A 177,991-nucleotide genomic window follows, 5' to 3' on the forward strand; every position below is an offset into this window, starting at 1 on the left:
GCTAAGGCCCAATTCCTGCGCGGCACGGTCCAACGTAAGCCCGTTTTTGGCCATCCAATTCCAAACCAGCTCATGCGAACACTCACCGCTTTGCTCCACTGCTCTGGCGCGGAGGTTGTCGGCAGCAAGCTCCAATTCGTCGTCATCGGCCCAGATGACGGTATCGCTCCACTCGCCAATTGCAGCGGTCGCAAAAACCTCGGGGTCAGATAGCCGTCGCAACGTTGGGTGTTTCGCGATGATAGCGTCCAGCCTCACTGGGTATTGCTTTCCATCGGCGAAGGTCAGCAGTAACTCGTTGGGGGCAGTGACAGCGAGCTCTGTCAGCCGGAAGTGTTTGTTTGTCATGGGTTCAGCTCCTCCCACATTGCAAGCAGTCGGGCTTTATTCTGCGAAGCCCATTCAAGTGCCTCGATCATCTCTCGCAGGGCTACCCGTGAACCACCGATACCTGTCAATGGAGTCAACTCCTTGATCGCAATCAATGCCTCGCGGCCATCACTTAATCGCAGGTGGAAATGCGGGGGCAAATGGTCATTCGCATAGAGGCAAATTGAGCAATTGGATAGCCGATGGATCGTGGGCATAAGTCGAGTATATAGTGCAATGGTTGCACCAGACAGTACCATTCGATCAACCCAGCGCCCACCCTCAAAAATGTAACCCTTTTACCTCGCCCGAGGCTGCATCTCAACCTGCCGCGTATTGTAGAACGTGGTCTCCGCCGGAATGTCCCGCATCACCAGCGACATGGCACCAATTACCACGTTATCGCCAATGCTGATCCGGTCCGCCACGATGCAGCTGTTGGCACCCACGCTGACGTTATCGCCAATGCGCAACGCATACGCCTCCAGCCCAAGGGTCTTGATGCCGATCGAGCAATTCTGGCGGATGAAAAAGTTACGCCCGATGCTCACGTGGCGGGTAATCACCACGCCGGGCAGGTGGGCGATGCGCAGCCCGGGGGCGATCTGGGCGCCGATGTCGATGTCCACGGCGTACTTAAGATTGAGCCGTTGCTGCATACGCGTGGCGTGACGCTGGGCCAGGCCGCCTCGTGCGTCGAGGTACTGGGCCAGGCGGAAGGCAAAGAGAAAGCGCAGCTTGTTGTCCTTGCGGGCGCGGCGCAGCACGTTGAACAGCAGGCTGATGCGGCGGCTGGGCTTTTTCTTGTTGGAGACTTCCAGTCGCCAGCATTCGAGCAGGTTTGCGAAGTTCACGGCGTGGGTCCAGTACGGTCGGCCTGCCATGATGCCGAAAGAAAGCCAGTGACGCAGCCTTGCCCTGCTTGCCATTGGCTGGCTAGGCTAGCGGGCCCACTGTAGAGACTTGCCATGTCGGATGCCCGCCCCATTACGCTGGATGAAATCGACCGCCAGCTGATCGCCCTGCTGCAAATCAACGCCCGCGAAAGCGTTGCCACCCTCGCCCGGCTGCTGGGTATCGCGCGCACCACGGTCAACTCACGCTTGGAGCGGCTGGAAAAGAACAAGGTGATCTCAGGCTACGGTGTGCGCCTGGGCCAACACGTGATGGGCGGTGGCTTGCAGGCGTATGTCGGGATCAAGGTGCAGCCCCGTTCCGGCAAGGAGGTGGTGCGGCGTCTGAGTGCCATGGGGCAGGTGCAGCAACTGTGCGCGGTGAGTGGCGAGTTCGATTATGTGGCTTGGCTGCGGACCGATTCGCCGGAGCAACTGGACCAGTTGCTTGACCAGATCGGCAGTGTCGATGGGGTGGAGAAAACCACCACGTCGATCATTTTGAGCAGCAAGGTGGACCGGGGGCAGTTGCTGTGACGTGAGGGGCACGAGGTGCCAGGCTTGCGATTGGCGGCGCTCGATCTCATAGGCGCTGCAAATCTCCAGACAAACTCTTAACCGTCACCATCGATCTCGTCAAAAACAATCAATTAATGCTCATTTAGACGAAAAAACATACATTCAGACAACACTCTGCATCTTAATTACGAACCCCCCACGCCCTAAAATGACCCCCAGGCATCTCCTATACTCAGGCTCCGCTCTCTGCGCAGCCCCTCTGGCAAGGTCACTTCATGAACAACAAGAACCGCCACCCCGCCGACGGCAAAAAACCCATCACCATCTTCGGCCCGGACTTCCCCTTCGCCTTCGATGACTGGCTGGAACACCCGGCCGGCCTGGGCAGCATCCCGGCCGAGCGCCAGGGCGAGGAAGTGGCGATTGTCGGGGCCGGGATCGCTGGCCTGGTAGCGGCTTACGAGTTGATGAAGCTGGGCCTCAAGCCTGTCGTCTATGAAGCGTCGAAACTGGGTGGCCGGCTGCGCTCGCAAGCCTTCAACGGCACCGACGGGATCATCGCCGAGTTGGGTGGCATGCGCTTTCCGGTCTCCTCGACGGCCTTCTACCACTATGTGGACAAGTTGGGCCTGGAGACCAAGCCATTCCCCAACCCGCTGACCCCCGCCTCGGGCAGCACAGTAATCGACCTGGAAGGCCAGACCTACTACGCCGAAAAGGCCGCCGATTTGCCCGACCTGTTCCACGAGGTGGCCGACGCCTGGGCCGACGCCCTGGAAAGCGGCGCGCAGTTTGCCGATATCCAGCAGGCGATCCGGGACCGTGATGTACCGCGCCTGAAAGCGCTGTGGAACACGCTGGTGCCCCTGTGGGACGACCGCACGTTCTACGACTTCGTCGCCACCTCGCGCTCGTTCGCCAAGCTGAGCTTCCAGCACCGGGAGGTGTTCGGCCAGGTCGGCTTCGGTACCGGAGGCTGGGATTCGGACTTCCCCAACTCGATGCTGGAAATCTTCCGCGTGGTGATGACCAATTGCGACGACCACCAACACTTGGTCGTGGGCGGCGTCGAGCAGGTGCCGCAAGGCATCTGGCGCCATGTGCCGGAGCGCTGCGCCCATTGGCCGCAAGGCACCAGCCTCAGCTCGCTGCACGGCGGTGCGCCGCGCACCGGGGTCAAGCGCATTGCCCGCGCCGCCGATGGCCAGTTGGCGGTGACCGACAACTGGGGCGACACCCGCCATTACGCCGCCGTGCTTGCAACGTGCCAGACCTGGCTGCTGACCACGCAGATCGACTGCGAAGAGTCGCTGTTCTCGCAGAAGATGTGGATGGCCCTGGACCGTACCCGCTACATGCAATCGTCGAAAACCTTCGTGATGGTCGACCGCCCGTTCTGGAAGGACAAAGACCCGCAAACCGGCCGCGACCTGATGAGCATGACGCTCACCGACCGCCTCACCCGCGGTACCTACCTGTTCGACAACGGTGACGACAAGCCGGGGGTGATCTGCCTGTCCTACGCGTGGATGAGCGATGCCCTGAAGATGCTCCCGCACCCGGTGGAAAAACGCGTGCAACTGGCCCTCGACGCACTGAAGAAAATCTACCCGAAGACCGATATCGCCGGGCACATCATCGGCGACCCGATCACCATATCGTGGGAGGCCGACCCGCATTTTCTCGGTGCTTTCAAGGGCGCGCTCCCGGGCCACTACCGCTACAACCAGCGCATGTACGCGCACTTCATGCAGCAGGACATGCCCGCCGAACAGCGCGGCATATTCATCGCCGGCGACGACGTGTCGTGGACGCCGGCGTGGGTGGAAGGCGCGGTGCAGACGTCGCTCAATGCCGTGTGGGGTATCATGAACCACTTCGGTGGCCAGACCCACCCGGACAACCCAGGCCCAGGCGATGTGTTCGATGAAATCGGCCCGATCGCCCTGGCCGATTGAGACAAGGAGGCGCCATGCGCATCGCTCTGTTCCAAGGCGCGCCCAACCCACTGGACGTGCCCGGCAATCTGCAACGGCTGCAGCACCAGGCGCAACGGGCGGCTGAAAGCGGCGCCCAGCTGCTGGTGTGCCCGGAGATGTTCCTCACCGGCTACAACATCGGCCTGGCCCAGGTCGAGCGCCTGGCCGAGGCCAGTGATGGCCCCGCGGCCATGGACGTGGTGGAGATCGCCCAGGCGCATCGCATCGCCATCACCTATGGCTACCCGGAGCGCGGCGATGATGGCGCGTTCTACAACAGCGTGCAGTTGATTGATGCCCACGGTCGCAGCCTGTGCAACTACCGTAAGACGCACCTGTTCGGTGAGCTGGACCGCTCGATGTTCAGCGCAGGCCCCGACCATTTCCCGGTTGTGGAACTGGAAGGCTGGAAGGTCGGCATGCTGATCTGCTACGACATCGAGTTCCCGGAGAACGCCCGGCGCCTGGCGCTGGACGGCGCCGAACTTATCCTGGTACCGACGGCGAACATGGCGCCTTACGATTTCATCTGCCAGGTGACAGTGCGAGCGCGGGCGCAGGAGAACCAGTGTTACCTGGTGTATGCCAACTATTGTGGGGCCGAGGGCGACATCCAGTATTGCGGCCAGAGCAGCATCATCGGCCCGGATGGCAGCCTGCTGGCCATGGCCGGGCGGGACGAGTGCCAGTTGCTGGCCGAGCTTGCGCGTGAGCAGGTGGTAGAAGGGCGCAAGGCGTTTCCTTACCTGACCGACTTGCGCCAGGAACTGCATGTGCGCGAGGGTTTGTAGGAGCGGCAAGGGTTACGACAGTGCGTTAGCATTAACGCCTACCTGGAGCCCCCATGCCTGACGCCACGCAGCACCTCACCCTCGCCAACGGCCTGCAGCTGACCCTGCGCCATGCCCCGCGCCTCAAGCGTGCGGCGGCCGCGTTGCGGGTGCAGGCAGGCAGCCACGATGCCCCGGCAAAATGGCCGGGTATGGCGCACTTTCTCGAACACCTGTTCTTCCTGGGCACAGCGCGCTTCCCATTGGAAGACGGCCTGATGCGGTATGTGCAGGCCCTCGGTGGCCAGGTCAACGCCAGCACCCGTGAGCGCACCACCGACTTTTTCTTCGAGGTCCCCCCCGCGGCTTTGGCCGGCGGGCTGGAGCGCCTGTGCCAGATGCTGGCCGAACCCGACCTTGGCATCGAGCACCAGCGCCGGGAGCGTGAGGTCATTCATGCCGAGTTCATCGCCTGGTCGCGTAACCCGCAGGCTCAGCAGCAATTCGCCCTGCTGCAGTCGGTTTCGCCCCAGCATCCGCTGAGCAGTTTTCAGGCGGGCAATCGTTACACCCTCGCCCTGCAAGATCCTGCGTTTCAACGCGCCCTTGGCCTGTTTCACCAACGCTTCTACCAAGGTGGGCAGATCACACTGAGCCTGTGCGGCCCACAACCGCTTGAAGCACTGGAACGCCTGGGCCGGAAATTTGGCAGCCTGTTCCCGGCCGGTAGCCGTGCCGCGCAGGCATCGCCGCCGCCGCTGCGCAGGGCCGGGCAGCCACTGACGTTCGCCCACGAAAGCCTGCCAGAAGGTGCCGAGCGCGCACTGGGGTTGCTGATCGACCTGCTCGACGACAGCCGACCAGGGGGATGGCTGAGTGCGCTTCGCCAGCGCGGTTGGCTGCAAGGCTTCAAAGCCGAAACGCTGTATGCGTTCGCCGGGCAGTTGCTCTGGCACATCGACCTGCAGCTCAGGGCTGATGCCTGCAAGGATGAGGCGATCGCATTGCTGCACAGCTGGTTCGGTTTTATCCGTCAGGCTGATCCGCAGCGGCTGAACGCCGCGTTCAGTCAATTACAGCGCAGCCGTGAGTGGGCCGCCAGCCCGCTGGAGCTGGCACGACGGGACAGCTCAGGCCAGCCCTTCGCCGCACTCGACGAACAAGGCCTGAGTGCGCTGAAGGCACTGCTTGCAAGCCTTCCCAGCGGCGAGCTTGGCCAATGGCAGATACCCGCCGCAGACGCTCTGCTCACCGCCTCACCGCCCCCCGCGACCGCGCCGTTACCCAACGCACTGGCCATCAGCGACATGCTCCCGGCATCACGCCAATACGCCGCCCTTTATCTACGCTGGCACCTGCCCTCAAGCCTGCGCCATGGCGTGTTCACGATCCTTTGCCAGGCGCTGCGCCCCTTGCAGGAGCGCGCCGAACGCGCCGGGCTGCACCTACAGTTCAGCGAAGCTGGCGAATATTGGCAGCTACAGTGCGCCGGCCAACCGTCGGCAGTGATGAACGCCGTCACCGAAGCCCTCGCGCTGCTGAACGCGCCCTCACCTGCCGATTGGCAGACCCCGCCGCCGCCCGCGCCCGCCCTGATCCCGATCAGAGCCCTGCTCAAGCGACTGCCTGATGCCATGCATGCCCACAAGGCCGAACCGCTACCCGCGGGCTCGCTCGAACCGAGGCAGCTTGCGCAGGCGTGGGAACAGGCCCGCTGGCATGGTCTGGCACTGGGCTTTGATGACCCGGGCCCTCTCGGCACCGTGCTGACCCATTGCCCCGGGCAAGGCGCCACTGCCCCTGCGCCGCCCCAGTGGCAGGCCCGTCGATGGGTAGACGCTGCACTGGCCGGCAGCGAAAACGCGGTGTTGCTGTTCTGCCCAGTGCCCGCTGACCAGCAAGCCATCGGCCGCCTGATCGCGCAGCTGTTGCAGGGGCCGGTGTATCAACGCCTACGGGTAGAGCTGCAACTGGGCTACGCGGTGTTCAGCGCCTTCCGTCAGATTGAAGGCTGCGCTGGCCTGCTGTTTGGCGTGCAATCGCCCCATGCCACCCCTGCTCAAATTCTCGCTCACCTGCAGCCGGTCCTAAGCAAAGGCGTGGTGCTCGACAGCGCAGCACAGCAGGCGCTGGCCGAGCAGTTCGCCGAGCCTGCGATGGCCAATGCCGAGGTGGCCGAATGGGCGTGGCAGACACACCTGGCGACACGACCCGACAGGCTGAATGACCTACAGTGGTCTATCCTCATGGCTCGGCAAGCGGACCTTGATGCGCTACTTGGCAGTCTTCTGGCCCCTCATGCCCCTTGGCTCTGCTTGGCCAACAGCGCAGCGCCAGACCCATCCTGGCAATAGCAAAAACGAGGATTGTTACGTTAACTGCAAGGGCGCTTTTCGAAGAATTAACCTTTCGGTACAAATTTTTCTTGTAAGATAGCGCAATCTCAGTCAAGGGAACCTCCGGCGTACGGCGGTACCCAATAAGTAGCTGACCAACCCAACCCCGTTCGGAAGGAGTCATCCCATGTGGACCAAACCTGCATACACTGATCTGCGTATCGGCTTCGAAGTCACCATGTACTTCGCCAACCGCTAAGCCCTGCTTACGGTTCGACGCCTCGGCCCGCCGGGGCGTTTGTGTTTTTTGGAAACGGTTTTCCGGTAGAGAGTGGCCATGTACATCCAGATTCTCGGTTCTGCCGCCGGCGGCGGCTTCCCCCAGTGGAACTGCAACTGCGTCAACTGCAAGGGCTACCGCGACGGCAGCCTGCGGGCCACGGCGCGCACGCAATCGTCCATCGCGCTGTCCGACGATGGCGAGCACTGGGTCTTGTGCAATGCCTCGCCCGACATCCGCGCCCAACTGCAGGCCTTCGCGCCGATGCAGCCGGCCCGCGCCCTGCGCGATACCGGCATCAATGCCATCGTCCTGCTCGACAGCCAGATCGACCACACCACCGGCCTGCTCAGCCTGCGCGAAGGCTGCCCGCACCAGGTGTGGTGCACAGACATGGTCCACCAAGACCTGACCACCGGCTTTCCGCTGTTCAACATGCTCAGCCACTGGAACGGCGGCCTGCAATGGAACCGCATCGAGCTCGAAGGCAGCTTCGTTATCGACGCCTGCCCCAACCTCAGGTTCACGCCCTTCCCCCTGCGCAGCGCCGCGCCCCCCTATTCGCCGCACCGCTTCGACCCGCACCCGGGTGACAACCTGGGCTTGCTGGTCGAAGACACCCGCACCGGTGGCAAGCTGTTCTACGCCCCGGGCCTGGGCCTGGTCGACGACAAGCTGCTGGCGATGATGCACGGCGCCGACTGCCTGCTGGTCGACGGCACCCTGTGGGAAGACGATGAAATGCAGCGCCGTGGTGTCGGCACCCGCACCGGTCGCGAGATGGGCCACCTGGCGCAAAACGGCCCCGGCGGTATGCTCGAGGTGCTCGATGGTTTCCCGCGCCAGCGCAAGGTACTTATCCACATCAACAACACCAACCCAATTCTCGATGAAGACTCGCCAGAACGGGCCGAGGTCCAGCGTCGAGGCGTTGAAGTCGCCTTCGATGGCATGAGCATCGAGCTTTAAGGAGGCCTGATGAGCGACCCGTTGCCGATGTCCCCTGCCGAATTCGAGCAGGCCCTGCGCGCCAAAGGTGCCTACTACCATATTCATCACCCGTATCACGTGGCGATGTACCAAGGCCGCGCCAGCCGCGAGCAGATCCAGGGCTGGGTAGCCAACCGCTTCTACTACCAGGTCAACATCCCGATGAAGGATGCCGCGATCCTGGCCAACTGCCCGGACCGCGAAGTACGCCGTGAGTGGATCCAGCGCCTGCTCGACCATGACGGCGCGCCTGGCGAAGACGGCGGTATTGAGGCCTGGCTGCGCCTTGGCCAGGCCGTGGGCCTGGACCCTGATCAACTGCGCTCCCAGGAGCTGGTACTGCCCGGCGTGCGCTTTGCCGTCGACGCCTACGTCAACTTCGCCCGCCGCGCCAGTTGGCAAGAGGCGGCCAGCAGCTCGCTGACCGAGCTGTTCGCCCCGCAGATCCACCAGTCGCGCCTGGACAGCTGGCCACAGCACTACCCCTGGATCGACCCCGCCGGCTACGAATACTTCCGCACGCGCCTGGGCCAGGCGCGGCGTGATGTCGAGCACGGCCTGGCAATCACCTTGCAGCACTACACCACCCGTGCGGGCCAGGAGCGTATGCTGGAGATCCTGCAGTTCAAGCTGGATATTCTTTGGAGCATGCTCGATGCCATGAGCATGGCCTACGAGCTGAACCGCCCGCCTTATCATTCGGTCACCCAGGAACGGGTCTGGCACAAGGGGATCGCCCTATGACTTTCGATCGCAAGCAAGTGCCCAACTGGCGCCCCGGCTACCGCTTCCAGTACGAGCCGGCACAGAAAGGCCATGTGTTGCTGTACCCCGAGGGCATGATCAAGCTCAACGAAAGCGCTGCGCTGATCGGCGGCCTGATCGATGGCCAGCGCGACGTCGCGGCAATCATTGCCGAACTTGCACGGCAGTTCCCCGATGTGCCGGAAGTTGCCGACGACATCGAGCAGTTCATGGAGGTGGCCCGTGGCGAACACTGGATCGTCCTCGCCTGAGTTGCCGGCCACGCCCGAGGTCGGCTTGCCGCTGTGGCTGCTGGCCGAGCTCACCTACCGTTGCCCGCTGCAATGCCCGTACTGCTCCAACCCGCTGGACTTCGCTGCCCAAGGCCAAGAACTAAGCACCGCGCAGTGGTTCAAGGTGATGGCCGAAGCGCGAGAAATGGGCGCCGCGCAGATTGGCTTCTCCGGCGGCGAACCGCTGGTGCGCCAGGACCTCGCCGAGCTGATCGGTGAGGCCCGTCGGCTGGGCTACTACACCAACCTGATCACCTCCGGCATCGGCCTGACCGAAGCCCGCATCGCCGAATTCAAAAAAGCCGGCCTGGACCATATCCAGATCAGCTTCCAGGCCAGCGACGAGCAGGTGAACAACCTGCTGGCCGGCTCGAAAAAGGCCTTCGCGCAGAAGCTGGAGATGGCCCGTGCCGTGAAGGCCCACGGCTACCCGATGGTGCTCAACTTCGTTACCCATCGGCACAACATCGACAAGATCGACCGCATCATCGAGCTGTGCATCGCCCTCGAAGCCGACTTCGTCGAGCTCGCCACCTGCCAGTTCTATGGCTGGGCGCACCTCAACCGCCTGGGCCTGCTGCCGACCCGCGCGCAATTGGAGCGCGCCGAGCGCATCACCAACCAATACCGTGACAAGCTCAAGGCCGAGGGCAACCCCTGCAAGCTGATCTTCGTCACCCCGGACTATTACGAAGAGCGCCCCAAGGCCTGCATGAATGGCTGGGGCAGCCTATTCCTGACCATCACCCCGGACGGCACCGCCCTGCCCTGCCACGGCGCCCGCCAACTGCCGGTGCAGTTCCCCAACGTGCGTGACCACGACCTGCGGCATATCTGGTACGACTCGTTCGGCTTCAACCGTTTCCGCGGTTACCAATGGATGCCTGAGCCCTGCCGCTCCTGCGATGAGAAGGAAAAGGACTTCGGCGGTTGCCGTTGCCAGGCCTTCATGCTCACCGGCGATGCCAGTAACGCCGACCCGGTGTGCGCAAAATCGGCTGACCACGGCATCATCCTCAAGGCCCGCGAGGAGGCAGAAACCGCCCAACTCGCGATTGAAGAGATGACCTTCCGCAATGAACGAAACTCCCGTGTCATCGCTCGCGGCTGAATTCAGCGCAGCCCAGGCCGTTGCTGCAGGCACCGACTTCGCCGAGCTCAAGGTCAGCCCGGCCGGGCTGTTCTGGAACGAATTTCGCCCGGCCGACGGCGCCTGCCGAATCTGGCACTGGCACCAGTACCAAGCCAAGTGCCTGACACCGGATGGCTTCAGTGTGCGCAGCCGGGTGTACGAATACGGCGGCGGCAGTTTCTGCGTCGGCGGTGACGGGCTGGTCTTCGTCAACGAAACGGATCAACAGGTGTATACCCAAGGGCTGGACGGCGAAGTGCCGCGCCCGCTGACCCAGGCAGACGACTGCCGCTACGGCGATGTGCACTGGCATGACGGCCAGGTGCTGGCAGTCGAGGAGCACCATGGGCCAACCGTGGAACATCGCCTGGTTGCCCTGCGCGAAGGCGCCCGCGAGGTGCTGGCTGAAGGTGCCGACTTCTACGCGTCACCCACCTTGAGCGGCGACGGGCAGCGCTTGGCCTGGGTCGAATGGGACCGCCCGGCGCAACCTTGGACACAGACGCGCTTGCTGCTGCGCGAGCGTGACAGCAGCGGCGCCTGGGGGCCTGCGCGTTGCGTGGCGGGCTTGGACGAATCCCTGCAACAACCGCGTTTCGATGCGCAAGGCCGCTTGTATTGCCTGTCGGACCGCAATGGCTTCTGGCAGCCCTGGGGGGAGATCGCCGGGCACTGGCAGGCCCTGCCCGCCGAACCCGCCGACCATGCCGGCGCGCCCTGGCAACTGGGTACCAGCACCTGGCTCGCCCTGGGGCCGCAACGCTATGTAGCCAGTTGGTTCGAGGATGGCTTTGCGCAACTAGGGCTGATAACCGCAAACCAGCAAGTGGAGCGTTTTGCCAGCGCCTACACCCGCTTTCGCAGCCTGGCGATGGATGCCGGGCAGCTCTATGCCATCGCCGCCTCGCCCGTCAGCCCACCCGCCGTCATTGCCATCGACCTGAGCAATCATGAGGTGCGGGTACTGGCCGGTGGTGCCGAGGTGCTGCCCGCCGAATGCATCAGCAAGCCGCAGGCCATGCGCTACGCCAGCGGCAACGGTATCGCCCATGGTTTCTTCTACCCGGCCATGAACGCCAAAGCGCCCGCGCCCTTGGTGGTGTTTATTCATGGCGGGCCGACCTCGGCGTGCTACCCAGCGCTCGACCCACGCATCCAGTATTGGACCCAGCGCGGCTTCGCCGTCGCCGACCTCAATTACCGCGGCAGCACGGGTTATGGCCGGGCCTATCGCCAGGCGCTGCACCTGCGCTGGGGCGAGAGCGATGTCGAGGATGCCTGCGCGGCGGTTGCGCACTTGGCGGGGCTGGGGCTGATCGACCCGAGCAAGGCCTTCATTCGCGGCGGCAGCGCGGGCGGCTACACCACGCTATGTGCCCTGGCGTTCCATGATGTGTTCCGGGCCGGCGCCAGCCTGTATGGCGTCAGTGACCCTGTCGCACTGGGCCGCGCCACGCACAAGTTCGAAGGGGATTACCTGGACTGGTTGATCGGCGACCCGCTGCAGGACGCCGAACGTTATCGCGCACGCACGCCCCTGCTGCATGCAGCGCAGATCAAGGTGCCGGTGATTTTCTTCCAGGGTGAGCTGGATGCGGTGGTGGTGCCAGAGCAGACGCGCCTGATGCTGGACGCCCTGAAGGCAAATGGCATTGCAGCCGAGGGGCACTTCTATGCGGGAGAGCGGCACGGGTTCCGTAATGCACAGAACCTGGCGCATGCGTTGGAAGAGGAATGGGCGTTTTATTGCCGGGTGTTGGGCCAGTAAAGCCAAGGGGGCCGCGCTGCGGCCCCGCGTTTCTCAGCGCTTGGCGATGATATACACCGCATGCACGATCCCCGGAATGTACCCACACAGCGTCAGCAGAATATTCAGCCAGAACGCCCCGGCAAAACCCACCTGCAGAAATACCCCAAGCGGCGGCAGCAAGATGGCGATGATGATGCGAATGAAGTCCATGCAAGTCTCTCCTGAAGGGTTACAACAGAGACTAGCCGCGCGTCATAGAGGTTCCACAGGGCCAGGGTACCCCTCAAAAAAAACGCCCCGGGCCAAATGAAACAGGCCAGGGGCGATGCGCAGGAACGCCAGACGGTTCGTTGAATTCAATTACGCCGGCATTTCGCGGCGGGCTTGCTGCTGTGCATGCAGGCGGGCAAAGGCGCGGGCCAAGCGCAGGAGCATTTCGTCGATGTTGCCCTTGCTCACGGTCAGCGCCGGCGAGAAACGCACCACATCCGCCTGCGGAGCATTGAGCAGCAGGCCTTCATGCAGGGCGGCCGTTACCAGGTCCTGGGCGACGCCTTCCTGCAGTTGCAGGGCCCACAGCAGCCCCTGGCCACGCACCTCGCCCTGGCCATAACGGCCAGCCAGGCGGCTCAGGCCTTCGCGTAGGTGGCGGCCGCTGTCCTGCACATGCTCGAAAAAGCCAGGCTCCAGCACGGTGTCCAGCACTGCCAGGCCTGCGGCGCTCATCAGCGCGTTGCCATGGTGGCTGCCTTCCAGCTCACCCGGCTCGGCGCAGCAAGCGGTGCCGCGTGCCAGCAAGGCGGCCAGCGGTACCCCACCGCCCAAGCCCTTGCCCAGGGTGATGATGTCGGCACGTACCCCGTAAGTCTGCTCAGCGAGCAGCGCACCACACCGGCCGATACCGGTCTGGACTTCATCCAGAATCAGCAGGATGCCCAGCTCGCGGCACAGCGTTTCGACGCCTTTGAGGTACGCCTGCGTGGCGGGAATAACCCCCGCCTCGCCCTGGATCGGCTCAAGCATGATCGCCACGGTGCGCGAGTTCACTTCCGCATGCAGTGCCGCCAGGTCATTGAAAGGCACCTTGCTGAAGCCCGGCAGCCCAGGCTCGCAGCGATTGCACGGCAGCGGGTCGGAGGCTGACAGCGCGCCCAGGCTGCGGCCGTGGCAAGCCTGGCTGGCGGTGATGATGTGATAGGCGCCGTTGCGGTGCAGCTGGCCCCATTTGCGCGCCAGCTTGATCGCCCCTTCGCACGCTTCGGCGCCGCTGTTCAGCAGGTAGGCCTGGTCGCTGCCGGTGCTCTGGCACAGGCGGTTGACCAGCGCCAGCCGGCCGCGGCTGTGAAACCCCGACCCCGGGTTGATCAGCGCCTGGGCCTGATTGCCCAGCGCCTTGACCAGTACGCTGGGGCTGTGGCCGAGGCTGTTCACCGCGCCGCCCTGGGTGAAGTCGAGGAAGGCATGCCCTTCGCTGTCCCACAACCACGAGCCCTGGCCGCGCACGAAAACCTGCGGGGCACGTTCGGTACTCGGCATCAGGCGCTCACGGGACAACTGCGGCGCATCCGCCACGGTCACCGGCGCACGCTCGGGCTCGGCGACGGCGGCGGCAGCCGAGCGACGCAGGTTGAACAGGTTCATCAGGGCTCCAACCAATCACGGTAAAGGGCGGCCAATGTGCGGTCTTGATGCCGGCACTTGATATTCAGCCTTGCCTATCAAAAGTGTTTTTCATCCGGGGTAACAATCCGGCCCGATGACCGCTGTAACCCACTGGAATACGGCGATAGACTAGGCGCCACGACGGGTTTCGACCATTTCGTTTTTCCAGCATTTTCGATAAGTGTTACTTATGGATTTCCGCCAACTGCGTTATTTCGTCGCGGTGTACGAAGAAGGCCATGTCGGCCGCGCCGCCGAGCGCCTGTCTTTGTCCCAACCCGCGCTTTCCCAGCAGATCCGCCAACTGGAGCACAGCCTCGACCTGAGCCTGTTCGAGCGCAGCAACAAACGCCTGCTGCCGACCTTGGCCGCCCACACGCTGTACAACCATGCCCTGCCGTTGCTCGATGGCCTGCAACGGGCCCAGGAGGCCATGCGCAACTTCAAGGGCCAGTCTTTGCGTACCCTGGCCATCGGCGTGCTGCAGACCGTGCGGCCCAGCCTGGTGCCGCAGTTGCTCGAACGCTTGCGCAAGGCCCAGCCGCACCTTGTGGTGCAAATCTACGAGCTGTCGGGGCTGGAAATCGAACGGCGCCTGCTCAATGGCAGCCTGGACATCGGCATCAGTTACCTGCCACCGCGCCAACCCGGGCTGCATGGCCTGTTGCTGTACGAAGATGAACTGCAGTTGGTCATCCCCGACACCCATCCCTTGAAGGACTTCAAGAAGGTGTCGATCCGCCAGGCCGCTGAACTGCCCATGCTGATGCTGGGCGAAGAGTTTCAGATTCGCCAGATTTGGCAGGCGCAACTGGCCAGCCAGGGCCGTCGGCCGCAGGTGCAGGCAGAGATGAACAACATGGCGGGGATTCTCGACAGCCTGGCCCATACGGCGCTGGCTACCATCTTGCCGGGGCGGGCCAAGGACGCGGCTGAGGATGACCAGGGGCTGCTGTGGAAGCCATTGAGCGAGCCGCGGGTGCCGCTCAAGGTCGGGCTGGTGTTCCGCGATGCGCAGCGCCAGCAAGCCTCGGTGGAGCTGCTGCGTACGTTACTGGAAGAAGAGACAGACGCGCGCCAGCTGGGAGGCTCGCCTTTGGATGTGCTGGGCTGACAAAAAAACGCGCACAAAGAAAACCCCGCCGAAGCGGGGTTTTCCAGACTGTTTCCCTGTGACATCCGTATCGCCCCGCCATCCTGGCAGGTGGTCCTTCGTCGTCTTCCTTGATCTGTCCTTTGCGCTTCCTGCGCAACGTCCATGTGGTAAAGATTACCTGTGGATCCAATCTGAGAACAGTGGTGAAAAGTCACCACGTCGTGTAGGAGAAAGCTTACAAAGGGGATTCAGTCCCAGCCATGGGACCGCACAACGATCCGAAATTGCGCGATTGATACCTGTGGGAGCGGCCCTGCGTCGCGATGGGCCGCAAAGCGGCCCCAAGATCTATCAGAACTGCTCAGCATCCAGCAGGTACAGCGACTCGCTCCCCGCCTTCACCGACGCCACCAGCGAATCCACCCGTGGCAGCAACCGTGCAAAGTAGAACCGCGCCGTACCCAGCTTGCCCGAGTAGAACGCCTCATCCCCCTCACCCGCCTGCGCCGCACGCGCCATCAGCGCCCACATATAGCCATACGCCACATAACCAAAGGCATGCAGGTACTCGACCGAGGCCGCGCCAATTTCATTGGGGTTACCCTTGGCCTGCTCCAGCACCCACTCGGTCAGCCCGTCCAGCTGGTCGAGGTAAGCACCCAGCGGCTTGGCGAACTCGTCCAGCACGCTGTCGGCACCGGCGATGAAGCGGCGGATCTCGTCCGAGAAGAGCTTGTAGTATGCGCCGCCACTGGCAACCACCTTGCGCCCCATCAGGTCAAGGGCCTGGATGCCGTTGGTGCCTTCGTAGATCTGCGTAATCCGCACATCACGCACCAGTTGCTCCTGGCCCCACTCACGAATGTAGCCATGCCCACCGAACACCTGCTGGCCGTGCACCGCGCACTCCAGGCCCAGGTCGGTCAGGAAGGCCTTGGCCACCGGCGTCAACAAGGCCACCAGCTCTTCACTGCGCTTGCGCGTGGTGGCGTCTTCGCTGTACTTGGCACTGTCGAGTTGCAGCGCCACGTAGCTCGAGAAGGCGCGCCCGCCTTCGATCAAGGCCTTCATGGTTAGCAGCATGCGCCGCACATCAGGGTGGACGATGATCGGGTCGGCAACCTTGTCCTTGGCGTGCGGGCCGGTCGGGGCACGGCTCTGCAGGCGGTCACGGGCGTACTCAACGGCGTTCTGGTAGGAACGCTCAGCCGATGCCAGGCCCTGAATGCCGACGCCCAGGCGCTCGTAGTTCATCATGGTGAACATGGCCGCCAAGCCCTTGTTGGGCTCACCGACCAGGTAACCGACCGCTTCGTCGAAGTTCATCACACAAGTGGCGGAGGCTTGAATACCCATCTTGTGTTCGATCGAGCCGCAAGTGGCCGGGTTGCGCGCCCCCAGGCTGCCGTCTGGATTGACCAGGAACTTGGGCACCAGGAACAACGAAATGCCTTTCGGCCCGGCGGGCGCGTCCGGCAGCTTGGCCAGCACCAGGTGGATGATGTTCTCGGTCAGGTCGTGCTCACCACCGGTGATGAAGATCTTGGTGCCACTGACCTTGTAGCTGCCGTCAGCCTGGGGTTCGGCCTTGGTGCGGATGATGCCCAGGTCGGTGCCGGCATGGGGCTCGGTCAGGCACATGGAGCCCGCCCAGACGCCGGCGTACATGTTGGGCAGGTACTGTTGCTTGAGCGCTTCACTGGCGTGGGCATTGATCGACAGGCAGGCACCGGCAGTCAGCATCGGGTACAGGCCGAAGGCCAGGCTCGACGCGTTGACCATTTCCTCGACCTGGGCCGAGATAACCTTGGGCATGCCCATGCCGCCGAACAAGGGATCGCCACCAACGCCCACCCAGCCACCTTCGGCGTAGGTGTTGTAGGCCTCGATGAAGCCGGCCGGCGTGCTGACCGCGCCGTTGTCCCAGTGGCAACCCTCTTCGTCGGCGGCACGGCTGAGTGGGGCGATGGTCCTGGCCGTCACCTTGCCCGCCTCTTCCAGCACGGCGAGGGCGGTCTCGGCATCCACCACTTCGGCCAGCGCGGGCAACTGCGCCCATTGCTCGGTCACGTTGAAGACTTCATTCAAAACGAAGCGCATGTCGCGCAGGGGCGCTTTATAGTCGGCCATGACAACCTCTCACTAGTAGGGTCGGGGCGGTCTCGGGGAACCGCGACACTGGGTTGCAGGCAGTGTAACCGAACAACTTTTACGAGACATAGGGTCATCAGCTGACCGTATAGTCTTGTTTGGTCACACCATGCGGACCGCCCCACGCTGCGATTGTTGCCCATGCACCATGACACAATTGCGCCCGGCCTCTTTGGCGCTGTACAGCGCCTGGTCGGCAGACTTGAGCACCGCCTCCGGGTTGCGATGATCGGCCTGGCGCTCGGCCACACCGATGCTGATGGTCACCGACACCGTACTCGCGCCGCTGCCAGCACGGCGCTGACGCCCTGTCGAATCGTCCTGCGGTCGGCTGTTCTGGTCGCGCAGCTGCATCGCATAGTTAGCAATCACCCCGCGCACAGCTTCCACATGCGGCACGCATTCTTCAGCCGTCTTGCCCGCAAAGACCAGGGCGAATTCCTCGCCACCATAACGGTAGGCGCGGCCACCACCGGTGACCTTGGACAACCGGCTGGCAACCAGGCGCAACACCTGGTCGCCGACATCGTGACCGTGGGTATCGTTGAATTTCTTGAAGTGGTCGACGTCGGTCATGGCGATCACATAGTTGCGCCCCAGCCGCTGCATACGCTCGTTCAAAGCACGGCGCCCCGGCAAGCCCGTCAGCTCGTCGCGGAAGGCCATCTGATAGGCCTCGTGCGCCACGGCCGCGGCAATCATCAACATCACCTGGCTGCACATGATGTTCAGGGTAAACGGCAGGATGAACGTCTGCGGCAGCATCCAGAACAGGCCAATCAGGCCAATGACCTGCGCCGCATGCAACGGCCTGGGCGCACGCAGGTACTGCACCACCAGCAGGATGAACACGCCGAGGAACAGCGGGTAGACCATCTGGATCAGGCTCATCCACTGGCCGTGCAAGGCCGGCCAGCGGATCTCCGCCAGCCAGGCCAGTAGCGCATCGGGGTAGCTTTGTTCCAGTGCCACCGCAACGCTGGCAACGGCGAACAACACTGCGAAGCGGGCGACCAGGTCCTGCAGCAGGTGGGTGCGCTCCTGCCAGGCGCCATACAGCCCGAACAGGGCCGGCAGCAGCAGGCACACCAAGTGGAAGATGACCGCGGCGTCCGCACGCACGTGGCCGTTGTCGCGGTAGAAGTCGGTCTGGGTGTCGAGCAGGAAGTAGGCGATGTACACCGTCACCATCAGAAACAGCTCACGCTGACGTCGGTAAACAGCACAGTAAGCACCGCCCAATAGCAGGACCAAGGTGGGCAAGACATTGAACAGCGATGTGAAAAAGACACTGAGGTCTCTTACGTAAGCCGCCGCAAGGCCTGCCAGCAAGAGAAACAGCGAAGGCAGGAAGTGGGTTACACGTACAGCATCAAGACGAAACAAGGGTAATCTCCAACCCGGCAGATCAATAGTGGCATTGTGCCCTTATTTCATCGGCAGCGCGCGTGAACAGTTGAATACAGATCTGATGCCGCCCCTCTGTAGGAGCAGCCTTGTGCTGCGAAGAGGCCGGTATGACAAACGATTTTCTGTGGCCGTTATGGCCTCTTCGCAGCACAAGGCTGCTCCTACACAGGCATCTGGCTGCAGAATAAAAAAACCCGCCTGCCGGTGAGGGCAGGCGGGTTTTTGTGCACGCGGTGGATCAGTAAGAGAGGCCGAAGTGCTCTTCGTCCATCGCCATCAGGTTCCCAGCACCCGACAGCATGGTCGCCACATGGGTACGGGTGCGCGGCAGGATGCGCTGGAAGTAGAAGCGCGCGGTCTGCAGCTTGGCGGTGTAGAACGCCACTTCTTCAGTACCGGCAGCCAGCTTCTCGGCAGCCAGACGAGCGATGTCGGCCCAGAAGTAAGCCAGGCAGGCGTAACCGGAATACATCAGGTAATCGACCGAAGCGGCACCCACTTCTTCGCGATCCTTCATGGCCGCCATACCCACTTTCATGGTCAGCTCGCCCCATTCCTTGTTGATGGCCGCCAACGGCTCAACGAACTCTTTGACCGCCTCGTTGCCTTCCTGCGCCTGGCAGAACTTGTGCACGATCTTGGTAAAGCCCTTCAGGGCTTCGCCTTGGGTCATCAGCACTTTACGGCCGAGCAGGTCCAGCGCCTGGATACCGGTGGTGCCTTCGTACAGCATGGAGATACGGCTGTCGCGCACGTTCTGCTCCATGCCCCACTCGGCGATGAAGCCATGACCGCCGTAGATCTGCACGCCGTGGTTGGCGGCCTCGAAACCGACTTCGGTCATGAAGGCCTTGGCGATCGGGGTCATGAAGGCCAGCAGGGCGTCGGCTTTTTTGCGCTCTTCCTCGTCCTGGCTGTACTTGACGATATCCACCTGCTTGGCGGTGAAGTAGACCATGGCGCGGTTGCCTTCGGCGAAGGCCTTCATGGTCAGCAGCATGCGGCGCACGTCCGGGTGGACGATGATCGGGTCAGCCGCCTTTTCAGGGGCTTTAGGGCCGGTCAGCGAACGCATCTGCAGGCGCTCACGGGCGTATTTCAGGCCGCCCTGGAACGCCACTTCGGCGTGGGCCAGGCCTTGCAGCGCGGTGCCCAGGCGAGCAGTGTTCATGAAGGTGAACATGCAGTTCAGGCCTTTGTTGGCCGGGCCGATCAGGTAGCCGGTAGCGCCGTCGAAGTTCATCACGCAGGTGGCGTTACCGTGGATGCCCATTTTGTGCTCGATCGAGCCACAGGTCACCGCGTTGCGCTCACCGATAGCGCCTTCGGCGTTGGGCAGGAACTTGGGCACGATGAACAGCGAGATGCCTTTGGTGCCGGCCGGTGCATCCGGCAGGCGGGCCAGGACGATATGGACGATGTTATCAGCCATGTCGTGCTCACCGGCGGAGATGAAGATCTTGGTACCGGACACTTTGTACGACCCGTCGGCCTGTGGCTCGGCCTTGGTACGCAGCATGCCCAGATCGGTACCGCAGTGCGGCTCGGTCAGGCACATGGTGCCGGTCCACTCGCCGCTGACCAGCTTGGTCAGGTAGGTGTGCTGTTGCTCTTCGGTGCCGTGCTCGGAAATGGTGTTCATCGCGCCATGGGACAGGCCCGGGTACATGCCCCACGACCAGTTCGACTCACCGACCATCTCGCTCAGGGCCAGGCCCAGCGACTCTGGCAGGCCTTGGCCGCCGTGGGCCACGTCGTGGGCCAGGCTCGGCCAGCCACCTTCGACGAATTGCTCGTAGGCCGCTTTGAAACCGGTCGGCGTCTTCACGCCCGACTCGCTCCAGGTGCAGCCTTCCTGATCGCCAACGCGGTTCAGCGGGGCCAGTACCTGCTCACAGAACTTCGCGCCTTCTTCGAGGATCGCGTCGACCATATCAGGCGTGGCGTCCTGGCAACCCGGCAGGCTCTGATAATGCGCTTCGTAGCCGAGCAGTTCGTCGCGAACGAAACGGATATCACGCAAGGGGGCTTTGTAGTCAGGCATTGCGATGAACCTCTGTGATGAGTTCGGGGGTGATCGGAACTGCCGGCAAGGCTTGGCGGCCGTCGATCAAACAGTTGTTTGAAACTTACGTTTAGCGCGAGCGGATGTCAAGGAGGGACGATAGTGCCATTTACGCCACGAAAAATGGCGTTTACGCCACCCACACATGAAATCTACACAACCCCTTGTAGGAGCAGCCTTGTGCTGCGAAGAGGCCAGCGATAAAAACGAACATCCCAGGGTGTTTAGCGGCCTCTTCGCAGCACAAGGCTGCTCCTACAGAGGGCGCGCAGGGGCGCAATGAGGCGCAAGGGAAGCCCGCGCCCACAAAGGAAGAGTCGCTAAGTTGAGTGCCGCGAGGGATCAGGCGTAGGTGTCGATGATCCGGCCGAGCATTTCGTCGGATGCCTTGACGACTTTCGCGCCAAGCTCCACTTCATGTTTGCCCAGCGCCAGTTGCACGGTACTGGTGGCCAAATCCATCTGCTGGCTGCGATCAACAGCGCGCAGACGCTCAGCCTGGAAGTCGCTCGACTGGCTGGTGGCGGTGCGTTCGGCGGTATTGTTGGCGATCTGGCTGGCGGCTTGATCCACGCGGTTCTGGCCGCTTTGGATTGCGCTGAGGCCCGCGTAATAGGCGGAGCTGCCGGTGATTTCCATGTCAGGACTCCATTGACGCTGGATGACGAACAGGCCTCATTAAAGCAGCAGATGGCAGAAAAGGCCCGTTTAAATCGTCAATGGCCCAATGCCAGTCGATAGGCAGCGGCCGTTAATCCAGCAAATCCAGCTGCAAATGCTCAGCCACCATATCGGCACTCGCCAGCTTCAACTTCGGTACGCGCCCCAGGCAAGGCGCCGGCAAGCGCTCGGCGAGGCTGGCCAGGTTCTCTTCCAATCGCGATGTGCGCGGTTCGATGATATTCGCCACCCAGCCCGCCAGTTGAAGCCCATCGCGGGCAATTGCTTCGGCGCTGAGCAAGGCATGGCTGATACAGCCCAGGCGCACCCCAACCACCAGGATCACCGGCAGTTGCAGGGCAATGGCCAGGTCGGACAGGTTGGCCTGGCCCGACAGCGGCACACGCCAGCCACCGGCGCCTTCGATCAAGGTGAAGTCGGCGTTTTGCTGCAGCACGTTACGCATCGCCGCCAGCAGCTCGGGCACACCCAGCGTGACGCCGGCCTCGCGTGCGGCGACATGGGGTGCGATCGCAGGCTCGAAGGCGAATGGGTTGACCTGTTCGTACGGCAATTTGATCGTGCTTTCATCAATCAGCGCCTGTGCGTCGCTGTTGCGCAGCCCTTTTGCGGTTACCGTGCAACCCGACGCCACCGGCTTGGCGCCCAATGTGCTCATGCCCTGCAACCGCGCTGCATGCAGCAGGCCGGCAGCAATCGTGGTCTTGCCGACATCGGTATCGGTACCGGCAATGAAATAGGCCTGGCTCATCTGACTCCCCTTACGCCTGTGGCTTGCGCAACACACCATAGACCACTTGGTAAGTGGCGGGCAGCCCCTGAGGCTGGCGAAATGCCTCATACGCCTGCAACAAGCCCTGCATGCGGGCACGGCCGGTGAGGCCGGAGGGGCGGCCCGGGTTGATATTGTGTGCACCAAGCGCCTTCAGCTCGTGGGTCAGGCTGCGTACATCGGGGTAGTGCAGCACGTGCGCGCGCTGCTGCAGGGCTACCTGCTCGAAGCCACTGCCCGCGCACAGGCGCTGGTAATCGTCAAAGCGGCGGAAACGGTTGACATGCACCAGGCCATCCACGGCCTGCCAGCTGGCACGCAGCTCATCGAGCGTGCCGACGCACAGGCTGCTGAAGGCCAGCACCCCGCCTGGGCGCAACACCCGGCGCGCCTCGTCCAGCACACTGGCGAACTGCCCGCACCATTGCACCGCCAGGCTGGAGAACACCAGATCGACGCTGGCATCGCGCAGCGGCAACCGCTCGGCATCGCCGGCCACGTGGTAGTGCGCGCCGCGCTGTTCGTTACGGGCATGGCGCAGCATGCCTTCGGCGATATCCACCGCCACGCCACTGGCCTGCGCGAAGCGCTCGGCCAGCACCCGGCTGAAGTGGCCGGTGCCGCTGCCCAGGTCCAGCCAGCGCGACGGTGCCAAGCCCTCTGGCAACTGGCCCAGCAGGTTCAGGCCGACGTCGCGCTGCAACGCGGCGACGCTGTCGTAACTGGCCGCCGCGCGGGAAAACGAGGCCGCCACCTGGCGCTTGTCCGGCAGCGCGCCGGGCAGGGTCGGACGGGAAAGGTCAGTCATCGCCACTCTCATGCAGAAAACTCTTGATACCCGCCGCCAGTTCCTGTGGATATTCCAGCAGGAAGGCGTGGGAACTCTCTTCGACCAGACCCACTTCCACGTCTGGCAACAGTTCGCTCAGGGCCTTGGCAGCTTCCGCCGGCACCAGTGCGTCGCTGCCGGCAAACAAGTGCAACTGCGGCCCGGTGTAGTGTTGCAGCGCAGCGCGGGTATCCAGTTGCGCCAGCACCTGCAAGCCACTGGCCAGGTACAGCGGGTCGGTGTCGGGCACCCCGACGCCCAGCTGGCGCAGCAAGGTGCGCGGCTGCAAGGCGCCGTCGCTGCACAGGGTGCGGAAGCGTTTGAGGGTTACCTGGGTGTGGCTGCGGCAACCGTCGAGGAAGGTGCCGAAGGTGTCTTCGGCCATGCCGTGGGGCCAGTCTGGCCGCGCCACGAAACTGGGGTTGCTGGCCAAGGTCAGCAGTCCGCAACAGTGGTCGCCGCGCTTGCGCGCAAGTTCGCTGGCGAGCATGCCGCCCAGCGACCAACCGCCCAGCCAGGTATCACTGGGCAACTTGCGGTCAAGGTGGTCGACCCACGCCTGTACGTCGGCGTCGGCCAGCTCCGGCAGGGGCATCAGTTCGACCTGCAGGCGGGCATCCTGGGCGCGCAGGCTGGCCGCCAACGGCTCCAGCGCAGCAGTACCCAAGCCCCATCCGGGGAGAAGGATCAGTCGGTTACGCATCGGCGGCCTCCAGCTGTGGATAACACTCGGCCAATGCATTCAACAATAGCTGCACCTGCGCCTCGCTGTGCGCGGCGCTCAAGGTAACCCGCAAGCGTGCGCTGCCGGCAGGCACGGTGGGCGGGCGAATTGCCGTCACCAGCAAGCCACGTTCGCGCAACATCTGCGACAGGCGCAGCGCTTGTGCGCTGTCGCCAATCAGGATCGGCTGGATCGGCGTCGGGCTGTCCATCAACTGCAGGCCGATCTGTTCGGCACCCAGGCGGAACTGGCGAATCAACGCAGCCAGGTGCTCACGGCGCCAGGTTTCGCGGCGCAGCAGCTCCAGGCTCTTGAGTGTCGCGCAGGCCAGCGCCGGGGGTTGGCTAGTGGTGTAGATATAGGGCCGGGCAAACTGCACCAGCGCTTCGATCAACGCCTCGCTGCCGGCGACAAAGGCACCCGCCGTACCGCAGGCCTTGCCCAGCGTGCCGATCAGCACAGGCACATCATCGATGCCCAGGCCGAAGTGCTCGACGATACCGCCACCTTGCGCACCCAACGTGCCCAGGCCATGGGCATCATCGACCATCAGCCAGGCGCCGCGGCCGCGGGCAACCTTGGCCAACGCCGGCAAATCGGCAAGGTCGCCATCCATGCTGAACACCCCGTCGGTTACCACCAGGGTATTGCCGACGGCCTTGTCCAGGCGGCTCGCCAGGCTGGCCGGGTCGTTGTGCAGATAGCGGTTGAAACGGGCGCCGCTGAGCAGCCCGCCGTCGAGCAAGGACGCGTGGTTAAGGCGGTCCTGCAACACCGTGTCACCCTGCCCGACCAGCGCGGTGATTGCACCCAGGTTGGCCATGTAGCCGGTGGAGAACAACAGCGCGCGCGGGCGCCCAGTGAGTTCTGCCAGGGCCTCCTCGACCTGGTGGTGCGGCGTGCTGTGGCCAACCACCAGGTGCGACGCGCCGCCACCGACACCCCACCGCTCAGCGCCCGCCTGCCACGCAGCGATCACCTCGGGGTGGTTGGCCAGGCCCAGGTAATCATTGCTGCAAAATGCCAACAGCGGCTGGCCATCGACCACCACCTCAGGCCCTTGCGGGCTCTCCAGCAGGGGCCGTTGCCGATACAGGTCTGCGGCGCGCCGTTCGGCCAGGCGCGCCGCCAGGTCAAAGGCCATTTCAGGCCGATGCTGCGTTGTAGAACATCTCGCTGCTGCGCTGTTCGACCAGCGCCTGCTCGATGGCCGCCTGGTGCACTTCATCGGCATGCTCTTCGCGGGCCTCAGGCTTGATGCCGAGGCGGGCGAACAGCTGCATGTCTTTATCAGCCTGCGGGTTGGCGGTGGTCAGCAGTTTTTCGCCATAGAAGATCGAGTTGGCGCCAGCCATGAAGGCCAGGGCCTGCATCTGTTCGTTCATCTGCTCGCGGCCAGCCGACAGGCGCACATGGGACTTGGGCATCAGCAGGCGGGCCACCGCCAGCATGCGGATGAAATCGAACGGGTCGACATCTTCTTCCTCGGCCAGCGGCGTGCCGGCGACCTTGACCAGCATGTTGATCGGCACCGACTCTGGGTGCTCCGGCAGGTTGGCCAACTGGATCAGCAGGCCGGCGCGGTCGTCCAGCGACTCGCCCATGCCCAGGATGCCGCCAGAGCAGATCTTCATCCCGGCATCGCGCACATAGGCCAGGGTCTGCAGGCGCTCGCTGTAGGTGCGGGTGGTGATGATGCTGCCGTAGAACTCCGGCGAGGTGTCGAGGTTGTGGTTGTAGTAGTCGAGGCCGGCCTGGGCCAGGGCCTGGGTCTGGTCCTGGTCGAGCTTGCCGAGGGTCATGCAGGTTTCCAGGCCCATGGCCTTCACCCCTTTGACCATCTCCAGCACGTAGGGCATGTCCTTGGCCGACGGATGCTTCCACGCCGCGCCCATGCAGAAGCGGGTCGAGCCGATGGCTTTGGCGCGGGCGGCTTCTTCCAGCACCTTCTGCACTTCCATCAGCTTCTGTTTTTCCAGCCCGGTGTTGTAGTGGCCGGACTGCGGACAATATTTGCAATCTTCTGGGCAGGCGCCGGTCTTGATCGACAGCAGGGTCGAAACCTGAACGCGGTTCGGGTCGAAGTGCGCACGGTGCACGGTCTGCGCCTGGAACAGCAGGTCATTGAACGGTTGCTGGAACAGCGCCTTGACCTCGGCCAAGGTCCAGTCGTGACGTGTTGTTGCAGTTGTGCTGGCGCTCATCGGCGTTTCCTTGTTTAGGCTGTAACTGGCGCCGGGACAGGAAAGCCCGCCAGCGCATCACGGATAGCTCGCATAGTCATGGAAGGCCTATGAACTGTCAACCTTGGATAAAAGCACTGGTTTACAATTGTACGATTATTAACCATAGCTGTTTGCTGTGCGATGAAACTGCCGAACAGCCCTACCCTTTATGCGTCGCATGCGAGCAGGAGCTGCCGTGGTTAAGTGAATACTGCCTGCGCTGTGCGCTGCCGCTACCAATGGCCGAGCTTACCTGTGCCCAGTGCAGCCGCCGCGCACCGGCCTTCGATCAGGTCGTCGCGCTTTGGCATTACGGCTTCCCTGCGGATACGCTGATCAGCCGTTTCAAGCACAACCGCCAATGGCCGCTGGGGCTTTTGATGGCCGAAATGTTGAGCCATGACCTGCAGCATCGCTACGCGGAAGGCTTGGCCAGGCCTGACCTGCTGTTACCCGTACCACTGGCCAGGCGTCGACAGCGCGAGCGCGGTTTCAACCAGGCCGGCATGTTGGCGCGCTGGCTGTCGAAGCGCCTGGCAATCAGCTTCAACGAGCGCTTGCTGCAGCGCACACGCGACACACCCGCGCAGCAAAGCCTGGATGCCAAGGCGCGTCGGCGTAATCTGCAGCGGGCCTTTGCCCTGATTGAAGCGGGCGCATTCAAGGGCCTGCATGTGGCCGTGGTTGATGACGTGCTGACCACCGGGGCCACCGCACAGGCCATTGCCACACTGCTGCGAGAGGCCGGTGCGCGACGGGTCGATGTGTATTGCCTGGCACGCACGGCAAAACCGGGGCAAGCTTGACGGGTCAGTCTCAGATAGGCGCCATCATGTCCCTGCCCGCTCTCCTCACCCAGCACATCGCCCGCCGCCCGCAACGCATTGCCTTGCTCCAGCACATCGCCGAGCAAGGCTCGATCACCCGCGCCGCCAAGGCTGCCGGCATCAGCTACAAAGCCGCCTGGGACGCCATTGATGAGCTCAACAACCTGGCCAGCCAGCCGCTGGTCGAGCGCAGCACCGGCGGGCGTGGCGGCGGTGGCGCACGCCTGTCGGCCGAAGGCGAGCGGGTGCTGCGGCTGTACCAGCGTTTGCAGGCCTTGCAGGCACAGATCCTGGAAGCGGCCGAAGACTCCAGCGACCTCGACCTGCTCGGGCGTTTGATGTTGCGCACCAGCGCCCGCAACCAGCTGCAAGGCCAGGTCAGCGCATTGCGCAGGGAGGGGCGCCATGACCGCGTCAGCCTGGCACTGGGCGGCGGGCTGGAGATAGAAGCCTTGATCACCCGCGGCAGTACCGAGCGTTTGGAGCTGAGCTTGGGCACCATGGTAGTGGCGTTGCTCAAGGCCGGATGGGTTCAACTGCTGGGGGCTGATGATGAGCCGGAGCCAGGCAGTAATTGCCTGACGGCTTGTATCGAGGAAGTCCTGGCTGAGGAAGGGGGCAGCAGTGAATTGCGCATGGCACTGGGCAATGGCCAGACGCTGTGTGCACTCGTCGAAACAGCGTGGCTGGCCCAGCAGGGCTTGAAGGCGGGTGACGAGGCCAGGGTGCAGTTTCACCCCTCCTTCGTCCTGCTGGGGGTGCCGGTCTAGGTCAGGTTACGTTGGTGAAGATGCCAGTCACCGGCGACACGTTGCCGGCATAAGGAACCGAGGTGCCAGCGGCCAGCGCAATCGTCGACCAGATGCGCTGCATGTCGACAAACCTGAGTTTTGCATCCGAGTACAATTCCCGATCCCACTGGCTCTTGATACTGAAATAGCGGCCATTTCCGCTGCCATTGCGCAGAAGGCCACTGGCACCACCCATGAGTACCATAGGCATGTTCATCATGTGCTCTGGCGCGCCGTCGGCCATTTCGCTGGTGAAGACCACCAAGGTGTGTTTGAGCAGATTGTCGCCTGGCACATCAGGATCGCTGTAGCGAGCCAGTTCATCCATGAATAGTTTCACCTGCCGCGTGTACCACTGCCTGGAGCCTCTCCAAACCTCCTCGCCGGCGTAGCGGTGGGCACAGTCATGGGGGTTGGTGCTGGCACTCACATCAAGAATGTTCAGCGACTCAGCCGAGCGCCCGACCTGCACGGTGGCCACTCGGGTCACGCCGCAGCTCAATGCTGCGGCCACAACCTTGTGATGGCCGGCCTGCACTTGATTGCGGTACTGCGCTGACTTGATTGGGTGATCTTCCAACGATAGAGGCTCGCATACCGATGGCACCGCCTCCTCCAAATCGTTGGCAAGCTGTTCAAGAGCATCCAGGTGGGTGACCAGTTTTTCCCGCTGCGCACCACCCAAACGCCCTCTGAGTTCTGCGATATCGGCGCGGATCAGGTCGAGAACATGGGCATTGCGAGTTTGACGATTGCGCACCTCGCGGGAAGTCGCGCCAAATACCGACTCGTAAAGACGCACGGGGTTCTGCTGGGGCGTCCTGATCCTGCTCTCATCCCACGACACATACCAGGGCGTGTCGTCGATACCCGCATGCGGGCCAGCAAACAGGCTGCGATGGATTGGCTGAGTTCCAGGCATCGCATCTCCCAGAATCTTGTCTATGGAACTCATTTGCCCCTTGTTATCACGCAATGCGTAGTTCCAGGCACCATGACCGCCCTGCCCCGAGGCTACGATGATGCCCTGCAAGTACAGTGACTGGTCGCGATAAGCAGCCAACTCCTGACTGACTGCGTTTAGCTCGAAGTTCGTGGTGTCATCACTTACCGCACGTGGAAACCACAGGCCGTCACCGTAGCCGCCGTTGTACGAGTCAACTGCCAAGCCGTCCGGCACGATGAAGAACACCACTTTCAGACGGGGCACCTGCCGCTCCCCCTGCAGCAGAAATTGAGCAAACCCACTGCTGCTAAGCGGCAACAGCGTACCCGCCGCAGCCAATTGCATCAGGAAACGCCGGCGGCTCTTCAGGATATCCATGTCAATTCTCCTCTTGGCGCTTGAGGAACACAGGTGAGGTAGCCAGCTCGCGAATCATCTGGATCAACGAACCGTTGGTCTTGAGCGATTCGGCGGCAGACTTCAACGTGCCAACCGACCCTGCAGAAACTTTGTTGCCGAACATGAAGCGGAAATAGCTGTCGGCCATGCAGGTTTGCGCCGTCAGGTTAGTGGGCAGCAGCCGAGCGATATCGCGCACATTGTGGACATTCGCCCAATTCTCCAGGCCCGTGTTGCTGATGAACGGCCCCGAGGCGTCAACCTTCAACTGCACCGGGAACTGCGCATGGTTGTAAGCCGGCTCAGTTTCCCGGTAGCGCCCGGACGCATCGTAGTTTTCCATGCTGGAACCGGTGTCGTTCATGTACTTGTGGCACTGCCAGCAACGTCCCTCCGAGGCTTGCTCACCGTTGACCAGGTCCCAACGTTCGCGGGTTGTGATCGCCCTTGGCGGATACTGCGGCTCTTGCGGGTCGGCATCGACCGGCGCACCGAACGCCCGGCACAGCAGCTGTTCACGAATCATGATGCCGCGCTTGACCAGAGAGGTAGCCTGGTAGTCAGAGGTGGCCGCCTGGGTAGCGCCCAGGTGCAACAGCCCCCCCCTTCGCTCATCGACCGTGACCTTACGCATGTCGTCGCCGGTCACTCCGGCAATCCCGTACTGTTCTGCCAACCTTTGATTGAGGAAGGTATACCCAGGGTTGAACAGTGCATTGAATGCCCCGCCGCTCTTGAGCACCTCACCCACCAGACGTGCCTGCTCCTGCCGCATGCTCTGGATGACCTCAGGCTCCAGCCCGGGCTTTTCCTGGATGTCGCGGCTGGTCTTGATGTAGTAGCTGATGAAGCGGTTGAACTGTGCGATGCCCTGCTCACTCATCAGCATCTGCTGAGCCAGCGTACCCATCTGCTCGGGCGTCTCGAGCTGACCTTGTTCGGCCATGCGCATGAGTTCTTCACTCGGCGTAGTACCCAGCATTGCGTAAGAAAGCGCTGTCGCTCGTTCGTTGGCGGTCAACTGATAGGTGCCGGATGTCCGGCCATCTGTTACGCCCAATTCAGAGCGATACAGGAAGTGAGGTGACAACAGCAGTGCGGCGACCAGCGAGGCATCATCATGGTCAGCCTTCACGGCTGCATACCTGCCGAGCTCTTCCGGGCTCAGTGGCCGTCGGAAGACGCGATGGCCGAGGCTTTCGACGCTCTGTTTAGCCAGCCATTGCGGGTCGACCTTGCCTGCCACACTCCACGCCGCGTCATACAGCATCTTCAGGTCTTCGGCGTTGATCATCCCCAGATCTGCCTCCCCGACATACTTGAATTCTTTATCAAACTTGTCGGCCGGCAACGTATCGGCCTGCACGTGCACGGCAAACAGGTCGTGCACGCTGTTCACATACTCGTCACGGGTCAGCAAGCGCAGTTGCCGCTTGCCGAATGCTTGCCCAGGGTCCAGATAGCCAGCCCACAACTCGTCGTAGAAGTAGTCGGCAATCTGCCCCGAGCAAGACGCATCGCAATGCCCGCTCACGCTCATGCCAAGAATCTGCTGTACCAGGGATTCCTTGCCCGCCAGGCTCCAGTTGATGGCCTTGTTGGCGTCCTGGAAGTACTGCACGGTGTGGCACTTCGCACAGGCGGTCGCCACGACCTGCTTGCCGAGTTCGGCGACGTGCTGGTAGCGCATCTGCACTTTCACCGCATCCCGGCTTTCTTCATCGATGTTCACGACCTTTTGGGTCGGCTCTGGCAGTTCGCCCTGGTAGTACGGGAAGTTGAATTTGTGCTCGCCGACTGGCAGCAGCACGTCCTGGGAGCTGCCCCATGGCACCTTGATAACCTGCGCCTCGCCGTCGCTGATCAGGGTGACTTCCCACTGCGCCGGCGCCTCGCCACTGAATGCAGCCTTGTCCGGTGCAACCACGGTGGCCTTGACGGGTTGGAACGGTGGCCGTTCGATGTAGGCGAGTTGCACTAACTGCGCGTCCGGCGAGTCGCTCAGCGTCACCTGTTGATGGCGCTGGCTGGGTATCAGCTCACCGACGTTGTCCAGCGTGACCGTATACGTGCCGGCAGCCAGGCCCTTGATGCTCAGTGGCGACTCACCCCAGGCGACATCGAAACGCCGGCTGCGCCCATCGCTGCCCTTGAGCGTGCCACTGATCATCAGTGGCCGAACCTCGGGGATTGGCGCCGCAGTGGGTTGCAGTTTGAGCAGGCTCTTGCCCACCACCTGCCCCATGTCGAAGGTGATGCGATAGATCACCCCGGCCAAGTCGTCAGACACCAACAGCGAGTTGTCGCTCAACGGCAACATGTCGGCTGGGCGGCCCAGGCATGAGTCGTCCAGGCAATACACATTGAAGTGCTCCGTCGAGCCGCCCCATCCCGTTACCAGCGGGATCTGGTTGATAACCTCACGTCCGTCCTTGACCGTGAGCATGCGCAGTTCCATGCCTGGGCTGGCTTTGGTCCCCGTCCCATGCACGGCCACCAGCAGGCGCTGCAGATTGTCGCCATCGTTGTAGAACCCTTCCCAGAACTCGATGCCCAGCGGCGCGGTGTTGCTGCCCAGTTCATAGGCGGGCGCCTCATAATCTTCAGGCTTGAGCAGGTGCAATGGCTTGTCCGAAACGATCGCCCCATCGGCCAATGGCGGCACGATGGAGCCTGGCTCCTGGTATTCCTCCTGGGTAAACCCAGGCACATCGCGGCCGTAGAAATACGGCACGCCGAAATGCTGCCCTTCCTGGCTGATCAGGTTGACTTCGTCGGAGTTCAGGTAGCCCTGCCGGTTGTTATCGGTGAACCAGATTTTGCCGTCCGGGTGCCAGGTGAAGCCGACCGCGTTGCGCACGCCCTTGGCCAGCACCCGGGAGGTGCCGTTTTCGATGTCATAGCGCAGGACAGTGCCGTAACGCCCATCTGGCGGAATGATGCAGGTATTGCAGGGGATACCGACGGCGGTATAGAGGCCCTTGTCCGATGGATCGATCGGGTTGAAGTGCAAAGGATGCTTTTGGTGCCAGATACGCTGACCAGGCCGCCCCAGCGGGAAATCGGCTTCGTCGGCAGGGAAGTTCATCACCACCTCAGGCTTAGCATCACGATAGTGCTCATCGACATTGCGCACCCGATACAACTTGCCGGAGGTCGAGAAATACAGGTCGCCATCGCGGTACACCACGCCATGCGGCTCTTCCAGCCCTGAGGCCAGCAAATACACCCCTGTTGGCTTACCGGCCTCGTCCAGCGGGATCGCATAGATGAACCCTGCTGTGCGCGCTTCATAGGTGTAGACGGGGATGGCACTGGAGCCGACGTAGAGCACCCGATTGCCCATCGCCATCTGCCGCGGTTGATACAGGCCGCTGGCGAACAGCTCCACCTTCACACCTGGCAGCGTCACCAGCCGGCTCAGGTCCAGTGGCTGGCGAAACTTGACCTCGAAGCTGATCTTCTCTGGCGTGTCAGGTTTGAATTCGACCTGGGTAGGCGTGGTCAGCGGCAGGTAACCCTGCGCTTCGTTCATGATCAGGTCGTACTTGCAGGCAGGAAGGTCAGGCAAAGTCAGCACTTCATCGGAACGCCCGGTGAACGGAATCGTCTCTTTTTTGCAGCGCAGCACGCCAGTGACCTCGAGGTTGCGCCGCCCTCCCAGCCCGACCCCTTTCGTCGATGCCGTGAACGGTACCTTGCCCGTCACTGTGCTGAATGACAGTTCCAGTGTGTTGGTCTGGGGCTGAGCATAACAAGCACCGAGGTCGTTCCACGCATCGCGCCAGAGCTCGCTACCGTTGAATGCCTCACCCGGGGAGTAAGGTGGCTGATTACACCACTGCCAGGCACCGACAGTGCCTTCTCTGTCGTTTTTGCATTGGAAGGCCCTGCCAACATTGGTCACCAAACTGTCCTGGCTGTAGGGGGTTTCTCCAGCGGCGGGCTTTTCATAGGCAGGCGCTTGGCACTGTTCAGGCGTTGCCTGTCGTGTTTTCGAGCGCTCCTGCGAAGGTGCGAGGCTCATGTATCCCACCAGGCTTATCAGCAGTGCAGCAAGACCGAACGCAGCAAGACGGCGCATGAATCGTCTCCTTGTCGAAGCCACCCCGCGCACAGGCGCAGGTGACAACCGCCCCGGTGCGCCAGCGGCCAATATGACCAAGCGAATCCGGGATCTCTGAACCGTTCGTGCGCGACTGCCAATATGCGAGAGCGATGAGCAGGACGGTAAACCAGCATCCTTTTTGTGGGTACTGGCAGAAATGCTAGGTACTCGGTAAGTGGGCGGCGCTTGATTGCTTGCGCCTGCGAACCGATTGAGGGAGGCTGGACGCTCAGAGCGTCATTACAATGCGGGCGCTATGCCCCATTCCCCCTGCGGAGCTTTCATGTCCCACCCCTTCGACACCCTCACCCCCGACCTGGTCCTGGACGCCGTTGAAAGCATTGGCTTTCTCAGCGACGCCCGGATCCTGGCCCTGAACAGCTACGAGAACCGCGTCTATCAGGTGGGCATCGAAGACTCGCAGCCGCTGATCGCCAAGTTCTACCGCCCAGGCCGCTGGAGCGATGAGGCCATTCTCGAAGAGCACCGCTTCACCGCTGAGCTTGCCGATTGTGAAGTGCCGGTGGTCGCGCCTCTGCAACATGACGGCCGCACGCTGTTCGAGCACCAGGGTTTTCGCTTCACCCTGTTCCCCCGCCGCGGCGGCCATGCCCCGGAGCCCGGCAACCTCGACCAGCTGTATCGCCTCGGCCAGTTGCTCGGCCGCCTGCACGCCGTAGCCGCGACACGCCCGTTTGAGCACCGCGAAGCATTGGCTGTGGACAACTTTGGCCACGCGTCACTGCAAACCCTGCTCGAGGGCAACTTCGTACCGCGGGAATTGCTACCTGCTTTCGAGTCGGTCGCCCGCGACCTGCTGAAACGGGTCGAGGACATCTACGCGCGCACCCCGCACAAAGTGATGCGCCTGCACGGCGACCTGCACCCCGGCAACCTGATGCATCGCGACGAGGTCTATCACGTCGTCGACCTCGACGACTGCCGCATGGGCCCAGCGGTGCAAGACCTGTGGATGATGCTCGCCGGCAGCCGCGAGGAACGCCTCGGCCAACTGGCAGAGCTGATCGACGGCTACAACGAGTTCCACGACTTCGACCCACGCGAGTTGCCCCTGATCGAGCCCTTGCGAGCTTTGCGCCAGCTGCACCACAGCGCCTGGCTGGCCCGTCGCTGGGACGACCCGGCATTCCCACGCAGCTTCCCTTGGTTTGGCCAACCGCGCTACTGGGGCGACCAGATTCTCGCACTGCGCGAGCAGATGGCGGCCCTTGATGAACAACCACTGAAATTGTTCTAGATGTGTGCTGACCTCTGTCTACAATAGGCGTCGCTTTATTTAGCTACCTAAGCAAGGATTCTGCATGCACGCCGCAAACCCGCAACGCGGGTACATCCTAGGCCTCAGCGCCTACATCATTTGGGGCCTGTTCCCCCTGTACTTCAAGGCAATCCAAAGCGTCCCCGCCGTGGAGATCATCGTCCACCGGGTGCTCTGGTCAGCGTTGTTCGGTTCGCTGCTGCTACTGGTATGGAAGCACCCAGGCTGGTGGCGCGAACTGCGCGACAACCCGCGCAGGCTGGCCATCCTCGCCCTGAGCGGCGCGCTGATCGCGGGTAACTGGCTGACGTATGTGTGGTCGGTGAACAACGGCCGCATGCTCGAAGCCAGCCTGGGCTACTACATCAACCCGCTGATCAACGTGTTGCTGGGCATGCTCATCCTCGGCGAGCGCCTGCGCCGCCTGCAATGGCTGGCGGTGGCCATGGCGGCCGTGGGGGTGGCCCAGCAGGTGTGGCAAGTGGGCAGCCTGCCCTGGGTGTCGCTGGTGCTGGCGCTGAGCTTCGGCTTTTATGGGTTGATCCGCAAACAGGCGCCGGTGGCAGCGCTGCCGGGCCTGGTGGTGGAAACCTGGATGTTGGTGCCGCTGGCCCTTGGCTGGATGTTGCTGCACCCCGCTGCCCTGAGCGCACAGGGCGCGTTCTACACCAGCAGTGAAGCGTTGTGGTTGATGGCGGCAGGGCCAGTGACCCTGGTACCGCTGGTGTGCTTCAACGCCGCCGCACGCCACTTGCCGTATACCACCTTGGGCTTCCTGCAGTACCTGGCGCCGACGCTGGTATTGCTGCAGGCAGTGTTGCTGTTTGACGAGCATTTGTCGTCGAGCACGCTGGTGGCGTTCATGTTCATCTGGGCGGGTTTGGCGATTTATAGCGTCGATGCCTGGTTGAATTTACGCAAACGCGCCTGATCAAAAAATGATCAAAACTCTGCAAGGTACGCCAGCCGTGGCTTGCAGAGACATCTCCAGAGGTTATCCACACCCTCGTCCCCGTGCTTTGTGCACAAGCCGCTGATATTTGGGTGTTTTTTGATCAAAACCTTGCAAGGCGCATGTTACCTGGGCTGGAGAGGTACGCCCCCAGGTTATCCACAGGGCCGTACCTGTGAAGTGGGGGATAACCCTGGGGTCCGCTTCGCGGCCCATTCGCAGCACAAGGCTGCTCCTACAGAGGTTGCGTGGTACCTGTAGGAGCTGGCTTGCCTGCGATGGGGCGCGAAGCGGCCCCGGCATTTCCAGTTCAATCCTCCGCCCGCAACTCCAACTCCACCATCAAATCATCCGCCAAGCTCTCCAACCGCTGCCGCAGCTCATCCAGCGACAACGTCAACGGCAGCGCCAACAGCGCATTGGCATGAAACAGCGGCTCGCTGCTCATCGGTGCAGGCCGCACTTCGGTGGTAAAGCGCTCCAGGTTCACCCCAAGCTCGGCCAGCAGCCGGGTGATATCACGCACGATCCCCGGCCGGTCATTGCCCACTAGCTCCATGGCGATCGGCTTCCAGGTGCACGAGGGCTCGATGCCGCTCTCGGCAATCAACACGCGAATGTCATACCGCGCCAAGCCCTGCAACGACGCCACCAGCTCTGTGTAATTTTCTGCCGGCACCGCCACCCGCAAGATGCCGGCAAACTGCCCGGCCATGCGTGACATGCGGCTTTCCAGCCAGTTGCCGCTGTGGTCGGCGATGCATTGGGCAATGCGTTCGACCTGGCCGGCCTTGTCAGGGGCAATCACAGTGAGTACAAGATGATCCACAAGCCCTTCCTCTGCGTCGAACCGCGCTGGGCGGCGATAAACCGGGGGATCGATTGAGTATAGGCAAGGCGCGGCAACCTGCCGCAGGGCAATCGACATAACGAATCGTGTACTGTTTCAAGATTTATCTGGAACAATCCACCTGTTTTTTGCGAACATACCCACTCCCAGCGTGACCATACGCGACCAACGGGTCGCACAACGACGCTTTTAGTCTGATTTTGCCCCGCCTACTGCTTCATGTAGTATCCCGTGGCGCGGACTACAAAACGTCGTTTGGATGTCTGCCAAGGCGCCTGTGAAAATACGCACACTGCCCGCCAGCCCGTCTGGCAGGCCGCACCCAGCCGCCCTAGGGTTCATTCACCCAGGGCACGCACTGGTGCCGTGTTTAGAGAAGCGCTACAGGCTTAATACAGAAGAGCGAAATAGCTGAGCAGAGTGAGGCAAGCAATGACTGGATACGTTCAAGTCGGTGGCCTTCAGGTCGCCAAGGTCCTGTACGACTTCGTGAACAACGAAGCCATCCCAGGGACCGGCATCGTCGCCGAGCAGTTCTGGGCAGGTGCAGAGAAGATCATCAATGACCTCGCTCCAAAGAACAAAGCCCTGCTCGCCAAGCGCGACGAGCTGCAAGCCAAGATCGACGCCTGGCACCAGGCACGCAAAGGCCAGGCCCATGACGCCGTAGCCTACAAAAGCTTCCTCCAGGAAATCGGCTATCTGCTGCCACAAGCCGACGATTTCCAGGCCACCACACAAAACGTGGACGAAGAAATCGCCCGCATGGCCGGCCCGCAGCTGGTCGTGCCGGTGATGAACGCCCGTTTCGCCCTAAACGCCGCCAACGCCCGCTGGGGCTCGCTCTACGACGCCCTGTATGGCACCGATGCCATCAGCGATGAAGGCGGCGCCGAGAAAGGCCAGGGTTACAACAAAGCGCGTGGCGACAAGGTCATCGCCTTCGCCCGCGCCTTCCTCGACGAAGCCGCGCCACTGGCTGCGGGCTCGCATGTCGACTCCACCGCCTACAGCATCCAGGGCGGCAAGCTGGTGGTCGCCCTCAAGGGTGGCAGCAACAGCGGCCTGCGTGATGACGCACAACTGATCGGCTTCGTCGGTGACGCCGCCGCACCGACCGCCGTGCTGCTCAAGCACAACGGCCTGCACTTCGAAATCCAGGTCGATGCCAGCACCCCGGTCGGCAGCACCGATGCCGCCGGCGTCAAAGACATCCTGATGGAATCGGCACTGACCACCATCATGGACTGCGAAGACTCGGTTGCGGCTGTAGACGCCGATGACAAGGTCATCGTCTACCGCAACTGGCTGGGCCTGATGAAAGGCGACCTGGCCGAAAGCGTGAACAAGGGTGGCAAGACCTTCACCCGTACCATGAACCCAGACCGCGAGTACGCTGCGCCTAACGGTGGCAGCGTCACCCTGCACGGTCGTTCGCTGTTGTTCGTACGCAACGTGGGTCACCTGATGACCAACCCGGCGGTCCTCGATGCCCAGGGCAACGAAATCCCGGAAGGTATCCAGGACGGGCTGTTCACCAACCTGATCGCCCTGCACAACCTCAACGGCAACACCAGCCGCAAGAACACCCGCACCGGCAGCGTGTACATCGTCAAGCCGAAGATGCACGGCCCTGAAGAAGTGGCCTTTGCCGCCGAAATCTTCAGCCAGGTCGAAGACCTGCTGGGCATGCCGCGCAACACCGTCAAGGTCGGCATCATGGACGAGGAGCGCCGCACCACGGTCAACCTCAAGTCCTGCATCAAGGCAGCCGCCGAGCGCGTAGCGTTCATCAACACCGGCTTCCTCGACCGCACCGGTGACGAAATCCACACCTCCATGGAGGCCGGCGCTGTCGTGCGCAAAGGCGCCATGAAGAACGAGAAGTGGATCGGCGCTTACGAGAACAACAACGTCGACGTCGGCCTGGCCACCGGCCTGCAAGGCCGTGCGCAGATCGGCAAAGGCATGTGGGCCATGCCCGACCTGATGGCCGCCATGCTCGAGCAGAAGATCGCTCACCCGCTGGCCGGCGCCAACACCGCCTGGGTACCTTCGCCGACTGCCGCGACCCTGCATGCCCTGCACTACCACAAGGTCGATGTGCAGGCACGTCAGCGCGAGCTGGCTACGCGCACCCCGGCGTCGGTCGACGACATCCTGGCCATCCCGCTGGCCGCCGACACCAACTGGTCGGACGAAGAGATCCGCAACGAGCTGGACAACAACGCCCAAGGCATTCTCGGTTACGTGGTGCGCTGGATCGATCAGGGCGTGGGTTGCTCGAAAGTGCCGGACATCAACAACGTCGGCCTGATGGAAGACCGCGCCACCCTGCGCATCTCGGCCCAGTTGCTGGCCAACTGGCTGCGCCATGGCGTGGTCAGCGAGGCGCAGGTGCTGGAAAGCCTCAAGCGCATGGCGGTGGTGGTTGACCAGCAGAACGCCAGCGACGCCCTGTACCGCCCGATGGCGCCGAACTTCGACGATAACGTCGCATTCCAGGCCGCTGTAGAGCTGGTGATCGAAGGTGGCAAGCAGCCGAACGGTTATACCGAGCCGGTACTGCACCGCCGTCGTCGCGAGTTCAAGGCGCGTAACGGGCTGTAAATCGCAAGGGGCCGCTGTGCGGCCCATTCGCGGGCAAGCCCGCTCCCACAGGTACCCCACTCAGCTCGAATGCGTTGGGGTACGTGTGGGAGCGGGCTTGCCCGCGAATGCTATGGCACAAGCAACCGACCTACTTGAGCCCTAACTCTTTCTTTACCAGCCCCAGCAGTTTCCCCAGATCCACCGGCTTCAACAGAAAGTCCACCACCCCCAGGTGCATCACATCCACCGCCTCTTTCACATCGGTGTCGCCCGACACCACGATGATCGACAACGCCGCCCGCTCCGTCTCGCGCACCTGCCGGATCAGCTCCAGGCCATCCTTGGGTTCCATGCGCAGGTCGGTGATCATCAAGGCGATCCTTGGCTCGTAATACAGCTTGAACATGGCCTCCTGGGCACCGTCAGCCGTCATGCAGTCGATGCCTCTGCTTTTCAGGTACAGGCACAAGGCCTCGCTATTCACTGGATTATCATCCACCACCAGCACCACCGGTCGGGGCGCAACAGGCGCACTTACCACGGCCAGTGCCTCGCGTTCGGCGTCACTCAGGAGGTCGTCATGCTCAACCATGGTCATCTCGTCAAAAAGTCGTGCTCACGGTAAGACCGCATCTTGCGATATTGATCACACGCCGCTCATAGACTTACGTCCAATGGGCACCACAGCGCAGCCAGCCGACCATGGAGACCGAGAACAACAAGGCCGGCACCTATATATAGATATATATAGTTCGGCGTAGCGATACGGTCAGCTTCATGAGTAAAAAGGACGCCTACAGCCAGGCGGGCAGGACGGCTGTGCTACAGAACATACAAGGCACGTTGCAGTTTCTGCAGCGCTTCCCTCCGTTCAACCAGATGGAGCACGGCCACCTGGCGTACCTGGTCGAGCAGTGCCAGCTGCGCTTCTATGCCAGCGGCGAAAGCATCGTCAAACCCGCCGATGGCCCGGTCGAGCACTTCTACATCGTCAAGCAGGGGCGCGTCGTCGGCGAGCGCCAGCACCTGGTCAAACCCGGGGTGGAAACCACCTTCGAGATCACCAGCGGCGAGTGCTTCCCCCTGGCCGCGCTGCTGGGCGAGCGTGCCACCCGCACCGAGCACCTGGCCGGTGAGGACACCTTCTGCCTGCAACTGAACAAGGCCGCGTTCATCCGCGTGTTCTCCTTGTCGGAAGCCTTTCGCGACTTCGCCCTGCGCGGGGTCAGCAGCCTGCTCGACCAGGTCAACCAGCAAGTGCGCCAACGCGCCGTGGAAACCCTCGGCACCCAGTACTCGTTGAATACTCCCCTGGGCGAACTGGCCATGCGTCACCCGGTGGTCTGCAGCCCCGACATGCCGCTGCGCGACGCCGTGCGGTTGATGCACGAGCAGCAGGTCGGCAGCATTGTCGTGGTCGACCCCGCACGCTACCCGATCGGCATCTTCACCCTGCGCGACCTGCGCCAGGTGGTGGCGGCCGCCGATGCCGACCTGGGTGCGCCGATCGAGCGGCACATGACCGCCAAGCCGTTCTACCTCAGCCCGCAGGCCAGCGCCTTCGACGCCGCCATGGCCATGACCGAGCGGCACATCGCCCATGTTTGCCTGGTGGACAACCAACGCCTGTGCGGGGTGGTCTCCGAACGTGATCTGTTCTCCCTGCAACGGGTCGACCTGGTGCACCTGGCGCGTACCATTCGTCATGCACCGCGCCTGGAAACCCTGGTTTCCCTGCGCGGTGAAATCAGCCAACTGGTCGAGCGCATGCTCGCCCACGGCGCCTCCTCGACGCAGATCACCCAGATCATCACGCTGCTGAACGACCACACCGTCTGCCGGGTCATCGAACTGGCCCTGGCCGAGCGCGGCGACCCAGGCGTGCCCTTCAGCTGGCTGTGTTTCGGCAGCGAAGGGCGGCGCGAGCAGACCCTGCACACCGACCAGGACAACGGCATCCTGTTCGAAGCCCGCGACAGCGCCGAAGCCGACGCGGTCCGAGCCCGCCTGCTGCCACTGGCGCAGTACATCAACCAATGCCTGGCCCAGTGCGGTTTTACCCTGTGCAAAGGCAATGTCATGGCCGGCAACCCCGAGCTGTGCCTGTCACGCAGCGAATGGGCACAGCGCTTTGCCGGCTTCGTCCGCGAGGCCAGCCCGGAAAACCTGCTGGCTTCGAGCATCTATTTCGACCTGCGCGTGGTCTGGGGCGACGAGCAAGGCTGCGAGCAACTGCGCCAAAGCCTGCTGGCGCAGGTGGCCGACAACCGCCTCTTCCAGCGCATGATGGCCGACAACGCCCTGCGCCAGCGCCCACCCGTGGGCCGCCTGCGTGAATTCGTGCTGACCCGCCAAGGCAATGACAAGGCCGCCACCCTCGACCTCAAGGTGCAGGGCCTGACGCCCTTCGTCGATGGCGCGCGGTTGCTGGCCCTGGCCAATGGCATCGGTGCCTGCAACACCCTCGAGCGCCTGCGCCAACTGGTGACCAAGGGCATCATCGAGCCACTCGACGGCGCAGCGTATGAAGAGGCTTACCACTTCATCCAGCAAACCCGCATGCAGCAGCACCAGCGCCAGACCCGCGATAACCTGCCCTACTCCAACCGCGTCGACCCAGACAGCCTCAACCACCTGGACCGGCGCATCCTGCGGGAGTCGCTGCGCCAGGCGCAGCGCCTGCAAAGCAGCCTGGCCTTGCGGTACCAGCTATGAGCCTGTTCGCCTGGCTACGCCCCAGCCTGCCCGACCTGGACGACACCTCGCGCCAGCGCCTGGCGCAGTTGCCCAAGCCCGCGGCGCTGGGGGTGTGCACGTTGCGTGAACAGCGCTGGGTGGTGCTGGACCTGGAAACCAGCGGCCTCAACCCCAACCGTGACCAGGTGTTGTCGATTGGCGCCGTGGCCATTGAAGACGGCGCCATCGACTTCGCCCAGCAGTTTGAACGCACCCTGTACCGCCCGACCCAGAAGACCAACGCCAGCGTGTTGATCCACGGGCTGGGGCCCAGTGCCCTGGCGGCCGGCTGCGACCCGGTCGAGGCCTTGCTCGACCTGCTCGACTTCATTGGCGATAGCCCAGTGCTGGCGTTCCATGCACCCTTCGACCAGCGCATGCTCGCCCGCGCGCTGAAAGAAAGCCTGGGCTATCGCCTGCAGTTGCCGTTTCTCGATGTTGCCGAACTGGCGCCGATGCTCAACCCCGACACGGTGCTGCGCGAAGCCGGGCTGGATGACTGGGTTGCGCGCTTTGGTCTGCAGGTGGAAGAGCGCCACCATGCCAGTGCCGATGCCCAGGTGACTGCTGAGCTGGCCTTGATCCTGTTCAGCCAGGCCCGCCGCCAGCAGTTGGACAGCCCGTTGCAGCTGGATCAGCGGTTGCGGGGGTGGCGTCGGCGTAAGGTGCATAGTCACGGTTTGTAGGGCTTGAGTGTTGTTGCGCCTGTGAGATCGAGCGCCGCGCGGGCGGCGCTCGATCTCACAGGCGCCAAATCACCCAATCATTACACCCGCCGGCGCCCCCACCATAGTGGCAATCCGATAAGCGTCCATTGCGCCCCGCCCCCTGCCTCTGCAACAATCGCGAATAATTATCGTTAGTTAATGCATTCGTTCCGGGGGGACGCTGCTTGTCTTCTGCACACAGCCCACACGCCGAGCTGGTCGGTGCGCTTTACCGCGACCATCGCAGCTGGCTGCTCGCCTGGCTGCAACGCAGCATGGCCTGCCGTCAGCGTGCCGAAGACCTGAGCCAGGACACCTTCGTGCGCCTGCTCGGCCGTGATCGGCTGGAAACGCCCCGCGAGCCACGCGCCTTTCTGGCCGCCGTGGCCAAAGGGCTGATGTTCGACCATTTCCGCCGCACCGCGCTGGAGCAGGCCTACCTGGCCGAGCTCGCCCTGCTGCCCGAAGCCGAACACCCCTCCCCGGAAACCCAACACCTGATTCTCGAAGACCTCAAAGCCATCGACCGCCTGCTGGGCAAGCTGTCGAGCAAAGCGCGGGCGGCCTTCCTGTACAACCGCCTGGACGGCATGGGCCATGCCGAAATCGCCGAGCGCCTTGGCGTTTCGGTCTCGCGGGTACGCCAGTACATCGCCCAAGGCCTGCGCCAGTGCTATGTGGCCTTGTACGGGGAGCCGACGTGAACGGCTCACCGGTATCGTCCCGCGTCCTGGAAGCGGCCATCGCCTGGAAGCTGAGCCTGGATGAAGGCAGTGGCACGCCTGATGAGCGCAACGCGTTCATGCGCTGGCACGCCGCCAGCGAAGAGCATGCCCGCGCCTGGCGCCAGTTGGGCAGCCTCGACCAGCGCGTGAGCGCCGCTGCCGGGCCTGCGCGCCAGGCACTGCTGCAGTCGCGGGCCGGGCTGCGGCGGCGCATCGGCAAGGTTGGCAGCGGCCTGGCCGGGATGTTGCTGCTAGGCTCGCTGCTGGCCTGGGTCGGCGCCCCCTCGCTGTCACCGAACTACTGGCTCGCCGACCAACGCACGGCCACCGGCGAGCTGCGCACCCTGCGCCTGGAAGACGGCACCCTGCTGAGCCTGAACACCCATACCGCGGTGGATATCGACTACCAAGGCGAGCAACGGGTGATCGTGCTGCACCAGGGCGAGATCTCGGTCGAGACCGGCCACCAAGACCCACGCCCGTTGCTGGTACGCACCGACGACGGTCGCCTGCGCCCGCTTGGCACACGCTTCCTGGTGCGCCGTGAGGCACAGGGCACACGCCTGGAAGTGCTGCAGGCCTCAGTCGCGGCCATGCCGCTGAACAGTGGCGACGAGCAGGTATTGCGCGAAGGCCAGCAAGTGCTCATGGATGCCAACGGGCTTGGCCAGGTCGGCACAGTCGCCGTCGGTGCCGATGCCTGGACCCGCGGCATGCTGGTGGTGGACAACGTGCGCCTGGCTGACTTGCTGGCCGCGCTTGGGCATTACCGCAGCGGCCATCTCGGGGTGGCTGACGAAGTCGCCGACCTGCGTGTCACCGGCAGTTTCCCGCTGACCGACACCGACCTGGCCCTGGCGTCGCTGGTGCCGGCACTGCCGGTGCAGATCGAGCGGCATACCCCGTGGTGGGTGACCGTCAAGGCCAGATAATGATCTGTTGTTTTGGCTCGAATTCACTGTAGGAGCAGCCTTGTGCTGCGAAGAGGCCAGCGACAACACAGTGAATCTTCGCTGCTTTCACTGGCCTCTTCGCAGCACAAGGCTGCTCCTACAGCGGATGGCGTTTGAACGGGCATCGCCGGTTCTTGAAGTTTTTCACTTTTTTTTCGACAGCCCCTGTCACTTTTGAAATCTCGCTCGGCAAGGAAGCAGTTAGCACTTATCCGTCTTGGAGCCGCTGCATGTCCCGTACTGTCGATCGTATCCTGCGCCCCAGCCTGATGGCCCTGGCCATTGGCCTGGCCGCGCCATTGGCCAGCCCTGCCCTGTTCGCCGCCGAGCAATCCGCCCAGCGCGCCTACGACCTGCCTAGCGCGCCCCTGGCCAGCACCCTCAACCAGATCGCCAGCCAATCGGGCATCGCCCTGGCCATCGACCCGGCCCTGGTCAGCGGCCGCACCTCGGCCCCGGTCAACGGCCAGTACGACGGCATCGGCGCCTTGCAGGCCGCCCTGCGCGGCACCGGCTTGCAGCTGCAGCAGAGCAGCGTTGGCAGCTACAGCCTGGTGGCCGTCCCGGACGGCACCCTGGCGCTGCCGGAAACCACCGTGAACGCCGACAGCGTCAGCGAAAGCGCCTGGGGCCCGGTAGAGGGCTACCTCGCCCAGCGCACCGCCGCCGGCACCAAGACCGATACCGCGCTGGTCGAAGTCCCCCGCTCCATCTCTGTTGCAACCCGCCAGCAAATGGCTGACCGCGGCGTGCACAGCCTGGATGATGCCGTGCGCTACATGCCCGGCATCGTGTCTGCCAGCTTCGGCAGCGACACACGCTATGACTGGATGCGCGTGCGTGGCTTCGAGCCGACCCAGTTCCTCGATGGCCTGCCGCTGCCCCGTGGCGTGTACGCCAACCCAAAAGCCGAAACCTGGAACCTCGACCGCCTCGCACTGCTGCGCGGCCCGGCTTCCTCGATCTACGGGCAAACCCCACCGGGCGGCCTGCTGGACATGGTCAGCCGTCGCCCACAAGCTGGAAGCGCCCACGAAATCGAACTGCAGTACGGCAGCGACAACCACCGCCAGATCAACTTCGCCAGCACCGGCAAAATCGATGACCAAGGCCAGTTTCTGTACAGCGTCAGTGGCGTGATCCGCGATGGCGGCACCCAGATCGACCATATCGACGACAAGCGCTACAACATCGCCCCGAGCCTGACCTGGAACATCGACGACGACACCTCGCTAACCTTGCTGACCCAGTTCACCCGCGACGATACCGGCGCCACCAGCCAGTTTCGGCCGATCCAGGGCACCAAGATCGACATGCCGTTCGGCAAGATCTCCCACCACAAAAACCTGGGCGATCCGGACTACGAGTTCTACGACCGCACCTACTACGCGCTGGGCTATGCCTTCGAGCATCGCATCAACGATGTCTGGCAGTTCCGCCAAAACCTGCGCTACACCAAGTCGGACCTGGCGTTCCAGACCATCACCCCCGGCAGCTATTACGCGCCCGGTGGCCCGGTGCAAGACGATGGTACCGTCAGCCGCATGTCCACCAACGTCGACGAAGACATCAGCCAATTCGCCGTGGACAACAACTTCCAGGCTGACTTCGCCAGCGGGGACATTACCCACACCCTGCTGATCGGCCTGGACCACCAGCGCGTCAACACCAACTACCTGTCGATCTACGGCTTCAACGTACCGAACAGCAACGTCAACAACCCGGTTTACGGGCTGCCGATCACCCGCCCGGATCGCTCCACGGCGTTCTATGACTACAACCAGAAAACCCGTCAGACGGGCCTGTATGTTCAGGACCAGATGGCACTGAACAACTGGCGCCTGACCCTGGGTGGCCGGGAAGACTGGGTGCATACCGGCACCAAGTACCTCAACCAGGGCGATGCCACCAACACCCAACGTGACAAGCAGTTCAGCGGCAACGCGGCGATCAGCTATGTGTTCGACTCGGGCTTTGTGCCGTACCTGTCGTATGCGGAGTCGTTCCAGCCGGCCAGCAATGCCGCCGTTTCTGCGACGGAGTCGTTCAAACCGACCGAAGGCAAACAGTGGGAGCTGGGCATCAAATACCAACCGCCAGGTTCCAACACTTTGCTGTCGGCAGCCGTGTATGACCTGACCCAGAAAAACGTCTCGGTCACCAACACCATCGGCAACGTGAGCGTCACCAGCCAGACTGGCGAAGTGAAAGTGCGCGGCCTGGAGCTGGAAGCGGTATCCGACGTCAGCGAAAACCTCAAGTTGACCGCTGCCTACACCTTGGCCAAGTCCGAAGTGCAAAAGGGCGACTACAAAGGCAACCGCCTGCAACTGATGCCCAACCAGCAAGCCTCGCTGTGGGCCGACTACACCTGGCACAGCGGCGTGCTTGACGGTTTCGGCATCGGCGGTGGCGCGCGCTACACCGGCAATACCTATGGCGACCAGGCCAACACCTACCTGGGCAAGGCCAATGCCTACACCGTGTTCGATGCCTCGGTGCACTACGACCTCGGCCGCCTGAACAACAGCCTCAAAGGCGCGTCGGTGGCGGTCAACGCGACCAACGTGTTCAACAAGGACTACCTCTCCACCTGTGACAGTTACTACTGCTACTACGGAGATGAGCGCAGCGTCGTCGCCAGCGCCACCTACAAATGGTGATGACCTGACGCCCCACGCGCGCCGACCAAGCCGTCCTTCAGGGGGCGGCTTTGGTCTTTCTGGACGTCGAGAAACAAAATGAAATGAAAAGCTCAACCATCCGCCGCTGGTCCTTCATCCACACCTGGAGCAGCCTGGTCTGCACCCTGTTCCTGCTGTTGCTGGCCCTCACCGGCCTGCCGCTGATCTTCCACCACGAGCTGGAACACCTGCTCGGTGACGCTCCCGAACTGCGCGAGATGCCCGCCGGCACCCCGCACCTCGACCTGCAACAGTTGGTGCTCAAGGCCGAGCAACACCGCCCCGGGGAGGTGATGCAGTACTTCGGCTACGACGAGGACGAACGCAACGGCGTGGTGGCAATCACAGCCGCGACCGCCGGCACCGAACCCAATTCGTCGCACACCTTCATGCTCGACGCCCGCACCGGCGAAGCCGTTGCCATGCCGGCTGCGAACGGCGGGTTCATGATGGTCATGCTGCGCCTGCACGTGGACCTGTTCGCCGGCCTGCCTGGCAAGTTGCTGCTGGCATTCATGGGCGTGCTGTTCGTCGTGGCGATCGTCTCTGGCACCGTGCTCTATGCGCCGTTCATGCGCCGCCTGGATTTCGCCACGGTGCGCCACGACAAGTCCCGCCGCCTGCGTTGGCTCGACCTGCACAACCTGATCGGCGTGGTAACCCTGGCCTGGGCGCTGACGGTTGGCGTGACCGGTGTGATCAGTGCACTCTCCGACCTGGTCATCGCCGCCTGGCGCAACGACAGCCTGGCAGCCATGGTCGCCCCCTACCGTGATGCCCCGCCGCTCACCGAACGCGCCCCGGCCAGCCGCCTGTTGGCCATCGCCGAGCACGCGGCGCCCGGCATGCGCCCGGATTTCATCGCGTTCCCCGGCACGCGCTTTTCCAGCGAGCACCACTACGCCGTGTTCATGAAAGGCGCCACGCACCTGACCTCGCACCTGCTCACCCCGGTGCTGATCGATGCGCAGACCCTGCAAGTAACCGCCGTCGGCGAGCGGCCCTGGTACATGGACGCCATGGGCCTGTCGCAGCCGCTGCACTTCGGTGACTACGGCGGCCGCCCCATGCAGATCCTCTGGGCGGTGCTCGACGTGCTGACCCTCATCGTGCTCTGCAGCGGCCTGTACCTGTGGTGGGGCAAGCAGCGTAAACCACGGGAGGCCAAGGCATGAGCCACGCGTCGCGATCGACCACTAGGATTTTCGCCTGGCCGGCACTCATCGCCCTGCTCGGTGCCTTGGGCCTGTTCGCTGCGCTGCTGGGCGACGGCGCGTGGGATGGCTTGTCCTGGGTGGGCCTGGGCCTGCCGGCGTACTTGGCACTGCGCGGTTTCTGGCGGCGCTGAGGTAATGGGTTAACGCAGCCGCCCGGCCAACGCGGTGCAGCATGGTCCCCTTTCACCAGGAGATAGGCCATGACACCGCTGCTGCGCCTCCAGTCGCTGGACAGCCAACTCGACGCACTACTGCCCCCCTTGGCGGGCGTGGAACACAGCCTCGACCAAGCCCTGAACACCCTGTTCACCAATCCAGCGATCACCGCCCGGACCTTGTACTTCGGGCGCTTCCGCCTGCTGGACCTGGTCGGCTTCCACCTGTTCGACGGCGGCGCCTTCAAGCCACCGGTCGGTGCGCAAGCCCGACACGACGACCGCCCGTTCAACCTGCCAAGCGACTTCAACGCCCACATCGAACGTTGCTGCGCGACGCTTCGCCAAAGCTTGCATGCGCGCCTGGCCAGCTATTGGCTGGCGCGTGACGAAAAAGGGCTGAGCCGGCAAGCACGCCTGGCCACCCTGCGCCGCGATCAACTGTTCACCGAAATGCGCTTGCGCAGCCACGACCAAACCTTGTCTGTGGAGCACGCCCGGCTGCTGACTACCTGCCTTGAATACCCACAGCCCTGGCAACGCCAGCACCTGCCCGCCGCCAGCCGCCCGCAGCTGTACCGCCCGTTGCTGTCGGGCTCGGCGCCCAACTGGCGCAGCCACTTGCCAGGCGTGCTGATCCTCACCGAGAACGGCCCTGAGGGCCACTTGCTCGACGCACAGGCACCGGTCGGGCGGGCGCTTTTGTGCAGCATCGTGCACGGCATCGAAGCGTTCGACAGCTTGGCCGCCTTGCACGTGGAATTATGCGAACGCCTCGAAGACCCGGTGCAGAGCGAACCGCTGACCCGACTGCTGGTGGTGAGCGCAGATCGCCAACGTGCCCAGCGGGCCGAACGCCTGCGCTACGACTGGTTCAGCGAGGACCTCGCCGAGGCGCAGGCCCTGGCCATTCGCGAGGCCCATGGCAAACGCCTGACCGCCGCCTGGCAGGCCGCCTGGGCCCAGGGCCTGCAACGCAGTATCGAACACCTCGACGCCCAATTGGGCAACGCACTGGACCTGCACCGCGAACTCGGCAGCCAAGGCCCGGTGGCCACCCGCTATGGTCTGCTGCTAGAAAAGCACATGCCTGACTGGTTGCGCTCGACCTCGCAGCAAGGCGTTGCCCACATCATGCAAGCCATGCAGGAGCAGGTGGCGGCCATCAAGGCCGCAGCCGCGCCAGGCATCCTAACGTTGGAGCAGTTCAACCAACGCCACACCCTGCTGGCCTGGGTGCGCCAGCGGCTGCGCGAGTTCCTGCAACAAGACCCCGGCATCGACACCCCTCCGGAACAGATCTCGATCAGCGTGACCCTGGCGCGCCAGGTCGGCCCCATCAGCAACCCGCTCGACACCAGCGCCTACATCCCCGTGGCCAGCCGCCCGCACGCTGGCGGGACGATTGAACTGGTCAACCAAAGCTACCGGTTGGATGAACTGGCACTGCTCAATATCGCCTGGTTCGACGTCGATTACTGGCTGACCGCCCGCGTGCACCTCGACGCCGACCAGCCGCTGCCAGCCCTGACGCCACTGCGGGTCAAGCAGATCGTGCGGCGCCTGAATGCTGGCAGCGGCTACCAAGCCTACCTGCGCACCCAACTGCTCGATTCGCCCCATGGCCGCTGGCGTCAGCAGGCCTATGCGCACCTGAGCCGCACGCGCATGCACGCCGAAGCGGTCAAAGCGCGTTATGCCGGGCATTTTCAGCCGAGCACGATCGAACAGGGCTATGGCTGGGCCGACTGCGTCATTCACTCACCCGACAGCTACAACCGGCCGCACCGCAACGAACAACAAGTGATCGCCCGGCAGATGCTGATCCAGGGGCAAACCCTGCAAGGTGTCGTGCTACTGGTCTCGCCAGAGCACTCTTACCGCATCGTGGTCTACAGCCCCGACGCGCCGGACCGCCGCCCCTGGCGTGAATACAACAACGCCCGGGCGCTGATCCGCGCCGTGCGCAGCGATGCACAGCTGCGCCACTATGTGTTGCAACGCTTGCCGCTGGGCAACCGAAAAAGCCTGGAGGCACTGCTGGTACAGGGCCGCCTGGGCTCGCATATCAGCTTGCAGACCATCACCGGTAACCTGTACGACGCCCTCTACCGAGCCGAGGTCAACACCCTGATGGCCCAAGCCAATGCCTTGACCCGCAGCAACCAGGAGCTGCTGGGGGAGTTTTCGGTCAATGTGCTCAGGCTGGTGCTGGATATCCTCACCCTGGTGTTGCCGCAGGCGGGTTCGACTGCACTGGCGTTCGGGCGCATGGGCATTTCCATCTGGGACGGTTTCGAAGCGCTCGACCGGGCCGACCACAACGGCGCGCTCCATCACGCGATCGCAGCACTCGGCCACGCCACGGCGGGGCTCAACGACATGGCAGGCTCCGGGCTGATGCGCCGGGTTATGCGCGGCCTGCCCAAGCCGCCACCGGTGCCGCTGCCCAAGCATTACGAAGCCACCCCTGATGTGGCCAAGCTGCGCTACCGCATCGATGCGCTGCACGACGAGGCTGTGTACGAACAGCAGTCGGCGACCCCAGGCCTGTCGCAGTACTACGTGAGGGATAACCTAGGCCGCTACTTCAATGTCAGTTTCGACGGCAGACGCTGGCGCGCCACCGACCCGAACCAGCCGAACACCTACCTGAAGCTGCCGATCAAGCGCTGCCTGGATGGCCGTTGGGTGGTCGACTCCCCAGTGCTCTGGTACGACGGGTTGCCGAACATCCAGCAACTGTTGGAAGACTGCCGCCTGCCCAGCCCGTTACACGGCACCGCGACCGAAGACGATGCCCAGCTGTTTCAGGACAACACCACGCTGTACCTGCAACTGGGCAGCCACCAGTTACCTGTGCGCCGCCATCTGCTCGCCGCTCACTACCACCTGGTATTACCTGAGACGCTGCGTGGCACCGTGCCCGCGTGGGCAGTGCTGCGCTGGCAAGATGCGCAATGGCGCATCCGCGTGCGCCAGACCGGCCGCAGCAGCAACTGGCTGGCGCTGCCGGCAGCTTACTCGGACAACCGCGGCAGCAACCGGTCCAGCCGCTGATGCAAGGCACTGTCACGTGGCCAGTTGCGCAGCAGCCGTGCCCGGTCACGGGCATAGGCTGGGGCGAAGCTGAGCTGGGTGGCATGCTGGCACATGGCATCGAGGTCGATCAGCGACCACTGGCCGTTATCCCAGAACAGGTTATGGCCCTTGAAGTCGCCATGGCTGATGCGCTCGCGGATCAGTTGCTGCATGACCTTCACCAGCGCATCGACCTGCTCTTCAGGTGCCTCGCCGTTTTCCACATAGGGCGCGAAGCACGCGGTCAGGTCCGGGCCATCGACATAGTCGGTGACCAGGTAGGCACGGCTGCGCAGGCCCATGACACGCTCCTCTAGCACTGCCAGAGGGCGTGGCGTGGCGATGTCGAGAAATTCCAGGCGGTGGCCTTCGATCCACGAGTGCCAGGCCCGGCTAGGGCGCCAGAAGCGCTTGAACCAGTGCGCGGTGTTCTTGATGTTGTAGCGTTTGAGCACCAGTTGCCGGCCATCGACCTCGATGCGGGCCACACTGGCGGCGCCACCGGTCTTGTACAGGTGGCCTTTGTCGATCAGTTCATCAGCGTGTTCCAGCACCGGCAGCATGGCCTGCACCTCAGTACGGCGAATCGCCCGCAGGCCCGAAAGGCTACGCTCGACGCTGAACAGCGAGCACTCGCGGCCGGCCTTTTCCAGGTAGTCCTTCTGGCGCCAGTTGCGCACCTTGTCCACCTGCTTCTGCAGCGCTTCGAGTGGCAGCGCGTGCTCGGCATTGGCCAACAGGTAATGCACCAGCAGCTCTTCGATGAACGGCTCCAGGCGCTTGGGCAATTGGGCGAAGAACACCCCGAGGTTTTCCAGCACACGCGGGCGCGACAACTGCTGGCCCGGGGTCTCGGCCTTGATGCCCGCGCCGTCGATCAGGTACAGCTTGCCGCCATGGCGCAGCAGGTTGTCCAGGTGCAGGTCTTCCTGCCACACGCCCTTGGCGTGCATCTGCGCCACCGCCGTCAGCGCCTCACCCAACACCGCGTGTTGCTCGTCTGCCAGTACGGGCAGGTGCTCCACGGCGGCCCAGGCATCGGCCAGGCTTTCGGCGCCATCCAGAAACGCGAACAGCAGCCAGCCGCCCTCGCCTTCCTTCAAACCATCGGCCAGCAGTTTCGGCGTGGTCAGGCCCTGCTCGGCCAGCAACTTGACGCCTTGCAGCTCGCGCTGGAAGTGCCGGGCAGCATTGCTGCCCACCAACAGCTTGGCCAGCACCGGCGTGCCACGCCAGACACCAGCACCCACATAACGCTGGCCGGGCAGCACGCGCAGCAGGCTGAGCAGTTGCAGCTCGGCGCTGCCGGCGGCATCGGCCAAGCTCACGTTCAGGGGCAACGCCGGGGCGCGCCCGGCCTCTTTCAGTTCAGACAAACGCATCAGCGGGCCTCTTTTTCACGACGGCGTTGCGTCAGGCGTTGCAGCCAGGTGCCGACCAGCGTGCCGTCCGCCGGCTGCACCAGGTAGGCTGCCAGCAGGTGGCGCACATCCGCCTCGCTCCAGGCCCGGGCACGGCGCAACAGGGGCTCCAGGTCCTTGAGCCGGTCACGCATGCCGAACAGCAGGGGCCGGGTTTTTTCCAGGTCGATCAGTTGGGCATCCCAGCCTTCGCGGCGTTGCCGTAGGAAGATGTGCTTGGGGTAGAAGCAGCCGTGCACCTGGCCAGCGCTGTGCAGCGTGCGCGCCAACTGGCCGCAGGCCTCGAGGATGCCGTTGCGTTCGGCATCGCCCAACTGCGGCCACTGAGCCAGCAGGCTGTCCAGGTCGGCCCACTCGTCCAAGGCACGGGTCATGAGGATCGCCCGGTGCTCGCCGGCCTGCTTGCGCTCGCCATAGAACACCGCTTGCAAGGCCGGAATGTGCAGCTTCTGGTAGCGGCTGATGTTGCGGAATTCGCGGGCGAAAGTTGGCTCGCCGAATGGCCGGTGCAAGGTACGGGTGAGGTAGTCGCTCTGGCGCTTGAGGTAGTAGCCCTTGCCTTCGAGTTCCAGGCGGAACACGCTGCTCCAGCCCCCACGCCCGGTGTTGGGCTCGTCCACAGCATCGAGCTGCAGCGCCCACAGCGCGTCGAAATCGTTCAAGCCGTGGCGTTTGAGCAGCGCGAGGTCCGCGCTGGCCAGGTAATCGGTCATTCCCTTCCCTCGAAAAAGCTCAGCACTTGGCGAATCCGCTGCTTGTCGCGGGCGTTGAGCCTGTCGCGACCACGGTATTGCAGGTAGAAACGCAGGCGCTGGGTCGCCGACAGGTGGTATTTAGCGACCTTGTCCAGGCACGCCAGGTCTTTGATCATTCGGTGCCGCCACATGAAGCCGCGCCAGAAGTCGCCGGTCGGGCAGTCGATGAAGAACAGCGTGCCCTGGTCGTCGACCAGCAGGTTGCGCCACTTCAAGTCGTTGTGGGCAAAACGGTGCTCGTGCATGACCCGGGTATGGCGCGCCAGCTGGCGGCTGACGTGGTCGACCCAGGCGGGGTCTGCCAAGCGCGGGTCTTTGCGTTCGGCCAAGGCCGACAGGTCTTCGGTCCGCGGCAGCTCACGGGTGATCATCGCCCCGCGGCCAAACGCCAGGCCCTTGCGCTCCAGGCCCCAGGCAACCACTTCGGCGGTGGGAATGCCCCACTTGGCGAACTGCTTGAGGTTTTGCCATTCGGCCTTGATGCGCGGTCGGCCAAGGAAGCGGCGCATGTGCTTGCCCGCCCCGGTGTAACGCTTGACGTAGTAATTGACGCCCTCGCGCTCGATGCGCACCACTTCGCTGAGCGGGTCGCGGGTCAGGCGTTCACCCTGCAGGGCGAAGACTGCGTCAAGGCTGCCGAAATCCGCCGCCAGGTGTTCGTAGCCTGGCGCCAGTGTCCAACCCGCCATCAGAGTGCATCCCCATAGCGTTGTTTGCGGTCATAGAGTTTCTGCGCCTTGCGTTCCAGCCAGGCGAGCAGCGCGGCCTCGTCGGCAAGCACTTGGCGCAGCGGGCGCTGGAAGTAACCACGCAAAAAGCGCAGCTTGTCGCGCCGGGTCAGGCCGATGTCCAGCGCCGAGAAGTACAGCGCGGCCAGGTCCTTGTCACGCCAGCGGCGGCTGATTGTCGCCCGGGTCTGGGCACGGTGCAGGTCGATGACCGACAGTTTGAAGTCTTCTGGCGTCACCGGGCGATCGGTGTGCAGCAGGAAGTGGCAGATGTAGCAGTCGCGGTGGTTGACCCCGGCGCGGTGCATGCCGCCAGTCATCTTCGCCACTTCGGCGATCAGCGCACGCTTGAGGCGTGGCGCGGGCGGCTGCTTGACCCAGTCGATACTGAAGTCTTCCAGGCTGATGGTCGGCGCCAGTTCTTCGGTCACGATGAACGAATGCTGAGTGGCCGGGTTGCTGCCGCGCTCGCCATAGGCGACGGCGGTCATGGTCGGCACGCCGACCTCGTGCAGGCGCTGGATGGCTCGCCATTCCTGGCCGGCACCGAGCACCGGCAGCTTGGCGCTGAACAGGTTCTTGAAGATCTCACCCCAGCCGATGCCGCGGTGAATCTTGACGAAAAACCCCTCGCCCTCGACGACGGTGCGCAGCGTGCGGCGCCCTTCCAGCTCGCGGTATACCTCGCCTTGCAGCGCTTCCACGGCCTCGAAGGCATCACGCCCGGCCCACAAGCGCTTGAAGGGTTCGGCCAGTATCAGCTTCATGCGGTCTCCTGCCCCAGGATCACATCAGCAGCATGCTGCGGCATGCTGTACAGGTCGGCCGTATCGGCAAAGGCCAGGCCGTTGCGCGACCAGTCGGCACGGGCCTGCGGGTCTTCGAGCATGCGCTGCAGGTAGCCGTTGAGCTGTTCCTGTTCGAACGGCTCGTCCAACACCAGGCCGCTGTCGGCTTCAGCGATGTAATGGGCATAGCCACACACCTTGGAGACCAGCACCGGCAGGCCTGCCACCAGCGCTTCGAGCAGCACGGTGCCAGTGTTTTCGTTGTAGGCCGGGTGGATCAGCAGGTCAGCGCCCAGCAGGAAGCGTGGGATATCGCTACGCCCCTTGAGGAACTGCACCTGGTCGCCCAGGCCGAGGGTGGCGCTCTGCAACTGGAAGACCTTGGGGTCGTCCTGGCCGATGACCATCAACCGGGTGCGCTTGCGCAAGGCAGACGGCAGCGCGGCCAAAGCCTTGAGGCTGCGGTCGACGCCCTTGGTCTTGAAGCCCGAACCGATCTGCACCAGCAGCAGGTCATCGTCGCCCAGGTTGAATTCCTGGCGGAACTCGGCGCGGATCTCGGCGGCGTTGGCCGGTGCCCGACGGTCCTGGGAAATGCCCGGCGGCAGCAGGTGAAAGCGTTCAGCCGGGGTGCCGTAGTGTTTGACGAACAGCGGCTGCTGCACCTCCGAGATCATCAGCACTTCGGTTTTCGAGTCTTTGGCGAACACCGCGCGCTCGTACTCGGCAAAGTGCCGGTAGCGGCCCCAGCGTTTGTAGAGGCCCCCACGCAGGGTCTGGGCCTTGTCCTCGAAGCAGCCGTCGGCGGCGTAGTACACGTCCAGCCCCGGCATCTTGTTGAAGCCAATCAGGCGGTCGACCGGGCGCTTGGCCAGGTCGGCTTCCATCCAGGCGCTGAGCTTCTCGTTGCGGCGGTGGTTGAACAGCGCCTTGACCGGCGCCACCAGCACTTCGAAACCAGGCGGAATGTCACCTTCCCAGATCAGTGTGTACACACGGATCTGGTGGCCCCGCTTCTGGCATTCCAGGGCAATGCGCATGAAATCGCGCTGCAGCCCGCCGAAGGGGAAATATTTGTAAAGCACGAAAGCCAGTTGCATCAACGAACATCCTCAGCCAGCAGCAGCGCGCTCAAGCGGCTCGCCACATGCTCGGGATTCAGGCGAGTGAAGCACAGCGGCCACTCGCGTTTGAGATCGAACCGGCGCAGGTCATCGGCGCTCGGCTTGTAGGTGCACTTTTTCTGCAGGCACGGCGCACAGGGGAAATCGCTGGCCTGGTGAACCTGGGCGCGGCCATAGGCGCCGGTCAGGCCCGGGTTGGTCGGGCCGAACAGTGAAATGGTCGGCACATCCAGCGCCGCAGCCAAATGGCCCAGGCCGGTGTCCACCGCCACGCAGGCCTTGGCCGCCGCCAGCACGCGGGCAACGCCGACAAGGTTCAACTTGGGCAGTACCTGGCAGTTATTCAAGCCCTGGGCGATACGTTCGGCACGTGCCTTCTCGGCCGGGTTGCCCCACGGTAGGCGCACTTGCAGCTTGCGCCGGCCCATGCGCTCGGCCAGCTCGCGCCAGTAAGCCTCGGGCCAATGCTTGGTGGCCCAGGTGGTGCCATGCAGGAACACCACGTAGGGCGCGGCCGGCGGCAATTGCAGGCGATCGAGGTCCAGGCCGTAGTTGCCGATGCCTTCCGGCAAGTCGTAGGCCAGGGCCAGGGCGAACAGTTGGCGCACACGCTCGACCGCGTGCTGGCCCGTGGCAACCGACAGGCGCCGGTCATAAAAACGGCTGGCCAGGCCTTCGCGCGCCGAGTAGCGGTCCAACCCGGCCACCGGTGCCTTGACGTAGCGGGTCAGCCAGGCCGACTTGACCAGGCCCTGGGCATCGATCACCAGGTCGTACTTGCGCGCCCGGACGCGCTGCTTGAACGCTTTCCACTCGCCGCTCTTGAGGGTCTGCCAGATGTTCTTGCGCCAGCGACGGATCGCCACCGGGATCACCTGGTCGACCGCCGGGTGCCAGCTGGGGATCTCGGCAAAGCCTTCTTCCACCACCCAGTCGAAACGAATGCCCGGTATCGCGTGGGCGGCATCGGTGATCGCCGGCAGGGTGTGGATCACATCCCCCAGCGACGATGTCTTGATGATCAGTACCCGCACTTAGTCGACCTCGGCCACGGTATCGATCAGGTTCGGACCGCCCAGGCTGTGCAAGGCGGCGATGACTTGCTGCGGGTCGAGCAGGCGCAGGCAGTTGTAGTGGCCAAAACGGCAGGTGCGGTCGAAGCACGGGCTGCATTCGATGCCGGTGCGCACCACTTCCACCTGCTCGGCCAGCGGCGGCGTGAAGCCCGGCGAGGTCGAGCCATACACGGCGACCAGCGGGCGATTCAGCGCGGCCGCCACGTGCATCAGCCCGGAGTCGTTGGACACCACGGAATCGGCGCAGGACATCAGGTCGATGGCCTCGGCCAGCGAGGTTTCGCCGGCCAAGTTGTAGGATTCTTCACGCAAGCCCGGGATCAGCCGGTCGCGGATCTGCTCACCGACGGGGTGATCGCTTTTCGAACCGAACAACCACACCTGCCAGCCCTGGCGGATCATCGCCTCGGCCACGGCGGCGTAGTGCTCGGCCGGCCAGCGTTTGGCCTCGCCAAACTCGGCACCGGGGCACAGCGCCAACACCGGGCGGTCGAGTGCCAGGCCGAACTTGGCCAGGGCGGCGTCACGGCTCTGCGGTTCGATTTGCAGGCTGGGGCGTGGGTAAGGCTGAGGCAGCTCGGTGCCCGGCGCATAGGCCAGCGCCATGAAGCGCTCGATCATCAACGGGTAGCGTGCCTTGTCCAGCTTGCGCACGTCGTTGAGCAGGCCGAAGCGCATCTCGCCGCGCCAGCCGGTGCGTTTGGGAATACCGGCAAAGAACGGCACCAACGCCGATTTCATCGAGTTGGGCAGCAGAATTGCCTGGTCGTACTGGCCGGCCAGGGACTTGCCGATGCGACGTCGGGTGGCCAGTTCCAGCGCACCGTGGCCGAGCGGGAAGCTCAAGGCTTGGCGCACCTCGGGCATGCGTTCGAGGATCGGCCGGCTCCACTCGGGCGCCAACACGTCGATCACGCAGTCGGGGTGCTGCTGTTTCAGGCACTGGAACAAGGTCTGCGCCATTACCATGTCGCCGACCCAGCTGGGGCCAATGATCAGTATTCTCATGCTTAGTCCAGAAACGCTCGGGGAGGCTACAGGCTGCGGTACAGCCTGGCCTCCCCTCTTTATATTCAGGCTATGTGGCGGACAGTGTAACACCGGTGGTGGGGCATGGACCTTTGGGGCTGCTTTGCAGCCCTTCGCGGCACAAGGCCGCTCCTACAGGGGCCTCAGCGGTATCAAGTCAAACCCAGCTCGCCCCAGATCCGCCGCACCTCGCGACGTTCATCGGCAAACTGCGCCGCATCGATCACCCCGGCCTGCTTCTGCAGGGCCTGGCGGTGCGAGGCAGAACGGAACGCCTTGTACACTTCACGCAACAGCACCGCGTCACTGGCCGGCATCAAACCTGCCTGCTCCAGCTCTTCCAGAATGCGGATGTTATCGGTCCATCGGAGAATGGCCGGGTGGTCGTGGGACCAGGCCAAAGCCGCGTATTGCACCATAAATTCGATATCGACGATACCGCCGGCATCCTGCTTGATATCGAAGGGTACACCGGCCTCGAAGGCATTGGCTGCGGTGCCGGCAGCCGTGGCCTTGGTGCCGAGGTTGCCGCGCATCTTGGCGCGCATCTCACTGACTTCGGTGCGCAACGTTTCAAGGTCACGGGGTTGGCCCAGGACGTTGGCGCGCACGCCTTCGAACGCCGCGCCCACCTGTTTGCAGCCGACCAGCACGCGCGCACGCACCAAGGCCTGGTGCTCCCAGGTCCAGGCCTCGTTCTGTTGATAGCGCTCGAAGGCACCGAGCGAGCTCACCAACAGCCCCGAAGCGCCGGACGGGCGCAGGCGCATGTCCACGTCATACAGCTGGCCAGAGTTGGTCTGGGTGGTCAGCAAGTGGATGATGCGCTGGCCCAGGCGAGTAAAGAACTGCGCGCTGTCGATCGGCTTGGCGCCATCGGTCTCGGCCTGGGGGTCGCCATCGTGAATGAACACCAGGTCCAGGTCCGAGCCATGGCCCAGTTCAAGCCCACCGACCTTGCCATAACCAATGATGATGAAGCCCGGGTCGCACAGGCTGCCGTCGCTGCGCTTGGGCTGGCCGTGGCGGGCTACGGTCTGGCGCCAAGCCAGGGCCAGCACCTGGTCGAGGATGGCTTCGGCCAGCCAGGTCAGGTAATCGCTGACTTTCATCAACGGCAGGTTGCCACTGATTTCCGAGGCCGCCACACGCAGGCTGTGGGCCAGCTTGAAGTGGCGCAGCGCCTCCATCTGCTGTTCCAGGTCGTCTTCGGGGATGCGCGTCAAACGCTCGCGCAGTTCGCTGGCCAGCTCCGGCGCCAATGGCGGGCTGAACAGCCGCCCCTCGTTGAGCAACTCGTCGAGCAGCAACGGGTAGCGGGCAATCTGCTCGGCGATCCAGGGGCTGGCCGCGCACAGGGTCAACAGGCGGCGCAAGGCACCCGGGTTTTCGGTGAGCAGCACCAAGTAGGCCGACCGCCGCGCAACCGCTTCGACCAGCGGCAGCACGCGTTCAAGCACCAGGTCAGGGTCTTGGTGCTCCACGGCCTGGGCCAAGAGCCTTGGAATAAAGGCGTCCAAACGTTCGCGCCCAATGCGCTGCATCGAGCGCAATTGCGGGCTGCCCCGCAACCCGGCGAGGCGACGCAAGGCATCGGCGGGTTGTTTGAACCCGGCTTCCTCAAGCTGACGACAGGCGGCGTCTTCATCCTGCGCCTGCTCCCACAGCGGCGACCATTCGCCACCGACCACCAGTTCGCCCTCGCCGTCCTCATCATCCGGGTCGGCGATCACCTGGCGGAAGTGCCAATCGACCCGGCCGCGCCAGTACATCAATTGGTCATGGAAGCCCTGCCAGTCGGCGAAGCCGAGGATGTAGGCGACCCGCGCCTGGTCGGTTTCGTTATCCGGCAGCATCTGCGTCTGGCGGTCGGCGATGGCCTGGATAGCGTGCTCGGTATAACGCAGGAATTCGTAGCCTTCGCGCAACTCGGCCACCACCGCGGGTGGCAGGTAACCTTGCCCTTCGAGGGTCGCCAGCACCTTGAGCAAGGGCCGTTGCTGCAGGCTCAGGTCTCGCCCGCCGTGGATCAGCTGGAAGGCCTGGGCGATGAACTCCACCTCGCGGATGCCGCCGGCACCCAGCTTGATGTTCTCGGACATGCCCTTGCGCCGCACCTCCTGCTGGATCAGCTGCTTCATGGTGCGCAGGGCTTCGATGGCCGAGAAGTCCAGGTAACGGCGGTAGACGAACGGGCGCAGCATCTCTTGCAACTGAGCACCTGCCGCCTGGTCACCGGCCACCACCCTCGCCTTGATCATGGCGTAGCGTTCCCAGTCGCGGCCCTGGTCCTGGTAGTACTGCTCCAGGGCATTGAAGCTCAGCACCAGCGAACCGGCCGAACCGTAAGGGCGCAAGCGCATGTCGACGCGGAACACGAAACCGTCGACGGTGACCGGGTCCAGGGCCTTGATCAGGCGCTGGCCCAGGCGGGTGAAGAACTCCTGGTTGTCCAGCGAGCGCTTCACCCCTTCGGTCTCGCCGCCCTCGGGGAAGGCGAAGATCAGGTCGATGTCCGACGACAGGTTCAGCTCCACCGCCCCCAGCTTGCCCATGCCCAGCACCACCATGTGCTGCGCCAGGCCGCTGCGGTGGCCGATGGGCGTGCCGAACTGCTGGCAATGGCGCGGGTACAGCCATTGATACGCTTCGTCGATGGCGGCGTCGGCAAGGTCGGACAGGTCACGGCAGGTTTCGCCCAGCTCGGCCTGGCGCGTAATGTCGCGCCAGATGATGCGCAACTGCTGGCGGTTGCGCTCGCGCCGCAGGTTACGCGCCAGCTCGTCTTCGCTTTGCGCTGCCTGGGCCACCGCCCCGATCTGCCCGCGCAACTCGCCGGGCGCGTAACGGCGGTCCAGTTCACCACTGGCCATCAGGGCGAGCAGCATGGCCGGTTCGCGCTGGGCCAGGCCAAGGACGAAGTCGCTGGCGGCAGCAACCTGGTCGAACTGTTGCCGATGGGCCGGGCTGCAAGCGTTCAGGTCGAGTTCGGGGTGGCCAGCCACGGCATCGCTGAGGAACTGCTGATTACGAGCGACCAGCGGTTGCAGGGTGGCGGGCAGATCGAGCGGCAAAGGCAGGCGCATGGACTATCCTTGATCGGCGTGAAAGAGAGGGGTAAAGGCGGCCAAATGGAAGGCGGACCACGGTTGGACTGTCATACAAAAGTTGGAAATAGCTGAAAAAAAGCAATCACTGGCAAAAAACATCAAGAATCACCCGTTCGCGACACATCGCCAACCAACATGAACGTTTTTCCCCACAAGCCGGGGTGCGACCAAAAGCCGCATTTGTGTAGTTTTACTACTACCCCGACTGTCTAAAAGCATGAAATGCGAATGCATTTGTAGTAAAACTACACGGCGCCGGATCACACTCCGGTAATCCAAGAATTCACGACGTCTGCCCATAAGGCCAGTCGCAAACTCAGGCAATCGATTCTGGTTGCCTTTCCGCCCTGGAGCAAGCCATGCAAGACCTCGATCCAATCGAAACCCAGGAATGGCTGGATGCCCTGGAGTCGGTCCTCGACAAAGAAGGCGAAGACCGCGCTCATTACCTGATGACCCGTATGGGCGAGCTGGCCACCCGCAGTGGCTCCCAGCTGCCGTATGCGATCACCACGCCATACCGCAACACCATCCCTGTCACCCACGAAGCACGCATGCCTGGCGACCTGTTCATGGAACGCCGCATTCGCTCGTTGGTGCGTTGGAACGCGCTGGCCATGGTGATGCGCACCAACCTGAAGGACTCGGACCTGGGCGGCCACATCTCCAGCTTCGCCTCCAGTGCCACCCTGTACGACATCGGCTTCAACTACTTCTTCCAGGCCCCGACCGAAGAACACGGCGGCGACCTGGTGTTCTTCCAGGGCCACGCTTCGCCAGGCGTTTACGCCCGTGCCTTCATGGAAGGCCGCATCAGCGAAGACCAGATGAACAACTTCCGTCAGGAAGTGGACGGCAACGGCCTGTCTTCGTACCCGCACCCATGGCTGATGCCTGACTTCTGGCAGTTCCCGACCGTTTCGATGGGCCTGGGCCCGATCCAGGCGATCTACCAGGCCCGCTTCATGAAGTACCTGGAAGCCCGTGGCTTCATCCCGGCCGGCAAGCAGAAGGTCTGGTGCTTCATGGGCGACGGCGAGTGCGACGAGCCGGAATCCCTGGGCGCAATCGCCCTGGCTGGCCGCGAGAAGCTGGACAACCTGATCTTCGTCATCAACTGCAACCTGCAGCGCCTCGACGGCCCGGTTCGCGGCAACGGCAAGATCATCCAGGAACTCGAAGGCGTGTTCCGTGGCGGTGGCTGGAACGTCAACAAAGTCGTCTGGGGCCGCTTCTGGGACCCACTGCTGGCCAAGGACACCAACGGTGCCCTGCAGCGCCGCATGGACGAAGTCATCGACGGCGAGTACCAGAACTACAAAGCCAAAGACGGCGCGTACGTGCGTGAGAACTTCTTCAACACCCCAGAGCTCAAGGCCATGGTCGAAGACCTGTCCGACGAAGAGATCTGGAAGCTCAACCGTGGCGGCCACGACCCGTACAAGGTCTACGCGGCTTATCACCAGGCGGTGAACCACAAAGAGCAGCCGACTGTCATCCTGGCCAAGACCATCAAGGGTTACGGCACCGGTGCAGGCGAAGCCAAGAACACCGCGCACAACACCAAGAAGGTCGACGTCGACAGCCTGCGTCACTTCCGTGACCGCTTCGACATCCCGGTCAAGGATGCCGACCTTGAGAACCTGCCGTTCTTCAAGCCGGAAGAAGGTTCTGCCGAAGCCAAGTACCTGGCCGAGCGCCGCGCTGCCCTGGGTGGCTTCGTGCCGCAACGTCGCGCCAAGAGCTTCAGCGTGCCGACCCCATCCCTGGAAACGCTGAAAGCGATCCTGGACGGCTCGGGCGACCGCGAAATCTCCACCACCATGGCCTTCGTGCGCATCCTGGCGCAGCTGGTCAAGGACAAGGAAATCGGCCAGCGCATCGTCCCGATCATCCCGGACGAAGCCCGTACCTTCGGTATGGAAGGCATGTTCCGCCAGTTGGGCATCTACTCGTCCGTCGGCCAGCTCTACGAGCCAGTCGATAAAGACCAGGTGATGTTCTACCGCGAAGACAAGAAGGGCCAGATTCTCGAGGAAGGCATCAACGAAGCCGGCGCCATGTCGTCGTTCATCGCTGCCGGTACCTCGTACAGCTGCCACAACCAGCCGATGCTGCCGTTCTACATCTTCTACTCGATGTTCGGCTTCCAGCGTATCGGCGACCTGGCCTGGGCCGCTGGCGACAGCCGCACCCGTGGCTTCCTGATCGGCGGTACCGCCGGCCGTACCACCCTCAACGGTGAAGGCCTGCAGCACGAAGACGGTCACAGCCACATGATGGCGGGCACCATCCCGAACTGCCGCACCTATGATCCGACCTACGGCTACGAGCTGGCGGTGATCATCCAGGACGGCATGAAGAAGATGACCGAAGAGCAACAGGACATCTTCTACTACATCACCGTGATGAACGAATCCTACCAGCAGCCAGCCATGCCGGCCGGTGTCGAGGAAGGCATCATCAAGGGTATGTACCTGCTCGAAGAAGACACCCGCGAAGCCGCGCACCACGTTCAGCTGATGGGCTCCGGCACCATCCTGCGCGAAGTCCGCGAAGCGGCGAAGATCCTGCGTGAAGAGTTCAACGTCGGTGCCGACGTGTGGAGCGTCACCAGCTTCAACGAACTGCGTCGCGACGGCCTGGCCGTGGAACGCGCCAACCGCCTCAAGCCTGGCCAGAAGCCTCAGCTGACTTACGTCGAAGAGTGCCTGAACGGTCGCAAAGGCCCGGTCATCGCCTCCACCGACTACATGAAGCTGTTCGCCGAACAGATTCGCCAGTGGGTGCCGAGCAAAGAGTTCAAAGTCCTGGGTACCGACGGTTACGGTCGCAGCGACAGCCGCAAGAAGCTGCGTCACTTCTTCGAAGTTGACCGCCACTTCGTGGTGCTGGCTGCCCTGGAAGCCTTGGCTGACCGTGGCGAGATCGAACCGAAAGTGGTGGCTGACGCTATCGTCAAGTTCGGCATCGATCCGGACAAGCGCAACCCACTGGACTGCTGAGGAGTATTTTTAAGTGAGCGAACTCATTCGCGTACCTGACATCGGCAGCGGTGAAGGTGAAATCATCGAGCTGTTCGTCAAGGTCGGTGACCGTATCGAGGCTGACCAGAGCCTGCTGACCCTGGAGTCCGACAAGGCCTCCATGGAGATCCCGGCCCCTAAGGCCGGCGTGATCAAAGAGCTGAAGGTCAAGCTGGGCGATCGCCTGAAAGAAGGCGACGAGCTGCTGGTGCTGGAAGCCGAGGGCGCTGCGGCGTCCGAGGCGCCAGCCGCCGCACCTGCCCCTGCCGCTGCGCCGGCTGCCGCTGAAAAGCCGGCCGCCGAAGCCGCGCCTGCGCCTGCTGCAGCCCCGGCTGCCGCCAGCGTGCAAGACATCCACGTGCCGGACATCGGCTCGTCGGGCAAAGCCAAGATCATCGAAGTGCTGGTCAAGGTCGGCGACACCGTCGAAGCCGACCAGTCGCTGATCACCCTGGAGTCCGACAAGGCCTCCATGGAGATCCCATCGCCTGCTGCTGGCGTGGTCGAAGAAGTGCTGTGCAAGCTGGAAGATGAAGTCGGCACTGGCGACCTGATCTTCAAGCTGAAGGTTGCTGGCGCAGCGCCGGCTGCCGCACCGGCTCCGGCCGCTGCTGCACCGGCCAAGGCTGAGGCTGCGCCTGCGGCCGCTCCTGCCGCCGCCGCCCCGGCTGCTGCCCCTGCTCCGGTCGCTACCGCGCCGGCTGCTGGCAACAACGCCAAGGTTCACGCTGGCCCAGCCGTTCGTCAGCTGGCCCGTGAATTCGGTGTCGAGTTGGGCGCCGTCGCGGCCACCGGCCCGCATGGCCGCATCCTGAAAGAAGACGTGCAGGTTTACGTCAAAGCGATGATGCAGAAGGCCAAGGAAGCCCCGGCAGCCGCCGGCGCAACCGGCGGCGCTGGCATCCCGCCAATCCCTGCCGTGGACTTCAGCAAGTTCGGTGAAGTGGAAGAAGTGGCCCTGACCCGCCTGATGCAGGTCGGTGCCGCCAACCTGCACCGCAGCTGGCTGAACGTGCCGCACGTCACTCAGTTCGACTCCGCCGACATCACCGAGCTGGAAGCCTTCCGCGTGGCGCAAAAGGCCGTGGCCGAGAAGGCTGGCGTCAAACTGACCGTGCTGCCACTGCTGCTCAAGGCCAGCGCATTCCTGCTCAAGGAAATGCCGGACTTCAACAGCTCGCTGGCGCCAAGCGGCAAGGCGATCATCCGCAAGAAGTACGTGAACATCGGCTTTGCCGTGGACACCCCGGATGGCCTGCTGGTCCCTGTGATCAAGAACGTCGACCAGAAGAGCCTGCTGCAACTGGCTGCCGAAGCCGCTGCACTGGCCGAGAAAGCGCGCACCAAAAAGCTGTCGGCCGACGACATGCAAGGCGCCTGCTTCACCATCTCCAGCCTCGGCCACATTGGCGGCACCGGCTTCACGCCGATCGTCAACGCGCCTGAGGTGGCGATCCTGGGCGTTTCGAAGGCAACCATGCAGCCAGTCTGGGATGGCAAAGCCTTCCAGCCGAAGCTGATGCTGCCGCTGTCGCTGTCCTACGATCACCGTGTGATCAACGGCGCTGCCGCCGCGCGCTTCACCAAGCGCCTGGGCGACGTGCTGGCGGATATCCGCACCCTGCTGCTGTAAGGCGGCACGCTGCCCCTCGCAAGAGGGGCAGTACCCTTTTCGAGCTGCCACGCTCGTACCTCAACCCCGTCATTTGGCGGGGCTTTTTTTTGCCTGCGGCTCACACCGCACCGGTTTTTTTGTAGGAGCAGCCTTGTGCTGCGAAAGGGCCGGTACCACCGCCAACATTTGCAGCGCCTGGCAGGGCCTCTTCGCAGCAAAAGGCTGCTCCTACAAGGGGCGCGCCTATAGTTTGTGGTACCTCTGCCGATAACCCGTACACAGCATCACACATGGCCGCTTGCCAGCCCTCGGGACATGATGCAACCTTGCCAGATACGCCGCCGACCAGGCCGTGTTTCCCTCTTCAAGCGAGTCTTCGATGAAAAGCCAACCCGATGCCGCCAGCCGTGTGGCGGCCGAGGTCGTCACGCAGCTACCCGTGCCCTCTCGGCTCGGCATGCTGCGTTTCGAAAGGCTCAACGAAGCCACCTGGGCCATGCTCTACCTCGACCCCACCTGCGAACGCCAGTTCGGCCTGCAGGCAGGTGAGCTGTGCGCACTGGTCGATTCGCCCTACGCCAGCCTGATGGAACCCGAAGCCCGCTACAGGCTGCACGACGAGATCCAGTCGCAGCTTGCCCGGCGTGGCTACTACCGCGTGCGCTACACCTTGCATGCCCCTGGCGCGTCACTGCGCCTGCTGGAGGCCGGGGAAGCCTACAGGCAACACAACCGGCAACTGCTGCGCGGCTACCTGAGCGTACTCGACGACCCGCCCGAAGACGCCGCCGACCCCGACGCCAGTGACCTGGAATCGCGCAACAACCGTCTGCAACTGGCCCTGCAGCTCAACCAGCGCGCCCAGCAAGAACAGCTTGAACACCTGGAGCGTGTGCGTGGCCAGCAAGACCTGATCCTGCGCCTGGCCCGCCAGCGTTACAGCGCAGAGAACTCGCTGCTCGAAGCCGCCGAACTGATCACCCAGAGCGCCTGCGAAATCTACAAGGTCGACAGCGCCAGCATCTGGCACCTGGAAGGCCAGCGCCTGGAGCCGATCAGTGCCTGGTACCGCCACGAGCAGGCGCATCGCCTGCCCGAAGCCATCGATGCCAGCCACTTTCCCGACTACCTCGACGCCCTGCACGCCAGCCGTGCCATCGACGCCCACAACGCCAACCACGACCCGCGCACCCGCGCCCTGACCCAGAGCCTGCGCCCCGACAACAAAGCCATGCTCGATGCCAGCGTGCGCGTCGATGGCCAGGTAATCGGGGTGTTGTGCCTGGAGCAAAGTGGCCAGCCGCGAGCCTGGCAGTCCGATGAAATCGCCTTTGCCGGTGAGCTGGCCGACCAGTTCGCCCAGGTCATCACCAACCACAACCGACGCACTGCGGCCAGCGCCCTGCACCTGTTCCAGCGCGCCGTGGAACAAAGCGCCAGTGCCTTTTTGCTGGTCAACCGCGACGGCGTGGTGGAATACGTCAACCCAAGCTTCACGGCGATCACCCAGTACAGCACCGATGAAGTGCAGGGCCGCCAACTGGCCGAGCTGCCAGCCCTGGAAAACCTCAGCGAGTTGCTGTTCGATTCGCCGTCGAGCCTGGCCATGGGCAACAGCTGGCAAGGCGAATTCAAGAGCCGGCGCAAAAACCTCGAGCCCTACTGGGGCCAACTGTCGATATCCAAGGTGTATGGCGACAACCGTGAGCTGACCCACTACATCGGCATCTACGAAGACGTCACCCAGACCAAGCTGGCCCAACAGCGCATCGAGCGCCTGGCCTACACCGACAACCTGACCAACCTGGGCAACCGCCCGGCGTTCATCCGCAGCCTCGACGAGCGCTTTGCCCGTAACAGCGAGAGCTCGATGTGCTTGCTGCTGGTAGACATCGACAACTTCAAGCGCATCAACGACAGCCTCGGCCACCAGACCGGCGACAAGCTGTTGGTCAGCCTGGCCCGCCGACTGCGCAACAGCCTAAGCGCCGGTGGCATCCTGGCGCGTTTCGCCAGCAACGAGTTCGCTGTGCTGCTCGACGACACCCGCCTGGAAGACGGCCAAGACGTCGCCCAGCAGTTGCTGCACACCCTCGACAAGCCGATGTTCGTCGACAACCAGCTGATCAACGTCACCGCCTCGGTGGGCCTTGCCTGCGCGCCGCTGCACGGCATCGACCCGGCGAGCCTGATGAAAAACGCAGGCCTGGCGCTGCACAAGGCCAAGGCCAACGGCAAGCACCAGGTGCAGGTGTTTACCGAAGTGCTCAATGCCGAGGCCAGTTACAAGCTGTTCGTCGAGAACAACCTGCGCCGCGCCCTGACCCAGAACGAACTGGAAGTGTTCTACCAGCCCAAGCTATGCCTGCGCAGCGGCCGCCTGCTGGGGTTGGAAGCACTGCTGCGCTGGAACCACCCCGAGCGCGGCATGATCCGCCCGGACCAGTTCATCAGCGTGGCCGAGGAAACCGGCCTGATCATCCCCATCGGCAAGTGGGTGGTGCGCCAGTCGTGCCGCATGAGCCAGCAACTGCGCGAGGCCGGCCTGGGCAACTTGCACGTGGCCATCAACCTGTCGCCCAAGCAGTTCTCCGACCCGGACCTGGTAGCCTCGATCAGTTCGATCCTCAAGGAAGAAGCACTGCCCTCGCACCTGCTGGAGCTGGAGCTGACCGAAGGCCTGCTGCTGGAAGCGACCGAAGACACCCACCGCCAGCTCGACGAGCTCAAGGCCCTGGGCCTGACCCTGGCGATGGACGATTTCGGTACGGGCTATTCGTCGTTGAGCTACTTGAAGAAGTTTCCGATCGACATCATCAAGATCGACCGCAGCTTCATCAACGAAATCCCGGATAACCAGGACGACATGGAAATCACCTCGGCGGTGGTGGCCATGGCCCACAACCTCAAGCTCAAGGTGGTTGCCGAAGGGATCGAGACCCCAGCGCAGCTGGCGTTTCTGCGCAGGCACCGGTGCGACGTGGGCCAGGGGTACCTGTTCGATCGGCCGATTCCGGGGCGTGAACTGGCCGAGCGACTGAAGCGCTATCCGCGCGGTCCAATGGCCTGACAGCAGCGTTAACCTCGGGCACTATAGAGTCCATTTGGGCCCCTTCGCGGGGCAAGCCCGCTCCCACAGGGTGATACAACCTTGTAACCTGTGCTGTACCTGTGGGAGCGGGCTTGCCCCGCGAAGAGGCCAGCACCTATCTACCTGACATACAGAGGAACGGCCATGGTCCTGCGTTCGGAAATCCTGGTGAACAAAAACGTCATGCCAACCGCGGAGCAGGCCCTGCCTGGCCGCGAAACGCCAATGTCGCTGCCCGAGTTCCACTATGTGTTCGAAGGCACCCCGCTGCTGGGCCCCTTCTTCGAAGGTGCCATCGACTTCGCCATCTTCGGCCTGGGCTGCTTCTGGGGCGCCGAGCGCCGCTTCTGGCAGCGTGAAGGCGTGGTCAGCACGGTGGTCGGCTATGCCGGCGGCTTCACCCCCAACCCCACGTACGAAGAAGTCTGCTCCGGCCTGACCGGCCACACCGAAGTGGTGCTGGTGGTGTTCGACAAGGACAAGGTCAGCTACCGCGAGCTGCTGGCCATGTTCTGGGAACTGCACAACCCGACCCAGGGCATGCGCCAGGGCAACGACGTCGGCACCCAGTACCGCTCGGCCATCTACTGCACCTCGCCGCAGCAGCTCGAAGAAGCCAAGGCCAGCCGCGACGCCTTCCAGGCCGAGCTGAACAAGGCCGGTTTCGGTGAGATCACCACCGAGATCGACCAGGCCCCGACCGTGTACTTCGCCGAGGCCTACCACCAGCAGTACCTGGCCAAGAACCCGGACGGCTACTGCGGTATTGGCGGTACCGGTGTGTGCCTGCCACCCAGCCTGCAGGGCAACTGAACCATGGCCACGATGACCCTGTTCCACTCGCCGCTGTCGCCCTTCGTGCGCAAGGTCATGGTGGTGCTGCACGAGACCGGCCAGCTTGACCGCGTCACCCTGCAGCCGGTGAACATCAGCCCCGTGAGTGGTGATGACCAGCTCAACCAGGGCAACCCGATCGGCAAGATCCCGGCCCTGCGCCTGGACGACGGCACGGTGCTGCACGACAGCCGGGTGATTTGCGAGTACCTCGACCTGCAGCACGTCGGCCTGCCATTGCTGCCGCGTGAAGGCTCGGCGCGCTGGCGGCGCATGACCTTGGCGTCGCAGGCTGATGCGATCATGGATGCGGCGGTGTCGAGCCGCTATGAGAGCTACCTGCGGCCTGAGGACAAGCGCTGGGATGGCTGGCTCAAGGCGCAGGGTGACAAGATCCGCCGCAGCCTGGCCAACCTGGAGCAGGAACATTTGGCGGAGCTGATCTCGGGCTTTGATCTGGCTGCCATTGGTGTTGCCTGTGCGCTGGGTTATCTGGATTTGCGTCAGCCTGAATTTGGTTGGCGTGAGCGCCAGCCTGGCCTGGCGAAGTGGTATGCCGAGGTGGCCCAACGGCCGTCGATGGTTGCCACATCTCCTGTGGCCTGACGGGCCTCTTCGCAGCACAAGGCTGCTCCTACACAGTAACGCGCGTCCTGAGCAGCCTTGTGCTGCGAATGCCTTACCTCGGTATCGCAGGGAACAACTCCCCAATCCTGCGTGCCAACCACCGCCCGATTTCTCTGTCCTCCCTCATGCCGCCCTCCCCACCCGCGCCCAGTCCAGCCGCCGGGTCAGCACCATGAACACGCCCAACAAACCAAAGCACAGCAACGACCCCATCAACAGCGCGTAGTCCTCGGCGCTGAGCAGCCCATAAAGCATCCCGTACAACGCCGCTAACCCCGCCGCAAACCCAACCCCACGCCCCAGGCTGCGCAGCACGTGGCTCAGGTAGAAGCCAATCAGCAACACACAGGCCAAAGCCGACAGCCCATACGCCGGGCCAAAACCGATGTGTTCGGACATCGACAGCAACAGCAGGTAGAAAAACGCCAACGCCACACCCACCAGGATGTACTGCACCGGGTGCACGCTGAGGTTCTTCAGCACCTCGAACAGGAAGAAGCCGGCAAAGGTCAGGGCAATGAACAGCAGCGCGTATTTGATCGCCCGCTCGCTCTTCAGGTACTGATCAACCGGGTCGACAAAGCTGACGCCAAAGGTGCGCTCGCTGAAATCCTCACAGTGCCCGGCCGTGGCGCACTGGCGCAGGGCATCTTCAAGGTTGGTGGCGAAGAACGACGTCTGCCAGTGGGCAGTGAAGCCTTGGGCATCGATGTCGCGACGGCTGGGCAGGTAACTGCCGATGAAGCTTGGGTGCGGCCAGTTGGCGTGCATATCCACACTGCTGGTACGGCCAACCGGCAACACCTGCAACTGGCCAGTGCCTTGCAGCGCCAGGTCGAAGCCGTAGCTGAACTCCCGCGCTTGCAGGCCATCCAGCCCTGGCACGCTGGCATGCACGCCACCGCGCATCCAGTCGAGCCCGGTCCCCGCTTCAAAGGGCAACTTGCGCTCGTCGAGCGTCAGCTCCAGGCCATTCTCGATGCCACGAATGTCGCTGATGCCGACTACCAGAAAGGGCTTGTCGAACCGATAGTCTTCGAAATCCTTGTCGATGCCCCAGCGTTCGGGGAGCTTGAAGCGGCCACTGATGCGGCCTTTGGCGTGAAACAGCCGCGCCTGGTAGATGCCTCGTGAGCGCAGCTCGGTGTCGACACCCAGGTCGGCGTCGAAGGTTTCCGGCAGGAAGTACAGGTGGCCGGCGATGCTGCTGGTCTCCTGGGTACGCTCGCCGTCCTTGTCGATCCAACGGCGCTGGTACTTGCGGTACGGCACCACCAGCAGCGGGCCACTGAGCTGCTGGTCGAAACTGGCGCTCTGGGCGATGTCACGCACCACGCTGTCACGCAGGGTCTGGCGCTCGTCGATGAGGCCGTTGATCATCAGCAGGGGGATCAGCAACAGCACCATCAGCAGGGCAATCATGCCGAGCTTGAATCCAAGGGTCTTGTTCATAGGGCCTCCTTTGGCAGTGGGCGCAGTGTCTGCGCCTTGCGTGGAGACCTTGGGGAGACTGTGTGGAGATTCGGTGTTTTCAGCTGATACGCCGCACCGGCAGCCACAGTCTTACCCGCACACCGCCATCGACGTTATCGACTGCAAGCGAACCGCCATGCAGCTGCATCACCTCGGCCACAAAATTCAGCCCCAGCCCGGTACTCTTGCGCCCACTTCCCGGCCGCGGCAGCGAGTAGAACCGCTCACTCACCCGCCCAATGGCATACGCCGGTATCGCCTGCCCCTGGTTGAACAGGCTCAACGCCACCCGCCCACCATCGCGCTCAAGCTCGAACAACAACGCCCCACCGGCCGGGGTAAAGTCCAGCGCATTGTCGAGCAGGTTGGCCAACGCCTGGCGCATCAGAAACGGATCGCACAACAACCGCAAACCGTCCGGCACCCGCTGCCGCACCTGCAGGCCCGCCGCTTCGATGCGCGCCGCATGGGCCAACAGCAATTCGTCGACCAGTGCCGCCAACGCCACCTGCTGCTCGTCCTCCAGCGCCTGCATCTGCTCCACGCGGGCGAGGTTGAGCAGGCGTTCGATCATCTGCTGCAGGCGCTCGCTTTCGCGCTCGATGTTGCCGGCAAAGCGCGCCCGTTGTTCGGCCGGCATATCGCCCTGCAGCAGCTCGGAGGCTCCGCGGATGGCCGCCAGTGGGCTTTTCAGTTCGTGGGTCAAGGTGTGCACATAGCGCTCGACGTAGGCCTTGCCTTCCAGCTGCGTGCGCATGCGCTCGACTGCATTGGCCAGGTGCGCCAGCTCACCGCCCTTGTAATGCGGCAGCGCCGCCCGCTCACCTTCGCTGACCGCCTGGGCGTAACGGGCCAGCCTGCGCAGCGAGCGCGCCAGCCACCACGACAGCGCTGCACCAATCAACAAGCCCAGGCCGATCAAGCCCAGGCCCAATGTGAGCAAACGCTGCTCGGAGCGATCGATGTAGGGTTGCAGCGAGCTGTTGGGCTTGGCCACGGTAACCACGCCGATGATCTGGCCGTCATCGATGATCGGCGCGGCCACATGCATCACCGAAGTGCTTTCGTCATCGGCAACACTGCGCGTGGAGCGGGCGCCGTACTCGCCGCGCAGGGTCAGGTAAACGTCATTCCACTTCGAGTAATCCTTGCCCAGGTCCTCACCGCTGGAGTCGAGCAGCACGATGCCTTTGGCGTCGGTCACGTAGATGCGGTGGCTGACCTGGTTTTTCGCCAAGCCCCAGATCTGCGCGCCCGGGCTGCGCGAACCGTAAGCCTTGAGTACTTCGGGCAAGCGGCTTTGCCCGAGGGTGCCGGCCTTGACGTCATCGTGCAGGATCTCCGCCAGCAGGTTGGCAGTGTCGACCAAGGTTTCTTCGGACGATTGGCGCACCACCGGGCGGATCTGTTCGCGCACCGTGTTTAGCAGGAAGTACCCCGCCAGCCCGACGAACAGGAAGTACACCAGGAAGATCCGGATGCCCAGGCGCATCAGGCGTGATCCGGGCTGTAACTGTAGCCGAGGCCGCGGTGGGTCTGGATCGGTTCTGCCTCGCTGGCGACCAGGCGCAATTTGGCGCGCAGGCTCTTGATGTGGCTGTCGATGGTGCGCTCGTAGCCCACGTCAGACGCCACGCCCAGGGCATCGAGCAGTTGCTCGCGGCGGAACACCCGCTGGGGCTGTTCCAGCAGGCACTGGAGCAAACGAAACTCGTGGCGGGTCAGGCTCAGCGGCTGGTTACGGTAGCTGATCTGCATGCGCAGGGTGTCGAGCTGGAACAGCGTTGCCGCCGCGACGGGCTCAACACGTGGTGCCATGCGTTTAAGGATGGCCCGCACCCGTGCCGCCACCTCGCGGGGGCTGAAGGGTTTGACCACGTAGTCGTCGGCGCCGATCTCCAGGCCCACCACCCGGTCGATTTCGCCATCACGGGCGCTGAGAAACATCACCGGCACCTCGCTGAAACGGCGCAGTTGGCGGCAGGTTTCGAAACCACTGATATCGGGCAGGCCGATGTCGAGGATGATCAGGTCGGCCGGGCGCTGGCGCTGCTGGTCGAGGGCGGCGCTGCCCAGGGTCACCCACTCGGTGCTGTGGCCATCGGCCTGCAGGGCGTAGACCAGGGTGTCGGCGATGGCGGCTTCGTCTTCGACGATGAGGATATGGGGCATGGTGCGCGGCCTGTGCAGATATCAATGGCGACGCACTATTGTGTAGGAGCGGCCTTGTGTCGCGAAAGGGCCGCAGAGCGGCCCCGGCAAAATCTGCATCAACGCTGAAATCGTGGGGCCGCTATGCGGCCCTTTCGCGACACAAGGCCGCTCCTACAAGGGGCCCAGTCAGGCTCCAGGTCAGCAGTCCGGCTTGCCGGCGGTGAACTTCTTGGCCGGGTTGACCGCTGCCTTGAACTCACGCAACGCTTTGGAACCGATCAACAGCGGGTAGTTGAAACTGCTGCGGTCCACCAGGTTCACTTCAACCGTGCGCTTCACATCACCCAGGCACAGCTCCAGGTCGACCACCGGGCGCTTGGAGATTTCCGGCGCATCGCCCTCTTCCTCTTCGTCGGCACGGCCCTTGATCTTGCTGATGCGCGAGACCTTGTGCTCGTAGACCTTGCCGTCGGACTCTTTGGTCGCCAGGCGGAAGCGTACCCACTCATCGCCATCGCGGGTGAACAGCTCGATGTCTTTGGCCGACAGCGATGCGGTGAAGGCACCGGTGTCCATCTTGGCCTTCAAGGTCTCGCCAATTTCCGGCAGGGCAATGTTTTCGTAACGGCCATAAATCGTCGGCTCGGCGGCCATGACCGGCAAGGCGAACAGTGACAACAGGGCAAGCAGTGATTTCACGGGTTACGCTTCCTTGATTGCAGACAGTGCTTAGACTGCATGAGTTGAATAGGTTCGTCTGCACACGGTAATCAACACAATGTGAAACATTTGTCCTCGCCGCTGGGCATTGGGCATTTGGCGTAGGCCGCATCGCTGCTTATCATTGCCGGCTGTTTTTATCTCACTACAAGAGTTCCTTTATGCGTCGCCTGCTGACCGGCATTCTCACAACCCTCCTGCTGCTGCTCAACACTGTGGTGTTGATCTGCCCGCTGCTGGTCTTTGCCCTGCTCAAGCTGGTGCTGCCAGGCCGTGGCCGTGACTATGCCTCTGCGGCGGTGATGTGGGTCGCCGAAACCTGGTCAGAGATCGACAAGGCGATTTTCGCCCTGTGCATCCCCACCCAGTGGGATATCCGCGGCGTCGACCGCCTGCGCAAGGACACCTCGTACCTGGCCGTGAGCAACCACCAGACCTGGGTCGACATCCCCGCGCTGATCGAAAGCCTCAACCGCCGCACGCCGTTCTTCAAGTTCTTCCTCAAGAAGGAGCTGATTTGGGTGCCACTGCTGGGCCTGGCCTGGTGGGGGCTGGATTACCCGTTCATGAAGCGCTACAGCAAGGCGTTTCTGGACAAGCACCCCGAGCTCAAGGGCAAGGACCTGGAGATCACCAAGGCCGCCTGTGAGCTGTTCAAGCGCCAGCCGGTAACCGTGGTCAACTACCTGGAAGGCACGCGCTTCACCGAGGCCAAGCGCCAGGAGCAGCAATCGCCTTACCGCTACCTGCTCAAGCCCAAGGCCGGCGGCGTGGCATTCGTGCTGGCGGCGCTGGGCGAGCAGCTGGATGCGCTGCTGGACGTGACCATCGTTTACCCGGGCAACCAGGCGCCGGGGTTCTGGGATTTGCTCAATGGCAGCATTAGCCGGGTGATTATCGACATTCAGGTGCGTGAGCTGGACCCGGCGTTGTGGGATGGGGATTATGAAAATGACCCGGCCTTCCGGCAGACCGTGCAGGCTTGGGTGAACCAGCTGTGGTTGGAGAAGGATCAGCGTATCGAGCAGCTGCGGGCAGAAATGGGCTGAGATCTCTATCGCCTATCCCGGCCTCTTCGCGGGGCAAGCCCGCTCCCACAGGTACTGCACGCCCATTGATTGTGGTGCGTTCCCTGTGGGAGCGGGCTTGCCCGCGAAGAGGCCAGCACAGCACAGCACAAATCCGATTAAAACCCAGGCTAATAATCAACATAAGGATTACTTCTTTGTCACCCTCCACCTAAGTGGATAAAAATCGATCAAAGCACAACTACAAAAAATTGCCTGGATCGATCGATGGCCAACCAACCTTGCTCCACCCCCGCCCAACTTCGTCGCGTCTTGGGCCTACCCGCCCTGGTCTTCTTCGGCCTGGTGTACATGGTCCCGCTGACCATCTTCACCACCTACGGCATCGTCACCGAACTCACCGGTGGCCGCACCGCTGGCGCCTACCTGGTTACGCTGGTGGCCATGCTGTTCACCGCCGCGTCCTACAGCTTCATGGTCAAACGCTTCCCGGTTGCGGGCTCGGCGTACTCCTACACCAACATGGCCTTCGGCCAGAACGTTGGTTTCCTGGCCGGTTGGTCGCTGCTGCTCGATTACTTGTTCCTGCCGATGATCAACTACCTGCTGATCGGCCTGTTCCTCAACATCGCCTTCCCGGCTGTGCCCGCCTGGGCCTTCGTGCTCGCCTCCATCGCCCTGGTGACCGTGCTCAACGTGGTCGGCATCAACTCGGTGGCTAAAACCAGCAACCTGATCGTCGGTGCGCAGATCGTGTTTATCGGGGTATTCGTGGCCTTGTCCTGCCAGACCCTGGCCGGCCAACCGCTAGACCTGCTCTCGCCGCTGATGGGTGACGGCACACAACCTGGCTTCGGCCCGCTGATGGCGGGCGCCGCAGTACTGTGCCTGTCGTTCCTCGGCTTCGATGCCGTCTCCACCCTGGCCGAAGAATGCCGCGATGCCCGCCGCGACGTGCCACGGGCAATCATCCTCACCACGCTCTTCGCCGGCGTACTGTTCACCGCGCTGGCCTACGTCAGCCAGCTGGTGCTGCCGGGCAGCACGTTTGCAAACGCCGATGCGGCAGCCAATGAAGTGATGTTCAAAGCAGGCGGGCAATTCCTGGCCAACTTCTTCACCGCCGCCTTCGTCGCCGGCAGCCTGGGTTCAGCACTGGCCTCGCAGGCAGCGGTGTCGCGCATCCTGTTCACCATGGGCCGTGACAAGGTGCTGCCGCAGCGCACGTTCGGTTACCTGTCGCCGCGTTTTGGCACGCCGGTGTTCGCCATTTTGCTGGTGTCGGCGTTTTCGCTATTGGCGCTGGTGATCGACCTGTCCACCCTCGCCTCGCTGATTAGCTTTGGCGCACTGGTAGCGTTCTCGACGGTGAACCTGGCGGTGGTTAAGACGCACCTGATGGATGACAGCGCACAGCGCAACCTCAAAGGCCTGCTGTGCTATGGCGCGGTACCGCTGGTGGGATTGGGCCTGACGCTGTGGCTATGGACCAGCCTGTCGGCGCTGACGTTGTTGATTGGGTTGTGCTGGTTTGCCCTGGGCCTTGCGTACCTGGCCGTACTGACTAGCGGCTTCCGCCGCCCAGTCAGCGTGGTGGACTTCACAGAAGCGGCCTGACGCTACGGTAGGCCTTCTGAACAACTGGCTCCAGAGGGCAGACCTGATATTTCTGACAGTTGTTCTGGAAGGTATTTCACCTAGACAGTGTATGACGCTGGCTAAATGAGCCAGACCATTAGGTCTACAGGAATACCTTCATGAACCCTCTCACTAGAATTCAATATTTCTATCAAGATCATGAACTCCAGACGGCGGTCACTGCAGGATGCGCCAGCACGCTTGTGCGTTGCCATAAAACCACCAATTCGAACCAAGAATTACTCTACCGCCTCCTCCACCACCGCAGCGCCGACTCGCTATCCTTGAACCACCAGCACAACCCAGGCTTGATATGCAGATTCCTGAGCGATCACCTCCACCGTCTGCTGCGATACCGTTACAACTAAGAAGCCATGCGCTAGTTCAACCTGCAGCCGTAATAGTTGCCAGTACGCCTGCACAGACTGCTTTGTCGCCACAGGCAGCACCCTCACAACGCTTACCTGTAATTGCTCGATGGATCAACCGGATGGGCAACTGGATGAGCAACTTACGTTTTCGGCAGCCGCGCCCACCGACAGCGATGCGGGCAACCACTCCCTCGACCCCTGGGCTGCACCTCGCCAGCAGGAGGTATGCCCAGGCCCAACGAGGCAGTAACTCTAATTACATGTCCAACAACAATCGGGATATTCGGCGCTGAGGCTGGGAAAAAAGCCGGTGCAGGTTCAACTGAGAATTTCAGTGGAGCAGGGGTGAGCCCTACCCCGAGGGCGCGCTCGCCGGCGCCGGGGTAGTACACAGGCTGCCCAGCAGTCCACCCAGCCCGATCAAGCCACCCAGTGGGTTGGCGCCGGAGAGCAAGTCCAGCCCAGGCACGGCTTTGGTCATCTGAGGGATTGTTCGGGGCCGGACATGGAGATAATGGCCCTGATGGATAATAGCTGGAATGCCAGAACTACGGCCCACCGCCTATCAATTCTGCCAGTAGCGACCCCCGTAAAGCCTCTGGATACTCGTTCCTAGCCAGGTCAGTACACACCTTACTCAAGTTTAGGGAACCACCCCATGAGTATCCGCAAGATTTTTTATCAACGTCAGCGAGTTACTACGGTAAAAACTGATCAGCGATACCGATCTATCTTCCAAGGCAGCCAAGTCCCGCTAGCTGAAAGTCAACCAGGAAGCAAAGCCCCCTACACCCTATTGGCAACGGATTCCAAGGGTTCGGTATCTGGCGTAAAAAGTACCCCCTCAGACGACATGCATCGCTACTCCGTCTATGGCATCACGTGCACTATGCCCTCGCCCAAGTCATTATTAGGCTTCAACGGTGAGCACATTGATCAAAAAAACATGTACATCCTTGGCAGTTACCGTAGCTATTCAACAACACTGATGCGATTTCACTCACCCGACAAATTTTCTCCTTTTGCCCAAGGCGGACTCAGCACTTATGCCTACTGCGCGGGAGACCCTGTTAACTACAGCGATCCTACTGGGCATGGAAAATTCTCAAGTCTATTTTCAGGCCTATTCAGCCGCAGCAAACAGCATCAGCCTCCAGCCCGCCACACACATTACCAAAAAATCACAGTTGATGAACCTGGGGACCCATTAGGAACATTTAACATCCCAAGCATCGACGACATCCTTCCCTCTATAACTCAATACTTACCCATAGATGACTTGACACAATTTGCATACACCTCAAAATCCATGTATGGAAAGATCATCCGACCTTCGGACACATTAGCAGCCAAAGCAATAACCACTTCCAACCTCCTAGAGTACTCCGACCCTTTTGATAATGTGGAGCTAGGGCAGAGGCTTCCTGGAGTATTGCGAAGCTCCATGAGTAACAGACTTAAGGCAGTGCAAGAGATAGCCCTCACCGAAAGCAAAATAACGTTCGAAAACATCGAGGCAAACATGATAAGAAAAGGCTTAAACACATATGGCCGCGACGGTCGGCGCTACGCAATTTTCTACCGGAAAGGAAGAGCGCCCAGTTAGTCCACACACCGGTAATATATTCAGCTGATTCATCAAACACAGCTCAAGACAACCAAAAGCACATGCATCAGGGAAGGTTCAAGCAAAAGCTGGTGACGTTCAGGCCGGTGAACCTGGCCCTGCTGTTTCTGGTTCTGCATGCCCGACAAGGCATTGGCGGCATCGCTGAGGTTGAAGGCGAACACCGGGCTTGTGGCCAGGGTCATCAGGGTTGCCAGGGTGAATGCTTTCATCGGGAGGGACCTCGTGGACCGGGATGGCCTGGAAATCGAGGTATTCGACAGAAGTATTGAGGGGCTTTTCCGGGCCAGCATCGGCATGTATATCAAATGCCCTGCGGCTCAGGTACTAGCACTTTTACCAGTTTCTCTCTGCTGGACAGAGCCTCAGAATCAGTCAATCTCAGGTTCATAGCAGAAAAACCACATGAGCCACAATCCCACCGCCATCACAACACTACTGCTGAGCGCTGACATGCAAGGGTCAATCGTGGGCAGATACCCTGGTTCTCCAGCGCAGGGAATATCCTATACGTCATTCGGCTATGCCGAAGGCCAACATGTACTCGGGTTTCAATTAGGCTTCAATGGCCAGCGCCTTGAACCCAATGGCCTTTATTTATTGGGTAATGGTTACCGTGCTTACAGCACTAAACTCGGACGCTTCTGCTCGCAGGACAGTTTATCCCCTTTCAGCAGAGCCGGCCTAAATTACTACGCTTACTGTTTGAATGACCCCATCAACAGAAACGACCCCAGTGGGCATTTTGCAGAAAAAATCAGAAAAGCAATAAGCAAAACTTTTAGAACTAACGCCACAAAACTTCGCGACAGGCACGCAGCGCTTAATGCGATTGAGGCTGAACTTCGCCCTCTCACAACCGAACTACTCGAAGACCCTCTGCAGGCGAGTCCTAAGCAGAGGTCAAAAGTTAAAAATCTGCTAGCGCGCGCCAGGAAAAAATCCAAAAGCTTCACTGATCTTGGCGGAAGTAACTCAAGTGAATTTGTTAAGCTTTATACGCTCACGAAGTCCATAGCGTCAACGTGGAATAATTCAGAAATATACCAGATAAGTAGAACTACAGGCGGTAGACGCTCCAACTCCATTGACCATCTAACAGCTGACTATGACTCACCCGTATCAGAAGGGAAGGACGACTCTCCACCTTTATACAGTGAAGTTATGGCCATGAACAACAACATCAGAAAACCCACCAGTTAAGTCAACAGTATAACCAGTCACGTACAGGCCGGGGATACCGATGTTGCCGGTAACGCGGGTGACTTGCATCAGCGAGTTCAGCACGGTGGCCCGGGCCTCATGCTTGGCACCCTCGTGGCCATGGCCACGGGAGGCGAAACCGACGGCGTTGACGGCGCAGTCCACTTCTGGTGCGCCAAGGATGTCGATGATCTGCTCGTGCAGCGGGGTGTCCTTGGACGGGTCGATCACTTCGAAGCCCTGGACTTTGCTTAGCTGGCCTTACTCACTAGCGGCTTCCGCCACCCGGTCAGCGTGGTGGACTTCACAGAAGCCACCTGAACCAACGCGATCTGTCAGGGTGGGATACATCGATTTTGTAGCCTGCGTTATACCTGTAGGAGCGGCCTTGTGTCGCGAAAGGGCCGCAACGCGGCCCAGGCAATTTTCAAGGTGAAGCTGAAATCCCGGGGCCGCTGCGCGGCCCTTTCGCGACACAAGGCCGCTCCTACAAGTACAGAGACTTGTGATTCCAGCACTGCCGCTACAACACCTCAGACCGAAGGCTGAGCCAACGGAGCGGGGGTAGTCCACAGGCTACCCAGGTTCTGCAGCAACGACCCCGCAATGCCTTGCTGCCCCAGGTACTGCAGAATCAACGGCGCAAACTGCCCGATCATCCCGGTATCCATACCCAGCGCCTTGAACGCACTGTCCAGGTCGCTACGGTTTTCCACGTTGTTGCCCAACGCATTGCTCAATGCCGACTGGCTTTCGCTGTTCTTGCCCAGCAGCTCACCCAACCCACTCAACCCGCCCAGTGCATTGGCACCCGCCAGCAAGTCCAGCCCAGGCACGGCTTTGGTCAACTGACCGTAGTCGTCGGAACTCAGGTTATTGCGCGCCAGCCCCAGCATCGCCCCCGCCCCGCCCACGGCCTGTTCCGGGGTGATCTTCAGTTCACTGCCCAAGGTATTGAGCAAATTGGCCTGCGCCTCGGGCGCCTGGACCTGGCCCTGTTGTTTCTGGTTCTGCATGGCGGATACGGCGTTGGCCGCATCGCTTAGGTTGAAGGCGAACACCGGGCTTGCGGCCAGGGTCATCAGGGTTGCCAGGGTGAATGCTTTCATCGGGAGGGACCTCATGGGCCGGGATGGCCGGGGAAACGTGGGGTTTGACTCGGGGTTCGGGGGATTGTTCCGGGCCGGATATCGGCAGGCGGCCGCTCCTCGCTTGCCTGACATTTTTGCCAGTAGCCGCCCTCGAAATGTCTCAGGATACTGACAAGGTGAAGGTGCAGTTACTCTTGCTTAGCTGATAACGGTGCCATGCATGAAACGGCTGGATGATGCCGAAATAGGAACAATGCACTGATACACCCATTCCAGGGCAACTTAGCGAGCAATTTCCCAGTAGCACCTGTTATTTCTGCCAGTTTCATAAATCTGACAACCGTTCAAAATGGCCCCTGGGACAACGTTTTCATCAAAGCGGAAGGGGACCGAAGCCATGAGCAGATTACTGCACAGCACACTATTCTTCTACCAAGGCGACAAGCTGATCACCGTCAAACAAAGCGAACAACACCGCGCCATCTTTCGCAATGCGGATATGCTACTGGCCGAGGTGCAAACAGGCGAACCTTCTGGCAGCGGGTTACTGGCAACCGATGACAAGGGGTCTGTGCTCAGCGTTCAAGATGCAGCTGGCCTGGAAGGCCATAACTTCTCAGCCTACGGCCAGGATCCGACCTTGCCCTCGATGCGAACAACGACTGGCTTTAATGGCGAAGCTTACGAGTCAGTTTCGGCCAGTTACCTGCTGGGCCTTGGATTGCGTAGCTACTCTCCTCGCCTTAGACGCTTTTGTGCAGCAGACAACTGGAGCCCATTCGGAAAAGGTGGTTTGAATGCTTATGGCTACTGTGGGTGTGACCCTGTCAATAAAATAGATCGATCGGGGCACGCCCCAACACTTCACCTTGGACTTGAGCCCTCCACACTCGCGCTCGGCTATAAAAAAATCAGCAGCAACATAGCTCGATTTTTACCACACAACGAGCAAAATATATTTAGTAAAGTAGCAAAGCAAGCAGAAACCATTGTAGCTATAGCAATAAAAAAAATCGCCAACGAAACCCTCACTCTGGAAAATTTTGTGGAATACGACATCAGCAAGGCACCCGATATACTTAAGGAGGCACTAGAGACACGAAAGCACCATTTGACACTTATCACCATCAAACGCAGCGCTGCCATTACGGATGATTTTTATCATAGGAGTTCGCGCCCCCTTGAAAATGGCCGTAGAGGGGCTATGTTGTACCGTCCAAACGGAGGTGTAGACTCGAGCACAAGCAATAGAGCTATTCGTGACAATCAATGAAACTCAACGCACCTTCACGGTAGGTCATGCCTTACACTCACTCAGCACTAATAATCATGTAAATCAAACCCAGGATTTTCCATTAAACCTACAGCATTCGCCATATTTCCAGCAGGCCTTCCAAAACATACTCGCAACTATCTCAAGCCATTTTACTGATGAACAACAAGCCGCCGTTGCTTTGGGCCTCCACTAGTTGAGCGCAATGGCCAAGGCGCTGATGGATGATGCCGAGCTGGGGATGATGCGCTGAGTCATGGGTTGTCAGGGCTGGCCGCTTCGCGGGCAAGTCGGATCGCCGCACCGCCGCTCCCACAGGTTATGAGGCAGTGCTGGGAAGCTGTAAAACTGTTATTTCTGCCAGTATCGAAATTCTTGCGGCTGTTCAGAATGGGCTTCAGGCACACCCCATGTATCCAGAGCAGCAGAGACCTGAATCATGAGCAAAGCATCGAACCGCTCGCTTTTCTTCTACCAGGGCAACAAGCTGATCACCGTCAACCAAGGCGACCACCACCGCGCCATCTTCCGCCATGCGGATATGCCCTTGGCCGAAGTGCAGACAGGCGAAACTTCTGGCAGCGGGTTACTGGCAACCGATGACAAGGGGTCCGTGCTCAGCGTTCAAGATGTGGATGGCCTGGAAGGCCATAACTTCTCAGCCTACGGCCACGATCCGACCTTGCCCTCGATGCGAACAACGACTGGCTTTAATGGCGAAGCTTACGAGCCAGGTTCGGACAGTTACCTGCTGGGCCTTGGATTGCGCAGCTACTCTCCTCGCCTAAGACGTTTTTGTGCCGCAGACAACTGGAGCCCATTCGGAAAAGGTGGCTTGAATGCTTATTGCTACTGCGGGGGTGACCCCATCAACTTTGTCGACCCAAGTGGACATATGGAGCGGCCAAGTGGATATATGAAGCGCATTGCTTTAAAAAACGGCCAATTATACAAAGTCAACGAGAATATGGCCGTTGCTATTGGTACAAAACCCACAGCGCCACCAAGACCCACAACGTCACCCGCTTCCCAACATGACCCTGCGCAAGGCCATTACTTAAACTCGCCCCAGATTGCTCCTCAGCCACCTGCTAAACCGCAACTTGCCGCCCAGACCACGACCAGGCGAAATACACAAACGCGCGACGCGCCTATAGCATCGCCAGTGGTATCAAGCGATAGCACCCCTTCAGTCTCACGCAGCCCCAGCGCTGACTCGCTGCCCCAACTTCCGTACCACGTCAGGAGCTGGGTTGCGGCACAGAACAGTCCGTTCAGTTCAATGGCTAGCCAAATTAGGGAACCCGCTGACGAGGTTCCAAGCGCGCCGTCACCTCGCCATTAATGAATAGCATGTATATGTCTAGAAAAAAGCCCCTCATTCGAGGGGCTTTTAGCTCAACTTAAATTACGCCGCGCCCCACATCTTGTGCGGGTCGATCACAAACTTCTTCGGCACACCCGCATCGAACTCACCATACCCTTCCGGCGCCTGGTCGAGGTTGATCACCTGCACACCAACCACCTCAGCAATGTTGATACGGTCCCACATGATCGCCTGCATCAGTTGGCGGTTGTACTTCATGGTCGGGGTCTGACCGGTGTGGAAGCTGTGCGATTTCGCCCAACCCAGGCCAAAGCGGATGCTCAGGGCGCCGATCTTGGCAGCGGCATCGGAGGCGCCCGGGTCTTCAGTCACGTACAGGCCCGGGATGCCGATGCTGCCGGCAACGCGGGTAACCTGCATCAGTGAGTTCAGCACGGTGGCCGGGGCTTCATGCTTGGCACCCTCGTGGCCATGGCCGCGGGCCTCGAAGCCAACGGCGTCGACGGCGCAGTCCACTTCCGGCTCACCGAGAATGTCGATGATCTGCTCGTGCAGCGGGGTGTCCTTGGACAGGTCGACCACTTCGAAGCCCTGCGACTTGGCGTGCGCCAAGCGGGCCTGGTTGAGGTCACCGACGATCACGCAGGCAGCGCCCAGCAGGCGTGCCGAGGCAGCAGCGGCCAGGCCAACCGGGCCGGCGCCCGCGACGTAAACGGTGCTGCCTGGGCCTACGCCCGCCGTCACGGCGCCGTGGTAGCCAGTCGGCAGAATGTCGGATAGGCAGGTCAGGTCACGGATTTTTTCCATGGCCTTGTCGCGATCCGGCAGTTTCAGCAGGTTGAAGTCAGCGTACGGCACCAGCACGTACTCGGCCTGGCCACCGGTCCAGTCGCCCATGTCGACGTAGCCGTAGGCACCACCGGCGCGGGCCGGGTTGACGGTGAGGCAGACGCCGGTGTGCATTTCTTTGCAGGAGCGGCAGCGGCCGCAGGCGACGTTGAACGGTACCGACACCAGGTCGCCTTTTTTCAGGCGTTCGACATCACGCCCCAACTCGACGATTTCACCGGTGATTTCGTGGCCAAGAACCAGGCCGACCTGGGCAGTGGTGCGGCCGCGGACCATGTGCTGGTCGGAGCCGCAGATGTTGGTGGAGACCACCTTGAGAATGACGCCATGTTCGATCTTCTTGCCGCGCGGGTCCTGCATTTTCGGGTAGTCGATCTTCTGCACCTCGACCTTGCCGGCGCCGAGATACACCACTCCACGATTGCCAGACATGCTCTTACCTCGCTTGATTTTTATTTATGCAGCGTTGGTTGAAGCGCCGCCATCCATGGGCGGCATGTGTTACTGGGATGAGGGGAATTGTGGGCCTGATGCGGCGAGTTGCGCAGACTGAAAACGACAGGGGGATGCCTTTTTACGGCAGGGGATAATGTGTTGAGCCATTCGCGGGTAAACCCGCTCCCACAAGTACAGCGCCGCACTCGAAAGCGGCGATGCACCTGTAGGAGCTGGCTTGCCTGCGATGGGCTGCAAAGCAGCCCCAAAATAGTCAGAGCACCACAGTCCGATTGGCGTTAAGAAACACCCGCCGCTCAATGTGATACCCCACCGCGCGCGCCAGGGTCAGGCATTCGATATCCCGCCCCTTGGCAATCAGGTCTTCCGGGTAATGGCTGTGGTCCACCACCTCGACCCCCTGGGCAATGATCGGCCCTTCATCAAGGTCGTTGTTGATGTAGTGCGCGGTGGCGCCAACCATCTTCACGCCCTTGTTGTACGCCTGGTGATAAGGCTTGGCGCCTTTGAACCCCGGCAACAGCGAGTGGTGAATGTTGATCGCCCAGCCGTCCAGGCGCCGGCACAGCTCGGGCGACAGCACCTGCATGTAGCGGGCAAGGATGACCAGTTCCGCGCCAGTCTCCTCGATCACCTGCAGCACCTTGCGCTCTTGCCCCGCCTTATCGTTGGGGTCGAGTGCAAAGTGGTAGTAAGGAATCTTGTGCCAATGCGCCAGCGGTTCGAGGTCTGGGTGGTTGGACACCACTGCGACTACGTCCATGCCCAGTTGGCCAATACGCTGGCGATACAACAGGTCGTTCAGGCAGTGGTCGGCCTTGGACACCATGATCACCACCTTGGGGCGGTGATTAGGCGCGGTCAGCTCGAAGGCCATGCCGAACGCTTCACTACGTTCAGCGAGGCCGGCACGGAAGCCCGCCTCGTCAAAATCGTCCGGCTGGCGGAATTCGACGCGAATGAAGAAGCGCCCCGACTGCCGGTCATCGAAGGAGTGGTGCTCCGTGACGTAGCAGCGCTGCTCGTAGAGGAAACGCGTCACCACGTCGACGGTACCGAGCATGCTCGGGCAGTCGGCGGTGAGAATCCAGGTATCCGGTGCCCGACTCATGTGCGGCTCTCCTTAGGCTTCGATGCTCAGGCCGTATTCGGCCGAAGCGTCCTGCAGCCACAGCCACCAGTAATCGGCGAAGCTGCGGCGAATCACCAGTTCCCAGGTGTCTTCGGCGGTGCGGCGGATCACCAGTTGCGACTTGGCGAACACCGTACCGACGGCCTTGCCCACCGGGAAGTTGTTTGGGTGAACATCATAGCTGGTGGACTTCATCAGCACTTCGCGCACGTGCGGGCCGCGCAGTTCCAGCAGGCTCTGCCCGCCGCTGACGTTGACCACCTGGATGTGCAGGCCGTCGAGGGCCGCGCGCAGTTTTTGCTCGATGGCAAACTCCTGGCCGCCCGGGACGATCAGCAGCCACTCGTCGGGGCCCATCCACTGCAGCGACATGTCGCTGTTGGCGACCACGGTCAGGGCCACCGGCAGCTCCAGGCCCAGGGCCTTGTGCACGCCTGCGGCGAAGGCCGGGTCATGGCCGTCGCCACGCAGGGTCAGGTGGCCGAGGAATTTTTTCTCACGCAGGGTCACGCCTGCGTTCTTGCGGCCCTTGCCAACCAGGCTGGCCAGGTCGGCATGGTGCAGCGGCGACTGGGCCTTGGCGTCGGCGCCGGGGTTTTGCTGGAAGACGTTGATAGCGCTCATTTCTTACCTGCCTTGAATTCTGTTGTCCGTAAGACCGAAGGTCAGACGCAATGCCTGAATGCGAGTGGTGGTCTGTGGGAGCGGGCTTGTCCCGCGAAATGGGCGGCATGGCCACCATCGCATTCGCGGGGCAAGCCCGCTCCCACAGGGCTTGCATTTCAAGCGGAGCTATCCATGGGCCTTAAACGTTCTGCCGCTCACCCTTCGGATCGAAGAACACCGAAGACACGATTTCCGCCTCGATCACGCTGCCGTCAGCCTGCGGCGAGTACACCCGCTCGCCCATGCGCTTGAGGCCGCCTTTGACCACACCCATGGCGAACGAATACCCCAGGGAGTTGGCTGCGTAGCTGGAGGTGACGTGGCCAACCATGTCCATCGGGATCGGTTGCTTGGGGTCGAACACCAGTTGCGCGCCTTCTGGCAGCCACTGGGTCGGGTCCACCGGCTTGAGGCCGACCAGCTGCTTGCGGTTGTCGCGCAGGCAGTCTTCGCGGTTCATGCCGCGCAGGCCGATCCACGAGAACGGCTTGTTGCGGCCCACGCACCAGCTCATGTTCAGGTCGTCTGGGTTCATCGAGCCGTCAGTGTCCTGGCCGACGATGATGAAGCCCTTCTCGGCACGCAGCACGTGCATGGTCTCAGTGCCATACGGGGTCAGGTTGTATTGCTTGCCCGCCTCGATGATCTTTTCCAGCACGCCCATGGCGTAGTTGGCCTGCACGTTCACTTCGTACGACAGCTCACCGGTGAACGAGATGCGGAACACACGGGCCGGTACGCCGGCGACGGTGCCTTCCTTCCAGGTCATGAACGGGAAGGCGTCCTTGTCCAGGTCGATGTCGTCGGTCAGCGCGCTCAGCAGCTTGCGGCTGTTGGGGCCGGACAGGGTCATGGTCGCCCAGTGGTCGGTGACCGAGGTGAAGTACACCTTCATCTCTGGCCATTCGGTCTGGTGGTAAAGCTCCAGCCACTGCAGCACGCGTGCGGCGCCGCCGGTGGTGGTGGTCATGTAGAAGTGGTTGTCGCCAACGCAGGCGGTCACGCCGTCGTCGAAGACCATGCCGTCTTCTTTGCACATCAGGCCGTAGCGGGCCTTGCCCACGTCAAGCTTGGTCCAGGCGTTGCTGTAGATGCGGTTGAGGAACTCACGCGCGTCCGGGCCCTGGATGTCGATCTTGCCCAGGGTCGAGGCGTCGAGCAGGCCGACGCTGTCACGCACGGCCTTGCACTCGCGGGCCACGGCGGCGTGGATGTCTTCACCGGCTTTGGGGAAGTACCACGGGCGTTTCCACTGGCCGACGTCTTCGAACTCGGCGCCGTTCTTCACGTGCCAGCCATGCAGGGCGGTGAAGCGTACAGGTTCGAACAGGTGGCCACAGTGACGGCCCGCTACCGCACCGAAGGTGACCGGCGTGTAGTTGGGGCGGAACATGGTGGTGCCCATTTCCGGGATGGTGATGCCGATCGAACGGGCGGCGATGGCCAGGCCATTGATGTTGCCCAGCTTGCCCTGGTCGGTACCGAAGCCCAGCGCGGTGTAGCGCTTGACGTGTTCGACCGACTCGAAGCCTTCGCGGGTGGCCAGCTCGATACCGGCAGCGGTCACGTCGTTCTGTTGGTCGACGAACTGCTTCGGCCCTTTGCTGCCCTTGTCGTGCGGCACCTGGAACAGCGCCACGGTGGCCTCTTCCTTGCGTGCCACGGTTTTCGGCAAGGTGCCGGTGGTGGCCTTGAAGCCGGCTTCGGTGGCTGCGCGAACGCCGCCTTCAAAGCCGTCGGCAATCACATCGCCCAGGGCGTAGACGCCATGGATGCCGCCGACACAAACGCGTTTTTGCGGTGCATCGCCCGGCACGAAGCCGAGAATGTCATCGCGCCAGACCGGGCGACCGCCCAGGTGCGACGCCAGGTGGACGATCGGGCTGTAACCGCCGGAGCTGGCGATCAGGTCGCACTCGAGGGTTTCGCCTGGGCTGGTGACTTTGTGGGCCTGCACGTCGATGGCGGCCACGCGGGCGCCGGTCACGTGCTTGCTGCCTTTGGCCTCGACCACGGCGCTGGAAGTGAGGATGCGGATGCCTTTTGCACGCGCTTCTTCAACCAGCGAGCCGCGTGGGTTGTGGCGGGCGTCGGCGATGGCGACCACTTGCAGGCCAGCGTCGTGCCAGTCCAGCGCGGCGCGGTAGGCGTGGTCGTTGTTGGTCGACAGCACCAGCTTGCGACCCGGGGCCACACCGTAGCGGCGTACGTAGGTGGACACAGCGCCGGCCAGCATGTTGCCCGGCACGTCGTTGTTGCCGTACACCAGCGGGCGCTCGTGGGCGCCAGCGGCCAGCACCACACGGCCGGCACGCACACGGTGCACGCGGTGACGCACCTGGCCGATCGGGGCGCGGTCGCCGAGGTGGTCGGTGAGGCGCTCGTGGATGGTCAGGAAGTTGTGGTCGTGGTAGCCGTTGACCGTGGCGCGGGGCAGCAGGGTCACTTCAGGCAGGCTTTCCAGCTCTTTGACCACCGCATTGACCCAGTCAGCGGCAGGCTTGCCGTCGAGGGTTTCGCGGGTGTCGAGCAGGCTGCCGCCGAACTCTTCCTGTTCATCGGCGAGGATTACGCGGGCGCCACTGCGGGCAGCAGCCAAGGCGGCGGCCAGGCCAGCAGGGCCGGCACCGACGATCAGCACGTCGCAGTGCTGGTTCATGTAGTCGTAGCTGTCCGGGTCGTTCTGCAGCGGTGCACGGCCAAGACCGGCCGCTTTACGGATGTACTTCTCGTACGTCATCCAGAACGATTTCGGGTACATGAAGGTTTTGTAGTAGAAGCCCGGCGGCATCATGCTGCCGCCCACCTTGCCAAGGATGCCCATGACGTCGTTGTTGACGTTCGGCCAGCCGTTGGTGCTGGTGGCGACCAGGCCGGCGTACAGCGCCTGCTGGGTGGCACGCACGTTAGGGATCTGGGTGGCTTCGCTGGAGCCGATCTGCAGGATGGCGTTCGGCTCTTCGGTACCGGCGGCGATGATGCCGCGCGGGCGCGAGTACTTGAAACTGCGGCCGACGATGTCGACGCCGTTGGCCAGCAGCGCAGCGGCCAGGCTGTCACCGGCATAACCCTGGTAGGTCTTGCCGTTGAAGGTGAAGTTCAGGACCTTGCTGCGATCGATACGGCCGCCGCTGGCGAGGCGATAGGTCTGGCTCATACTTTTTCCCCTTGGCCTTTGACGGTCGACGGTGCGCTGTTTTGCTTGCCGTTGGCGGTCACCTGCGGCTTCTCGCCAATCTTGTAGGTTTCCAGAATCTCGTAGGTCACGGTGTCGCGGGTGACGTTGAAGTACTGACGGCAGCCGGCAACGTGGTCCCACAGTTCGTGGTGAATACCGCGCGGGTTATCGCGGAAGAACATGTAGGTGCCCCACTCCTCGTCGGAGCAGGCGGCAGGGTCCAGCGGGCGGGCGATGTGCGCCTGGCCAGAGGCGTGGAACTCTTCTTCGGAGCGCAGCTCGCCGCAGTGGGGACAGAAAATATGCAACATGACGGTGTCTCCGGTTAGTGGGCGACGGCGGCGGCGCCGTGTTCGTCGATCAGTGCGCCGTTGTAGAAACGGTCCATGGAGAACGGCGCGGCCAGTGGGTGCATCTCGCCTTTGGCCAGGCTGGCAGCGAAGACGTTGCCCGAACCCGGGGTCGCCTTGAAGCCACCGGTACCCCAACCGCAGTTGAAGAACATGTTCTTGACCGGGGTCTTGGAGATGATCGGGCAGGCGTCCGGCGAGGTGTCGACGATGCCGCCCCATTGGCGGTTCATGCGCACGCGCGAGAGGTTGGGGAACATCTCGACGATCGCTTGCAGGGTGTGCTCGATCACCGGGTACGAACCGCGCTGGCCGTAGCCGACCCAACCGTCGATACCGGCGCCGATCACCAGGTCGCCCTTGTCGGACTGGCTGATGTAGCCGTGCACGGCGTTAGACATGATCACGCTGTCGATGATCGGCTTGATCGGTTCGGACACCAGGGCTTGCAGCGGGTGCGATTCCAGCGGCAGGCGGAAGCCGGCCAGTTTGGCCATGTGCCCGGAGTTACCGGCAGTGACCACGCCGACGCGCTTGGCGCCGATGAAGCCTTTGTTGGTTTCGACACCGATGACCGCGCCGTTTTCCTTGCGGAAACCGATCACTTCGGTCTGCTGGATCAGGTCCACGCCCAGGGCGTCGGCGGCACGGGCGTAACCCCAGGCCACGGCGTCGTGACGGGCAACACCACCACGGCGCTGAACGGTCGCGCCGAGGATCGGGTAACGGGTGTTCTTCGAGCAGTCCAGGTACGGGATTTCGGCTGCGACCTGGGCGGTGTTCAGCAGTTCGCCATCGACGCCGTTGAGGCGGTTGGCGCTGACGCGGCGCTCGGAGTCACGAATGTCCTGCAAGGTGTGGCACAGGTTGTAGACACCGCGCTGGGAAAACATCACGTTGTAGTTGATGTCCTGGGACAGGCCCTCCCACAGCTTCATGGCGTGCTCGTACAACTGCGCCGATTCGTCCCACAGGTAGTTGGAACGCACGATGGTGGTGTTACGGGCGGTGTTGCCGCCGCCCAGGTAACCCTTCTCGATCACTGCGACGTTGGTGATGCCGTGTTCCTTGGCCAGGTAGTAGGCCGTGGCCAGGCCATGGCCGCCACCGCCAACGATGACCACGTCGTAGACCTTTTTAGGGGTCGGCGTGCGCCACATGCGCTGCCAGTTTTCGTGGTGGCTGAGGGAGTGTTTGAAGAGGCCGAAGCCCGAGTAGCGTTGCATGGTCGTTTACTCCACTCAGCGGTAAACAGGGAAGTCTGCGCACAGCGCCGCGACGTTCTTCGCCACATCGGCTTCGACGTCAGCGTCACCGAGGTTGTCGAGGATGTCGCAGATCCAGCCGGCCAGGGCCACACACTGAGCGACCTTGAAGCCGCGGGTGGTGACGGCCGGGGTGCCGATGCGCAGGCCCGAGGTGACGAACGGCGACTGCGGGTCGTTCGGCACGGCGTTCTTGTTGACGGTGATGTGCGCGCGGCCCAGGGCGGCGTCGGCATCTTTACCGGTGAGGCCCTGGCGGATCAGGCTGACCAGGAACAGGTGGTTGTCAGTGCCGCCGGAAACCACGTCGTAGCCGCGGTCGATGAACACTTGGGCCATGGCCTGGGCGTTTTCGATCACTTGTTGCTGGTAAGCCTTGAAGCCTGGCTCCAGCGCTTCCTTGAAGCACACGGCCTTGGCGGCGATGACGTGCATCAGCGGGCCGCCCTGGGCGCCGGGGAACACGGCAGCGTTGAGCTTCTTCTCGATTTCTTCGTTGGACTTGGCCAGGATCAGGCCGCCACGTGGGCCGCGCAGGGTCTTGTGGGTGGTGGTGGTGACCACGTCGGCGAACGGGATCGGGTTCGGGTACAGGCCTGCGGCAACCAAGCCGGCAACGTGGGCCATGTCGACGAACAGCAGCGCACCGACCTTGTCGGCGATGGCGCGGAAGCGTGGGAAGTCGAGGGTCTTGGAGTAGGCCGAGAAGCCGGCGACGATCATTTTCGGCTTGTGCTCGACCGCCAGGCGCTCGACTTCGTCGTAATCGATCAGGCCGGTCTTGGTGTCGATGCCGTATTGAACCGCGTTGTACAGCTTGCCCGAGGACGACACTTTGGCGCCGTGGGTCAGGTGGCCGCCGTGGGCCAGGCTCATGCCCAGGATGGTGTCACCGGCCTGCAGCAGGGCCAGGTACACCGCGCCGTTGGCGGAAGAGCCGGAGTGCGGCTGGACGTTGGCGTAGTCAGCACCGAACAGCTGCTTGGCGCGCTCGATGGCCAGTGCCTCGACCTTGTCCACGTGCTCGCAGCCACCGTAGTAGCGCTTGCCTGGGTAGCCTTCGGCGTATTTGTTGGTCAGGCCGCTGCCTTGGGCCTGCATGACGCGCTGGCTGGTGTAGTTCTCCGAGGCGATCAGCTCGATGTGATCTTCCTGGCGCTGTTCTTCGGCATTCATCGCCGCCAGCAGTGCGTCGTCGTAACCCTGGATCTGGTCTTGCTTGCTGAACATCTTGTTGTCTCCCGGCAGCGATCGTTTCTTGTCTGTAGAGCACTGTGGCCCTTTGTGGCGATGGTATGACTGGCCGGGGTGGGTCAGATGCCTGCGCACGCCTTGCAATGGCGCGTTTACGACATTCGCTTTTGTGTTGTGCATGCCGGCCTCTTCGCGGGGCAAGCCCGCTCCCACAATGGCCGCGTGCGCAGGGCCATTGGGGGAGCGGGCTTGCCCCGCGAAGAGGCCCGTTCAGACAACCCTGAAATCAGCTTATGTCTGGGTTGTATAGGCAACTGCTGAATCGATGGTTTAGAGTGCTGTTCTGCGTCGTTCACAGGACCGTGTCATGACAGATAAGAGCCAACAATTCGCCAGCGACAACTATTCCGGCATCTGCCCCGAAGCCTGGGCCGCCATGGCCAAGGCCAACATGGGCCACGAACGCGCCTATGGCGACGACCAGTGGACCGAGCGTGCCTCGGAATACTTCCGCAAGCTGTTCGAAACTGACTGCGAGGTGTTCTTCGCCTTCAACGGCACTGCAGCCAACTCCCTGGCCCTGGCCTCGCTGTGCCAGAGCTACCACAGCGTGATCTGCTCCGAGACCGCCCACGTCGAAACCGACGAATGCGGCGCGCCGGAGTTTTTCTCCAACGGTTCCAAGCTGCTCACCGCGCCCAGCGTCAACGGCAAGCTGACGCCTGAGTCGATCCGAGAAGTGGCGTTGAAGCGCCAGGACATCCACTACCCCAAGCCACGTGTGGTAACACTCACCCAGGCCACCGAAGTGGGCACCGTGTACCGCCCCGACGAGCTCAAGGCGATCAGCGTCACCTGCAAGGAACTGGGCCTTAACCTGCACATGGACGGCGCGCGCTTCACCAATGCCTGCGCGTTCCTCGGTTGCAGCCCGGCGGAGCTGACCTGGAAGGCCGGCGTCGATGTACTGTGTTTTGGCGGTACCAAGAACGGCATGGCGGTGGGCGAGGCGATCCTGTTCTTCAATCGCCAGCTGGCCGAAGACTTCGACTACCGCTGCAAGCAGGCCGGGCAGTTGGCGTCGAAGATGCGCTTCTTGTCTGCGCCCTGGGTCGGGCTGTTGGAAGATGGCGCCTGGCTGCGCCACGGCACGCACGCCAACCACTGCGCGCAGCTGTTGGCGTCGCTGGTGAGCGACCTGCCGGGGGTGGAGCTGATGTTCCCGGTGGAGGCCAACGGGGTGTTTCTGCAGATGCCAGAGCACGCGATTGAAGCGCTGCGGGGCAAGGGCTGGCGGTTCTATACCTTTATTGGCAGTGGCGGGGCCCGGTTCATGTGCTCCTGGGATACTGAAGAAGATCGGGTGCGTGAGCTGGCGGCGGATATCCGCGCGATCATCACTGCCTGATAGATCGCATTCGCGGGGCAAGCCCGCTCCCACAGGTCCTGCACAGTTTCAGCATCTGTGAGGACCCTGTGGGAGCGGGCTTGCCCCGCGAATGCGATGGCAGCAGCTCCAACAATCTAAAGCTTGAACCCACCCATCTGCCGCGCCAAATCATCAGCCAACCCACGCAACGCCTGGCACTCCGCCCGGCACCCCTGCACCTCCGCCGCCGTCTCCCTGGCCAGGTCGGAAATCCCCTGTACCGTCCGGTTGATCTCCTCCGTCACCGCTGACTGCTCTTCAGTCGCTGTCGCCACCTGATGGTTCATGTCGCTGATGTGCTCGACCTTGTCGGTAATCGCCCCCAGCGAGGCACCGGTACGTTGGCTCGATTCAACGCCGCTGCCCGTTGCCTGCTGCCCTGCCTGCATCGACGTCACCGCCGAGCCTGCGCCCTGCTTCAAGCGCTGGATCATCTGCTGCACTTCATCGGTAGACAGCTGCGTACGCCGCGCCAGGGTACGCACCTCATCGGCGACTACGGCAAAACCACGCCCCATCTCCCCTGCCCGCGCAGCTTCGATGGCCGCATTGAGCGCCAAGAGGTTGGTTTGTTCGGAAATACTACGGATCACCGCCAATACTTCATCGATCGAGGCGACTTCGTCGGCCAACTGTGCGACCGCATCCGCCGCCTTGCCGATGTCGCCGGACATGCCTTCAATACCCTGGATCGAGCGCCGCACCACGTCACGCGCCTGCAAGGCTTCGTCGCGCGCCGATTGTGACGCTTCAGCGGCATTGCCGGCATTGCGGGCGATGTCCTGCACGGTCAGGCCCATCTCATGCACGGCGGTGGCGACCATTTCGGTCATTTCCTGTTGGCGACCGGAGCGCTCGGCCGTGTTGTCCACCACCTGCGTCACCTGTTCGACGGCCAGGTGCAAGCGTTCAGTCGTGCGCAGCACCTCGCCGATCAACCCCCGTTGGCTGTCGAGGAAGCGGTTGAAGCCACGGGCCAGATCCCCCAGTTCGTCCTGGCGCGAATCATCCAGGCGGTGGCTGAGGTCTCCCGCGCCGCTGCCGATCTGCACCAGTGCGGCCGTGACGCGGCGGATCGGCCGTACCAAGCCGCGCGCCAGCAACACTACCAGCAGCAACGACAACAGCGCCACGCCGCCACCGATCAAGGTGGTCAGCCAGACCGCCTGATGCATCTGCGCGTAGATCTCGGCCTCAGGCACTTCGGCGACCAAGGTCCAGTTCAGGTCGCGCAGTGGCAAGCCTAACGCCAGGTAGCTTTCGCCATCCCGCTGGAAGCGGCTGGTACGCAGGCCCTGGTCGCCACTCATTACTGCTTTCGCGGCCTGTGCGTCTAGCTGGTCGACAAGCTGGCGCTTGCCGCTGAAGGCGCTGTCCGGGTGCACCTGGATCAGCCCATCGTTGCGTACCAAAAATACTTTGCCGTGCTCGCCAAAGCTGAAATCGTGGATCAGCTTCGACAACTCGGTCATGCGCAGGCCCATACCCGCCACGCCGACCAGCTTGCCGTCTTTTTCCACGCGATAGTCGATGAACAGCGCCAACTCGCCTGTGGCACCGTCGATGTCGATATTGATCAGGCGCTCGGCGCCGCTGTCGATATAGCCGTAGAACCACGTGTCCTTCGGATTGGCCCGGCTCAGTGTGCGGTCCAGCCCCTTCTCGTTGTAGTAGTGGCCGGTTTCGGTGGAGGCGAACAGGGTGGTAAAGGCTTTGTTGCGCTGCTTGGCAGCCTCAAGGTATTCGATAAAGCGTGAGGTTTGAGCGGGGTCCTCGCCCTCGGCAAGCCAATCACGCAGCAGGGTATTGCCGGCTATGTCGGCGGCCGCCACCAGCGGCTGGCCGAGCATGCGCTCGATATCGTTGCGGATTGCCTCGACACTGGCTGGCAGCGCTGTGTCGACCAGGTAGCGTTCGGTCAGGCGGTTGAGCGCCACCGTGAAGATGATCACCACCACCAGGATGCTCGCCAGCAGGGCTGCGCCCATGCTTGCGATCAATTGCCACTGGATACTCTGCCGCCAGATACGCATGCCCGTACTCCCCGCCAATTATTGTTTTGGGGGAAGTGTATACACTTGAGTATCCAGTTATTCCAGTGATCTGGGACATTGTAGGAGCAGCCTTGTGCTGCGAAGAGGCCGGTGACAGCAGCGGAAATCCCTGCGTTTTCACCGGCCTCTTCGCAGCACAAGGCTGCTCCTACAAGGGATCGCGGAGTGCTTTATTGTTCGGCGATAGTCCGAACGATCGCGTCCACCGTGGCGTCGATCTGCGCCTGGGTACGCGCCAGCGTCTGCTGATGCTCTTTTTGCAGCTCAACCTGCTTGGAACACAGGTTCAGGGCCGCCAGCACCAGCAGCTTGTCACCGATCAGGGTCGGGTACGAACGCTTGGTCTCGGCCAGGGCGGTGTTCAGCATCCGCACCGCCTGCGCCAGGGTTTCTTCCTGGCCTTCGGGCGCCTTGATCGAATAGTCGCTGCCGAGGATCGACACGACATTGACCGGCTGCGCTTGCAGACTCATGCGTTGACGACACCCGCATTGGCGCGGTCAACCAGCGCCTGGATGCGCGCGGCGGTGGCGCCGTTCTTCTCTTCCTGCTCCATCAGCGACAGCTGCAGGGTCTCGTTTTCTTCCTTGGCCTGGGCCAGTTGCTGACCGAGGGTAGTGTTCTGCTCGGTGAGTTGAGCGTTTTTCTGCATCAGGTCGCTGACCAGTTGCTCGATTTGATTCAGGGAGGCTTCCAGCATGGGGTCTATCTCAGGTTGTTGCAAAGGCCGCACACGATAAAGAAAAGCGTGAGTCCTCGCCATTAAATATCGGATTCTTAAGGTTTCTAACCCGCAGATTGACAGGGTAAGCGCCCGCTTGTTCCGACCTGGATCAACCGCCGGTCAGGAAAAGGTTAGCGCGCTCACAATTTTCACCGGTCTCGCTCAAGACTGACCAGTCACGACCGATAGCCAGGCAAGTCATATTTCGTCGCCATCCCCTGCGACCTCTTCCCCTTGCCTGGATTACGCCCCTCATGTCCCTACGCAACATGAATATCGCCCCGCGCGCGCTGCTCGGCTTCGCGCTGATCGGCCTGTTGATGCTCGGCCTCGGCATCTTCTCGCTGATGCAGATGGGCAACATCCGCCAGGCCGGCGTTGCCATCGAAAGCATCAGCGTGCCCAGCATCAAGACGCTGGACGAACTTACTGCGCTGAACCTGCGCATGCGCACCCTTTCCTATCGCCTGCTGCTCAACCGCGACCCAGAGACGCAGCGCGACACCCTCAACCTGCTGGACCAACGCAACACCCAGATCGACCAGGCGCGCCGTGCCTACGAGCCCATGATCAGCGCACGCGACGAGCAAGCGGCTTACGATCAATACAGCCAACTGCTCAATCAGTACCGCCAGCTGGAGGCGCGCATGCGCAGCCTGAGCCAGGCAGGCCGCACCGACGAATTGCGCGACCTGCTCAACCGCGACCTGCTGGCCAACTCCGAGCAGATCAACAAGGTCATGGACACCTTGGTGCGCATCAACACCGACCAGACCCGCGCCACCAATGAAACGGCTGCCAGCCAGTACGCCTCTGCCTTCGCCCTGGTGATTGGCCTGTTGATCGCAGCCACGGTGCTGACCCTGCTGTGCGCCTTCCTGCTGACCCGCAGTATCGTCAAACCGATTGAAGAGGCGCTCAAATGCGCCGAGCAGGTGGCCGACGGCGACCTCACCCACGTCATCCGTGCCGAAGGCACCGACGAAGCCGCACGCCTGCTACGCGCCATGGCCCGCATGCAGGAGAAACTGCGCGACACCCTGCAATTGATTGCCGGCTCGGCGACCCAACTGGCATCGGCCGCGGAAGAGCTCAACAGCGTCACTGACGAAAGCGCCCGTGGCTTGCAGCAGCAGAACAACGAAATCGAGCAGGCCGCCACCGCGGTCACCGAGATGACCAGCGCCGTGGAAGAAGTGGCGCGCAATGCGGTCAGCACCTCGGAGGCCTCTGGTGAAGCCAGCCGTTCGGCCGGCGACGGGCGCGACCTGGTACTGGAGACCGTCGGCGCCATCGAGCGCATGAGCGGTGATGTGCAGGCCACTGCCACGCTGATCACTCACCTGGCCGAACAGTCGCGTGACATCGGCAAGGTGCTGGATGTGATTCGCGGCCTGGCCGACCAGACCAACCTGCTGGCGCTCAATGCCGCGATCGAAGCGGCCCGTGCCGGTGAGGCAGGCCGCGGCTTTGCCGTGGTGGCGGATGAAGTGCGGGCATTGGCCCATCGTACCCAGCAGTCGACCAGCGAAATCGAGCGGATGATCGGCAGTATCCAGGGCGGGACCGAAGAGGCGGTGGAGTCGATGCGCACCAGCACCGAACGTGCCGCGTCGACCTTGAATATCGCCCGGGGTGCGGGCATGGCGCTGGATACCATTGCGGGTGCGGTGGCGCAGATCAACGAGCGTAACCTAGTGATTGCCAGCGCGGCGGAAGAGCAGGCCCAGGTGGCCCGCGAGGTGGACCGCAACCTGGTGAATATCAATGACCTGTCGGTGCAGAGCGCGACCGGGGCGCATCAGACCAGCGCGGCGAGTGCCGAGTTGTCGCGGTTGGCGGTGGATTTGAATGGGCTGGTAGCGCGCTTCCGTACCTGACCTGCGGCCCCTTTCGCGGGGCAAGCCCGCTCCCACAGGTTATGCGCAAGCCTGAAGTACTCGGTGAACCTGTGGGAGCGGGCTTGTGCCGCGAATGGGCCGCAAAGCGGCCCCAAAATCTGCAGATCAGTAATCGATCCGCACATCCCCTTTCGGCACACTGCAGCACGACAGGATGTACCCCTCGGCCTCGTCTTCCTCGGTAATGCCGCCGTTGTGTTCCATCTCCACCTCGCCACCCAGCTTGAGCACCTTGCATGTCCCGCAAATGCCCATGCCGCAAGCCTTGGGGATCATCAGCCCAACTTTCGCCGCCGCCGCATGCACGGTCTCGCCCGGGGCGATGCGGATGCTCTTCTCACTGCCAATGAACTCCACCAGGTTGAGGTCCGAAATATCCACTTCCGGCGCATCGGCGGCCTGCTCGGCATGCTCCACGGCATCGGCCTTGGCTTCTGCGGGCGTCGCGCCGAACGATTCTTCGTGGTAGTTCTTCATGTCGAAGCCGACAGCTTCCAGCATGCGTTTGACCGCGGTCATGTACGGCGTCGGGCCGCAACAGAACACCGTGCGTTCCATGTAGTCGGGCGCGATCAGTTCCATCAGGCGCTGGTTCAGGTACCCGCGGTAACCCGCCCACGGCTCGCCCAGCCCGTGCTTCTCGCAAATGATGTGCAGGCTGAAGTTGGGGATGCGCGAGGCCATCTGCTCCAGCTCGCGGTGGAAGATGATGTCTTTCGGCGAACGGGCGCTGTGCACGAACACCATGTCGACATTGGCGTTAGTGTCGTAGAACCAACGCGCCATCGACATCACCGGGGTAATACCGACACCGCCCGAGAGGTACAGCACCTTGCCCGAGGGGAAGTCGATGGCGTTGAACAACCCCACCGGCCCGTGCACGGGCAGTTCGGCGCCTTCGTGCATGGTGTCGTGCAGATAGTTGGAGACATGCCCGCCCGGCACACGCTTGACGGTGATCGAGAAGCTGTAAGGCACCGACGGCGAACTGGAGATGGTGTAGGAGCGCATCACCGGCTTGCCTTCGATCTCAAGCTCCAGGGTGACGAACTGCCCTGGCTTGAAGAAGAACATGATCGGTTGGTCGGCCATGAAGCAGAAGGTGCGCACGTCCCAGGTCTCCTGAATGACCTTGACGCAGCGCACGATGTGGCGGCCGTTGGCCCAGGTCTGGGTGGTGACCGGATTGAGGAAGGTATCGGACATGTTCATCTCCAGCAGCCGACTATTGGCCTTTTTATGGCGTCGATAATGCGCAAGCTGAAGGCGACGTACATTCCTGCCTGCGACATCGGCGTACTTATCGCGACCAGCCCCATGCTACAAGGGCTGTGGCGTCGTTATTCAAATCGGCCATGTCGCCCATGGATACGGTTCACGACGCCTTCGGACGCACACTCCACGGCAAAAGAACCTGCTGTTTTTTTAACGACAGCCTTGCGGCACCACAACAATGATTAGCCACCTTTTGCCGGCCGCACACGGCCCCGAGGACCACACGATGGACGTCACCGCAACCCTGAGCCTGGGCGATCCACTGGAAGCAGCACGCAAGGCCACCGCCGAGATGCTGCAAACCCGCGAGCGCACCTACTCGCTGCCCCAGCCTTTCTACACCGACGAGCGTCTGTTCCAGATCGACATGCAGGAGATCTTCCACAAAGAGTGGCTGATCGCCGGCATGACTTGCGAGATTCCGGCCAAAGGCAACTTCATCACCCTGCAGATCGGCAAGAACCCGATCATCGTCATCCGTGGCGCCGAAGGTAAGGTGCATGCCTTCCACAACGTCTGCCGCCACCGCGGCTCGCGCCTGTGCACCAGCGACAAGGGCAAGGTGGCCAAGCTGGTCTGCCATTACCACCAGTGGACCTACGAGCTGGACGGCCGCCTACTGTTCGCCGGCACCGAAATGGGCGCCGACTTCGACATGAAGGAATACGGCCTCAAGCCTGTAAACGTGAAGGTCGCGGGGGGTTACATCTTCATCAGCCTGGCGGAAAACCCGCCAGCCATCGACGAGTTCCTGGCCACTTTGGACCATTACATGGAACCGTACGACATGGAGAACACCAAGATCGCGGTGCAGACCCAGTTGCTAGAGAAGGCCAACTGGAAGCTGGTACTGGAAAACAACCGCGAGTGCTACCACTGCAGCGGCTCGCACCCCGAGCTGCTGAAGACCCTGCTTGAATGGGACGACACCAACGACCCGCGTGCCAGCCAGGAATTCAAGGACCACGTGGCCGCCTCTGCCGCTGCCTGGGACGCCGAGAAAATCCCGTACCTGCACAAGAGCCACGGCCTGCGTAACCGCATCGTGCGCATGCCGCTGCTCAAGGGCACCGTGTCGATGACCATGGACGGCAAGCAGGCCTGCCAGAAGCTGATGGGCCGCATCAAGAACCCGGACCTCGGCTCGATGCGCATCCTGCACCTGCCGCACTCGTGGAACCACTGCATGGGCGATCACATGATCGTCTTCACCGTGTGGCCGATCAGCGCCCAGGAGACCTTGGTGACCACCAAGTGGCTGGTGCACAAGGATGCGGTTGAAGGCGTCGACTACGACCCTGCGCAGATGCGCAAGGTGTGGGATGCCACCAACGACCAGGACCGCCGTCTGGCGGAAGAGAACCAGCGCGGGATCAACTCCACGGCGTACCAGCCAGGGCCGTACTCGAAGACTTATGAGTTTGGTGTGGTGAACTTCATCGACTGGTACAGCCAGCGGGTGCTGGAGAACCTGGGGGCGGAGCCGGCGCCGTATTTGAAGGAAGTGCAGGCGCAGTAAACAATAGTGAACCAGGCAGGCAGAAAATTGGCTGCCTGGTTATGACCTTCATGCACGATTAACCGTGCCCACCGGGTTTCCACGGATCTTCTGCACAACGTTACTGACAATCGTCTGCACCGGGCCAATTCCTGTCTGGATCCGCATAAGGTCCACGACCACGCCGGGTATCTGGCCTGGTGATTTCCACAGATAGGGCACCACGACATCCGAGCTCAGCTTGATGTTTACAAAACGCTCCGTGATACCAAGGCCCGTAGCCACACCTCCCGCCATTGCACTTTCTGTCACGGACGGAATAGTCGGAGCCCCCTGCTCCTTCCAGGCAAAGGCAGACGCTGCAATTTTCGCAATCCCCTTTTGGGTTTTGGCAAGGACCTGAACTTGTTGCTTAAATGAAGGCGTCGAGCCCAGTTGGCGCGACTGAACGATCAGTTTGAGCGTCGCCATTAATCCATCCACGACGTTAAGTGCACCTTCTGCCAAGACAGCAAAATAAACAGAGTTGGGAAAGGAGAATGCGCCATTGCGATCGACCCGGTTGATCGGATCGTTTAAGCAATAGGCATAGGTATTTATCCCGCCCCTGCCAAACGGGCTGAGCGTATCGGCGCTGTTGAAGCGCATGAGCGCTGGGTTGTAGGCCCGTCGACCGTTACCGAGAAGGTAATGCCCAGCCAATGCGTCGCGGTATTCCCCGCAAAATGCCAGGTGGGAGCCAGACACCACCCCACACACAGCACCATAGGTGGTATAGCTACGTGAGCGGGTATGGCGCATCACAGCCAAGTCGTCTGCAAATGCTGAGGGGGACTCACCTCCCCAGATCTGACCTCCGAGACTATTTCATGCATCTGAATGCTCATATGGCCCGAGTCCATATCGATTCTGAGCCCCCTGACAGTATTGGAAATAGCAGGTATTGACGACGCTGGGCTAGGCGGGGGAGGCAGAGTTTGTTTTTGCTCACGCTTTATACTGAAAACACTGCGGAAATTGTCTCTAATGGACCCCCAAGCTTCTCCCAACCCATTTCCCAACCTTTGCCCGATCGTTATTAACGCTTTAAAGATCGCCGTTGTATTGCCAGCGGACACCAAGCCCAACGCCACGGGCTGCAAACTAGGCGAGCCGGTGAACAACATACCCACGCCTGTCGTCACCAATGCTGTTTCGACCGCCAGTTGCCGCAGCCCCCACACACTCGCGTTGTTTGGGGCACGAGTCATCCAGGCAGCCACATTGGCGCCGGCATAGGCCGCAATGGTCGTAGCTCTGGAAACTTCAATTGAAGTCAGTACCGCCAGGAACCTGCCGCTAGGGTCGATGTGGTTCACAGGGTCCGCTGCACAATAGGCATATGCATTCAACCCGCCCCTGCCAAAGGGGCTCAGGCGATCTGGGCTCAAGTAACGCATCTGGCCAGGGCCATACAGCCTATGTCCGTTGCCAAGGTGATAGCACCCTGTCAATGGATCATGACGCTGTCCCGCAAAGGCCGTGAGAGGGCCTGCCCCCAGTGGCGCGTATCCGTATGGGGTGAAGGCTCTTTCTATCGAGCTTGAGCTGCGCCCCGCCAACACTGAACGCTGCCTATCCGTCATCAGCAAAAGATTATTCATCGATAGTCTGAGCTCGTTTCGATGGAATAACGAGACGATAGTACCGGTGAGCACATTAGGAAACTGGCAGAAATGACAGTCGCCTTGGTCGAATTTTGAACAAAACTCTACAGTCCAGGCCCTACAAGGGCTACGACCATTCACGAACACCTTGCCCACAGGTGGATGAACAGAATTCGTTAACAACTCCTCCTGTTGTCTGTTCAAGGCTGTGAATAAACGCTTGAAAGGCCCAATTGGTAACGGTTTGCGCAATACGGAGAAGACTTGATCATTATTTGAACGGTATCGCCAAGCCCGCTATGTACGTGTGCTACAGACGACGGCCAACATCTTATCCACAGAGCCGCCAACAGCGATTGTGGGGAACTTCGCGCATCAGCCCCGCATTCAAATAGCCCAATGCCAGCTTTTATTTGATCATTATTCGATCATGCCCTTGAATCCCGCATCCCTCTTGGCCTGCAGAGAAGCACGAACACTTTATCCACACCTTGGCGAACAGATTCCGGGGGTAAGATCCCACCGGACCTGTCATTTCTGCCAGTTTCCACATAACCCCCTTTGTGTTTGATTGAAGCCACATGTTGGGCTTAGCCAGAGGTCACTTATGCACAGGCGCCTGAACGGCACTGTGAAGTGGTTCCACAAGGTGAAGGGAGTGGGAGTGATCATGGCTGAGGACGGCAGCGGGGACTATTTCGTGGCACGTTGTGCAATTCTGATGGTGGGCAGGGTGCGGCTGCTGGAGGGGAGCGGGTCACCTTCGAACCGGTGATCGAAGGGTTGGCCTTCTGGGCCTTCAATGTGGCTGGCGAGCTGCCTTGACGGCCCAGCAAACCGGCCCTGTAGGAGCAGCCTTGTGCTGCGAAGAGGCCCGTGACAGCAGTGAAGATCCACTGTGCATTTACCGGCCTCTTCGCAGCACAAGGCTGCTCCTACAAAGAGCGCGCATGATGCAAGGCATGTGAAGGGCCTGCAAACTCAGCGCAGGACCCCTTCCTCCACCAATAGCTTGAGGATTGCCTCGGCGCCTTCTTGCGGCGATACATCCTTGAGCACCTTGCCCCCACCGCCACTGGCCTTGGCTGTAGCCGCTTTCATCCGGTCGGCGCCGCTCTTGGCCTTGATCACCTTCAGTCGCTTGGGCCGTGGGCGGGCCGGTTGCAGCTCTGCCTCGGCCAGCAGGTCGTCTTCGACAATCGCCACGTTACGCGCTGCCAGCACCCCCCGCCGCGCCGGCCCGAACGCGCTCTGGCGTGGCTTGGGCGCAGCGTTATCCACAGTCGCCAACAACGGCAGGCGCACCTTCAGGCGACGCCGCTGCCCGCGTGGCAGTGCCTGCAGCACCTGGGCGGTGCCATTTTCAATCGACTCCACTTCCGCCAGGCCAACGATCAACGGCCAGCCCAGCTTCTCGGCCAGCAGGAACGGCAACATGCCCGAACCTTCGCCCGTTTCGGCCTGAGTCCCGGTCAGCACCAGCTGGGCGCCAGCGTCGCGCAGGTAGTCGCCAAGCACGCCCAACACATCCGCCCCGGCTGGCTGTTCCAGTACGTCCAGGTGCTCCAGCCCCATGCCCAGATAGGCCCGCAGCGCCTCTTCCCGCGGGTCACCGGCATGCACCACCTGCAAGTTATCCCCAGCCAGTTGCAACCCCAGCTCCACGGCGCGGGCATCTTGCTCGGCGCGGCGCGCGCGGCCAGAACTTGGGTGAGCACCGATGGAAACCAGGCTGATGACTTTCGTACTCATGCTCGTGCCCTTATGCCGCGTCGCGCTGGCCGCCGCTGCGGAAGTTGTCCACAGCCTCGATCAGCGCCTTGAGAATCGCCGAACTGTCGCCAATCACCGACAGGTCAGCCCGTTTGATCATGTCGCAGCCAGGGTCCATGTTGATCGCCACCACCTTGTCGCAGGCACCGATGCCCTGCAGGTGCTGGATCGCGCCAGAGATACCCACAGCCACGTACACCCGTGCCGTGACCCAGGTACCGGTAGCACCGACCTGGCGGTTGCGCGGCATGAAGCCGTCGTCCACTGCCACCCGAGAGGCGCCTTCGGTGGCGCCGAGGGCCGCAGTTGCCTTGTGGTACAGGTCCCAGTCCTTGACGCCGTTACCGCCCGAAACGATGAACTCGGACTCGGCCATGGCAATGGTGGCCGGGTCCACGGCCACCGAGCCGAGGTCTTCGATACGCGACAGGCTGCGTGCGACGCTTGTGGACAACTCTACCGGCAGCGCTTCATGACGGGTTTCGCTGACCGGCTCCGCACATTCCGCCGCAGCCAGGATCAACCGTGGCACGGCGCGTTGCAGGTCCTGTTGACCCGCGCCGGCGCGGCCGATGCATTGGCCGTCCTTGACCTGCCAAACCCGCGTCGCGGGCCGTTCGCCCAAGGCGGCACCGAAGCGCCGCCCCAGCTCGCCGCCGCCGGTGCGGCTGTCGGGCAGCAGCCAGTGGCGCGGCGTGAACTGGTTATCCACAGCCCGCAACCCCTGCACAAGTTGCTCCGGAGCATAACCCTCGAACGCTTCGCCTTCGATAACCAGCAGGCGGTCGACGCCGGCTGTGGAAAAGTTGCTTTCCTTGTGTTCGCCAAAGACCACGGCCAACACTGCGCCGTCGTTGCCGGCCAGGCTATGGGCCAGGCCCAGCAGGTCGCGGTCGTGGCTGCTCAGGCGGCCACCGACCATGTCCGGCACCACGGCAATGTAGAACGCCGGCGCCGGCACTTGGTGCAGCGGCAACTGGACGGCCGCCGCCGCTGTGCGTCGCCCGCCGACACCCGTGCCCTGCTGGGCACCGCTGCGGTCGATACGCTTGAGCCCGGCCGGGCCGATGAAGCCTGCGGCGATGGCATGGGGGTTCTTGCGGATCAGGCCGTTGGGCCCCATCCAGCTGGTTTGTTGCGTCTGCATGGCCGCGTGCAGCGGGTGCAGACGGTTACGGGCGATCCACTCGGCGCGTGGGTCGCGGCGGATGATGTCGCTCATCAGTGCACCTCCGCAGGTTCACGTTTAACCGTTGGCGACTTTGGGGCCGCAGGGGTTTCCTCTTCGATCAGCACATCGGCTACCAACTCGGCGAGGTCCTTGATCTGTGGGCGCGGTTCGACAACGCCCTCGAGCATCGCGGTGCACTGTGGGCAGCCCACTGCAACCAGCTCCGCCTGGGTCTCGCGAATGTCGTCCATGCGCATGTCGGGGATACGTTGCTTGCCCGGGATGTCGGTGATCGGCGCACCGCCGCCACCGCCACAGCAACGGGAACGGAAGCCCGAGCGTTCCATCTCGCGCACTTCGATACCCAACGCCTTGAGCACTTCACGGGGCGCTTCGTATTCACCGTTGTAACGGCCCAGGTAGCAAGGGTCGTGGTAAGTGACGCTGCCGCCCTTGTGCTGGCCGAGGTTCAACTTCTTGGCCGCGATCAGTTCGGCGATGTAGGTGCTGTGATGCTGCACCTGGTAATCCCCACCCAGCGCGCCGTACTCGTTTTTCAGCACATGGAAACTGTGCGGGTCGCAGGTGACGATGCGCTGGAACGTGTATTTGGCCAGGGTCTGGATATTGCGTTTGGCCAATTGCTGGAAGGTTGCTTCATCACCCAGGCGACGGGCCACGTCACCGCTGTCGCGTTCCTCCAGGCCAAGCACGGCAAAGTCCACACCCGAGGCCTTGAGCACTTTGACGAACGAGCGCAGGGTGCGCTGGTTGCGCATGTCGAAGGCGCCGTCGCCGACCCAGAACAGCACTTCGGTGGTTTTCACTTCCGACAGCAGTTTCAGGTTGAGGTCGGCCGCCCAGTTCATCCGCCCGCCTGGGGCGAAGCCGCCTGGGTTGTCGGTGGCGATCAGGTTTTCCAGTACTTCCGCGCCTTTGTTCGGGGTCGCGCCCTTCTCCAGGGTGAGGTGGCGGCGCATGTCGACGATGGCATCGACGTGCTCGATCATCATCGGGCATTCCTCGACGCAGGCACGGCAGGTGGTGCACGACCACAGCGTTTCGGCGTCGACCAGGCCGTTGACGATCGGCTGGTGCGGGTGGCCGCCATGTTCGCCGATCGGCTTGCCCGGGTACGGGCTGCCAGCAAACTTGGCGTCGGTGCCACCGGCCAGGCCGATGACCATGTCTTGAATCAGTTTTTTCGGGTTCAGCGGCTGGCCGGCGGCATAGGCCGGGCACATGGCTTCACATTTACCGCACTGCACGCAGGCATCGAACCCGAGCAGCTGATTCCAGGTGAAGTCCACCGGTTTTTCCACGCCCAGCGGCGCATTCGGGTCTTCTAGGTCCAGCGGCTTGAGGCCGGTGGAGCGGCCGCCACCGAAACGTTCGGCACGGCGGTGCCAGGCCAGGTGCAAGGCACCGGCGAAGGCGTGTTTCATCGGGCCGCCCCAGGTCATGCCGAAGAACAGCTCCGACACGCCCCACAGCACACCCAGGCCAAGCACACCGACCATCACCCAGCCACCGGTGTTGGCGGGCAGAATGCCGGCGACCGGCAAGGTGGCGATGAAGAAGCTTGCAGCAAACACCAGCAGGCTTTTCGGCAGGCGCATCCACGGGCCCTTGGACAGGCGCGCAGGTGGGTTAAGGCGGCGTTTGAAGACAAAGACTGCACCGGTGAACATGATCACCGTGGCGACCAGCAGCGCGTAGCCCAGGATCTTGCTCTGCAGGCCGAAGCCGTGCACCAGGATCGCCAAGGCCGCCGACAGCACAAAGCCGCCCGCCGTGGCGACGTGGGTCTTGGACATGTACTTGTCGCGTTCGACCACGTGGTGCAGGTCGACCAGGTAGCGTCGCGGCATGGCCAGCAGGCCGCCGATCAAATTGACCTTGGACGCTCGGCCACGCCGCCACATGCGCACCCGGCGCAGGGCGCCGAGCACCGCCAGGCCAAGGGCAGCGAACAGCAGAATGGGTATAAGGGTGTTCAACATGGGAGGCTCCCACAGAGGCCGCGCTCAGTGGCGGCGACTGTTAACGATCAGAAATCCTTGCACAGGCGCAAGGCGTCGTAGATCGCCGCATGCACATTGCGCTGGGCCACGCAGTCACCGATGCGGTACAGCAGGTAGCCCTCGCCCGGCTGGCTGAGGATCGGCTGCGGCTTGATGGCAAACAGCGCCTCCACATCGATCTGGCCCTTGTTGCGCGAGCCATCCTTCAGCGCGTAGTACAGCTCCTCGTCAGGGCGCACGCCGTTCTCGATCACCACCTGATCGACCTCGCGTTCTTCCTTGGCACCGGTGTATTCGTTCTCCAGCACCGCCACCAGCTTGTCGCCTTCGCGGTAGACCTTTTCCAGCATCATGTCGCCGGTCATGATCACTTCTTTGGGGTACATGCTGCGGTAGTAGGTCGGGAAGGTCGTGCCGCCCATGGCCACGCCCGGCTTGATGTCGTCGGTGACGATTTCGACCTGGCTGCCCTTGTCGGCAATGTAGTCCGCCGTCGACATGCCGGTGAACTCGCAGATGGTGTCGTACACCAGCACGTTCTTGCCCGGCGCAACCTTGCCATCGAGCACGTCCCAGCTGCTGACCACCAGCCCTTCGGCCGCGCCCCAGTGCTCGTTCTGCTCGACGAACGGATGGCCGCCCACCGCCAGCACGATGACGTCTGGGCGCAGGTCCTGGATCGCGTCCACGCTGGCAGCGGTGCCCAGGCGCAGGTCGACTTTCAGGCGTGCCAGTTCCAGTTGGTACCAGCGGGTGATACCGGCGATCTGGTCGCGCTGCGGTGCCTTGGCGGCGATGGTGATCTGCCCGCCGATCTGGTCTTTCTTCTCGAACAGGGTCACGTCGTGGCCGCGCTCGGCCGCCACGCGGGCGGCTTCCATGCCGGCAGGGCCGGCGCCAACCACCACCACCTTGCGTTTGACGCCGGTGGTCTTCTCGATGATGTGCGGCACGCCCATGTATTCACGGGAGGTCGCGGCGTTCTGGATGCACAGTACATCCAGGCCTTGGTACTGGCGGTCGATGCAGTAGTTGGCACCGACGCACTGTTTGATCTGGTCGATCTGCCCCATCTTGATCTTGGCGATCAGGTGCGGGTCAGCCATGTGCGCGCGGGTCATGCCGACCATGTCGACATAGCCGCCTTCGAGGATGCGCGTAGCCTGGTTGGGGTCTTTGATGTTCTGCGCGTGCAGCACCGGGACCTTGACCACTTCCTTGATGCCGGCCGCCAGGTGCAGGAACGGCTCCGGCGGGTAGCTCATGTTCGGGATAACGTTGGCCAGGGTGTTGTGGGTGTCGCAACCCGAGCCGACCACGCCGATGAAGTCGAGCATGCCGGTCGCGTCGTAATAGGCGGCGATCTGCTTCATGTCCTCGTGGCTCAGGCCATCGGGGTGGAATTCGTCGCCGCAGATACGCATGCCCACGCAGAAGTCGTCACCGACCTCGGCGCGCACCGCCTTGAGCACTTCCATGCCGAACTTCATGCGGCCTTCGAACGTACCGCCCCATTCGTCGGTACGCTTGTTGACCCGCGGGCTCCAGAACTGGTCGATCATGTGCTGGTGCACGGCCGACAGTTCGACGCCGTCCAGGCCGCCTTCTTTGGCACGACGCGCAGCCTGCGCGTAGTTGCCGATCACCCGCCAGATCTCTTCCACCTCGATGGTCTTGCAGGTGGCGCGGTGCACGGGTTCACGGATACCCGACGGCGACATCAGGGTTGGCCAGTTGAAGCCGTCCCAGCGCGAGCGGCGGCCCATGTGGGTAATCTGGATCATGATCTTGGCGCCATGCTTGTGCATGGCGTCGGCCAGGTTCTGAAAGTGCGGGATGATGCGGTCGGTCGACAGGTTGACCGACGCCCACCATTCCTGCGGGCTGTCGATGGCGACGACGGACGAGCCGCCGCAGATCGCCAGGCCGATGCCGCCCTTGGCCTTCTCTTCGTAATACTTCACATAGCGGTCGGTCGTCATGCCGCCGTCAGTGGCGTAGACCTCGGCGTGCGCGGTGCTGAGCACGCGGTTGCGGATGGTCAGTTTGCCGATCTGGATCGGCTGGAACATTGCTTCGAATGCCATGACGCTATCTCCGGCTTACAACGGCTTTGTAACGAACAGGCCATCTTCGTGGCCTTCTTCCGACCCGCCATAGACCTGCTCGGCCACGGTGCGGATCTTGCTGCCACGGGCAGCGAGAATCTGGTCCATTGCGCCGGCGAACCAGCCGGTGAACATGTAGTCGACCTTGCGGCCAACCTTGCCGTACACGTAGACGAAGGCGGAGTGCTTGAGCTTGACGCTGCAGGTGCCTTTGTCCAGGTCGATGTCCTGGATCTCGAACAGGCCCCAGCCACGCTGGGACAGGCGCTTCATGTAATGCTCGAACACCGCCACGCCTTCCAGGCCATGGCACTCGGCTTCTTTTTCACACCAGTGCCAGGCCGACTTGTAGCCCGCCTTGTAGAGGATCTCGGCATAGGCATCGGCGCCCAGCACTTCCTCGATACCGATGTGGTTGTTAACGAAGAAATGGCGTGGCACGTACAGCATCGGCAAGGCGTCGCTGGTCCAGACACCGGTCTCACTGTCGACTTCGATTGGCAATTGCGGGGCGATCTTGGCCATGGAAACTCAACTCCATAAAATTTTTTATTGGGATGCCCCGGCGTTGCTGGCAGGGGCTTTCAGGCTTGGAGAGCGGCTTACTCGCCCCAGACATCCTTGAGGACGTTTACCCAGTTCTCGCCCATGATCTTGCGCACCACACGCTCGGAGTGGCCGCGTTTGAGCAAGGTCTCGGTGAGGTTGGGGAACTCACCAACGGTGCGAATGCCCAGCGGGTTGATGATCTTGCCGAAGTTGGTCAGGCGACGGGCGTAGCCCTTGTCGTGGGTCAGGTATTCGAAGAAGTCCTGGCCGTGGCCCTGGGTGAAGTCGGTGCCGATGCCGATGGCGTCTTCACCGACGATGTTCATGGTGTATTCGATGGCTTCGGCGTAGTCGTCGATGGTCGAATCGATGCCCTTGGCCAGGAACGGCGCAAACATGGTCACGCCAACGAAGCCGCCGTGGTCGGCGATGAATTTCAGCTCTTCGTCCGACTTGTTGCGCGGGTGCTCCTTGAGCCCCGACGGCAGGCAGTGGGAGTAGCAGACCGGCTTCTTCGATTCGAGGATGACTTCTTCAGAAGTCTTGGAGCCCACGTGCGACAGGTCGCACATGATGCCGACGCGGTTCATCTCGGCGACGATCTCGCGGCCGAAGCCCGACAGGCCGCCGTCACGCTCGTAGCAGCCGGTGCCGACCAGGTTCTGGGTGTTGTAGCACATCTGCACGATGCCCACGCCCAGCTGCTTGAACACGTCCACGTAGGCGATCTGGTCTTCGAACGCGTGGGCGTTCTGGAAGCCGAAGAGGATGCCGGTCTTGCCCAGTTCTTTCGCCTTGCGGATGTCGGCGGTGGTGCGCACCGGCATGACCAGGTCGCTGTTGTCGCGGATCAGCTTCTGGCTGGAGGCGATCTGGTCGACCGTGGCCTTGAACCCTTCCCAGACCGACACCGTGCAGTTGGCCGCAGTCAGGCCGCCTTTGCGCATGTCTTCGAACAGCTCGCGGTTCCATTTGGCAATGATCAAACCGTCGATGACGATGCTGTCGGCGTGTAATTCGGCTGGGCTCATCAGGCTGTCCCCTTTTATTGAGTTGGGTCACGCCGAACGTTGTGCCGGCGCTTTGGGGCCAGCATATGCCTGTGCCCCGAGGCGCCCCGATGCAAAAACGACAGGGGGTTTGCCGAAAGCGTCAATGCGCGACAACAGGCCCTCTGCGACGCTATCTGGCGATGAGAGGCAGTCTCGATAACGACATTTTGCTCGCTTTCATGAACATTTCGTCAGGGAGCTACCGCGTTGCCTTCGGCTGAGCGAGAATCCCTGCGATTCGTCAGCCTGTTGAGGAGATAAAGGATGAAATCAATGGCATGCCTGGTACTGCTGGCCGTCGTGTCGGGCGCCCAGGCCGGCGAGGAAGAAAGCACCCCGTGCGACAACGTCGAGACCGACCAACAGACGTACGCGTGCGCGGCCTTCAACAAGCAGACGGCCGAGCGGGAGCTGAAGTCGGCTTACGATGACTTGATCCAGCGCATTCGCGACCAGTATGCCGACGAAGCCGACCAGGCCAATGCCTTGGTGGGGCGCATGGAGGCGGCGGAAAAACTCTGGGCCCAGCTGCGCGATGCCGATTGCAAGGTCGAGACTTTTGCCGAGAAGCCTGGGAGCAAGGCGTTCGAGGCGGCGTGGGGCACCTGTGTGGCGCAGCGCAGTGATGACCGATCGGAGTACCTGCAGTCTATCGGGCAGCAGTAACGAGTATCGGTTCTGTGGGAGCGGCCTTTCGCGACGCAAGGCCGCTCCCACATGAACCTCAAACCGCCCGGGCTAATCTGTCCTCCCGCGGGCACCGCTGATACCGCGCCCGGTAACAGCGGGTAAAGTACGACGCCGACTCAAACCCACACGCTACCCCCACCTCCAGCACACTCATGTCGGTCTGGCGCAACAACTGCCGCGCCTTGTCCAACCGCAGCCGCAGGTAAAACCCGCTGGGCGTGTCGTCCAGGTGTAGCCGAAACAGCCGCTCCAGCTGCCGCCGCGTTACCTGCACCGCATCCGCCAGCACTTGAGTATTCAAAGGCTGTTCGGTATTGCGCTCCATCTCGCCAATCACTTTCACCAGCTTCTTGTTGCTGATGCCATAGCGGCTGGCGATCTGCATGCGCTGGTGGTCTTGTCGCGGGCGGATACGCCCGAGCACGAACTGCTCCGACACCTGCACCGCCAACTCACTGCCGTGGGCTTGCGCAATCAGGTCGAGCATCAGGTCGATCGAGGCGGTGCCGCCCGCGCAGGTGATGCGCCGCCGGTCGATTTCGAACAACTCTTGGGTCGCCTGCAAACCTGGGTAGTTTTCCTTGAACGCTTCAAGCGCCTCCCAGTGCACGGTCGCGCGGTGGCCGTCGAGCAAGCCCGCCTCGGCCAGCACCACCGCCCCGGTATCGATGCCACCCAATATCACCCCGTCATGATCGAGACGGCGCAGCGCCTGCTGCAGCGGCGGCCCATAACAAGCCAAAGGCTCGAAGCCGGCGACGATCAGCAAAATGCCCCCCGCCACGCCCGCGCCCAATGCCGCATCGGCGTTCACCGACATCCCATTGCTGGCCTGCACCGCGCCGCCATCCAGGCTCAGCACCTGCCAGCGATACGACGGGCCCTTGAAGCGGTTGGCCACACGCAGCGGCTCCAGGGCACTGATAAAGCCCATGGCCGAGAAGCCGGGTAACAACAGGAAATGAATGATCTGCGGCATTGCTGTGCTCCACAGTGAAGGTGGTCGCCTGGGTGCAAGTGTTGGTCGCCAGGGTGCGATTTTCCACCCCGACAGCAGCGTAGCGTGTTCACACGGTCCAGAGAGACCGATCCCCATAACAATATGCACTGCCGATGGAGAGCCACCATGCACAGCTTGATCCGCCGCAGCCTGTTGACCCTTGCCGTGAGCAGCATCGTCTCTACCCCGCTTCTAGCCGCCGAGCCCGCCGCCTGCCAGAACGTGCGCCTGGGCGTGGTCAACTGGACCGACGTCATCGCCACCAGCGCCATGGCCCAGGTACTGCTCGACGGCCTGGGTTACCAGACCAAGCAGACCAGCGCTTCGCAGCAGATCATCTTTGCCGGCATCCGCGACAAACGTCTGGACATGTTCCTGGGTTACTGGAACCCGATCATGACCCAGACCATCACCCCGTTCATCGACGCCAAGCAGGTCAAGGTGCTCGACAAACCGAGCCTGGAAGACGCCCGGGCGACCCTGGCAGTGCCAAAGTACCTGGCCGACAAGGGGTTGAAGACCTTCGCCGACATTCATAAGTTCGAAAAGGAACTGGGTGGGAAAATCTACGGCATCGAGCCCGGCTCGGGGGCCAATACCCAGATCAAGGCGATGATCGCCAAGAACCAGTTCGGCCTGGGCAAGTTCCAGCTGGTCGAGTCCAGCGAGGCCGGCATGCTCGCCGCGGTCGACCGTGCCGTGCGGCGCAAGGAGGCGGTGGTGTTCTTCGGCTGGGCGCCGCACCCCATGAACGTGAACATCGACATGGCCTACCTGGGCGACAGCCAGGACGCGCTCGGCCCTGACGAAGGCCGCGCCACGGTGTGGACAGTCACCGCGCCGGACTACGCCGAACGCTGCCCCAACGCTCACCGCCTGCTGGCCAACCTGAATTTCAGCGCCGAGGACGAGAGCCGCATGATGCAGCCGCTGCTCGACCACAAGGACGCGCTGGCGTCGGCCCGCCAGTGGCTCAAGGACCACCCCGAGGACAAGGCCCGCTGGCTTGAAGGGGTGACCACCTTCGATGGCAAGCCCGCTGCGGACAACCTCAAGCTTACCGCCAACTGATCCGGCCCTTTCGCGGGTAAACCCGCTCCCACAGGTACAGCGCATGCCAGGGACATCACGATCCCCTGTGGGAGCGGGTTTACCCGCGAAAAGGCAAGCACAGACACCACAAGGAACTGCTATGAACCACGACGTCATCATCACCTGCGCCCTCACCGGTGCCGGCGACACCGCCTCCAAAAGCCACCTGGTCCCAGTCACCCCCCAGCAGATCGCCGAAGCCGCCGTCGAAGCCGCCAAAGCCGGCGCCACCGTGGTCCACTGCCACGTCCGCGACCCGCAAACCGGCCGCTTCAGCCGCGACGTGAACCTGTATCGCGAAGTCATGGAACGCATCCGCGAAGCCGACGTGGACATCATCGTCAACCTCACCGCCGGCATGGGCGGCGACCTGGAAATCGGCCCAGGCGAAACGCCCCTGGAATTTGGCCCAGGCACCGACCTGATCGGCCCGCTGGAGCGCTTGGCCCACGTCGAAGCGCTGCTGCCGGAAATCTGCACCCTCGACTGCGGCACCCTCAACTTCGGCGACGGCAATTCGATCTACGTCTCCACCCCGGCCCAACTGCGCGCCGGTGCCAAGCGCATCACCGAGCTGGGCGTGAAAGCCGAGCTGGAAATCTTCGACACCGGCCACCTGTGGTTCGCCAAGCAGATGATCAAGGAAGGCCTGCTCGACGACCCGCTGTTCCAGCTGTGCCTGGGCATCCCATGGGGCGCGCCGGCCGACACCACCACCATGAAGGCCATGGTCGACAACCTGCCCGCCAACGTCACCTGGGCCGGCTTCGGCATCGGCCGCATGCAGATGCCCATGGCCGCGCAGGCCGTGCTGCTGGGCGGCAACGTGCGCGTCGGCCTGGAAGACAACCTGTACCTGGACCGTGGCGTGCTGGCCAGCAACGGCCAACTGGTCGAGCGCGCGGTGGAGATCATCTCCCGCCTCGGCGCCCGCGTGCTGACCCCGGCCGAGGGCCGGGAAAAAATGAAACTCAAACGCCGCTGATCCCTCAGGAGACCGCTATGCCTTTCATCACCGAGATCAAGACCTTCGCCGCCCTGGGTAGTGGCGTGATCGGCAGCGGCTGGGTCGCTCGCGCCCTCGCCCACGGCCTGGATGTCGTCGCCTGGGACCCAGCCCCCGGCGCCGAGCAGGCCCTGCGCAAGCGCATCGCCAACGCCTGGCCGGCGCTGGAAAAACAAGGCCTGGCGCCAGGCGCTTCGCCGCAACGTTTGACCTTCGTCAGCACCATCGAAGCCTGCGTGCGTGACGCCGACTTCATCCAGGAAAGCGCACCAGAGCGCCTGGACCTCAAGCTCGACCTGCACGCGAAGATCAGCGCAGCGGCCAAGCCTGATGCGATCATCGGCTCCAGCACCTCGGGCCTGTTGCCCAGTGAATTCTACGAGTCGTCCACCCACCCCGAACGTTGCGTAGTCGGCCACCCCTTCAACCCGGTCTACCTGCTGCCGCTGGTCGAAATCGTCGGCGGCAAGCGCACCTCGCCAGAGGCCATCGACGCGGCAAAAACCATCTACACCGCGCTCGGCATGCGCCCGCTGCATGTGCGCAAGGAAGTCCCCGGCTTCATTGCCGACCGCCTGCTCGAAGCGCTGTGGCGCGAGGCGCTGCACTTGGTCAACGACGGCGTGGCGACCACCGGCGAGATCGACGATGCAATCCGCTTTGGTGCCGGCCTGCGCTGGTCGTTCATGGGCACCTTCCTCACCTATACCCTCGCCGGTGGCGATGCTGGCATGCGCCACTTCATGTCGCAATTCGGCCCGGCGCTTAAACTGCCCTGGACCTACTTGCCAGCCCCCGAGTTGACCGACAAGCTGATCGACGATGTTGTGGACGGCACCTCGGACCAACTGGGCGAACGCAGTATTGCGGCGCTGGAGCGCTACCGTGATGACACCCTGCTGGCAGTGCTGGACGCGGTGAAAACCAGCAAGGCCAAGCACGGCATGGCCTTTGGCGATTGAGGAGACTGCGATGCCCGCACTGATCACCTACCGCACCCCGGTCCAGGAGGACTGGGTGGATTACAACGGGCACCTGCGCGATGCCTATTACCTGCTGATTTTCAGCTATGCCACCGATGCATTGATGGAGCGTATCGGCCTGGATGCCGACAGCCGCGGGCTAAGTGGGCATTCGTTGTTCACGCTCGAAGCGCACATCAACTACCTGCATGAAGTGAAGCTGGGTACCGAAGTGTGGGTGCAGACGCAGATCATCGGGTTTGATCACAAGCGCCTGCATGTTTATCACAGCTTGCACAGCGAAAATGTTGAGGGGCCTTTGGCAGCCAGTGAACAGATGTTATTGCACGTCTGCTTGAAAGCGTCGAAGGCATCTCCATTCGGTGATGTGACCACCGAGTGCATACAACGCCTAACGAAGCTCCAATACGGCACTCCACCACCCGCCTACGTCGGCCGCATCATTGGCCTGTTGCCACGGTAATGCAGGTGGGGCGAAGTCCAAACCAGGTACCGCAGCCCCACCTGTTCCCTAATATACATTTTAGGCGGTCAGGGTATAGTTTCCCATCGAGCATCATCTCTGTCATAACAATAGCTAAATTTAGGGCTGGCGCTTCTTCCATTACCTTCCATGCAGTTGGAGATACCCAAGGCTGAAAACTTAATCACCCCCCCGCAAAACTAAAGTTTGAACGCAGACCTGAGCATGCACCCATGCCTGCCGCCTCACCATTTGCCGTCCATTGAAGGCATGATAAAGCATCGCCTAGCTGGACGCGAAGGGTCGTCAGCGCATTGTTGTTCCAGTACCAAAAATCACCTTCACTGATATTTCCGCAATCCGCAAAAGTCAGTGCACCGCTTGATGTGACCGTCAAGCAGGCTGGAAGCCCTAATTTGGCGCGTTCGACACTCCTGATTCTCTTACCCGTAAAGGGAGGGTAGAAATTCTCGACCGTTTCTCTGCGTTCATTCATCGCTCTAGCAACATCATGGTTCGCTACCGTACCCAGTGCTTGCCCTTGATAACTCAAGCGGGGATTGGAGAAAAACATTTGCTTAGGGCAGACCGGGCTGCACTCTGGAGCCATCTGCGTGCGGAACCTGAGGGAGCCCGACGCAGGTTTATACTGATATCCATGCGTGTAGGTATTACTTGCACCGTCCCAGACATGGGACATACCAAAGTTATGACCAATCTCGTGCGACAATGAAGGAATGCAATTTATTGCCGAAAACGCTAAATGTTTTTCTGGGCCCGGTTTACCGCCACCACAATACTCGTAATTGTCCACTAACATCGAGACGAGATCAGCGCGCACACGATCCCGCACAACTTTCACCTCCGGCATGCGGTACGTCAGATCATTGAGAAGCGTGACAAAATCTCTGCCGGTCTCATCGTGATTAGCGTCCATAAAACCGGCTAATTCATACGTTATAGCGACCTGGCTATTTTTTGTGATCTGATTGGCATTCTGCAAGCCAAGGGTCAGCGCGGCGCGGTAGTTTGGATTCTTAGCGCGGGACTGATTGGTAGTGACAAACAGCAACCTGATCGTACTGTGTGCTGATTTCGGCGGTAGGTGGGTCTTGACTGTAGGTAGTTCATTTGCATGCCCCTGTGGATCCTGAATGTCTTCAGGCGGCAACTTCGAACTGTCAATTTTTATTAACGCATGCTGTCTGCCTCCGAGATATTCCAGTTGATAGCGCTCGCCATCTACGATCAAGTTACCGACCAACTGGGTGCCGTGGCGCACGATCGACAGGTAATAGCGAGGGTCGAAATCGATCTCAGCAGGTGAAGGGTGATTCAGCTTCCACGCTGAACGTCTATAACCCACCCAGCCTTCGTAACCTCCGGCCATTGAGTTAAAGTCGCGCACGTTGAATTGGGCTGTTTTACCATCGGGCAATGTCACTGCCAAATGTTGAGTGCTGTTGTTGATCAGCTCCGCATTGGCGTCAACCAGCGTAATTTCCTCGTTAGCTGGGTTGTCCAATAGAGTCGCCAGATACCCCGTGGCTGTTTTCTGCAGCGTACTGCGATCGGGGGTGGGTTCAAGCGTGAACAGTTGCGTAACCGCGCTTGAGGTGTGGCTGTCTGGCAGCGTCGATGACGAGCAGGCCGCTAGTAACGCGCACCCTGCTAGGACGAGCCATGCCCTATAGGTGAATATTTTCATGATTCCGCTCCTCTGGAAGTCCATCGCCCCTAGCAGAGCAGGTAACACGCAGACTCGTCACCTGGCAGAAATGTCAGGTAACCGCATACGAAACAGCGAAAGACAGGCAACAAATGCCCCCGGAACGCCGTGAGCATCCGGGACCAAGAGCAAGCAACAGGCGTTGGCCCAAGCGCTGTGCCACCTGCCCTATGCCGGGCGTACTATCGGGCTCGGTATCCGTAGCCAATGAACAGCAACCCCGAGGGCTCACGCCGCCGGGGTCATCTGCTCGGTCAAGGCAACGGTGTTACTCCACCCCTTTCGAAATCCGATAGGCATTATTGTTCATGTAGCCGCTTCTGGCAGCCGTCAGGCCTTTCGGTAAGCTCAGATCGCTAATGTCAAAATTTGAAATGCCGAAGTCACCCTGATACTCGCCGCTGTAACAGTGCTTTCGGGTGGCGTCTGCGTTAATGAAGCAGACCTTGCTGCCATCGAAACCCAGCACTTGGGCAGACCGGGCCCTGCCAACATTGGAAGGGCACTGGCCTTCAGTGTTCAGGGTAACCGCTTTACCCTCGCCCACTCTAGGTGTGGCTGTCTGGCAGCGTCGATGACGAGCAGGCCGCTAGCAACGCGCACCCTGCTAGGACGAGCCATGCCCTATGGGCGAATATTTTCATGATTCCGCTCCTCTGGAAGTCCATCGCCTCTAGCAGAGCAGGTAACACGCAGGCTCGTAACCTGGCAGAAATGTCAGGTAGCAGCATGGATAACAGCGAAGTATGAGCAAAAAACAACCCCGGAAAGCCGTGAGCATCCGGGGCCAAGAGCGAGCAACATCCACTGTGCACGAGCGAGGGTGACCAAACCCTCCGTTGCGGTAGATGGCTTGAGTGTGCGCACTTCAGGGGCGGGTGATTTAGCCGTAAACGACCTGTTCTTAGCCAAAGCAGCCATTGCGACATTCTGCCCTTGCGGGCATGTCGCGGTGGACACAGAATCGGTCGTAAATCACAGCAGCACTCGCTTAGCGATAAAAGGGACAACAGCCATGATGCATGCGGATTTGATTGACCAGGACGACCTCGCCGGCCACCTGCGCGCGCGCGGTTTCGACATCCCCGCCGGGGCCAGCGCCGAGCAGGCCTGCGAGGCGGTAGTGCGTGGGCTGACCGAGCCCAATGCAAAGGCGCTGAAGGGCATGGTCGAGCAGATGTATACCGGCAGCGCGACGATACTGCCGGCCGTGCGCCAGGCGATCGACAAACAGCTTTTGCCGGCGCTGGCGCAGTTCAGCAAGCGCACCTGACTGATTAATCCTGCACCGGCCTCTTCGCGGGTAAACCCGCTCCCACAGGTTCAGCAGAGCCTTCAAAGGCTGTGAGCCCCCTGTGGGAGCGGGTTCACCCGCGAAGAGGCCGGTGCAAGTTCACACAGGCTCTAGCTCCAGCGTTTTCCCAAACACTCCCGCCAGCCCTTCCTGGTGAGTCACCGCCACCACGGTGCACCCCGGCAACTCTCGCTTGAGCATCCCCAGCAAACGCTGCGCACTGCCGATATCCAGCTGACTGGTCGCCTCATCCAGGTACAACGTATCCGGCCGGTACAACAGCGCCCGCGCCAGGCTCACCCGCTGCTGCTCGCCGCCAGAAAGCACCCGTTCCCACTCCACCTGCCTGTCCAGTTGCCCAATCAACCCGCCCAGCCCCACCTTGCCCAGCACATCGACCAACTGCACATCGTCTATCGACCGCACCTGTGGATAAGCCAGCAAGCCACGCAAGCTCATCTGCGGCAGATACGGCTGCTGCGGCAACAACAGGCTGCGCCCCGGCGGCAATTGCCAATCACCCGTGCAATGGGGCCACAGCCCCTGCAAGGTGCGCAGCAAGGTCGACTTGCCCAGCCCGCTGTGCCCGGCCAGCCGCACCCATTGCCCCTGGCCGACGCGCAGCTTGAGGCCGCGGAGCAAATGACTGCCGTCGGGCCGGCATACCGTCAGCCCTTGCAAGCACAGGCAATTACCCTGCGGCGCCTTGATCACCTGCTGGCGGCTGGCGGCGATGGCCTGCTCGAACTGGTCGAGCCGCTCCAACGCCGCGCTCCAGCGCACCAGCTTGTGGTACAGCTTGATGAACCAGCTGAGCGAGTCGTGCACGGCATTGAACGCGCTGCGAATCTGCATCAGGCCACCCAAGGTGATGGTCTTGGCCATGAACGCGGGCAGCGCCGCGAATACCGGCACGATCAGGCTGAAGCGCTGGTAGGCGACCGTGAACAGGCTCAGGTCACGCTCACGGCCCATGAGTTGCCGCCAGTTCTCGGCAATCGCCTGGAAGCGCTGCGCCAAGTGCTGGCGCTCGACCGCCTCGCCTCGGTACAGGGCAATTTGCTCGGCGTGGTCGCGCTTGCGCAGCAGGCCTGCGCGAAAGTCTGCCTCCCGTTGCTCACGCGCATAGTTGAGCGCGTGCAAGGGTTTGCCGATTAGGTGGGTCAGGACACTGCCGATCAAGGTGTAGGCCAGCACGATCCACAGCAGGTAGCCATGCACGGTGAAGGGTTCGCCGAACAGGTGGAAGGTCTGCACCCCGGACAGGTTCCACAGGATCACCACGAACGCGCCGACCTGGGCCAGGTTGACCACCAGCGAGGCCACCAGCTCGATGCTCAGGTCCACCATCAGGTCGACGTCTTGGGCGATGCGCTGGTCCGGGTTGTCGGGTTCGCCGCTGAGCCCCAGGCGGTAGAACGCCTGGTCGTTCAGCCAGGCATCGATCAAACGCCCGGTCATCGCTTGGCGCCAGCGCAGTACCAGCCCTTTGCGCAGGTAGTCGAGGGCGACAAAAATCAGCACGTAGAGCCCAAGATAGAGCGCGTACTCACCGGCCAGCGCATACAGCCCTGCGGTGTCGAAAGACGCCAGCGTGTCGTAGAAGGTTTTACTCCAGCTGTTGATCAACACGTTGATCTGCACGATCAACAGGCCAAGCCCGATGATCGTCGCCAGCATCAGCCAGGCAAGCCACTGCTGGCGGGCTTGCCAGAATGGCCGGCTCAGGCGGTAGAACCTGCGCAGGGTATTCACAACGCCTGCTCCAACGCGGCAGCCGATGGCAGCAGGCGCAGTTGCACCTGGTTGGCAACGGGGAACAACTGCCGTGCCAGTTGCTGCATGGCCGGCACGGTCAGTGCTTCGGGCAGCCTGGCCTGTTCGCTCAGGTAGCGAGGGTCCTGCCAGTGGCGCTCGCTGAGGATCAAACGCTTGAACTGGGTTTGCGGGTCTTCGCGGCGTTTGGCCTCCTGGCGCACCAGTTCGCGACGCTCGGCCAACAGCCACTGCTCATCTACCTTCAGCCCGGCCAGGGTCTGCTGCGCCAGTGCCCATAACTCATCCACACGCGCCGGGTCGCAGGTAAAACTCAGGGTGCTTTCGATGCGCTGCGAATCGGGGTCGAGCTGGGCATCGAAGCTCAGGCGATAAACCCCCGAGGCCTCGCCGCGCAGTCGCTGTTTGAGCTGCTGGTTGGCCAGCTCACGCAGCAGTGCGACGCGCATGGCGACCTGCGGTTGCCAGGCCTGCGGCTGGTAGCTGCTGGCCTGCAGCACGGCGCGTGGCTCAAGCGCGATCGCCAGGTCGCTGCGGCGCTGACCGGGTTGCTGCAACGCGGCTTGCGGGTTTGGCGAGACGCCGCGCGGCAGGTTGGCCAGGTAGCCGCGCACCAGCGGTTCGAGCTGTTCTGCGGGCACATCGGCCATCAGGTAGTAAGTCACCGGCGCACGGGCAAGGCGCTGCCAGTCCGCCTGCAACTGCTTGCGATCGAGCTGTTGCAGCGCAGCCTGGCCAGGGGTCTCCCAATGATCGGCCCCGTACTTGAGTACGCGCTGCTCGCGCTCCTGGCGCGCACGCACATCCTCGGGACGACTGCGCAAGCGCTGTAGCAGATCGCTGCGCGCCTCGTCGAACAACGTGGCGTCGATGCTCGCCTGTTGGCTCAGGCGGTAGCTCTGCAGCAAGGCCGGAAGCTGCTCGGGGCGGGCGCTGAGGTTCAACTGCAGGCGCTGTGGCTGATGCTCAAGGCTGACGGTGGCACCTTGCGCCTGGCGCCACGCCTGCGCACCGTCCGGCCCGCTGCGCACGGCCAGTTGCGCAGCCATCTGCAAGCGCCAGGCAGGCGCATCGGCGAGGCGGTAGCCGGCGGACGAGTCCGCTTGTAACAACCAATTGCCCTCTGGGCCGTTACGGCGCAGCCATACCAGCCGGTCGCCGTTACCCAAGCGCCAATGTTCGACGTGCTCAGCAGGGAATGCCTTGCGGTCGACAATGAGCCCTGCGGTGCCCGGTGCATCGGGCTTGTAACTGGCTACGCCCGGGGTTTCAGCTGGCTGCTGAACAGGTGGGGAAAGCGTCTGGCTGGCGATCTCCAACCGCAGTGCCTCGACCGCTGCCACGCTTGGCAACTCGACCTGCGACTGCCCAGGCACGCTGAACTGCAACACGCGATCGGCACTGCCAAGCCAACGCCGCAGCCTGTGATTGAGGTCTTCCCGCTCGATGCCTGGCAGCACCTGCAGGTAGCGACGGGCAGCAGCATGACGCTCGACCACGCTGCCTTCTGCCGCGGTGGCATTGTTGAGCTGTTCGACCCACTGCTCGAATGTACGTGGTGCGTGGTTGGCCAAGGTCTTGTCGCCCAAAGCGCGAATATGGGCTTGCTGTTTTTGGTAGTCCTGCTCGCTGAAGCCATGCTGACGCAAGCGCTCGATCTCGGTCAGCAGCTGGCGCAGCGCCTGTTCGTGCTGCTGGCCTTCGACGCCGGCAGCGATACCCAGTACCGTCGACTGGCTGCCGATCAGGGTTTTCTGCGCCACCAGGCTGCGCACCCCGGGCGCCAGCGGTTGGCGGCGCAAGCTATCGAGCAGCGCGGCCAAGGCCATGCGGTCGATCAACCGCTCACGCAGCGCCGCGTAGGTGGTGCCGCGGCTGTCCGGTTCATGCAGGCGGAACAACAGCGCCACCTGGTTGCTGCCGGACTGCGGGTCTTGCAGCCGGAAGATTTTCAGCGCGTTGTCCAGCGGCAGGTCGCGGTAGTCGCGCGCCGGGCTGGCACCGCCATTGGCCTTGCCGAAGGCATGCTCGATCTGCGCCAGCATGGCCTTGGGCTCGAAATCGCCCACCGCCGAAATCACCATGTTCGGCGCCTGGTACCAGCGCGCCTGAAAGCCTTGCAAGCTGGCCAGGCTGGCATTGCGGATGGCCGCCTCGTTGCCGATGGTGCGGTGCTCTGGGTAACGTGAGCCAACCCGTTGCGACGCGGTGCGTTGCTGGTTCATGCGCTGGGCCACACCCAGGCCGCCCCGCCACTCCTCGATGACGATCGGCCGTTCGCGCTCAAGGTCGGCAGCACTGTAGTCGCCGGCGAATGCCAGGTCGGCCAATGCTTGCAGAGCCTGCGGGGCCTGGCGCACGCCGGCCGGCGGGCTGAGCATGAACTGGGTGCGTTCGTAGTTGGTCACCGCATTGAAGTGGCGGCCTTGCACCCAGCCCAACGCCGTCATGCGCTGGCGCAGGTTGCCCGACTGCCCGGCGCGGCTGTGGAACACCAGGTGTTCGACCATGTGCGCGACGCCCACCTGGTCGTCGGTTTCGTCGATGGAACCGGCATTGACCGTCAGGCGCAGGTCGAGCCGGCCAGGCTGGGCGGTCTCGCGCACCAGCCGGTATTGCAGGCCGTTGGCCAGTGTGCCTTGGCTGACCTGGGCATCCCAAGGCAATGGCGAGTCAGGTTCGGGTAGCGCGGTGCAGGCGCCGAGCAGCAGCGGGCCGAGCAGGCCCGCAATGAGCTTTTTCATCAGGGTGTCCACGGTTTTTTATGGGGTCAGAAGCGGTAGCCGACTTCCAGCCAGTACTGGCGGCCGACTTCATACGTGGTGCGGACGGTGCTGCTGTTGCTGACGATCGAGTTGACCTTGTCAGTGACGTTGGTCACGTCCACAGCAACAAACAGCGCCTGCTCCCTGGCGGTGGGCATTTCCCATTTCACGCGCATGTCCCAGGTGGGCGCGCCAGCCACCGAAGCGGTGTCGTAAACGGCCAGGGCCTCGCCGTCCACATCGGCGGTGCGGCCGGTGTCGATGATCTGGTCGTACGCACCCCGGTAACGAAAGAAGTTGCTGATGCTCAGGTGCCAGCGCGGGATCTCGGTAATGGTGGTCAGGCGGGCGGTCCAAGGGCGGTTGAAGTCGCTGGCCGGGAGTTGGCTGTAAGCCATGCGTTTGCCGTCGTAGAGCACATCACCATCCGCGTATTCGGCGTCATTGAAGCCAGCTTCATAGGTGCTGTAGGCATTCTTGCTGCGCGACCAATCCAGTGCCAGTTGCAGGCTGGTGACACTGCCCAGCACCCGCAATGGCTGATTGGGCGTAACGGTCAGGGACAGGTTGTCGCTCTCGCTCGCGCCCGCATTCACGTAGGTGTAGTAAATGGCTTGGTAGCCCTCAAGGGGATCAAGGCCAAGCACCCGCGACGATGACCGCACCACCTGGTCCTTGCCCTTGCGGTGCACATACTTCAGGCGAAAGTCAGTGTTCAGCCAGCGCTGTTCAAGGCCGAGCATCAGTTCATCATCGTAAGGGATGTTCATGTCTGAAAAACGGTTGGTGTTCAGCGTTTGCCGACCGACCCACTCACTGGTCTGGCTGCTGCGGGTATAGGTGGTGTTGAAGCCCTGGCGGCCATCGGCAAGGCGGTACTTGAACAGGTTGCGGCCGTAATAGCGGTTGGCACCGAAAACCAGCACCGTGCTGCGGTCGCCAAAGAAGTCGTAGTCACCGGCAAAGCGCGGTGAAAGGGTCTTCTGCTGCATGTAGTCATCGCCTTCGAAGCGCACGCCCGGACGCAGGCTGAGCTTGCCTATCTGCATCTGGTCGTCGATGAACACGGCGTAAGCATTTTCGGTCAGGTCCAGCTTGCCTGCGTTGTACTGGGTACGCAGGTTCGCCCACTGGCGGCTTTTCCCGTTGAGCAACGGGCTGACGGAGCACCACGGATCGTCGCCTGCGCAGCGGGTTTCGTCGTCGCGGCTAAACCCGCTCACGCCCTGCCCGGTTGCTTCGCGCTCCCACTCCGCGTGCTTTTGCGACAACTCAAAGCCTGTCGTGAACGCGTGGCTGGTACCGGCGAAATCGAACGTCTGCCATTGGCCCTTGAGGGTGTAATCAAGACCGCGCTGACGCTGGTCCAGATTGCCGAACGAGCCCTCACCGCTGCGGGCTGTATTGCCGGTGGGGTTACCCCAGTTCTTCTCATCGGAGTAATACCAGAACACCGTGTCCTTGCTGTCGGCCTCTCGCGAGCTGTACAGGTTGGTAAGCGCCAGCGTGTGCGTCCAGCGCGCTTGGTCACCTTCCCAGACGGCCTTCAACGAACCCTGCCAGCCGCCATTGGTGTTGGTGAAATCGGAGTCGAGAAAATTCTGCCGGAAAAACACGTTCTCCTGAGGCGCGTGGATGAACGAGCCTTCCAGCGTCAACCGTTCGCTCACGTCCCAATAGGTCTTGAGCATGTAGTTGTCCAGCTGGCGGGTCTGGTCCGCGCTGCTGTCGGCATTAGGGCTGGTGTAACCATTTTCGTAACGGTTGAGCGGGATCACCGAGCGGCGCTGGGAAAAGCTCAGGATGGCACCGAAATTGTCGGTCAGGTGGCCCTCGAGCATGCCTCGCAACGTGGTCTTCTCGAACTCCGGCTGGTACTGCTCGGAAGAGGCGTGGTCGAAGCTCTCCTGATCGGCTTCGGTAATGTGGTAGCGGGTCCACTCCGAGCGGGTCAGTGCATAGGAGATCTTGCCGTGCAGTTCTCTGCTCGGGCGACGGGTGATGGCATCGATCACGCCGCCATTGAAGCCTCCGTATTCGACTGGAACGTTGCTGTCGTAGACCTTCACTTCCTGCAGCAGGTCGGCGTCCAGGGCTATGCCGTGGGGGTTACTGGGCGCGGCATCGAATTGGCGGTTTTCACTGTAGCCATGGGCGCCAGGGTCCAAGTCGTTATTGATCGAAATGCCATCGATCATGAAGTTGTTCTGGTAGAACTTGGCGCCGTTGATGCTGATGTCGGCGGGGTCGATTTCGCCCGGGGTGTTGGAGCTTTTCTGCGCGCTGGAAAATTGCACGCTCGGGTGCATCTGCAGCAGGGTCGTGATATCGCCGTTGGCCCCTGGGAAGGCACGGATGGCCTGATTGCTGATGACCGTGGCACCCAGGTAACCATTGTCGCCGCTATCGCCCAGCACCAAGGTGTCATGCAATTCCATAGGGCCGGCATCTGCATCGCTGTGCAGGAGGCGCAGGCTTACCACACCACCGTCGTAGTCCCAGGTCAGGCCACTGCCAGAAAGCAGGCGGGCCAATGCCGCTTCGTTGCTGAAACGCCCCTGCACGGCATTGCTTTGCGCGCCCTCCAGCAACTGCGCATCGGCGGTCATTTGCAGACCGCTTTGCTGGCCGAAGGCGATCAACGCGGCAGCAAGGTCCTGCGCCGGGATAGCAAATGCATGCACTTGCGCCAATTGCGAAGAGGCGGCGGCCTCACTTGCCGACACTGCAGGCACGAACAGGGCACAGCCTGCGCCAAGCAGCGTACTGCGGGCCAAATGCTTCAGGCGCAACGACCACCCCCGCGCTTGGCGAGGCATACGGCTTGTTGTTTCAGTCATCCCACATCCCCACCCCGGGCAATCGCCGGGCTGCAAAATTGAATACGAATCGGTATCAGTTATTGCGCGCGGGGAAGTAGACGGGGCAGTGCGGGGATTTTTCAGAAAATTGTGAAATTAGTTTTTTGTGGCGCGCTTTTTGGGGCTGCTACGCAGCCCCCGTCAATCTCAAGGCTTACTCAGCACCAACAGCCAAGGCCCATAGCTACGCAGCTCTCCGCCATGCGGCCGGACCACCGCACGCAGCGCCGCCTCGGGTTTGCGCAGGTCATACACACCGGTGACGCGCTTGGCCCCCAGCGCATCGTCACGCAGCAGCACCTTGCCCGGCAGGTACCGCGCCAGCTCCGCAACCAGTTCGGCCACCGTCTGGTCATCGGCAATCAGTTGCCCTTGACGCCAGGCGGCCGCCTGCGCGGGCACGAAGGTGTGCACCTGTACCAGCCCGTCGTCATAGCGCAGCCGCTGCCCTGCAGTCAGCGCACCGGACAGCACATGCCCATCGCCGCTGTCTTCGACCCGAACTGACCCGTGCTGCACATCCACCCCTACCCTGCCCGGCCGCAGTGCGACGTTGAACGCCGTCCCCGTCACCGTTACCTGCACCGCCTGGGCACGCACGTGAAACGGCTTGGCCTTGTCGGGGGTGACCTGGAAAAAGGCCTGGCCGGTGAGCAGGCGCACATCACGGTGATCACCCGCATAGTCCACGGCGATGGCCGTGTCGCTGTCCATCTGCACCACGCTGCCATCGGCCAGGGTGATGTCGCGGGTTTCGCCCTGGGCCGTGCGGTAGTCGGCCTGCAGCCGCAGGCTCAAGGAAGGCGCCAGCGCCACCAACAGGCAGGCAGCGACCGCAGCGCCCAGCCACCAGCGGCGCCGAGATGTGCGTTGCACAGGCAAGCGCAGCACCTCGGCCTGCGGCCATTGCGCGGTGGTAGCAGGGGCCAGTTGCCCCGTCAGCTGCCACACCCGCTCGGCTTTGCGGTAGGCCTCGGCGTTGGCCGAATCGCTGGCGCACCATCGCTCGAACTCGGCACGCAGCGGCCCATCCTGCGGGGCCTGCTGCAGGCGCAGGAGCCAGTCCAGGGCCTGCTCGCGGCGGCTGGATACGAGGTCTGCTGGCGTCATGTCCGGCACGTCTCCTGGGGGCTGAGGGGCGCGAAGGGTCGCACAGAGTCGGCCCGATGAGCAAAGGACGCGCCAGCGCCTGGTTTTTTCAACAGCCCCGTCAAAGGTCGTCCTCCAGCCGCGCCATGCAATGGCTCATGGCGTCGCGCACCAGTTGATGCACCAAGCTCACGGAGACGTTCAGGTGGTTGGCCACCTGCTGCAAGGTGAAACCCCCGAGGCGGTGCATTTCGAAGGCGATGCGGGTGCGTTGCGGCAGCTCTTCGAGGGCTCGGCTGATGGCGTCCAGCTCGTTCTGCTGGCTGACCGCCTGCTCGGGCGAGGCACTGCTCGACGGCAGCTCGGCGAGGATTTCGTCGCCGTCTGGCTGGGCTTTTTCGGTGGCGGTGCGGCGGGTCTGATCCAGGGCCAGGTTACGCACGATGCGGTAAAGGTAGCTGGCCGGGTGGCGGATGTCGGCATCATCCTGCTGCCCACTGAAACGCAGCCAGGCTTCCTGGACCACATCCTCGGCGCGGGCACGGCAGCCAACGATCGGGCGCGCATAATCGACCAACGCCGCCCGATGGGCCAAGTACAGCTGCAGTTTGTCGTCCGCCACGGGGTGGTATGCCAGGGAGTATCGGGGGCGGCGATGTTACCCGTAGTCGAGAATCATTATCAATACATGATCACGAGCGGTGTTCACCTGTAGGAGCAGCCTTGTGCTGCGAAGAGGCCGGTGAAAACAGGGTCGTTATATGACGCTGTTACCGGCCTCTTCGCAGCACAAGGCTGCTCCTACAAACGGGCGCGTAGCGTTTACAGCCTTACGCTGGCGAACGTCGACTCGTTGCGTGCCTGGCTCAGGGCCGCCATCGGCCCGCTGTGCGGCGACAGGGTCATGGCCTGCGGGATCGGCATCATCGCCACCTGCTGTGCGGTGTTGGAGCCCACGCGCTCATCACGCGGCGGAATGCCGAAGTACTCGCGGTAGCACTTGGAGAAGTGCGGGGTAGAGACGAAGCCGCACACCGAGGCCACTTCGATGATCGACATCGGCGTCTGCTTCAGCAACTGCCGCGCGCGGATCAGGCGCAGCTTCAGGTAATAGCGCGACGGCGAGCAGTGCAGGTACTTCTGGAACAAGCGCTCGAGCTGGCGCCGCGACACCGACACATACACCGCCAGTTCGTCGAGGTCGATCGGCTCTTCCAGGTTAGCCTCCATCAGCGCGACGATTTCCTGCAGCTTCGGCTGGTTGGTGCCGAGCATGTGCTTGAGCGGCACGCGCTGGTGGTCTTGCTCGTTGCGAATGCGCTCGTAGACGAACATCTCGGAGATCGCCGCCGACAGTTCACGGCCGTGATCGCGGCTGATCAGGTGCAGCATCATGTCCAGCGGCGCGGTGCCACCGGAGCTGGTGAAGCGGTTGCGGTCGAGGGTGAACAGGCGGGTGCTCATGTTCACCCGTGGGTAAGCCTCCTGCATGGCGGCCAGGCATTCCCAGTGCACGCTGCAATCGAAGCCGTCGAGCAGCCCGGCACAGGCCAGCGCCCAGCTGCCAGTACACACCGCGCCCAGGCGCCGCGACTGGCGAGCCTGCGCCTGCAGCCAGGTCACGTGTTCACGGGTAACGGTGCGCTGAATGCCGACACCACCGCAGACAATCACGGTGTCGATCGGCGGCGCATTGTGCATGGCCGCGTCGGGGGTGATCTGCAGGCCATCACTGGCCCAGACCTGGCCGCCATCGACGGTCAGGGTGTGCCAGCGGTACAGCTCGCGGCCGGAAAGCTGGTTGGCCATGCGCAGCGGCTCTACCGCCGACGCCAGGGAAATCAGGGTGAAGTTGTCCAGTAGAAGAAACCCGATGGACTGGGGAGCTGTGCGGTTCTGGGTTGGATTCCCGGAGGTGTACGACGTCATCGCGATTTCTCCTCACACAAATGCAGGGTGTGCCTCAGGCGGGCACTGATTTTTTTGTTATGGCCCCCTCTTCGTAGGTAGGGGCTTGTTGCCAATCACAACGCAAACGCCGTGCCTGAAATTGAACGGCTATCCGAAAAAACCTGAAAACGACGCCTTTACTCGGCAAATCAGGGCCTTCGGCGCGGGCTGGCTGAACTTCTGGAACCGCCGTGCTAGGCGCGCTCCTTGTAACTGCTGAGCACTTTGGTGACACGTGTCTTGTGGGTTGCCCAGAAACGACACTCTTAAGTGTCACCGACAATGCCCACACTCATCGCGACATCTGACGGCCGGTCATGCACAAACGCCCCATAGTGGGGCGTCGTGGTGACCAGCAGCGCGTGATTAGCGCATCAGCATTCGATGGCGCTGACCGCCAGGCCGCCGCGTGAGGTCTCTTTGTACTTGTCGTGCATGTCGGCGCCGGTGTCACGCATGGTGCGGATCACCTGGTCGAGGGAAATGAAGTGTTCGCCGTCGCCGCGCAGGGCCATCTGCACTGCGTTGATCGCCTTGACTGCGGCAATCGCGTTGCGCTCGATGCACGGCACCTGCACCAGGCCACCGACCGGGTCGCAGGTCAGGCCAAGGTTGTGTTCCAAAGCGATTTCGGCAGCGTTTTCCAGTTGTGGCGGTGTCGCCCCCAACACTTGCGCAAGGCCTGCCGCCGCCATGGCACAGGCCGAACCGACCTCGCCCTGGCAGCCGACTTCGGCGCCGGAAATTGAAGCGTTCTTCTTGCACAGGATGCCGACCGCTGCCGCCCCGAGGAAGAAGTCGGTCACGTTCGACTCGTCCACCACATCACTGAAGCGCATGTAGTAGTGCAGCACCGCCGGGATGATGCCCGCAGCGCCGTTGGTGGGCGCGGTGACCATGCGCCCGCCGGCGGCGTTTTCTTCGTTGACCGCCAGGGCGAACAGGTTGACCCACTCCATGGCGCTCATGGTCGAGCCGATCACGTTGGGCTTGCCGATCTCTTGCAAGCTGCGGTGCAGCTTGGCGGCGCGGCGCCGTACGTTGAGGCCGCCGGGCAGCGTGCCTTCGTATTTCAGGCCGTTGGTGACGCACTCCTGCATGGCTTGCCAGAGCTTCTGCAGGCCGGCGTGGATCTCTTCCTCGCTGCGCCAGACCTTCTCGTTGGCCATCATCAATTGCGACACGCTGAGGTCGTTTTGCTTGCACAGTTGCAGCAGCTCGGCGGCACTGTTGAAGTCGTAGGGCAATACGGTCTGGTCGGCGTCCAGCACACCGCTGGCGGCCTGCGCGGCATCGACCACAAAGCCACCGCCCACCGAGTAGTAGGTGTCGCGGTGCAGCTCGCCCTGCGCGCCTTCGGCGATCAAGGTCATGGCGTTGGGGTGGTACGGCAGGTTCTCGTCCAGCAACAGCATGTCGCGGGCCCAGACAAACTCGATGGGCAGGCGGCCGGCCAGCAGCAGGGTGTTGGTTTCGCGCAGGTCGGCGATGCGAGGGACGATCTGGGTCGGGTCGATGGCGTCCGGCCAATCGCCCATCAGGCCCATGATGGTGGCGTTGTCGGTGCCGTGGCCGATGCCGGTGGCCGAGAGCGAACCATACAGCCGCACCTCGACCCGTTTTACCTGCTCCAGTTCGCCGCGCTCGCGCAGCCCCTGCACAAACAGAGCGCCAGCCCGCATGGGGCCGACGGTGTGGGAGCTGGAGGGCCCGACACCAATCTTGAACAGGTCGAACACGCTGATGGCCATTGTCGAATCACCTCTTGCTGGGCTTGTCTCTGCGCGCCATGCGCAGGGCGGGGCAACTGCTAGGCTGAAGCTGCGAGCCGCCATGAATGCACGCATCATCGGCCTTTTGCCTACCCCTTCGCCGTCTGCAACCGACGTAGTTTTGTCCAGCTGCGCCGTGCTGTTTTTACCTGAGGTACTGCCGTCTTCACGCCGTTTTCCAGCGGCCTGGTGACGCAAAAACGCGGCCGAGGGGGTGGAAAAATCCATATGCGACATCGCCAGTACTGGATACGACCCGTTCCGTACTGGATACGACCCCACCAGTAGGCGATTGCCCGGCGCTGGAGGATTATCAAAAGCGACTCGTATAGCACGGCCACGCAACCTGCCCTCTGCAGGCCTGGTCGACCGGACCTTCAGAACGCCCGGCGACCCACGCGAACCCGAAGACAAAATCACAGGAGTCCATCCATGAAAGGTTCACCCTCGCTGTTGTTGGTTGCGTTGTTGTCCACCCCGCTGCTGGCCCAGGCCGCCGAGCCTGAGCAGTGCCAGACGGTACGTTTCTCCGATGTCGGCTGGACCGACATCACGGTGACGACAGCCACCACAAGCGTTGTGCTCGAAGCCCTGGGTTACAAGACCCACACCACCATGATCTCGGTACCGGTGACCTACAAGTCGCTGGCCACCGGCAAGGACCTGGACGTGTTTCTCGGCAACTGGATGCCGACCATGGAGAACGACATCAAGCAGTACCGCGACGCCGGCACCGTCGAGACCGTGCGCGCCAACCTGGAAAACGCCAAGTACACCTTGGCCGTGCCCCAGGCGCTGTATGACAAGGGCCTGAAGGATTTCAGCGACATCCCCAAGTTCAAGAAAGAACTGGACGGCAAGATCTACGGCATCGAGCCGGGTAACGACGGCAACCGCACCATCCAGAGCATGATCGACAAGAACGCCTTCGGCCTGAAGGACGCCGGCTTCAAGATCGTGCAGTCGAGCGAGGCCGGCATGCTGTCGCAGGTCGACCGGGCGCAGAAACGCAACGAGTCGGTGGTGTTCCTGGGCTGGGAACCGCACCCGATGAACACCCGCTTCAAGATGCAGTACCTCACCGGCGGGGATGATTTTTTCGGCCCCGAATTCGGCAAGGCAACCGTATTGACCAACACCCGCAAGGGTTACGTGCAGGAATGCAGCAACGTTGGCCAACTGCTCAAGAACCTGTCGTTCGAGCTCAAGGATGAAAGCACCATGATGGGCTATGTCCTGGACGACAAGATGAAACCCGAAGCAGCCGCCAAGAAGTGGCTTAAAGACAACCCCGGCAAGCTGGATACCTGGCTGGCGGGCGTTACCACCGTTGATGGCAAACCCGGCCTTGAGGCGGCCAAGGCCAAGCTGGCGCAATAACGCACCACGCAATAGCGCTACCTCGGGGCGGGACCGTGCCCGCCCCGGACTGATTTCAATCTTTGCAGGTGGAAGCTCGCTATCATGCTTATCGATCAGAAAATACCCCTGGGGCAGTACATCGCGTCGTTCGTCGAATGGCTGACCCAGAACGGCGCGAATTATTTCGACGCCATCGCGCAAGGCCTGGAGTTCATGATCCATGGCGTCACCAGTACCCTGACCTGGTTCAACCCGTTCGTCCTCATCGCCCTGTTCGCCGCCCTGGCGCACGTTATTCAGCGCAAGTGGGGGCTGACGGCGTTCGTTGCGCTGTCGTTCCTGCTTATCTTCAACCTGGGTTACTGGCAGGAAACCATGGAAACCCTGGCGCAGGTGACCTTCGCCACCGTGGTCTGCGTGGCCATTGGCGTGCCGCTGGGCATCGTCGCCGCGCATAAACCGATGTTCTATACCGCCATGCGCCCGGTACTCGACCTGATGCAGACGGTACCCACCTTCGTTTACCTGATCCCGACCCTTACCCTGTTCGGCCTGGGCGTGGTTCCGGGGCTGATCTCGACGGTGGTGTTCGCCATCGCCGCGCCGATCCGCCTCACCTACCTGGGCATTTGCGATGTGCCACAAGAGCTGCTCGACGCCGGCAAGGCCTTTGGCTGCTCGCGCCGTCAACTGCTGACCCGCATCGAACTGCCCCACGCGATGCCGAGCATCGCGGCCGGTGTCACCCAATGCATCATGCTGTCGCTGTCGATGGTAGTCATCGCGGCCCTGGTGGGCGCCGACGGCCTGGGCAAACCTGTGGTCAACGCACTGAACACCGCCGATATCTCCCTGGGCTTCGAAGCGGGCCTGGCGATCGTGCTGCTGGCGATCATGCTCGACCGTATCTGCAAGCAACCGGAAGTCACGGTAAGGGGTGAAGCATGAGCATCATTCGGTTCGAAGACGTCGACGTCATCTTCTCCAACAAACCGCGCGAGGCGCTGTCGCTGCTCGACCAGGGCAAGACCCGCGAACAGATCCTCAAGCAGACCGGCCTGGTGGTGGGTGTCGAAAAAGCCAACCTGGATATCGAGAAAGGCGAAATCTGCGTGCTCATGGGCCTGTCCGGCTCGGGCAAGTCGAGCCTGCTGCGCTGCATCAATGGCCTGAACACGGTCAGCCGCGGCAAGCTGTTCGTCGAGCATGAAGGCAAGCACATCGACATCGCCCACTGCACCCCGGCCGAGCTGAAGATGATGCGCACCAAGCGCATCGCCATGGTGTTCCAGAAGTTCGCCCTGATGCCCTGGCTGACGGTGCGCGAGAACATCAGCTTTGGCCTGGAAATGCAGGGCCGCCCAGAGAAAGAGCGGCGCAAGCTGGTGGACGAGAAGCTTGAACTGGTTGGCCTGACCCAGTGGCGCAACAAGAAGCCCGACGAGCTGTCCGGGGGTATGCAGCAGCGGGTGGGCCTGGCCCGGGCGCTGGCGATGGATGCCGACATTCTGCTGATGGACGAACCGTTCTCGGCACTCGACCCGCTGATCCGCCAGGGCCTGCAGGACGAACTGCTGGAGCTGCAGCGCAAGCTGAGCAAGACCATCGTGTTCGTCAGCCACGACCTGGACGAAGCGTTGAAGCTGGGCAGCCGCATTGCAATCATGAAGGACGGGCGGATCATCCAGTACAGCAAGCCCGAAGAGATCGTACTGAACCCGGCGGACGACTATGTGCGCACCTTCGTTGCCCACACCAACCCGCTGAACGTGTTGTGCGGCCGCAGCCTGATGCGCAGCCTGGACAACTGCAAACGGGTCAATGGTTCGGTGTGCCTGGACCCGGGTATCGATTCATGGCTGGACATTGGCGAAGGCGGCTCGCTCAAACGTGCACGCCAAGGCCAGAACGGCCTGGATATGCAGAATTGGGCGCCAGGGCAGAATGTAGAGTTGCTGGAGCGCAGGCCGACGGTGGTGCACGCCGATATCGGTATGCGTGAGGCGCTGCAGATTCGTTATCAGACGGGCAACAAGCTGGTGCTGCAGGATAACGACAAGGTGGTGGGGATTCTTGGGGATACCGAGCTTTACCACGCGTTGTTGGGCAAGAACCACGGGTGATGCCATTGGGGCCGCGTTGCGGCCCATTCGCAGCACAAGGCTGCTCCTACAGGGCCGGCGTACGCTGTACCTTGTGGGAGCGGGCTTGCCCCGCGAATGGGCTGCAAAGCAGCCCCAATCAATGGCTCAGCGAACGACGATCCCGCGCGAAGCCATGTAGGCCTTGGCTTCCGGAACGGTGTACTCGCCAAAGTGGAAGATACTGGCCGCCAACACCGCGCTGGCATGCCCTTCCAGAATCCCGTCCGCCAGGTGCTGCAGGTTACCCACCCCACCCGACGCAATCACCGGAATCCCCAGCGCATCGCTGATGGCCCGGGTAACGCCCAGGTCAAAGCCGTTCTTCATGCCGTCCTGGTCCATGCTGGTCAGCAGGATCTCACCGGCACCCAGGCCTTCCATTTTCTTCGCCCACTCCACCGCATCCAACCCGGTCGGCTTGCGCCCGCCATGAGTGAAAATCTCCCAGCGCGGCACTTCACCCGGCGCGGAGACCTTCTTGGCATCGATGGCAACGACGATGCACTGCGAACCGAAACGGTCCGCCGCCTCGCCCACGAACTCCGGGTTGAACACCGCAGCCGTGTTGATCGAGACCTTGTCGGCACCGGCATTGAGCAGGTTGCGGATGTCCTGCACGGTGCGCACGCCACCGCCCACAGTCAGCGGGATGAACACTTGGCTGGCCATGCGCTCGACGGTATGCAGCGTGGTGTCGCGGCCATCGACGCTGGCGGTGATGTCGAGGAAGGTGATTTCGTCGGCACCCTGCTCGTTGTAGCGACGGGCAATTTCTACCGGGTCGCCGGCATCACGGATGTTCTCGAACTTGACGCCCTTGACCACCCGGCCGTTGTCCACGTCCAGGCAAGGGATGATGCGCTTGGCCAGTGCCATGGTTCAGTCCTCAGCCTTGGTAGTTGTCGCAGAAGGCCTGGGCCTCGGCGACATCGAGGGTGCCTTCGTAGATGGCACGGCCAGTGATGGCGCCGATGATGCCGGGGGCCTTGGCGTCCAGCAGGGCCTTGATGTCACCCAGGTTGTGGATGCCACCCGATGCAATCACCGGAATGCGCGTGGCTTCGGCCAGGGCTTTGGTGAAGGGCACGTTGCAGCCCTGCATCATGCCGTCTTTGGCGATGTCGGTGTAGACGATTGCCGAGACGCCATCGGCCTCGAAACGCTTGGCCAGGTCGATGACCTGAACAGTGCTGACTTCAGCCCAGCCGTCGGTGGCGACGAAACCGTCCTTGGCGTCCAGGCCAACGATGACCTTGCCCGGAAAGGCCTTGCAGGCCTCGGCGACGAACTCTGGCTGCTTGACCGCCTTGGTGCCGATGATGACGTAGCTGACGCCCGCCTTGACGTAATGCTCGATGGTTTCCAGCGAGCGAATGCCGCCGCCGATCTGGATCGGCAGGGTCGGGTAACGCTTGGCGATAGCGGTGACCACTTCGCCGTTGACCGGCTGGCCTTCGAAGGCGCCGTTGAGGTCGACCAGGTGCAGGCGGCGGCAGCCACCCTCGACCCATTTGGCGGCCATGCTCACCGGGTCATCGGAAAATACCGTGGAGTCTTCCATGCGGCCCTGGCGCAGGCGCACGCAGGCACCGTCCTTCAGATCGATAGCGGGGATAATCAGCATCTTGGGAACCTGTCTATTTGTTGGGTTTCAGGGCTTCTCGAGTGCCCACAGGTCGCTCTCGATGCTCTCGAACCGCTCCTTGAGGTGCAGCTGAACATCGGCAATCGCCCTGTTGTAGTAATGGGGTGCAATCTCTTTGCTGAACAGGTCGAGGACCTCGGCCACTTCAAACGACCCCAGCTGCAGCTCGAAACGGTCTTCGAGAAAACGCTTGAGCGTATCGAGCGCCTCGCGCTCCTGCTCAGGGGCCAGGGTAATGATCGGGGCCTTGGTCTTCGATCGGCTCATTTACCAGCGCCCGTCCCAGGCGACGAAGTTCTGCAGCAACTGCAGGCCATGGGTGTGGCTCTTCTCTGGGTGGAACTGCACGGCAAAGCGCGAGCCGTCGGCCAGCGCGGCGGCGAAGTCGACGCCATAGTGGCCGCGACCAACCACCTGGCTCGGCTTGCCGGCATTGATGTAGTAGCTGTGCACGAAATAGAAACGTGCGCGGTCAGGGATGTCGTGCCACAGCGGATGATGGTTGGCCTGGCTGACTTCGTTCCAGCCCATGTGCGGCACCTTCAGGTGCTCGCCATCCTCTTGCAGGCCCTTGCCGAAAAACTTCACCTGGCCTGGGAACAGGCCGATGCAGTCGACGCCGTTGTTCTCTTCACTGTGTTCGAGCAGCGCTTGCATGCCGACACAGATGCCGAGGAACGGGCGGTCCTGGCTGACTTCACGCACCAGGCTGTCGAAGCCCAGGCGACGGATTTCGGCCATGCAGTCGCGAATCGCGCCCACGCCTGGGAACACCACGCGGTCAGCCTCGCGGATCACCGCGGCGTCGCTGGTGACCAGCACCTTGCCGGCGCCGACATGCTCGAGCGCCTTGGCCACCGAGTGCAGGTTGCCCATGCCATAGTCGATTACGGCTACCGTCTGCATTTACAGGCATCCCTTGGTGGAAGGCATCTGCCCGGCCATGCGCTCGTCCAAGGTAATGGCCATGCGCAGCGCGCGGCCGAACGCCTTGAACACGGTTTCGATCTGGTGGTGGGTGTTGTGGCCACGCAGGTTGTCGATGTGCAGGCTCACCAGGGCGTGGTTGACGAAGCCCTGGAAGAACTCCTGGAACAGGTCGACATCGAAGCCACCGACCGTGGCGCGGGTGTACGGCACGTGCATCTGCAGGCCTGGGCGGCCAGAGAAGTCGATGACCACGCGCGACAGCGCTTCGTCCAGCGGCACATAGGCGTGGCCGTAGCGGAAGATGCCTTTCTTGTCGCCGATCGCCTGGGCGAATGCCTGGCCCAGGGTGATACCGACGTCTTCGACGGTATGGTGATCGTCGATGTGCAGGTCACCCTTGCACTCGATGTCCAGATCGATCAGCCCATGTCGGGCGATCTGGTCGAGCATGTGTTCAAGGAAAGGCACACCGATATCAAATCGGGCCTTGCCGCTGCCATCTAGGTTGATCGAGCACTTGACCTGGGTTTCCAGGGTATTGCGCTCGACGGAAGCCTTACGTTCGACCATCACCAGCTCCGCAAAATCATTGGGCGAAAAGGGCTCCATTATAGGCCCAGATCGCGCCAGCTTGAAACGCGGATGACATATGGCAAAGCAAGCAATGACGGGGGGTGGATGCCGTTACAGGTCTATACAAGCTGTGAGTCTGGGGCTGCGTTGCAGCCCCCCGCCCTACCTCAATGGAACAGTACAGCCGTCTTCTGCAGCGTAATCCACACCCCCCAAGCCAGCGGCACAACCACCGCAGCCCAGGCGATCAGCACCAACGGCAAGCTGCCCGGCGCGGCATGCCACTCCAGCGAACGCGCGCCATCGGCACCTTTGTCATGGCTCAGCGCACGCTCGGCGGCCAGTTGCTGGTCGCTCATGAAGTGCTTGTCGGCCACCGGGCGAATCAGCATGTTGCAGATAAAGCCCAGCACCAGCAGGCCCGCGAGGATATACAGGGTCATGTCATACGCCGCCGAGCGCTCAACGCCCGCCGCCAGCTGAGACTCGCGCAGGTAGGTGATCAGCACCGGCCCCAGCACGCCCGCCGCCGCCCAGGCCGTCAAAAGGCGCCCATGAATAGCACCGACCATCTGCGTGCCGAACAAGTCGGCCAGGTACGCCGGCACCGTGGCAAAGCCGCCACCGTACATCGACAGGATGATGCAGAACGCCGCCACGAACAGCGCCACGTTGCCCAGGTGGCCCATGTTCGGCACCAGGCTGTAGAGGCCCACGCCCAAGGCGAAGAAGGCAAAGTAGGTGTTCTTGCGGCCAATGTAGTCAGAGAAGGACGCCCAGAAGAAGCGCCCGCCAATGTTGAACAGGCTCAGCAAGCCGGTGAAGCCCGCTGCGATGGCGGCAATCTGCGCCAGCTGGGTGGCGTTCAATTCGCTGAAGCTCAGCTCGTTGCCCAGCAACTTGCCGGCGAACACTTCCTGCAACAGCGGCGACGCCATGCCCAGAATACCGATGCCGGCCGAGACGTTCAGGCACAGCACCAGCCACACCAGGGCGAACTGTGGGGTTTTCCAGGCCACGCTGACGTGCACATGGCGGTCGGTGACCATGCCATTGCCGGCCTTTTTCGCCGGGGCGGTCCAGCCCTCAGGCTTCCAGCCGGTCGGTGGCACGCGGTAACCCAGGGCGCCGGCCGTCATGAACACGAAGTAGATCGCCGCCATCACCACGAAGCTCTGCCATACCCCGACGTCTTCCGCGCTGCCAAAGTGGCCCATCAGCGCGGTCGCCAGGGGGGCGCCGACCATCGCGCCACCGCCAAACCCCATGATCGCCATGCCGGTGGCCATGCCGCGTTTATCCGGGAACCACTTAATCAGCGTCGAGACCGGCGAAATGTAGCCCAGGCCCAGGCCAATGCCGCCGATCACACCAGAGCCCAGCCACATCAGCCACAGCTGATGGGTCTTCACCCCAATCGCCGAGATCAGCATGCCGCCGCACCAGCACAGCGCCGACACCAGCCCGGCCTTGCGCGGCCCGGCGTGTTCCAGCCAGCCGCCAAGCACCGCGGCCGAGCAGCCGAGGAACACGAAGAACAAGGTGTAGATCCAGCTCAGCATCGAAATCGGCCAGTCGCACTCGGCGCTGAACAGGCGTGCGATGAACCCCATGTCGGCCGAGCAGGCCACCGGCGCGGTGATGCCGATGGCTTGCGACAAGGGCAGCCAGAACACCGAGAAGCCGTAGGCCATGCCGATACACAGGTGGATAGCCAAGGCGGCCGGTGGCACCAGCCAACGGTTGAAGCCCGGACGGGCGATGATGCGTTCCTTCGACAGGAAGCTCGGCGCACCGGCCAAGGTGCCCGCCGTGACGTTACTGCTCATGGGTTTGATCCTTTTTGTATGGCCTTTACTGGGCGACGCACCGCGACAATGGGTCGCGGGCACACCGAAAGCGGCGCAAGGTTACCAGCACCCGGTGGGATGAAAGCAATCTGATATCGTCGATTTTTCTGTAGCTGAAACGGTATTTCCTTCGCCTGTACCGGCCTCTTCGCGGGGCAAGCCCGCTCCCACATGATCGGATGAACCCTGTGGGAGCGGGCTTGCCCCGCGAAGAGGCCGGTACAGGCAACACAAAAGGAACTGCGAGAACTGCGGCTGTCGAAAGCCGCAACATCTGCTCCATTCGTAGGGAAATGCCCTGTATCTCTTGCCGGATACGCAGGGATAAGCACTGCGGCGCTATACTCTGCCGCTGAAATTCAAATCGGACTACAAGGACTCGCCCATGAAAGCGTTCGGCAAAATCCTGGGACTGGGGCTTCTCGGGTTGCTGCTGATCATCGTGGCGTTGGGCTTCGCCCTGACCCACCTCTTTGATCCCAACGACTACAAAGACGAGATTCGCCAGCTGGCGCGCGACAAGGCTCATGTCGAGCTGACCCTCAACGGTGACATCGGCTGGAGCCTGTTCCCGTGGTTGGGCCTTGAGCTGCATGACGCGAGCATCGCGACCTTGAGCAAACCCAGCGAGCCGTTCGCCGACCTGAAGATGCTCGGCCTGTCGGTACGCGTGCTGCCGCTGCTGCGCCGCGAAGTGCAGATGAGCGATGTGCGCGTCGAAGGCCTGAACTTGACCCTGGCCCGCGACGAAAATGGCCATGGCAACTGGGAAGACATCGGCAAGCCATTGCCCGCCCCTAACGGCGCCCCAACCGATACACCGGCCCAGGCACCTGCCGAACAGGCCCCGGCGCAAGCCGACAGCGGCAGCGAGCGTGCGGTCAAACTCGACATCGACAGCCTGACCGTGAACAACGCCCGCGTGCAGTACACCGATGCCAAAAACGGCCAGAGCTACAGCGCCGAAAGCATCCAGCTGAGCACCGGCCCGGTCCATGAAGGCGCGAACATTGCGCTTAAGGCGAGTGCCTTCCTCAGTGCCACCCAACCGAGCATCAAGGCCCGCACCGAGCTTGCCGGCGAACTGCGCTTTGACCGCAAGCTCAAGCGCTACAACTTCGAAGACATGCGCCTGTCGGGCGAAACCTCGGGCGAGCCGTTTGCAGGCAAGACCGTGACCTTCGCCGCGCAAGGCCAACTGCTGGTCGACCTGGCAGCCAATGTCGCTTCGTGGAATGGCCTGAAAATTTCGGCCAACCAGCTGCGTGCACTGGGTGAACTGAACCTGCGCGACCTGGACAAGGCACCCCAACTCAGCGGCGGCCTGTCGATCGCCCAGTTCGACCTGCGCACCTTCCTCGACGGCATCGGCCGCCCGCTGCCCACCACGAACGACCCTGCCGCGTTCACCAAGCTGGAACTGGTCACCCGCCTGCAAGGCACGTCGAACAGCCTGGCCCTGGCAGACCTGGCCGTGAAGCTGGACGACAGCACCTTCACCGGCCGCGTGGCCGTCGAAGACTTCGCCAAACAGGCCCTGCGCCTGCAACTGAAGGCCGACACCTTCGACGCCGACCGCTACCTGCCCGCCAAGAGCGAACAAGCCAAAGGCGCCACCGCCGCCCGCCAGGCCGAGGTCAACCAACAGGAAGCCAGCGCCGTGGCCGGTGCCAGCAACTCCCCGCTGCCCAACGCCCCGACCCAGGTCGCCTGGAGCGACGACAAGCTGCTGCCGGTGGACCGCCTGCGCGCCCTCGACCTGCAGGCCGACCTGACGTTCGGCGCACTGACCCTGGACAAACTGCCCATTCAGGATGCCCAGCTCAAGGCCACCGGCCAAGGCGGCCTGGTGACCCTGCAAACCCTGCGCGGCGGCCTCTACAATGGCAGCTTCGAGGCCAAGGGCACCGTCGATGTGCGCCCTGCTGTACCGCAGTTTGGCGTCAATACCAAGATCAACCGGGTACCGGTGGAACACTTCATCAAGGCCGAGGGCAAAGAGCAGACGCCACCGGTCAAGGGCCTGTTGACCCTGACCAGCGACCTGACCGCAACCGGCAACAGCCAGAAGGCACTGGTCGACACCCTCAATGGCAGCGCCAACTTCACCATCAACGATGGCGTGCTGGTCAATGCCAACCTTGAACAGCAACTGTGCCAGGCCATTGCCACCCTGAACCGTAAAACGCTGAACGGCGAACCGCGCGGCAAGGACACGCCCTTCGAGGAACTGCGTGGCAGCCTAGTGGTGCGCAATGGCGTGGCCAGCAACCCAGACCTCAAGGCCCGCATTCCAGGCCTGACCGTCAACGGCCACGGCGACCTCGACCTGCGCGTGCTGGGCATGGACTACAACGTCGGCGTGGTCGTCGAAGGCGACCAACGCGCCATGCCGGACCCGGCCTGCCAGGTCAACGAGCGCTATGTCGGTGTTGAAGTGCCGCTGCGCTGCCGCGGCCCGCTGGAGCTTGGCGCCAAGGCCTGCCGCCTGGACCAGGACGGCCTGGGCAAGGTCGCTGCGAAACTGGCCGGCAACCGCCTGAAAGACAAGATTGATGAAAAACTCGACGAAAAACTCGGAGACAAAGTGAGCCCTGAACTCAAAGATGCGCTCAAGGGGCTGTTCAAACGATGAGCCCCGAGCAGTTCTCCAGCGCCGTGCTGGACTGGTATGACGCGCACGGCCGACACGACCTGCCCTGGCAACAGGGCATCAACCCGTACCGGGTATGGGTGTCGGAAATCATGTTGCAGCAGACCCAGGTCAGCACCGTGCTCAACTACTTCGACCGCTTCATGCAGGCCCTGCCCACCGTGCAGGCCCTGGCCGAAGCGCCGGAGGACGAAGTGCTGCACCTGTGGACGGGCCTGGGCTATTACACCCGCGCGCGCAACCTGCAGAAGGCCGCGAAAATCGTCGTCGAGCAGCATGGCGGCGAGTTTCCGCGCAGTGTTGAGCAACTGACCGAACTGCCTGGCATCGGCCGCTCCACCGCCGGTGCCATCGCCAGCATCAGCATGGGCATCCGCGCGCCCATCCTGGACGGCAACGTCAAGCGCGTGCTGGCCCGCTTTACCGCCCAGGCCGGCTACCCCGGCGAGCCCAAGGTGGCCAACCAGCTGTGGGCCAGCGCAGAGCGCTACACCCCGCAGACCCGCGCCAACCACTACACCCAGGCGATGATGGACATGGGCGCAACGCTGTGTACCCGCAGCAAGCCCAGCTGCCTGATCTGCCCGCTGCAACGCGGCTGCGAAGCGCACCTGCACGGCGAAGAAACCCGCTACCCCGAGCCCAAGCCACGCAAGGCGCTGCCGCAACGCCGGACACTGATGCCACTGCTGGCCAACCACGAAGGCGCGATCCTGCTGTACCGCCGACCGTCCAGCGGCCTGTGGGGTGGTTTGTGGAGCCTGCCGGAGCTTGAGAACATCGAACAGCTCGACGACCTCGCCTACCAGCATGGCCTGCGCCTGGCAGAGAGCCGCGCCCTAGACGGCCTGACCCACACCTTCAGCCACTTCCAGCTGGCGATCGAGCCCTGGCTGGTGAAGGTCGACCCGGTCGGCCAGCACGTGGCCGAGCCCGACTGGCTCTGGTATAACCTCGCCACCCCGCCGCGCCTGGGCCTCGCTGCCCCGGTCAAGAAGTTGCTCAAACGCGCGGCCGACGAACTGATTGCAGGAGATGCCCGATGACCCGCACCGTGATGTGCCGCAAGTACAAAGAAGAACTCCCAGGCCTGGAGCGCCCGCCCTACCCAGGTGCTAAAGGCCAGGACATCTTCGATCACATCTCGCAGAAGGCCTGGGCCGACTGGCAGAAGCACCAGACCATGCTGATCAACGAAAAGCGCCTGAACATGATGAATGCCGAGGACCGCAAATTCCTCCAGGCCGAGATGGACAAGTTTTTCGCTGGCGAAGAATACGCCCAGGCCGAAGGCTACGTTCCGCCTGCTGAATGACCCCAAAAAACGTAAGCGACGGAATTAATTTAAAATTTTTTCAAAAAGTCGTTGACGGACGGTCTGGAAATCTATTTAATTCACCTCGTCGCCCAGATAGCTCAGTCGGTAGAGCAGAGGATTGAAAATCCTCGTGTCGGCGGTTCGACTCCGTCTCTGGGCACCACCTTCAGCTTCTGGTGGTTGCAAAGTTACCCGAAGCGACAACAAGAAACCCGCCTAGTGCGGGTTTTTTGTTGTCTCCGATTTTTGCAGCAGCCACCTGCAACCCCGCCAAATAAAAAGCCCTCTGAGCAATGCACAGAGGGCCTCGTCACAAATCAGCCATTACGCCTGGCTATCGAATTCCTCGGGGGTCATCTGCCCCCGATAGGAAATGCTCAGCAGCGCCCTGGCGTCATCAACGGACGCGACCGCCTTGGCCAACTCCGCCTCGGTGATCTTGTACTCATCCAGGGCCAGGGTAAGCCAATCGTTGTAACCGGTGCCGTCGTTGCTGACACAGCTCAACACCAGGTGAAAGTAATGCTTCATGGGAACGTCTCCTGTTAGCCCCACCTAAGCGTGGGCAGATCAGGCTATTGCGCCCGCCCTTTGAGTATCAGGTGGAAACCACCCACCTGAGGCTGGGGCCGAGCCCACCTATCCGGGTAAATTGACCCGCATCAATAAGCGCCAGGCCTGTCGCCCCTAGCATGGGAAAAGCACATCAGAACCGACAGGACCTCCATGAGCGACGACGCCACCCTGCTAGTCACATCCACCTCGAACGCCACGCCGAACGCCACGCCAACCAGCCCCAACCGACGCGCACGCCCCCGCAAGCCCGCCATCAAAGCAGTCGCCGACCCCGTCATCACCCAGGTCAGCCAGCAACCGGCAGCCATGGAAGTGGCCAGGGCGCCCAAGGGCAGCAACGAAGACAGCACCCGCGCACGCCTACCGGCCAGCTACCCGTACCGCACCCGCATGCACCGCCAGGAATACGAAAAGGCCAAGCACGCGCTGCAGATCGAACTGCTTAAAGTACAGAGCTGGGCGAAGGAAACCGGCCAGCGCGTGGTGATCCTGTTCGAAGGGCGCGACGCGGCGGGCAAAGGGGGCACCATCAAGCGCTTCATGGAGCACTTGAACCCACGTGGCGCGCGGATTGTGGCGCTGGAAAAGCCTTCCGAGCAGGAGAAGGGCCAGTGGTATTTCCAGCGTTATATCCAGCACCTGCCCACGGCGGGCGAAATGGTCTTCTTCGACCGCTCCTGGTACAACCGCGCCGGGGTCGAGAAGGTGATGGATTTCTGCAGCCCGCTGCAGTACCTGGAGTTCATGCGCCAGGCACCCGACCTTGAACGCATGCTGTGCAACAGCGGCATCCTGCTGTTCAAGTATTGGTTCTCGGTAAACCGCGAAGAGCAGCTACGGCGCTTCATCTCACGCCGCGACGACCCGCTCAAGCACTGGAAGCTGTCGCCCATCGACATCAAGTCGCTGGACAAATGGGACGACTACACCGCCGCCAAAGAAGCGATGTTCTTCCATACCGACACCGCCGATGCACCCTGGACGGTGATCAAGTCCGATGACAAAAAACGCGCGCGCATCAACTGCATCCGGCACTTCCTGCACTCGCTGGATTACCCAGGCAAGGACCTGGCCGTAGCGCACGCCCCAGACCCGCTGCTGGTGGGGCGCGCATCACGCGACTTCGAAGAGGATGAAGCGCCTACCGCCGCCCACTGACAGCGGCAATCAGAAGTTGGCCATGGCGCTACAGTATTCAGCCTTGGTGGTCTGTACGGGTTGCTCCACCCCCAGCTGCCGCAGCTTGACGCCGCAGGCGCTGTAGCCGCGCACCACCACTTCGTAATCGGCGCCTTTCTGCGGCACGAAGTAGAACATGCCCAAACAGTTGGTCACGCTGTTGTAGCTGCTACGGCCACCATCGAGAAAGTGCAAGGTGAACGGCTTGCCGGCCGGCACCAGCACTTCGCTGACCGCATCACCCTGCATGACCGGGGCGCTGGCGGGCATGCCCAGGGTTTCGCCATTGCGGTCGGCAAAACCCTCCTTCGGCACCGCGATCACCCCGGCGCCGGGGCTGTACCAGTCAACGCAATCCTTGCCCGGCACAGCGCGCACCATGCCGTCGGCAATCACCCGCAGGCGTGCGGTATCGCCTGAAGTCGGTGAGCCATAAGGCGTGTTGAACGATTTGACCGCGGCAATATTGCCGCAGCCGGCCAGCGCCACTGCCAGCAGGCAAAGCGAGATCGGTGTTTTCATCCCTGAATTCCTCATGAGTAGATGCCGGACATCCGGCCGCTTGCCTGAGACCCTCGCATGTCGCTTGGGTTTCGCGGGCAAGTGCGATTCAATACGCGCACTTTTTCAGGCACACCCAAGGATTCACCCATGGCCACCACGACCAAGCAACAGAAACGCGCCAAGCGCGCCGCCAGCAAGGCCAAGCAAAACCGCATGGTGCGCAGTGGCCAGGCGGTCAAGGCCAGCGCCGGCGACAGCGCCAGCATCGAGCAGGTGTTCAACAAGGCCATGGAGTCGGACAGCTACAAGGAGCTGTTCGACAAGATGAAGGCGGCACAGGAAACCAGCCTGGTCGCGATGATCTCGGTGTTCCTGGTCGACCCGCTGCTGGCTCTGGTGCTCAAGGGGCACAAGGAAGAGCACGCCACCGACTACATCGTGCTGGTGTTCAATGCCTACCGCACCTGGCTGGATGGCGCAGACGAAGACACCACCATGGCCTGGCTGGAAAGCGACGAGTTCCAGGAGGCGTATATCGCCGCCTCGGAAGTTGTGGCCAAGCAACAACAGCAGCAGAAGCAGTTCGGCTAAAGAAGCCAGCACCGGCTCCTAGGCTCTGTACGAACAGTTTTGTGGGAGCGGGCTTGCCCCGCGATGGAGTGCGAAGCGCTCCTGTACCCGATATCGACTAACGTCAAAGTCGCCGCGAATTCAGGCTTTGCTGCCGCGTTGCGGCAGATCGCGGGGCAAGCCCGCTCCCACAATGATGGATGACCATACTTTTCGTACAAAACCTACAGCGGGACGCGAAACTCGCTAGCAGGCCGTAACATGCAAAAAGGCCGCGCCCTACACAGGGCGCGGCCTTTTCATTCAAAGCAGCGCAGATCAGTTATCCAGCGCCACCCGCCCAGCCGCTTCGCGCTTGCGATGCACCAGCAGCCCGGCCGCCACCACACCAATGCTCAGCAAGGCAGTGGCGATGATCTCGGCGCGGTGATCTTCACGCAGCCCCATCACCACCAGCACAGCAACGATGAAGGCGATGGTCGCCCAGGTCAGGCCCGGGAACAGCCACATCTTGAAGTCGATCTTCTCGCCACGCGCTTCACGCTGGCTGCGCATGCGCAGTTGCGACACCGCGATCACCAGGTACACCAGCAGCGCAATGGCGCCGGAGCTGGCCAGCAAGAACTCGAACACCTGGGCCGGCGCCACATAGTTGGCGAACACGCACAGGAACGCTGCCGCAGTCGACATCAACACCGCCACATGCGGTGTACCTGCCTTGGTGGTGCGTTGCGACATGGCCGGGGCATCGCCACGCTTGCCCAGGGAGAACAGCATGCGCGAGGAGGTGTACAGCGCCGAGTTCAGGCAGCTGGTGACGGCGACCAGCACGACGATGTCGACGATCAGCTTGGCATTCGGCACACCGATGCGGCTCAGCACAGTCTGGTAAGAGCCCAGTTCAGCCAGGGCCGGATCGTTCCACGGCACCAGCGCCACGACCAGGAAGATCGACACCAGGTAGAACAGGCAGATACGCCAGATCACCGAACTGGTCGCGCGGCTGATCTGCTTGCCTGGGTCTTTGGACTCGGCAGCGGCGATGGTGACGATTTCGGTACCCATGAACGAGAACATGGTGGTCAGCATGGCTGCCAGCACTGCGCCCAGGCCATTGGGCATGAAGCCTTGGGTGTCGAACAGGTGGCTGACACCGCTTACCTGGCTGCCAGGCGCCAAGCCGAACATGGCCACGCAACCCACGACGATGAAGCCAATGATCGCCAGGACCTTGAGCAAGGCGAACCAGAACTCGAATTCGCCGTAGTTCTTCACACTGCACAGGTTGGTCAGGGTCAGCACCAGCGTGATGATCAAGGAGAAGGCCCACAGATCAACAGCAGGGAACCAGGCATGCAAAATGGCCGCGGCCGCGTTGGCCTCCAGCGGAATCACCAGCACCCAGAACCACCAGTACAGCCAGCCAATGGTGAAGCCGGCCCAGCGCCCAATGGCGCGATCGGCATAGGTAGAGAAAGAACCGGTGTCCGGTGAAGCAATGGCCATCTCGCCAAGCATGCGCATGACCAGTACGACCAAGGTACCGGCGGCGGCGTAGGCCAGCAGTACGGCCGGGCCAGCGGCGGCGATGGCGTGGCCGGAGCCAACGAACAGACCGGCGCCAATCACGCCAGCGATGGACAGCATGGTGACATGCCGCGATTTGAGCCCCTGAGCGAGGTCATTGGAATTGTTACCGCTCATAAAACTACCTTTGTAAGGAGTGGACCACTCCGACTACGGGAACGAAGCGCGCCTGGGGTTGGTTAGGCGTCGCTGCAATCGGCGGTTTCCTACTGGCAATAAGTGAGCCATCGGCTGAATACATTCGTCAGAAAAATCTGGCAACCGTAAAGGGCGCGGCTTGCAGGGCTTTCGGCCATGCCTTGACCGAAAGGCCGCCAAATCGCCGTGCAAGGTCCGGATTACTGAAATACCCACTTACAAATGCACCAAAGGTGCTCCCAGGTAACACCTATGCACCGCTGCAATGCAGAAAAGTACAACCGACAGGTACAACCCTGCCTGGCAAGCGTGAGCAATGGCCTAGAAGGGGATTACCCGCGAATGGTCCAAAACCGCTTCCAAGCGCGGGCCAAAGCTGGCACCATCGCGCCTTTTTTCATCAAGGCTCTGGTGTTGGGCTAGACCTTCGCGGTCATCCTCGCGACGTTGCGCTGCAGCGATGCGACAATCTGCCCCGACAGCGACCCGAGCCCCTAGCGACCCTGTTGGCCGCCATAATGCCGCTATGCTAGCTTGGCGCACGCCAGGAAGGCCGCCAACAGCTGGGAACGCACCCGAACACATGAGGACCGCACATGGCTCAGGCCACGCCCGCGCTGGAAATCCGCAATCTGCACAAACGCTACGGCGAGCAGGAAATTCTCAAGGGCATTTCGCTGACCGCACGCGACGGTGACGTGATCTCCATCCTGGGGTCGTCCGGTTCCGGCAAGTCCACCTTGCTGCGCTGCATCAACCTGCTCGAAAACCCGCACCAGGGCGAAATCCTGGTGGCCGGTGAATCACTCAAGCTCAAGGCCGCCAAAAACGGCGACCTGGTCGCTGCCGACAACCGCCAGATCAACCGCCTGCGCAGCGAGATCGGCTTTGTCTTCCAGAACTTCAACCTGTGGCCGCACATGTCGATCCTCGACAACATCATCGAGGCACCGCGCCGCGTGCTCGGTCAAAGCAAGGCCGAAGCCATCGAAGCCGCAGAAGCCTTGCTGAACAAGGTCGGCATTTTCGACAAGCGCCACAGCTACCCCGCGCAACTTTCCGGTGGCCAGCAACAACGTGCCGCCATTGCCCGTACCCTGGCCATGAAACCCAAGGTCATCCTGTTCGACGAGCCAACTTCGGCGCTCGATCCGGAAATGGTCCAGGAAGTGCTAAACGTTATCCGCGCATTGGCCGAAGAAGGCCGTACCATGCTGCTGGTCACGCACGAGATGAACTTTGCCCGCCATGTGTCCAGTGAAGTCGTCTTCCTGCACCAGGGCCTGGTTGAAGAGCAAGGATCGCCGCAGCAGGTCTTCGAGAACCCGACCTCGGCGCGTTGCAAGCAATTCATGTCCAGCCACCGCTAACGGAGCAACACGAATGCAGACCTATAAGAAATTCCTCCTGGCCGCTGCCGCCACCCTGGTGTTCTCGGCAAATGCCATGGCAGCCGAAAAACTCAAAATGGGCATCGAGGCGGCCTACCCGCCGTTCAACAACAAAGATGCCAGCGGCCAAGTGGTCGGCTTTGATAAAGACATCGGCGACGCACTGTGCGCCAAGATGAAAGTCGAATGCGAAGTGGTCACCTCTGACTGGGACGGCATCATCCCGGCGTTGAACGCCAAGAAGTTCGACTTCCTGATCTCGTCGCTGTCGATCACCGATGAGCGCAAACAGGCCGTCGACTTCACCGACCCGTACTACTCGAACAAGCAGCAGTTCATCGCGCCGAAAAACGTCGATTTCAAAACCGACGATAAATCGCTCGAAGGCAAGACCATCGGCACCCAGCGCGCCACCCAGGCCGCGACCTGGCTGGACGATCACGGCGGCATGGACGGCAAATTCAAGGTCAACCTGTATGACGGCCAGGAAAACGCCTACCTGGACCTGACCTCCGGCCGCCTCGACGCCATCCTTGCCGACAAGTACGCCAACTACGACTGGCTGAAGTCCGAAGCCGGCAAGAACTACGAGTTCAAAGGTGAGCCGGTCAACGACAGCGACAAAGTCGGCATCGCCGTACGCAAAGGCGACAATGAGCTGCGCAACAAGCTCAATGCCGCACTGAAGGAAATTGTCGCCGACGGCACCTACAAAAAGATCAACGACAAGTACTTCCCGTTCAGCATCTATTGATTCGCCCCGACCGGCACGCCCTTGAGGCGTGCTGGTCCCTAGAACGACCCTACCCATGAATATCGACCTGCACGGATTCGGTCCGGCCCTTGCGGCTGGCACCTTGATGACCGTAAAACTGGCGCTCTGCGCCTTGCTGCTGGGGCTGATCCTGGGCCTGCTCGGTGCCCTCGCCAAAACGTCCCCGGTCAAGCCACTGCAATGGCTTGGCGGCTTCTACTCGACCTTGGTTCGCGGTGTGCCCGAACTGCTTTGGGTCCTGCTTATTTATTTCGGCACCGTTGGCATGATGAACAGCCTCGGCGAGGCGCTCAATATGCCCGGCCTTGAGCTCAGTGCCTTCGCCGCCGGCGTCATCGCCCTCGGCCTGTGCTTCGGCGCCTACGCCACCGAAGTGTTCCGTGGCGCCATCCTGGCAATCCCCAAGGGCCACCGCGAAGCCGGCCTGGCACTGGGCCTGTCCAAGGCGCGCATTCTGTCGCGGATCATCCTGCCGCAGATGTGGCGCATTGCACTGCCTGGCCTGGGCAACCTGTTCATGATCCTGATGAAAGACACCGCGCTGGTGTCGGTCATCGGCCTGGAAGAAATCATGCGCCACGCGCAGATCGGCGTGACCATGACCAAAGAGCCGTTCACCTTCTACATGGTCGCGGCCTGCATCTACCTGGGCTTGACCGTCATCGCCATGACCGGCATGCACTTCATGGAAAAACGCGCCGCTCGCGGCTTTGCGAGGGCTGAATCATGAATTGGGAAGTCATCATCAAATGGCTGCCACGCCTGGCGCAGGGCGCGACCCTGACCCTGGAGCTGGTGGCCATCGCGGTGGTTGCCGGGCTGATCCTGGCCATCCCGCTGGGCATCGCCCGCTCGTCCCGCCACTGGTACGTGCGCGCCCTGCCGTTCAGCTACATCTTCTTCTTCCGCGGTACGCCGCTGCTGGTGCAGCTGTTCCTGGTCTATTACGGCCTGGCCCAGTTCGACGCCGTGCGCAACAGTTCGTTGTGGCCTTACCTGCGCGATCCGTTCTGGTGCACCGTGCTGACCATGACCCTGCACACCGCCGCCTACATCGCCGAGATCCTGCGCGGCGCGTTGCAGTCGATCCCCAAAGGTGAGATCGAAGCCGCACGGGCGTTGGGCATGTCGCGGGGCAAGACCCTGTTCTACATCATGCTGCCGCGCGCCGCCCGGATCGGCCTGCCGGCCTACAGCAACGAAGTGATCCTGATGCTCAAGGCCAGCGCCCTGGCCAGTACCGTCACCCTGCTGGAACTGACCGGCATGGCGCGTACCATCATCGCCCGCACCTACCTGCCGGTGGAGATCTTCTTTGCCGCCGGGTTGTTCTACCTGCTGATCTCGTTTGTGCTGGTGCAAGGCTTCAAACTGTTGGAGCGCTGGTTGCGGGTAGACGCCTGCCAAGGGCGCTAAACCTTACTGGCCTCTTCGCGGGCAAGCCCGCTCCCACAGGAATGCCACAGGGCTCAAACCTTGTGCCCCCTGTAGGAGCGGGCTTGCCCGCGAAGGGCTGCAAAGCAGCCCCAACCCTGCCGACCACAACCATGACCCCACTGCCCATCCTCCACAGCCACCCGCTAAGCGACCGCTTCCAGGCCTTAGACCAGTTCCTGACCGAGCACCAGCACCTGTGGAAACCCAGGCCATTCACCGCCCTGCGCCTGGAATGGGAAACCCAACACCCAACGCTCGCCGCCCACCTGCGCCAATCCCCCCTGGCCGATGCCGACGCCGAGCCCGCCCCAACCACCCTGCCCGCGCCCTTCCCACAACTGGCCCGGCAAGCCCACCACCTCAGCGCCCTGGATACACTGCCCGACGCCGGCCTGCCGCCCGCCGCCCACCGCCTCGACGTCGGCGTACCCGGCCGCAAATGGCAGCAGATCGAAGCCTTCACCCGCCGCCTGGCCTTCAACGAGCAACCCCAGCACTGGCTGGACTGGTGCTCCGGCAAAGGCCACCTCGGCCGCCGCCTGCTGCAGCCCGGCCAGCAGCTGACCTGCCTGGAATACGACACCGAGCTCGTCGCCGCTGGCCAGGCCCTGAGTGACCACCACCACCTGCCCGCGCGCCATGTGCATCAAGACGTGATGGCCGCCGACAGCGCCCGCCACCTCGACAGCGACAAAACCGTGGTGGCCCTGCACGCTTGCGGCGACCTGCACGTACGCCTGCTGCGCCTTGCCAGCCAGCAAGGCTGCCGCCAAGTCGCGGTGGCCCCCTGCTGCTACAACCGCATCGAAGCGCGGCACTACCAGCCGTTATCCACAGCCGCCCAAGCCTCCAGCCTACAGCTTTCGCTGGACGACCTCGGCCTGCCACTGAGTGAAACCGTCACCGCCGGCGCCCGCGTGCGCCGCCAGCGCGACACCTCGATGGCCCGTCGCCTGGGCTTCGACCTGCTGCAACGCCAACAGCGCCAGTGTGATGATTACCTGCCCACCCCCTCGCTGCCGGTGGCCTGGCTGGACAAGCCCTTCGAGGCGTATTGCCGCGACCTGGCCGCACTCAAGCAACTCCCGCTGAGCGGCACGCCAGACTGGGCTGCCCTTGAGGCCGCCGGCTGGCAGCGCCTGGCCGAAGTGCGCAACCTCGAACGGGTGCGCAACCTGTTCCGCCGCCCCCTGGAACTGTGGCTGGTACTCGACCGCGCCCTGTTCATGGAAGAACAAGGCTATGCCGTGCGCCTTGGCTTGTTCTGCGACTATCCACTCACGCCGCGCAACCTGCTCATCCTCGCGGAACGCGACCGTTAGCCGCAGCACAACCTGTGGATAAGTCTGTGCACAAGCTTTTGATGAATGGTTGGATCCAAGCGCTATTTCAAGCGTTTGGCTTATTCCTGCAGGCAGTTCAAGGCCCGCAAAAACAGGCATTTGCGCAAAGACCAGCGGCGTATGGGTTCGGCATGCCTTTCGCGCAAGTTGGCAATGCTACTTGTGCATAAACTTTTGTTGTGCTTTCTGCAGGGGCCACAAAGCGGCCCAATGCGTCAACGGTTTTTGTTCTTGGCCAGCTCGATATCGTTCATCAACGCCTTGGCCAGCGCCGCCAGGTAATCGGCTGCGCCCAACTGCTTATGGTCGTCTTCCATATCGCCCTCCCTGAGCAGGTGCTTGATATAGCCGAGCAGGATCGACACCTGCTCGTAGGCGTCGTCGATGGGGATGCCGGGTTGTACGCGCAGCAGGTTAACCGGTGGGTTGCCGACTTCGAGGAAGGTTTCCAGGCCTGCGGTGGTGATCTCAATGTGGGGCTGGGGTGGATCGGGGACGACCTTGATCATGGCGTAAGTCCTTATTCAATTAAGGTACTGCCACTGAATCTTTCTCACGGATTTAGGTGGCAGCCGTACGCGGGGTGAGAAACCGAGTGAATAAGGAAGCCCGGCCAGACCGAAGCCTGCCCGCGTACAGCCACCATTACGAGGTAGCACTCATTCATAATCGGGTTCTCACACCCGGTCGCCGAAACGACCCGAAAACGGTATCCGTGAGGCACTTCCCCGACAACAGCGATACTTCGGCAGCGCGCGTAGGATAGGTCCGAAGCAGGCCAACCCCGAAGCATTTGGTTTCAGGTTCAGAAATGCCTTACAGGTCACGCACCGCCTCCCCTTCCAGGGTGTATTATCCGCCCCCCAAATCATTAAAAAGACACGTCGCACGCTGACCGCCAGCCCTGCGACCTTCTGGCGTTGCGCCAGAACCGACAATGGAACAACGGACCCTCATCGTGACCCAAGCCAAGCCCCTTGCCCTCTTGACCCTCGCCATGGCCCTGACCGCGTGTGCCGGCGGCACCCCAAGCCAGCCTTCCAGCAATTTGGGCTGGGACACCCCCGCCATGCAGCTGGGCGGCGACCGAGGCCTGCCCCTGCGCGCCGAGACCCCTTGCCGCAAGCGCGGCTGCGACAACGACAAGCTGTTTTTCAACCCTGGCAAAACCGAGCCAAACGTCAACACGATCCACCGCGGCTGGTAGGAAAAATCTCCTTTTAAGCCGGTGACTTAGCTCATTTGCAAACAATCGCAAGGAAGTGGTTTACAGGCGCCAAACGATCGTTATAATGACGCCCCATTGCCGGTATAGCTCAGATGGTAGAGCAACTGACTTGTAATCAGTAGGTCCCGGGTTCGATTCCTGGTGCCGGCACCATACGCAGTATCAAAAAAGGCTCACCGAAAGGTGGGCCTTTTTTTGCTTGTGCCGTCACTTAAACGGTAATTTGAAAGCCCCCCCCGCAAGCTCCACCCCACCTTGATACCAATCAAAGCCCAAACCACCAAACCGCATAGCGTGAAATCAGCCCCCCACTGCGCGAGGACTGAACACCATGCCCAAAAAATTCCCCACCCACCCCAGCCACCCCGAGCGCATCTGCTGGGGCTGCGACCTCTACTGCCCAGCCAAGGCACTGGCCTGTGGCAATGGGTCAGACCGGACCATGCATCCAGTGGAGTTGTTTGGCGAGGACTGGGACAGGTTTGAGGACCGGTTGGATAAGCCGATTGATGAGGTGTCGGGGGTGCAGTGCAGTTGATTGTGGGTGGGAAAGGGGGCCGCTTTGCGGCCCATTCGCAGCACAAGGCTGCTCCTACAGGGGGGGTCAGAATGACGTGCTGAGGGTCAGCGACAGATTGCGGGGGTCGCCATAGATTGCCCCGGCATAGAAGCCGTAGCGGGTGTAGTAATGCTTGTCGAACAGGTTATTGGCATTGAGGCTAACGCTGGTCTCGTCCGTCAGCTGGTACTTGGCCATGGCATTCCAGATCGCATACCCCGACCAGTTGACGTCGGTCGAGCCTGCGCTTACGCCATTAGTGGGCTGGCCAGCCGGGCTGGACACCGCGCGGATGTTGCTCTGCGCGGTAACCCCTGCGCCAAGCGTCAGGCGGTCCAGTGGGCCGGACAGGCGATAGGTGGTGGAGGCCTTGAACAGGTGGGACGGGTCGCTGCGGCCGTCGCTGTCGATGCGGCGGAAGTGCAGGTAGGTGTAGCCGGCGTAGACGTTCCAGCTGGGGGCCAGTGCGCCGGCGATTTCCAGGTCGATGCCGTCGGTTTCCTGGCCGGAACCGGCCTTGTAGGCGTCGTTGCCGGTGGGGGTGGTCAGGTCGCCGTCCAGCACGGCTTTGTTTTCCTGCTTGGTGCGGAAGTACGCGGCCGAGGCATTCAGGCGGCCATCGAACCACTCGCCTTTGATGCCGGTTTCGTAGCTTTGGCCGCGAATGGGTTCGACTTTGCTGCCGCTGCTGGTCTCGGCGGTTTGTGGGGTGAAGATGTCGGTGTAGCTGGCGTACAGCGAGTAGGTGTCGTTGAGGTCGTAAATTGCCCCCAGGTAGGGGGTGACGATGCCGTTTTCTTCCTGGCTGGTGCGCACGCCGGCGTTGCTGCGGGTAATCGCCGAGTAGTTGCTGGTACGCACGCCGACGATCACCGACAGTGGGTCGGTGATGCTCAGGCGGGTCGCTGCGTACATGCCTTGCAGGCGGGTGGTGGTTTTGCTGTGGCGGCCGGTGCGCGAGGCGAGCATGTCGTAATCGTCATCCACGCCATTGCGCCAGTCGGTCAGCGGGAAGCCGTTGTTGGCGCGGAACTGGCAACCCAGCGCTGCGGCGCTGACTTGGCTGTCGCTGACCATGTTGCAGGTGTATTCCGGCGACCAGGCGACGGTGCGGCTGTCGTTGTAGCCGACCATCGCTTGGTGGGTGCGGCCAAACAACTGGAACGGGCCGGACAGGTCGATTTGCGCAGACTGCTGGGTGGTGTCGCTGGAGCTGTGCAGGCCGTTGAGCACGGCGCCGCTGCCGTCCTGGTCCCAGTAGCCGCCAAAGCTGCCGCGCCCGGCCGAGTTGACCTTGGCCAGGCCGCGGTGGTTGAGGGCCTCGGCGGTGCTTTGCGCGGCCTTGAGGTTCAGCGACCAGTCGTTGTCGAAGCGGTGTTCGAGGGAGCCGAAGGCGGTGCGGGTGGTGTACTCGCCAAAGCTCCAGCTCGGCACTACGTTGGTGCTGCGCGGCAGGTCGGTCTTGCTGCCGTCGCCGTACCAGATCGGGATGTTCGCGCCCCAGCCGCCGCCGACTACTTTGTTGTATTCGTACTGGTAGCCGGCGCCCAGGGTGGTGGCGTCGTCGAGGTCAAATTCGAAGTTGGCCAGCGCGGCGCGGGAGCGTTCGGACTGGTTGTCGCGGAACGAGTTGGCGTCCTGCTGGGTCATCACGAAGCGCGAACGCAGGCGGCCGTCTTCGGACAGCGGCAGGTTAAGGTCGGCGCCCAGGCGGCGTTTGTCCCAGCTGCCGTAGGTGGCGTAGGCGCTGCCGCCGAAGGTTTTGGTCGGGGCCTTGCGGATCAGGTTGACGGTGGCCGACGGGTCGCCGGTGCCGCCGAGCAGGCCGTTGGCGCCACGGACGATATCGATGCGCTCGTACAGGTCCATGTTCAGCGCATTACCCCCGCCGCTGAAATCGGAGCCGCCCTGGAACTGCAGGCCATCGACCTTCCAGTTGGTGATGGAATAACCGCGGGCGCGGTAGTCGGTGCGGCCGCCCACTTCGGCCTTGCTCGCGGTCACGCCTGGCGTGGTTTCCAGCGCCTGCTCGATGGTGTGGATGGCGCGGTCGTCCATCTGCTGGCGGGTAATGGTGGTCACCGACTGCGGTGTTTGGCGCGGCGTCAGCTTGAGGCCGGTTGAACTGCGGCTGCTCTCGACCGTGTACCCTAGCTGGCCGGTTTCATCGGCAGGCACCAGCGCGCTGTCCTCGATCTGCGTGGCATCCAGCTCCAGGGGCTGGCTGTCAGCCGCCATCGCTGCGCCGCTGATGGCCACGGCAATGAAGAAGGCCAGCGGGTTGAGGCGACTTCCGCCTCGGCTGATGGGAGAGAAGTCGTTCATGATGCTCCGAGGTTTCATTTGGGAAGGTTTCGTATTCGCAGATGATTTTTTGTTACGATTCTAGGGATCCGCCCTTGGGGCTCCAGGCCCGGCTTGTACGGGCTTGTAATCGAACGTAACGAGCGCCACCGGCCCTCATCGAACAGGTGTTTTTTGAAATGAGCACGACCCTGCTAGTTGTCGACGATGACGACGAGATCCGCGAACTTCTCTGCGATTACCTGACCGATGCCGGCTATACCGTGCTAGCGGCCGCGGACGGCGACGGGATGCGCCAGCAACTGGCGCTGCATAAAGTCGAGCTGGTGGTGTTGGACTTGATGCTGCCCGGCGAGGATGGCTTGAGCCTGTGCCGCCAGTTGCAATCGACGCCCGGGCTGGCGGTGATCATGTTGTCGGCCAAAGGCAGCACGCTGGACCGCATCATTGGCCTGGAAGTGGGCGCGGACGATTACCTGGCCAAACCCTTCGAGCCACGCGAGCTGATTGCCCGGATAAAAGCGGTATTGCGGCGCCCGCAGCGCCTCGACACGCCGGTTGCAAAGCCCGCTGTGGAAGCGCAGCAGTTCGCCGGATTTCGCCTCGACCACGTCAAACGCCTGCTCACCCGCCCTGACGGCGAAACGCTGACCCTGCCCCGCTCCGACCATCGCGTATTGCGCGAGTTGCTGGGGGCCAACAACCGCGTAGTGTCCCGCGATCAGCTGACCCGCAGTGCGTTCGGCCGTGACCACCTGCCTGACGACCGCTCGGTGGACATGTGCGTCAGCCGCCTGCGCCAGCAATTGCGGCGCGCGCCGGGTGGCGCAGCGCAGATCCTTACCATCCGCAACGAAGGCTACTTGCTGAGCCTTGCGCGCAGCGAGGCTGATGCCTGACATGCGCTGGCTTCGCCGGCTATGGCCGCGCACGCTGTTTGGCCAACTGCTGTTGATCATGGTCAGCGGCACCGTGGTGATCCAGTTGATGTCGAGCAGCATCTGGTTCGATGTGCGTTTCGCCCAGGTGCTTGAGGCCCCTGTTCGGCTGATCGCCGCCCGCAGCGCGCCGCTGATCGCCAGTGCCAATTGCCATGGCAGCCCGTTGCAGGCACCTGCCCACTATCAGCTGCGCTGCGCCGAAAACCTGCCCGCGGCGGAACACGACGAACGCAGAGGGCGCAAGCGTATCGAACTGCTGCTGCAACAGGCCCTCAAGTACGAACTGGGCCACGCCCAGGAGGTGCGCCTGCTGAAGGTGCACCTGACCGATGAACTGGGCCAGCCGATTGTCTGGCGCAGCCTGTTCGGTTTGCGCACGGCGCAGGCACATATCGCGTTTGCCGTGCCGCTGGCCGATGGGCATTGGCTGACCATCGATGGCCAGGAGCTGCAGGGCTGGAGCGGCGAGTCCGCCTGGGTGTTGATCAGCGATTACCTGCTGCGGGTGTATGCCCTGCGCATCGTCGCCGTGCTGTTGGTGTGCCTGGTGGCGGTGCGCTTGTGCCTGCGCCCGTTGCGGCGCCTGGCGGATGCCGCGCGCGGCCTGGGCAGCAACCTGGAACAGCCGCCCTTGGCGCTGGACGGGCCGGAAGAAGTGCGCCAGGCCGCCCAGGCCTTCAACGCGATGCAGCAGCGGTTGATTGCGATGGTCAACGACAAGGCCTATTTCCTGGCTGCCGTGTCCCACGACTTGCGCACCCCGCTGACCCGCATGCGCCTGCGCCTGGAGCGCTTGCCGGACGACGAGCATCGCCAGCGCCTACGGCAGAACATCACGCAGATGGACGACATGATTGGCCAAGTGCTCGACTACCTGCGGGCCGGGGAGCAGCAGAACCTGCAACAGGTGGACCTGGACCGGCTGGTGGCCCGGCAGTGTGCCGACTTGTCCACAGCCCGCGAGCCACTGCCGGTTCATGGCCAGGGTGGCAGTTTGCGGGTTGATGCGCTGCTGCTGCAGCGTTGCCTGCAGAATTTGCTGGTCAATGCCTTGCGCTATGGCAAGGAGGTTTCGGTCACGCTGGAGCGCGCGACCACGGGGGTTTATATCCATGTCGATGACCGAGGGCCGGGGATCGCGCCAGGCTTGCTGGCGACGGTTACCGACCCGTTCGTGCGGGGTGAAGGGTCGCGTAACCAGGCGTCTGGCGGGTATGGCTTGGGGTTGAGTATTGCCCAGCGGATCGCGGCCAGCCATGGCGGCGAGTTGCTGTTGTGCAACCACGACGGCGGTGGGCTGCGGGCCAGCGTGCTGTTACCTCGATAACCTGTCACCGCGCCCCCCCTTTGTGGGAGCGGCCTTTCGCGACGCAAGGCCGCTCCCACAAAGCGCTGAGCGCTCGGGATCAGGTAACAGTGTTTTACCGATTGCCCAGGTTTTCCGCAGCCCGCCATTGCCTATCCTAGGCGGGTCATCCTGCCTGCGATGGACCCATGAAACACTCACTGCCCAGCCGCTACGTCTGCCTTTTCATCTGCCTGTCGTTCACCTGTGCCAGCCTCCCATTACTGCCCCAACATGCCTGGCTCTGGCCATTCACACTGATCACCGCCCTGCTCAGCCTGGTCGGCCTCAATGACCTGCGCCAGAGCCACCACGCGGTGCGGCGCAACTACCCGATCCTGGGCAACATCCGCTACTTGATCGAAACCATCCGCCCGGAAATCCGCCAATACCTGATCGAAGGTGACGACGACAAGCTGCCGTTTTCACGGTCCCAGCGTTCCCTGGTGTATGCACGGGCGAAGAACGAGAGCGCCGAAAAAGCCTTCGGCACGCTCAACGATGCCTACAAACCCGGCTTCGAATTCATCAGCCATTCGATGCTGCCGGTGGCCACGCCCGACCCCGCCTCGTTCCGCATCGCCATTGGCGGGCCGCAGTGCCGGCAACCGTACTCGGCATCTATCTTCAACATCTCGGCCATGAGTTTCGGCGCCCTCAGCGCCAACGCCATCGCGGCGCTCAACCAGGGTGCACGGCTGGGGCGCTTTGCCCATGACACCGGTGAGGGCAGCATCAGCCCGTACCACCGCGAACATGGCGGCGACCTGATCTGGGAGATCGGCAGCGGTTACTTTGGCTGCCGCACCGAAGAAGGCCGTTTCGACCCGCAACGCTTCGCCGAACAAGCCCGCTCGCCGCAAGTAAAGATGATCGAGATCAAGCTCAGCCAAGGCGCCAAGCCCGGCCACGGCGGCATCCTCCCAGGGCACAAAGTCAGCCCGGAAATCGCCGCCACCCGTGGCGTGCGTGAGGGCGAGGACTGTATTTCGCCCGCCGCCCATAGCGTGTTCCGCACGCCGGTCGAACTGCTGCGGTTCGTTGCCAGCCTGCGCGAACTGTCGGGCGGCAAGCCGGTGGGTTTCAAGTTCTGCCTGGGCCACCCGTGGGAATTCATGGGCATTGCCAAAGCGATGCTGGCGACGGGAATCACCCCCGACTTTATCGTCGTCGACGGCAAGGAAGGCGGCACCGGTGCGGCGCCACGCGAGTTCAGTGACAACATGGGCGTGCCCATGCGCGAAGGCTTGATGTTCGTGCACAACACCTTGGTCGGCCTGAATTTGCGCTCGAGCATTCGCATTGGCGCGGCGGGCAAAATCGTCAGCGCCTTCGACATCGCCAGTGTGCTGGCCATTGGTGCCGACTGGGTGAATTCGGCGCGCGGCTTCATGTTCGCCATTGGCTGCATTCAGTCGCAGAGCTGCCACACCAACAAATGCCCGACCGGGGTCGCCACCCAGGACCCGCTACGCCAGCGTGCGTTGGTGGTGCCGGACAAGGCTCAGCGGGTGGCGAGCTTCCACCGCAATACCCTGCATACATTGGCTGAGATGCTTGCGGCGGCGGGCCTGGAACACCCGTCGGAGCTCAAGCCCAAACATTTGGCACGGCGTGTCAGCGCCAGCGAGATCGGCTTGTTTTCAGACCTGCACACGTTCCTCAAGCCTGGCGAATTGCTCAGTGGCTCGATTGAAAGCGAGTTTTATGCGCGGATGTGGCGGATGGCGCGCAGCGACAGTTTTGCGCCGGAGACTGGGGAGGTTGTGCAAAAAGAAGTAGTGCGCCACAGACAGGCCGAGCCAGCCTGAAAGCTGGGGTGCTTCGCACCCCTTTCGCGGCGCAAGGCCGCTCCCACACGTACAACGCAAATCTCTGTAGGAGCGGGCTTGCCCGCGATGGGCTGCAAAGCAGCCCCGACGCCATCCGATCAGAAGATGCTGATCGGGTACTCGACGAATACGCGGACTTCGTTACCGTCGTCGTTGTAGCCGTTCTGCTGTACGGCATTGTTGGTGCGTACGAACGAGCTGCGCAGCTTGACCGACAGGTCTTTGGCCGGGCCGTCTTGAACCACGTAACGGATCTGGTTGAAGATCTCGCGCTCTTTACCTTCACCGAACCCTTGCGGGTTGGCGACGTTGCGGGTGTTGATGTTGTCACCCACTACGTAGGCCAGCTTGTAGGTCAGGCCCGGTACGCCGTAGGCGCCGAAGTCCAGGCCGTAGCCCAGCTGCCAGGAGCGCTCGTCTTCGGCGTTGAAGTCAGACCAGTACGAGTTGGCCAGGTAGATGGTCGAACCACCGTCACCCACGCCACCGGCGTTCTGGTAGAAGCCGTAGTTGTAACCGGTGCTGCCGGTGCTGCGCTGGTGAGCGATGGTGAACGAGTGCGCACCGTAGGCGTAGGTCGCCGCCAGGCTCCAGATGGTGTTGGAGTCACCATTGAGCTCGGCCGCTTTGACGAACTTGTTGTTGATGTCCGACTTGTAGCCGTTGAAGTCCAGGGTCAGGGACTGGTCGCTGGCGATCGGGAAGACATAGTTCATGCCCAAGTAGTGCTTCTGCATCACGTCTTCGTTGTCTGCGGTGTACAGCGAAGCGGTGAAGTTGTCGGTGAACTTGTAGCTACCACCGAAGACGTTGATCGACTTCAGGCCACCACCGTCACGACGCTCGGCACTTTTGCGCGCTTCTTGGGTGAAGCGGCCGGCGTTCAGTTCCAGGCCCTGGATTTCTTTGGAAGTGATCAGGGTACCGGTGAAGCTTTCTGGCAGCAGACGTGCGTCGTCGTACTGCAGCACAGGCAGTGCTGGCATCTGGTCACCGTACTTGAGCACGGTGTTGGAGATGCGGAATTTCACGGCTGCGCCGCCACGGGCCAGGTTATGTGGCGAGCTGGCGTTGCCGTCGGCGTTCTTGGTGTCGTGCGGTTTGAAGAAGTCGACGCCGCCACCACCGTTGTGGCCTTTGCCGCCGTCCAGACGCAAGGCGTACAGGCCGAATGCGTCGACGCCGACACCGACGGTGCCCTGGGTGAAACCGGAGGAGAAGTTGGCGATGACGCCTTGGCCCCATTCGATCTGGTCATCGGTACCGTGCTTCTTGTCACGGTTGATGTAGGCGTTGCGCAGCAGAACGTTGGCGTGGCTGTCTTCGATGAAGCCCTTGCTGTCGGCCTGCTCATTGGCCTGGGCCTGGGTCGCGGCGATCATTGCCAGTGCGACCAGGCTGATCCTGGTTTTCAACATGTTGTTTTCCTTATTTCTTAATCAAAAACGCTTCGCAATATGACGCCAGGAACCAACGCCCCTTCGTAGGTTCGACGCTATGCGGATCCAGACTGAAAGGCTTGCCGGCGATCGCACGGTGGCCTTTTACAGCAGCATGGCCATGTCATGGCCAGCAGGCGTTGGCCGAATCCTAGCGGTGTGCGATTACAAATGTCAAAAAATCGTGAAATGCAGGTTGATATAACTAAAATCACCCAGCCCGCTGGTGCATTTCCATGCCTGTTGGCGCTATCAGTGGGCATTTTTTCTTCTGTCAGAAATGTCGCTTTGACCAACCCGGCAGCTTTCATGGGCGCGGAGCATACAACAGCGGCAGTTACAAAGTGATACATATGTAAAGACAACCCTTTACAAATACCCAAGCAACAGTAAATAGCAAGCATTACCATTCGCACCCTTTCTCACCTGCCACGGTCCGGATGTCTCCATGCTTGTACCCTGCCGCCTCTCCCCGCTGACGCTTGGCCTATCGCTGCTGTTCAGCGCCAGCCTGGCCACCGCTGCCACCACCACCCTGCCGGAAATGTCAGTGACTGCCGAAGGCGAGCGCGAGGAGGACAACCCGCGGGTCAAGGAAGTCAGTACCGCGACGCGCACCTCGACGCCCGTGCGCTACGTGCCCCAGGCCATCGACACGGTCAAGACCGCCAACGTGCTGGACTACGGCAACAACACCCTGGGCAAGGCACTTGAGGGCATCCCCAACGTCAGCAGCGGCGCCGACACGCGCTTCGACAGCGTGCGCATCCGCGGCTTCGAGGCCAGCAACGACTTCTACCTGGACGGCATTCGCGACGACAGCCAGTACATTCGCGACCTGAACAACATCGAGCGGGTCGAGGTGCTCAAAGGGCCCGCGGCGGTGTTGTATGGCCGCGGCAGCCAGGGTGGCATCGTCAACCGCGTCAGCAAGGCGCCGGAGCACGGCCGCCGTTCGAGCATCGAGGCGCAAGGCGGCAGCGAAGATTTGCGCAGCCTGTACGCCGACCTCAGCGCCGACCCCAGCGATACCATCAGCCTGCGCCTGAACCTGGGCAACCAGGACAACAACAGCTTTCGCGACGGCATCGATGGCAGCCGCCAGCTGTTCGCCCCGTCGATGAGCTGGCAGCTCTCGCCCGACCTGAACTGGCTGGTGCAATACGAATACAGCCGCTACAACCGCACACCAGACCGCGGTATCCCCGGGGTCAATGGCCGCCCGGCCGACGTCAGCCGCAGCACCACCTACAGCGATACCCAGCGCGACTACATCGATGACCGCGCCCAGTCGCTGCGCTCGCGGCTCAACTACCAGCTGAACGAAACCTGGCAACTGCGCCACACCCTCGGCCTGTTCAAGCTCAACAGCGAGTTCGACAATACCTACGCGACGGGCTATAACGCCAGCACCAACACCGTCACCCGTCAGCGCTGGCAACAGGACCTGAACACCCGCAACCTGTTCAACAACCTCGAAGCCGAGGGCGACTTCACTACCGTGGGGCTGGAGCACAAGCTGTTGGTGGGCCTGGAGTTCGGCAGCCAACGGCGTGACCCGACCCTGTACACCGCTGCGCCTAATAGTGTGCCAAGCCTGGACGTTGGTAACCCCGACCGCAGCCGGCAGCACACGGGCCCAATGTTGCTGTCGAGCGACAACCACACCGTGGTCCAAAGCCGTGGCCTCTACCTGCAAGACCAGGTCCGCCTGAACGATCAATGGCAGGTGCTCGCTGGCGTTCGTTTCGACCAGTTCGAGGTAGAGACCACCAACAAGGATGGCCTGACCGAGCCGCAGGACAGCAACACCACCAGCCCGCGCCTGGGTGTGGTCTACACGCCGTGGCGCGATCACTCCTTCTATGCGTCGTGGAGCAAGACCTTCTCGCCAGTGGGCGGTGGCCTGATCGGCATTACCCCTGGCGCGCCGGGCAACACCAACGACACCGGGCCAGAGCTGACCCGCCAGAAGGAGATCGGGGTCAAGAGCGACTGGTTCGACCAGCGCCTCACCACCACCCTCGCCGTGTATGAACTGGAGCTGTACAACCGCCGCACGCGTGACCCGGAAAACCCGGAAATCACCCTGCTCAGCGGCTTGCAACGCTCCCGAGGCATCGAGCTGACCGCCACCGGCAATATCGTCGGCAACTGGTACGTGCGCGGGGGCATCGGCCTGCAGGATGCGACCATCGTCAAAGACAACAATAACCAGGAAGGCAACCGCATCAACGACGTGGCCAAGCGTAATGCCAGCCTGTTCGTGACCTGGAAACCGGAATTGGGCTGGTACGCCGAGACCGGCTTGACGTTGGTGGGTGAGCGTTATGCCGACAACCAGAACACCACGGTGTTGCCAGGCTACGGCCGCTGGGATGCGCTGGCCGGCTACCGCACCCACGACTGGGATGTGCGGGCGGCGTTGAACAACATTGCCGACAAGACCTACTACAGTTCGGCGACCAGTGCGGCGCAGATCCAGGTGGGCGACCCGCGGAGCCTGGTGGTGACGAGCACTTACCGCTTCTGATATTTGTTGGCTGTACCGGCCCCTTCGCAGCACAAGGCTGCTCCTACAGGGATCGCGCGCCACCTGTAGGAGCAGCCTTGTGCTGCGAAGGGGCCAGCACCGGTAAAACCGATGAGATCAGTGCCACACCGCCATCAGCGCCTGCATCTCTGCTTCGCTGATCAGCCCTTGCGGGTATCGCCCGGCAAGCAGACGTCGTGGGTCGGTCGTCCTGACCTGGATGTTTCCATGGTGCTTCAACCACTGCGCCAACAGCTTGAGCGATGGGTGGTTAACTGCCGATGGGCACAAAGCCGACTCACTTGCTGCGTTCATTTCCACACGTACTCCTTTGCCCGTGAGCGGCTAATTTACGTAGGCATTGTTACAGATCAGAGAGCTCGACCCATTCGAGCTATCTAATTGAAAAACAATACAAAACGTATGCCACTCAGGCGGCCGGACGTCGCGTGGAAAGGTCACCCGAAAAAAAGGCCCGTCGTATGACGGGCCTCTTTATTCAGGGTGGTCTCAGCGCTTGACTGGCGCCGGCTGCTGCTGGGTCAGGCAGTGGATATTGCCGCCCCCCAACAACAATTCACGGCCTGGGATCATGACCACTTCATGATCCGGGAAGAGCTCGGCCAGGATGGCTCTGGCCTGGGCATCGGCAGGGTCATCGAAGCTCGGCGCGATGATGCCGCCGTTGACGATCAGGAAGTTCACGTACGAGCCGGCCAGGCGCACCGACGGGTCGCGCTCCTGGCTACCGGCCACTTGGTCGACGCCAGCACACTCTTCAGCCGTGGCGTACAGCGGGCCAGGGATCGGCATCTTGTGCACCACGAACTCACGGCCTTTGGCGTCACGGGTGTTCTTCAACACGTCCATTGCCGCGTGGCAGCGGGCGTAGTTGGGGTCGTTGGAATCATCGGTCCAAGCCAGTAACACTTCGCCTGGGCGCACGTAACAGCAGAAGTTGTCGACGTGGCCGTCGGTCTCGTCGTTGTACAGGCCGTCCGGCAGCCAGACGACGGTATCGACTGCCAACTGCTCACGCAGGACCGCTTCGATTTCCTCACGGCCCAGGTGCGGGTTGCGGTTACGGTTGAGCAGGCATTCTTCGGTGGTGATCACCGTGCCCTCGCCGTCCACGTGGATCGAGCCACCCTCCAGCACGAAGCCCTCGGTCTGGTAGCGCTGGCAGCGCTCCATTTCCAGGACCTTGGCGGCCAGTTCTTCGTCACGGTTCCAGGGGGCGTAAAGCCCGCCATCGAAGCCGCCCCAGGCATTGAAGCCCCAGTCCACGCCGCGCACTTCGCCGTGGTCGTTGATGACGAAGGTCGGGCCGGTGTCGCGCACCCAGGCGTCGTCATTGCTGATTTCCACGACGCGGATGTTCGGCAGGTCGAGCTGACGGCGTGCGTTCTCGTACTGGCCAGCAGAAACACCCACGGTCACTGGCTCGAAGCGGGCGATGGCTTTGGCCAATGTCACATGGGCGGCCTGTGCCGGTTTGCCACCCAGGCGCCAGTTGTCCGAACGCTCCGGCCAGACCATCCAGACCTGGGTCTGCGGCGCCCATTCAGCGGGCATGTGGAAGCCGTCGGCACGGGGGGTAGAATTGAGGGTTTTCATGGTTAACCTCTGCGTAGGCCCTGAGCCGATGTGCGCTGGGGCGTTGGTCGATGGGGGTAGGAGCAACGATGGCAAATTTATAACCGATATATATCGGCTTTAAAAGCAAAAATAGCCGATCGGCAAAGCCTTATCGCTTATTAAATCGATATCAATCGGCATATCTACCATCATCACGCTCAAACCTATGATATTTGTCTGCCACCACCCTAGCCGACGAGCTAGGCTGCATGCCATAGAACTTGGTTTTCCAGAGGCGACTTGAGATGCGCATACTCGTCACAGGCGGCGCCGGCTTCATTGGCTCGGCGCTGGTCCGTCACCTGATCGGCAATACCGAACACGAAGTGCTGAACCTCGACAAGCTGACCTACGCCGGCAACCTCGAGTCGCTGCAAAGCATCGCCAACAATACCCGTTACGAATTCGTCCAGGCCGATATCGCCGATGCGGCGACAGTCAGTGCCGTGCTTGAGCGCTTCCAGCCCGACGCGATCATGCACCTGGCTGCCGAGTCCCATGTGGACCGTTCGATCGACGGCCCGGCGGCGTTCATCCAGACCAATATCGTCGGCACCTATGCCCTGCTCGAAGCCACTCGTGCCTGGTGGATCCGCCTGCCTGCCGAGCAGCGCGGTGCATTTCGCTTTCACCATATCTCCACCGACGAAGTGTATGGCGACCTGCATGGCGCCAACGACCTGTTCCACGAGACCACGCCGTATGCGCCCAGCTCCCCCTATTCGGCGAGCAAGGCCGCCTCGGACCACCTGGTACGCGCTTGGCACCGCACGTATGGCCTGCCGGTACTGATCACCAACTGCTCGAACAACTACGGCCCGTACCATTTCCCTGAAAAGCTGATACCGCTGATGATCCTCAATGCCCTGGCCGGCAAGCCACTGCCGGTGTACGGCAATGGCCAGCAGGTGCGCGACTGGCTGTTCGTCGAAGACCACGCCCGGGCGTTGCTCGAGGTGGTGAGCCGCGGCGAGGTCGGCGAAACGTACAATATCGGCGGCCACAACGAGCAGAAGAACCTCGACGTGGTCCACGCCATCTGTGCCCTGCTCGACGAGCTGGCGCCACAGCACCCTGAAGGTGTAGCCCGTTATGCAGACCTGATCACCTACGTTCAAGACCGCCCCGGCCATGACCTGCGCTATGCCATCGATGCCAGCAAGATCGAACGGGAGCTGGGCTGGGTACCGCAGGAAACCTTCGCCACCGGGCTGCGCAAGACCGTGCAGTGGTACCTGGATAACCTGCAGTGGTGCCGCCATGTCCAGGATGGCAGCTACCAGGGGGAACGCCTGGGCAATACCGACATCAAGGAGCTCATTGCATGACCAAGGGCATCGTCCTGGCCGGAGGATCCGGCACCCGCCTGCACCCCATCACCCTCGGGGTATCCAAGCAACTGCTGCCGATTTATGACAAGCCGATGATCTACTACCCGATCTCGGTGCTGATGCTTGCCGATATCCGCGACATCCTGTTGATCTCCACGCCCCAGGACCTGCCTCAGTATCGCCAGCTGTTCGGCGATGGCAGCCAGTTTGGCATTCGCATCAGCTATGCCGAGCAACCATCACCCGACGGCCTGGCCCAGGCGTTCCTGATCGGTGAGCAGTTCATTGGTGACGACTCGGTCTGCCTCATCCTCGGTGACAACATCTTCCACGGCCAGAGCTTCACCGAACAGTTGCAGCGCGCGGTCAGCCACCCCCGCGGCGCCACGGTGTTCGGCTATTGGGTCAAGGACCCGGAGCGCTTCGGTGTGGTCGAGTTCGACGAGCAGGGCAACGCGCTGTCCATCGAAGAGAAGCCACCCAAGCCCAAGTCCAGCTATGCCGTGACGGGCCTGTACTTCTACGACAACGACGTGGTCGAAATCGCCAAAGGCATTCGCCCCTCGGAGCGCGGCGAGCTTGAGATCACCGATGTCACCAATGCCTACCTCAAGCGCGGCGACTTGCGCGTGGAGCGCTTTGGCCGTGGCTTCGCCTGGCTCGACACCGGCACCCACGAGAGCCTGCTGGATGCCTCGCAATATGTGCAAACCATCGAGAACCGCCAGGGGTTGAAAGTGGCCTGCCTGGAAGAAATCGCCTTCAACAAGGGCTGGATCACCCGTGACCAGCTGCTGGCCAAGGCTGAAAAACTCAAGAAGACCGGTTACGGTCAGTACCTGGGCAAACTGGCAAACGAGTCTGCATGAACATCATCCCCACCGAGATCCCTGACGTACTGATCATCGAGCCGACGGTATACGGTGACAGCCGTGGCTTCTTCTTCGAAGCCTTCAATGCCCGCGAATTCGCGAAGCACACCGGCGTCACCGTGGACTTCGTCCAGGACAACCACTCGCGCTCCGTCAAAGGCGTGTTGCGCGGCCTGCACTATCAGGTGGAAAACACCCAGGGCAAACTGGTGCGGGTGGTACAGGGCGAGATACGCGACATTGCCGTGGACGTGCGCAGGCATTCGCCCACGTTCGGCAAATGGGTCGCGGTGCACCTGTCGGCCGATAATCATCGGCAATTGTGGATTCCACCGGGGTTCGCCCACGGTTTCTCGGTGGTCAGCGAATCGGCCGAGTTTCTCTACAAGACCACGGACTACTACAACCCTGGCGCAGACCGTTGCATCCGCTGGGACGACGCCGAGCTGGCCATCGACTGGCAACTCGCGGGGCCGCCGGTGCTGTCGGACAAAGACAAGGTCGGCGTACCGCTGAGCGAGGCGCAACTGCTGCCATGAAAATCATCGTCTGCGGCCGTAATGGCCAGGTTGCCCAAGCGCTGCAGGCGCAGTTGGCCGGGCTTGGCGAGCTACACGTGCTTGGCCGCGAGCACCTCGACCTGGCACAGCCCGAGGCCCTGCGCGAACCGCTGCGCCGGCTCGCCCCCGACCTGATCATAAACGCTGCCGCCTACACGGCAGTGGACCAGGCCGAACAAGAGCCCGCGCTGGCCTTTGCAATCAATGCCCATGGCCCCCGCGTACTCGCCGAAGAAGCAGCACGGCTGGGTGCGCCGCTCATCCACTACTCCACCGACTACGTCTTCGACGGCAGCAAAGCCACGCCCTATACCGAACAAGACACGCCCAACCCCCTGGGGGTTTATGGCCACAGCAAACTGGCCGGCGAGCAGGCGATTACCGCGGTGGCCGGCCAGCACCTGATCCTGCGTACCAGCTGGGTCTATTCGTTGTATGGGCGCAACTTCCTGCTGACAATGCAGCGCCTGCTGCAGGAAAAGCCCCAACTGCGCGTGGTAAACGACCAGATTGGCGCGCCGACGTCTGCCGCTACCCTTGCTGCCAGCACCCGCACGCTGATCGAGCGCTGGCAAGCCGGGCAGGCTGGCGACTGGGGCACCTACCACCTCACTGCGCAAGGTGAGACCTCCTGGTTCGGTTTCGCCCAGGCGATCGCCGAGCAGTTGCGGGCGCAAGGGTTACCCTGTGCCGAACTGCAGCCGATCCCGTCCAGCGAATACCCCACACCCGCCCGCAGGCCGCTCAATTCACGCTTGGACTGCTCACGCTTGGCCCAGCAATGGCATATCAGCCTGCAGCACTGGCAGCAGGCGCTGATCGACTGCCTCAAGTAGCGCATAATTGCGTCAGACTTTTCTGGCGCATTGACCTGATGATCGCGAAACCCACGCCCCCACGCCGTCCCCGCTGGCGCAGCCTGGCCCTGCTGGCCGTGTGCCTGATCCCACTGCTGTGGCCGCTGCATCATCTGGCCGAGCGCTATTACCAGGAAGAGCTGGCTTCGCAGAATCGCCAGACCCTCGACCTGTACGTCGCCAACCTGCTGGGCACCCTGCACCGCTACGAAACCCTGCCGCAAATCCTCGGCGACCTGCCGGCGCTGCGCGGCGTGCTGGCCGACCCGTTCCGCCTGGAAGCGGTGACCAACGCCAACCGCCTGCTCAAGGATATCGTCCAGCAGACCGGTGCCGAGGTCATGTACCTGATGGACGTTAGCGGCAATACCCTGGCCGCCTCCAACTGGGACAAGCACGACAGTTTTGTCGGTCGCAACTTCGCCTTCCGCCCCTACTTCAACGAAGCCATGGCCGGCCACCTGGGGCGCTTCTTTGGCCAGGGCACCACCTCGGCCAAGCGTGGCTACTTCTTCGCCGCCGCCGTGCGCGACCGCGAGCGGACCGTGGGCGTGCTGGTGGTCAAGGTCGACCTCGACCACACCGAAACCCTCTGGGGCCGTACCCCCGAGCAACTGTTGCTGACCGACCATAACGGCGTGGTCATCCTCACCTCTCGGCCGGACTGGCGCTTCCGCGCCACCCGCGCGCTGACCGAGGCCGAGCGCCAGGCGATCATCGCCATCCAGCCGTACCCGACCCAGGCCCCGCAACCCTTGGTGCTGAACCAGGACGCGTGGATCACCCAGACCCGCGACATCAAGGAAACCGGCTGGCAGGTCAGCATCCTCGCCCCGCGCATCCTGGTCGACCGCTCGGTGCAGACGGTGATGGCCATCGGCGCCGGCACGTTGCTGGTGCTGGTGCTGCTGGCCGGCTTGGTGATGCAGCGGCGTCGGCACTACATCGACCGCATCGACTTCGAGGCCCGTGGCCGTCAAGAGCTGGAAAAGCGCGTGGCAGAACGTACCGCCGACCTTGAAGGCCTCAACACCCGCCTCAAGAGCGCCGTGCTCGAACGTGAAAACGCCCAGCAGGAAGCCGTGCGGGCCCAGGACGAACTGGTCCAGGCCGGCAAGCTGTCGGTGCTGGGCACCATGTCGGCGAGCATCAGCCACGAGCTCAACCAGCCGCTGGCGGCCATCCGCAGCTACGCCGAAAATGCCGAGATCCTGCTCGACCACCAGCGCACCGAAGACGCCCGCGGCAACCTCAAGCTGATCGGTGAGCTGACCGGGCGCATGGCCTCGATCATCGCCCACCTGCGCGCCTTCGCCCGCCGCGACCGCCACGCCCCGGAAAGCGTGGCCCTGCAGCCGGCACTGGACGACGCCCTGGCGCTGCTGGCCAAGCGCCGCCGGGCGATGGCCGTCGAGCTGATCCGCGACCTGCCAGAGGCCACGTTGTGGGTGCAAGCCGGCGAAACCCGCCTGCGCCAAGTGCTGGGCAACCTGCTGGCCAACGCCCTCGATGCCCTGACCGAAAAGGCCAACCCGCGCCGCCTCTGGCTGAGTGCCGAACAGCGCGATGGCTACGTCTACCTGTACATCCGCGACAACGGCCCGGGCTTCAGCCGCCAGGCACTGGAGCATGCCAAAGAGCCGTTCTTCACCACCAAGACCCGCACCCAGGGCCTTGGCCTGGGGCTGGCCATCTGCGAAAGCCTGATGCGCGCCCTGGGCGGCGAACTGTTGCTGGCCAACCACCCAGAAGGCGGTGCCCTGCTTACCCTGCAACTGCGCGTGGCGGCACCCGGCGCAACCCTGCCCAATTCGGAGGACCCCTCGGCATGAGCCCCGAGACACTGATCGACAGCCAAGCCCAGGTGATTCTGGTCGACGACGACCCGCACCTGCGCCAAGCCCTGAGCCAGACCCTGGACCTTGCCGGGCTCAAGGTGGTGGCGCTGGCCGATGCCCAAGGCCTGGCCGAGCGCATCGAAGCCGACTGGCCCGGTGTGGTGGTCAGCGACATCCGCATGCCGGGCATCGATGGCCTGCAACTGCTGGAGCAACTGCACGGCCGCGACAGCGAACTGCCTGTGCTGCTGATTACTGGCCACGGCGATGTGCCGCTGGCGGTACAGGCCATGCGTGCCGGCGCCTATGACTTCCTTGAAAAACCGTTCGCCAGCGACGCCCTGCTCGACAGCGTGCGCCGGGCCCTGGCCCTGCGCCGCCTGGTGCTGGACAACCGCAGCCTGCGCCTGGCCTTGAGCGACCGTCAGCAACTGGCCACCCGCCTGGTGGGCCAGTCGCCGACGATGCTACGCCTGCGTGAGCAGATCGGCGCCTTGGCTGGCACCCGTGCCGATGTGCTGATTTTGGGTGAGACTGGCGCCGGCAAAGAGGTGGTGGCCCGCGCTCTGCACGACCTTTCTAGCCGCCGCGACGGGCCCTTCGTGGCCATCAACGCCGGGGCATTGGCTGAATCGGTGGTCGAGAGCGAGCTGTTTGGCCACGAACCCGGCGCCTTCACCGGTGCGCAGAAGCGGCGTATCGGCAAGTTCGAATTCGCCAATGGCGGCACGCTGTTCCTCGATGAAATCGAGAGCATGAGCCTGGATGTGCAGGTGAAGTTGCTGCGTATGCTGCAGGAGCGGGTGGTCGAACGCCTAGGCGGCAACCAGCTGATCCCGCTGGATATCCGCATCATCGCCGCCACCAAGGAAGACCTGCGCCAGTCCGCTGACCAAGGGCGCTTCCGGGCCGACCTGTATTACCGCCTGAACGTGGCGCCGCTGCGCATCCCCCCGCTACGCGAGCGCGGCGATGACATTTTGGTGTTGTTCCAGCACTTTGCCGACGCCGCCAGCCAGCGCCACGGTTTGCCGCCGCACACCCTGCAGCCGGCCCAGCGCGCCTTATTGCTGCGCCACGACTGGCCGGGCAACGTGCGTGAGCTACAGAACGTCGCCGAGCGCTTCGCCCTTGGCCTGGAGCTTGCCCTCGACGGCCAGGCGCCCGCTGCGGCACCCCCCACGGCGGCGGTATTGACCGGCAACCTCAGCGAACAGGTCGAACAGTTCGAGCGCTCGCTGATCGCCGCCGAGCTTGCCCAGCCGCACAGCTCGATGCGCAGCCTGGCCGAAGCGCTGGGCATCCCCCGCAAGACCCTGCATGACAAGTTGCGCAAACACAGCCTCAATTTTGACGGCGGCAGTGGCGGGCACGACGACCAGGAGGACAACCGTCCATGAGCAGCGACAGCCAGTACCTGCAATCCGTACTGCACAGCGACATCCCTCTGACCCGCGAAATGGGCCTGGAGGTCATCGATTGGCAGCAGCACACCCTGCGCCTGCAACTGCCGCTGGCAGCCAACGTCAACCACAAAAGCACCATGTTCGGCGGCAGCCTGTACTGCGCCGCGGTGCTGGTGGGTTGGGGGTGGCTGCACCTGCGCTTGCGCGAGCTGGGCATCGATGACGGGCATATCGTCATTCAGGAGGGGCAGATCAGCTATCCGCTGCCGGTCACCGGCGCGGCGGTGGCCCGCTGTGCGGCACCGGACGAGAAGGCTTGGGAGCGCTTCGTGGCGATGTACCAGCGCCGCGGGCGGGCGCGCTTGACGCTGGAAACCACCGTCAGCAACGCTGGCAGTGACGAGCCTGCCGTGAAATTCAGCGGCCAGTACGTGCTGCACCGCTGACGCACACGCATAGACCGAAACAACGCCTGCTGATCTAGCAGGGGACTTTGTGGGAGCGGGTTTACCCGCGAACACCGGCGAAGCCGGTGCCAGAAACCGGGTTGGCTTCTTCGCGGGTAAACCCGCTCCCACAGGATCATGAGGCGCAGGGTTACGCGTTTTGTTCTTTACACGCCAGATCGATCAAGGCTTGGCGCCAGGCGGCTGTGCGGGGCAAGGCCAGGAAGAACGGATTGAGCAGGGATTCACGCGCCGGGTAGGTGAACGGCTGGCCATCCAGCCCAATCACCTCGCCACCGGCCCCCTCCAATACGCCCTGTGCAGCGGCGGTATCCCACTGCGACGTCGGTGCCAGGCGCGGGTAGCAATCAGCGCTGCCTTCGGCCAGCAGGCAGAACTTCAACGAGCTGCCGATATTGGCCAGGTCCAGCTCACCCACCGCAGCCCCTAACCCTGCCAACAGCGCCTCTTGCTCGGGGCTGGAATGACGACGGCTGGCCACCACCGTGAAACGGCCCTCAGCAGGCGGTGCGTTACGCACCTGGATTGGCTGGGCAGCTTCCCCCGCCTCGGCACGCCAAGCACCCAGCTGGCGCCCACCCGAGTAGCAGCGCCCGTTGGTCGGCATCGAGACCACGCCAAACACCACCACGCCGTTTTCGATCAGGGCGATGTTGACCGTGAACTCTTCACTGCCCGCAATGAATTCCTTGGTGCCGTCCAGCGGGTCGACCAACCACCAGCGGCTCCAGCCCTGGCGCTCGGCCAGCGAAATGTTGCAGTCCTCCTCGGACAGCACGGGGATCTGTGGCGCCAGCGCCAGCAGCCCATCAGCGATGATGCGGTGGGCGGCCAGGTCGGCGGCGGTCACCGGGGAATCGTCGGCCTTGTTGGTCACCGCCACGTCGGCCCGCCAGAACGGCAGAATCGCCTCGCCCGCCAGATGGGCCAGCTTGACCACTTCGTGCATCAGTTGCAGGTCGTTCATTGTTCCAGCAGCCCCCGCTGGATCAGCAGGTCGCGCGCCAGGTACAGCGCCGCCAAGGCACGGCCCTCGGTAAATTGCGGGTGCATGGCCAGGGCCGACAGCTCGCGCAGGTTGACCTTGTCTACGCCCATGGGCTCTGGTTCGTCGCCCTCGAGACGTTCTTCATACAGGTCGGTGGCCAGCACCACCTGGATCTTCTGGCTCATGTAGCCCGGCGACAGCGACAACTCGGTCAGGTGTTCCAGCTGCCGCGCACCAAAGCCAGCTTCTTCCTTGAGCTCGCGGTCCGCCGCCGCCAGCACGTCTTCGCCCGGCTCGATCAAGCCCTTGGGCAGCGACAGCTCATATTCGTCCGTGCCGCCGCAGTACTCCTCGACCAGCACGGCATGCTCGGCATCGAGCATGGCCACGATCATCACCGCCCCGTAACCATTGCCCCGCCCGACCAAGCGTTCATACGTGCGCTCGGCACCGTTGCTGAAGCGCAATTGCACGGCCTCGACGCGGAACAGGCGGCTGCTGGCGACGATTTCGCGGTTAAGGACGGTGGGTTTCTGGCGCATGGGGCAGCTCCTTGGCGTGAACGGGTTACTATACCGTGGCTAGCCGACTGAACGAGAGTTTCCCATGCCTGTTCTTCCCTGGTCTGCCATCGATACTGTCCTGCTGGACATGGACGGCACGCTGCTCGACCTGCACTACGACAACCGCTTCTGGCTGGAGCACCTGCCCCAGCGCTATGCCGAGCTGCATGGCGTGAGCCGGGCCATGGCGGAAATGGAGCTGCAGCCTTTGTTCGAGCGCAATGCTGGCACGCTCAACTGGTACTGCCTGGACTTCTGGAGCCGTGAACTGAAGCTGCCGATCCGCGAACTGAAACGCGAGATCGCCGACCTGATCGCCCTGCGCCCGGACGCCGACACCTTCCTGGCCGCCATCCGTCAGGCAGGCAAACGCGTGGTGATGATCACCAATGCCCACCGTGACTCGCTGTCACTGAAGCTGGAGCGGGTGGAACTTGCGCCGTATTTCGAGCGGCTGATCAGTTCGCATGATTATGGCTATCCGAAAGAGAGCCCACAGTTTTGGGATGCCTTGCAGGCGGATATCGGCTTTGAGCCTGCGCGCAGCCTGTTCATCGATGACACATTGGCGATTTTGCGCAGTGCCCAGCGGTTTGGCGTGGGGCATTTGCTGGCGGTGCGCCAGCCCGATAGCCAGGCGGCACCTCGCGACACCCAGGAGTTTGCAGCGGTCGAGGATTACCGGGATTTGCTGGCAGGCCTGTGATGCTCCTTTTCGCAGGTACAGCGCCGACCTGTAGGAGCAGCCTT

Annotated in this window: 147 protein-coding genes, 2 tRNA genes and 4 pseudogenes (1 of these 153 running past the window's edge); 74 read left to right on the forward strand and 79 right to left on the reverse strand. The window is 62.5% G+C overall.

Features of this window, described 5'->3' with window-relative positions:
• The 3 genes in view from MFF34_RS08445 to MFF34_RS08455 are tightly spaced (at most 39 nt apart) and all read right to left on the reverse strand, a layout consistent with a single transcriptional unit that may run on beyond the window.
• Nucleotides 1-348, reverse strand: partial view of a DUF2442 domain-containing protein gene (locus MFF34_RS08445; RefSeq protein ID WP_238212373.1) — the 5' portion only. The gene continues 195 nt to the left of window position 1, outside the view; 348 of the gene's 543 nt are visible here — the first part of the coding sequence; its start codon is at nt 346-348; its stop codon lies off the left edge, out of view.
• A complete protein-coding gene (locus MFF34_RS08450; protein ID WP_308445344.1) occupies nt 345-629 on the reverse strand; it encodes a DUF4160 domain-containing protein in 285 nt (94 codons plus the stop codon). Before MFF34_RS08450 ends, MFF34_RS08445 begins: the two co-directional genes overlap by 4 nt.
• A 39-nt stretch (nt 630-668) precedes the next feature.
• Complete coding sequence (locus MFF34_RS08455) at nt 669-1,223, reverse strand: serine acetyltransferase (RefSeq protein ID WP_238212377.1); 555 nt, start codon at nt 1,221-1,223, stop codon at nt 669-671.
• Nucleotides 1,224-1,337: 114 nt separating this feature from the next.
• On the opposite strand from MFF34_RS08455, the gene MFF34_RS08460 reads away from it, so the two are divergent.
• From MFF34_RS08460 to MFF34_RS08505, 10 genes are all read left to right on the forward strand, one after another.
• Entirely contained in the window at nt 1,338-1,799 is a 462-nt protein-coding gene (locus MFF34_RS08460) for an Lrp/AsnC family transcriptional regulator (protein ID WP_027594369.1), read from the forward strand.
• Nucleotides 1,800-2,056: 257 nt separating this feature from the next.
• The gene (locus MFF34_RS08465; protein WP_238212379.1) at nt 2,057-3,739 is read left to right on the forward strand and encodes an NAD(P)/FAD-dependent oxidoreductase; all 1,683 of its coding nucleotides are present in this window, start codon (nt 2,057-2,059) and stop codon (nt 3,737-3,739) included.
• Nucleotides 3,740-3,753: 14 nt separating this feature from the next.
• On the forward strand, nt 3,754-4,551 hold the full coding sequence (locus MFF34_RS08470; protein WP_238212381.1) for a carbon-nitrogen hydrolase family protein: 798 nt from the start codon (nt 3,754-3,756) through the stop codon (nt 4,549-4,551).
• A gap of 53 nt (nt 4,552-4,604) precedes the next feature.
• Nucleotides 4,605-6,884 carry a pyrroloquinoline quinone biosynthesis protein PqqF gene (gene pqqF / locus MFF34_RS08475; RefSeq protein WP_238212383.1) on the forward strand — a complete coding sequence of 760 codons (2,280 nt, stop codon included), beginning with the start codon at nt 4,605-4,607 and terminating at the stop codon, nt 6,882-6,884.
• 169 nt (nt 6,885-7,053) lie between these two features.
• Nucleotides 7,054-7,125 (forward strand): pyrroloquinoline quinone precursor peptide PqqA, encoded by a 72-nt coding sequence (gene pqqA / locus MFF34_RS08480; RefSeq protein ID WP_003243383.1) that lies wholly within the window; start codon nt 7,054-7,056, stop codon nt 7,123-7,125.
• 78 nt (nt 7,126-7,203) lie between these two features.
• Nucleotides 7,204-8,115 carry a pyrroloquinoline quinone biosynthesis protein PqqB gene (gene pqqB / locus MFF34_RS08485; RefSeq protein WP_238212391.1) on the forward strand — a complete coding sequence of 304 codons (912 nt, stop codon included), beginning with the start codon at nt 7,204-7,206 and terminating at the stop codon, nt 8,113-8,115.
• A 9-nt stretch (nt 8,116-8,124) separates the two neighbouring features.
• On the forward strand, nt 8,125-8,880 hold the full coding sequence (gene pqqC, locus MFF34_RS08490) for a pyrroloquinoline-quinone synthase PqqC (protein ID WP_027594362.1): 756 nt from the start codon (nt 8,125-8,127) through the stop codon (nt 8,878-8,880).
• Nucleotides 8,877-9,152, forward strand: coding sequence for a pyrroloquinoline quinone biosynthesis peptide chaperone PqqD (gene pqqD, locus MFF34_RS08495; RefSeq protein ID WP_238212393.1), 276 nt, complete (start codon nt 8,877-8,879; stop codon nt 9,150-9,152). Before pqqC ends, pqqD begins: the two co-directional genes overlap by 4 nt.
• A complete protein-coding gene (gene pqqE, locus MFF34_RS08500; protein ID WP_027594360.1) occupies nt 9,124-10,284 on the forward strand; it encodes a pyrroloquinoline quinone biosynthesis protein PqqE in 1,161 nt (386 codons plus the stop codon). The genes pqqD and pqqE overlap by 29 nt, the downstream gene beginning before the upstream one ends.
• Nucleotides 10,250-12,073 (forward strand): S9 family peptidase, encoded by a 1,824-nt coding sequence (locus tag MFF34_RS08505; protein WP_238212395.1) that lies wholly within the window; start codon nt 10,250-10,252, stop codon nt 12,071-12,073. Before pqqE ends, MFF34_RS08505 begins: the two co-directional genes overlap by 35 nt.
• Nucleotides 12,074-12,106: 33 nt before the next feature.
• On the opposite strand, the gene MFF34_RS08510 is transcribed toward MFF34_RS08505, so the two are convergent.
• Together MFF34_RS08510 and MFF34_RS08515 are read right to left on the reverse strand one after the other, a co-directional pair.
• Nucleotides 12,107-12,265 (reverse strand): YqaE/Pmp3 family membrane protein, encoded by a 159-nt coding sequence (locus MFF34_RS08510; protein ID WP_007904205.1) that lies wholly within the window; start codon nt 12,263-12,265, stop codon nt 12,107-12,109.
• Nucleotides 12,266-12,415: 150 nt separating this feature from the next.
• Nucleotides 12,416-13,696: an aspartate aminotransferase family protein gene (locus MFF34_RS08515; RefSeq protein ID WP_238212397.1), complete on the reverse strand. Its 1,281-nt coding sequence runs from the start codon at nt 13,694-13,696 to the stop codon at nt 12,416-12,418.
• Nucleotides 13,697-13,907: 211 nt separating this feature from the next.
• Here MFF34_RS08515 and MFF34_RS08520 point away from each other — a divergent pair, with 211 nt between their 5' ends.
• Nucleotides 13,908-14,831 carry a LysR family transcriptional regulator gene (locus MFF34_RS08520; protein WP_085274061.1) on the forward strand — a complete coding sequence of 308 codons (924 nt, stop codon included), beginning with the start codon at nt 13,908-13,910 and terminating at the stop codon, nt 14,829-14,831.
• 333 nt (nt 14,832-15,164) lie between these two features.
• Here MFF34_RS08520 and MFF34_RS08525 read toward each other — a convergent pair whose 3' ends face one another.
• From MFF34_RS08525 to bioB, 9 genes are all read right to left on the reverse strand, one after another.
• On the reverse strand, nt 15,165-16,943 hold the full coding sequence (locus MFF34_RS08525) for an acyl-CoA dehydrogenase C-terminal domain-containing protein (protein WP_238212407.1): 1,779 nt from the start codon (nt 16,941-16,943) through the stop codon (nt 15,165-15,167).
• Between the two features lie 123 nt (nt 16,944-17,066).
• The gene (locus MFF34_RS08530) at nt 17,067-18,350 is read right to left on the reverse strand and encodes a diguanylate cyclase (RefSeq protein ID WP_238212417.1); all 1,284 of its coding nucleotides are present in this window, start codon (nt 18,348-18,350) and stop codon (nt 17,067-17,069) included.
• Nucleotides 18,351-18,612: 262 nt separating this feature from the next.
• Nucleotides 18,613-20,418, reverse strand: coding sequence for a phenylacyl-CoA dehydrogenase (locus MFF34_RS08535; RefSeq protein ID WP_027594354.1), 1,806 nt, complete (start codon nt 20,416-20,418; stop codon nt 18,613-18,615).
• A gap of 363 nt (nt 20,419-20,781) precedes the next feature.
• Nucleotides 20,782-21,078, reverse strand: coding sequence for a pyrroloquinoline quinone biosynthesis protein PqqE (locus MFF34_RS08540; RefSeq protein WP_099428155.1), 297 nt, complete (start codon nt 21,076-21,078; stop codon nt 20,782-20,784).
• 112 nt (nt 21,079-21,190) lie between these two features.
• Nucleotides 21,191-21,871, reverse strand: a complete 681-nt coding sequence (gene bioD, locus MFF34_RS08545) for a dethiobiotin synthase (RefSeq protein ID WP_027594352.1) — start codon at nt 21,869-21,871, stop codon at nt 21,191-21,193.
• 10 nt (nt 21,872-21,881) lie between these two features.
• Entirely contained in the window at nt 21,882-22,700 is an 819-nt protein-coding gene (gene bioC / locus MFF34_RS08550; RefSeq protein WP_238212419.1) for a malonyl-ACP O-methyltransferase BioC, read from the reverse strand.
• Nucleotides 22,693-23,424, reverse strand: coding sequence for an alpha/beta fold hydrolase (locus MFF34_RS08555; protein WP_238212421.1), 732 nt, complete (start codon nt 23,422-23,424; stop codon nt 22,693-22,695). Before MFF34_RS08555 ends, bioC begins: the two co-directional genes overlap by 8 nt.
• Nucleotides 23,417-24,589 (reverse strand): 8-amino-7-oxononanoate synthase, encoded by a 1,173-nt coding sequence (gene bioF / locus MFF34_RS08560; RefSeq protein WP_238212423.1) that lies wholly within the window; start codon nt 24,587-24,589, stop codon nt 23,417-23,419. The genes MFF34_RS08555 and bioF overlap by 8 nt, the downstream gene beginning before the upstream one ends.
• A gap of 1 nt (nt 24,590) precedes the next feature.
• On the reverse strand, nt 24,591-25,649 hold the full coding sequence (gene bioB, locus MFF34_RS08565; RefSeq protein ID WP_027594348.1) for a biotin synthase BioB: 1,059 nt from the start codon (nt 25,647-25,649) through the stop codon (nt 24,591-24,593).
• Nucleotides 25,650-25,738: 89 nt separating this feature from the next.
• On the opposite strand from bioB, the gene MFF34_RS08570 reads away from it, so the two are divergent.
• Together MFF34_RS08570 and MFF34_RS08575 are read left to right on the forward strand one after the other, a co-directional pair.
• The gene (locus tag MFF34_RS08570; RefSeq protein WP_238212832.1) at nt 25,739-26,476 is read left to right on the forward strand and encodes a ComF family protein; all 738 of its coding nucleotides are present in this window, start codon (nt 25,739-25,741) and stop codon (nt 26,474-26,476) included.
• Between the two features lie 26 nt (nt 26,477-26,502).
• Nucleotides 26,503-27,267, forward strand: a complete 765-nt coding sequence (locus MFF34_RS08575; protein ID WP_238212432.1) for a TOBE domain-containing protein — start codon at nt 26,503-26,505, stop codon at nt 27,265-27,267.
• A gap of 1 nt (nt 27,268) precedes the next feature.
• Here the strand turns inward: MFF34_RS08575 and MFF34_RS08580 are convergent, their stop codons facing one another.
• Entirely contained in the window at nt 27,269-28,612 is a 1,344-nt protein-coding gene (locus tag MFF34_RS08580; RefSeq protein ID WP_238212434.1) for a DUF1552 domain-containing protein, read from the reverse strand.
• Nucleotide 28,613: 1 nt separating this feature from the next.
• A complete protein-coding gene (locus tag MFF34_RS08585; RefSeq protein ID WP_238212437.1) occupies nt 28,614-32,717 on the reverse strand; it encodes a DUF1588 domain-containing protein in 4,104 nt (1,367 codons plus the stop codon).
• A gap of 307 nt (nt 32,718-33,024) precedes the next feature.
• Here MFF34_RS08585 and MFF34_RS08590 point away from each other — a divergent pair, with 307 nt between their 5' ends.
• Entirely contained in the window at nt 33,025-33,999 is a 975-nt protein-coding gene (locus MFF34_RS08590; protein ID WP_027594344.1) for a serine/threonine protein kinase, read from the forward strand.
• Between the two features lie 64 nt (nt 34,000-34,063).
• A complete protein-coding gene (rarD, locus tag MFF34_RS08595) occupies nt 34,064-34,951 on the forward strand; it encodes an EamA family transporter RarD (RefSeq protein ID WP_085274054.1) in 888 nt (295 codons plus the stop codon).
• A 331-nt stretch (nt 34,952-35,282) separates the two neighbouring features.
• On the opposite strand, the gene MFF34_RS08600 is transcribed toward rarD, so the two are convergent.
• On the reverse strand, nt 35,283-35,801 hold the full coding sequence (locus MFF34_RS08600) for a glycine cleavage system protein R (RefSeq protein WP_027594342.1): 519 nt from the start codon (nt 35,799-35,801) through the stop codon (nt 35,283-35,285).
• 453 nt (nt 35,802-36,254) lie between these two features.
• Here MFF34_RS08600 and MFF34_RS08605 point away from each other — a divergent pair, with 453 nt between their 5' ends.
• Nucleotides 36,255-38,432, forward strand: a complete 2,178-nt coding sequence (locus MFF34_RS08605) for a malate synthase G (protein ID WP_027594341.1) — start codon at nt 36,255-36,257, stop codon at nt 38,430-38,432.
• Nucleotides 38,433-38,562: 130 nt separating this feature from the next.
• On the opposite strand, the gene MFF34_RS08610 is transcribed toward MFF34_RS08605, so the two are convergent.
• Nucleotides 38,563-39,012: a response regulator gene (locus MFF34_RS08610; protein WP_238212439.1), complete on the reverse strand. Its 450-nt coding sequence runs from the start codon at nt 39,010-39,012 to the stop codon at nt 38,563-38,565.
• A gap of 179 nt (nt 39,013-39,191) precedes the next feature.
• Between MFF34_RS08610 and MFF34_RS08615 the strand changes: the two genes are divergently transcribed.
• The 8 genes from MFF34_RS08615 to MFF34_RS08650 all read left to right on the forward strand — a co-directional run bounded on the left by MFF34_RS08615 (nt 39,192) and on the right by MFF34_RS08650 (nt 50,651).
• The gene (locus MFF34_RS08615; protein WP_238212441.1) at nt 39,192-41,129 is read left to right on the forward strand and encodes a DUF294 nucleotidyltransferase-like domain-containing protein; all 1,938 of its coding nucleotides are present in this window, start codon (nt 39,192-39,194) and stop codon (nt 41,127-41,129) included.
• Nucleotides 41,126-41,836 carry a PolC-type DNA polymerase III gene (locus tag MFF34_RS08620; RefSeq protein ID WP_238212443.1) on the forward strand — a complete coding sequence of 237 codons (711 nt, stop codon included), beginning with the start codon at nt 41,126-41,128 and terminating at the stop codon, nt 41,834-41,836. Before MFF34_RS08615 ends, MFF34_RS08620 begins: the two co-directional genes overlap by 4 nt.
• A 206-nt stretch (nt 41,837-42,042) precedes the next feature.
• Nucleotides 42,043-42,561, forward strand: a complete 519-nt coding sequence (locus MFF34_RS08625; protein WP_099428143.1) for an RNA polymerase sigma factor — start codon at nt 42,043-42,045, stop codon at nt 42,559-42,561.
• Entirely contained in the window at nt 42,558-43,514 is a 957-nt protein-coding gene (locus tag MFF34_RS08630; RefSeq protein WP_238212445.1) for a FecR domain-containing protein, read from the forward strand. The genes MFF34_RS08625 and MFF34_RS08630 overlap by 4 nt, the downstream gene beginning before the upstream one ends.
• Before the next feature lie 251 nt (nt 43,515-43,765).
• Nucleotides 43,766-46,198: a TonB-dependent siderophore receptor gene (locus MFF34_RS08635; RefSeq protein ID WP_238212447.1), complete on the forward strand. Its 2,433-nt coding sequence runs from the start codon at nt 43,766-43,768 to the stop codon at nt 46,196-46,198.
• An 83-nt stretch (nt 46,199-46,281) separates the two neighbouring features.
• Nucleotides 46,282-47,394, forward strand: coding sequence for a PepSY domain-containing protein (locus tag MFF34_RS08640; RefSeq protein ID WP_238212449.1), 1,113 nt, complete (start codon nt 46,282-46,284; stop codon nt 47,392-47,394).
• Nucleotides 47,391-47,567, forward strand: coding sequence for a hypothetical protein (locus tag MFF34_RS08645; protein ID WP_238212452.1), 177 nt, complete (start codon nt 47,391-47,393; stop codon nt 47,565-47,567). Before MFF34_RS08640 ends, MFF34_RS08645 begins: the two co-directional genes overlap by 4 nt.
• A gap of 69 nt (nt 47,568-47,636) precedes the next feature.
• The gene (locus tag MFF34_RS08650; protein ID WP_238212455.1) at nt 47,637-50,651 is read left to right on the forward strand and encodes a dermonecrotic toxin domain-containing protein; all 3,015 of its coding nucleotides are present in this window, start codon (nt 47,637-47,639) and stop codon (nt 50,649-50,651) included.
• Here the strand turns inward: MFF34_RS08650 and MFF34_RS08655 are convergent.
• The 8 genes from MFF34_RS08655 to glnE all read right to left on the reverse strand — a co-directional run bounded on the left by MFF34_RS08655 (nt 50,612) and on the right by glnE (nt 60,679).
• The gene (locus MFF34_RS08655; protein ID WP_238212464.1) at nt 50,612-52,054 is read right to left on the reverse strand and encodes a lipopolysaccharide kinase InaA family protein; all 1,443 of its coding nucleotides are present in this window, start codon (nt 52,052-52,054) and stop codon (nt 50,612-50,614) included. The two genes, MFF34_RS08650 and MFF34_RS08655, sit on opposite strands and share 40 nt — an antisense overlap.
• Complete coding sequence (locus MFF34_RS08660; RefSeq protein ID WP_238212466.1) at nt 52,054-52,806, reverse strand: lipopolysaccharide kinase InaA family protein; 753 nt, start codon at nt 52,804-52,806, stop codon at nt 52,054-52,056. Before MFF34_RS08660 ends, MFF34_RS08655 begins: the two co-directional genes overlap by 1 nt.
• Nucleotides 52,803-53,537 carry a lipopolysaccharide kinase InaA family protein gene (locus MFF34_RS08665; RefSeq protein ID WP_238212468.1) on the reverse strand — a complete coding sequence of 245 codons (735 nt, stop codon included), beginning with the start codon at nt 53,535-53,537 and terminating at the stop codon, nt 52,803-52,805. The genes MFF34_RS08660 and MFF34_RS08665 overlap by 4 nt, the downstream gene beginning before the upstream one ends.
• The gene (rfaP, locus tag MFF34_RS08670) at nt 53,537-54,343 is read right to left on the reverse strand and encodes a lipopolysaccharide core heptose(I) kinase RfaP (RefSeq protein ID WP_085274046.1); all 807 of its coding nucleotides are present in this window, start codon (nt 54,341-54,343) and stop codon (nt 53,537-53,539) included. Before rfaP ends, MFF34_RS08665 begins: the two co-directional genes overlap by 1 nt.
• Nucleotides 54,340-55,464, reverse strand: coding sequence for a glycosyltransferase family 4 protein (locus MFF34_RS08675; protein WP_099428137.1), 1,125 nt, complete (start codon nt 55,462-55,464; stop codon nt 54,340-54,342). Before MFF34_RS08675 ends, rfaP begins: the two co-directional genes overlap by 4 nt.
• Complete coding sequence (waaC, locus tag MFF34_RS08680; RefSeq protein ID WP_027594327.1) at nt 55,464-56,522, reverse strand: lipopolysaccharide heptosyltransferase I; 1,059 nt, start codon at nt 56,520-56,522, stop codon at nt 55,464-55,466. Before waaC ends, MFF34_RS08675 begins: the two co-directional genes overlap by 1 nt.
• The gene (waaF, locus tag MFF34_RS08685) at nt 56,523-57,572 is read right to left on the reverse strand and encodes a lipopolysaccharide heptosyltransferase II (RefSeq protein ID WP_027594326.1); all 1,050 of its coding nucleotides are present in this window, start codon (nt 57,570-57,572) and stop codon (nt 56,523-56,525) included. It lies immediately after the preceding gene.
• A 173-nt stretch (nt 57,573-57,745) separates the two neighbouring features.
• Nucleotides 57,746-60,679 (reverse strand): bifunctional [glutamate--ammonia ligase]-adenylyl-L-tyrosine phosphorylase/[glutamate--ammonia-ligase] adenylyltransferase, encoded by a 2,934-nt coding sequence (glnE, locus tag MFF34_RS08690; RefSeq protein ID WP_238212496.1) that lies wholly within the window; start codon nt 60,677-60,679, stop codon nt 57,746-57,748.
• Nucleotides 60,680-61,062: 383 nt separating this feature from the next.
• Here glnE and aceE point away from each other — a divergent pair, with 383 nt between their 5' ends.
• From aceE to MFF34_RS08715, 5 genes are all read left to right on the forward strand, one after another.
• On the forward strand, nt 61,063-63,708 hold the full coding sequence (aceE, locus tag MFF34_RS08695; protein ID WP_027594324.1) for a pyruvate dehydrogenase (acetyl-transferring), homodimeric type: 2,646 nt from the start codon (nt 61,063-61,065) through the stop codon (nt 63,706-63,708).
• Nucleotides 63,709-63,721: 13 nt separating this feature from the next.
• Nucleotides 63,722-65,362 (forward strand): dihydrolipoyllysine-residue acetyltransferase, encoded by a 1,641-nt coding sequence (gene aceF / locus MFF34_RS08700; protein WP_085274043.1) that lies wholly within the window; start codon nt 63,722-63,724, stop codon nt 65,360-65,362.
• A gap of 361 nt (nt 65,363-65,723) precedes the next feature.
• Nucleotides 65,724-68,414, forward strand: coding sequence for a bifunctional diguanylate cyclase/phosphodiesterase (locus MFF34_RS08705; RefSeq protein ID WP_238212499.1), 2,691 nt, complete (start codon nt 65,724-65,726; stop codon nt 68,412-68,414).
• Between the two features lie 165 nt (nt 68,415-68,579).
• A complete protein-coding gene (gene msrA, locus MFF34_RS08710; RefSeq protein WP_085274042.1) occupies nt 68,580-69,248 on the forward strand; it encodes a peptide-methionine (S)-S-oxide reductase MsrA in 669 nt (222 codons plus the stop codon).
• A gap of 3 nt (nt 69,249-69,251) precedes the next feature.
• Nucleotides 69,252-69,875, forward strand: a complete 624-nt coding sequence (locus MFF34_RS08715) for a glutathione S-transferase N-terminal domain-containing protein (protein WP_238212501.1) — start codon at nt 69,252-69,254, stop codon at nt 69,873-69,875.
• A 144-nt stretch (nt 69,876-70,019) separates the two neighbouring features.
• Here MFF34_RS08715 and creD read toward each other — a convergent pair whose 3' ends face one another.
• From creD to MFF34_RS08735, 4 genes are all read right to left on the reverse strand, one after another.
• Nucleotides 70,020-71,348, reverse strand: coding sequence for a cell envelope integrity protein CreD (gene creD, locus MFF34_RS08720; protein WP_238212503.1), 1,329 nt, complete (start codon nt 71,346-71,348; stop codon nt 70,020-70,022).
• A 79-nt stretch (nt 71,349-71,427) separates the two neighbouring features.
• The gene (gene creC / locus MFF34_RS08725; protein WP_238212505.1) at nt 71,428-72,861 is read right to left on the reverse strand and encodes a two-component system sensor histidine kinase CreC; all 1,434 of its coding nucleotides are present in this window, start codon (nt 72,859-72,861) and stop codon (nt 71,428-71,430) included.
• A complete protein-coding gene (creB, locus tag MFF34_RS08730) occupies nt 72,861-73,541 on the reverse strand; it encodes a two-component system response regulator CreB (protein WP_238212507.1) in 681 nt (226 codons plus the stop codon). The genes creC and creB overlap by 1 nt, the downstream gene beginning before the upstream one ends.
• 180 nt (nt 73,542-73,721) lie before the next feature.
• The gene (locus MFF34_RS08735; protein ID WP_099428126.1) at nt 73,722-74,222 is read right to left on the reverse strand and encodes an ATP-dependent zinc protease; all 501 of its coding nucleotides are present in this window, start codon (nt 74,220-74,222) and stop codon (nt 73,722-73,724) included.
• A 182-nt stretch (nt 74,223-74,404) separates the two neighbouring features.
• Between MFF34_RS08735 and MFF34_RS08740 the strand changes: the two genes are divergently transcribed.
• Both MFF34_RS08740 and MFF34_RS08745 read left to right on the forward strand, forming a co-directional pair.
• On the forward strand, nt 74,405-75,292 hold the full coding sequence (locus tag MFF34_RS08740; protein WP_238212510.1) for an acyltransferase: 888 nt from the start codon (nt 74,405-74,407) through the stop codon (nt 75,290-75,292).
• A 246-nt stretch (nt 75,293-75,538) separates the two neighbouring features.
• On the forward strand, nt 75,539-76,888 hold the full coding sequence (locus MFF34_RS08745; protein WP_238212512.1) for an APC family permease: 1,350 nt from the start codon (nt 75,539-75,541) through the stop codon (nt 76,886-76,888).
• Nucleotides 76,889-77,632: 744 nt separating this feature from the next.
• Here MFF34_RS08745 and MFF34_RS08750 read toward each other — a convergent pair.
• Entirely contained in the window at nt 77,633-77,761 is a 129-nt protein-coding gene (locus MFF34_RS08750; RefSeq protein ID WP_283236616.1) for a hypothetical protein, read from the reverse strand.
• A 177-nt stretch (nt 77,762-77,938) separates the two neighbouring features.
• Between MFF34_RS08750 and MFF34_RS08755 the strand changes: the two genes are divergently transcribed.
• On the forward strand, nt 77,939-78,886 hold the full coding sequence (locus MFF34_RS08755) for an RHS repeat-associated core domain-containing protein (protein WP_238212514.1): 948 nt from the start codon (nt 77,939-77,941) through the stop codon (nt 78,884-78,886).
• Nucleotides 78,887-78,966: 80 nt separating this feature from the next.
• Here the strand turns inward: MFF34_RS08755 and MFF34_RS08760 are convergent.
• Nucleotides 78,967-79,119, reverse strand: a pseudogene (locus MFF34_RS08760) (DUF2780 domain-containing protein); the annotation flags it as partial.
• Between the two features lie 193 nt (nt 79,120-79,312).
• Here MFF34_RS08760 and MFF34_RS08765 point away from each other — a divergent pair.
• A complete protein-coding gene (locus tag MFF34_RS08765) occupies nt 79,313-80,110 on the forward strand; it encodes an RHS repeat-associated core domain-containing protein (protein WP_238212522.1) in 798 nt (265 codons plus the stop codon).
• A gap of 15 nt (nt 80,111-80,125) precedes the next feature.
• On the opposite strand, the pseudogene MFF34_RS08770 reads toward MFF34_RS08765, so the two are convergent.
• Nucleotides 80,126-80,362, reverse strand: a pseudogene (locus MFF34_RS08770) (formaldehyde dehydrogenase, glutathione-independent); the annotation flags it as partial.
• A gap of 281 nt (nt 80,363-80,643) precedes the next feature.
• On the reverse strand, nt 80,644-81,219 hold the full coding sequence (locus MFF34_RS08775; protein WP_238212524.1) for a DUF2780 domain-containing protein: 576 nt from the start codon (nt 81,217-81,219) through the stop codon (nt 80,644-80,646).
• A 379-nt stretch (nt 81,220-81,598) separates the two neighbouring features.
• Here MFF34_RS08775 and MFF34_RS08780 point away from each other — a divergent pair, with 379 nt between their 5' ends.
• Nucleotides 81,599-82,474: an RHS repeat-associated core domain-containing protein gene (locus MFF34_RS08780; RefSeq protein WP_238212526.1), complete on the forward strand. Its 876-nt coding sequence runs from the start codon at nt 81,599-81,601 to the stop codon at nt 82,472-82,474.
• A gap of 439 nt (nt 82,475-82,913) precedes the next feature.
• Complete coding sequence (locus MFF34_RS08785) at nt 82,914-83,819, forward strand: RHS repeat-associated core domain-containing protein (RefSeq protein ID WP_238212528.1); 906 nt, start codon at nt 82,914-82,916, stop codon at nt 83,817-83,819.
• A gap of 63 nt (nt 83,820-83,882) precedes the next feature.
• On the opposite strand, the gene fdhA is transcribed toward MFF34_RS08785, so the two are convergent.
• The 7 genes from fdhA to MFF34_RS08820 form a co-directional block, all read right to left on the reverse strand.
• Complete coding sequence (gene fdhA / locus MFF34_RS08790; protein ID WP_027594311.1) at nt 83,883-85,082, reverse strand: formaldehyde dehydrogenase, glutathione-independent; 1,200 nt, start codon at nt 85,080-85,082, stop codon at nt 83,883-83,885.
• A gap of 277 nt (nt 85,083-85,359) precedes the next feature.
• Nucleotides 85,360-86,217 carry a formyltetrahydrofolate deformylase gene (gene purU, locus MFF34_RS08795; RefSeq protein ID WP_027594310.1) on the reverse strand — a complete coding sequence of 286 codons (858 nt, stop codon included), beginning with the start codon at nt 86,215-86,217 and terminating at the stop codon, nt 85,360-85,362.
• 12 nt (nt 86,218-86,229) lie between these two features.
• Nucleotides 86,230-86,862, reverse strand: coding sequence for a sarcosine oxidase subunit gamma (locus tag MFF34_RS08800; protein WP_027594309.1), 633 nt, complete (start codon nt 86,860-86,862; stop codon nt 86,230-86,232).
• A 181-nt stretch (nt 86,863-87,043) separates the two neighbouring features.
• A complete protein-coding gene (locus tag MFF34_RS08805; RefSeq protein WP_027594308.1) occupies nt 87,044-90,061 on the reverse strand; it encodes a sarcosine oxidase subunit alpha in 3,018 nt (1,005 codons plus the stop codon).
• Nucleotides 90,058-90,393 carry a sarcosine oxidase subunit delta gene (locus MFF34_RS08810; protein WP_027594307.1) on the reverse strand — a complete coding sequence of 112 codons (336 nt, stop codon included), beginning with the start codon at nt 90,391-90,393 and terminating at the stop codon, nt 90,058-90,060. Before MFF34_RS08810 ends, MFF34_RS08805 begins: the two co-directional genes overlap by 4 nt.
• A gap of 14 nt (nt 90,394-90,407) precedes the next feature.
• Nucleotides 90,408-91,658, reverse strand: coding sequence for a sarcosine oxidase subunit beta family protein (locus tag MFF34_RS08815; protein ID WP_008089646.1), 1,251 nt, complete (start codon nt 91,656-91,658; stop codon nt 90,408-90,410).
• Nucleotides 91,659-91,673: 15 nt separating this feature from the next.
• Complete coding sequence (locus tag MFF34_RS08820) at nt 91,674-92,927, reverse strand: serine hydroxymethyltransferase (protein ID WP_027594306.1); 1,254 nt, start codon at nt 92,925-92,927, stop codon at nt 91,674-91,676.
• A gap of 331 nt (nt 92,928-93,258) precedes the next feature.
• Between MFF34_RS08820 and MFF34_RS08825 the strand changes: the two genes are divergently transcribed.
• On the forward strand, nt 93,259-94,299 hold the full coding sequence (locus MFF34_RS08825) for a low specificity L-threonine aldolase (RefSeq protein WP_238212530.1): 1,041 nt from the start codon (nt 93,259-93,261) through the stop codon (nt 94,297-94,299).
• Between the two features lie 116 nt (nt 94,300-94,415).
• On the opposite strand, the gene MFF34_RS28240 is transcribed toward MFF34_RS08825, so the two are convergent.
• The 4 genes and pseudogenes from MFF34_RS28240 to MFF34_RS08840 all read right to left on the reverse strand — a co-directional run bounded on the left by MFF34_RS28240 (nt 94,416) and on the right by MFF34_RS08840 (nt 97,074).
• Complete coding sequence (locus MFF34_RS28240) at nt 94,416-95,153, reverse strand: methyl-accepting chemotaxis protein (RefSeq protein WP_374707387.1); 738 nt, start codon at nt 95,151-95,153, stop codon at nt 94,416-94,418.
• 126 nt (nt 95,154-95,279) lie between these two features.
• Nucleotides 95,280-96,353: pseudogene (locus tag MFF34_RS28245) on the reverse strand (cache domain-containing protein); the annotation flags it as partial.
• 191 nt (nt 96,354-96,544) lie between these two features.
• Complete coding sequence (locus tag MFF34_RS08835) at nt 96,545-96,847, reverse strand: cell division protein ZapA (RefSeq protein ID WP_027594303.1); 303 nt, start codon at nt 96,845-96,847, stop codon at nt 96,545-96,547.
• Complete coding sequence (locus MFF34_RS08840) at nt 96,844-97,074, reverse strand: hypothetical protein (RefSeq protein WP_027594302.1); 231 nt, start codon at nt 97,072-97,074, stop codon at nt 96,844-96,846. Before MFF34_RS08840 ends, MFF34_RS08835 begins: the two co-directional genes overlap by 4 nt.
• A 293-nt stretch (nt 97,075-97,367) precedes the next feature.
• On the opposite strand from MFF34_RS08840, the pseudogene MFF34_RS28250 reads away from it, so the two are divergent.
• Together MFF34_RS28250 and MFF34_RS28255 are read left to right on the forward strand one after the other, a co-directional pair.
• Nucleotides 97,368-98,123 (forward strand): annotated as a pseudogene (locus MFF34_RS28250) (MCP four helix bundle domain-containing protein); the annotation flags it as partial.
• On the forward strand, nt 98,115-98,978 hold the full coding sequence (locus MFF34_RS28255; protein ID WP_371918313.1) for a methyl-accepting chemotaxis protein: 864 nt from the start codon (nt 98,115-98,117) through the stop codon (nt 98,976-98,978). The pseudogene MFF34_RS28250 and the gene MFF34_RS28255, both read left to right, overlap by 9 nt.
• A 126-nt stretch (nt 98,979-99,104) precedes the next feature.
• On the opposite strand, the gene gbcB is transcribed toward MFF34_RS28255, so the two are convergent.
• A complete protein-coding gene (gbcB, locus tag MFF34_RS08850) occupies nt 99,105-100,205 on the reverse strand; it encodes a glycine-betaine demethylase subunit GbcB (protein WP_085273832.1) in 1,101 nt (366 codons plus the stop codon).
• Between the two features lie 295 nt (nt 100,206-100,500).
• On the opposite strand from gbcB, the gene gbcA reads away from it, so the two are divergent.
• Nucleotides 100,501-101,793, forward strand: coding sequence for a glycine-betaine demethylase subunit GbcA (gene gbcA / locus MFF34_RS08855; RefSeq protein WP_027594299.1), 1,293 nt, complete (start codon nt 100,501-100,503; stop codon nt 101,791-101,793).
• 48 nt (nt 101,794-101,841) lie between these two features.
• Here the strand turns inward: gbcA and MFF34_RS28160 are convergent, their stop codons facing one another.
• The 8 genes from MFF34_RS28160 to MFF34_RS08895 form a co-directional block, all read right to left on the reverse strand.
• A complete protein-coding gene (locus MFF34_RS28160; RefSeq protein ID WP_308445345.1) occupies nt 101,842-102,573 on the reverse strand; it encodes an RHS repeat-associated core domain-containing protein in 732 nt (243 codons plus the stop codon).
• The gene (locus MFF34_RS08865; protein WP_308445346.1) at nt 102,573-103,415 is read right to left on the reverse strand and encodes an RHS repeat-associated core domain-containing protein; all 843 of its coding nucleotides are present in this window, start codon (nt 103,413-103,415) and stop codon (nt 102,573-102,575) included. Before MFF34_RS08865 ends, MFF34_RS28160 begins: the two co-directional genes overlap by 1 nt.
• 984 nt (nt 103,416-104,399) lie before the next feature.
• Nucleotides 104,400-105,170 (reverse strand): electron transfer flavoprotein subunit beta, encoded by a 771-nt coding sequence (locus tag MFF34_RS08870; protein WP_027594297.1) that lies wholly within the window; start codon nt 105,168-105,170, stop codon nt 104,400-104,402.
• Nucleotides 105,171-105,180: 10 nt separating this feature from the next.
• Nucleotides 105,181-106,413, reverse strand: coding sequence for an electron transfer flavoprotein subunit alpha/FixB family protein (locus tag MFF34_RS08875; RefSeq protein ID WP_238212539.1), 1,233 nt, complete (start codon nt 106,411-106,413; stop codon nt 105,181-105,183).
• Nucleotides 106,413-108,365 carry a dimethylglycine demethylation protein DgcB gene (dgcB, locus tag MFF34_RS08880; RefSeq protein ID WP_238212541.1) on the reverse strand — a complete coding sequence of 651 codons (1,953 nt, stop codon included), beginning with the start codon at nt 108,363-108,365 and terminating at the stop codon, nt 106,413-106,415. The genes MFF34_RS08875 and dgcB overlap by 1 nt, the downstream gene beginning before the upstream one ends.
• 47 nt (nt 108,366-108,412) lie before the next feature.
• Nucleotides 108,413-110,473: a dimethylglycine demethylation protein DgcA gene (gene dgcA, locus MFF34_RS08885; RefSeq protein ID WP_238212543.1), complete on the reverse strand. Its 2,061-nt coding sequence runs from the start codon at nt 110,471-110,473 to the stop codon at nt 108,413-108,415.
• A gap of 15 nt (nt 110,474-110,488) precedes the next feature.
• Nucleotides 110,489-111,019 (reverse strand): DUF5943 domain-containing protein, encoded by a 531-nt coding sequence (locus MFF34_RS08890; protein ID WP_027594293.1) that lies wholly within the window; start codon nt 111,017-111,019, stop codon nt 110,489-110,491.
• A 77-nt stretch (nt 111,020-111,096) separates the two neighbouring features.
• Complete coding sequence (locus MFF34_RS08895; RefSeq protein WP_027594292.1) at nt 111,097-112,074, reverse strand: dipeptidase; 978 nt, start codon at nt 112,072-112,074, stop codon at nt 111,097-111,099.
• Nucleotides 112,075-112,359: 285 nt separating this feature from the next.
• Here MFF34_RS08895 and MFF34_RS08900 point away from each other — a divergent pair, with 285 nt between their 5' ends.
• Complete coding sequence (locus tag MFF34_RS08900) at nt 112,360-112,761, forward strand: lysozyme inhibitor LprI family protein (RefSeq protein ID WP_027594291.1); 402 nt, start codon at nt 112,360-112,362, stop codon at nt 112,759-112,761.
• A 58-nt stretch (nt 112,762-112,819) separates the two neighbouring features.
• Here MFF34_RS08900 and MFF34_RS08905 read toward each other — a convergent pair whose 3' ends face one another.
• The gene (locus MFF34_RS08905) at nt 112,820-113,764 is read right to left on the reverse strand and encodes a GlxA family transcriptional regulator (protein ID WP_238212545.1); all 945 of its coding nucleotides are present in this window, start codon (nt 113,762-113,764) and stop codon (nt 112,820-112,822) included.
• 147 nt (nt 113,765-113,911) lie between these two features.
• On the opposite strand from MFF34_RS08905, the gene choX reads away from it, so the two are divergent.
• The 4 genes from choX (at nt 113,912) to MFF34_RS08925 (ending at nt 117,329) form a co-directional block, all read left to right on the forward strand.
• The gene (choX, locus tag MFF34_RS08910; RefSeq protein ID WP_238212562.1) at nt 113,912-114,856 is read left to right on the forward strand and encodes a choline ABC transporter substrate-binding protein; all 945 of its coding nucleotides are present in this window, start codon (nt 113,912-113,914) and stop codon (nt 114,854-114,856) included.
• Nucleotides 114,857-114,977: 121 nt separating this feature from the next.
• Nucleotides 114,978-115,862 (forward strand): 3-keto-5-aminohexanoate cleavage protein, encoded by an 885-nt coding sequence (locus MFF34_RS08915; RefSeq protein WP_238212564.1) that lies wholly within the window; start codon nt 114,978-114,980, stop codon nt 115,860-115,862.
• A 17-nt stretch (nt 115,863-115,879) separates the two neighbouring features.
• A complete protein-coding gene (locus MFF34_RS08920) occupies nt 115,880-116,845 on the forward strand; it encodes an L-carnitine dehydrogenase (protein WP_238212566.1) in 966 nt (321 codons plus the stop codon).
• 10 nt (nt 116,846-116,855) lie between these two features.
• A complete protein-coding gene (locus tag MFF34_RS08925) occupies nt 116,856-117,329 on the forward strand; it encodes a thioesterase family protein (protein ID WP_238212568.1) in 474 nt (157 codons plus the stop codon).
• Between the two features lie 184 nt (nt 117,330-117,513).
• On the opposite strand, the gene MFF34_RS08930 is transcribed toward MFF34_RS08925, so the two are convergent.
• Nucleotides 117,514-119,037, reverse strand: coding sequence for a hypothetical protein (locus tag MFF34_RS08930; RefSeq protein ID WP_238212569.1), 1,524 nt, complete (start codon nt 119,035-119,037; stop codon nt 117,514-117,516).
• A 1,036-nt stretch (nt 119,038-120,073) separates the two neighbouring features.
• On the opposite strand from MFF34_RS08930, the gene MFF34_RS08935 reads away from it, so the two are divergent.
• A complete protein-coding gene (locus MFF34_RS08935) occupies nt 120,074-120,331 on the forward strand; it encodes a hypothetical protein (protein WP_027594285.1) in 258 nt (85 codons plus the stop codon).
• Nucleotides 120,332-120,451: 120 nt separating this feature from the next.
• On the opposite strand, the gene MFF34_RS08940 is transcribed toward MFF34_RS08935, so the two are convergent.
• From MFF34_RS08940 to MFF34_RS08970, 7 genes are all read right to left on the reverse strand, one after another.
• Nucleotides 120,452-122,107 carry an ABC transporter ATP-binding protein/permease gene (locus tag MFF34_RS08940; protein WP_238212571.1) on the reverse strand — a complete coding sequence of 552 codons (1,656 nt, stop codon included), beginning with the start codon at nt 122,105-122,107 and terminating at the stop codon, nt 120,452-120,454.
• Nucleotides 122,104-124,872 carry a M16 family metallopeptidase gene (locus tag MFF34_RS08945; protein WP_238212573.1) on the reverse strand — a complete coding sequence of 923 codons (2,769 nt, stop codon included), beginning with the start codon at nt 124,870-124,872 and terminating at the stop codon, nt 122,104-122,106. Before MFF34_RS08945 ends, MFF34_RS08940 begins: the two co-directional genes overlap by 4 nt.
• Before the next feature lie 26 nt (nt 124,873-124,898).
• Nucleotides 124,899-127,733 carry a TonB-dependent receptor gene (locus tag MFF34_RS08950; protein ID WP_238212575.1) on the reverse strand — a complete coding sequence of 945 codons (2,835 nt, stop codon included), beginning with the start codon at nt 127,731-127,733 and terminating at the stop codon, nt 124,899-124,901.
• A 168-nt stretch (nt 127,734-127,901) separates the two neighbouring features.
• Nucleotides 127,902-128,864 carry a FecR family protein gene (locus MFF34_RS08955; protein WP_238212577.1) on the reverse strand — a complete coding sequence of 321 codons (963 nt, stop codon included), beginning with the start codon at nt 128,862-128,864 and terminating at the stop codon, nt 127,902-127,904.
• Nucleotides 128,865-128,964: 100 nt separating this feature from the next.
• The gene (locus tag MFF34_RS08960) at nt 128,965-129,465 is read right to left on the reverse strand and encodes a sigma-70 family RNA polymerase sigma factor (RefSeq protein ID WP_027594280.1); all 501 of its coding nucleotides are present in this window, start codon (nt 129,463-129,465) and stop codon (nt 128,965-128,967) included.
• 200 nt (nt 129,466-129,665) lie between these two features.
• A complete protein-coding gene (locus tag MFF34_RS08965; protein WP_027594279.1) occupies nt 129,666-130,772 on the reverse strand; it encodes a GlxA family transcriptional regulator in 1,107 nt (368 codons plus the stop codon).
• 395 nt (nt 130,773-131,167) lie between these two features.
• Nucleotides 131,168-132,544 carry an L-serine ammonia-lyase gene (locus tag MFF34_RS08970; RefSeq protein WP_099452656.1) on the reverse strand — a complete coding sequence of 459 codons (1,377 nt, stop codon included), beginning with the start codon at nt 132,542-132,544 and terminating at the stop codon, nt 131,168-131,170.
• A gap of 453 nt (nt 132,545-132,997) precedes the next feature.
• Here MFF34_RS08970 and MFF34_RS08975 point away from each other — a divergent pair, with 453 nt between their 5' ends.
• From MFF34_RS08975 to choV, 3 genes are all read left to right on the forward strand, one after another.
• Entirely contained in the window at nt 132,998-133,945 is a 948-nt protein-coding gene (locus tag MFF34_RS08975) for a choline ABC transporter substrate-binding protein (RefSeq protein WP_027594277.1), read from the forward strand.
• A gap of 81 nt (nt 133,946-134,026) precedes the next feature.
• Complete coding sequence (gene choW / locus MFF34_RS08980) at nt 134,027-134,875, forward strand: choline ABC transporter permease subunit (RefSeq protein WP_172960399.1); 849 nt, start codon at nt 134,027-134,029, stop codon at nt 134,873-134,875.
• Nucleotides 134,872-136,050: a choline ABC transporter ATP-binding protein gene (choV, locus tag MFF34_RS08985; protein WP_027594275.1), complete on the forward strand. Its 1,179-nt coding sequence runs from the start codon at nt 134,872-134,874 to the stop codon at nt 136,048-136,050. The genes choW and choV overlap by 4 nt, the downstream gene beginning before the upstream one ends.
• 126 nt (nt 136,051-136,176) lie before the next feature.
• On the opposite strand, the gene hisF is transcribed toward choV, so the two are convergent.
• From hisF to MFF34_RS09015, 6 genes are all read right to left on the reverse strand, one after another.
• Entirely contained in the window at nt 136,177-136,947 is a 771-nt protein-coding gene (gene hisF / locus MFF34_RS08990; RefSeq protein ID WP_099452654.1) for an imidazole glycerol phosphate synthase subunit HisF, read from the reverse strand.
• A 10-nt stretch (nt 136,948-136,957) separates the two neighbouring features.
• The gene (gene hisA / locus MFF34_RS08995; protein WP_016484508.1) at nt 136,958-137,695 is read right to left on the reverse strand and encodes a 1-(5-phosphoribosyl)-5-[(5-phosphoribosylamino)methylideneamino]imidazole-4-carboxamide isomerase; all 738 of its coding nucleotides are present in this window, start codon (nt 137,693-137,695) and stop codon (nt 136,958-136,960) included.
• Nucleotides 137,696-137,722: 27 nt separating this feature from the next.
• Nucleotides 137,723-137,983: a DUF2164 domain-containing protein gene (locus MFF34_RS09000; protein ID WP_027594272.1), complete on the reverse strand. Its 261-nt coding sequence runs from the start codon at nt 137,981-137,983 to the stop codon at nt 137,723-137,725.
• Nucleotides 137,984-138,622 (reverse strand): imidazole glycerol phosphate synthase subunit HisH, encoded by a 639-nt coding sequence (gene hisH / locus MFF34_RS09005; protein WP_027594271.1) that lies wholly within the window; start codon nt 138,620-138,622, stop codon nt 137,984-137,986.
• On the reverse strand, nt 138,623-139,216 hold the full coding sequence (gene hisB / locus MFF34_RS09010; RefSeq protein ID WP_027594270.1) for an imidazoleglycerol-phosphate dehydratase HisB: 594 nt from the start codon (nt 139,214-139,216) through the stop codon (nt 138,623-138,625).
• A gap of 170 nt (nt 139,217-139,386) precedes the next feature.
• Complete coding sequence (locus MFF34_RS09015; protein ID WP_238212579.1) at nt 139,387-141,048, reverse strand: OFA family MFS transporter; 1,662 nt, start codon at nt 141,046-141,048, stop codon at nt 139,387-139,389.
• Between the two features lie 406 nt (nt 141,049-141,454).
• Between MFF34_RS09015 and MFF34_RS09020 the strand changes: the two genes are divergently transcribed.
• The 4 genes from MFF34_RS09020 to MFF34_RS09035 all read left to right on the forward strand — a co-directional run bounded on the left by MFF34_RS09020 (nt 141,455) and on the right by MFF34_RS09035 (nt 145,203).
• Entirely contained in the window at nt 141,455-143,704 is a 2,250-nt protein-coding gene (locus MFF34_RS09020; protein WP_238212581.1) for an AsmA family protein, read from the forward strand.
• The gene (gene mutY, locus MFF34_RS09025; protein ID WP_027594267.1) at nt 143,701-144,768 is read left to right on the forward strand and encodes an A/G-specific adenine glycosylase; all 1,068 of its coding nucleotides are present in this window, start codon (nt 143,701-143,703) and stop codon (nt 144,766-144,768) included. The genes MFF34_RS09020 and mutY overlap by 4 nt, the downstream gene beginning before the upstream one ends.
• Nucleotides 144,765-145,037 (forward strand): oxidative damage protection protein, encoded by a 273-nt coding sequence (locus MFF34_RS09030; protein WP_027594266.1) that lies wholly within the window; start codon nt 144,765-144,767, stop codon nt 145,035-145,037. The genes mutY and MFF34_RS09030 overlap by 4 nt, the downstream gene beginning before the upstream one ends.
• Nucleotides 145,038-145,127: 90 nt before the next feature.
• Nucleotides 145,128-145,203, forward strand: a tRNA-Phe gene (locus MFF34_RS09035).
• A gap of 161 nt (nt 145,204-145,364) precedes the next feature.
• On the opposite strand, the gene MFF34_RS09040 is transcribed toward MFF34_RS09035, so the two are convergent.
• The gene (locus MFF34_RS09040) at nt 145,365-145,571 is read right to left on the reverse strand and encodes a hypothetical protein (protein WP_085273848.1); all 207 of its coding nucleotides are present in this window, start codon (nt 145,569-145,571) and stop codon (nt 145,365-145,367) included.
• A 351-nt stretch (nt 145,572-145,922) separates the two neighbouring features.
• On the opposite strand from MFF34_RS09040, the gene ppk2 reads away from it, so the two are divergent.
• Nucleotides 145,923-146,774, forward strand: a complete 852-nt coding sequence (ppk2, locus tag MFF34_RS09045) for a polyphosphate kinase 2 (protein ID WP_225876717.1) — start codon at nt 145,923-145,925, stop codon at nt 146,772-146,774.
• Between the two features lie 9 nt (nt 146,775-146,783).
• Here the strand turns inward: ppk2 and MFF34_RS09050 are convergent, their stop codons facing one another.
• Nucleotides 146,784-147,317, reverse strand: a complete 534-nt coding sequence (locus tag MFF34_RS09050; RefSeq protein WP_027594263.1) for a hypothetical protein — start codon at nt 147,315-147,317, stop codon at nt 146,784-146,786.
• A 129-nt stretch (nt 147,318-147,446) separates the two neighbouring features.
• Between MFF34_RS09050 and MFF34_RS09055 the strand changes: the two genes are divergently transcribed.
• The gene (locus MFF34_RS09055) at nt 147,447-147,890 is read left to right on the forward strand and encodes a hypothetical protein (RefSeq protein ID WP_027594262.1); all 444 of its coding nucleotides are present in this window, start codon (nt 147,447-147,449) and stop codon (nt 147,888-147,890) included.
• A gap of 297 nt (nt 147,891-148,187) precedes the next feature.
• Here MFF34_RS09055 and gabP read toward each other — a convergent pair whose 3' ends face one another.
• Nucleotides 148,188-149,573 (reverse strand): GABA permease, encoded by a 1,386-nt coding sequence (gene gabP / locus MFF34_RS09060; protein ID WP_238212592.1) that lies wholly within the window; start codon nt 149,571-149,573, stop codon nt 148,188-148,190.
• Between the two features lie 617 nt (nt 149,574-150,190).
• Between gabP and MFF34_RS09065 the strand changes: the two genes are divergently transcribed.
• From MFF34_RS09065 to MFF34_RS09085, 5 genes are all read left to right on the forward strand, one after another.
• Entirely contained in the window at nt 150,191-150,964 is a 774-nt protein-coding gene (locus tag MFF34_RS09065; protein ID WP_085273850.1) for an ABC transporter ATP-binding protein, read from the forward strand.
• Between the two features lie 13 nt (nt 150,965-150,977).
• Nucleotides 150,978-151,739, forward strand: a complete 762-nt coding sequence (locus MFF34_RS09070; RefSeq protein WP_238212594.1) for an ABC transporter substrate-binding protein — start codon at nt 150,978-150,980, stop codon at nt 151,737-151,739.
• A 55-nt stretch (nt 151,740-151,794) separates the two neighbouring features.
• A complete protein-coding gene (locus tag MFF34_RS09075; RefSeq protein WP_099428097.1) occupies nt 151,795-152,490 on the forward strand; it encodes an ABC transporter permease in 696 nt (231 codons plus the stop codon).
• A complete protein-coding gene (locus tag MFF34_RS09080; protein ID WP_027594257.1) occupies nt 152,487-153,176 on the forward strand; it encodes an ABC transporter permease in 690 nt (229 codons plus the stop codon). Before MFF34_RS09075 ends, MFF34_RS09080 begins: the two co-directional genes overlap by 4 nt.
• Nucleotides 153,177-153,307: 131 nt before the next feature.
• Entirely contained in the window at nt 153,308-154,519 is a 1,212-nt protein-coding gene (locus MFF34_RS09085; RefSeq protein ID WP_238212597.1) for a methyltransferase, read from the forward strand.
• Between the two features lie 236 nt (nt 154,520-154,755).
• Here MFF34_RS09085 and MFF34_RS09090 read toward each other — a convergent pair whose 3' ends face one another.
• Complete coding sequence (locus MFF34_RS09090; protein ID WP_238212599.1) at nt 154,756-155,049, reverse strand: DUF3077 domain-containing protein; 294 nt, start codon at nt 155,047-155,049, stop codon at nt 154,756-154,758.
• Nucleotides 155,050-155,498: 449 nt separating this feature from the next.
• On the opposite strand from MFF34_RS09090, the gene MFF34_RS09095 reads away from it, so the two are divergent.
• The 3 genes from MFF34_RS09095 (at nt 155,499) to MFF34_RS09105 (ending at nt 156,306) form a co-directional block, all read left to right on the forward strand.
• The gene (locus MFF34_RS09095) at nt 155,499-155,747 is read left to right on the forward strand and encodes a hypothetical protein (RefSeq protein ID WP_238212836.1); all 249 of its coding nucleotides are present in this window, start codon (nt 155,499-155,501) and stop codon (nt 155,745-155,747) included.
• A gap of 98 nt (nt 155,748-155,845) precedes the next feature.
• Nucleotides 155,846-155,921: transfer RNA gene (locus tag MFF34_RS09100), tRNA-Thr, on the forward strand.
• Between the two features lie 178 nt (nt 155,922-156,099).
• Nucleotides 156,100-156,306 (forward strand): DUF3079 domain-containing protein, encoded by a 207-nt coding sequence (locus MFF34_RS09105; RefSeq protein WP_099428088.1) that lies wholly within the window; start codon nt 156,100-156,102, stop codon nt 156,304-156,306.
• Between the two features lie 66 nt (nt 156,307-156,372).
• On the opposite strand, the gene MFF34_RS09110 is transcribed toward MFF34_RS09105, so the two are convergent.
• Nucleotides 156,373-158,670 (reverse strand): TonB-dependent siderophore receptor, encoded by a 2,298-nt coding sequence (locus MFF34_RS09110; RefSeq protein ID WP_238212601.1) that lies wholly within the window; start codon nt 158,668-158,670, stop codon nt 156,373-156,375.
• Between the two features lie 140 nt (nt 158,671-158,810).
• Here MFF34_RS09110 and MFF34_RS09115 point away from each other — a divergent pair, with 140 nt between their 5' ends.
• The 3 genes from MFF34_RS09115 to MFF34_RS09125 all read left to right on the forward strand — a co-directional run bounded on the left by MFF34_RS09115 (nt 158,811) and on the right by MFF34_RS09125 (nt 162,728).
• Nucleotides 158,811-159,530: a response regulator gene (locus tag MFF34_RS09115; RefSeq protein ID WP_238212603.1), complete on the forward strand. Its 720-nt coding sequence runs from the start codon at nt 158,811-158,813 to the stop codon at nt 159,528-159,530.
• A 1-nt stretch (nt 159,531) separates the two neighbouring features.
• Nucleotides 159,532-160,899 (forward strand): ATP-binding protein, encoded by a 1,368-nt coding sequence (locus MFF34_RS09120; RefSeq protein WP_238212605.1) that lies wholly within the window; start codon nt 159,532-159,534, stop codon nt 160,897-160,899.
• A 167-nt stretch (nt 160,900-161,066) separates the two neighbouring features.
• A complete protein-coding gene (locus MFF34_RS09125; protein WP_238212614.1) occupies nt 161,067-162,728 on the forward strand; it encodes an FMN-binding glutamate synthase family protein in 1,662 nt (553 codons plus the stop codon).
• A gap of 119 nt (nt 162,729-162,847) precedes the next feature.
• On the opposite strand, the gene MFF34_RS09130 is transcribed toward MFF34_RS09125, so the two are convergent.
• Nucleotides 162,848-164,167 (reverse strand): OprD family porin, encoded by a 1,320-nt coding sequence (locus MFF34_RS09130; protein WP_027595212.1) that lies wholly within the window; start codon nt 164,165-164,167, stop codon nt 162,848-162,850.
• A 469-nt stretch (nt 164,168-164,636) separates the two neighbouring features.
• On the opposite strand from MFF34_RS09130, the gene MFF34_RS09135 reads away from it, so the two are divergent.
• The gene (locus MFF34_RS09135) at nt 164,637-166,721 is read left to right on the forward strand and encodes a TonB-dependent siderophore receptor (protein WP_238212616.1); all 2,085 of its coding nucleotides are present in this window, start codon (nt 164,637-164,639) and stop codon (nt 166,719-166,721) included.
• A 117-nt stretch (nt 166,722-166,838) separates the two neighbouring features.
• On the opposite strand, the gene MFF34_RS09140 is transcribed toward MFF34_RS09135, so the two are convergent.
• On the reverse strand, nt 166,839-167,036 hold the full coding sequence (locus MFF34_RS09140; protein ID WP_027595210.1) for a hypothetical protein: 198 nt from the start codon (nt 167,034-167,036) through the stop codon (nt 166,839-166,841).
• Between the two features lie 195 nt (nt 167,037-167,231).
• Nucleotides 167,232-168,338, reverse strand: coding sequence for an agmatine deiminase (aguA, locus tag MFF34_RS09145; RefSeq protein ID WP_099428084.1), 1,107 nt, complete (start codon nt 168,336-168,338; stop codon nt 167,232-167,234).
• 266 nt (nt 168,339-168,604) lie between these two features.
• Here aguA and rfbB point away from each other — a divergent pair, with 266 nt between their 5' ends.
• The 7 genes from rfbB to MFF34_RS09180 are packed head-to-tail and all read left to right on the forward strand — an operon-like array spanning nt 168,605 to nt 175,669.
• Nucleotides 168,605-169,687 carry a dTDP-glucose 4,6-dehydratase gene (gene rfbB / locus MFF34_RS09150; RefSeq protein WP_238212624.1) on the forward strand — a complete coding sequence of 361 codons (1,083 nt, stop codon included), beginning with the start codon at nt 168,605-168,607 and terminating at the stop codon, nt 169,685-169,687.
• Nucleotides 169,684-170,559 carry a glucose-1-phosphate thymidylyltransferase RfbA gene (gene rfbA / locus MFF34_RS09155; protein ID WP_238212627.1) on the forward strand — a complete coding sequence of 292 codons (876 nt, stop codon included), beginning with the start codon at nt 169,684-169,686 and terminating at the stop codon, nt 170,557-170,559. Before rfbB ends, rfbA begins: the two co-directional genes overlap by 4 nt.
• Nucleotides 170,556-171,101 (forward strand): dTDP-4-dehydrorhamnose 3,5-epimerase, encoded by a 546-nt coding sequence (gene rfbC / locus MFF34_RS09160; RefSeq protein ID WP_238212629.1) that lies wholly within the window; start codon nt 170,556-170,558, stop codon nt 171,099-171,101. Before rfbA ends, rfbC begins: the two co-directional genes overlap by 4 nt.
• On the forward strand, nt 170,984-171,958 hold the full coding sequence (rfbD, locus tag MFF34_RS09165; RefSeq protein ID WP_374707386.1) for a dTDP-4-dehydrorhamnose reductase: 975 nt from the start codon (nt 170,984-170,986) through the stop codon (nt 171,956-171,958). The genes rfbC and rfbD overlap by 118 nt, the downstream gene beginning before the upstream one ends.
• A 38-nt stretch (nt 171,959-171,996) precedes the next feature.
• The gene (locus MFF34_RS09170) at nt 171,997-173,811 is read left to right on the forward strand and encodes an ATP-binding protein (protein WP_238212630.1); all 1,815 of its coding nucleotides are present in this window, start codon (nt 171,997-171,999) and stop codon (nt 173,809-173,811) included.
• On the forward strand, nt 173,808-175,217 hold the full coding sequence (locus tag MFF34_RS09175; RefSeq protein ID WP_238212639.1) for a sigma-54 dependent transcriptional regulator: 1,410 nt from the start codon (nt 173,808-173,810) through the stop codon (nt 175,215-175,217). Before MFF34_RS09170 ends, MFF34_RS09175 begins: the two co-directional genes overlap by 4 nt.
• A complete protein-coding gene (locus MFF34_RS09180) occupies nt 175,214-175,669 on the forward strand; it encodes a YiiD C-terminal domain-containing protein (protein ID WP_027595202.1) in 456 nt (151 codons plus the stop codon). Before MFF34_RS09175 ends, MFF34_RS09180 begins: the two co-directional genes overlap by 4 nt.
• A 151-nt stretch (nt 175,670-175,820) precedes the next feature.
• On the opposite strand, the gene cysQ is transcribed toward MFF34_RS09180, so the two are convergent.
• Together cysQ and nudE are read right to left on the reverse strand one after the other, a co-directional pair.
• Nucleotides 175,821-176,657 carry a 3'(2'),5'-bisphosphate nucleotidase CysQ gene (gene cysQ / locus MFF34_RS09185; RefSeq protein WP_238212641.1) on the reverse strand — a complete coding sequence of 279 codons (837 nt, stop codon included), beginning with the start codon at nt 176,655-176,657 and terminating at the stop codon, nt 175,821-175,823.
• The gene (nudE, locus tag MFF34_RS09190; protein ID WP_238212643.1) at nt 176,654-177,220 is read right to left on the reverse strand and encodes an ADP compounds hydrolase NudE; all 567 of its coding nucleotides are present in this window, start codon (nt 177,218-177,220) and stop codon (nt 176,654-176,656) included. Before nudE ends, cysQ begins: the two co-directional genes overlap by 4 nt.
• 64 nt (nt 177,221-177,284) lie before the next feature.
• Here nudE and yrfG point away from each other — a divergent pair, with 64 nt between their 5' ends.
• On the forward strand, nt 177,285-177,947 hold the full coding sequence (gene yrfG, locus MFF34_RS09195; protein ID WP_027595199.1) for a GMP/IMP nucleotidase: 663 nt from the start codon (nt 177,285-177,287) through the stop codon (nt 177,945-177,947).
• Nucleotides 177,948-177,991: the final 44 nt, after the last annotated feature.

The sequence above is a fragment of the Pseudomonas sp. PAGU 2196 genome (assembly GCF_022179005.1).
GTDB lineage: Bacteria > Pseudomonadota > Gammaproteobacteria > Pseudomonadales > Pseudomonadaceae > Aquipseudomonas > Aquipseudomonas kermanshahensis.

Bases quoted from the DNA above. Each gene is read 5' to 3' on its own strand.
- MFF34_RS08450 (WP_308445344.1), bottom strand. From the start codon at position 629: ATGGTACTGTCTGGTGCAACCATTGCACTATATACTCGACTTATGCCC.
- MFF34_RS08460 (WP_027594369.1), top strand. From the start codon at position 1,338: ATGTCGGATGCCCGCCCCATTACGCTGGATGAAATCGACCGCCAGCTG.
- MFF34_RS08465 (WP_238212379.1), top strand. From the start codon at position 2,057: ATGAACAACAAGAACCGCCACCCCGCCGACGGCAAAAAACCCATCACC.
- MFF34_RS08470 (WP_238212381.1), top strand. From the start codon at position 3,754: ATGCGCATCGCTCTGTTCCAAGGCGCGCCCAACCCACTGGACGTGCCC.
- pqqF (WP_238212383.1), top strand. From the start codon at position 4,605: ATGCCTGACGCCACGCAGCACCTCACCCTCGCCAACGGCCTGCAGCTG.
- pqqB (WP_238212391.1), top strand. From the start codon at position 7,204: ATGTACATCCAGATTCTCGGTTCTGCCGCCGGCGGCGGCTTCCCCCAG.
- pqqC (WP_027594362.1), top strand. From the start codon at position 8,125: ATGAGCGACCCGTTGCCGATGTCCCCTGCCGAATTCGAGCAGGCCCTG.
- pqqD (WP_238212393.1), top strand. From the start codon at position 8,877: ATGACTTTCGATCGCAAGCAAGTGCCCAACTGGCGCCCCGGCTACCGC.
- MFF34_RS08505 (WP_238212395.1), top strand. From the start codon at position 10,250: ATGAACGAAACTCCCGTGTCATCGCTCGCGGCTGAATTCAGCGCAGCC.
- MFF34_RS08510 (WP_007904205.1), bottom strand. From the start codon at position 12,265: ATGGACTTCATTCGCATCATCATCGCCATCTTGCTGCCGCCGCTTGGG.
- MFF34_RS08515 (WP_238212397.1), bottom strand. From the start codon at position 13,696: ATGAACCTGTTCAACCTGCGTCGCTCGGCTGCCGCCGCCGTCGCCGAG.
- MFF34_RS08520 (WP_085274061.1), top strand. From the start codon at position 13,908: ATGGATTTCCGCCAACTGCGTTATTTCGTCGCGGTGTACGAAGAAGGC.
- MFF34_RS08525 (WP_238212407.1), bottom strand. From the start codon at position 16,943: ATGGCCGACTATAAAGCGCCCCTGCGCGACATGCGCTTCGTTTTGAAT.
- MFF34_RS08535 (WP_027594354.1), bottom strand. From the start codon at position 20,418: ATGCCTGACTACAAAGCCCCCTTGCGTGATATCCGTTTCGTTCGCGAC.
- MFF34_RS08540 (WP_099428155.1), bottom strand. From the start codon at position 21,078: ATGGAAATCACCGGCAGCTCCGCCTATTACGCGGGCCTCAGCGCAATC.
- bioD (WP_027594352.1), bottom strand. From the start codon at position 21,871: ATGAGCCAGGCCTATTTCATTGCCGGTACCGATACCGATGTCGGCAAG.
- bioC (WP_238212419.1), bottom strand. From the start codon at position 22,700: ATGACTGACCTTTCCCGTCCGACCCTGCCCGGCGCGCTGCCGGACAAG.
- MFF34_RS08555 (WP_238212421.1), bottom strand. From the start codon at position 23,424: ATGCGTAACCGACTGATCCTTCTCCCCGGATGGGGCTTGGGTACTGCT.
- bioF (WP_238212423.1), bottom strand. From the start codon at position 24,589: ATGGCCTTTGACCTGGCGGCGCGCCTGGCCGAACGGCGCGCCGCAGAC.
- bioB (WP_027594348.1), bottom strand. From the start codon at position 25,649: ATGAGCGCCAGCACAACTGCAACAACACGTCACGACTGGACCTTGGCC.
- MFF34_RS08570 (WP_238212832.1), top strand. From the start codon at position 25,739: ATGAACTGTCAACCTTGGATAAAAGCACTGGTTTACAATTGTACGATT.
- MFF34_RS08575 (WP_238212432.1), top strand. From the start codon at position 26,503: ATGTCCCTGCCCGCTCTCCTCACCCAGCACATCGCCCGCCGCCCGCAA.
- MFF34_RS08580 (WP_238212434.1), bottom strand. From the start codon at position 28,612: ATGGATATCCTGAAGAGCCGCCGGCGTTTCCTGATGCAATTGGCTGCG.
- MFF34_RS08585 (WP_238212437.1), bottom strand. From the start codon at position 32,717: ATGCGCCGTCTTGCTGCGTTCGGTCTTGCTGCACTGCTGATAAGCCTG.
- MFF34_RS08590 (WP_027594344.1), top strand. From the start codon at position 33,025: ATGTCCCACCCCTTCGACACCCTCACCCCCGACCTGGTCCTGGACGCC.
- rarD (WP_085274054.1), top strand. From the start codon at position 34,064: ATGCACGCCGCAAACCCGCAACGCGGGTACATCCTAGGCCTCAGCGCC.
- MFF34_RS08605 (WP_027594341.1), top strand. From the start codon at position 36,255: ATGACTGGATACGTTCAAGTCGGTGGCCTTCAGGTCGCCAAGGTCCTG.
- MFF34_RS08610 (WP_238212439.1), bottom strand. From the start codon at position 39,012: ATGACCATGGTTGAGCATGACGACCTCCTGAGTGACGCCGAACGCGAG.
- MFF34_RS08615 (WP_238212441.1), top strand. From the start codon at position 39,192: ATGAGTAAAAAGGACGCCTACAGCCAGGCGGGCAGGACGGCTGTGCTA.
- MFF34_RS08620 (WP_238212443.1), top strand. From the start codon at position 41,126: ATGAGCCTGTTCGCCTGGCTACGCCCCAGCCTGCCCGACCTGGACGAC.
- MFF34_RS08635 (WP_238212447.1), top strand. From the start codon at position 43,766: ATGTCCCGTACTGTCGATCGTATCCTGCGCCCCAGCCTGATGGCCCTG.
- MFF34_RS08640 (WP_238212449.1), top strand. From the start codon at position 46,282: ATGAAAAGCTCAACCATCCGCCGCTGGTCCTTCATCCACACCTGGAGC.
- MFF34_RS08645 (WP_238212452.1), top strand. From the start codon at position 47,391: ATGAGCCACGCGTCGCGATCGACCACTAGGATTTTCGCCTGGCCGGCA.
- MFF34_RS08650 (WP_238212455.1), top strand. From the start codon at position 47,637: ATGACACCGCTGCTGCGCCTCCAGTCGCTGGACAGCCAACTCGACGCA.
- MFF34_RS08655 (WP_238212464.1), bottom strand. From the start codon at position 52,054: ATGCGTTTGTCTGAACTGAAAGAGGCCGGGCGCGCCCCGGCGTTGCCC.
- MFF34_RS08660 (WP_238212466.1), bottom strand. From the start codon at position 52,806: ATGACCGATTACCTGGCCAGCGCGGACCTCGCGCTGCTCAAACGCCAC.
- MFF34_RS08665 (WP_238212468.1), bottom strand. From the start codon at position 53,537: ATGGCGGGTTGGACACTGGCGCCAGGCTACGAACACCTGGCGGCGGAT.
- rfaP (WP_085274046.1), bottom strand. From the start codon at position 54,343: ATGAAGCTGATACTGGCCGAACCCTTCAAGCGCTTGTGGGCCGGGCGT.
- MFF34_RS08675 (WP_099428137.1), bottom strand. From the start codon at position 55,464: ATGCAACTGGCTTTCGTGCTTTACAAATATTTCCCCTTCGGCGGGCTG.
- waaF (WP_027594326.1), bottom strand. From the start codon at position 57,572: ATGAGAATACTGATCATTGGCCCCAGCTGGGTCGGCGACATGGTAATG.
- glnE (WP_238212496.1), bottom strand. From the start codon at position 60,679: ATGCGCCTGCCTTTGCCGCTCGATCTGCCCGCCACCCTGCAACCGCTG.
- aceE (WP_027594324.1), top strand. From the start codon at position 61,063: ATGCAAGACCTCGATCCAATCGAAACCCAGGAATGGCTGGATGCCCTG.
- MFF34_RS08705 (WP_238212499.1), top strand. From the start codon at position 65,724: ATGAAAAGCCAACCCGATGCCGCCAGCCGTGTGGCGGCCGAGGTCGTC.
- msrA (WP_085274042.1), top strand. From the start codon at position 68,580: ATGGTCCTGCGTTCGGAAATCCTGGTGAACAAAAACGTCATGCCAACC.
- MFF34_RS08715 (WP_238212501.1), top strand. From the start codon at position 69,252: ATGGCCACGATGACCCTGTTCCACTCGCCGCTGTCGCCCTTCGTGCGC.
- creD (WP_238212503.1), bottom strand. From the start codon at position 71,348: ATGAACAAGACCCTTGGATTCAAGCTCGGCATGATTGCCCTGCTGATG.
- creC (WP_238212505.1), bottom strand. From the start codon at position 72,861: ATGCGCCTGGGCATCCGGATCTTCCTGGTGTACTTCCTGTTCGTCGGG.
- creB (WP_238212507.1), bottom strand. From the start codon at position 73,541: ATGCCCCATATCCTCATCGTCGAAGACGAAGCCGCCATCGCCGACACC.
- MFF34_RS08740 (WP_238212510.1), top strand. From the start codon at position 74,405: ATGCGTCGCCTGCTGACCGGCATTCTCACAACCCTCCTGCTGCTGCTC.
- MFF34_RS08745 (WP_238212512.1), top strand. From the start codon at position 75,539: ATGGCCAACCAACCTTGCTCCACCCCCGCCCAACTTCGTCGCGTCTTG.
- MFF34_RS08750 (WP_283236616.1), bottom strand. From the start codon at position 77,761: ATGACCAAAGCCGTGCCTGGGCTGGACTTGCTCTCCGGCGCCAACCCA.
- MFF34_RS08755 (WP_238212514.1), top strand. From the start codon at position 77,939: ATGAGTATCCGCAAGATTTTTTATCAACGTCAGCGAGTTACTACGGTA.
- MFF34_RS08765 (WP_238212522.1), top strand. From the start codon at position 79,313: ATGAGCCACAATCCCACCGCCATCACAACACTACTGCTGAGCGCTGAC.
- MFF34_RS08775 (WP_238212524.1), bottom strand. From the start codon at position 81,219: ATGAAAGCATTCACCCTGGCAACCCTGATGACCCTGGCCGCAAGCCCG.
- MFF34_RS08780 (WP_238212526.1), top strand. From the start codon at position 81,599: ATGAGCAGATTACTGCACAGCACACTATTCTTCTACCAAGGCGACAAG.
- MFF34_RS08785 (WP_238212528.1), top strand. From the start codon at position 82,914: ATGAGCAAAGCATCGAACCGCTCGCTTTTCTTCTACCAGGGCAACAAG.
- fdhA (WP_027594311.1), bottom strand. From the start codon at position 85,082: ATGTCTGGCAATCGTGGAGTGGTGTATCTCGGCGCCGGCAAGGTCGAG.
- purU (WP_027594310.1), bottom strand. From the start codon at position 86,217: ATGAGTCGGGCACCGGATACCTGGATTCTCACCGCCGACTGCCCGAGC.
- MFF34_RS08800 (WP_027594309.1), bottom strand. From the start codon at position 86,862: ATGAGCGCTATCAACGTCTTCCAGCAAAACCCCGGCGCCGACGCCAAG.
- MFF34_RS08805 (WP_027594308.1), bottom strand. From the start codon at position 90,061: ATGAGCCAGACCTATCGCCTCGCCAGCGGCGGCCGTATCGATCGCAGC.
- MFF34_RS08810 (WP_027594307.1), bottom strand. From the start codon at position 90,393: ATGTTGCATATTTTCTGTCCCCACTGCGGCGAGCTGCGCTCCGAAGAA.
- MFF34_RS08815 (WP_008089646.1), bottom strand. From the start codon at position 91,658: ATGCAACGCTACTCGGGCTTCGGCCTCTTCAAACACTCCCTCAGCCAC.
- MFF34_RS08820 (WP_027594306.1), bottom strand. From the start codon at position 92,927: ATGTTCAGCAAGCAAGACCAGATCCAGGGTTACGACGACGCACTGCTG.
- MFF34_RS08825 (WP_238212530.1), top strand. From the start codon at position 93,259: ATGACAGATAAGAGCCAACAATTCGCCAGCGACAACTATTCCGGCATC.
- MFF34_RS28240 (WP_374707387.1), bottom strand. From the start codon at position 95,153: ATGACCGAAATGGTCGCCACCGCCGTGCATGAGATGGGCCTGACCGTG.
- MFF34_RS08835 (WP_027594303.1), bottom strand. From the start codon at position 96,847: ATGAGTCTGCAAGCGCAGCCGGTCAATGTCGTGTCGATCCTCGGCAGC.
- MFF34_RS08840 (WP_027594302.1), bottom strand. From the start codon at position 97,074: ATGCTGGAAGCCTCCCTGAATCAAATCGAGCAACTGGTCAGCGACCTG.
- MFF34_RS28255 (WP_371918313.1), top strand. From the start codon at position 98,115: ATGCAGGAGAAACTGCGCGACACCCTGCAATTGATTGCCGGCTCGGCG.
- gbcB (WP_085273832.1), bottom strand. From the start codon at position 100,205: ATGTCCGATACCTTCCTCAATCCGGTCACCACCCAGACCTGGGCCAAC.
- gbcA (WP_027594299.1), top strand. From the start codon at position 100,501: ATGGACGTCACCGCAACCCTGAGCCTGGGCGATCCACTGGAAGCAGCA.
- MFF34_RS28160 (WP_308445345.1), bottom strand. From the start codon at position 102,573: ATGCGCCATACCCGCTCACGTAGCTATACCACCTATGGTGCTGTGTGT.
- MFF34_RS08865 (WP_308445346.1), bottom strand. From the start codon at position 103,415: ATGAATAATCTTTTGCTGATGACGGATAGGCAGCGTTCAGTGTTGGCG.
- MFF34_RS08870 (WP_027594297.1), bottom strand. From the start codon at position 105,170: ATGAGTACGAAAGTCATCAGCCTGGTTTCCATCGGTGCTCACCCAAGT.
- MFF34_RS08875 (WP_238212539.1), bottom strand. From the start codon at position 106,413: ATGAGCGACATCATCCGCCGCGACCCACGCGCCGAGTGGATCGCCCGT.
- dgcB (WP_238212541.1), bottom strand. From the start codon at position 108,365: ATGTTGAACACCCTTATACCCATTCTGCTGTTCGCTGCCCTTGGCCTG.
- dgcA (WP_238212543.1), bottom strand. From the start codon at position 110,473: ATGGCATTCGAAGCAATGTTCCAGCCGATCCAGATCGGCAAACTGACC.
- MFF34_RS08890 (WP_027594293.1), bottom strand. From the start codon at position 111,019: ATGGCCAAGATCGCCCCGCAATTGCCAATCGAAGTCGACAGTGAGACC.
- MFF34_RS08895 (WP_027594292.1), bottom strand. From the start codon at position 112,074: ATGAGCCCAGCCGAATTACACGCCGACAGCATCGTCATCGACGGTTTG.
- MFF34_RS08900 (WP_027594291.1), top strand. From the start codon at position 112,360: ATGAAATCAATGGCATGCCTGGTACTGCTGGCCGTCGTGTCGGGCGCC.
- MFF34_RS08905 (WP_238212545.1), bottom strand. From the start codon at position 113,764: ATGCCGCAGATCATTCATTTCCTGTTGTTACCCGGCTTCTCGGCCATG.
- choX (WP_238212562.1), top strand. From the start codon at position 113,912: ATGCACAGCTTGATCCGCCGCAGCCTGTTGACCCTTGCCGTGAGCAGC.
- MFF34_RS08915 (WP_238212564.1), top strand. From the start codon at position 114,978: ATGAACCACGACGTCATCATCACCTGCGCCCTCACCGGTGCCGGCGAC.
- MFF34_RS08920 (WP_238212566.1), top strand. From the start codon at position 115,880: ATGCCTTTCATCACCGAGATCAAGACCTTCGCCGCCCTGGGTAGTGGC.
- MFF34_RS08925 (WP_238212568.1), top strand. From the start codon at position 116,856: ATGCCCGCACTGATCACCTACCGCACCCCGGTCCAGGAGGACTGGGTG.
- MFF34_RS08930 (WP_238212569.1), bottom strand. From the start codon at position 119,037: ATGAAAATATTCACCTATAGGGCATGGCTCGTCCTAGCAGGGTGCGCG.
- MFF34_RS08935 (WP_027594285.1), top strand. From the start codon at position 120,074: ATGATGCATGCGGATTTGATTGACCAGGACGACCTCGCCGGCCACCTG.
- MFF34_RS08945 (WP_238212573.1), bottom strand. From the start codon at position 124,872: ATGAAAAAGCTCATTGCGGGCCTGCTCGGCCCGCTGCTGCTCGGCGCC.
- MFF34_RS08950 (WP_238212575.1), bottom strand. From the start codon at position 127,733: ATGACTGAAACAACAAGCCGTATGCCTCGCCAAGCGCGGGGGTGGTCG.
- MFF34_RS08955 (WP_238212577.1), bottom strand. From the start codon at position 128,864: ATGACGCCAGCAGACCTCGTATCCAGCCGCCGCGAGCAGGCCCTGGAC.
- MFF34_RS08965 (WP_027594279.1), bottom strand. From the start codon at position 130,772: ATGACGTCGTACACCTCCGGGAATCCAACCCAGAACCGCACAGCTCCC.
- MFF34_RS08970 (WP_099452656.1), bottom strand. From the start codon at position 132,544: ATGGCCATCAGCGTGTTCGACCTGTTCAAGATTGGTGTCGGGCCCTCC.
- MFF34_RS08975 (WP_027594277.1), top strand. From the start codon at position 132,998: ATGAAAGGTTCACCCTCGCTGTTGTTGGTTGCGTTGTTGTCCACCCCG.
- choV (WP_027594275.1), top strand. From the start codon at position 134,872: ATGAGCATCATTCGGTTCGAAGACGTCGACGTCATCTTCTCCAACAAA.
- hisF (WP_099452654.1), bottom strand. From the start codon at position 136,947: ATGGCACTGGCCAAGCGCATCATCCCTTGCCTGGACGTGGACAACGGC.
- hisA (WP_016484508.1), bottom strand. From the start codon at position 137,695: ATGCTGATTATCCCCGCTATCGATCTGAAGGACGGTGCCTGCGTGCGC.
- MFF34_RS09000 (WP_027594272.1), bottom strand. From the start codon at position 137,983: ATGAGCCGATCGAAGACCAAGGCCCCGATCATTACCCTGGCCCCTGAG.
- hisH (WP_027594271.1), bottom strand. From the start codon at position 138,622: ATGCAGACGGTAGCCGTAATCGACTATGGCATGGGCAACCTGCACTCG.
- hisB (WP_027594270.1), bottom strand. From the start codon at position 139,216: ATGGTCGAACGTAAGGCTTCCGTCGAGCGCAATACCCTGGAAACCCAG.
- MFF34_RS09015 (WP_238212579.1), bottom strand. From the start codon at position 141,048: ATGAGCAGTAACGTCACGGCGGGCACCTTGGCCGGTGCGCCGAGCTTC.
- MFF34_RS09020 (WP_238212581.1), top strand. From the start codon at position 141,455: ATGAAAGCGTTCGGCAAAATCCTGGGACTGGGGCTTCTCGGGTTGCTG.
- mutY (WP_027594267.1), top strand. From the start codon at position 143,701: ATGAGCCCCGAGCAGTTCTCCAGCGCCGTGCTGGACTGGTATGACGCG.
- MFF34_RS09030 (WP_027594266.1), top strand. From the start codon at position 144,765: ATGACCCGCACCGTGATGTGCCGCAAGTACAAAGAAGAACTCCCAGGC.
- MFF34_RS09040 (WP_085273848.1), bottom strand. From the start codon at position 145,571: ATGAAGCATTACTTTCACCTGGTGTTGAGCTGTGTCAGCAACGACGGC.
- ppk2 (WP_225876717.1), top strand. From the start codon at position 145,923: ATGGAAGTGGCCAGGGCGCCCAAGGGCAGCAACGAAGACAGCACCCGC.
- MFF34_RS09050 (WP_027594263.1), bottom strand. From the start codon at position 147,317: ATGAAAACACCGATCTCGCTTTGCCTGCTGGCAGTGGCGCTGGCCGGC.
- MFF34_RS09055 (WP_027594262.1), top strand. From the start codon at position 147,447: ATGGCCACCACGACCAAGCAACAGAAACGCGCCAAGCGCGCCGCCAGC.
- gabP (WP_238212592.1), bottom strand. From the start codon at position 149,573: ATGAGCGGTAACAATTCCAATGACCTCGCTCAGGGGCTCAAATCGCGG.
- MFF34_RS09065 (WP_085273850.1), top strand. From the start codon at position 150,191: ATGGCTCAGGCCACGCCCGCGCTGGAAATCCGCAATCTGCACAAACGC.
- MFF34_RS09070 (WP_238212594.1), top strand. From the start codon at position 150,978: ATGCAGACCTATAAGAAATTCCTCCTGGCCGCTGCCGCCACCCTGGTG.
- MFF34_RS09075 (WP_099428097.1), top strand. From the start codon at position 151,795: ATGAATATCGACCTGCACGGATTCGGTCCGGCCCTTGCGGCTGGCACC.
- MFF34_RS09080 (WP_027594257.1), top strand. From the start codon at position 152,487: ATGAATTGGGAAGTCATCATCAAATGGCTGCCACGCCTGGCGCAGGGC.
- MFF34_RS09085 (WP_238212597.1), top strand. From the start codon at position 153,308: ATGACCCCACTGCCCATCCTCCACAGCCACCCGCTAAGCGACCGCTTC.
- MFF34_RS09090 (WP_238212599.1), bottom strand. From the start codon at position 155,049: ATGATCAAGGTCGTCCCCGATCCACCCCAGCCCCACATTGAGATCACC.
- MFF34_RS09105 (WP_099428088.1), top strand. From the start codon at position 156,100: ATGCCCAAAAAATTCCCCACCCACCCCAGCCACCCCGAGCGCATCTGC.
- MFF34_RS09110 (WP_238212601.1), bottom strand. From the start codon at position 158,670: ATGAAACCTCGGAGCATCATGAACGACTTCTCTCCCATCAGCCGAGGC.
- MFF34_RS09115 (WP_238212603.1), top strand. From the start codon at position 158,811: ATGAGCACGACCCTGCTAGTTGTCGACGATGACGACGAGATCCGCGAA.
- MFF34_RS09120 (WP_238212605.1), top strand. From the start codon at position 159,532: ATGCGCTGGCTTCGCCGGCTATGGCCGCGCACGCTGTTTGGCCAACTG.
- MFF34_RS09125 (WP_238212614.1), top strand. From the start codon at position 161,067: ATGAAACACTCACTGCCCAGCCGCTACGTCTGCCTTTTCATCTGCCTG.
- MFF34_RS09130 (WP_027595212.1), bottom strand. From the start codon at position 164,167: ATGTTGAAAACCAGGATCAGCCTGGTCGCACTGGCAATGATCGCCGCG.
- MFF34_RS09135 (WP_238212616.1), top strand. From the start codon at position 164,637: ATGCTTGTACCCTGCCGCCTCTCCCCGCTGACGCTTGGCCTATCGCTG.
- MFF34_RS09140 (WP_027595210.1), bottom strand. From the start codon at position 167,036: ATGAACGCAGCAAGTGAGTCGGCTTTGTGCCCATCGGCAGTTAACCAC.
- aguA (WP_099428084.1), bottom strand. From the start codon at position 168,338: ATGAAAACCCTCAATTCTACCCCCCGTGCCGACGGCTTCCACATGCCC.
- rfbB (WP_238212624.1), top strand. From the start codon at position 168,605: ATGCGCATACTCGTCACAGGCGGCGCCGGCTTCATTGGCTCGGCGCTG.
- rfbA (WP_238212627.1), top strand. From the start codon at position 169,684: ATGACCAAGGGCATCGTCCTGGCCGGAGGATCCGGCACCCGCCTGCAC.
- rfbC (WP_238212629.1), top strand. From the start codon at position 170,556: ATGAACATCATCCCCACCGAGATCCCTGACGTACTGATCATCGAGCCG.
- MFF34_RS09170 (WP_238212630.1), top strand. From the start codon at position 171,997: ATGATCGCGAAACCCACGCCCCCACGCCGTCCCCGCTGGCGCAGCCTG.
- MFF34_RS09175 (WP_238212639.1), top strand. From the start codon at position 173,808: ATGAGCCCCGAGACACTGATCGACAGCCAAGCCCAGGTGATTCTGGTC.
- MFF34_RS09180 (WP_027595202.1), top strand. From the start codon at position 175,214: ATGAGCAGCGACAGCCAGTACCTGCAATCCGTACTGCACAGCGACATC.
- cysQ (WP_238212641.1), bottom strand. From the start codon at position 176,657: ATGAACGACCTGCAACTGATGCACGAAGTGGTCAAGCTGGCCCATCTG.
- nudE (WP_238212643.1), bottom strand. From the start codon at position 177,220: ATGCGCCAGAAACCCACCGTCCTTAACCGCGAAATCGTCGCCAGCAGC.
- yrfG (WP_027595199.1), top strand. From the start codon at position 177,285: ATGCCTGTTCTTCCCTGGTCTGCCATCGATACTGTCCTGCTGGACATG.